Genomic DNA, 220,856 nt, shown 5'->3' with positions numbered 1-220,856 from the left:
CGCCACCACCGACTGACGCCCCCGTGCCGGGCCGCCGTCGGGCGGCCCCAACCCCCTAAGCGTCGTTCCCCCGTTGAAAGCCTCTCGCCGCCACGCCCTATACTTAGGTCGTGACGACAGGGGGCATCAGGACAGAGGGACGGGGACGATGCAACGGGAAGAATTTGTCCAGCAGCTATGGCTCGACTACATCCATCAGCATCCGGATGTCGGCGCCCTGCGCCTGTGGCCCACGAATGCCCCGGCGGAGTACCTGGCGCTGCTGACCCTGAATCAGAGCCCCTTCTCGGCCGCCGAGCTGGTACCGACCCTGGGCCATATCGGCTATCGCCCCATGCATCACTATGCCATGGCCGACCGCGGCCTGCTGGTCACCCTTCTGATGCCGCCGGATGACGGTGCCTGGCTGGTGCTGGCCGAACTGCAGCTGGGTACCCTCTCGCGTCAACCGCGCGACCAGCTGACCCAGCTGGTATCGCAGACGCATCCTCAGGACCGGCGCGGCCAGAACCTTCTGTGCCGCGGCCGCCCCTGGCCGATGCCCGACTGGGCCACCTACCAGACGCTATGCAACGCCCACCCCCTGGCCGGCTGGCTGGCGGTCATGGGCCCCAGCATGCACCATGCCGGCTTCGACTGTGAGCGCCTCGGCAGCGACCTGGCGACCCTCGATGCCGGTCTCGCCCAGGCCGGGCTGCGGGGCAACCCGGACCGGCATCACGGCATCTTTCCGATCTCGCCGCTGCTCGACTACAGCTTCTACCCCACCTGCTCACGCCGCCTGGCCTTCGCCCAGGGTGACGAGCACCGCATCGATCTGGGCGGCCTGGCGCTCGTCCAGAAGTGCCTGAGCCATGACCACGAGCGGGCGGTCGAGCTGCTGCTGCCCCACCACACGCGCTGCGAGATCGCGTGACGGCTCCCCGCCCGAGTCGATGGGGCGAGGGATCTCACGGATGTTTGCTGAGCACCTCCTGCGGTTATCCACAGATTCTGTGGATAACGTTGTGCAAGACGCCGGGGTAACGCGCCTCTGACGAGAGCCTGCCGGGATGGCGATCAGGCCGGTCAATTTTTCATCACGTTAACATGAAGACCCGGGCGCTGGACGCCCGGGTCTCGTGACTGCCTTGACCTCTCGCCATCAGACAGTATCGAAGGTCATCTCCGGCACATGCTCGGGGACCACCAGCTTGCCGGCGGTCTTCTCGACGATCTCTTCGACAGATACGCCCGGCGCCCGCTCCTTGAGGATGAAGGCGCCGTTCTCGATCTCGAGATAGGCCAGATCGGTGAGCACCCGATTGATGCAGCCGGCACCGGTCAGCGGCAGCGTGCACTGCTCGAGCAGCTTGGACTCACCGTGCTTGGAGGCGTGGGTCATGGTGCAGATGATATTCTCGGCGCCGGCCACCAGGTCCATGGCACCGCCCATGCCCTTGATCAGCTTGCCGGGAATCATCCAGGAGGCGATGTTGCCGTGCTGGTCGATCTCGAAGGCGCCAAGCACCGTCAGGTCGACATGACCGCCACGGATCATGGCGAAGGATTCCGCCGAGGAGAAGATCGCCGCCCCGGGACGCGCGGTCACGGTCTGCTTGCCGGCGTTGATCATGTCCGGATCGACTTCGTCTTCGGTGGGAAAGCGTCCCATGCCCAGCAGGCCGTTCTCGGACTGGAGCATGACATCCATGCCATCGGGAATGTAGTTGGCCACCAGGGTGGGGATGCCGATACCCAGGTTGACGTAGAAGCCGTCCTGGAGTTCACGCGCCACGCGCTGTGCCATCTGTTCGCGAGTCAGTGCCATCTTGTTGCCTCTTGTGTTCGGTTGAGAAGCGCCGGCATCGAAGGCCGGCCGTCAGGAAGCCGTGCCGTACGCTCAGCTCTCGCGCACGGTGCGCTTCTCGATGCGCTTCTCGAAGGAGCCCTGGATGATACGGTCCACGTAGATGCCCGGGGTATGGATCTGGCTAGGTTCCAGCTCCCCCGGCTCGACAATCTCCTCGACCTCGACCACGGTGATCTTGCCGGCGGTCGCTGCCATGGGGTTGAAGTTTTGCGCGGTATGGCGATACATCACGTTGCCGTAGCGGTCGGCTTTCCAGCCCTTGACGATGGCGAAATCGCCGGTCATGGCCTCTTCAAGAATATAGTGGCGACCGTTGAACTCGCGCACCTCCTTGCCTTCGCCAATCGGCGTGCCATAGCCGGTGGCGGTGTAGAAGGCCGGAATACCGGCGCCGCCGGCGCGCATCTTCTCGGCCAGGGTGCCCTGGGGAGTGAGCACGACCTCGATTTCGTCGTTGAGCATCTGCTGCTCGAACAGGGCGTTCTCGCCGACGTAGGAGGCATAGATCTTGCTGATCTGGCGATCTTCCAGCAGCAGCCCCAGGCCGAACCCATCGACGCCGCAGTTGTTGGAAATCACGGTCAGATCGGAGACGCCGCGGCGCTTGATCTCGGCAATCAGGTTCTCGGGAATACCGCACAGCCCGAAGCCCCCGGCAATCACGGTCATGCCGCTCTCGATGCCAGCCATTGCCTCTTCGTAGGAGTAGACGCGCTTGTCGAATCCGGCCATCGCAAAGCCTCGTTTTGTTGTGGGATGGATGAATGACGATACGCTTTCAGTGTTGACTCGGCCAATATATTTGTTAAGTTTGTTTTTTTTATCAATTAATCGGATTGGCAAATAAATAGTCCATGAGCATGACCGCCAAGCAGCTGCGCGCCTTCCTCGCCGTTTCCCAGACGCTGAGCTTCACTCAGGCCTGCGAACGGCTGCACCTGTCGCAACCGGCGCTAAGCCTGGCCATCAAGGGGCTGGAGGAGAGTCTTGGCGGACCGCTGCTGATCCGCAGCACCCGCAGCGTGCGCCTGACCCCGGAAGGCGAGACCCTGCTGCCGCTGGCCAAGCGGCTGCTGGCCGACTGGGACAACGCCGAGGAGCTGCTGCGTCAGCGCTTTACCCTGCAGCTGGGTCGTGTCGCCGTGGCGGCCATGCCCTCCTTCGCCTGCAACCGACTGCCGCCGGCCCTGCGCGTCTTTCGCGAGCGCTTCCCGCGCGTCAACGTGACGGTGCACGATGTGATCAACGAGCAGGTCATCGACATGGTGCGTCGCCAACAGGTCGAGCTCGGCATCGCCTTCGAGCCGGAAACGCGCGAAGGCATCGATTTCCTGCCGCTCTTCGAGGACACCTTCGTGGCCGTGGTGCCCCGCGATTCTCCCCTCGCCGGGGCCGAGGAGGTGCATTGGCCGGCATTACTGCGCTACGACTTCATCACCCTGCAGCGCCCATCCATGGTGCGCATCCTGCTCGAACAGGCGCTGGGTCGCCGCTACTCCGAGCTGCCGGTCGCCTTCGAGAGTCATCAGCTGGCCACCGTCGGTCACATGGTTGCCAGCGGGCTGGGCGTCAGTGCGGTACCGGCCCTGTGCCATGCCCAAATGCAGGAGCTGGGGGCCCGCTGCCTGCCGCTGCGCGACCCGCAGATCCGCCGCACGGTGGGCGTGGTCATCAGCGCCGGACAGGAGCTCTCGGTCGCCGCCCGGGCGCTGCACGAGGTGCTCCAGAGCACCCTGGCCGCAGAACCGGTCGCGCCCGCTCCCCCCTGAGGACGGGCATGCACAACCGCTGGGCAGCCCCGCCGCGATCCATTAGCATGATCCACTGGCACCTACCGTTATCACCCGCTGAAGGAGAGCGGCATGTCGACCCTCAAGGGGCTCGTCAGCATCCTGCTGATGATCATCACCACGCTGGGCTGGGGCATCCCCCTTATCGCCCTGACCCTGGTCAAGCTGATCACCCCCGGACGCCGGCTGCGTCGGCTGGTGCTCAGGGGCCTCAACGCCGTGGCGCTCAACTGGATCGGCATCAACCTGTGGTGGATGCGGCACTGGCTCAATCCCCAGCTGGATGTTCGCTTGCCGGAGGGACTGTCGCGCGACCGGTGGTGGCTGGTGCTCTCCAATCATCGCAGCTGGACCGATATCTTCATGCTGTTTCTGGCCCTTCACCGGCGCATCCCCATGCCGCACTTCTTCGTCAAGCGCCAGCTGATCTGGGTGCCGATCGTCGGGCTGGCGTTCTGGGCCCTGGAATTCCCCATGCTGCGCCGCATGAGCCGGGAGCAGCGTGAGCGTCACCCGCATCTGGCGCGACGCGACCAGCAAGCCACCGAGCGCATGTGCCGGCACGCCCGCGAGCGGCCCATCGCCATCTACAACTTCGTCGAGGGAACGCGCTTCACCCCCGCCAAGCATCGCGCCCAGGGCTCTCCCTATCGCCACCTGCTCCAACCCCGGGCCGGCGGCATCGCCCAGGTGGTCAACCTGCTGGGAGACCGCCTGAGCGGCATCATCGACGTCACCCTGAGCTACCAGAACCCCTCGCCCAGCTTCTGGGACTTCCTGTGCGGCCGCGAGGGCGCCGCCAGGCTCGAGGCGAGGCGCCTGCCGGTCCCCGCGTGGATGCTGGAAGGCGACTATCAAGACGACCCGGACTACAAGGAGCGCTTCCACTCATGGCTCAACGCCCTGTGGCAGGAAAAGGACGCGGCCCTCGATTCACGCTGACGCTGCTGATGCTGCTGACGTTGGCCGCCTGTGCCTCATCGGGCGGCGAGGTGCAGCGCAGCGGCGACCCCGGCATCGCCGGCCACTGGATCACCGTGCAGCGCGGCGATACGCTGGGCGCCATCGCTGCCAGAGCCGACGTACCCCTGGCCCGCCTGGAGCGCTTCAACCCCGGCGTCGATGCCCGCCGCCTGGCGGTGGGCCAACGCCTGCTGGTGCCGACTCACCAGGAGCGTGCGCCTTCCGGCGGCCCCTATCGCTACCAGGTGCGTCCCGGCGACACCTACTCCGGCATCGCCCGGCGCTTCAACACCACGGCATCGCGCATCCAGTCCGCCAACCCCGGCACCCAGCCCACCCAGCTCAGGGTCGGGCAGGTGATCCAGGTGCCGCTGCGCGGCAGTGGCGCCGCGGCATCGGCAACGGCGAGCCGCCCCTCTTCGAGCAGCGGGGGGGCTCGCCGCAGCGCGGCCAGCGGGTCGTCGCGCGCCTCGTCGACTTCATCGGCATCATCGCCCTCTGGCAGCAACGGTGCCCTGCCCGCCTCGGCGGGCAACTGGCCCTGGCCCCTGGACGACTACCGGGTGGTGCGCTCCTTCGGCACCGACAGCCGCGGCACCCTGCAGCCCATGCTGCTGGCCACCGGCAACGGCGCCAAGGCCAAGGCCGTGGCCGACGGCGACGTGCGCTTCGCCGGCAGCATGCGCCAGCTCGGACGGGTGGTGATCGTGCATCACAGCGACAACCTGCAGAGCGTCTATGCCCTGTGCGACGCGCTGCTGGTGCAGGACGGCACCAGGGTCAGCCAGGGCACGCCGCTGTGCGAGGTGGGCTTGAGCAACACCACCGAGCGTCACGACCTCCTGTTCGATATCCGCCAGGGCGGCAAGCCCATCGATCCGCAGCGCGTGCTTCGTTAACCCATGCCCCCACCGGACACCCTGCTCAACGCTTCGCCCGTACTGCGCCGCTTCGATGACCTGCTCGGCGGGCCGCGGGCCAGCGAGGCCCTGGCCCGTCTGAATGCCGAGCTGGCGTGGCAGCAGCCCCGGCTGCGGCTGTTCGGACGCGAGCATCCGATCCCGCGCCGCCAGGTATGGATGGGCGATCGCGACGCTCGCTATCGCTACTCAGGCCAAGGGTTCAGCCCCGAGCCCTGGCATCCCACGGTGGCCGCTATCCGTGACGCCGTCATCGCCCGCCTGGCGGCCCGCGGCATGGCGGCCGAGTTCAACAGCGTGCTGCTCAACCGCTATGCTGACGGAGAGCAGCGCATGGGCTGGCACAGCGATGACGAACCGGAGCTAGGCCCCGACCCGCTGATCGCGGCGGTGAGCCTGGGGGCGGAGCGTCCGCTGCGCTTCCGCTGGAAGGATCGCTCGCGGGAAGCGTTCAACATCCCCTTGCCCCACGACAGCCTGCTGCTGATGGGGCCTGGGGTGCAGCAGCAACTGCAGCACGCCCTGCTGCCACGGCGCTGCCAGGGGCTGCGCATCAGCCTGACCTTTCGGCTTATCCGGCCCTCATGAACCAACGGCACCCCGACTCATGATGAGCCGGGGGCGCCGGAGGAGCTACCCGCTGGGGGTCGGAAGGATAAAGTTCATCGCATACTGACGTGAACTGGATCTGTGGGAGGGACGGTTCGACGCCTCGACTTCAGCTCGCGAAGTAGCGCGCAGCGCTACCCATGGAGCGCCTGCGGCGCCTTCGTCGAAGCGTCGAACCGCCGGCAGAGCGGGCCTCCCACCTTCCACCTCCCACCTTGAAGCTTGCCAAACATGTTCACGCTAAAATGCGAAGAGCCATATGTTTAGCCGCGATAGTAGCCGGGCGTCACGAAGGGCATCTTGCTGACGATCATCGGCAGCCGCTTGCCGCGGACCTCGGCGTAGACCGTGGTCCCGACCTCGGCCTGCTCGATGTCCACGTAGCCCATGGCCACCGGCCTGCCGACGCTGGGGCCGAAACCGCCGGAGGTGACGGTGCCGATACGCTGGTCATCGGCACCGAACAGCGCCGTGCCCTCGCGAACCGGCGCCCGCCCCTCCCCGAGCAGGCCCACGCGCTTGCGGCGGTGATCCTTGACCTCGACCTGATGCAGGATCACGTCGGCCCCGGGGAAGCCGCCCGCCCGCTCGCCGCCGCGCCGGCGCGGCTTGCCGATGGCCCAGATCAACCCGGCCTCGACCGGCGTGGTCTCGGTGTCGATATCGTGGCCGTAGAGACAGAGCCCCGCCTCCAGTCGCAGCGAATCCCGGGCGCCCAGGCCAATCGCCTCGACCTCCTCTTCCGCTAACAGCCGGCGAGCCAGCGTCTCGGCGTGATCGGCCGGCACCGAGATCTCGAAGCCATCCTCGCCAGTATAGCCGCTGCGGCTCACCCACACCGGAATATCGTCAATCTCGAAGCGCCCGTGCTGCATAAAGACCATCTCGCAGGCCGCCGGGCAGAGCCGCTGCATGACCGCTGCGGCCTGGGGGCCCTGCAGGGCCAGCAGGCCGCGGTCGAGCACCTCGATACTGTGCTCGACATCCAGGCCGGTCTCCAGCAGCGCTACGTCTTGATCCTTGCAGGCCGCATTGACCACCAGATGCAGATGGTCGCCGACATTGGCCACCATGAGGTCATCGAGGATTCCCCCCTCCTGCCCGGTAAACAGCGCATAGCGCTGCATACCGGCAGGCAGGCCGACGATATCGGCCGGTACCAGCGTCTCCAGCGCCTGGGCGGGACGCGGCCCCCGCAAGAGGACCTGTCCCATGTGGGAGACATCGAAGAGACCGCAGGCGGTCCGGGTGTGCTCATGCTCCTTCTTGACCCCGAGCGGGTACTGAACCGGCATGTCATAGCCGGCGAAGGGCACCATCTTGGCGCCGAGCTCCCGGTGCAAGGCATTAAGCGGCGTATGCTTGAGATCGCTCATAGGGGTTTCCTCATCTGATGTTGCGTTCACGGCCGCGACGGGCGCTGAGACCGACGGGGCCCAACGCAGCGGGGTGCCCCACAGGGCACCCCGAAGACGTCGCCGTCAATCAGCTCTTGCTGTGGTCGAGGTCCTCGCCCGGCAGCACCTCCTTGCCGTCGAAGTAGTCCTTGGTGACCTTGAACACCACCGGCGACAGCAGGGCCAGGGCGATCAGGTTGGGAATCGCCATCATCGCGTTGAAGGTATCTGCCATCAGCCAGATGAAGCCCAGGTTGGCCATGGCACCCAGCGGGATGGCGACCACGAACAGCACGCGGTAGAGCATGATCGAGCGGGTCCCGAACAGGAACTGGAAGCACTTCTCGCCGTAGAAGGACCAGCCGAGAATGGTGGTAAAGGCGAAGATGGCCAGCGCCACCGAGACGATCTGGTTACCGAAGCCGGGCAGCGCCGCATCGAAGGAGAGCGCCGTCAGCGAGGCACCGGCTTCACCTTCGATCCACACCGTCGAGGTCAGGATCACCAGCGCGGTGATGGTGCAGACGATGATGGTATCGATGAAGGTACCGAGCATGGCGATCATGCCCTGGCGCACCGGGTTCTTGGTCTTGGCCGCCGCGTGGGCGATGGGGGCGCTGCCCAGCCCCGCCTCGTTGGAGAAGATGCCGCGCGCGACACCGAAGCGAATCGCCGCCATCACCGCCGCCCCGGCGAAACCGCCAACCGCCGCATGGGGATTGAAGGCGTAGTAGAAGATCATGCCGAACGCCTCACCGATCTGACCGGCGTTGACGACCAGCACCAGCAGCCCGGCGACGATGTAGGCGATCCCCATGACCGGCACCAGCTTGCCGGCCACCTTGGCGATACGCTTGATCCCGCCCAGGATCACCGCACCGGCGAGCACCATGATCACCACCCCGGTGAGCCAGTGGGGAATGTTGAAGGTGGAATCCAGGGCATCGGCCACCGAGTTGGACTGCACGGTGTTGCCGATACCGAAGGCGGCCACCGCGCCGAAGAAGGCGAAGGCGCCCCCCAGCCACAGCCACTTCTTGCCCAGGCCGTTCTTGATATAGAACATCGGCCCGCCGATATGGTAGCCGGTGCTGTCGGTTTCCCGGTAGCGCACGGCCAGCACCGCCTCGGCGAACTTGGTGGCCATGCCTACCAGCGCCGTGATCCACATCCAGAACACCGCGCCGGGCCCCCCCAGGGCGATGGCCGTGGCCACACCGGCGATGTTGCCCGTCCCGATGGTGGCGGAAAGCGCCGTCATCAGGGCGTTGAAGGGGGAGATCTCCCCTTCCTCTTCCTTGGTCTTCTTGACGCCCGGGGCCGGTTTGGCGTCACGTCCCTGCCACATCAGCTTGAAGCCGGTCCCCAGCTTGCGGATCGGCATCAGCTTCAGACCCAGCTGGAGATAAAGCCCCACCCCAAGCAGCAGGATCAGCATCAACGGGCCCCAGACCACGCTGTTGATGGCGGTAAAGATCGATGTCAAGGTTTCCACGAACGTCTCCCTCAGGTTGTCTTGCACTTTTTGTTATGCCCGCCGGTGCCACAGATCAACGGCAGACACCCCTGGCTCGGGACTTTGTCATGCTGTGACGCGGCATTAGCACATGATCGCCATGGCGAACCGGCGTACCATAGCGGAAACCACCATTCATACGCCAGCCCGGCAAAAGGCGACCTGCCCCGCTACGCCCGCCTAGCCGGCCGCCTCGGCGAGCCCAGGGTTTCTTATCGGAAACACGCAGGCACCAAGAGTACCGGGCGGCTCGTCCCCGACGGAGCGCGAGAGAGTCCGGGCGCTGCAGCACGCCTTTAGCCTAGTGAGGGCCGGCCAAGCTGTCGAATATCGCCTGTCCGGCGAGCGGGTGGCGGAAGACCGACTGGACGACAGCGAGCAAGCAGGCCACCCTGAAGGCGCCAGGCAGCGGCATCTGCCCCTGGATGACATACCCAGGCTCGCCAAATGCCGCCAATGGCGTTAGCATCTCCCCGGTCAGAAAACCTTTTTCGTATAGGAAATCACTATGAGCACGATTCCTGCCAACCTGCGCTACAACGACAGCCACGAATGGGTGCTGGACAACGGCGACGGCACCGTCACCATCGGCATCAGCGATCACGCCCAGCAGGCCCTGGGCGACGTGGTCTTCGTCGAACTGCCGGAAGTGGGTCGCAGCCTGGAAAAGGGCGATGAATTCGGCGTGATCGAGTCCGTCAAGGCCGCTTCGGATCTTTACGCCCCCCTGGCCGGCGAGATCATCGAGGTCAACGAGGCGCTGGAAGACGCCCCGGAAACCGTCAATGAAGCGCCCTACGAGGGGGGCTGGATCATGAAGCTGCGCCTCGACGACGCCGCGCAGCTCGACGAACTGCTCGACGCGGACGGCTACCGGGCCGTGGCCGACGCCGACGACTGATGTTCCGCCCCGGCTGCTGGGCCGGGGCCTACACCCTACCTCTCGACTCCATCCGCCACTGCACAGGGTGCCTCATGGTTCTCGACAATCGCCGCCTGGCCGAACTGGCCGATCACGACGCCTTCATCCGACGCCACAACGGCCCCGGAGCCGATGATGTTGCCGCCATGCTGGCGACGCTGGAGCTGGACAGCCTCGCCACTCTGATCGAGCGCACCGTGCCGGCGGACATCCGCCTCGACCGCGAGCTCGACCTGGACCCGCCGAAGAGTGAGGCGGAGGCCCTCGACTACCTGAAGCGTCTGGCCAAGCAGAACAAGGTCTTCAAGACCTACATCGGACAGGGCTACCACAACACCCATGTGCCGGCCGTCATCCAGCGCAACGTCCTGGAGAATCCCGGCTGGTACACCGCCTATACCCCCTACCAGCCGGAGATCGCCCAGGGTCGCCTGGAGGGTCTGCTCAACTTCCAGCAGATGGTCATGGACCTCACCGGCATGACGCTGGCCAACGCCTCGCTGCTGGATGAAGCCACCGCCGCCGCCGAGGCCATGGCGCTGTGTCAGCGCGCCAACAAGAAGACCAAGAGCCGCGCCTTCTTCGTCGCCGACGACGTCCTGCCCCAGACTCTGGACGTGGTGCGCACCCGCGCCCACTACTTCGGCTTCGAGCTGGTCGTCGGCCCCGCCTGCGATCTCGCCGCCCACGATGTCTTCGGCGCCCTGCTCCAGTACCCCGGCCAGAGCGGCGAGGTCCGCGACCTGGCCCCGCTCCTCGACGCCGCCCGGGAGAAGGGCATCATGACCTGCGTGGCCGCCGACATTATGAGCCTGGTGCTACTCGCCGAGCCCGGCGCCCTGGGGGCGGACATCGTGGTGGGCAACACCCAGCGCTTCGGCGTGCCCATGGGCTACGGCGGCCCCCATGCCGCCTATTTCGCCACCACCGACAAGCTCAAGCGCTCGATCCCGGGACGCATCATCGGCGTCTCCAAGGACAGTCGCGGCAACACCGCCCTGCGCATGGCCATGCAGACCCGCGAGCAGCACATCCGTCGCGAGAAGGCCACCTCCAATATCTGCACCGCCCAGGCCCTGCTGGCCAATATCGCCGGCTTCTACGCCGTCTACCACGGTGCCGAGGGGCTTACGACCATCGCCACGCGCATCCATCGCCTGACCACCCTTCTCGCCGAGGGCCTTAGCCGCAAGGGCGTGTCGCTGGCGCATGACAGCTGGTTCGATACCCTGCGACTCACCGGCGTGGACGCCGGCAAGATCCACGGTCGTGCCATGACCCACGAGATCAACCTGCGCTATTTCGAGAACGGCGACATCGGCATCAGCCTGGACGAGACCACCACCGCCCACGATCTCGACATCCTGTTCGACGTGCTGCTGGGCGAGGAGCACGGGCTGTCGGTGACCGCCCTGGACGAGGCGGTCGTCGCCGAAGGCAAGAGCGGCATCCCCGCTGCCTGCCGGCGCCGCTCCGCGTTTCTTCAGCACCCCACCTTCCAGCGCTACCGCAGCGAAACCGAGATGCTGCGCTATCTCAAGCGCCTGGAGAACAAAGATCTCTCGCTGACTCACGCGATGATCCCGCTGGGGTCCTGCACCATGAAGCTCAACGCCACCAGCGAGATGATCCCCATCACCTGGCCGGAGTTCGCCCAGATCCACCCCTTCGCCCCCCGGGAGCAGGCGGTGGGTTACAAGCAGATGATCGACGAGCTGGCGGCCTTCCTGGTCGAAGTGACGGGCTATGAGCATATCTCCATGCAGCCCAACTCCGGGGCTCAGGGCGAATATGCCGGCCTGGTGGCCATTCGTCGCTATCAGGCCGCCCAGGGCCAGGGGCACCGCGACATCTGCCTGATCCCCAGCTCCGCCCATGGCACCAATCCCGCCTCTGCGGCCATGGCCCACATGAAGGTAGTCGTGGTGGAGTGCGACGAGGACGGCAACATCGACATCGACGATCTGCGCGCCAAGGCCGAACGGCACAGCGACAGCCTCTCGGCGATCATGATCACCTACCCCTCCACCCACGGGGTCTTCGAGACCAATGTGCGGGAGGTCTGCGAGATCGTCCACCGCCACGGGGGACAGGTCTATATCGACGGGGCCAACATGAATGCCCAGGTGGGCCTGGCGCGCCCCGGCGATTTTGGCGGCGATGTCAGCCATCTCAATCTGCACAAGACCTTCTGCATCCCCCACGGCGGGGGCGGCCCGGGCATGGGACCGATCGGCGTCAAGGCCCATCTGGCGCCCTACGTCGCCAACCATGTGGTGACGCCTATCACCGGCGTCAACGCCGACTGCGGCGCGGTCTCGGCGGCGGCTTTCGGCTCCGCCTCGATCCTGCCGATCTCCTGGGCCTACATCAAGATGATGGGCGAGCGTGGCCTGCGCGAGGCCACGGAGCTTGCCATCCTCAACGCTAACTACGTCGCCCGCCGGCTCGAAGCCCACTACCCGGTGCTCTACAAGGGCGACAACGGCACCGTGGCCCACGAGTGCATCATCGACATCCGCCCGCTCAAGGCCGCCTCCGGCATCAGCGAGGAGGATATCGCCAAGCGCTTGATGGACTACGGCTTCCATGCCCCCACCATGTCCTTCCCGGTACCGGGAACGCTGATGGTGGAACCCACCGAGTCGGAGTCACGCTACGAGATCGATCGCTTCTGCGACGCCATGATCAGCATCCGCGAAGAGATCGCCCGGGTAGAGCGCGGCGAGTGGCCGGCGGACGACAACCCGCTGGTCCACGCCCCCCACACCATGGCCGACCTGATCGATCCCGAGTGGGAGCGACCCTATGACCGCGAGCTTGGCGCCTTCCCCGCCGAGGCGGTCAAGGCCGCCAAGGTCTGGCCGGCGGTGAATCGGGTCGACAACGTGCATGGGGACCGGCAGCTCATCTGCTCCTGCCCGAGCATCGACGAGTACCGCGACTGATTCCCCCCGAAGGCACTGCGCCCCGCCAGACGGCGGGGCGCAGCGCATCGCGGAACGCCGCGGCGATCAAAGCGGCGCGCCTCCCTCCGCGTGACCGAAACGCTCACGCAGGCGCTGATCGCGAAATCCCTCCAGCAAACGCGCATAGCGGCGCGGCACCCGGGTCCCGGAGCGGGTCACCAGGTGCAGGGTCTCGTGTTCCACGACGGCCAGATCCAGCTCCTTGACCTGACGCTGCCAGGGCGACGTCTCCAGCACCAGCCGTGACACCACGGTGAACCCCAGCCCCCGCGCAACCGCGTCCAGCACCATGGCCACCTCGTTGGTAAAACCCTGCCGCCGGAACTGGCTCATGGAGCGGAACTCTCCAGGATAGTTGCTGCGCAGCAGCGCCCCGGCGTGGTTGACGCCATCGGAGTAGTTGATGAAGCCAATGCCCATCAGTTCGGCCAGGCTGGTACCGGCAAAGTCCGCCGGCACCACCAGACAGAGCGGCTCCTGGTGCCACAGGGTGCAATCCAGTTCCGCATGGCGCACCGGCTCGGTGATGATGCCCAGATCGTGGCGCCCGGCCAGCACATCGGCAACGATCTCCTGGCTGAAGGCGAAGCTGTAGCTGACCGTGAGCCCGGGATACATCTGCTGCTGGCCGAGGATATAGGGGTAGAACATCAGGCCCACGCTGCCCGGCGAGGCAATTCGGCACTCGCCGGAATCCAGGGCTTCGTCATCCAGGGAGTGGCGGAACTGCTCGTGCTCGGCGAACAGCCGCAGCCCGTAATCGTAGGCGCGACGACCGGCCTCAGTCAGGGAGAAGCGTCGCCCGCGGCGATCCAGCAGCGACTTGCCCAGGTACTGCTCCAGCTTGCGCACGTGCTGACTGACCCCGGGCTGTGTCATCTCCAGGCGCTGGGCAGTGCGGGTGAAGCTGCCGGTCTCGACGAGGGTCACGAAGGTACGAAAATAGAGGGCATTGAACATGGGCATCGCTTGCGAGATCGGACAGGACCGGGTGGCGCCATTCTAGCAGCCCCACCCCCTCGACGCAGCGCTGCGCCCTCACCGCCGGCATGTTAGCATCGCAGCAAGACACACGTTTTGCTCCGCTAGCCTCCGACACGGACGTTTCCTCAATGCCCGATACCGCCGTTCTCATGTCGCCACAGACCGTCTCCAGCACCGTCTCGCCGCTACGCAGCCTCGAGGTGCTCTCCCAGCACGAGGTGAATCGCCTGCGCGACACCTCCAAGAGCGGCCTGCACGACATCCTGCGCCGCTGCGCCCTGGCGGTACTGAGCACCGGCAGCATGACCGACGACAGCATCGAGCTGATGGAGGCCTACAAGGACTTCGATATCGAGGTCCTGCAGCAGGACCGCGGGATCCGTCTCAAGCTCAGCAATGCGCCCGCCGAGGCCTTCGTCGACGGCAAGATGATTCGCGGTATCCGCGAGCATCTCTCCTCGGTGCTGCGCGATATCGTCTACGTCTACAACGAGATTCAGACCCACAAGCGCTTCGACCTCTCCACCGGCGAAGGCACCACCAACGCGGTCTTTCACATCCTGCGCAAGGCCGGCACCCTCAAGCCCGGCCGCGATCCCAGCATGGTGGTGTGCTGGGGCGGGCACTCCATCACTCGCGAGGAGTACGAATACACCAAGGACGTGGGCTACCACCTGGGGCTGCGCGAGCTCGACATCTGCACCGGCTGCGGTCCCGGCGCCATGAAGGGGCCCATGAAGGGCGCCAACGTGGCCCACGCCAAGCAGCGGCGCAGCGAGGGCCGCTACCTGGGGGTTTCCGAGCCCGGCATCATCGCCGCCGAGGCCCCCAACCCGCTGGTCAACGAGCTGGTGGTGATGCCCGACATCGAGAAGCGCCTGGAGGCCTTCGTGCGCGTCGGCCACGGCATCATCGTCTTTCCCGGCGGCGTGGGGACCGCCGAGGAGATTCTCTACCTGCTGGGCATCCTGCTCCACCCCGACAACGCCGACATGGAGATGCCGGTGATCTTCACCGGGCCGGCCAACGCCGCCAACTACTTCCGGCGTATCGACGAGTTTCTGGCCTATACCCTGGGCGACAAGGCCCGCGCCAAGTATCGGATCATCATCGACGATCCGGTCGAGGTGGCACGCACCATGCGCAAGGGCATCGATGCGGTCACCGTCTACCGACGCGATCAGCAGGACGCCTTTCACTTCAACTGGCGCCTGACCATCGCCCGGGACTTCCAGGCGCCTTTCGAGCCGACGCACGACAGCATGGCCGGCCTGGCCCTGCATCGCCAGCAGCCCATCCATGAGCTGGCCGCCAACCTGCGGCGGGCCTTCTCGGGCATCGTGGCGGGCAACGTCAAGGAGCAGGGGATTCGCGCCATCGCCGCCCAGGGCCCCTTTACCCTGCACGCCGAGCCCGAGCTGATGACCCGGCTCGACGACCTGCTCGGCTCCTTCGTCGCCCAGGGCCGGATGAAGCTGCCCGGCAAGGCGTACGAGCCCTGCTATCGGCTGGGGTAGCGCGGGGCATTACGAATGGTGGCTGTGTTGGGTGGCTATCGACTCCGTACGCAACACCGCTGGGAGGCTGCGCCTCCTGTCGCGATCTGAAGATGCTACATTAGAATGTATCGTATGTAGGAGCGCCGGTCCCCGTCGCGACTGGCGCCGCCAGGCGCCCTGGCGGCCCCGGTTAGCTGGCAGCGGTCGGACGCCACCAGAGCCACAGGACGTGCAGCAGCAGGCCCAGGGTGGCGCCGTGGGCGATCAGCAGCTGCCAGCTGATCCAGGCCGTGAACAGCGCATGCCATCCGCCCATCAGGATGGCCCCAGCCACCAGGCAGAGACCGAAGCGGCAAAGCAGCGTCGGCAGGCGCCGCCGCTCCGACGGTTCCAGCATGCGCCAGTGGGCCACTGAGACGGCGGCGACCGCTGCCCCGGCCATCAGGATCAGGGTGAGCCGGTTGTCATCCCCCCCGGCCAGATAGCGCGGCACGGTGGCCATCATCAGCACCACCAGCCCCAGCATGATACTGAGCCGCTCAGCGGTGGGCTGCACCTTCATCAGGCTACCTTCAGCTGCTGGGCATCGATCCAGGCTTCCACCCAGGGCAGCGCCGCGTCATCGGCCATGAAGGTCTCCATCGCATCGACCTCCAACCGCTCGCCCAAACGGCTGGCCCCCAGCCCTTGAAGCATCTCGTCCAGCCGCCGTCCGGCCCCGCAGAAGGTCTCGCCGTAGGAGCTGTCGCCCAGGGCGATGAGACCGTAGCGCAGGCCGGAAAGCGCTGGGCTCTGCTCGTCGAGGGCCCGGGCCAGGGGCACGAAGTTGCCCGGGAAGTCACCGCTGCCGGTGGTAGAGACGCAGAACAGCGCCAGATCCGGCAAGGGATCGACCAGCTCCTCCAGGTTAGGCTGCTCGAGGATCGCCACCTCATAGCCGGCCGATTCGAACAGCGGGCTGACTTGCTCGGCGACATCGAGGGCGCCGCCATACATGGTTCCAACGAAGATTTTCAGCTTTGGCATGTCGTCGTTATACCTGAGTATTTTGATCGGATATTAACATGGCCGGGGCAGGCCCGACAGCATCGCTCTGGGTCGCCCAAGCGCTCCATGCACCTCGCGAAAAGTCCGAGTACAATACTCGGACTTCACCTGATGGAGATGACATGCTGGAAACCTTCGAAGCCTGGATCACCCCGATCATGATCGGCGGGCTGATCCTGTTCATGGGCTTTATCATCTGGGACCTGGCACGCAAGTCCCGCGCCGGAACGTTCGGCACCCTGATGCTGTTCGTGGTGCTCGGCGCCGGCATCCTGGGCTATGTGTTCAAGGTGGTGATCACCTGGCTGATCGAGCGTGGCGGCGGGGTCTAACCCCACCGCCCCGGCACGCGCCCTCCCTTCTACCGGCCCGGCGTGCCAGCCATCGTGCACGATGGCTGGCACGCCCCTCCTGACGCAGCGCCGTTCAGCGCGGCGGCGGGCCGTCGTAGGCCTCGACCTGGCTCTTCAGCTTCTGGCCGGGACGAAAGGTGACCACGCGCCGTGCAGAGATCGGGATCTCCTCGCCGGTCTTCGGATTGCGGCCCGGCCGCTCGCGCTTATCGCGCAGATCGAAGTTGCCGAAACCAGACAGCTTGACCTGCTCGTTCTCGCGCAGGCAGGCCCTGATCTCCTCGAAGAAGGCCTCCACCATCGACTTGGCTTCCCGCTTGGTCAAGCCCAGCTCGGCGTGGAGGTGCTCGGCCAACTCCGCTTTGGTCAACGCGCCCATGTTGTCTCCCTCATGGTGGCGGTCCAGCCCGCCGCCGGCGTTTTTCACTTTCCCCGGCTTCAGCCGCGCAGCTCGGCACCCAAGTGCTGACGCGACTCGGCGACGATGGCATCGACCAACTGATTGATTTCCTCGTCATTCAGCGTGCGCGAAGGATGCTGCCAGGTCAAGCCCAGGGCCACGCTCTTGTGACCCTCCGGCACGCCCTTGCCCTGATAGACATCGAACAGCCGAAGCGCCTCGAGCCACTGACCGGCCTGCGCTTGCACGCAGTCCAGTAGCGCCTGGACCGGCTGCTGCTCGCCCACCAGGAAGGCCAGGTCGCGACGCACCTCGGGGAAGCGCGACAGCGGCGTGAAGGCCGGCAGCCGACCGCGCAGCAGCGCATCCTGGCGTACCTCGAACAGCAGGGCATCGCTCTTGAGCCCGAGGGTCTCCCGCACCCCGGGATGCAGGGCGCCGATCCAGCCCACCTGCTCGCCGCGATAGAGCACCCGCGCGCTCTGTCCGGGATGCAGGGCAGGATGCTCCCCGGGCTCGAAGCGCCAGGCGTCGGGCTCACCGCCCATGGCGATCAGGCTCTCCAGATCGCCCTTGAGGTCGAAGAAGTCCACTCGCGACTTGTCGCCGCTCCAGCCCTCGGGCTCGCGGCTGCCGCACACCAGGGCGCCGACCATGGGAATCTGCTGCAGATCGTCCAGGTCGCCGCGGAAGATCAGCCCGGTCTCGAACAGCCGCACCCGGGTCTGCTGACGGTTGAGGTTGTGCTCCAGCGCCCGCACCAGGCCCGGGAAGAGGCTCGCCCGCATCACCGACAGATCGCTGGAGATCGGGTTGGCCAGCCGCGGCGAGACGGCGTCGGGCAGCAGCGCCTGCTGCAGCTCCGGGGCCACGAAGCTGTAGGTCACCGCTTCCTGGTAGCCCCGGGCCACCAGCTGGCGACGCAGCTGGGAGAGCGGCGTGCGCGCCTCGTGATCCGGGCGAAGCGCCAGGCGGGCCGCGGGACGGCGCACCGGCAGGCGGTTGTAGCCGTGGATACGCGCCACCTCCTCGATGAGGTCCTCTTCGATGGCGATGTCGAAGCGCCAGCTAGGCACCTCCGCCTGCCAGCCCTGCGCCTCAACGCTGACCCGCATGCCCAGCCGCTGCAGGATATCGGTCACCTCATCGGCGGGCAGCGCCTTACTCAACGCCTGCTCGAGCCGCGCCGCGCGCAGGGTCACCCGCCGGGGCGCGGGCAGGTGGGCCTGACTCGCCGCTTCGACCAGCGGCCCCGGCTCGCCGCCGGTGATCGCCAGCAGCAGCGCGGTGGCCCGCTCCACGGCCTCGCGGGTCAGCTGGGGGTCGACGCCGCGCTCGAAGCGGTGGGAGGCATCGGTATGCAGGCCGTAGGTGCGCGCCTGACCGGCCACCGCCAGCTGCGTGAAGAACGCCGATTCCAGGAAGATATCCCGGGTCTCGGCACTGACGCCCGAGTGCTCGCCACCCATCACCCCGGCGATGGCCAGGGGGCCACGCTCATCGGCGATCACCAGGGTATCGTCGCGCAGCTCGATCTCCTGGCCGTCGAGCAACACCAGCCGCTCCCCCCTGCGGGCCAGGCGCACCACTACCGCCCCGTGCAGATTGGCGCGGTCGAAGGCGTGCAGCGGCTGCCCCAGCTCGAGCATCACATAGTTGGTGACATCGACCACCGGGTCGATGGCGCGGATGCCGCTGCGACGCAGCCGCTCCACCATCCACAGCGGCGTGGCGGCGCTGACGTCGACGCCCTTGATCAAGCGGCCGATATAGCGCGGACAGCGCTCGCCATCCTCGACGCGCACCGGGAAGGTCTCGTCGTGGGCGGCGGCCACCGGGGCGATCTCGGGGCCCTGGACCGTCAGCCGGTTGAGCACCCCGACCTCGCGGGCCAGCCCTTTCAGGCTCAGGCAGTCGCCGCGATTGGGGGTCAGGTCCACCTCGATGGTGTGGTCGTCGAGCCCCATCCAGGCACGGAAATCCTCGCCCACGGGAGCGGCAATCGGCAGCTCGAGAATACCGTGGGAGGTCTCCTCCTCCAGGCCCAGCTCCGAAGCCGAGCAGATCATGCCGTGGGACGCCTGACCGCGCAGCTTGGCCTTCTTGATGGCGAAGTCACCGGGCAGCACGGCGCCGACCCGGGCGAAGGGCACCCTCTGCCCCACCGCCACGTTGGGCGCGCCACACACCACCTGGACGGGCTCGCCGGAGCCATCATCGACCCGGCAGACATTGAGCTTGTCGGCATCGGGGTGCTGGGTCTTCTCCAGCACCTCGGCCACCACGACGCCCTCGAAGGCGGCAGCCACCGGCTCCACGGCATCCACTTCCAGCCCCGCCATGGTGATCTGGTCGGCCAGCGCCTGGGCACCCAGCTGCGGCGAGACCCAGTCACGCAGCCACTGTTCGGAAAATTTCATGACAAATCCTGTTTTCTGCCGAAGTTGATGTCGGGCCGCGTGGTCAGGCGAACTGGCGCAGGAAGCGCAGATCGTTGTCGAAGAACAGCCGCAGGTCGTTGACCCCGTAGCGCAGCATGGCCAGGCGTTCGGCCCCCATGCCGAAGGCGAAGCCGGTGTAGCGCTCGGCATTGATGCCCGAGTGGCGGAACACCTCGGGATGCACCATGCCGCAGCCCATCACCTCCAGCCAGCCGCTGTGGGAGCAGACCCGACAGCCCTCGCCGCCGCACATCACGCACTGGATATCCACCTCGGCGGAGGGCTCGGTGAAGGGGAAATAGGAGGGACGGAAGCGCACCGAGAGATCATCGCGCTCGAAGAAGGCGTGGAGGAAATCCTCGATGGTGCCCTTGAGGTCGGCGAAGCTGACGTCCTCGTCCACCAGCAGGCCCTCGATCTGATGGAACATCGGCGTATGGGTCAGATCCGAGTCGCTGCGATAGACGCGACCGGGGCAGACGATGCGAATCGGCGGCGCCTGCTCCTTCATGGTCCGCACCTGGACCGGCGAGGTGTGGGTGCGCAGCAGCCGGGTGGCATCGAAGTAGAAGGTGTCGGCCATGCCCCGCGCCGGATGGTGGGCGGGAATATTGAGCGCCTCGAAGTTGTGGTAGTCGTCCTCGATCTCCGGCCCTACCGCTACCTCGTAGCCGATGCGGGTGAAGAGCCCTTCGATGCGTTCCAATGTGCGGGTCACCGGATGCAGCCCGCCGCTGGGCTGGCCGCGGCCGGGCAGGGTCACGTCGAGACGCTCGGCGGCGAGCCGGGCCTCCAGCGCCGCCCGGGAGATGGACTGACGCCGCGCCTCCAGCTCCTCGGCCAGCGCCTGTTTAGCCTGGTTGATGCGCTCGCCCGCCGCGGGGCGCTCCTTGGCCGGCAGCTTGCCAAGCCCCTTCAGCAGGGCGGTGATCTCGCCCTTCTTGCCGAGATAGCGGACCCGCAGCTCATCGAGGGCCGGCATGCTGTCGGCGGCCTGGATGGCGTGTCGGGCCTCGGCAACCAGTGTGGGAAGGTGGTCCATCCGTTGCGCTCCGAAAATAAGTCAGCCTGGGACAAAAAAACGATTCATCGCAGACTTGCGTGAACTTGCCCTGTGGGAGGGAGCTTTAGCTCGCGAAGTAGCGCGCAGCGCTACCCAAAGGGCGCCTGCGGCGCCTTCGCCCGGCAGAGCCGGCCTCCCACCATAAAACCTGCCAAACATGTTCACGCTAAAGTACGAAGAACCAAAAAAAACAGGGGAAGAGCGGCTGCTCTTCCCCTGCGACAGGATGGCGACTGAGTGGACCGGCCAACCGCGCCGGCCCGTCACCATCGGCCGATGTCACTTACTGGGCAGCCTTGGCCTTCTCGACGATGGCGGCAAAAGCGGCCTTCTCGTTCACGGCCAGATCGGCCAGCACCTTGCGATCGATCTCGATCCCAGCCTTTTTCAGGCCGCCGACGAAGCGGCTGTAGGACAGGCCGTGCTGACGGGCACCGGCGTTGATCCGCTGGATCCACAGGGCGCGGAACTGGCGCTTGCGCTGACGGCGGTCGCGATAGGCATACTGGCCGGCCTTGATGACGGCCTGCTTGGCGACGCGGAAGACGCGCGAACGGGCACCGTAGTAGCCCTTGGCCTGCTTCAGAATCTTCTTGTGACGACGACGAGCGACGACACCACGCTTGACACGAGTCATGGCATTCTCCTGACGTTAAAGTTGGTCGACCAGCGGCTTAGAGGTTGGGCAGCATGCGCTGCACCAGGGCCTTGTCGGCGTCGTGGATCTGCTTCATCCCGCGCAGCTGACGCTTCCGCTTGGTGGACTTCTTGGTCAGGATGTGGCTACGAAAGGACTGCTTGTGCTTGAAGCCGTTACCTGTCTTCTTGAAGCGCTTGGCAGCGCCGCTGTTGGTCTTGATTTTCGGCATGAGGAAAACTCCGCTCGAGGTTTTTCAGAAAATCCGGGGCCGATGGCCGACGCTTGCGCCGGCCACCCGTTGGACAGGCCTTCGGATCACTTCTTCTTGGGGGCAATGATCATGATCATCTGGCGCCCTTCCATCTTGGGGAAGGACTCCACGGTCCCGATCTCCTCGAGATCCGCGGCGATCCGCTCCATCAGCTTGCGGCCGATGTCCTGGTGCGCCATTTCACGGCCGCGAAACCGCAGCGTGACCTTGCCCTTGTCGCCACCTTCGAGGAAACGCGTCAGGTTTTTCAGCTTGACCTGATAGTCGCCCTCGTCGGTGCCAGGCCGGAACTTGACTTCCTTAACCTGAATTTGCTTCGTCTTCTTCTTCTGAGCCGCTTTCTGCTTCTTCTGCTCGAAGACGAATTTGCCGTAATCCATGATCTTGCAAACGATCGGATCGGCATTGGAAATCTGCACGAGATCCATTCCGGCCGCTTCGGCGCGCTCCAGTGCTTCACTGGTGGGCACGATGCCCAGCTGCTCGCCGTCGCTGTCGATCAGGCGAACCTGATCCTCGGTAATGCGCTCGTTCATCGGGGGGCGCTTATCCTGGACGCGCCCTCTTGGGTTGCTTCGCTTGATGGTTCCGTCTCCACTTTAGCCTTGGAAGATGTCGCTACTGCCGCTCGGCCTGAATCCGGTCGACGAAGGCATCCACGGTCATGGTACCCAGATTGTCGCCGGTACGGGTCCGCACTGCCACCGAATCGGCTTCGACTTCCTTATCTCCCACCACCAGGAGATAGGGGACCTTCTGCAACGTATGCTCGCGGATTTTAAAGCCGATCTTCTCGTTCCTCAAGTCCGCCTTGACGCGAAGGCCAACTTTCTGCAAACGCTGCTCCAGTTTCAGGGCAAAGTCGCGCTGCGCATCGGTGATGGTCAGCACCACCGCCTGCTCGGGGGCCAGCCACAGCGGCATGGCGCCGGCATAGTGCTCGATGAGGATGCCGAGGAAGCGCTCGAAGGAGCCGAGGATCGCCCGGTGCAGCATCACCGGGGTCTTGCGCGCCCCGTCCTCGTCCACGTACTGCGCCCCTAGACGACCAGGCAGGTTGAAATCGAGCTGCAGCGTACCGCACTGCCAGACCCGGTTGAGGCAGTCGCGCAGGGAGAACTCGATCTTGGGCCCGTAGAAGGCGCCCTCGCCCGGCTGCAGCTCCCAGTCGAGATCGATGGCATTGAGCGCCGCCTCGAGCCCCGCCTCGGCGCGATCCCAGAGCGCCGGCTCGCCCAGGAAGTCGTCCGGCCGGGTCGAGAGCTTGAGCTCCACGTCCTCGAAGCCCATCTCCCGGTAGACCTGCAGGGTCAGCCGAATGAAGGCCTCCGCCTCGGCCTGGATCTGCCCCTCGGTGCAGAAGATATGCGCATCGTCCTGGGTAAAGCTGCGCACCCGCATCAGCCCGTGCAGGGCCCCGGAGGGCTCGTTGCGATGACAGCTGCCGAACTCGGCCAGGCGCAGCGGCAGGTCACGGTAGCTTTTCAAGCCCTGGTTGAACACCTGCACGTGACAGGGGCAGTTCATGGGCTTGATGGCATACTCGCGCTTCTCGGACTCCGTAATGAACATCAGCTCGCTGTAGTGGCCCCAGTGGCCGGACTTCTTCCACAGCGACAGGTCCACCACCTGGGGGGTCTTGATCTCCTGGTAGCCGTGCTCGATCTGCACGCGGCGCATGTACTGCTCCAGCGCCTGGTACATGGTCCAGCCGTTGGGGTGCCAGAACACCATGCCCGGCGCCTCCTCCTGCAGATGGAAGAGGTTCATGCGCTTGGCCAGTTTGCGATGATCGCGCTTCTCCGCCTCCTCGAGCCGCTTGAGATAGCCCTTGAGCTGCTTCTTGTCGCCCCAGGCGGTACCGTAGATGCGGGTCAGCATCGGCTTGGAGGCGTCGCCCCGCCAGTAGGCGCCGGCCAGCTTGGTGAGCTTGAAGGCCTTGAGGTGCCGGGTATTGGGCACGTGGGGGCCCCGGCACATATCGGTATACTCATCGTGATGGTAGAGGCGGATGGTCTCGCCCTCGGGGATCTCGCGGACGATCTCCTCCTTGTAGGGCTCGTTGCGGTGCAGGAAGGTCAGCATCGCCTTGTCCCGGTCGACGTACTCACGCACCACGTCGTACTCGGTGTCGATGAGCGCCTTCATGCGCTTCTCGATCGCCTCCAGATCCTCCGGGGTGATCGACTCGCCGAAATCGATATCGTAGTAGAAGCCATCGTCGATCACCGGCCCGATGGCCATCTTGGCCTCGGGGTAGAGCTGTTTCACCGCATGACCGATCAGGTGGGCACAGGAGTGGCGGATGACCTCCAGGCCTTCCGGGTCGCGGGCGGTGATGATGGCGACGTCGGCGTCATGGTCGATGACGTCCGCGGCGTCCACCAGCTCGCCGTCGATGCGGCCGGCCACGCAGGCCTTGGCAAGACCGGGCCCGATGGATTCGGCCAGCTGCATCACGGAAAGGGGTTCGTCGAAGGATCTCTGACTGCCGTCCGGCAGGGTCACGATGGGCATTGAAGTGTCCTTTGCACAGTGGTGATCCATACCAAGGATCACATGGCGCGATTGATGGCGTGAATCAGGTACAGAACTGGCGCGTGAAGGCGAGGCCCGCCCACTACTCTGGACGATACGGGTGCGGCAACGCCGCCCCGCCGCGCGTCACGGCAGCCGCCTAGCAGCCTGTCGGATTTGACCGATCGTCGCGAGAAAGCCGGATTTCGAGACAAGTTTATCGAGCTGATGAGGCGAATAGCGCGCTATTTAACGAATCAGAACGATGAAATTGGCCGAAAGCCCGGCTTTTGTAGCAGATCAGCGTTAAGTCCGACAGGCTGCTAGCCTAACAAAGCCGCGCCACTCCCGCCACGTTCGCACACGCAGCAGGGGCACCCGAAGGTGCCCCTGAGGTGCTCGGTCCGCTCGGCGGACCCTGGAACGCGATACGCGGATCAGTCCCAGTTGAGGATTTCCACGCGACGGTTCTGCGCGCGACCCTCGTCGGTCTCGTTGGTGGCGACCGGACGCGCTTCGCCGTAGCCCCGGGTCATCATGCGCGACTCGTCGATCCCCTGGGAGACCAGGTACGCCCTGACGGAGTCGGCACGACGCTGGGAAAGGCCTTCGTTGTACTGCGGCGAGCCGATGGAGTCGGTGTGGCCCTCGATGCGCACGCGCACCTCGGGATTCTCGCGCAGCGTGTCGGCGACGCCGTCCAGTATCGGGCGCGCCTCGGGCCGCAGCTTGGCGGAGTCGAAGGCAAAGGTCACCGCGCTATCGAGCACCACCGGTTCGAAGGCGGGCGGGGGCGGCGGCTCCGGCATCGGCTCGGGCTCCGGCTCGGCCACCGGCTCAGGGGTGCGGTCGGCACACAGCATGGCGCCGATACCCGCGCCCACGGTACCACCGCGCGCGGCGTTGCGCTCTTCATCGGAGCTGCCGCTGGTGGCATAGCCGATGCTGCCACCGATCAGGCCGCCGGCGATACCGCAGACTACCGGCTGCTGGTACCAGGGACGGTCGGAGGAGGGTTCGGTCGTCGGGGTCGCACAGCCGGACAGGCCAATAGCCAGTGCAGAACCCAACAGCAAGCCAGTCGTAGATCTTTTCATACAAGACTCCTTCTTGATTCGTTCTCGAGCAATCCGCTGACGAGGACCCCGAAAGTTCCGGGCATTCTTCGGCCCGGCGAGTGAAGTGTAGGCGTTATTCGCCGCCGCTCAAAGCATTACCGGACAACAGTCAGTCCACGGAACGCCACTCGGAGACGGGCCCCGAGAGGATGCCGGAAGGCAAAAAACGATACAACCTCAACAAGGAGTACAAGTCCAGAAAGATCCGCGCGTGGGGAAGGTGCCGCTCCCCCCGAGCCAGGGAAGGCTAGTGCAGGCTATCGGGCCAGCCGCGCCGAAACTCCAGCACGGCACGGGCGGCATCGAGCACCGGCTGGCGCAGCTCCGCCTCTACCTCGAGCCGCTCGCGATCCTCGCGCATTCGCTCACGCGGGGTCAGCGCCTTGCGCGCCGAGTGGGTGTGAAGATGCCGAGTGCGGGCATGAACGTCGCCGAATGGCTGGAAATCGGGGCGCTCGCTCAGGCGCGGATCGAGTATTTCCAGCAGCACCTTGATCCGCCACGATCCCTCGGTAATATCAACCTGCTCCTGAAGCAGAGCGGCGGCCACCATTTCGAGATTTTCCAGGCAGTTCTCATGGGCTCGGCGCAGCTCGTCCTGCCGCCAGGCGTCGCGGCGCCGAACTTCCTGCCACAGGGTATAGGCATAGGCACCCAGGCCGGCAATGATGGCCAGGCCCAGCGCCAGCAGGATCAGGGCGGTCGTCGTCGTCATGGGCACGTCCAGACTGTCAGAGGATGGGGGAAGGGATTGTACCGCAAGCGGCCCCGCCGCATCGACGCTCAGCGCCTACCGGCGTCGGGGGTCGCCATAAGCGAGCGGTCGGCAACCGCCACGAAGGCGCCATTGAATAGGCTGTTCGCCGCGTTGTAGCGCAAGGGGCGTCCCGTGGAGAGGGAGATCACCGCCCCGCCGGCCCCCTCCAGCACCCCCTGCCCGGCTGCAGTGTCCCATTCGCAGGTGGGACCAAAGCGCGGGTAGAAGTCGGCCTGCCCCTCGGCAATACGGCAGAACTTCACCGAACTGCCACAGCGCCTCAGGCTCGCCTCAGGGTAGCCGGCCAGCCACTCTCGGGTCGCCTCGTCCAGGTGGGACCGACTCGCGAGGATTCTCGGCGGCCGCTCGGGGCGCACCGCAATGGGCGTGCGAGTGCCGCCGACCCAGTGCCAGGCGCCAAGGCCGGCAGCGCCCGCCCAGCTCTCCCCCAGTGCCGGCGCATGTACCAGCCCCAGGCGCACCGCGCCTTCCTCCACCAGCGCCACGTTGACCGTGTAGTCGTCATAGCCGTCGACGAACTCGCGGGTGCCGTCCAGGGGATCCACCAGCCAGTAGCAGCGCCATCGGCGGCGCTCGCTCCAGGCAATCGCGGCCTGTTCTTCCGAGAGCAGTGGAACGTCGAGAAGCGCCGGGAGCCCATCGGCCAGGCAGCGGTGGGCGGCGAGGTCGGCCTCGGTCACCGGGCTGCCGTCGGCCTTGCGGTGTGTATGCCACCCCTGCCGACGCACCGCCAGGATGGCATCGCCGGCGCGCTCGCAAAGGGTGCGCAGCGCCTCGCAATCCGGCAGCACGGTCGCGCTCGAAGGAACGCTCACAGCGCCCAGGCACCGGCGTAATGATCGAGCAGCAGCACGCCGAACACCCCGAGGATATAGCGGATCGAAAACCAGAAGGCGGCGAGAGGCGCCCGCGGGTCGCGCCCGCGCCACACCTTCCAGTTCCAGAACATGAAGCGCGCATTGAGGGCCATGACCCCCACCAGGTAGACCACGCCGCTCATGCCGATGACGAAGGGCATCAGCGTGACCGCCACGGTCAGCCAGCCGTAGAGCCACACCTGCAGGCGGGTAAAGGCCTCGCCGTGAGTGACCGGCAGCATCGGCACCCCGGCCCGGGCGTACTCGTCACGCTTGTGAATCGCCAGGGCCCAGAAGTGCGGCGGCGTCCAGGCGAAGACGATCAGCATCAGCAGCAGCGGCTCAGGCCCGAGCTGGCCGGTGACCGCCGTCCAGCCGAGCAGCGGCGGCGCAGCACCGGCCACCCCGCCGATCACGATATTCTGGGGCGTGGCGCGCTTGAGAAAGGCGGTGTAGATCAGCGCGTAGCCGATCAGTGACCCCAGCGTCAGCCAGGCCGTCAGCGCATTGACCTGCCACATCAGCAGGGCAATACCGGCGATCGACAGCAGCGTGGCCCAGGCCAGCGCCAGCGGCGTGGGCATGCGCTGGCTGGCCAGCGGACGACGGGCCGTGCGCAGCATCAGCGCATCGAGGCGGCGGTCCACCACATGATTGAAGGCGGCCGCACCGCCGGCCGCCAGCCCAATGCCCGCCAGGCCGAAGACCACCGTGGCCGGGGATGGCAGTAGCGGCGTGGCCAGCGCCATGCCCACCAGGGCACAGACCAGCATCACCACCACGACCCGAGGCTTGCACAGCGTCAGCAGGTCCTGCCAGGACCAGTCGGCCATCATCTGATCCCCCAGCAGCATCAGTGCGCGTTTCGGCTGATCCCGTTTCCATACCGCATTAGCCATGCGCCCACTCCTTATCCGCTTCTGTTGTACCGGTTTCCACACCAATGCCGGACTCTCGCCACTGCCACACGGCAAGCGCCAGCAGCAGCACCAGGGCCACGGCACCGGCGGTATGCAGCAGCGCCAGCCACAGCGGCAGCCACAGCAGCACATTGCCGACGCCGAGCCCGAACTGCAGGCCATAGACGGCCATCAGCCCACCCAGCCAGGGCCGCAGCCGCGCCTCGCGCCAATAGCGCACCGCCAGCGCCAGCAGCGCCAGGCCGAGCGCCACCGCGCCCAGCCGGTGCCCCTGGTGAATAGCGACGCGGGCATCATGGTGAAGCTGGCCATGCAGATAGTTGGGGCCAACGGTCTGGGTCAGATGGAAGCCCTCGCTCCAGTCCATGGCCGGCCACCACTGGCCGTTGCAGGTGGGAAAGCCCTGACAGGCGATCCCCGCATAGTTGCTCGACACCCAGCCGCCCAGCGCCAGCTGGAGGAGGAGCAGCAGCATGGCGAGCCCCCACAGCGGGGTCAGGCGACGCCGCGGCGCACGGCCGTCGTCACCGGCGGCGAACCGGCGCAGCCGAAGGTGCAGCCACAGGAATAGCAGCAGCACGGCAAGCCCGCCCAGCAGGTGCAGGGTCACCACCTGGGGCCACAGCTTCAGGGTCACCGTGAAGGCCCCGAAGGCGCCCTGCAGCAGGATCACGACAAGCAGCGCCATGCTCACCCCCCAGGGGTAGCCGGGCCGGTGCCGCAGCCTCGCCCCCAGGGCCAGCAGGGCGATGACCAGCAGCCCCAGGGCCGAGGCCACGTAGCGGTGGATCATCTCGACCCACGCCTTGAAGACCTCCAGGGGCGCGTCGGGGCTGTGCGCCATGGCCCGCTCGGCGTCTGGCACCACCAGCCGGCCGTAGCAGCCGGGCCAGTCGGGACAGCCAAGGCCGGCATCCACCAGCCGGGTCCAGACCCCCACCAGGATGACCACGCTGGTAAAGACCACTCCGATCAAGCTCAGGGTGAGCAGCAGCCGCAGGCGCGCCGCGAACGCCTCTCCCATCGATTCACGGCCCCCTGCCGTCGACGCTATCCGCATTGTCTTTTCCTTGTCAGATCCGCCCGGTCACGTCTCTCGCTCTCAGCTTGCCCCTCGACTCCGTTCAAGCACAACTGCCGCGATCAACGCTGGCTGACCTGGCGCTCTCGCTGGGCACGGCTCTCCGGATTCACGCGCAGCAGATGATTGATGTCGTCCAGCACATCACGCGCCGCCACCCCAGGCGGATAGGTCAGCAGCGCCTCACCACCCGGCGCCAGCAGCCAGGCACGCCCCGGCGACTGCCACTCGGGCGGCTGACCGCGCCAGTTCGCTTGCCACTCTCCCGGCAGCACCTCGCCGCTGCCGCCGATCCGCAGGCGCCCCAGCCGCGGCGCCTCACGCCCCAGGGCGCGGTGCAGGCGCCACCACTGGTCGGCAAGTGCGGCACAGTCGTGGGAACAGTCGAAGGCCAGCAGCCAGACATCCGCCTCGCCCGCGTCACCGAGCTCGGCGAGCGGCCAGTGGGCAAGTGACGGAATCGCCGGGGCGAGCTCGCCGTGGGCGGTACGCTGCTCGGGAATGCCGATGCGCCACTGCAGCATGGCCCAGGCGGTCGTCAGCGGCAGCGCGAAGATGGCGATCAATGCGATCAGCTTCAGCCGCTGATGGCGAGGGTTCAGGGGGCGACGGGGTCTCATGGCTTGCTGGGGCACGCGGGATTCTCCTCGGAACAGACAAGACGGCGGCTCTCCCGGCGGTCGCGGGCCAGGCGGCGCCCGCCGATCACCATGACCGCCAGAGCGGCCAGGGCGAGCCCCCACCACTGTACGGCATAGCCCAGATGGCGACTGGGCGGCATCACGCTGGGCTGCCACCACGCCTCGAGCCGGCCGGGCCCGCTTTCCTGATGCAGCCAGCCGGCATGGGCGAAGTCGCCCAGCTCGCTCCAGGCCAAGGGGTCGATCTGCTGCAGGCGCCGACCTTCGCGATTGGGCCCATACAGGGGCCCAGCATCCCCAGCGGGCTGCCAGTGTCCCTGCAGGGTGACGCGACCCTCCGGAGTGGCCACGCTGGGCATGTCGCGCGTCGCCCCGGTCTCCAGGAAGCCGCGCTGGATCAGCCACAGGCGTCCGTCATCGGTGCGTAGCGGCGTCAGCGCGGCCACGCCCAGGCGGCCGTCGAGGATCCGGTTATCCAGAAACAGGGTCTCGTCGCCCAGGAGTTCACCGCTCAGGATCAGGCTGGCCCCGTTGGGCGGCGACTCGGTGGGAGCCTCCAGGGTGGGCGCGCGCTCCAGGGCGGCAAGATACTCGCGCTTGTCCTCGGCCCGCTCCCACTGCCATAGTCCCAGAGCGAGGCCGAGCGCCACCAGCAGCGACCAGAGGGCACACCAGAGCCCCAGTCGCCAGCCCGGCAGGCCGCTGGCCGCCCTTCGACCCTCCCCTGACACCTGACCTTTCATGGAGTGTGCCATGCTCTTGAAGACCCTGATCGCCGTGGTATTCCTGGCCATGGTGGCCAGCCTCGCTGCTGGCGCCGGCTTTCTGCTGCGTGACGGCACCCAGTCCCGCCGCCTGCTGACCTCCTTGAAAATTCGCGTGGGCCTGGCGGCACTGCTGATTGCCCTGCTTTTCTACGGTTTCTTCTTCGGCAGCCTGGGCGGCTAGCCCCGCCGGCCTTGACAGACCAGCTCGGGCTGTTCGCGGCCGGCGCCTCAGAACACGTAGACGAAGAGGAACAGGCCGATCCACACCACGTCGACGAAGTGCCAGTACCAGCAGGAGGCCTCGAAACCGAAGTGGTCCTCTCGCGTAAAGTGCTGGCGAATCACGCGCACCAGCATCACCGCCAGGATAATGGTGCCGACGATGACGTGAACCCCGTGAAACCCGGTGAGGATAAAGAAGGTGGCACCGTAGATGCCCGCCTCCAGCGTGATGCCGTAGTGGGCGTAGGCCTCGTAGTACTCCACGCCCTGAATGACGATGAAACAGAGCCCCAGCAGCACCGTGCCCGCCAGCCAGTTGCGACAGACGCGCCGGTGCCCCTCCTTCAGGGCCTCGTGGGCCACGGTCAAGGTGATGCTCGAGGAGACCAGGATCAGGGTGTTGACCAGGGGCAGATGCCAGGGGCTGAAGACCTGCGCCGGCCCCGGCACCGAAGGGTCGGGCGGGCTGAGCAGCGGCCAGTGGGCAGTGAACTCCGGCCACAGCAGGGCGCTGATGCCCTTCTCCCCTTCACCGCCCAGCCAGGGCAAGGCGAAGGTACGCACGTAGAAGAGCGCACCGAAGAAGGCCGCGAAGAACATCACCTCGGAGAAGATGAACCAGCCCATCCCCCAGCGAAAGGAGCGGTCCATCTGGCTGTCATAGAGACCGCTGCGCGACTCGTGCACCACGTCGCGAAACCATAGCGCCATGACGGCCACCACCGCCACCATGCCGGCCAGCATGATCAGGCTGCCGCGATCGTAGACCAGCACCATGCCGAGCCCCACCATCATGACGCCGAGTGCCACCGAGCCGAGCACCGGCCACTTGCTGGTAGCTGGAACGTAGTAGCTGCCGCTCATGCCTCATCTCCTTCCAGTCCTTCCAGGGCCTTGGCGCTCGCCTGAAGCGTTGGCTCGCCTCTCTCCACCGGGTAGAGGGTGTACACCAGGGTCACGGTATTGACGTCTGCGGGCAGGTCGCGGCTGAGCTGGAACACCAGCGGCAGCTCGAGCCGCTCACCGGCCTCCAGGCGCTGCTCCTCGAAGCAGAAGCAGCTGGCCTTGCGAAGGTGCGGCGAGGCCCGTGACGGCGAGACGCTGGGCACCGCGCGCCCCCAGCTCTCACCGTTGCTCCGGTTATTGAACGAGAAATTGACCTCGGTGGACTGCCCCGGATGCACGCGGACCTGCCGGGTCTCTACATCCAGCCGCCAGGGCAGCCCAGAACCACTTCGCGTTACGAACTGCACGGTAACGTAGCGCGACTGATCCACCTCCTCCTTGACCAGCGCCTGGGCCGAGGTATTCACCTTGCCGTTGATGCCCGTGACCTCGCAAAACACGTCATAGAGCGGCACCAGCGCAAAGGCGAAGGCAAACATCCCGACCAGGGCGGCCACGCTGCGCCATACCGTGCGGCGTATGCCCCGCTGCGCTTCTTGATCCATGTCGCTGCGTTTCATATCGCATCCTCCTGCTCACAGCCCCGGCATCAGTGCTCCGGCCGGCGGTAGGTGGGCGGCGTTTCGAACGTATGCAGCGGCGCCGGGCTCGGCACGGTCCACTCCAGGTCCTCGGCGTAGTCCCAGGCCTGGGCCGGGGCCTTTTTGCCCCCGCGCACGCAGAGGATCACCACCGCGACGAACAGCAGCTGGGAGAAGCCGAACAGGAAGGCGCCCAGGCTCGACACCAGGTTGAAATCGGCGAACTGCAGGGCGTAGTCGGGAATCCGCCGCGGCATACCGGCCAGCCCGGAGAAGTGCATCGGGAAGAAGGTCAGGTTGACCCCGATCACCGACAGCCAGAAGTGCCACTGGGCGAGGCGCTCATGGGGATAGTGGCCGGTCCACTTGGGCAGCCAGTAGTAGACCCCCGCCATGATCGCGAACACCGCCCCCGGGACCAGCACGTAGTGGAAGTGTGCCACCACGAAATAGGTATCGTGATACTGGAAATCGGCCGGGGCGATGGCCAGCATCAGCCCCGAGAAGCCGCCGATGGTGAACAGCACCACGAAGGCCAGGGCGAACAGCATCGGCGGCTCGAAGCTGATCGAGCCGCGAAACAGGGTGGTGATCCAGTTGAAGACCTTCACCCCGGTGGGCACCGCGATCAGCATGGTGGCGTACATGAAGAACAGCGTGGCGGCCAGCGGCAGCCCCACCACGAACATGTGGTGCGCCCACACCAGAAACGACAGCACGGCAATGGCCGCGGTTGCGTAGACCATGGAGGCGTAGCCGAACAGCGGCTTGCGGGCGAAGGTCGGAATGATCGCCGAGACGATGCCGAAGGCCGGCAGGATCATGATGTACACCTCGGGATGCCCGAAGAACCAGAACAGGTGCTGGAACAGCACCGGGTCGCCGCCACCGGAGGCATCGAAGAAGCTGGTGCCGAAGTTGATGTCCATGAGCATCATGGTGATCACCCCGGCCAGCACCGGCATCACTGCGATCAGCAGGAAGGCGGTGATCAGCCAAGTCCAGACGAACAGCGGCATGTCCATCATGCGCATGCCCGGGGCGCGCATGTTGAGAATGGTGGCAATGATGTTGATCGCGCCCAGGATCGAACTGATCCCGGCGATGTGCAGCGCCAGGATGAAGAAGGTCGTCGAGGGTGGCCCATAGGTGGTGGAAAGCGGCGCGTAGAAGGTCCACCCGAAGTTGGGCCCGCCGCCGGGCATGAACATCGTCGCCAGCAGCAGGGTGAAGGCCACCGGCAGCAACCAGAAGCTGAAGTTGTTGAGCCGCGGCAGCGCCATGTCCGGCGCGCCGATCTGCAGCGGGATCATCCAGTTGGCCAGGCCGGTGAAGGCCGGCATCACCGCCGCGAAGACCATGATCAGCCCATGCATGGTGGTCATCTGGTTGAAGAACTCCGGCTGGATCAGCTGCATGCCGGGCTGGAACAGCTCGGCGCGCACCACCAGCGCGAAGATGCCGCCGATGAAGAACATCACCAGCGAGAAGATCAGATAGAGGCTGCCGATCTCCTTGTGATTGGTGGTCAGCAGCCAGCGCATGATGCCCTTGGGCGGCGCCTCGTGGGCGTGCCCTCCGGCGGCGGCAGTCGGACTGCTGTGCTCCAGGGACGGCTGAGGAGGTACCTTAGGGGCCATCGGAAGTCTCCCATCTCATTGTTCTGTGTCTGTCCTGGTGATCTCGACCCTGGCCGCGTCAGCGTCCCAGCATGTCGGCAATCTGCGAGGGCTGGATCTCGTCATCGGCATCGTTGCCCCAGGCGTTGCGGGTATAGGTGATCACCGCTGCCAGCTCGACCGGATTGAGCGTGCTGCGAAAGGCCGGCATGGCGGTGCCGGACACGCCGTTGATGATGGTGTCAACGTGCCAGTCGAAGTCGTCGAGCATACGCTGGTTGCCCGCCAGGGCCGGGAAGGCCGGCGGCGAGCCCTCGCCCTCCGCCTGGTGGCATGTCGCGCAGATGGCGGCATAGACGCCCTCGCCGCGCTCCATCAGCTCCTCGCGCTCCCAGTCACGATCCACCCCCAGCGCCTCCTCGGCGGCGGCCTCCTGACGCTCGGCCAGCCAGGCGTCGAAATCGTCTTCCTCCATGGCATGCACCACGATGGGCATGAAGGCATGCCCCACACCGCACAGCTCCGCACACTGCCCGCGGTAGATCCCCGGCTCGTTGATGCGCACCCAGTTCTCGTTGATGAAACCCGGAATGGTGTCCTGCTTGACGGCGAACTCCGGCACCCACCAGGAGTGGATCACGTCATCGGCGGTGAACAGAAAGCGCACCTTGCGATTGATCGGCAGCACCAGCGGCTCATCGACTTCCAGCAGGTAGTTCTCGCCAAACGCCTCATCGCGGCGAATCTGGGCGCGAGGCGTGCTGAGGTTGGACGTGAAGGCGACATCCTCGCCGAGATACTCATAGCGCCAGCGGAACTGCTGGCCGGTCACCATGACATCGAGCTCGGCATCGGAGGCATCATAGATTGTCTTGAGCGTCGCCGTTGCCGGAATCGCCATCCCGATCAGGATCAGCATCGGAATCGCCGTCCAGATCACCTCTACGGTGGTATTCTCGTGGAAGTTGGCGGCCTTGGCGCCCTTGGAGTGGCGATAACGAAACAGCGAGTAGAACATCACCCCGAACACGATCACGCCGATGACCACGCAGATCCAGAAGATGGTCATGTGCAGGGTGTAGATCTCACTGCTGAGGTCGGTAACCCCCACCGGCATATTCCAGCCGCTGGCCAAGGCCAGCGGGCTGGTGCCAAGCAGGCTTAGCCCTCCCGCCATCCGGACGAGCAGAGTGCGCATTGACGCCTCCCGTTCTTGTCATTGTCTTGATCAGCGGCCGGCCGAGGTCAGGGTTGGCGCGTCCGTTGGCTGAACGGAACATTAGCCGCTGCTTGGAAAAAGTATAGAAGGGGTTATCGACTCCTTGGGGAGGGAGACGGCAGGCTGGCTAACGGAGCAATCAACGCAGCCACCCCCGGCAGCGAGCCTAGGCGCTGCCTAAGAAGCCGGCGAGGCCGCCAGGCTTCAGGCCCGACCTCAGCGCGCTACCAGGATGGCGATGGCGGCTATCACCGCCACCAGCCCCGCAGCCAACAGCAGCCCCACCAGAATGAAGGCGACCGGGCTGCCCTGCTCGAAGTCCTCACGGCGCCGCTGCTCCTTTTGCACCCCGAAGAAGGCCGCCAGCACCGATTTGACCACTCGCCACATCGCCAAGCCCCACGTTACGCCATAGAGCCATCAGCATGGCACAGCCCGCCTCGGCAGGGAAAACTACCGCATATTGATGTGCATCAACGGCATGGATTTCCACGCGCCGGGCGGGCCGCCCGACACACCGGCTGACCTATACTGTAAGTGGATACACACCCCTTGATCGCCACCCTGACACAGGAGGCACAGGAGCTCGACATGACCAACAGCAAACCCGACACCGGCAACGCTCCCGCACTCGACGCGGCCAACCCGATGATGGAGTGGTGGACCCAGCAGTGGCTGCAGGGTGTTAATCCCATGACCCGGATGCAGCTGGCCTGGATGGCGAGCTTTTCCGAGGTGATGCATCAGGAGGCCCGATTTCTGAAGGCGATGGCCGAGGCCAGCGAGCGCCTGGCCGACTGCTACGACACCCACGGCGATGACCCTGAAAAGCTCCGCGATTGCTACCATGACATCGCCAAGGAGATGGCCGACCACCACATGAAGCGGATGCAGCACGTGGCCAACCTGCCCAACGACTTCCGCCAGCGCATCTGGGAGGAGATCTGACGCCCCCTCCCCTGGCAGCCGGGCGGCGCCGACCTCGGTGCCGCTTTTCTGACCTCTCAGTTCAGCCCGAACAGCCTGACCAAAAGCGGCAGCACAAAGGCCGTCAAGAGCCCCGTCAACCCCATCGCCAGCCCCGAGAAGGCGCCGGCCACCGCCCCGATGCGGGCGAAAGCGTGGGCGGTGCCGAAGCCGTGGGCGGAGAGCCCCAGGGCAAAGCCCTGCACCGCGGGATCACGGATGCGCAGCAGGCGGAAGATCCCCGGCCCCAGCGCACAGCCGATGGAGCCGGTCAGCAGCACCAGCCCCGCCGCCAGCGAGGGAATGCCGCCGATCTGCTCGGCGATGCCCATGGCGATGGGCGAGGTGACCGAGCGCGGCGCCAGGCTCAGCAGCGTCTCCGGCTGGGCGCGCAGCACCAGGGCCAGGCCCAGGGTGGAGCCGACCGCCGTGACGATGCCCAGGACACAGGCCAGCAGCAGCGGCCAGAGCAGGCGACGAATGCGCTCACGATGATCGAACAGCGGAATGGCCAGCGCCACCGTGGCCGGCCCCAGCAGGAAATGGATGAACTGGGCGCCCTCGAAGTAGGTGGCATAGTCCATGTCCACCAGCAGCAGAAAACCGATCAGCAGCGCGATCGATAGGGTCACCGGGTGCACCAGCGGCGTGCCGCCCAGCATCCGGTTGATCCGCACCGCCAGGGCGAAGGCCAGCAGGGTGACCAGCAGCGAGAGCAGCGGGTGGCCGGAGAGGTAGACCCACAGCTGGTCCAGCGGCACCACGGTCATGACACGTCATCCCGGGCCGCACGGCGCCGCAGACGATCGAGCACCCAGGCGGTGACCGCCAGGGTCACCGCCGTGGAGACCACCAGGGTCGCCAGGATGGCCACCAGGTCCGTGCCGATCAGCCGAGCATGCACCATCAGCCCCACCCCGGCCGGTACGAACAGCAGCGTCAGATAGCGCAGCAGCCCCTCGCCGGTCAGCCGCAGGCTGTCCGGCACGCGCCCCAGCACCACCAGCCCCGCCAGCAGCAGCACCATGCCCAGCACCGGGCCCGGAATCGGCAGCGCCAGCCCCCGGGCCAGCAGCTCCCCGGCAAACTGGCAGGCCAGCAGGACACTCATTCCCATGATCAACGGCATGACGGCTCTCCTCGTCGGCGATCATCAGTTCGGCTTGTGGGCCTCATCCTCGGAGACCGGCACCGGCTCGGTACCGGCATTGTCGAGATCGGCCCAGGGCTCGCGCGGCGCTTCGACCCGCTCGCCGGTCCGCGCCGCAAAGCGCTCGCGATGCAGCGCCTTGAGCAGCCCGGCGATCATCAGCATGATCACCACCGAGAAGGGCAGCGCGGCCATGATCACGGCCGCCTGCAGGGTCTCCAGACCGCCGGCCATCAGCAGTACGGCGGTCAACAGCCCGAGCAGGCCGCCCCACAGCAAGCGATGGGCGGTGGGCGGCTCCGGATCGCCGCCGGCCAGAATCGTATTGATCACCAGCGTGCCCGCGTTGGCCGAGGTGATCAGATAGGTGCCGATCAGCACCACCAGCGCCGCCGACACCAGGGTCCCCACCCCACCGAGCCCCATGGCCTCGATGGTGGCGAACAGCGCCGTGGCCACGTCCTGTTCCACGGCGGCGACGATCCCCCCGACACCGAACAGCTCATGATAGAGCGCCGTTCCGCCGAACAGCCCGATCCACACCACCGTGATCACGGTGGGTACCAGCAGCACCCCCATCACGAATTCCCGGAAGGTGCGCCCTCGCGAGACCCGGGCGATGAACATGCCGACGAAGGGCGACCAGGCCAGCCACCAGCCCCAGAAGAACACCGTCCACTCCGCCTGCCAGCCGTCATCCCGGGTGGCGTTGGTATGAAAGGTCATGCCCAGCAGGTTCTGGATGTAATCCCCCGCCGACTCGATGGTGATGGCCACCAGATACTGAGTGGGCCCGAACAGCAGCAGGAACACCACCACGGCGATGCTCAGCCAGAAGTTCGCCTCGGAGAGCAGGCGCACCCCGCGCTTGACCCCGGACACCACCGAAAAGGTCGCCACGCTCATGATCGCCGCGGTCACCACCAGCTGCAGGGTGAGCGACGACGGCAGCCCGAACACCGCCCCCAGCCCGGCGTTCATCTGCTGCACGCCCAGGCCCAAGGTGGTAGCGATCCCAAACACGGTGCCGAACACCGCCAGCACGTCCACCGCCTCCCCCAGGGGGCCATTGGCGCGCTTGCCGAGAAGCGGCTGCAGCCCCGAACGGATGGTCAGCGGCAGGTGCCAACGATAGGAAAAGTAGGCCAGCACCAGAGCCACGAAGGAGAAGATCGCCCAGCCGTTGAGCCCCCAGTGAAAGTAGGTCAGCCGCATGGCCACCCGCGCCGCATCGGGGGTCATCCCCTCGGCGATGAAGGGATTCTCCTGGAACTGCAGGATCGGCTGCGCCACTGCCCAGAACAGGATGCCCACGCCGGTACCCGCAGCGAACAGCATGGCGACCCAGGAGAAGAAGGTGAACTCCGGCTGCTCGAAGTCGGCCCCCAGGCGTACGTTCTTGTAGCGCCCCACCCCGAGCCACACCATGAAGAGCAACAGAAAGGCCACCAGCAGTACGTAGTACCACTCGAGAAAGGGGTCGAGCACCGTGCGCATCAGCCCCAGGCCATGGCCCAGCTGCTCCGTAAAGAAGGCCCCGTAGATCAGCGCCACCGCCACGATGACGAAGGTCACCAGGGTGACCCGGGGGTTCATTCCCTTGAAAAGGCCGCGCTGCGCCTGCTGATACATGAACCAGTCCTTTGCATTGAAGAGTGAGCCGAAGGCGCTGCACATCATAATCCACCTGGCCGCCTCCTTCACGGTCGACCATGGCCTGCCGCACCATCCCCGCCTCGCCGCCGGTCAAATCCCAACCGATTGAATGGGAAGTACAAAAGGGGCTTTTCATTTGCCCGCCAACGCGCTAGTATACGCCTCGTTCTCGGGGGCACTGGCCACGGCCACCCAGCCCGAAAACCACGTCGGAGCGTGGCGCAGCTTGGTAGCGCGCTGCAATGGGGTTGCAGAGGTCGCAGGTTCGAATCCTGTCGCTCCGACCAGAAACATCAAGAAAAACCGCCGCTTACGGGTCATGCCGAGCGGCGGTTTTTCGTTGTGCGCCATCGCCGGGCAAGGCACGGGCGGGCTCTGGCCACGGGACTCGACGACCTGGCCACGTAAAGACAATGGATGAAGGATTAGGATCGAACGAGGAGAGGTGCGAGCAAGGGGTACGAGAAGAGAGGAAGGCGTGGCGAGCGCTGTGTGACAGGTGGACCCTCCCTGGCCCGGCGGCATCCTGCGAATCAGCAGACCGATTCGCGCTTAGCTGAAGAAGCTCGCAATGGCCTCATAAGCGGCCCGCTTGGCAAGCGCCTCGCAGGTCCAGTGGCTGAGCACTTCACAGGTGAGAGACGCTGCGTACTGGTGAGTTGGCATGAGTATTCTCCTTGTGGTGTAACGAGAAATATCATGCCCTACGCAGCGGGGGATCGGGCGAGGTGCGACACTCGGCCGCACTTTTCCTGCACAACCTGATATAGACAAAGTCGATAGATTCAGCGCAGGCACTCACCTAGCGTGACGACAGCGCCAACCGGCCATGCTGGCCACCAGCGCCAGCACGATAAGCCCTGCGGCGAGCCAGCCGAGCGCTGCCACCAGGCTTTGAAAGCCGCTGGGAACGGCGTGAGGTGGTCGAAAGCTCATGCCGTGCTCCGCCAGACGCCCCACGAGGTAGATCAGCGTCGATACCGCGGCCAGCGGCAGTGCCGCCTGCCGGCCCGCCAGCCAGCGGGTCAGGGCCCAAGGCGGACGACCCTGCTTGGTCCTGGGCCTGGACGGCGGCTTGGTCTTGGCCGCTGCGCGGCGCCCGGCCGGCTTGGCCGGCGCCTTACGCCCGGCAGCGGTCGGCTTGCGGGATGCCTTGGCGGATCGACGCCCCCGCCCCGGCAATGCCCCCGCGACCCAGCGCACGCCACGCCATAGCGCCCAGCCCAGAGTGAACAGCACGGACAGCGCCAGACTGCCCATCACCAGGACATAGGTCATGGGCGGCTCAAGCGATGCGGCCGAGCGACTTCAGGGTACGCAGCAGAAAGGTCACGCTTTCGCGGGGCTGGGCGTATTCGCTCATCAGCGCCTTCAGGCGCTGCTCAAAGGCCTGCTGCCGGGCCCGCTCGTCACTCTGCTGGGCATCCAGGCTGCGCACCGGGGGGCCCGTAGGAATCTCCGGGCGCGTTTCGGGGTCGTCGAGTTCGCGAAGCGCCTCGGCGAAAGCGTCATCGAGCTCACGAAACTGCCGCAGCTTTTCGCGCTCGTCCAACTGTCGATGGGGTTTGTGATATTTCATCTGAATCCGCAATTGTTCAAAAACTGGCGGCACACGCCTTACGACAGGCGCCGAGTATACCGCCATTGCCGTTCCCGGCGAAGCGCTCGGTTAGCGCCCCACCGGCTTTAACGCCTGTTTTCGCCCACCACCACCTCTCCCCCGCATTGACTTCCCCACCTGACAAATCGGGTGTCGAGCTGCCACGCTGAAAGCAGGACCTTAGACCACCGCCAGGCTCGGGGCCAGCAGAAATGTGCACAAACGCTACCACAACGCTCCCAAACTTGCCTTTGACTAGCACCTCTAGGCATAAAGGAGAAAACAATCAGTCTAGACACATTTTGGACACTAAAGGAGCACGCACCCGTATCAGCAGCTAGCACAGTGCAGATCATCGTTTCAAGAAGATGGCGGCCATCAAGCGGCTGCCCGCAAGTACGCAAGGGGCCAGATATATGTCCAACGAGATGGTGCAGGCGGAAATCTGGCTGCAGGAGACCCTGGAAAGTCACCAGGGCATCGAGGAACTCGCCAAGCGTCTTGGCTATTCGACCTCGCAAATTCGGCGTCGGTTCAAACAGCGCTTTGGCCTATCGCCAGGCGCCTATCGTGACAGGCTGCGTCTGGAAATGGCCGCCCGCCTTCTAACGCTGACGCCTCACAGCATTGCCGAGATAGCCAAACAGTGCGGCTATCGAAACCATTCGGCGTTTAGCCGCGCCTTTCAACGCCACCACGAGCAGACACCGCGCAGGTATCGGCAGGCCGAGCGGGAAGCGCTGCGCAACCACTGCCACGGCGGCGACCCACCAGCGTTCGAGATTCGCCGGCAGCGCTGCCGCCATGCGCTGGTCACGCGCCTCTACCGCCCCTCTCGCCGTCTGCACGACTTGAACAACTGGGCCCAGCAGGCCAGCACCGCCGAAGCCCTGCCCGGGCGATTGAGACACACCCCCGCCGTCGCGATCCTGCACAGCCTTCTGCTTCCCGGCACCGAGGAGCGCATCGACATCGGCCCGCTGCTTCCCACAGAAGACCCTCCGCGAATCGCCATCCCTTCGACCTTCCGTCTCCTGACACTGCCCGCCAGGCAGCATGCCTGCCTGGTGCTGGATAGCGTCGAGGAGATTTCTCAGGCGGTTCGTGAGCTGATCACCCTGGGGTTGCCGCTGCATGGGCGCTATGCCAGCGGCGAGCCCGCTCAGCTGCTCTCGCACCCCCAGGGGGTGGAATTACAGCTGCCTCTGCTGGCTGAATCGCAATACTGAAGGCGCAATCCTAAGGAGGCAAAACATGCCGTTGCGCCTCCCCTCGATAACTCAGCCGGGCTCGCTAGCCCGGCCACGATTCCTAATCGACATCCATCCTGATATGCCGACTGAGACGCCTACAAGGGCAATCGCGCGATAAGAACAACTCTCGTCAAGAGGTGTTACTGACGCCACGCAATGAGTCAGCGTGGCGTCATGCGATCACCCTGAGGCTTTTACCACGCCTTCGGCATCACTCTTCGACGCGCACCAGCCAGGTTTCCACCAGCTCGGAGCCGTACTCGTCTTTCCAGGCTTTCAGGGTCTTCTGGTTACCGCCGCGGGTTTCCACGACTTCGCCGGTATTGGGGTTCTTGTAGATCTTCAGTTTACGCTTGCGACGTCCGCTGCCGCTTGCCGCCGACTTGGGGGCGGCAGGCTTGGCCGCGCCCTGGGGGTCGAGCAGGTTGATCACATCGGCGGCGCTCTTGTTGAACTCGCGCATCAGCGCCTCGAGTTTGTCCTTGAACTCCAGCTCGGCTTTCAGGCGCTCGTCGTTCTGGAGCTTGTCCATTTCGGCCTGGAGCTGCTTGAGCTGCTGCTCTTTCTGGATGAACTCGCTGAGAAGTGACATGAAATCGTTTCCTTAACAAGGGAGAGTGAACAAGATGCGGCAACATTGATACCGCAACTTGGCAGCCATGACAATACCTTGGTCGATTTTTTACCCTTTCGCCATAAAAATATAGCGCCAGGATTGTGCAAGCTCCAGCTTCCGGAGCGGCTTACCCGCAATATGACTGACTAAACGTCTTGACACGGGCCAAGGTGAGCAGCAACTCAGCAAGCTTGAACGCCTTATTCAGCGGCACTTTTCGCCGCCTTGCGCTCCATCTCCGACAATGCCGGAAAGCGAGAGTATTGACACATCGCGCCCTTGGTGAAAAGCCCCATCCAACTTCGCATCATCGAAGGACGTAGCGGTTCGACCCTGAGCGATACTGACACCGCCGCTGTTTCATAGAATGGTCAGGCCCGCTCCATCCTCGCATGCTTACGCTGCCCCTTCAGCCAGTCTACTGGGAAGCTCTGGGCGCAGCTCGCGGCCATCGCTGACAGTGCGAAAGGCACGCGTTGCAACAATCAGCTGATGCGTCTCCGCTTCTAAGGCTTGGGTGGCGGTGTCAGTTGCCTGCAGCTGGCTCGTCGTATGCTGAACGCCTTGCTCCATGTGACTCACGGCGCCGGCAATCTGGGCGATACCGCTGCTCTGCTCCGTCGAAGCAGCGCTGATCGCTTCCATCATGTCGTTGAAACGACGACTCGCCTCGACCACCCGCCCGATGGCAGCCTCCGTCTCTTCAACCGCCCCAGACCCCGCCTCGATCTCAACCCGCGTGCTTTCAATCAAACGGTGGATATCCATTGCCGCCTCGGAGGAGCGGTTGGCCAAGGCCCGCACCTCGCTTGCCACGACAGCGAAGCCTTTGCCACGCTCACCGGCACGCGCCGCCTCCACCGAGGCATTGAGTGCCAGCATATTGGTCTGGAAGGCGATGGAGTCGATCAGGGAGACGACTTCCTTCATGTCACTGGCGCTGGCGGCGATAGACCCCATACGCTGGACGACCCGCGTCATGGCCTCACCCGCGCCCTGCACCTCCTGAACATTGGAGAGTGCTAACCGGCTGGCCTGCTGCGCATTGTCGGCATTCTGGGTGACGGTCGCGGTGAGCTGCTCGGTGCTGGCTGCCGTCTGCTGAACAGATGTGGCCAGTTCATCGCTCTCCCGGGTGATTGCGGCGCTGTTTCGGCGAATGCCAGCCACCGAGGGACTCACGCGCTGAGTGCCATCATTGACGTCGAGAACGATACCCCGCAGCCCCTTCTTCATGGTCCCGAGAGCCTGCACCAGCCGGCCAATATCGTCACGGCCGTGGGCGGGAGGCTCGACGGTCAGGTTACCCGCCGCCACCTGGAGCACGAAGCCGCGCAGGCCCTCGATGGCCCGCGGGATGCGCGACCAGACGCCCAGCCCCAGGCCGAGCACCAGCGCCAGCCCCGCCAGCCCGGCGCCGAGGGGCAGCAGCTCACCGGTAAGCCGCCACTGATGAAACAGCAGCCCCCCGATGGTGCCACTGGCCACCAGGGTCAGCAGGCGGGTCTGCAGCGTCACCGAGCGCCACTGCCACCTAGCGAGCCGGCTCAAGGGATGCCGACGGCGAATCTGGCCCCGCCGCAGCCCATATCCCCTCCCCCCACCTTCCTTCCAGGTACGGTAGACGCTATCGGCATGGCTAACCTCGTCGGCGGTTGGCTTGACCCGCAGCGAAGCGTAGCCCACTACCCGCCCCTGTTCTTTGAGCGCCACGACATTGGCGCGCACCCAGTAATGATCGCCGTTCTTGCGTCGATTCTTGACCAGCCCGGACCAAATTTCGCCATTCTGGATGGTCGACCAGAAATCGGCAAAAGCCGCCGGTGGCATATCAGGATGTCGCACCAGGTTATGGTCGGCGCCCAGCAGCTCGTCCAGCGGAAAGCCGCTAACTCGGACAAAAGCCGGGTTAGCGTAGGTGATTCGTCCCTTGAGGTCGGTACGGGAAATCAACAGATCGTCATCCGCCAGCGGATATTCGACCTGGGTCACGGGAAGATTGTTGCGCATGCCTGCCCCTTTGCCTGAATTGTCGCACCTCATTGTGCTGGGGCTCGCCGCCCCTTGCCGTCAACTCTGTGGTGCTCTATTTCGACTTGCAGCACAGGAACTTTAGGGCATGTCATGACAAATAATTCACGTCGAAACACGACACTAAAGAGGCAGGTGATTTACCTCTATTGCATCTCGCAGATTCACGCTGCGGGGCGGCACCCTCCCAGGTGGCTGCCACCGAACTCCAAAAAGAGAGAGGGTACCGGCAAAAGAATTCAGAGAACCAACGCCGACAACAATAAAGTCAAGTTAAACTTGCCGCCAGCGGATTAGAACGAACGAGTCATTTCACGCGCTAACCGATTAGGACATCACTCGAGCAGATCGCGCAGTACGGCATAGACGATATCGTTGGCCATTTCCACCAGCACCACGTCGGCACCCACCCGGCGCCATTCGTAGCCGTCATAACGGGGCAGTTCGCGATAGAGGCGTTCGTCGAAGCGTTTGGCGATGCCCGGCGGCAGCGGATTGCCGCGCTCGAGGTTCTTGCGAATGCCGGGCGGCAGGCGGTCGCGGCGGTCGATTTCTACCCAGTCGCGGCGATCGCGGAAGATGCGGCGAATCTCGCGCTCATCGAAACGCGGCCCGCTGCGAAACTCGTCGCGGCGGCCCTCCCAGTCCCGGCGCTCGCCACGGCGGCTCTCCCGGTAGGCGCCCTGCTCCCGCTCGCGGCGCTCGTAGCGGCTCCCCTCACGGTAGCGGGGCTCGTCGGCGCGACGCTCGAGGCCCCGCCCCTGGCCGGGATGCCCCTGGGCCTGGCCGACGCCCTGCCCCTGGCCGCGCGCCTCCCCGGGCTGGGCCTGAGCAGGCGCCGCGATCAGCGCCAGGGAGAGGCTGAGCGCACTCGCCGCCAACAGCGGCACGGTGATTCGCTTGAACATGGCATCGACTCCCGATGGTTGACTGTCACCCACAGACTAGACCGGGAATGCGCAGGGAAGGTGCAACCGATACGGTGTCGAAGCAGCTCAGGCCAGGCCCAAGGCTGGCGGAGATGCCCTGCCAGGAGGTCCGGTCCGACGCTTCGGCGCTAGAGGCGCAGCCTCCCGGTGGTATTGCCAGCGCTGCCGACTCCCTCGCCCGGCAGAACCCGCCCCCCCCCAAAACTGACGCACTCAAGCTGCATCATTCTTGTCGACTTCGATATGTCGGTTTTCGTACAAATCAGCGACCGGCAAACAGAGATCATAATCATTCCATTGCAAATCTCCATCCACGAGCGAGTATTCCTGGAACCGGGCCGGCTCAAGGTATTTTTTGACATGGGGGTTTGAAGAGGCCTTCAAAAATCCTTCGAAATCAACCACCGTCTCTTTCCCGTCAGAAAACGCAAGGCGCAACCGGTATCCGTCGACATGCTCTACGGATTCTACATAAACCTCATCGGGAATCATTTTTATACCTCCCCTCGATCTTCGCTGCCGGCCGCCGGATCTGCCCCCCATTACCTCCTTGGCACTACCCCTCATAGACATCCTTGCGATGAGCCGCCCGGATCACCAGCACCACCAGCCTCTCATCCTCGATGTGGCAGATGACGCGATAGTCCCCGACTCGATACCGCCAGAACTCCGCCAACTCTCCCCGCAAGGGTTTACCCAGCTGGCGCGGGTCATCCAGGGCTTTGACCCGCTGCTCGAGATAATCACGGATAGGCTGGCGCTGCTGGGGATCGATTTTCCTGAAACTCTTTGCCGCTGAGGCGAGATACTCAACCCTCCAGGTCACGCCAGAACTCCTCGGAGGTCACGACGCGGTCTCGGCCTTGGCGAAGCTGCTCCAGGGCGTGCTCGGCGAGATAGGCATCTTCCAGCTCCTCGAGATGCTCCTCGATCAGCTTGCGCAAATAGAATGTCTTGGAGCGACCTGTCGCCTGGGACAGATGCGCCAAGCGCGCCTCGATATCGGGATCCAGGCGTAGACTGATAGGCATGGTGTTCACCTTCTGCAATACACGTATTCAATGTATCGCAGGGAAGCCCGGATGACAAAAGAAGGGCTGCACGACCGTAGCGGGTGTCGGCGGGTATCAAGCCGCAGGTGCCTCTTCAGCTCCGACGGGACGCTTCGGCGACTGGAGGCGCAGCCTCCCGGCGGGGTTGCCAGCACTGGCGATTGTCCCAGATTAATCGGCAGTAGGGTGAGGTGCCCTGGCGCCCTTGAGAAGGCCTTCGGTACTCAAGTCTTCATCAAGATCGGGCCAGTGGATGCCATAGCCACCGCCAGCGAGCTCCCAATTATCACGCTGCGCGGGGGACGCCGAACAGAGCCGCGGGTACCAGGCCAGCGGCACGGAGATCGCTCGGCCATCCATCAGCTCGACAGTGAGCCGATCATCATCGATCTGCACGCTCATCACTCGCAGGTCATTATCAGATACCAAAGAATGCATGCCACGCCTCCCGCAATTGTTCCTCATGTTCACGAACCATGCGCTGTATCCGACCGAGCTCCTTGGCGGAGAACCCAATGTTACGCGCAACCACTGCATCATGCAGCCACACCTTGGCCGTTGCCCCGCCATAGTCGACATGCACATGTGGCGGCTCGTCGGGTTCGTGGCTGTAGAAGTAGAACCGGTAGCCATCTCGTCGCAGGACAGTTGGCATCGCCGCTCCCCAGATCAATAGTGGTATCGACACTGAACGATCACGATGGCACTGTCGGTCACCTTGTAGACGAGCCGATGTTCCCGATCGATTCGTCGCGACCAGTACCCCGACCACTGGTGCCGCAATGGCTCGGGATCGCCCAGACCATCAAACGGCTGTCGCTGGATTTCCTTGATCAGCACGTTGATGCGCTTGAGGGCTTTCCTGTCGCGTGACTGCCAATAGAGGTAATCCTGCCAGGCCTGGCTGGCCCAGGTCAGCATCATGGATCGATAAGGCCATGCTCAGTGGCATCGCCCCGCTCCACCTCGGCGATGGCCTCGTTCAATCGCTGGGCGTTGTGCGGGCTCGCCATCAGGTAAGCGGTCTCCTCGTAAGACTTGAAGTCTTCTACCGACATCACGATAGCGGGCTTGCCGTTCTGGCGCGTGATCAGCACCGGCACGTGGTCATCGTTGACCCGGTCCAGCACCTTGGCCAGGTGACTGCGAAAATGGCTGTAGGTCACGGTATCCATGCTTTCCTCCTCGGGCCCATCACTCATTGTACGCATTTTTGTACCTACCTGTCAGCACCAAGGGGCCAGTTCCGGTCCGACGCATCGGCGACTGGAGGCGCAGCCTCCCGGCGGTGTTGCCGGGGCTGGAGAAAACCCCAACGCAGTGGCCTCCGCCAGGGCACCTTCGGCGCCAGTCGCGATGCAGAGCAGCGCTCCTACAGCCGGAACTTTCTAATGTAGGAGCATCTTTAGATCGCGACTGGAGGCGCAGCCTCCCGGCGGGGTTGCCAAGGCAAGCGACAACCCCAACGCAGAGGCCTCCGCCGGGGCGTCTATCGGCGCCAGTCGCGATGCAGAGCAGCGCTCCTACAGCCGGAACTTTCTAATGTAGGAGCATCTTTAGATCGCGACTGGAGGCGCAGCCTCCCGGCGGTGTTGCCTACGCTGGCGATTGGCCCCAACGCGGCCGCCTCCGCCAAGGCGCCTATCGGCGCCAGTCGCGACGGGGACCGGCGCTCCTACAGCCGGAACTTTCTAATGTAGGAGCATCTTTAGATCCGGTCCGACGCTTCGGCGACTGGAGGCGCAGCCTCCCGGCGGGGTTGCCTACGCTGGCGATTGGCCCCAACGCAGCGGCCTCCGCCAAGGCGCCTTCGGCGCCAGTCGCGACGGGAACCGGCGCTCCTACAGCACGCCTTGCCCACCTTGTAGGAGCATCTTCAGATCGCGACTGGAGGCGCAGCCTCCCGGCGGGGTTGCCAAGGCAGGCGACAACCCCAACGCAGTGGCCTCCGCCAGGGCGCCTTCGGCGCCAGTCGCGACGGGACTCGGGGCGCCGAACCGGGCGCTCCTACAACGTTGGCGGCTGCCACGCTGCCTGCGCGCCATACCTGGCACACCAACGCCAGCGGCCGGCATCGCTGCCGGCCGCTGGGTCATGCTAAGCGGGAAATGGGGTCTGTCCCTCATTACCTAGGCGGGAAATGGGGGCTGTCCCTCATTGCCCCTCACGAATTAATTTGCGAGCCCATTATCAACCCCAGTTCCAGAAGATTCCCACGTTAAAGTTCCGCCTGCCGCCGTAGGTGTAAGAATATAAGTATAGCCTTGCAAATCTGGGCTCCCCCCTGTTGCAGCAGTAACTGTAACAACACCATCTGAAACTGCCACTTCGTTCACCTGGCCATATGCATCATTGCCGGATATAGCTGGCGGAACACCATTATCGCCTGCATCACAATCTGACAAATCAGATGTAGTTTGAAAGCACTGGTCAACTCCAATTTTGAATGGAGCTGCTGCTTGAACAACTTCAGAAAATGCAGCGCGCTGAGTGTAACTTTGATACTGGGGTACAGCAATTGCTGCCAGAATCCCAACGATAGCTATTACAATCAGCAGCTCGATCAGGGTAAAACCGCCCTGCGCTCGATTACGCCCCTGCACTTGCTTATTCATCTCGTTCATTCGGTTCCCCTCACCCTGATCCGATGCGTTCGCCGGGCCCTTCCGGTCGATGCCTCGGACGTTTTGTTGAAAGCCGTGGCGGGTTGGCTGCCGCTTCCCCAGCCCGGGCGGCCTTCGCCCATGCCCTGTGTTTAACGTTAATTTACAGATCGACACCGTGCAAGCACAACAGCCTTCCCACTGATGCCTCACGTCGTTATATCGTACCAAGCATACCATACTCAAGGTGAACCCAGCGTGAGAAGCCCGCTGTGCTGCACCACGGCAAACGGCTAGAATGGCCGGTATTCGAATCCACAGGCCCTGCCCCGCCCGGCGGCGTGCGCGGGCCCCGTTGCGAGGCGCCATGAACGACTACCGAACGCCCCCCGGCGCGCTGGCCGAGCAGAACCCCGCCGACGCGACCACCGCCCGCCAGCAGGCGGCGACCGGCCTGCGCGGCCTGGCCAAGCGCCTGGTAGAGTACGACCTTTTGTCGCGCCCCGCCGCGGAGCGCGCCGAACTGGAGGCGCGCGAGACCGAGGTCACCCTGCTGCAGCACGTCATCCAGGCCGGGCTGGTCACCGCCCGCCAGGCCACCCTGGCCGCCGCCTGGGAGTACGGCCTGCCGATCATCGACCTGGACGCCGTCCGCCTGGCCAGCCTGCCGCCGTCCAGCGACTTCCCGGAGAAGCTGCTGCGCAAGCTGGGCGTGATCCCACTGGCCCGCCATACCCACCGGCTGACGGTGGCGGTGCCCTACCCCTCTACCCTGGCCCAGCTCGACGAGCTGCAGTTCGCCACCGGGCTCAGCATCGAGGCGGTGCTGGCGCCGGTGGACCAGCTCGCCCCAGTGCTGGAGGCCTACCTGGCCCAGGGAGAGGCGAGCCTGATGGACGAGCTGGACGGGGTCGACGCCGCCGTGGGCGCCCTGGAGTACGACGACGGCCAGGACATCACCGAAGAGGGCACTACCGACGTCGCCCAGAGCACCGCCGACGACGCCCCCATCGTCAAGTTCGTCAACAAGGTGCTGCTCGACGCCATCCGCCGCGGCGCCTCGGACATCCACTTCGAGCCCTACGAGACCAGCTACCGGGTGCGCATGCGCATCGACGGCATGCTGGTGGAGGCGGCCCGCCCGCCCTTCGCCATGCGCACCCGCATCGCCGCGCGCCTGAAGGTGATGTCGCGGCTGGACATCTCCGAGCGCCGCCTGCCCCAGGACGGCGCCATCAAGCTCAAGGTCTCCCGCTCGCGCTCCATCGACTTTCGCGTCAACTCGCTGCCCACCGTCTACGGCGAGAAGATCGTGCTGCGGATTCTCGACCCCGCCTCGGCGAAGATCGGCATCGATGCGCTGGGCTTCACGCCCGATCAGCGCGCCATGTACGAGGCGGTGCTGGCTCACCCCCAGGGCATGATCCTGGTCACCGGCCCCACCGGCAGCGGCAAGACGGTAACCCTCTACACCGGGCTCAATATCCTCAACCTGGTGGAGCGCAATATCTGCACCGCCGAGGACCCGGTGGAGATCAAGGTGCCGGGGGTCAACCAGGTCAACGTGCTGCCGCGCATCGGCCTGGACTTCGCCAGCGCCCTGCGCGCCTTCCTGCGCCAGGACCCGGACGTGGTGATGGTGGGCGAGATCCGCGACCTGGAGACCGCCGAGATCGCCGTCAAGGCCGCCCAGACCGGCCACCTGGTGCTCTCCACGGTACACACCAACTCCGCCGCCGAGACCCTCACCCGCCTGGCCAACATGGGCGTGCCGCCGTTCAATATCGCCAGCTCCGTGAGCCTGATCATCGCCCAGCGCCTGGCCCGCCGGCTCTGCAAGCACTGCCGGCAGCCGGCGGAGATTCCCCGGGAGGCCCTGCTGCAGGAGGGCTTCACCGAGCAGGAGGTGGAAGAGGCCACCGTCTTCGAGCCGGTGGGCTGCATGCACTGCACCCACGGCTACAAGGGCCGGGTGGGCATCTACGAGGTGGTGCCGGTCTCCGAGGCGATGAGCCAGCTGATCATGCGCAACGGCAACTCCATGGACTTCGACCGCCAGGCCCGGGAGGAGGGGCATCCGGACCTGCGCCGCAGCGGCCTGCTCAAGGTGATGCAGGGCATCACCAGCTTGACCGAGGTCAATCGGGTCACCAAGGATTGATGTTAATTATCATAATAACCGATCAGTATCATTCGACACGCTGACTGGCAGGGCCCCCGTAATGGCGACCAAGACCGCAAGACCTCCGCAGAAGATGAAGCTCTACCGCTGGCGCTGGTCCGGCAAGGGGCCCGGCGGGCGCCTGGTGACCGGCGAGATCGTCGCCCCGGACAAGCGCGAGGTGGAGAAGGAGCTCTCCGGCCAGAACATCATCATCAAGAACGTGCGCCGCAAGAGCGGGCTGAGCGGCGGCATGGGCAAGATCAAGCCCCGCGACGTGATGCTCTTCGCCCGCCAGATGGCCACCATGATCCGCGCCGGGGTGCCGGTGCTGCAGGCCTTCCAGGTGGTGGCCGAGAGCATCCGCAAGCCGGCCATGAGCGCGGTGGTGCAGCAGATGATGAACGCCGTGGCGGCGGGCTCAAGCTTCTCCCAGGCGCTGCGCCAGCACCCCGAGCACTTCGACTCGCTGTTCTGCAACCTGGTTGAGGCCGGCGAGAGCTCCGGGTCGCTGGATCGCATGCTCGACCGCATCGCCACCTACAAGGAGAAGATCGAGTCGATCAAGGGCCGGGTGAAAAAGGCGCTCTGGTACCCGGCGGCGGTGATCGCGGTGGGCTTCGGGGTCACCGCGCTGCTGCTGATCAAGGTGGTGCCGCAGTTCGAGAGCCTCTTCCAGGGCTTCGGGGCGGAGCTGCCGGCCATGACCCAGATGACCATCGCGCTCTCCGAGTTCGCCCAGCAGTACTGGCTGTGGGGGCTGGGCATGGTGGTCGCCTTTATCTATCTGCTGCGCCAGGGCATGAGGCGCTCGGAGAGCTTCGCCTACCGCATGCACCGCTTCGCGCTGAAGATCCCGGTGATCGGCGATATCCTCGACAAGTCGGCGGTGGCCCGCTACTCGCGCACCCTGGCCACCACCTACGGGGCCGGGGTGCCGATGGTGGATTCGCTGGACATCGCCGCCGGGGCCGCCGGCAACCGGGTCTACGAGCGCGCCACCCGCCAGGTGCGCGAGGACGTGGCCACCGGCCAGCAGCTCCATTTCGCCATGCGCCTGACCGAGCGCTTCCCGCCGCTGGCGGTGCAGATGGTGGGCATCGGCGAGGAGTCCGGCTCTCTGGACGCCATGCTCAACCGGGTGGCCGACTACTACGAGGAGGAGGTCGACAACAAGGTCGACGCCCTGACCTCGCTGCTCGAACCCTTTATCATTGTGGTGCTGGGCGTGCTGGTGGGCGGCCTGGTGATCTCCATGTATCTGCCCATCTTCGAACTGGGCACGGTACTTTAAACCCTCGAACTTAAGGTTATTCGCACTTTAGCGTGAACATGTTTGGCAAGCTTCAATGTGGGAGGCCGGCTCTGCCGGGCGAAGGCGCCGCAGGCGCCCCTTGGGTAGCGCTGCGCGCTACTTCGCGAGCTGAAGCTCCCTCCCACAAAGCCAGTTCACGCCAGTCTGCGAAGAACCGAACTTAAGGATGTACCCCTTTGCTGGACCTCCCCCCCACCCTGCTATGGCCGCTGGTCGCTTTCCTGGGCCTCTGCCTGGGCAGTTTTCTCAACGTGGTGATCACCCGCCTGCCGGTCATGCTGATGCTGGGCTGGCGGGCCGAGGCCCGCGAGGCGCTGGAGCTGCCCGAGGAGAGCCCGGCGCGCTTCAACCTGCTGGTGCCCCCCTCGATCTGCCCCCGCTGCGAGACGCCTATCGCCTGGCACGACAACCTGCCGCTGGTGGGCTGGTTCAAGCGCCGCGGGCGCTGCGCCCACTGCGAGGCACCGATCAGCCCCCAGTACCCGCTGGTGGAGCTGGCCGGCGGCGTCCTGGCGCTGGCGGTGCTGGCGCTCTACGGCTCCAGCTGGCCGGCGCTGTTCGTCTACGGCGCCTGCCTGGCGCTGCTGGCGCTGGCGGTGATCGACCTGCGCACCCAGCTGCTACCGGACCTGATCACCCTGCCGCTGCTCTGGGCGGGGCTGGCCTATCAGCTGCTGTTCCAGCCGCTGATGCTGCCAAGCGCGGTAATCGGCGCCATGGCCGGCTATCTCGCCCTGTGGAGCTTCTACTGGCTGTTCAAGCTGGTGACCGGCAAGGAGGGCATGGGCTACGGCGACTTCAAGCTGCTCGCCGCCCTGGGCGCCTGGCTGGGCTGGCAGTATCTGCCCATGGTGCTGATTCTCTCCGCCGGGGTGGGCGCCCTGGTGGGCATCGCCGCCCAGCTGGCGATTCCCCGGCTGCGCGGCGCCCCCATGCCCTTCGGCCCCTTCCTGGCCATGGCCGGCTGGATCGCCCTGCTGGCGGGCGAGCCGCTGATGGCCGCCTATACCGGGCTGCTGCTATGAGCGGCGAGCATAGGAGGTCGCCATGATCGTCGGCGTCACCGGCGGCATCGCCTCGGGGAAGTCCACCGTGGCCCGCGCCTTCGAAGAGCACGGCATCCCCTGGGTGGACGCCGACGACGTGGCCCGGGAGGTGGTCGAGCCCGGCGAGCCGGCGCTGGCCGAGATCGCCGCGCGCTATGCCCGAACGGGGCAGGCGGTGCTCCAGGCCGACGGCACCCTGAACCGCCGGGCGCTGCGGGAGATCGTCTTCGGCGACCCGGCGGAGCGGCGCTGGCTGGAGTCGGTCACCCACCCGCGCATCCGCGAGCGGCTGGGCGAGCACCTGGCGCGGCTGCAGGCCGGCGGCGCCCCCTATGTGCTGCTGGTCTCGCCGCTGCTGTTCGAGTCGGGCCAGGCCAGCATGGTGGACCGCTGCCTGGTGATCGACGTGCCGGAGCGGGTGCAGATCGCCCGCACCGCCGCGCGCGACGACGTGGACGAGGCCCAGGCCAGGGCCATCGTCGCCGCCCAGCTGCCCCGCGCCGAGCGCCTGGCCCGGGCCGACGAGGTGATCGACAACGGCGGCAGCGAAGAAGCCATGCGTCGGCGGGTCGCCGAGCTGGATCGACGCTATCGAGAGCTGGCGCGCCATCGCCCCGAGACCTGTTAAAAGACTTTTAAAAGGTCTATAGTGCTGTCAGCTGACGTATCAGGAGTGATTCACATGCCCCATACCATCCTGGCCAACACCACTGCCAGCATCTCCGAACTCAAGAAAAACCCGATGGCTACCGTGGCGGCAGGTGAAGGCTTCCCGGTAGCCGTGCTCAACCGAAATGAACCCGCCTTCTACTGTATTCCGGCCGCTGCCTATGAAGAGCTGCTCGAGAAGCTCGAGGATGCTGAGCTTAACCGGATAGCCGATGAGCGCAGCCAGCAGCCTGAAATTGCGGTAAGCCTGGATGATCTATGAGTTACGCTTCCGCAAGGAGGCGTTGAAGGAGTGGCGAAAGCTGGACGGAAGCGTTCGCGCTCAGTTCAAGAAGAAGTTGACAGCCATTCTGGACTCACCTGCGGTTCCGGCGGCCCGCCTGCATGGCAGCCGCGACAGATACAAGATCAAGCTTCGCAGTGCTGGCTACCGCCTCGTCTATGAGGTAAGAAACAATGAACTGGTTGTCGTCGTGATTGCCATCGGCAAACGAGAGCGAAATGACGTTTACTTGAAAGCCGGGAAACGACACTGACCTGAAGGATCCCTATGAGCCACACCCAACGTCCCCTGACCGTCGCCTGCCCGCAATGCCAGAAGAAGGTGGCCTGGCGCGAGGACAACCCCCACCGCCCCTTCTGCAGCGAGCGCTGCAAGCTGCTCGACCTGGGCGCCTGGGCCGACGAATCCCACCGCATCGCCGGCGAGCCCGCCATGGACGAGACCAGCATCGACGAGTGGGTCGCCCGCGCCGAGCGGGACGCCGGCCAGTGAGCCTCTCCCGGGAGCGACAAGCCCCGCCCCCGGCCTCCTACCGCCTGCTGGCCGAGCTGGAGGCGGCGTTCGATGCGCTGATCGAACGCAGCGAGGCGCTGCTGGCCGCCTTTGATCGCGCCCCCGGCGAGGCCTGGGCCTTCGGGGCGCCCACCGTCGACGCCGCCTGGCTGCGCCGGGCGCTGCTCGACTTCTGGTACCAGGACGGCCAGGACGGCCGCGCCACCTCCAGCCACGTGGGCCTGGTGGCCGCCGACGAGACGCTGCTGGCGCGAGTCGCCGAGGTGAACGCCGCCAAGGCCGACTTCGCCGCCCAGCTGGCACGCATTCGCGAGCAGCATCCGCCGCTGATCGCCGAGGCCAAGGCGGTGCTGCCCTTCCGCCACCCCGAGCTACACACCCACCTGCGCGGCAGCGGCCTGGCGCGGCTGCATCTCAAGCAGTGCTGGCGGGCGATCCCGGTGGCCGAGGCGCCGGTGGCCCGGGTGCGCCTGGCCTGGTACAGCAGCGGTCGCTCGATCAAGCGGCTCAGCGTGCGCGAGGCCGAACGCAAGCTGCTGGCGCTGGACAGCGACGCCCCCCACGTGCGTATCCAGCTGCGCCGGCTGGCCGGCATCCCCGACGGCGAGCCCCTGGCCCAGGTCCAGGCCCAGGCGCCGTTGATGCGTGCCAACCTCTTCTACTGCGAGCCCCTGGAAGACGGCCGCACCCGCCGCGCCATGAACGTGGCGCTGCCGCTGTTCCTGCCTGCCCCGCGCGGGCGGCTGCCCGACCGCAACCAGCCTCCCGCCGAGCCCCCCGCCCAGCGCACCCGCGCCCGGCGCAGCGACGAGCGCCTGGAAGACACCCCCTTCCTACCCAGCCTGCGTATCTACCGCTACCGCAGCGGCTGACCAAGCGCCTCCGCCAGGCTCTCCCTTGATCCCTGTCATGCAGGGTCGGCCCAACTCCGCCATACTCCAAGGAGCGCTGGGCGCCCCACAGGGAGAGGAGACGAACGCTTGAAACCCCTTGACGTGACACAGGTTTATCGGGAGTGCCCGGAGCACGCCCTGGATTTCGAGGTGAGCAGCGAGCTCGACTCGCTGGATCTGCTCAGCGGCCAGCCTCGCGCCCGGGACGCGCTGGATTTCGGCACCGCCATGCGCAGCGAAGGCTTCAACCTCTTCGTGCTGGGCCATCCGGGTCACGGCATGCACGAGCTGGTCGGGCGCTTTCTCAGCCAGCGCTCCCAGAACGAAGCCACCCCGCCGGACCTCGCCTTCCGCTACAACTTCGACGAGCCGGCCCAGCCGCTGTGCCTGATGCTGCCCACCGGCACCGGCCGAGTGCTGCGCGCCGACCTGGAGCAGCTGGTGGAGGAGCTCGGCACGGCGATTCCCGCGGTCTTCGAGGGCGACGAGTACCAAAACCGCCTGCACGAGCTCAAGCAGGCCATGACCGAGCGCCAGCGCGATGCCATCGAGGCGGTGCGCCGCGAGGCCCGCGAGCATGACATCCTGCTGCTCTCCACCCCCAACGGCTTCACCTTCGCGCCGGCCGGCCAGGACGACAAGATGATGGCACCGGAGGAGTACGAACAGCTCCCCGACGATGACCGCGAACGCATCGAGGGCACCGTCGCGGTGCTGCAGAAGAAGCTGACCCGGGCCATTCGCCAGATGCCGCGTCTGGCGAAACAGCTACGCGAGCAGGTCAATGCCCTCAACGAGGAGATGCTGCAGTCAGCGATCGGCGCGCCCCTGGCGGAACTGGAGGAGCGCTATGCCGAGCACGAGGGCGTACTGGCGCACCTGAGCGCGATTCGCGAGGCGATCCTGCAGCACGTGGATGCCTTTATCGATGACGAGCCGGATATCCCGCCGGAGGCGGTCTTCAGCCGCTGTCAGCTCAACCTGATCGTCGACAACACCGCCTGCGAGGGGGCGCCGGTGATCTATCTCGACCTGCCCAGCCACCAGCACCTGGTGGGGCGCATCGAGCACCACGTTCACAACGGCACCCTGCTCACCGACTTCTCGCTGATCCGGGCCGGCGGCCTGCACCGAGCCAACGGCGGCTACCTGGTGGTCGACGTGCGCAGCCTGCTGCTGCAGCCCGGCGCCTGGGAGACCCTGAAGCGGGTGCTGCGGGCCGGCGAGATTCGCACCGAGTCGCTGGAGCAGGCCTACGGGCTGATCAGCACCACCAGCCTGGAACCCCAGCCGGTGCCCCTGGACCTCAAGGTGGTGCTGCTCGGCGAGCGGCTGCTCTACTACCTGCTGTGCGAGCACGATCCCGACTTTCTGGAGCTGTTCAAGGTCCAGGCCGACCTGGAGGACGAGCTGCCGCGTAGCGACGAAAACCAGCCGCTGTTCGCACGCATGGTGGCCACCCTGGCCCGGGAGTCGGCGCTGCGTCCGCTGGCCCGCAGCGGCGTGGCGGCGATGATCGAGCAGGCCAGCCGCCTGGCCGACGACCAGCAGAAGCTGACCGCTCGGCATCGTGCGCTCAGCGACCTGCTGGAGGAGGCCGACCACTGGGCCGGGGCCGCTGAGGAGGCGGTGATCGAGCGGAGCCATGTCGAGAAGGCGGTGGACCAGCAGCGCTGGCGCGCCAGCCGCCTGCGCGAGCACAGCCAGGAGCAGATCGCCCGCGGCACCCTGGCCATCGCCACCGAGGGCCGGCAGGTCGGCCAGGTGAACGGCCTGGCGGTGCTGAGCCTGGGCGACTTCCGCTTTGGCCAGCCCACCCGGATCACCGCCACCGCGCGCCCCGGCGCCGGCCAGGTGGTGGATATCGAGCGCGAATCGAAGCTCGGTGGGCGCATTCACGCCAAGGCGGTAATGATCCTGTCGCGCTGCCTGGCCAGCCGCTATGCGCCGGACACTCCGCTGTCGCTCTCCGCCAGCCTCGCCTTCGAGCAGTCCTACGGCGGCATCGAGGGCGATAGCGCCTCGGTGGCCGAGGCCTGTGCGCTGATCTCGGCCATCGCCCGGGTGCCGCTGGAGCAGGGCCTGGCGGTGACCGGCTCCATCGACCAGCACGGCCGCGTCCAGGCCGTGGGCGGGGTCAACGAGAAGATCGAGGGGTTCTTCGATATCTGCCAGGCGCGCGGGGCGCTCAACGGCCAGGGGGTGCTGCTGCCGGCCAGCAACGTCGAGCAGCTGATGCTCAGGCGCGAGGTGCGCGAGGCCATCGCCGCCGGTACCTTCCACCTCTATGCCATCGAGACCCTGGACCAGGCGCTGGCCCTGCTCAGCGACATCCCGGCCGGCGAGGCCGACGAGCGCGGCCGCTATCCCGACGGCAGCCTCAATGCCCGGGTGGTGGAGCGCCTAACGGCGTTCCACCGGGCAACGAAGCGGGAGGGCGCCGAGCAACGCGCCACTGGCGGGGCCGCGTTAGAGGATAACGAGGAGCGACGCGACCATGATTCCTGAGCCCCATGGTCCCAACGGTGTCGAGCCATCGCCCCCCGAGGCCGCCCGCGTGCTGGCGCTGCTGGATGCCTCCCGGCACAGCCTGGCGGCGCTGGCCGCGGCGGTGGAGCTGGCCAGCCGCCGCCACGCCGAGCTGGTCGCGCTCTACATCGAGGACATCGATCTGCTGACCTGTGCGGCCTACCCCTTCTCGCGGGAGATCGGCGCCCAGTCGGGGCTTGAGCGGCCGCTCTCGGTAGGCAGCCTGGAGGCCGCCATCGCCCGCCAGCTGGCGCGCATCCACCAGGCGCTGGAACAGGCCGTGGCGGGACGCGAGCTGCGTCACCGCCTGGAGGTGAGCCGCGGCCAGGTGGTCAGCGAGGCCCTGGCCAAGGCCGGCCCCGGCGATGTGCTGGTGCTGGGCAAGGCGGGCGTCACCGAGCGCTGGGGGGCACGGCTGGGCTCCACCAGCCGTCGGCTGATCCTGGAGGCCCCCTGCACGGTGCTGGTGTGGGACGAGCGCCACCCCTATCGGCGCGGGCCGCTGCGGCTGATCGAAGGCGGCCAGGCGCCGCTGTCCGCCGAAGACCTGCCCGACTGGCTAGCGGCGCTGTTCGACGGCCTGGCACCACTGTCGCTGCGCCACGCCCGGGCGCTCGAGCGCCAACTCCACCGCGCCGACGCTGGCGGCCTGCTGCTGCACCGCCCCGAACTCACCCGGCTGCTGGAAGAAGACCCGGAACTGCTCGCCCGTATCCCCCTGCCGGTGGTGGTTGTGGCCTAGCAGCAAGGTTGGCGGATGCCGCCCTGTAGGAACGCTGCTTTGCATCGCGACTGGAGGCGTCAGCCTCCCGGCGGCGTTGCCGAGGCAGGCGATAAATGCCACCGCCTCCGCCAGGGCGCCTATCGGCGCCAGTCGCGACGGAAACCGGCGCTCCTACAGACGAAACTTTCTAATGTAGGAACATCTTCAGATCCGGTCCGACGCTTCGGCGACTGGAGGCCGCAGGCCTCCCGGCGGCGTTGCCGAGGCAGGCGACAACCCCAACACCACCGCCTCCGCCTGGGCGCCTATCGGCGCCAGTCGCGACGCAGAGTCGGGACGCCGAACCGGGCGCTCCTACAGCCGAAACTCTCTAATGTAGGAACATCTTCAGATCCGGTCCGACGCTTCGGCGACTGGAGGCGCAGCCTCCCGGCGGGGTTGCCGAGGCAGGCGATAACACCAACGCCGACGCCTCCTCCAGGGCGCTCCTAAAGCGGTACACCAAGACAATTACATACAGCGCTGGCCAAGGCCTACAACCAGAACCGTTTATCACCTACGGACACATTAGCCATACGAAATATTCTGAATCAAGGCACCCCAACATGAGCCTTCAGAATGATAACGCCAGGTGTGCGCGCACTCAGAACAGGCCGTCGCTCCATTCCCGGCCACTATTACCACATTACGCTCGTGACACGGCGTCGCTACCCATTCTTTGAAGATTTTCACACCGCCTGCAAAGCGTGCCGTACATTTTCAATTTCCACCCTGGCAACTCAATGCGAGACACTATCTTTTGTCGTCATGCCCGATCACGTCCATTGGCTACTGCAGTTGAACGGCAATCTGGCGCATGCGGTCCGGCTATATAAGTCCCATGTGTCGATGTCGGTCGGGCTGCGGGTATGGAATGCCGGGTATTACGACCGCGCCCTGCGCTCCGACGAGGATGTTCGGGCCGTGGCCCGCTATATCGTCGCCAATCCGTTAAGGGCACGGCTGGTGGACAATATTGGAGATTATCCCTATTGGGATGCGATATGGCTCGATCGATGAGTGGTCTTGCGTTGGCGGACATGGTCGGCCTCCGCCTGGGCGCCTATCGGCGCCAGTCGCGACGGAAACTCGGGGCGCCGAATCGGTCGCTCCTACAAGGTTGGCGGCTACCGCACTGTAGGAGCGCTGCTTTGCATCGCGACTGGAGGCGCAGCCTCCCGGCGGGGTTGCCAACGCTGGCGATAGCCCCAACGCTGGCGATAAGCCCAACGCCGACGCCTCCGCCAGGGCGCCTATGGCGCCAGTCGCGACGCAGAGCGGCGCTCCAACAAGCGTAACTCCCTGATGTAGGAGCATCTTCAGATCGCGACTGGAGGCCGCAGGCCTCCCGGCGGTGTTGCCGACGTGGCCGATAACCGCTGCCGTTGCCGCCTACGCCAGATCCCGCATCAGCAGCGCGTACTCGATGCGCTCCGGCGCGATGGCTTCGCCGGGCACCGGCAGGCGCACCACATGGCCCGAACCGGGGGCGGCGCTCACCGATTCGCCGCGCTTGTTCTCGAGGTGTTCGAGCACGAAGCGACGGTTGCCGCCGGGTAGCATCAGCTCCATGCCGTCGCCCACCTCGAAGCGGTTCTTGACGTCCACTTCCAGCACGCCGCGGTCGGGGTGGTAGCCGATCACCTCGCCGACGAACTGCTGATGCACCCCCACCGAGTTGCCGCGCTCGTAGTTCTGATACTCGTCGTGGACGTGACGCCGGTAGAAGCCCTCCGTGTAGCCGCGGTTGGCCAGGTTGTCGAGCTCGTCCATCAGGCGCATGTCGAAGGGGCGACCCGCCACGGCGTCGTCGATGGCGCGGCGGTAGACCTGAGCGGTGCGGGCCACGTAGTAGTGGGACTTGGTGCGCCCCTCGATCTTCAGCGAGGTCACACCCATCTCGGTGAGCCGCGGGACGTGCTGCACGGCGCGCAGGTCCTTGGAGTTCATGATGTAGGTGCCGTGCTCGTCCTCGAAGATCGGCATCAGCTCGCCGGGGCGAGTGGCGTCCTCGATCAGCGCCGAGAGCTCATCCTGGCCCTCCCGGCCTCCCGCGGTGGCGGTGCTGTGGGTGGTGCTGCCGCCCCCGGAAGCGATCAGGCCGCCAGGCTGCCCTTCCCCCGGCGTCCAGACGCCGCTGCCCGAATGGGCCGCCGCCGAGTTGGCCGGCACCAGGTCGCCGGTCTCGTCGTGGGCGGCGGCCACGGTGTTGTACTGCCAGCGACAGGCGTTGGTGCAGGTGCCCTGGTTGGGGTCGCGGTGATTGAAGTAGCCGGAGAGCAGGCAGCGTCCGGAGTAGGCGATGCACAGCGCGCCGTGGACGAAGGTCTCGATCTCGAGGTCGGGGCACTCGGCGCGGATCTCGGCGATCTCCTCCAGCGACAGCTCCCGGGACAGGATGATGCGGCTGATGCCCTGGCGCTGCCAGAATTTCGCCGCCGCCCAGTTGACCACGTTGGACTGCACCGAGAGATGGATCTCCTGATCGGGCCAGCGCTCACGGATCATCATGATCAGCCCCGGATCGGACATGATCAGGGCGTCGGGGCCGGCTTCGATCACCGGTTCCATGTCCCGCAGGTAGGTCTTGAGCTTGCTGTTGTGCGGCGCGATATTCGAGGCCACGTAGAACTGCTTGCCCCGCTCGTGGGCGTAGGCGATGCCCTTGTGCAGGTTGGCGATCTTGAAGTCGTTGTTGCGCACGCGCAGCGAGTAGCGGGGCTGGCCGGCATAGACGGCGTCGGCACCGTAGGCGAAGGCGTAGCGCATGTTCTTGAACGTCCCCGCCGGGGAGAGCAGTTCGGGAGCTTGCATAGGAGGTCACCGTTGTCAGGACGATGGCGCCAGGGGCGCTGAAAAATGAGGTTCTTCGCACTTTAGCGTGAACATGTCTGGCAGGTTTATTGGTGGGAGGCCGCGGTTCGACGTCTCGACTCTGACGGCGGCGACGCTTCGACGAAGGCGCCGTAGGCGCCCCATGGGTAGCGCTGCGCGCTACTTCGCGAGCTGAAAGCTCCCTCCCACAAAGCCAGTTCACGCCAGTCTGCGATGAACCAAAAATGAAGGGGGACTAGTATAGCAGCGCCGAGCGCCAATGGCTGCTATGGAAGGTGCCGCAGGCACCCCTTTATTGCCGCCGCTACGCGACGGTTCGCCCGATGAATCGGCCTCCCACAATGGAAGATGGCGCCACCCCGACCTTTGTGGGAGCTGGGCTCTGCCCGGCGAATGGAGCCCGAAGGGCTCCCAGCGGCTATAGCGAGCCCTTGACCAGCCGTGCACTTGTCTTTCCGGTCAAGTAGAATATGGCCCCTGCCGGACCGGACCCCGGCCTTTCCAAATTCTCCGACACGAGCTACCCCATGACAGTAACAACTCCCGACCCGGCGGCCGGCCGCGCCACCGTGGTGATCTACTCCGGCGGCATGGACTCCTTCACCGTGCTGCACCGCGCCCTGCGCGAGGGCCGCGAGGTCCACGCCCTCTCCTTCGACTACGGCCAGCGCCACGCCCGCGAACTCGAGGTGGCCGCCCGGGTCTGTCGCGAGCTGGGCGTGCCCCACCAGGTGGTGGACATTCGCGCCATCCACGGGCTTATCGACAACTCGGCGCTGACCGACGCCAGCCGCGAGATGCCCGACGGCGACTACGCCGAGGACAATCTCACTGCCACGGTGGTGCCCAACCGCAATATGATCCTGCTGTCACTGGCCATCGCCAAGGCGGTGAACATCGGCGCCGACCGGGTCGACTATGGCGCCCACGGTGGCGACCATGTGCTCTACCCGGACTGCCGCCCCGAGTTCGTCGAGGCGATGAATGCCGTGGCCGGCATCGCCAACTTTGAGTCCGTCGAGCTCCACGCCCCCTACCTGCGTGCCAGCAAGGCCGAGATCCTCGCCGACGGCCTGGCCATGGGGCTGGACTACGCCGACACCTGGACCTGCTACCTGGGCGAGGCCCTGGCCTGCGGCCGCTGCGGCAGCTGTCGCGAGCGCCTGGCGGCCTTCGCCGCCAACGGCGCCGTCGACCCCATCGGCTATGCCCGGCGGGCCGCCGTGGATACCGCCGACACCCCCGCGGGAGAGCGCTGATGTACCACGTCAAGGAGGCCTTCTACACCCTGCAGGGGGAAGGCGGCCAGGCGGGACGCGCCAGCGTGTTCTGCCGCTTCACCGGCTGCAACCTCTGGTCGGGCCGCGAGCAGGACCGCGCCTCGGCGGCCTGCACCTTCTGCGATACCGACTTCGTCGGCACCGACGGCCAGAACGGCGGGCGCTTCGCCACCGCCGAGGCGCTGGCCGACCATCTCACGGCGCTGTGGCCCGACCAGGACGGCGTGGCGACTCCCTATGTGGTGTTCACCGGCGGCGAGCCGCTGCTGCAGCTCGACGAGACGCTAATCCGCGCCATGCACGCCCGGGGCTTCGAGGTGGCCGTGGAGACCAACGGCACCCTGCCCGCGCCCCCCGGCATTGATTGGCTATGCGTCAGCCCCAAGGGCGCCAGCGAGCTTACCATCACCGCCGGCGACGAACTCAAGCTGGTCTATCCCCAGGCCGAAGCGCCGCCGGCGCGCTTCGCCGGGCTCGACTTCGCCCACTTCTTCCTGCAGCCCATGGACACCGGCCCGCTGGGCGAGCCCGGCGCCCGCATGGCCGAGACCGTGGCCTACTGCCTGGCTCACCCCCAGTGGCGACTGTCGCTGCAGACCCACAAGATCGCGGGGATCGACTGATGACGCTATTCGTCAATCGCCTGACCCAGCTGGATGTCTCGCTGTGGTGCCCCCGCCGCGGGCTGATCGGCGCCAGCTGGCTGGTCGACGCCGAGCTCGACGGCGAGCTGGGCGAGGACGGCATGCTGTTCGATTTCGGCGAGGTGAAGCCCTGGATCAAGTCGCGCCTGGACGCCGGCGCCGATCATACCCTGCTGATTCCCATCCGAGCGCCGGGGCTCACCGTCAGCGACTGCGCCGAAGGGCTCTGCGTGCGCACTACCCAGCCCTACGCCATGGAGATCCGCGCCCCGCGCCAGGCCTTCACCCTGCTGCCCTGGGAGGCGATCACCCCGCAGCGCCTGGCTGGGCACCTCGGCGAGACCCTGAGCCGCCAGCCTCCCGAGCGGGTCGAGGCCATTCGCCTGACGCTGCGCGACGAGGCGATCGACGGCGCCGCCTACACCTACAGCCACGGGCTGCGCCGCCATGTCGGCAACTGCCAGCGCATCGCCCACGGCCACCGATCGCGCCTGCATATCTGGCAGGGCGGAGTGCGCATGCCCGAGCTGGAGGCCGACTGGGCCGAGCGCCTGGCGGATACCTACCTGGTGGATGCCGCGGATATCGTGGCGGAAACGGAGCCGAGCTTCCCGCCCCGGCTCACCACCCGCTACCGCTCCGCCCAGGGCCGCTTCTTCCTGCGCCTGCCGGCCAGCCGCTGCCATACGCTGCCGAGCCCCACCACCGTGGAGCATATCGCCCGCTGGCTAGCCGAAGGGATCGCCGCCGAGACCGGGCATGCTACCCGGGTACAGGCCTTCGAGGGCGTCGACAAGGGCGCCATCGCGGAAGCAACGCCGTGAGCGAGGACTGCCGCCCGGGCTGCGGGGCCTGCTGCATCGCCCCCTCGATCAGCTCGCCGATTCCCGGCATGCCCCAGGGCAAGCCGGCCGGCGAGCGCTGCGTGCAGCTGGACGACGCCAATCTCTGCCGGCTGTTCGGCGACCCGCGCCGCCCGGCGGTATGCGCGGCCTTCACCTTCGAGCGCGCGCTGTGCGGCGAGCACCGCGACCAGGCGCTCTCGCGCATCGCCGCCCTGGAGCTCGCCACCTGATCTGAGGGGGCCTCGCCGCACCGGGCCACCCCACTCAGCCACGCCCAAGCGGCCGCCCCCAACGCAGGGGGCGGCCGCACGGACAGGGCTGAACGGGCTCAGCCTTCGATATCGGCGGGACGCGGCAGGCGACGGTCGAGCAGGGTGTGCCAGCGCACCAGCACCGGGGCGTCGCTGTGGCTCACCTCGCCGAGGAGGGTGCGGAAGGCGTCCCGCGCCGCAGCATCGTGGCTGTCGACCAGGGTCAACCAGGCCTCCAGGGCACACAGCTGCTGATGGCGATTCTCGTGCTGGCGGGCGAACGTCAGGGCCTGCTCCACCAGCAGGCGCACCTCGTGGCGCGGATGCCCCAGGCGGTGGCGCACCGTGGCCAGCTGCAGCGCCAGCTCGGGCACGAACAGGGTGCTGCGCTCGCGGGCGATCATCAGGCACTGATCCAAGTAGTCCTCGGCGTGGACCAGCTGGCCCAGCGCCATGCAGGCGTCGCTGTACCACAGCGCGGGGCGGTGGTAGCGATCCCGCCCGGTGATCTCGCTGAGCTCCTCCAGCGCCACTTCGATCTTCTCCAGGCCGTCGCGGTCCCCGGAGAGCGCCCGGCGCCAGCCGAGCACGCCCTGGGCGGAGACCTGCCAGAGGTGCAGGTCCGGGGTCTCGGTCAGCGCCACCGCCTGCTCGGCGCGCCGCGCGGCGAGGTGCACATGCCCCAGCTGCCGGTAGAGCGCGGCGGCGAACAGCAGCGCCATGGCCAGCGACCCGGGGTGGCCGATGCGCTCGGCCAGGCGAATTGCCGACTCCACCTGCTGCTCGGCGCGGCGGTAGTCGCCGCGCAGGCAGAGCGCCCAGCCCTGGAAGCAGGCGGCGGCCACCTGGGGATGCTCGGAGAACGGCAGCCACTCGATGGTCATCGGCTGCTCGAGGGGGTTGATCTCGTCGAGGTGCTCGTAGGCCTGGCTGATGCGCCCCGCCCAGTATTCGCAGTTGGCCCGGGCGTAGTCGGCCAGCCGCCGGTAGCGCGGGTCGTCGAGCCGGCTGGCGATGTCGGCCAGCCGGGCGGCCAGCGAGAAGGCGTCGGCGTGGGCGTGACGCTGGCTGCAGCCCACCCACAGGCCCCACTTGACCAGGAAGGCCTGCTCCAGGTCGTCGCTCTCATCGCCGCTGCAGCTCTCCAGGGTGACCAGCAGCTCGCGGGCGCGCACGAAGCTCTCGTGGGCGGTGGGCGAGCCGTGGCCCTCCAGGGCGAAGGCGGCCTGGCCGCGCACGGTCAGCAGGCTGATCTCACGTTCGGCCTGCTCCTCCACGTGGCGCAGACTGGCCAGCCCGAAGTCGGCCATCTTCAGCGCGGTGCGGTTGGCGCTGACCTTGAGCGCTTCCCGCGCCGCCAGCTCGAAGTAGCGGGCGCCGCGGGCGTAGTGGCCGCTGCGCCGCAGGTGGGTGGCAAAGTCGCCGGGATGCCGACCGATCCACATCGGGAAGCGCTCCTCGATGAGGCTGACCACCTGGCGATGGATACGCACCCGCACGTCGCGGGGACAGGAGAGATAGGCGGCCTCCTGCAGCAGCTGATGGCTGAACTGGTACTCGCGACCGCCCTCCTCAGCGCCCACCGGCTCGATGATCTCCAGGCGGCGCATCTGCTCCAGGGCGCGGTTGAGCCGCGGCAGCTCCCAGCCGCTGCACTCGGTGAGAAAGTCGAGCCGGAAGCGACGCCCCAGCACCGCCGCCACATGGGCGACCTCGCGGTCGCCGTCGAGCTGGTCGATGCGGCTGGCGAGCAGGCCCAACAGGCCGCGGGGCAGCTCGTCGAGGTGCACGCTGCGCCCTTCGCGGCGGTCCATCTCCAGGCGCCGGCAGATCTCCTGCATGTAGAGCGGCACGCCGTCGCAGCGCTCGATGATCTGCCCACGCAGGCGGGGGCTGAGGTGCAGGCGATAGCGGCGCGCCAGCTGGGAGAGCAGCCGCGAGGACTGCATGGCATCCAGGTGGCCGAGGGTGACCTGCTGGTCCCAGTGCAGCCGGCTGGGCAGCGCTTCGCGGCCATGGTGGCTGGCCACCAGCAGGAAAGCGCAGTTGATGGGCAGACGCGCCTGGAGGCCCGCCAGCACCCGGAAGGAGGGCTCGTCGAGCCACTGCAGGTCGTCGATCATCAGCACCAGGGTGCGCTCGGCGGCCTGGCGCTCGATGACCCGGCACAGCAGCGCCACCACCAGCTCGGCGGCCTCGCCGCTCTTGGCCAGTCGCGCCCCCTCGGGGGACTCGCGCACCCCCAGGGCCTCTTCCAGCAGCGCTCGCTGGTCGTCGTCAAGGCGCATCTCCGCCTGCTCGGCGAGCAGGTCGGCCAGCGCCTCGGCGTCGAGCTCCCCTTCCAGCCGCCAGCGCAGCAGGGTGCGCGCCACGCCATAGGGTTCGAGTACCGACAGGCGAGTGGTGGGCTGCCAGCAGATGGAGGCGTCCCGACTCAGCTCGAGCTGGCGGAAGCCGACCATCAGCGCCGACTTACCCATGCCCGAGGCGCCGCGTACCAGCACGCTCTGACGCAGGCCGATGCCGGCACGGGCCAGGGCGTCGCGCAGGATGCGCAGCGACGCCTCGCGGCCGACCAGGCTGGGCGGCATGGCGTCACGCCCGCCCTCGTTGTGCCCCAGCACCAAGGCGCGCAGCCGCACCCGGCCGTCGCTGGCCACCAGCCGCGAGGCCAGCCGCGGCTGCAGGTCCAGCGCCGGCGGCATGTGCTGGCTGGCCTCCTGGGAGATCACCAGCTCGCTGCCCTCGGCGGCGCTCATGAGTTCCAGCGAGCCCTGGGTGACCTGCCCCAGCGGGTCGACCAGCTGACGCTCGGGAAGATAGACCACCCGGCCGCTATTGAGACCGGCGGCCAGTTCGATACGCGGCGGCTCGTCCTCGCCGCTCCAGTGGCGGGCGATCTCGTCGGGCAGCACGCGGCGGCAGTGTTCGTAGAGGGCGACCAGCTCGGCCAGCTGATGGGCCGGGCCGTGGGTGCCGAAACAGGCCAGCCCCAGCCCGCCGGTGGCGCCGGGGAGCCAGAAGCCGCCCAGGTGGTGGCACTGTTGCTCCAGCCAGCGCATCAGTTCGATCTGCAGGGCCAGGCTGGCGCGGGTCTCGTCGCGGGCGGAGAGCTCGCCCTTGAGGCGCAGGCGAATGGCCATCACCGAGAGCTGGCGCTGCTCGATCTCGTCTTCGCGCAGGGGCGTGCTGTCAGCGGCCAGGGCCCGGGAGAAGGCGCCCTGGGGCGACAGCCCCTGCAGGTCCGGCTTGCCGTCGGACCAGTAGCGGGCCAGCTGCAGGAAGGCCGGCTCGGGCTGCTGACCGGATAGGGCCAGCAGCTGCAGATAGGCATTGTACTGCTCGTGGGCAGCGGCCAGCTGGCCCTGGTCGGCGAGCTGGCGCACCAGCCGCTCGTGGAAGGGGCCATAGCCGGAGAAGCGGCTGACCAGCGCCTGGAGCAGCGCGTCGGGAACATCGTCGTGGCGCTCCAGCACCCCTTCGGCGAAGCGGATCACCCGCTGGCGCCACTCGTTGCGCAGCTGCACCAGCCAGCGTTGGAACTCGGTGCAGGCCGGCAGCTGCAGCTCCTCGACCAGATCCCCACGATAGCGCTCCAGCAGCCGCTCCAGGGTAGCGACATCCTGGGACCCCTCGAGCAGCCGCTGCAGCTCGTGGAGGTCGAAGCGCCAGGCCTCGGGGAGGCGAAAGGCGATGGTCTGGCGCGATACCACCAGCACCCGCTCGGCCTCCTCGCCCAGCGACTGGCGCAGGCAGTGCAAGGCGTGGCGCAGGTTGGTGCGCCCGGAAGAGAGCCCCTGGTCCGGCCACAACAGTTCGGCCAGGCTGGCCCGATTGACCGGCTGGCTATGCAGCAGTAGATAGACCAGCAGCGCCTTGACCTTGTCGTAGCTGAACTGGGTCAGGACGTCATCGCCCAGGGTCAGCGAGAAGTGGCCGAACAGCGCCAGCTGATCCACATCACGGTGTTGCACGTCGTCGCAAGCGTCCTGCATGTTGGAGTCCTGCATGGCAAGCGGCGGCCTCAGGCCGGCACGCCACTATGGAAACGAAACGCCGTATCCGGCGTGACTATCAGCTCTGCCTCGCATTCGGCGAAGAAGGCCACCCGCTCGTCGATGGCGGCCGGGGCCTGCTGACGGGCCAGCATCAGGTAGTCCTCGTAATGACGCCCTTCCGACTTAACCAGACTGCGATAGAACTTGGCAAGTTCAGCATCCAGGTGCGGAATCAGCCGCGCGAAGCGTTCGCAGCTGCGCGCCTCGATCAAGGCGCCGATGATCAGGATATCGACCAGGCGCTCAGGATCTTTAGGCCTTACGTGGCGCCTGAGCCCCTCGGCATAGCGTGAAGCGCTGAGATGCCGGTAGCGAATGCCGCGGCTCTCCATCAGCTTGACCACCTGCTCGAAGTGCAGCAGCTCCTCGCGGGCGAGCTGCGACATCTTGGTCAGCAGCAGCGGCTGGTCCACGTAGCGATAGAGCAGGCTCATGGCGGTGGAGGCCGCCTTCTTCTCGCACTGAGCGTGATCGATCAGCAGCAGTTCGGGGTTGTCCAGCGCCCAGCCGATCCAGGCATCCGGGGTGCGGCAGCCCAGGAAGTCGAGCATACCGGGCGGCAGCAGCGCCTCGACGGAACTGCCCGGCTCGGCAGATAGGAGGGGCTCTTGCATGGCGGCTCCAGCGCTTGTCGGGGTGTCGGTCGGGGGCGCCTGCGCCTGGCGGCGCGACTCGGCGGCGGCGCACAGGGCCTGGCTCAGGCCGGCATGCAGGGCGGCGGCATCCAGCCCCTCTCCCGGCCCGCGGGCCGCCAGGCCGTAGCGCGACAGGTCACGGATGCGTTCGCGCCCGACCCGCAGCAGCTCCACCGCCCGGGACAAGGGCGGCTGCTCGGGGCGCACGCGGACGCGATGGCGCTCGATCTGGGCGTTCAATCGCTCGGGGTCCGTCACCGCCAGCCATTCGCCGACCACCGCCTCGCGCAGGGAGTCGAGCTCGACCATGCGCGAGGCCCGCTCAGGCTCATCGAAGGCCAGCCAGTCGGTGATCTCGGTGTCGCTGCGCTGACACCCCCGGCAGACGCTGTCGCCCAGTGCGGTGGAGCAGACCCCCACGCAGGGTGACACGATTTTGGCAGACATATTCATACTCTCGTTCGAGGACATCATGGTACCGCGCGGGGCGCTCGATCACACCCTCCGTGTCGCCGCTTTTCAGCGCCGCCGACCAAAGTTCAAGGCGGCAACCACGGGCCTCAGCTTAACATTGTCGACAGTTTACCGTAGAATCACGCCACCCAGCGGCACGCTGCTTGCCAAGACCGTTTCTCCTGTCAGGGCGTGCATTTCGGCGACGATCTCGCCAGATGCGCCGCTTTGACCACCACAACAGATGAGGGCCCCAACGTGCTTGAAGCCTATCGCCAACATGTCGAAGAACGCGCCGCCGAGGGCGTCCCGCCGAAGCCCCTGAACGCCGAACAGGTCGCCGCACTGGTCGAGCTGCTCAAGAGCCCACCCGCCGGCGAAGAGGAGTTCATCCTCGACCTGCTGACCAACCGCGTGCCCCCGGGGGTCGACGAGGCCGCCTACGTCAAGGCCGGCTTCCTGACCGCCGTGGCCAAGGGCGAGACCAGCTCTCCGCTGATCGACAAGGTGCACGCCGTGAAGCTGCTGGGCACCATGCAGGGCGGGTACAACATCGTCTCCCTGGTCGAGCTGCTCGATGACGCTGAGCTTGCCAAGGAAGTGGGCGAGCAGCTCAAGCACACCCTGCTGATGTTCGACGCCTTCCACGACGTGGAAGAGCGCGCCAAGGCCGGCAACGCCGTGGCCAAGGACGTCATCCAGTCCTGGGCCGACGCGGAGTGGTTCCTGGAAAAGCCCGCCCTGGAAGAGAAGATCACCCTGACCGTATTCAAGGTGCCGGGCGAAACCAACACCGACGACCTCTCCCCCGCCCCGGACGCCTGGTCACGCCCCGACATCCCGCTGCACGCCCGCGCCATGCTCAAGAACGAGCGCGAGGGCATCGAGCCGGAGCAGCCGGGCAGCGTCGGCCCGCTCAAGCAGATCGAAGACGTGAAGGCCAAAGGCTTCCCGGTCGCCTACGTGGGCGACGTGGTGGGCACCGGCTCCTCACGCAAGTCCGCCACCAACTCGGTGCTGTGGTTCTTCGGCGACGACATCCCCAACGTGCCCAACAAGCGCGCAGGCGGCTTCTGCTTCGGCGGAAAGATCGCTCCGATCTTCTTCAACACCATGGAAGACTCCGGCGCCCTGCCGGTTGAGATGGATGTCGAGAAGCTCGAGATGGGCGACGTCATCGACATCTACCCCTATGAGGGCAAGGTGTGCAAGCACGGCACCGACGAGGTGCTCACCACCTTCGAACTCAAGACCCAGCTGATCCTCGACGAGGTGCGCGCCGGCGGCCGCATCCCGCTGATCATCGGCCGCGGCCTGACTGCCAAGGCGCGCGAGTCGCTGGGCCTTGAGCCCTCCGACGTCTTCCGCCTGCCCGAGCAGCCCGCCGACACCGGCAAGGGCTTCACCCTGGCCCAGAAAATGGTCGGCAAGGCGTGCGGCCTCGAGGGCGTGCGTCCGGGCATGTACTGCGAGCCGAAGATGACCACCGTGGGCTCCCAGGACACCACCGGGCCGATGACCCGCGACGAGCTCAAGGACCTGGCCTGCCTCGGCTTCCAGGCCGACCTGGTGATGCAGTCCTTCTGCCACACCGCGGCCTATCCGAAGCCGGTCGACGTGGACACCCACCACACCCTGCCCGACTTCATCATGAACCGCGGCGGCGTTTCCCTGCGTCCGGGCGACGGCATCATCCACAGCTGGCTGAACCGCATGCTGCTGCCCGATACCGTGGGCACCGGCGGCGACTCCCACACCCGCTTCCCGCTGGGCATCTCCTTCCCGGCCGGCTCCGGCCTGGTGGCCTTCGCCGCCGCCACCGGCGTGATGCCGCTGGACATGCCGGAATCGGTGCTGGTGCGCTTCAAGGGCAAGCGTCAGCCGGGCGTCACCCTGCGTGACCTGGTTCACGCCATCCCCTACTACGCCATCCAGCAGGGCCTGCTCACCGTCGAGAAGTCCGGCAAGAAGAACGCCTTCTCCGGCCGGGTGCTGGAGATCGAGGGCCTCGAGGACCTCACCGTGGAGCAGGCCTTCGAACTCTCCGACGCCTCCGCCGAGCGCAGCGCCGCCGGCTGCACCATCACCCTGGGTGAAGAGAGCGTCGCCGAGTACCTGAAGTCCAACATCACCCTGCTCAAGTGGATGATCGCCAACGGCTACGGCGACCGCCGCACCATCGAGCGCCGCATCCAGGGCATGGAGGAGTGGCTGGCCAGCCCGAGCCTGATGCGCGCCGACAAGGATGCCGAGTACGCCGAGGTCATCGAGATCGACCTGGACGAGATCAAGGAGCCGGTGCTGTGCGCCCCGAACGACCCGGACGACGCCCGCCTGCTCTCCGAGGTGGCCGGCGAGACCATCGACGAGGTGTTCATCGGCTCGTGCATGACCAACATCGGTCACTTCCGCGCCGCGGGCAAGCTGCTCGAGAAGCAGCCGGCCGGCAGCCTGAAGACCCGCCTGTGGCTGGCCCCGCCCACCAAGATGGACCAGCACCAGCTCACCGAAGAGGGCTACTACGGCATCTACGGCCGCGCCGGGGCGCGCATGGAGATGCCGGGCTGCTCGCTTTGCATGGGTAACCAGGCCCGCGTCGCCGCCAAGAGCACCGTGGTCTCCACCTCCACCCGCAACTTCCCGAACCGCCTGGGCGACGGCGCCAACGTCTACCTCGCCTCAGCGGAACTGGCGGCCGTGGCCGCGGTGGAGGGTCGCCTGCCGACCGTCGAGGAGTACCAGCGCTACATGGGCGAGTTCGACGCCATGGCCGGCGAGATCTACCGCTACATGAACTTCCATGAGATCGAGGAATTCCAGAAAGCGGCCTCGAATGTGATTCCGGTCGCCCAGGAAAGCTGATAGGCTTTCGCTCCGGAATTCGTTTTCGACTCCGATGCTCGCAACATCGACGGCCGCCGCCCGCGGCGGCCAGAGCCGATGACCAAAGCGCCCCGCTCGCGGGGCGCTTTTTTTGGTTTGGGGGTACCCCAGGCCTGGCGGCCGGTCGGTAACGGGAGAAATGGCAAGCGCTAGCGTCGCAAGAAAGCCGGATTTCGTAGCAGATCAACGTTAGCCGGGCTCAGTGCCTGGCCGCCCGCCGGCCAAGCTGCTCGCGCGCCAGGATGGGCGCGGCATCGAGGGAGGCGATAGGCACGCTCCTGTCGGCGGGTATCTCGCCGCTGAGCTGCAGGGCAAGATAGCGCAACGCGCAGACCCGCAGGAAGGAGGTGAAATTGCCCAGGTCGTGGCCGGCATCGATCGACTCATGGTACAGCTGGGTGATCAGCTGCGGGGTATTCATCTCGTCGCGGCGGGCGATCTCCTCCAGCAGGTGCCAGAAGTAGGCCTCCATGCGCAGGCTGGTCACCATCCCGTCGATTCGCAGGGAACGGGTGGTGCTTTTCCAGAGCTGCGGGTCGGCATTGACGAAAAGCTGGCACATGGCGGCTCCCCCATTCTCAGCGTGATCGGACGGCCTCGCCCCCAGCCGGCTCGCCAGACGCTCTGACCGGGCGCTTACACCAGGAGTTTCTGGAACTGGGCCAGCCATGCCGGATGGGCGGGCCAGGCCGGGGCGGTGACAAGATTACCATCGGTCACCGCCGCATCCACCGGGATATCCGCGTACTCTCCTCCGGCAAGCTCCACCTCGGGGCGGCAGGCGGGATAGGCCGAGCAGCGTCGCCCTTCCAGCACCTTAGCAGCCGCCAACAGCTGAGCACCATGGCAAATGGCGGCCACCGGCTTATTCGCGGTGAAAAAGTGCTGCACCATGGCCACCACGTCCGGATTCAGGCGCAGGTACTCCGGCGCACGGCCACCGGGTATCACCAGCGCATCGTAGTCATCCGGCCTCACCTCGCGAAAGGTCGCATTGAGGGTGAAGCGGTGGCCGGGCTTTTCCGTATAGGTCTGGTCGCCCTCGAAATCGTGGATGGCGGTGGCGACGCTATCCCCCGCCTGCTTGTCGGGGCAGACGCCATGCACCAGGTGGCCGAACGCCTGCAGCGCCTGAAACGGCACCATGGTTTCATAGTCTTCGGTGTAGTCGCCGGTGATCATGAGAATCTTCTTGTTCATGTCGGGTCTCCTCGCTTGTTGTGCCCGAGAACAAGCGTCACACAGTCACAATGACAGCGGGTAGTAGCCCGCTACTACATGGACAAAGATGCCGGTTCGGCGCTCTCCAGCGCCGCCAGGTAGTCCGCGAAGGCGGCCCGGGCGGCCGCTATCGCCACCGCCACCTGGCCGGGAGGGCAGCGACGCTCGGCGAAGGCCAGAAAACGCCCCCAGTGGTACTCGGGCTCGGACGCCGAGAAGAAGGCAAGCGGGGTCGCCGGCCCCAGTGCGGCGCTCAGTGCCAATTACCATGGGCTCATACTCTTTCATGACAGCTTTCTGTTAGGGTAAGGCGACTCGCCGTGTCCAGCCCCCGGTCCCTCCCACTCCCCTACCACGAGGCCTCGTAGCGCGTGAACCTCCCACACGATCCAGACGACCGCGAGGCCGAACTCAGCGAGGCGCTGCGTAACTGCGCAGCGGAGCCCGTCCATATCCCCGGTGCCATCCAGCCGAACGGCGGACTGATCAGCTTCGATGCCGAGCTCACCAGGGTGCGCCAGGTCAGCGCCAACCTGGAAGCCCTGCTGGGCATTCCGGTCGAGCAGGCCCTGCGCGCCTCGCCCGCCACGCTGCTGGGCGGCGCCCTGGTCGAGCGCATCCTCCGCGAACTCGATCAGCGCAGCGAAGTCCCCGGCGCCATGACAGCACACCTGGGCCCCGACGCGCTGCGCTTCCAGGTCATTCCCTATCGCAGCGGCACCCGCGTGGTGGTCGAGCTGGAGCCGCTGCCCACCGAGGATGCCTCCCAGCTGCTGTCGGGACTCAATCGCTGGCTTGCCACGGTACGGGAAGCGGCCACTCCCGGCCAGCTGCTGGCGTGGCTGGTGGAAGAAGTGCGCGATCTCACGGGCTTCGACCGGGTACTGATCTACCGCTTTGACGAGCGCTGGAACGGCAGCGTCACCGCCGAGAGTCGCGGCCCTGGCATCGGTAGCTTCCTGGGCCACCATTTCCCCGCCAGCGACATTCCCTCCCAGGTACGCGCGCTGTATGACCGCAACTGCCTGCGCAGTATTCCCGATGCCGCCGCCACCGCCGTCCCACTGGTGCCCGACAACGACCCCGTCGATGCCGCCCCGCTCGATCTATCGCTCGGGGTGCTGCGCGCCGTGTCGCCGATCCACCAGGCGTATCTCGCCAACATGGGCGTCGCCAGCGCCCTCTCTGTGGCGCTTCACGACGACGAGGAGCGCCTGGGCGGGCTGCTGAGCTGCCATGCCCTGGCCACGCCCCTTCGCCTCTCCCCGACGGTCCGCGACGCGGCGCGGGCACTGGTGCAGATCAGCGTTCCCCAGCTGAGGCTGCTGCGCGCCAAGGCCGAGACCCAGCTCATGCAGAAGGTACAGGTCAGCCGCGAACTGCTGCACCAGTCCCACGAGCACTGGGTCGATCCGAGCCTGATCGTGGCCCAGCGCGGCGAGGAGTGGCTGGCGCTGTTCGCCGCTGACGGCATGGCGCTCGTGCATCGCGAGCAGCGGGGCAGATGCGGCACCGTGCCGAGCACGCCATCGCTGGACGCCATGGTGGCGTGGCTGAGCCCCCGGGCGCCGAGCCCCTGGTACAGCCACTGCCTGAGAGACACGCCGCTGGGGCCCTGGCGCGGCCCCAGCAGCGGACTGCTGGCCATTCCGCTGCCCATCGACACCTCGCAGCCTAGCTGGCTGCTGCTGTTTCGCAACGAGGAGATCGAGACCCGTCGATGGGCCGGGGCGCCGCACAAGCAGATCGAGACGCAGGGGACTCGCAGCATGCTGGCGCCACGCCGCTCCTTCGCCGAATGGCAGGAGAAGATTCGTGACCACAGTCGCATCTGGCGCCGCAGCGAACGTCGCGCCGCCCGGGACCTCGCCGAAAACCTGGCGGCGCTGATTGCCAGCCACGAGATCCAACTCCTCAACGCCCGCCTTCGCCAGGTCAACGAGCGCCTGGAGCATCTCGCTTCGCGAGACAGCCTCACCGGGGTGTGGAACCGCTACCATATCGAGCAGGCCCTCGAAAACGAGATCGCCTCCGCGAGCCGCTACGATCGGGACTGCGCCCTGCTCCTGCTGGATGTCGATCACTTCAAGGCCGTGAATGACGATTTCGGCCACGAGATCGGCGACAAGGTGCTGATGACGCTGGTGTCTCGGATGGATGCCATGCTTCGCGAGCCCGACCGCCTGGGCCGCTGGGGCGGCGAGGAGTTCGTGGTGCTGGCGACCGGCACCACGGCCCGTGGCGCCGAGGAGCTCGCCGAGCGGCTGCGCCAGGGGGTGGCCGAGCGCCCATTCGAGGAGGTCGGTCGCGTCACGGTAAGTATCGGAGTGGCCGCATACCGACCGGAAGACACGGTCAAGACGCTGGTCAGGCGCGCCGACCAGTCGATGTATCGCGCCAAGCAGCGCGGCCGCAACAGGGTGTACAGCGCCGACTGACTCCACCACCAAAGCCGTCTTTATCGCCACGCCGGCTGTGGCATCATCTCGGGTGGAACATTCCCCCGCTTAGCAAGGAGCCTGCGATGAGCACCATCATCACCCCCGACATCTGCGATGCCCACCCCGAGGTTCAGGTGCTGGACCCGATCTTCGTCAACTTTGGTGGACGCGAGGCGTTCTGCGGTCCGGTACGCACCGTCAAATGCTTCGAGGACAACTCCCTGGTCAAGCAGGCGGTGGCCGAGCCCGGCGAGGGAGCCGTGCTGGTGGTAGATGCCGGCGGCTCGAGCCGCTGTGCGATGCTCGGCGACATGCTCGCCGAGCAAGCCGTGGACAACGGCTGGGCCGGGGTGGTGATGTACGGCTTCGTGCGCGATGTGGACGTGCTGGCCGAAACCGATCTGGGTGTCCAGGCGCTGGGCGCCCACCCGCGCAAGAGCGAGAAGCGCGGCGAGGGACAGCGCGACATCGCCGTCACCTTCGCCGGCGTCACCCTGACGCCTGGCCAATGGGTCTACGCCGACAACAACGGCATCGTGGTCGCCGAGCAGCGCCTGCCAATGGAGGGGTGAGCCGGGCCTTCCCACCCCGGGGCAAGGCCGGCCACCCGAACCGCCGCCTTGCCCTGGCCGCGTGATCGGTGCCACCCTGAAGGCATGATCCTGTTTTCGTTGATGTCGCCATGCTGTCGCTGAGTTCACTCAGCGCAGACCTGCTGCGCAGCCTCCGCGAGCATCTGCGACCGCTGGTGGCTTACCACCTGTTCTTCACGCTGCTCGCATCGCTGCTGCTGTTGCCGGGGGTGGCCTGGACTCTCACCCACCTGCTGGGGCGCTTCGACCGGCCGGTGATCACCAACGCCGACCTGCTCGACCTGCTGCTGAGCCCCGGCGGCGTGCTGTGGTCGCTGGCGGCCATCGGGCTCTTCTTCCTGGTGCTCTACGCCCAGCAGGCGGGCATGATCCTGGTGGCGATCCGCCGCCGGGGCAACCACTACCAACTCGCTTTCGTGGCCCTGTGGCAGACCCTGCGCCGTCTGCCGGCCCTGGCGGGGCTGGTGGTGCTGCAGGTCGGCACGCATCTGCTGCTGATCGTGCCCCTGGCGCTGCTGCTGGGCTGGCTGTATGGCGTCTTCCTGGGCGGGCTGGATCCCTACTACGTCCAGCGCGTGCGCCCGGCGGCGCTGTGGTATTTCCTGGCCGTGGCGCTTCCCCTGGTGGCCGGCTGGGCCTATCTCGCGGCCAGCCTCTATTTCCGCTGGATCCTGGCCCTGCCGCTGGTCAGCCTGGAGCCCATTTCGCCGTGGCGGGCCCTCGGGCGCAGCCGCGAGCTGACGCGCGGGCGCCAGCGCCAGGTGGCGGTCGCCGTGATCTCGCTGCTGCTGGTGATCATTGCCCTGCCCCTTGCGGCGACCTGGGTCTTCGACCGGCTGTTCACGCCGATGCTGTGGTGGCTTCCCGAGCGCAACGCGGTGCTGATCCCGGCCATGCTCGGCTATGTCTCCGGCTATGTGCTGGTTACCCTGGCCATTACCTTCGTGGGCATCGCGGCCAATGCCCTGCTCTCGGCCTGCCTCTACCTGCGCCTGGTGCACCGGGAGCCGCGCCCTGCCCCGCCGCCGCCGGATGCCCATCCGGGACGACTCGCCTGGGGGGTGGAACTGGGGGTGGTGCTATTCGCCCTAAGCCAGGCGTGGTGGATCGTCAACAGCTTCGAGCTGCGCGATGAGGTGACCATCATCGCCCACCGCGGCAGTTCCATGGTCGCGCCGGAAAACACCCTGGCTGCCGTGGAACAGGCCATCGTGGACCAGGCCCACTACGTGGAGATCGATGTGCGGCTCAGCGCCGACGGCCAGGTGGTGCTCTACCACGACCGCAGCCTGCAGCGCCTGGCCGGCGATCCGCGCCACGTGCGTGACCTGACCCTGGATGAGCTGCGCCAGGTCGATGTGGGCAGCTGGTTCGGCGACGCCTTCATTGGCGAGCGCATCCCGACTCTCGAAGAGGCCCTGGCCACGGTCCGCGGCAGAAGCGCGCTGATGATCGACATGAAGCCCGACCCTGGCGGCGAGGTCGAGCTGGTAGAGGCGGTGCTACGGGCGCTAGAGCATGAATCGGCGTCGCGGCGGCTGTGCCATGAGCGGGTGCCGGCCGGGGCCTCATCCACACACTGCGGCGACATCGATGTGGCGGGAGAAAGCCGCCTGGCGGTGATGTCACCCTGGGTAGTGGACGAGATCAAGCAGCGCGACCCGGAGCTTCGCGTGACCCTGCTGGCCCAGCTGATCATGCCGGGAACCCTGGAGCGCCGCGGCTTCGACGCCCTGGGACTGCGCCACAACCGCATCACCGACAACGAGATCCGCCTGGCACGCCTGTTCGGCTACGAAGTGCACGCCTGGACGGTCAACGATCAGGCGCGGATGTCGGAGATGATCGACCTGGGGGTGGATGCGATCATCACCGACTATCCGGATCGGCTTCGGGAGCTGATCGACGAACGCCGCGAGCTGAGCGACGGCGCCCTGCTGCTGGTCAAGCTTCGCAACTGGCTCAGGCAGTAAGGTTCGAGGTTCGAGGTTCGAGGAGCGAGGTTCGAGGAGCAAGGTTCGAGGCACGAGGAGGTTCCTCGTGCCTCGCTCCTTGTGGCTAGTCGCCCATTACCACGCCTTCACGCCGCGGGTCGGCGCCGCCGAAGAAGCCCTCCTCGGTGACCTGCAAGGCCTGCAGGCCGCTGACCAGTTCGCGTTCGCTGACCTCATGGCCGCGGGCGTCGAGGGCCTCCAGGGTCGCGGCGGGGAAACGCCCCTCCTCCAGGAAGGCCGGCCCGCCCAGGGTGATGGCGTGGGGCAGGTTCAGCGCTTCCTGGGCGTCGAGGCCCCAGTCGAGCATGGCCACCAGCGCCTTGGCGGTGTAGTGGATGATCGCCGCCCCGCCCGGGGAGCCGAGGCTCGCCACCAGCTCGCCGCTGTCGCGGTCGAACACCAAGGTGGGGCTCATGCTGGAGCGGGGTCGCTTGCCGGCTTCGACCCGGTTGGCGATGGGCGTGCCCTCGGCGTCGTTGGGCGCAAAAGAGAAGTCGGTGAGCTCATTGTTGAGCAGGTAGCCACCGGCAAGCCCCGTGCCGCCGTCGGCGAGGATGCGCGCCCCGAAGGCCGCCTCGATGGTGGTGGTCATGGCGACGGCGTTGCCCTGCTCGTCGATGATGCTGATATGGCTGGTGCCGTATTCCGGCTGGTCGGGCTGCACCGCCCAGGCAGTGGCCATGGCCACGGGGTTGCCGGGTTCGGCGTTGCCGCTGCCGATGCTCTGGTCGCCGATCAGCTCGGCGCGGCTGGCCAGATAGTCGGGATCGAACAGCACGGCCCAGTCGCCCCCCGGGGCCTCGACGAAGTCCGGGTCGGCAATGTAGAGGCCACGATCGGCGAAGGCGAGCCGTGAGGCCTCCAGGAAACGGTGCAGCCACGCCTCGCTGGGGAGGCCGTCGTCCAGCGGCGTCTCCAGGGGCGGCAGATGCTCGAGAATGCCGAGGATCTGCATGATGGTCAGCTGCCCCGACGAGGGCGGCGGGAAGCCGCACAGGGTATAGGCCTGCCAGTCGCCGCACAGGGGCTCGCGCTGCTTCGCTTCGTAACCGGCCAGGTCGTCCAGGCTCAGCGACCCGGGCCGGGTGTGATGCCCCTGCACCCGGGCCACCAGATCCTCGGCGATGGCGCCTTCGTGCAGGGCGGCACTGCCGTGTGCGGCGATCTCGCGCAGGATGGCCGCGAGGGCCGGATTCTCGAGCGCATGGCCCACCGCCAGGGGTTCGCCGTCCGGGTAGTAGAAGGCGCCCCCCAGCGGGTCGTCGCGCAGGGGCTGCTCCTCGGCCAGGCTGGTGGCCAACCGGTGGCTGACCGGGAAGCCCTGCTCGGCCAGGGCGATGGCCGGGGCGAACAGCTGCGCCCAGGGGAGCTGGCCATGCTCGGCGTGGGCCAGCTCAAGCATGCGCACGGTGCCCGGCACGCCCACCGAGAGCCCGCTGGCCGCGGCGTCCATGAAGGCCAGCGGTTCGCCGCTGTCGTCCAGAAAGAGGCTGCCGTCCACGGCGCTGGGCGCCGTCTCGCGGCCGTCGAAGGCCGCCACGCGGTCGCCGTCGAAGTGCATCAGGAAGGCGCCCCCGCCGATACCGCTGGACTGGGGCTCGACCAGAGTGAGCACCATCTGCACGGCGATGGCGGCATCCACGGCGGAGCCACCGGAGCGGAGCACCTGGTAGCCGGCATCGGTGGCCAGCGGGTTGGCGGCGGCCACGGCGAAGCGCTCGGTGGCCCAGCCGGGCTTCTCGGTGTAGTCGGAGGCCACCTCGGGGGCGATCTCCGGCATGTCGTAATCGAAGGCCACCTCGGCCTGGGCGGCGAGGGGCAGGCCGAACAGCAGTGCGGCGACGACCGGGGCCAGCCGGCGGCGACGCAAGGGAATCAGGGGGAGGCTCATGGGACAGGCTCCTTGTCACGGGGGTTCGCGTAGGGGGGAGTCTGTCAGCATAGACGAAAGACGCCCGGCCGGCTGAAGGTCGACCGGGTGAGAATGCCCTATCAATGTTTGGTTCTTCGCCGACTGGCGTGAACAGGCTATGTGGAGGGACGGTTCGACGCTTCGACGAAGGCACCCCATGGGTAGCGCTGCGCGCTACTTCGCGAGCTGAAGCTCCCTCCCACAGATGTCGGCTTAACTCAGGGTTTCCCCTGCGAGCATAAACCAGGTCTCCAGCACCGCGTCGGGGTTCAGCGACACCGAGTCGATGCCCTGCTCCATCAGCCACTTGGCGAGATCGGGGTGGTCGGACGGCCCCTGGCCGCAAATGCCCACGTACTTGCCCTGGGCCTTGCAGGCGGCGATCGCCATGGCCAGCAGCTTCTTGACCGCGGGGTTACGCTCGTCGAAGAGGTGGGCGACGATCCCGGAGTCGCGGTCCAGCCCCAGGGTCAGCTGGGTCAGGTCGTTGGAGCCGATGGAGAAGCCGTCGAAGTGCTCGAGGAACTCGTCGGCCAGCAGGGCGTTGGCCGGCAGCTCGCACATCATGATCACCTTGAGCCCGCCCTCGCCGCGCTTCAGGCCGTTGGCGGCCAGCAGGTCGACCACCTCGCGCGCTTCCTCGGTGGTGCGCACGAAGGGCACCATGATCTCGACGTTGTCCAGGCCCATCTCGTCGCGCACGCGCTTCAGCGCCCGGCACTCCAGCTCGAAGCAGGGCCGGAAGGCGTCCGACACGTAGCGGGAGGCACCGCGGAAGCCGAGCATCGGGTTCTCTTCGCCGGGCTCGTAGAGCTTGCCGCCGATCAGGTTCTCGTACTCGTTGGACTTGAAATCCGACAGGCGCACGATCACCCGCTGAGGGTGGTAGGCCGCGGCCAGGGTCGAGATGCCCTCCACCAGCTTGTCCACGTAGAAGCTGACGGGGTCGGCATAGCCGGCGGTGCGCAGGTCGATGGTCTGCTGCAGCTCCAGCGGCAGGGTCTCGTACTCCAGCAGCGCCTTGGGGTGCACGCCAATCATGCGGTTGATGATGAACTCGAGGCGCGCCAGCCCCACGCCCGCGTGGGGCAGCCCGGCGAAGCCGAAGGCGCGGTCGGGGTTGCCCACGTTCATCATGATCTTGAAGGGGATTTCGGGCATGGCGTCGACGCTGGAGACCTTGCAGTCGAAGTCCAGCAGCCCCTCGTAGACGTGGCCGGTGTCGCCCTCGGCACAGGAAACGGTGACGTCGCGGCCGTCATCCAGCGCCTCGGTGGCATCGCCGCAGCCCACCACCGCCGGAATGCCCAGCTCCCGGGCGATGATCGCGGCGTGGCAGGTGCGCCCGCCGCGGTTGGTGACGATGGCCGAGGCTCGCTTCATGATCGGCTCCCAGTCGGGGTCGGTCATGTCGGTCACCAGCACGTCGCCGGGCTTGACCTTGTCCATCTCGTCCGGCGAGAAGACGAGCTTGACCGCCCCGCGGCCGATGCGCTGGCCGATGGCCCGGCCGGCCACCAGGGTGCGGCCCTTCTCGCGCAGGTGGAAGCGTTCGAGCTTGCCGCCCTCCTGCTGGGAGACCACCGTCTCGGGGCGGGCCTGGACGATGTAGAGCTCACCGTCATCGCCGTCCAGCGCCCACTCGATATCCATGGGCCGGTCGTAGTGCTGCTCGATGGTCACCGCCTGGCGGGCCAGCGCCATGACCTGATCATCACTGATGCAGAAGCGCCCGCGATCCTTGAGCGGCACGTCCACGGTGGCCACCGACTTGCCGGCGCTGGCGTCGTCGCCGTAGACCATCTTGATTAGCTTGGAGCCCAGGTTGCGGCGCAGTACCGCCGGGCGACCGGCGGCCAGCGTGGGCTTGTGCACGTAGAACTCGTCGGGGTTGACCGCGCCCTGCACCACCGTCTCGCCCAAGCCCCAGGAGGCGGTGACGAAGACCGCATCCCGGAAGCCGGACTCGGTATCCAGGGTGAACATCACGCCGGAGGCGCCGGTCTCGGAGCGCACCATCTTCTGGATGCCGGCGGAGAGCGCCACGTTCTCGTGGGCGTAGCCGCGATGCACCCGGTAGGAGATGGCGCGGTCGTTGAACAGCGAGGCGAACACCTCGTGAACCGCACGCTTGATGTTGTCGAAGCCCTCGATATTGAGGAAGGTCTCCTGCTGGCCGGCGAAGGAGGCGTCCGGCAGGTCCTCGGCGGTGGCCGAGCTGCGCACCGCGGCCTTGAGGTTGGGATGCTGGGCGGCCAGGGTGTCGTAGGCGTCGCGCAGGGCGGCTTCGAAGGTGGGGGGCAGCGGGGTGTCGATGACCCACTGGCGGATCTCGGCCCCGACCCGGGCCAGCTCGCCGACGTCGTCGACATCGAGACGCGCCAGGGCCTGGTTGATCCGCTCGTTGAGGCCCTCATGGGCGAGGAACTCTCGATAGGCGTGGGCGGTGGTGGCGAAGCCACCGGGCACGGTGACCCCGGCTCCCGACAGGTTGGAGATCATCTCGCCGAGCGAGGCGTTCTTGCCACCGACGCGCTCCACGTCGTCCATGCCGAGCTGATCGAACCACAGGATGTAAGCTTCCACGAGACCCCCTTGATCTTCGATGCCGTGGCACAAGGCCAGCGATTGCGATGGTCGCTACCTTACCGGCAAGTGACCATATTCGCCATTGGTCTAACATCGAAGTCACTGGAGGATTTTTACAACAGTCGCCGATTTCGGCCTTTTCGTGTAGTGCGCCGGTGTCGCGAAGCGTGCGCTGCCCCCGGCCAGACCGGCGCCGGCTTGCCCGCCTAGCCGACTAGCCCGACAATGGGTGCCCGCCCTTCACCCTGAAAGCCTCATCGCCATGACCCGTACCGCCTTCTTTATTTCCGACGGCACCGGCATCACCGCCGAATCCCTGGGCCGCAGCCTGCTGGCCCAGTTCGTGAACGTCGATATCCGCATGCTCACCAAGCCGTATATCGATTCGGTCGACAAGGCGCGCACCCTGGTGGAAGTGATCAACGCCACGGCGGTCCGCGACGGCCAGGAGCCGATCATCATCGACACCATCGTCGACGAGTCGATCCGTGCCGTGATTCGCGAAGCCACCGGCTTCAAGATCGATATCTTCTCGACCTTTCTCAAACCGCTGGAGCAGGAGTTGGCCACCCGCTCCTCCTATAGCGTGGGCCGTACCCACTCCATCGGTAGCGATGATGTCTACATGGACCGCATCCACTCGGTGCACTTCGCCCTGGACAACGACGACGGCGCCCGCACCCACCAGTACGACAAGGCGGACGTGATCCTGGTCGGGGTCTCCCGCTGCGGCAAGACCCCCACCTCGCTCTATCTGGCACTGCAGTTCGGTATCCGCGCCGCCAACTATCCCCTCACCGAGGATGACCAGGACGAGGACGGCACCCTGAAGCTGCCCAAGGCACTGGCCCAGCACCGCCATAAGCTGTTCGGGCTGACCATCGATCCGCGCCGCCTGGCGGCGATCCGCCACGAGCGCCGGCCCAACAGCCGCTACAGCTCCATGGACCAGTGCGCCCAGGAGGTGGATCAGGCCGAGGCGCTCTACCGCCAGCTGCACATTCCTTACATCGACACCACGCGCTTCTCCGTCGAGGAGATCTCCACCCGGATGATCGCCGAAACGGGGCTGACCCGGCGCTTCTCGCCGAGGTAGGGGGCAAGGGGCAAGGCAGCCTGTCGCTGGCAATACCGATGTACCTTGCCCCTCACTCCTCGAACCTCGCCCCTCGAACCTCGAACCTCGCCCCTCGCCCCTCGAACCTCGAACCTCGAACCTCGCCCCTATCTTACCACCCCTTCGCGCTTCAGCCGGGCGATATCCTCGGCGGTGAGCCCCATCTCGGCGAGTATCGTCGCGCTGTCCTGGCCGAGGCGCGGCGGGGCGACGTCGCTGGTGGCGGGGGCGCCGTCGAAGCGCAGCGGGTTGGCCACCTGCGGCACCTCGAGATCGCCTCGCTGCAGGCTGTGCTGCATGCCGCGGTGACGCACCTGGGGGTCGTCGAAGACTTCGCTGATGGTGTTGATGGGCCCGGCAGGAATACCGCGGGCTTCCAGCTCGGCCAGCCATTCGTCGCGGCTGCCGGTGAGAAAGATCGCCTGGATCAGCGGCACCAGCACCTCGCGGTTGCCGACCCGTGCGGCATTGGTGGCATAGGCGGGGTCCGCGGCCCACTCGGGGTGGCCAAGCAGGTCGGCGAGCCGGGCAAACTGGCTGTCGTTACCCACGGTGAGCACCAGGTGGCCATCCGCGCAGGCGAAGGCCTGATAGGGCACGATATTGGGGTGGGCGTTGCCGTGACGCTTCGGCGACTCGCCGCTGACCAGGGCGTTGAGCGCCTGGTTGGCCAGCGAGGCCACCTGGACATCGAGCAGCGCCACATCCACATGGCGCCCCACGCCGGTGCGAGAGCGCTCCTGGAGGGCCGCCAGCACGCCGATGGTGGCATACAGCCCGGTGGTGACGTCGGTGATCGCCACACCGGTCTTCATGGGCATGCCGTCCGGCTCGCCGCCGATGCTCATCAACCCGCCCATGGCCTGGATCATGAAGTCGTAGCCGGCGCGGTGGGCGTAGGGCCCGTCCTGACCGAAGCCGGTGATCGAGCAGCCGATCAGGCGCGGATTGAGCGCTCTGAGACTGGGGTAGTCGAGCCCATACTTGGCGAGGCCCCCGACCTTGAAGTTCTCGAGCACGATATCGGCACCCACGGCGAGCTGGCGAATCAGCGCCTGCCCCCGGTTGCTGGCGATATCCACGGCCAGTGACTGCTTGCCACGATTGGCGCACAGGAAATAGGCCGCTACCCGCTCAACCTCGTCCTCTTCGGCCAGCCACGGGGGACCCCAGCCGCGGGTGTCGTCCCCGCGCTGAGGGTGCTCGATCTTGATCACGCGTGCGCCGAGATCGGCGAGCAGCTGACCGGCCCAGGGCCCGGCCAGCACCCGCGACATATCGAGCACCGTGATGCCTTCCAGCGGTCCGCTCATCTTGAGCTCCTTGCTCACTCTCAACTGACTCGGAGCTGATCCGGCAACCAGCCTGCGGGGAGGCGCTGTGAATACATCCCTGTACGCTACCTCGGCCATCCATGGTCCTCGGACCTCCTCTTCGCCCTACCCCCGGCGCCCCTCGTTATCGTCAGCGGGTTGTTGGGCTGGATCAGCCGGTAAACGCCTGCAGGCCGGTCTGGGCACGCCCCAGGATCAGGGCATGGACGTCGTGGGTACCTTCGTAGGTGTTCACCGCCTCGAGGTTCATCACATGACGAATCACGTGGTACTCGTCGGCGATGCCGTTGCCGCCGTGCATATCACGCGACACGCGGGCGATGTCCAGGGCCTTGCCGCAGTTGTTGCGCTTGATCAGCGAGATGGCCTCGGGCACCAGCTGACCGGCATCGATCATGCGGCCGACGCGCAGGGCGGCCTGCAGCCCCAGGGCGATCTCGGTCTGCATATCGGCCAGCTTCTTCTGGATCAGCTGGTTGGCGGCCAGCGGACGTCCGAACTGCTTGCGATCCAGGGTGTACTGGCGGCCGGCATGCCAGCACGCCTCGGCCGCCCCCATGCTGCCCCAGGCGATACCGAAGCGAGCGCGGTTCAGACAGGAGAACGGCCCCTTGAGGCCAGTCACATTGGGCAGGCGCTGATCGTCGGAGACCTCCACGTCCTGCATGGCGATCTGGCCGGTGATGGAGGCACGCAGGCTGAACTTACCGTCGATCTTGGGTGCGGTGAGCCCCTTCATGCCCTTCTCGAGGATGAAGCCGTTGATCACGCCTTCGTCATCCTTGGCCCAGATCACGAAGACATCGGCGATGGGTGAGTTGGTGATCCAGGTCTTGGTGCCGTTGATACGCCAGCCGTTCTCGGTACGGGTGGCGCGGGTGGCCATGCCGCCCGGGTCGGAGCCGTGATCCGGCTCGGTGAGGCCGAAGCAGCCCACCCACTCGCCGGTGGCCAGCTTGGGCAGGTATTTCTCGCGCTGCGCCTCGCTGCCGAAGGCGTGGATGGGGTACATCACCAGGCTCGACTGTACGCTCATGGCGCTGCGGTAGCCGGAGTCGACCCGCTCCACTTCGCGGGCGATCAGGCCGTAGCTGACATAGTTCATGCCGGCACAGCCGTAGCCGTCGATGGTGGCGCCCAGCAGGCCCAGCTCGCCCATCTCGTTCATGATCTCGCGGTCGAAGATCTCGTGGCGGTTGGCCTCGAGAACCCGCGGCATCAGCTTGTCCTGACAGTAATCGTGGGCGGTCTGAAGGACCATGCGCTCATCTTCGTCGAGCTGGTCGACGAGACGGAACGGGTCTTCCCAAGTAACGGGGGTAATCTGGCTCATGGCGGGCTCCTGGAGGAATTTCTACATTTTTTTAAAATGTAGAGCATAAAGCCGCCGCTGCCAACCCCCATCCGCCGATTTCTGTGAATCGGGCTGATTCTGCTAAGGCTCGCCGCTTCACTAGCGCATCACGCTTCGCGTCGATGCGTGGGTGCGCGGCTGAGTTGCTCAACCCGCGGGGATCACCTCGAGGCGCCGCTTCAGCTGCCACCAGGCGAGAATCGCCATCAGCACATTGGCGAACAGCATGCCAAGGAAGATCCCGGTGGTGCCGTATGCCCAGCCCCCAAGCCAGGCCAGCGGCACCGTCAGCACGAACAGCCGAACCACCGATAGCCGCATGGCACGGGCGGGTTCATGCAGAGCATTGAGCGAGGACACGGCAAGGATCACCACCCCCTGGGCCCCCAGACCCAGCGGCACCCACCACAGGAAGGCGCGCAGCACCCCGGCCATGGCCTCGCCGTCGGCATAGCTGTCGACCAGCCAGGGCGCCAGGGCCTGCAGCATCAGCCAGACGCCAAACTGCCACACCAGCACGAACCCGAAGCAGCCGAGGATGGCGCGACGCACCCGCTCGCGCTGTCCGGCCCCCAGATTCTGGCTGACCAGCGGCGGCAGGGTCATGGAGAGCGCCAGCACGGCGATCTGGGCGATGGCATCGATACGCGTGCCGACCCCGAAACCGGCTACGGCATGGTGGCCATGGCTGGCCACGATGCGGGTGAGCACCGCCATGGCGAGCGGCGTGAATACGCTAGTGATGGCCGCCGGCAGGGCAATCCGCGACAGTTCCCGCCAGGAGTGCAGCAATCCGCTGAGCGTCAGCCGCTTGAGGTCCAGGCAGTCGCGCAGCTCTCGCTGCCAGAGCAGGGCCAACGTCATCAGCCCCCAGCTAAGCACCGTCGCCAGCGCCGCCCCTTGAACGCCGAGCGCGGGGAATGGGCCCTTGCCGAAGATCAGCAGCCAGTCGAGCAGGCCGTTGAGCAGCGCGGCCAGCGCCATCATCAGCCCGGGGATCAGGGTGTTGCCCTGGGCCCGCAACACGCTGTTGAGCACCCGCGGCACGATCACCATGGCAGCCCCCAGGTACCAGATCCCCATGTAGTCGCGCACATGGGGCATCAGGGTCGCGTCGGCACCGAGCAGGCGAAACAGCGGCTCGAGGGTCGCCAAGCCCAGCAGGCTGACACCCACCCCCACGACCAGCGCCAGCAGGGCGGCATCGGTGGCCCGGCGGCGCACCGTCTCGAGATCCCCCTGCCCGAGTCGCCGTCCAACCACCGCCGAGGTGCCGATGCCCAGCCCGATGGCCAGGCTGATCACCGTGAACACCACCGGGAAGGTGAAGGAGACCGCCGCCAACGGCTCGGTGCCCAGGCGGGCAATGAACCAGGCGTCGACCAGGTTGAAGCTGAGCATGGCCACCATGCCGGCGGCCACCGGCAGGCTCTTGCGCAGCAGCGTCAGGGCGATGGGGCCTTCCAAGAGGTCGCGACGCATGGGTCGGCGGGAGGCAGCGGCGGGTGTCGGGGAGGTAGGTGCGCTCATCAGGGCTCTCGACGAAAAACGGGCACCCGATTGTGCCCGTTTACGGGAGAGGTGCCAAAGGCCGAGGTGTTGCCCGGCGTTGGCGCTCATCGCCAACGTTTCGGCCTCCGCCAGGGCGCCTATCGCGACGGGAACCGACGCTCCTGCATACGAAACATTCTAATGTAGGAGCATCTTTAGATCGCGACTGGAGGCCGCAGGTCTCCCCGGCGGTGTTGCCGATGGGCGCGGTTGTTGCCAACGCCGGCGGCCTCCGCCAGGGCGCCTATCGGCGCCAGTCGCGATGCGGAGCAGCGCTCCTACAGCAAGCCTTGCCAATCTTGTAGCAACTTCAGCTCGCGACTGGGGGCCGCAGGCCTCCCGGGGGTATTCCCCCGCGTCAGTCTTTCTCGCCGGCCCGGTAGAGCTTCTGGATACTGGAGAAGTCCAGCCCGCCGTTGCCCTGGGCGGCATGCAGGGCGAAGAGGTTGCGGGCCTGGGAGCCCATGGGCACGGTGGCCTTGGAGCCCAGCGCCAGCTCCCAGGCCAGCCCCAGGTCCTTGGCCATCAGATCGGTCAAAAACCCACCCTGATAGTCTCGCGAGGCGGCCGAGCCTTCCATCACGCCCGGCCAGGGATTGTAGACGTTGAGCGCCCAGTTGCCGCCGCTGCTCTGCTTCATGATCTCCGAGAGCACCGCCGGGTCGAGGCCGTTCTTGACGCCCAACCCCAAGGCCTCGGCGGTGCCGCTCATGAGGATGCCCAGCAGCATGTTGTTGCAGATCTTGGCCACCTGGCCGGCACCGATGCCGCCGGCGTGGAAGATATTCTTGCCCATGCCCTCGAGCACCGGCTTGGCCTGCGCGAAGCCGGCCGCATCGCCGCCGACGATAAAGGTCAGGGTACCCGCCTGGGCACCGCCCACGCCGCCCGAGACCGGCGCGTCCAGATACGTCAGGCCGCGCTTGGCGGCGGCTTCGCCGACGAAGCGGGCATCGTCCGGCGAGATGGTGGAGGCATCGATGATCAGCGGCTTGCCTTCCAGCGCATCGAAGAGCCCCGGCGAGGCGTCACGCCCCAGATAGAGACGCCGCACATGCTGGCCGGCCGGCAGCATCGAGATGATCACTTCGGCGCCGCTGGCGGCGCTCTGGGCGCTGGCGCAGGCCTCGGCCCCGGCCGTTTCCAGGGCTTTCATGGCGCTGTCGACCAGGTCAAAGACGCTGACCTCGTGGCCGGCCTTGACCAGGTTGCTGGCCATGGGGGCGCCCATGTTGCCAAGACCAATGAAGGCAATTTTCATGCGTATGGCTCCTGAGTTGTCGTTGTAGATTGTCGTCACGTTGGTTAGCTGACCCGCTGCCCATAGCCGAGATCCCGCAGCGGATGCGCCTCGTCGGGCCACATCGGCGCCATGAGCGCCTGGATGTCCGCCTCCGGCACGCTGGCCGCATCGGCATGCTGCCATTGCGGGGCCTTGTCCTTGTCGATCAGCAGCGCGCGCACCCCTTCGGCGATATCCCCTTGACGGCAGCACTGCACCGACAGGTTCAGCTCGTCACGGAAGGCGTCCGCCAGGCTGGTATGGGCGTGTCGCTCGAGCATGCGCCAGACCAGGTGCGCACTCATCGGACTGCCCGCTTCCAGGCGCGAACGGTTGGCGGCGAGCCAGGCATCGTCGGGGGTGTCGTCCAGGATTCGCTGCACGGCGCTGGCGGCATCCACCTGCCCCACCAGGGACTGAATATGATCGAGGCGCGGCCACACCTGCGGCTCGGGGGCCTGGGCAGGCGCCTCCATCTGATCGAGGGCACCCTGTACCCCGGCACGAAGGTCGCGCAGGCTGCGGGTGCCGTAGTCGGCCTCGGTCAGCGCTTCGAGCAGCGCCTCGCGGCGCTCCCGGGGCACGAAGTGATCGGCCATGCCCAGGTCCAGCGCATCGCGGGCATTGAGCTGCGCCCCGGTCAGGCCCAGGTAGGCGCCGACGCCGGTCGGCATGCGGTTGAGAAACCAGCTGGCGCCGATATCGGGATACAGGCCAATGGTGATCTCCGGCATGGCGATGCGCGTGGTCTCGGTCACCAGCCGCTGGGAGGCGCCGGCCATCAGACCCAGGCCGCCGCCCATGACGATACCGTCCCCCCACAGCAGCAGCGGCTTGGGATAGGTGTGAATCCGGTAGTCGAGGCGATATTCGGCAGTGAAGTAGGTCTCGGCGAACACGCTGTCGCGCCCGGCGCCGCGGTTCTCCCCCTCCTCGGTCATGGAGCGGTACAGCGCCACGATATCGCCGCCGGCGCAGAAAGCCTTGTCTCCCGCCCCTTCCAGCCACACCGCCACCACGCTGCGATCCACCGCCCAGGCCTCGAGCTTGGCCGAGAGCTGCTGCGCCATTTCCAGCGACAGGGCGTTGAGCGACTTGGGGGCATTGAGGGTGGCCACGCCGATACGGCCGCCGTCCCGAGTGGGCAGTTCATCGAAGATGACCGCAAGATCCGTCATGCAAAGGTCTCCTGACTGTTCTTGTCTCTTGTCCTGATAATCCTGAATTCAAGCCATTACTGAAGCGCCTCGATCACGCCATCTGCCAGCAGGCGACGCGCCACGATCACGCGCATGATCTCGTTGGTACCCTCGAGAATCTGGTGCACCCGGGTATCGCGCACCAGGCGCTCCAGCGGGTACTCCTTGATGTAGCCATAGCCACCGTGCAGCTGTAGAGCATCATTGCACAGGGTGAATCCCATGTCGGTAGCATGCCGCTTGGCCATGGCGCAATGGACCGTGGCCTCGGGGTCGTTCTGGTCGAGGCGCCAGGCGGCGTGACGCACCATGAGGCGTGCCGCGGTTAGCTCGGTGGCCATGTCCGCGAGTTTGAACTGGAGCGCCTGGAAGCTCGACAGCTCGCGACCGAACTGCTTGCGATCAGCCATGTAGTCGCGGGCCAGGGTCAGCGCCTGCTGCGCGGCACCCAGGGAACAGCTGGCAATATTCAGACGACCGCCGTCAAGCCCCTTCATGGCCAGCTTGAATCCTTCGCCCTCGGCGCCCAGACGGTTGGCCACCGGCACGCGCACATTGTCGAAGCTGATCAAGCGAGTCGGCTGGCTTTTCCAGCCCATCTTCTCCTCGTTCTTGCCGTATTCGATGCCAGCCGCATCGGCCGGCACCGCGATGGCCGATACGCCAGCCGCACCGCTGCCGGGCTCTCCAGTGCGCGCCATTACCACCAGCACATCGGTGGCGCCTGCCCCCGAAATGAACATCTTGGAGCCGCTGATCAGATAGTCGTCACCGTCGCGAACGGCACGGGTGCGCAGGCTGGCCGCATCGGAGCCCGACCCCGGCTCGGTCAGACAGTACGAGCCCAGCAGTTCGCCTGCTATCATGCCCGGCACGAAGCGCTCACGCAGCGCGTCCTCTCCCCAGCTGGCCATCATCCAGGTGACCATGTTGTGAATGGTCAAATAGGCGGTGGTAGAGATACAGCCCTGGGAGAGCTGCTCGAAGATCAGCGAGGCATCCAGACGCGACAGGCCCATCCCGCCCTGCTCTTCCGGCGTATAGATACCGAGAAACCCCGCCTCCCCGGCACGGCGAATGACATCGACAGGAAAGTGCGAGGTCTCATCCCATTCGGCGGCGTGGTCGGCCAGTTCGGCCTTGGAAAAGTCGGCGGCCGCCTGGACAAGCGCCTTCTGGTCATCGGTCAGGGAGAAATCCATCGAGGCATCCTCATGGTTGCGGCTTCAAGGGTCTGGAAGCGTTTCGGGATCTGGAAACTGTTCAGGGTTATGGAAACAATAGCTTGGTAGATCATGGGCCGACTGTCAGCCGCCGGCAGGCCCTACCAACCTAGCACTTGCTAGGTTTTAACGTACTCCACCCTTGGTCGACAAGCACTTTACGTTAACGTCAACGTCGTCTAGTGTTGCGGTTTAGGTGGAGCAAGACCGCAAGACGGCCCGCCCAGTCACAGGAAGGTAGCGATGAGCACACCCAAACCGGAAGCCAGTCCCACGGCCAACGGCACCCTGCCACGGCAGCGCCGCACCTACGCCATCGGGGAACTGGCCCGGATGTTCGAGGTGACCCCGCGGACCATCCGCTTCTACGAGCAGGAGGGCTTGCTGGCGCCGGAACGCCGCGGTCAGACCCGCATCTATCATGAGAAGGATCGGGTCCGTCTGAAGCTGACCCTGCGGGGCAAGCGCCTGGGGTTCTCCCTGGCCGAGATCCGCGAAGTCATCGAGATGTACGACGCCATGCCCGACGGCAATGCGCGTCAGCTCAAGCGTCTGCTGGAGATCCTCGCCGACAAGCGTAGCAACATGGAGCGTCAGCTCGAGGACATCCGCTTGATGCAGCGCGAGCTCGATGACGTGGAAGCGCGTGCCCGCGACGTTCTCGACCGGCTCGACCCGGATCCAGCGGCGCATTGAGCCCGGGACTGCCGGGTGATCGCTCCACCCCCGAACATGCCGCCGGCGCCTGCTGGCCCGCGCGCACCGGGCCAGGCGCCCGCCTCAGCGACACAACCGAGTTTCACGCTTTCGCAACAACAAGACGGGTAATACGATGACACGCCAACACGTCCAGAACAGCTATGTCAGCGGTACCAGCGACACGCCTCTCAAGGGGCAGACCATCGGCGACTGCTTCGACGAGACGGTTTCACGCTTTCCCGACGGCGACGCCCTGCTGAGCCTCCATCAGGGCCAGCGCTATACTTGGAAGGAGCTGCAGCAGGCGGTGGACCAGGCGGCCCGCGCCCTGCTGGCCCTGGGGGTCAAGAAGGGTGACCGGGTGGGTATCTGGTCGCCCAACTGCGCGGAATGGACCATCACCCAGTTCGCGACCGCCAAGATCGGCGCCGTGCTGGTCAATATCAATCCCAGCTACCGCACCCATGAGCTCGAGTACGCCCTCAAACAGTCCGGCACCTCGACGCTGATCCTGCAGGGCAAGTTCAAGACCTCCGACTACGTCGCCACCCTGGCCGAGCTCGCCCCGGAGCTGCGCGACGGCGCCCCGAGCACCTTCACCAGCGCCAAGCTGCCCGACCTCAAACGGGTCATCTGTCTCGACGCCGACCGCGCCCTGACCGGCATGTTCAGCTGGCAGAGCATGCTGGCCCATGCCGCTGAAGTCTCCGCCGAGCACCTGGCAGAGATCCAGGCCACCCTGCAGTTCGACGAGCCGATCAACATCCAGTACACCTCCGGCACTACCGGGGCCCCCAAGGGCGCCACCCTCTCCCACCACAACATTCTCAACAACGGCTTCTTCGTCGCCCGCACCATGGGCTTCACGGAGAAGGACCGGCTGGTGATTCCGGTGCCGCTCTACCACTGCTTCGGCATGGTGATGGGCAACCTGGGCTGCGTGACCCACGGCGCCACCATGATCTATCCGGGCGACGGCTTCGAGCCGGAGGCGACCCTCAAGGCGGTGGCCGATGAGAAGGCCACGGCGCTGTACGGCGTGCCGACCATGTTCATTGCCGAACTCGAACACCCCAACTTCGCCCAGTACGATCTCTCGACCCTGCGCACCGGCATCATGGCCGGGTCGATCTGCCCCATCGAGGTGATGCGCCAGGTCATCGACAAGATGAACATGGAAGACGTCACCATCTGCTACGGCATGACCGAGACCAGCCCGGTGAGTTTCCAGACCCAGACCGACGCACCGCTGGAGAAGCGCGTGACCACCGTGGGCACCATCCACCCGCACCTGGAGGTGAAGCTGGTCAGCCCCGAGACCGGCGCCGTGGTGCCGCGCGGCGAGACCGGCGAGCTGTGCACCCGCGGCTACAGCGTGATGCTCGGCTACTGGAACAACGAAGAAGCCACCGCCAAGTCCATCGACGCCGCCGGCTGGATGCACACCGGCGACCTGGCGACCATGGACGATGAGGGCTATGTGGCCATCGTGGGGCGCATCAAGGATATGATCATCCGTGGTGGCGAGAACATCTATCCCCGCGAGATCGAGGACTTCCTCTACACTCATCCGGCCATTTCCGATGTTCAGGTCATCGGCGTACCCGATGAGAAATACGGCGAGGAAGTGATGGCCTGGGTCAAGCTCGGCGACGGCCAGCGCCTCACCGCCGACGAGCTGAAGGAGTTCTGCAAGGGCAAGATCGCCCACTACAAGGTGCCGCGCTACGTGAAATTCGTCGATGAGTTTCCGATGACCGTCACCGGCAAGATCCAGAAGTTCAAGATGCGCGAAGAAGCCACCCACGAGCTGGGGCTGGCGTAGGCACTACGGCAATGGATGGTTACCGGATAGGGGTCGGGAAGGGCTGTGCCCTCCCCGCCCTCCGAACCGTGCGTGCGGTTCTCCCGCACACGGCTCTCCAGTCGATGGTTTTCCTCATCGGGATTGGCTCGCGTACCGCCAGGCTCCGGCTAGGGTGAAGAGCCCTGCGGTCGCGAAGAACGTATTCGACCAGCGCCATGTGTCCGACCGGGTGTTACCACGCCCCGGGCGCTTCTCCTGCTTGCGCAGCATGGCCCGAAGACGTCGACGAATGAAGCCATCCAGAGGCCGGAACGTCGTCCGATAGGCATGCTGGAAGTAGCCGAACCAGCCTCTCAGCATGGGGTTCAGCGAGGCAATGACGTGCCGCAAGCTCTTGCCTTCCGTCCGCCGCGTCTTGCTTCTCACCTTGTCCTTGAACGCCTTGAGGCTCTTCTTACGCACCCAGCGCCTGCCCGCCTCGAAGCGGTAGCCTAGGAAGTCGAAACCCTGTCCCTTCTGCCGGCAATCGCCGACGTGGGTCTTGTCAGGGTGCAGGGTCAGGCCATTCGCCGCCACCCATTCCTGTACGTGGGCCAGGGCTTGTCGGGCCTCCTGCTCACTGTGGCAGAGAATGACGAAGTCATCGGCATACCGCACCATACGGTAGCCGTGCTGTGTCACTTCCTGGTCCAGCGGATGCAGGTAGACGTTCGCCAACAAGGGGCTAATGATCGCTCCTTGTGGCGTCCCTGACGTGGGGGTCCATCGGCTCATGTCGCTGACAATATCCTGGTTCAACCAGCTTCGTAGCAAGGCCAGCAGTCGACCGTCGCTGATCCGTCCCTCGACGCGGGCCATCAGGCGGTCGTGCGGGATGCTATCGAAATAGCCTTGCAGATCCGCATCCACCACCCAGGTCATGCCCGCCTTGAGCGCCTCATCAACGTCTCGTAGGGCATCCTTGCAGCCTCTGCCCGGCCGGAAGCCGTAGCTCATCGGCAGGAACTCATGCTCGAAGATCGGTTCGATCACGCGCTTGACCGCTGCCTGGACAATACGGTCCTTGACGGTCGGAATGCCCAGCGGGCGCATCTTGCCGTTGCCCTTGGGGATCTCGACGCGTCGCACCGCTTGCGGGCGGTAACACCCCGCTGCCAGGTCGGCCTGGAGCTCCTCAAGGTAGCGTTCGGCCTGCGACGCAAAGCGGGACACGCTTTGCCGATCGACACCCGCCGCTCCCTGGTTGCGGTAGACCTGCAGCCAGGCACTGACCAGGGTCGACGAGCGGTATACCTTGTCGATCAGACTGAACCACTTACGTCCTTTGACGCCGTTATCCAGCGCCGCCAACATGCGGTCCGTCCAGATCGAGCGGTCAATCCCTGCCATCGTGGCGGGTGTTGACGCATCTTGTTTAGCCCCATCGTGGGGCACTGTCGATGCTGTGCTGTCGCGTTCGCTCATCTCTGGTCGTCTCTCGCATCCATCTTCCTGCCTCCCTTCCCTCGACGCAGGTTCTGTTCTCTGCGCCTCCTGTGCGGCGCCTTGGCGGTAGGCAGAGTCCGCGCTCCAGCATCTCTCGATCCCGGCTTTCGCCGGGATGAGCCGTGGCCAGGGCGTGATCCGCACGCCGGTACTATGAAGGCTCTGACTCCTGGCCGCCGTCACCTCGGCCGCCAGGTCTCCCCGATTATCTCGTACACCCTTCCTGACGTTCCGCCTCCAACCACCTGGCAGGTCCCGTCGTCGCTTTGTCCGCCATGCCAGCGCGACGGGTGAGTTTCAGGCTTCGCTATCTCCCAGCGAGCTCGCCACCTGACCCGGCCGAATCGAGTTCGTCATCCTACGGACCGCCAGTTCGCCTCCGGTTGCTCCCCACCCCGCCTCGCGACGACGCAGTTACCTTTGGCTACGGGGCCATGGCTTACCCCGATGCGGACTCTCACCGCACTGTGTGCACGCCTTCTCGGGCGCACTGGGAGGCCGGCTCTGCCGGGCGAATGGAGGCCGAAGGCCTCCCGGCGGACGTCGCCAGCCTCTGCAACACTGCCAGGGCGCCTGGCGGCGCCATTCGCGCGGCGAAGCCGCCCTCCCACAGCCACTCGTCACTGTGCTGAAGAACCCCACGAGCCTCTCGGCCCGTGGGGTTTTCCTATAGCTTAAGGCTTACAGCTCCCGGGCGCAGCCCGGGTCACAACCCCTTCGGCGCGAAGATCCCCGGCGCATTGCGCCAGTAACCCTTGTAGTCCATGCCGAAGCCGAACACATAGCGGTCGACCACTTCCAGGCCGCAGTAGTCGGCCTTGAGGCCCGGCACCGCCTTGCGCTCGTGCTGCTTGTCCACCAGCACGGCGGTGGAGATGCTGGCCGCCCCCGCCTCCCGGCAGTAGTCGAGGATCGCCGCCAGGGTCGCCCCTTCGTCGAGGATATCGTCGACGATCACCACGTGACGCCCGGCCATGGGCACCTCCGGCGAGACGCGCCAGAACAGCTCGCCGCCCCGAATGCCGCCGCGATAGCGCGTGGCGTGGAGATAGTCCACCTCCAGGGGAAAGCCGAGTCGAGTCAGCAGGTGGCCGGTGGTGATCAAGCCGCCATTCATTACGCAGTAGAAGACCGGCAGCTTGTCCCCGAGGTCTTCGGTGATCTGTGCGGCCATGCGGTCCAGGGCACCCTCGACTTCCTGCTGGGCAATCAGGCAGTCGGCGCTGTCCATGACCTCGCGCATGGTGGCCAGGGAGTCGTGGGTCTGGGGGTCGAGTTTCGGCATCGGTATGGCTCGTTTCGACAAGAGGAAAGAAGAGACGGCCGGCGTGAACTCACTCGCCGGCCAGGGCCTCGAGGCGGGCATGTACCCGGCGCCAGCGTCCCAAGGCCTCGAGAGCATCCAGATCGGGACGGGCACGGCCATAGCGCAGTCGGGCCGCAGGACGGAAGGTACGACCGTGACAGGCATCCAAGGCCTCGAGAGCGGCGGCGCGGTCGTTGCAGACCAGCACCATGTCACAGCCGGCATTCAGCGCCGCCAGGGCCCGCTCCCCCGGGTCACCCGCGAAGCCGGCCGCGGTCATGCCCAGGTCATCGGAGAACAGGGTGCCCTTGAAGCCCAGGGATTCACGCAGCATACCGAGCCAGCTGGCAGAGAAACCGGCCGGGCGGGCATCGAAGGCGGAGTAGATCACATGGGCCGGCATCACCCCATCCAGCCGCGTGGCCAGCGCGGCGAACGGCACCAGGTCGTGAGCTCGCAGGCTGTCGAGTGGGCGCGGATCCACCGGCAGCTCGCGATGGGAATCGGCGGCCACGCCACCGTGACCGGGAAAGTGCTTGCCCACGGCGGCCATTCCCGCCTCGTGGAGACCGGCCACGAAGGCACCGGCCATGGCGGCAACGGCGTCGGGATCGGCGGAGAAGCTGCGATCACCGATCACGCTGGAGATCCCGCTATCCACGTCGAGTACCGGGGCGAAAGTGAGGTCGAGCCCGCAGGCGGCCATCTCCATCCCCAGCAGCCAGCCGGCATCCAGGCAGAAACGCTGCGTCACCTCGGGCGCGGCGGAAAAGTCGCGACCGATGCGCCCCATGGAGGGCAGTCGCGTCACCCCTTGGCGAAGACGCTGGACTCGCCCTCCCTCCTGGTCGATACCCAACAGCAGCTCGGGACGGACGCCCCGAATGGCATCACAGAGGGCACGCGTCTGACGCGCATCCTCGAGATTGCGGGCGAAGAGGATCACCCCCCCTACTTCGGGGCGCTTCAGCAGGTGACGCTCCTCATCGGTCAGCTGGGTGCCTTCCAGGTCGAGCATCACCGGGCCGAGAGACTGGGTCATGAGCAGGTTCCTCGGGAATCGAAGGGGGCCGATTCTAGACCAAAGTCATCGACGGGAATAGGCGTGCGGGTCATGATCGAAGCGCAACTTGCGGTACCTCAAAGCTTCGCCGAAAACGCTCAATCATGCAGCCAGACGGGCGTACCGGGGGGCGCCAGGGCAAAGAGCGCCAGCAGCGCTTTGTCCCGCAGGCGGATGCAGCCGTGGGAGCGCGGCACGCCCATGGGTTCGCTCGGCGGCGTACCGTGCAGGTAGATATAGCGACGCTGGCTGTCGACGCTGCCGCCGCGGTTGACGCCTCGCTCCAGGCCGCACAGCCAAAGAATACGGGTGAGGATCCAGTCGCGCTCGGGATGCTCGGCGGCCAGGGACGCCGAGAACACTTCGCCGGTGGGCCGGCGACCGCGAAACACGCTGCCGGCCGGCTGATCGGCACCGATGGCGGCACGGATATAGTGCCAGCCAAGCGGTGTCGCGCCACTGCCCTCGGCCTGACCGGTCCCCGCCAGCGCCGTGGAGACCGGCCATTCGGCAACCGTACGCTCGCCCTGCCAGACCACCAGGCGCTGCTCGGCGACATCGACCTCGAGCCACACCCCTTCCGGCGGGAGCTCCGACAGGCGCGGCGTCCGCATGCTCAGCCGGCCTCGGCGTGCACCGCCGGCGCGGGAGGTAGCGGCGCCTTCATGGCCGCCACCACCACCGGGCGCAGGCGGCGAATGAGGTCGCGCACCGTGACATGTTCCTGATAGTCCTTCTCGGCGATATCGCGCAGCGCATCCAGGCCGGACAGCGTGAAGATGACGGTACCCAGCACGAAGTGCAGCCGCCAGAAACGTTCGGCGTCGGGCAGCTCCGGCGTTGCCTGGCGTACCAGTTCGGTGAAGCGCGTGAAGACGCCGCCATACTCCTGCTGGATATAGCGGCGCAGATGGCCTTGGGCCTGACTATAGGCCAGCCCCAGCAGCTTCATGAACACCTTGAGGCTGTTGCGCTCCGCGGGGACTTCCAGCACCGTGCGGGCCATGGTCTCCAGCAGCAGCTCCAGCGGAATGACCTGACCGGCGTGGCGCGCCTCGAGCTCGTCAAGGGCCCGATGGAAGCGCTCCGTGAAAGGGTCAAGGTAACGCGCGAAGACCGCCTGGATCAGCGACTTCTTGGAGCCGAAATGGTAGTTCACCGCGGCCAGATTGACCCTGGCCTTGCTGGTGATGGTCCGCAGCGAGGTTTCGGCGAAGCCGCGCTCTGCAAACAGGACCTCGGCGGTATCGAGAATCCGGGTGACGGTATCGGTTTGGGCCATCGCTCAGGCTCCGCTGGAAACGGATGTTTTAAACGTAGCTGCATCCTACGTGAAGCGCGGGACTTTCTCAATTCGGCTCCCAAGCCTGCTGTTTGAAACGACTAGAAGGCTGGAACCAGCCTGCCATGACACGCGACTTTTACTGGATGAACCTCCATGCTGTATACTTTCACAATAGAGCACGATACGTTCATCCGGAGGTCGCATGACACGCCCCCTCACCGCCCGCCAGCAGAATGTTTATGACTTCATCGTCAAGACCATGAACGACTTCGGCTACCCCCCCACCCGAGCCGAGATCGCCCGTGCGCTGGGCTTTCGCTCCCCCAACGCCGCCGAAGAACACCTGCGGGCCCTGGAGCGCAAGGGCGTGATCCGGGTCATCCGCGGCACCTCTCGCGGGATTCGCCTGCCCGCCCAGGAGACCGAATCGAACCCCGAGCCCAGCGGAGAGGGCCTGCCGATCATCGGCGAAGTCGCCGCTGGCAGCCCGGTCCTGGCCGCCGAGCATATCGATCGCTACTGCCCCCTGCCGCCGGAGTTCTTCACGCCCCGGGCCGACTACCTGCTCAAGGTCCGAGGCCTCTCGATGAAGGAGATCGGCATCCTCGAGGGGGACCTGCTGGCCGTACATCGCACCGAGCGGGTGCGCGACGGCCAAATCGTCGTGGCCCGGCTCGATGACGAGGTCACGGTCAAGCGCTTTCAACGTCAGGGCCACCGCGTCACCCTGGCCGCTGAGAATCCCGACTTCCCGCCCATCGAAGTGGACCTGCGCCATCAGCCGCTGGAGATCGAGGGTATCGGGGTTGGGGTGATTCGCGGCGGCAACGGCCAGGCCCTGGGGTAAGAAGCTGGCTTCGATGCGTCTTGAATTGGCTGGCGTTTCGATGAATCAAAGTCGCAAGATCCTCCACGCCGACTGCGACTGCTTCTACGCCGCGGTGGAGATGCGCGACGACCCCCGCCTTCGCGACATCCCGCTGGCCATCGGGGGCAGCGCCGAGCGGCGCGGGGTGATCGCCACCTGCAACTATCCCGCGCGCGCTTTCGGCATTCACTCCGCCATGCCGACGGCCCGGGCGCTGCGGCTCTGCCCGCAACTGACGCTGCTGCCCGGCGACTTCGAGCGCTACCGGGCAGTCTCCCAGCAGATCCAGGGCATCTTCCACGAACTCACCCCCCTGGTGGAGCCGCTGTCGCTGGATGAAGCCTTTCTCGATGTCACCGAGGTCACACGCTTTTCCGGCAGCGCCACCTGGATGGCCCAGTGGCTCAAAGCGCAGTGCCTGGCCCGCACCGGCATCACGGTCTCAGTGGGCGCCGCCCCCACCAAGTACCTGGCCAAGATTGCCAGCGACTGGGACAAGCCCGACGGTCTCACCGTGATCCCCCCGGAGGGCGTCGACGCCTTTCTGCACGACCTGCCGGTGACCCGGCTGCACGGGGTAGGCCCCGCCACGGCGGCCCGACTGGCATCGCTCTCTATCACCACCTGCGCCGACCTGCAGCGTCTGCCGCTGACCCAGCTGGTTCAGGAATTTGGCAAGTTCGGACGCCGACTCTTCGAACTGGCCCGCGGCATCGACGACCGCCCCGTGCGCCTCGAGCGCGAGCGCAAATCGGTCAGCGTCGAGACCACCTTCGCCCAGGACCTGCCCGACCTCGCCCACTGCCATGCCGCCCTGGCGCCGCTGTGCGAGCGCCTGAAGGCGCGCCTCGCCCGTCACGGGCACCCTCCGCTGGCGGGACTCTTCGTCAAGGTTCGCTTCGACGACTTCGGCCTGACGACGCTGGAGGGGCGCGGGGCCCTCCCGGCGCTCGAGACGTTCAGCGCCCTGCTAGACCAGGCCTGGGCACGCCGCGAGCGCCCGGTGCGCCTGCTTGGGGTGGGGGTGCGACTGGTGCCCGAGGGCGCCCGTCGCCAGCTGGCGCTGAACCTCTAGGATCGGGCAGGAAGGTGCAAACAGGCCAGCATTGCCTCTAACTCGCGGACTGGCGTGAACTAGCCCTGTGGGAGGGAGCTTCAGCTCGCGAAGTAGCGCGCAGCGCTACCCATGGGGCGCCTGCGGCGCCTTCGCCCGGCAGAGCCGGCCTCCCACCATAAAACCTGCCAAACATGTCCACACTAAAATGCGATGAACCTAATATCTCGCCCCTATTTCGTATCGATATAGCGATGGTCGTTGAAGGTCGCGACCCAGCTGGGGTGATAGACCATCAGGATGCTCAGCAGCATCCCGGTGATAAAGGCTTCCGACGGCATCAGCAGCGGCAGGAAGCGAACATACTCCCAGGCCAGGTACACCGCCTCCGGGTCGCTGGCGCCCAGTATCACCAGCCCCAACCCCGCCAGGCCGGTCCCCAGGGTGGCAAGCGCCGTTCCGAAGAAACCGCAAAGAAACAGGAACACCATCAGGTTGTCCGGCAGGCGCCGGTCCACCAGGCGCCACACCAGCACCGTGATCGCCATCGGCACCACACCGGTGATCAGCACATTCACGCCCAGCAGCGGCCAGGCCACCTTGCCCAGCACCACCAGCGAGAGGTTGACCAGCAGATTGGAGAGCAGCGCCAACGGCGCCTTGAACACCAGGGTCAGCAGCGCGGTAAACATCAGATGCAGGGTCAACCAGTCCACCGCCTGGGCGCGCAGCTGCCACAGCAGCAGCACGGCCACGGTGGCCGCCAGCCAGCGATGCTGCAGGCCACGGTCGGACAGCAGCGCCTGCCAAGGGCGCTGGGCCAGCGCCAGCCCGACCACAACCAGGGCAACCAGGGCGCCGCAGAGCAGCAGCCAGGGCGCCAGCATAAGCTCGGAAAACGACATACCCCTCCCCGGCGATCACGCCTCAGGCGAAGACGACTGTCTTGTTGCCATGGATCAGCACCCGGTCCTCCAGGTGCCAGCGCAGCCCGCGGGCCAGCACGGCCTTCTCCACATCGCGCCCGAAGCGCACCAGGTCGGCGGTGGTATGACAGTGGCTGACGCGATGGATGTCCTGCTCGATGATGGGGCCGGCGTCCAGCTCCTCGGTCACATAGTGACAGGTGGCACCGATCAGCTTCACACCCCGGGCATGGGCCTGATGGTAGGGACGCGCCCCGGCGAAGGAGGGCAGAAAGCTGTGGTGAATATTGATCACTCGGCCGGCATAGCGCTCGCACAGGCGGGGCGGAAGAATCTGCATGTAGCGGGCCAGCACCACGATATCGGCCTCGAGCGCCTCGACCTGCTGCTCGACCCGGGCAAAGGCCGCCGTCTTGTCCTCGGCGGGCACCGGCACATGGTGATAGGGCAGCCCGTGCCACTCCACCAGCCCGCGCATGTCCTCATGATTGGAGATCACCCCGACGATGTCGCCGTCCAGCTCCCCCGCCGTCCAGCGATAGAGCAGATCCACCAGGCAGTGGGACTCCCGGGAGACCATCACCACCACTCGCGGGCGACGCCGGGTATCGCGCAGCGCCCACTCCATGTCGAACTCCTTGGCCACCGGGTCGAAGGCGTCGCGGAGCTGGTCGGCGGTCATGCCGATGGAGTCGGCCAGTATCTCGTAGCGCATGAAAAAGCGTCCCGACTCCAGGTCGGAGTGCTGGCTCGCCTCGGTGATGGAGCCTCCATGCCCGGCAATAAAACCGGACACCCGTGCCACGATGCCCCGGCGATCGGGACAGGAAACGACCAGACGATAGTAGTGAGACATGGTAGCTGCCGCCGTGTTATGCAGAATTCGAAAGCGCGCATTGTAGCGAACTCGCCTCCCGGGGACACGCCGAATGGCCGGCAGCCCAGCGCCGCCCCGTCATTGTGGAGGGTCCCGCCGTTCCCGTATAGTGATTGATCCACAGCCAGATTCATGACTTGCCGATGCACCCACCCCGCGTGACGATTCGCCCCCGACGCCGCACTCCGCTGCATTTCCTGCCGCTGGGGGGCTGCGGCGAGATCGGCATGAACCTGACGCTCTACGGGCACGATGGCGACTGGATTGCCGTTGACTGCGGCATGATGATCCGCCAGGACCTGCCCGACAGCCCGCTCCAGGTGCCCAGCCTGGACACCCCCAAGGCACTGGGCATCGCCCCTCAAGCCCTGATCATCACCCATGGCCACGAGGACCACATCGGGGCCGCGGCCTGGCTATGGCCGCAATGGGGCTGCCCGGTGTATGCCACGCCGCTGGCCGCCGGCCTGCTGCGAGCCAAGTTCCTCGAGCAGGGTTTGTCCAGCGATGCCATTCGCGTCATCGACCCCGGCGAGGCGCTGGAGACCGGCCCCTTCACCCTACGCTACCTGCCGCTGACCCACTCGATACCGGAAAGCTGTGCGCTGCTGATCGCCGTCGGCGAGCATCGCGTGCTGCATACCGGCGACTGGAAGCTCGACCCCGAACCGCTAATCGGCCCGCCGGTCAACGGCAACCTGTTTCGCGCTGTAGCGCCAGTGGATCTGGTGGTGGGCGATTCCACCAATGCCCCGCTGCCCGGCCATTCACGCAGCGAAGGCGACGTGGCCAGGGCGCTGGAAAACACGCTGCAGCAGTGCCCCGGGCGCGTCGTGGTCTCCTGTTTTGCCAGCAATCTGGCCCGTGTACTCGCCATCGCCCTGGCCGCCGAGCGCTGTGGACGACGCGTCAGCCTGATGGGACGCTCCATGGAGCGGATGGTCGGCGTTGCCCGCGGACTCGGTTATCTCGATGAGATGCCCCCGCTGGTGCCAGTGCGCGACCTGGGCTATCTGCCGCCGGAAGAGGTACTGGTCATCGCGACCGGCAGTCAGGGCGAACCGCGGGCCGCCCTGAGCCGGCTGGCCAGGGGGCGCCACCCCAGCTTCGAGCTGATGGCCGGTGACACCGTGATCTTCTCCGCCAAGGCGATTCCCGGCAATGAGCCGCTGATCGAACGCCTCAAGCAGGGACTGAAGCGCCTGGAGGTCACCCTCTGGGACGAGTTCAACCACCCCGAGCTACACGCCTCCGGCCATCCTGCTCAGGAGGAGCTGCGCACCTTCTATGACTGGGTCAAACCCCGGCATCTCCTGCCGGTCCACGGCGAGCCCAGCCACCAGCAGGCACACCAGGCGCTGGCGCACGAACTCGGCATCCAGGCACCGCTGACGCCGACCAACGGCGACATGATTCGCCTGGACGCCGACGGTTTGACGCTGGAAACACGCCACCCCCAGCGCCCCTGCATCGTCAGCCAGAATGCCGTGACCCCGCTGCCTGGGCTGGCCGCCGACCAGGGCTCACCGCGTCATGGCACCCTGCACCTCGCCCTGCCGGTAGCCTCCACCGGCGGAGGCTGGACACGCATCGGCCGCCTGATGCTCGATGCTCACCGCATGCGGACACTGGACGAAGACGCCTTCATCGACTGGCTCGACGAGCGCCTCGATGGGCTGGAAGCCGAAACCTTGCCGGAGCTTCGTCAGGCGCTGCAGCCGCTGATCGTCGCCTGGCTGGGCGAGCACCTTCGTCAGCTTCCCGACGTCCATTTGCAACTACTCGCCGTGGAAACGCCGCTCTACGATGCCTCGCATTAGCCTGCAATGGTCAGCGCCCCAACCGCTACCAACGCATCGGGGCGAACCCTGAGGTTCGCCCCGATCTTCACTGCTCTTACCCTTCTTGCCTTGCAGGCTAACGCGCTCGGCTGAGTCAGGAGCTGGAAGCATTCTTCGGCGGGCGACCGCGACGCCGACGGGGCGGTTCCCCCACCAGGTCCTCCACGGAGAGGCCGGCGTCGGTCATGGCCTCACGAATCTCGGCCAGCTTGCGCTCCTTGTCCGCCTCTTCCTGCTCGCGTAACTTCTCTTCCTCTTTTTTCTGCTCGATGACTTCACCGATGACATCGGAGAGCTTGTGCAGCTGTTCCATACTCAGCTGACGGGCAGCGGCACGAGCCACGTTCTTGTTGCGGGCGATGCGCTCCAGAGTTTCGCTGGACATTGGCCTCCTCCATGCAGGAAAACGATGAGTGAAGCGTTGGGCCCCACTCGTCAAAAGTATATGCCTTGAGGCGCAGTTGGCAAGAAAAGCCTTGGCAGTTCTATCGCGGATTTTTGGCCAATGGGAGACGACAAAATCACTCGAACGGTCTCTCAACCGCCGGTCATGTTCATGAAGCGCACCACCTGGACATCACCGTCAGTGGTGAAATGGTGGCGCTCCGGCTTGAGGGGCATGGCCGCGACGATGGCCTGCTTGAGCGCTTCGAGATCACCCGGGTAGCGGCGCAGCACCGCGCGCAGGTCCACGGAGTGCTCGTTGCCCAGGCACAGCAGCAGCCGCCCTTCTGCCGTGACACGCACCCGATTGCAGCTCGCGCAGAAATTGTGGCTGTGGGGGGAAATGAAGCCGATACGGGTCTCGCTGTCGCTCATGCGGAAATAGCGCGACGGCCCCAAGGTGGATTCGGTCGTAGGGATCAGCGCATGGTGACGCTCGATCTGCGCTTGAACCTCATCGCTGGAGCAGAAGGTCTCCGCCCGGGAGTGATCCGACACATCGCCAAGCGGCATCTCTTCGATGAAGCTGATGTCGACCCCTTCCTGGCGAGCAAAGGCCACCAGATCGAGTACCTCGTCGTCATTGCGCCCCTTGAGGATCACCGCATTGAGCTTGATGCGCTCGAAACCCGCGGCGCGGGCGGCCCTGAGCCCCGACAGCACCCGGTCGAGCTCTCCGGTACGGGTCAGCTGTCGGAAGCGCTGCGGGTCCAGGGTATCGAGGCTGATATTGAGACGCTTGAGACCACCGTCACGCAGGCGAGCGGCCTGCTTGACCAGGCCCGCCCCGTTGGTGGTCATGGCAAAATCCCTGAGCCCGGGCAGCCAGCCGATCTCACCCACCAGATGATCGATATCGCGTCTGACCAGTGGCTCACCGCCGGTCAGGCGCACCTTTTCCACGCCCAGCTCGACAAAGGCGCGGGCCACGGTGGCCAGCTCCTCCAGCGTGAGGATCTGGGCACGGGGCAGAAAGGTCATCTCCTCGCTCATGCAGTAGACGCAGCGAAAGTCGCAGCGGTCCGTCACCGAGATCCGCACGTAGCGGACCCGTCTGCCAAAATCATCGATCAGCGATTCGGCCATGTTCAACGCTCCCAGCGACCCGCATCCCGGTGATCGGATTCACGCTCGGCAACCCAGTAGTCACCGCTGGCGCTGTGTTCCTTTTTCCAGAAAGGGGCTCGAGTCTTGAGGTAGTCCATGATGAAGTCGCAGGCCTCGAAGGCGGCACGGCGATGCGCGCTGGCCACGACTACCAGTACAATAGGGTCTCCAGGGGTCATGCGTCCAACCCGGTGAATGACGCGCAGCCCCTGAAGCGGCCAGCGAGCCTCGGCCTCATCGACAATCTCACCTAGTGCGGCCTCGGTCATTCCCGGGTAATGCTCCAGCGTCAGGGCGTTGACCTCGGGCCGCTCGTTGAAATCGCGCACCAGCCCGGTGAAGCTGACCACCGCCCCGATATCGCTGCGCCCCGCCAGCAGCGCCTGCTGTTCGGCTCCTGCATCGAAAGGAGCCTGCTGCACACGAATCATCGTCAGCCCCCCGTCACCGGCGGAAAGAAGGCCACTTCGTCATCGTCGGTGATCGGCGTGGCATCGTTGGCCATGACCTGGTTGACGGCACAGAGCACACGCCCTTCGGAGAGTCCGGCGAAGCGCTCGTCGCGCTGGCGTAATGCGGCCTTCAACCCACCGACATCGGCGCTGGGCAGGCTATCCAGGGGCAGGGACATCTCGCTGATGCCCAGGCGCTCGCGCAGCTCGGCCAGGCACTTGACCCGCACGCAGGGGCCGGCGATGTCGCACCGAGGCCCCACCGACACCTCGCCGGCCGAACTGCCGCCCGTGACGATGGGAGCCGGGGCGGATGCCGAGGCGTCACGACGATAGTCGCCGGACTTGCCGCCACTCTTGGCATCCAGGTGAATGCCCCCGATCTCCATGTCCTTGTCGACGGCCTTGCACATATCATAGAGGGTCAGACAGGCCACCGAGACCGCCGTCAGGGCCTCCATTTCGACTCCGGTGCGTCCATTGAGCCGACAGCTGGCCGTGACTTCGACGCTTGAGGTCGCCTCGTCGAGCCGAAAATCGACGCTCACCTTGGAGAGCGGCAGAGCGTGACAGAGCGGTATCAGCTCGTGCGTCCGCTTGGCGGCCTGAATGCCGGCGATACGGGCGGTGGCCAGCACGTCGCCCTTGGGCATTCCGCCTTCAGCCAGCAACGCCAGGGTCTCCGGCTTCATCTGGATACGCCCGGAGGCCGTTGCCTCGCGGCGCGTCTCCGACTTGTCGGCGACATCCACCATATGGGCTTCGCCGCGTGGATTGAGATGAGTCAGGGTCATATCGGTTAGCCTCGGAACATGTCAGCAAGCGGTTGAACGGTGACGACGTCACCGCGGGCGACGCCGTCGCGCTCGGCGGCGATCTCGATCAGGCAGTTGGCCGCGACCATTGAGGAGAGAATCCCAGAGCCCTGGTGGCCGGTGCTGCGTACCCGCAGCTGGCCCTGGGAGTCGCAGCTGAGCACACCACGCAGGAAATCGACCCGGCCGACACGGCTCGGCAGGCTTGCCTCGCAGCGCGCCGTCAACCGCGGCACGGCAAGCTCACGACGCCCCTGGAGTCGTCTCAGCACCGGGGCGACGAACTGCAGGAAGGTCACCATGGCTGCCACCGGATTGCCGGGCAGGCCGAAGAACGGCGTACGCACCGTCCCGAGTCTACCGCAGGCCAGGGGGCGACCGGGGCGGATGGCGATCTTCCAGAACCCCAGCTCCCCCACTTCATCAAGCGCCTGGCGCACCCGGTCGGCATCGCCCACCGAGACACCGCCGCTGGTGATGACGACATCGGCGATGGTGGCCGCCTCGGCCAGCGCCGCCACCAGGGTATCCCGGTCGTCGGGCAGGATGCCCAGGTCGTGCACCTCGGCGCCCTCCTCGATCAGCAGGCCGCGCAGCGTGAAGCGATTGGCATCGAAGATGCCGCCCGCCGACAGGGCCTCGCCCGGGGCGGTCACCTCGTCGCCGGTGGAAAACAGGGCGACACGCGGGCGACAGTGCACCGCGGCGCCCGCCAGCCCCAGCGATGCCAGCAGCCCTAGCTCGGCGGCCTCCACTCGGGTGCCGGCCGCCAGCGCCGTGTCGCCGCAGGCGATATCCTCACCGGCGTGTCGCACATGCTGTCCTTGGCGAACGCTTTCGGCATGGAGCACTCGCACCCGGTCACCCTCGAAGGCGAGCTGTTCGCGCATGATCACGGTGTCGGCGCCGGCAGGCAGCGGCGCACCGGTCATGATCGTGACACACTCGCCGGGGGCCAGGGCGGCCTCGCGGCGATGTCCGGCCAGCACCTCGCCGACCTTGTTCCAGGCCTCGGGGCGCCCCGCGGCCGGGGCGGGCCACGCCAGGGCAATGCCGTCCATGGCCGCATTGGTGTGCTGGGGCACATCGATGGGCGACGTCAGCGGCCGAGCCAACACGCGGCCGTGCAGCGCGGCCAGTGGGCACCACTCCTCCCCCAGGGGCGCCGCGACCAGCTCGAGCGCAGCCGCCCTGGCCTCTTCCAGACTGAGCATGCGATCGCCGAAATCGAAACAGGAGAGACTCATGTGCCCAGCTCCTCACGCGGCGACCGCTCCCGAACCCAGCGCGCGGGCCAAGCCGCCACCCAGTCGGCTATCGCCACGAGGTCGTCGAGATCCAGCGCCTCGACCCCGTCGGGCAGCGTCAGCGGCGACGCACTGGCCACCGCCTTGACCCAGGGGTCTTCGGCCACCCGCAGCGGCTTGCCGAGGGCTTCCCGGTAGAGTTCCAGCTTGGGCAGCGGCCAGGCCTTGAAGCCCTCCACCAGCACCAGATCGGGGCGCTGGGGCCGCACCATCTCGATCAGCTGGCCCAGGTCGGCCTCATCCTGCTCCGGCGTCTCCATCATCAGCGCCAGGCGTCGACGCGAGGCCACCAGCATGGGCGAGGCCCCCGCCTGGCGCAGGCGATGGCTATCCTTGCCCGGCTGGTCCACCTCGAAGGCGTGATGGGCATGCTTGATCACCGCGACACGCAGGCCGCGCCGCCTCAGCTCAGGCAGCAGCCGCTCGAGCAGAGTGGTCTTGCCGGTGCCGCTCCAGGCGGCGATGCCGAGCAGTGGCAGCCGGTCGTCAAAACCCAGTGGCGCATCGATCACGGCACTCATCGGGGGCGGCACTCCTCGTCCTGGCGCGCCTCGAGGCGCTGCTTGTCACGGTCGGTATTGAGGTTGACGAACGCTTCGGGACAGTCGTGAAACGGCACCGGACACCAGGCATGACGGGCATACCAGCGGTCGATCTTGCGCTCGCCCTTGGCCAGGGCCTCGCCCAGGTCGTCGGCCAAACGCGTGCGCAGAAGCGCCACCACCGGGTGCAGGCGCTCGCCGTCATGGGCCACCGCGATGTCGCAGTCGTTCAGGCCGGCGACCAGCCGCGGCACCAGATCCATGGGCAATGCCGGCGTGTCGCAGGGGACCACCAGCACCCAGGGCGTGTCGGCCGCCCGCAGCCCGCTATAGATCCCCATCAGGGGGCCCTGATAGCCACCTTCGAGATCGGTAATGAGGCGATCGCCATAGTCGGCGTAGCGGTCGAGATGGCGGTTGGCATTGATCATCACGCCGGCCAGCTGCCCCGCCAGGCGGTCGAGCACATGGGCCACCAGGGGGCGTCCCGCCAAGGGTTCGAGCCCCTTGTCACGGCCGCCCATGCGGCGCCCCTGACCGCCGGCCAGGATCAAGCCGGTCACATCATGCTGGGGAGTCATCGAATTTCCTGCTCGTCCTCGAACCATGCCTGTCATGATGCCCTAGGCAAGCCGGGGGTGCCATGACACCGGAGAGGTAGTGACAGCCGCCCGGCGGGGTGATCTCCCCATCCCCCGCCTAGGCCATGGCGGGACTCACTCGTCCTCTTCCGCCCCGGGGAGCACCCAGTTGAGCAGGATCCCCACCAGGGCGGCGAGGCTCACCCCCTGGAGGGTGAACTGACCGCCGCCGAACTGCATGCCGCCGATACCGAACACCAGGATCAGCGACACCACCACCAGGTTGCGGGGGGCCGTCAGCGAGTGGCCGGCGCGCACCAGGGTGTTCATGCCCACCACGGCGATGGAACCAAACAGCAGGGTCATGATGCCCCCCATCACCGGCCCCGGAATGGTCTGAAGCAGCGCACCGAGCTTGGCGACGAAGGCCAGGCCGATGGCGATGCAGGCGGCGACCACCATGATCCTGGGATTGAAGGCGCGGGTCAGGGTCACCGCCCCGGTGACCTCGGAGTAGGTGGTATTGGGCGGGCCGCCGAACAGTGCCGCCGTGGAGGTGGCCAGACCATCGCCCAGCAGGGTACGGTGCAGGCCGGGCTTCTCCAGGTAGTTCTTGCGGGTCACCGAGCCGATCGCCACCATGTCGCCGATATGCTCCACCGCCGGGGCGATGGCCACCGGGATCATGAACAGGATCGCCGCCCAGTGAAAGCTCGGCGCGGTGAAGCTCGGGATCGCCAGCCAGGCGGCCTCGGTCACCGGCGAGAAGTCGACGACGCCCATCAGCAGTGCCAGCAGATAGCCGGTGGCGATCCCCCCCATGATCGGAATGAGCCGCAGCAGCCCCCTACCGAATACCGCCAGCACCAGGGTCACCAGCAGGCTCGCCATGGAGAGGAAGATGGCGGCACCGTAGTCGATGTGATCGCTGGTCTCGCCGGTCGCCATGCTCACCGCCACCGGGGCCAGCGCCAGGCCGATCACCATGATCACCGGCCCCACTACCACCGGCGGCAGCAGGCGATGCAGCCAGGCGGTGCCCTTCAGGCGAACCGCCTGGGAGATGGCCACATAGACCAGGCCCGCCGCCAGCAGCCCGCCCATGGTGGCCGGCACGCCGAAGCTGGCCACCGACCCCTGGATCGGCGCGATGAAGGCGAACGACGAGGCGAGAAAGACCGGCACCGTGACCCGCGTCACCCCGTGGAACACCAGGGTACCGACGCCGGCGGTGAACAGCGCCACGCTGGGATCGAGCCCGGTGAGCAGCGGCACCAGCACCAGGGCACCGAAGGCCACGAAGAGCATCTGGGCCCCGGTGAGCAGGGTCTTGAGCGGGGAATCGATCGTTACCGGTGCGGCCGCCGAGTGGTCCGTCATGGAAAGTCTCCAGTGTAATGAGAGAAAAGATGGGGCATGCCCCCGGCAAAACGCCCCTGGATCGGAAATCTCAGGGGCGTTCGGGATGTGCCGTCAGGAACCGGGAAACCCTTAGCGGGTGCCGAAGATCTTGTCCCCGGCGTCGCCGAGCCCGGGCACGATATAGCCGTTTTCGTCGAGATGGTCATCGACCCCCGCGGTGTAGATCTCGATGTCCGGGTAAGCGTCCTGCACTCGCTTGATGCCTTCCGGAGCGGCCACCAACACGATCACCTTCATGTGCTTGCAGCCGCGATCGCGCAGCATGTCGAGGGTGGCCACCATGGTGCCGCCAGTCGCCAGCATGGGGTCGATGACGATGGCCAAACGCTCATCCAGTTCACCGGCGAACTTGGCGAAGTAGGGCACCGGCTCCAGGGTCTCTTCGTCGCGATAGAGGCCGACCACGCTGATTCGCGCGCTGGGGATCAGGTCGGTGACCCCATCGAGCATGCCCAGCCCGGCGCGCAAGATCGGCACGATGGTGACCTTCTTGCCCTTGAGCAGCTGCACCGGAATCTTGTTGCCGCTCCAGCCGTCGATCTCCTGGGTCTCCACCTCCAGGTCCTGAGTCGCTTCGTAGGTGAGCAGTTTGGCCAGCTCGCCGGCCAGTTCCCGGAAGCTCTTCGTGCTGATACCGGCTTCGCGCATCAGCCCCAGCTTGTGCTGGACCAGCGGATGTTGGATGGCATGAACGCTCATGGGCAGACCTCTTCGGCGGCGGGAGGGGGCGGTGACGACCTTTGTCGCATGGACGCCATGGACAAATTGCGGGCCATTCTACCCATATCCACTCCCGAGGTTAAGCCGGTCTACGGAAACTGCCACGTTGCCGAGGGGCGGCGGGGACAGGCCTAAGGGGAGGTCTTTTGCCAGGGAAGGCAAAAGTAGCGCCCAGGGATGGGTTCACAGCGCCTCCCCTATGGCCTGTCGCCGCATCAGCCCCGAGATGAATCCGGTTCGGGTGCCTCCGGCAGCTGCCAGTCGATGGGCGTACGGCCCTGCTCGGCGAGAAAGGCGTTGGCCCGGGAGAAGTGGTGGTTGCCGAAGAAGCCGCGATGCGCCGAGAGCGGCGAGGGGTGCGGCGACTCCAGCACCAGATGCCGGGAAGTGTCCACCAGCGCCCTCTTCTGCCGAGCGTGGCTGCCCCAGAGCAGAAACACCGAGGGTTCGGCGTGGTCACTGACCGCACCGATGGCGCGGTCGGTGAAGGTTTCCCAGCCCTGGCCGCGATGCGACCCCGCCCTGCCCTGCTCCACCGTCAGCGAGGTATTGAGCAGCAGCACGCCCTGACGCGCCCAGTGCTCGAGACAGCCGTGCTCGACCGGCCGGAAGCCCACGTCGGCCGCCAGCTCCTTGTAGATATTGACCAGCGAGGGCGGAACGCGCACCCCCGGGCGTACCGAGAAGCAGAGCCCGTGAGCCTGGCCGGGGCCGTGGTAGGGGTCCTGACCCAGAATCACCACCTTGACCCGCTCCAGCGGGGTGAGCTCGAAGGCCCGGAACCAGTGTGACGAATGGGGATAGATGACCTTCCTGGCGGTTTTTTCAGCGGCCAGGAAATCACGTAGCCCTTGCATGTAGGGGGCCTGGAATTCCTCACCCAGCCACTGCTGCCAGCTGTCGGGAAGCGGCGCGGACATGGCTCAGCGCTTGACCTGATCGACCAGCGGCTCGACGTAGGCGATGCCCATGTCCCAGGGGAACTGGATCCAGCAGTCCTGGGCCACTTCGGTGAGGTACTGATCGACGAGCGGGCGGCCATCCGGCTTGGCGTAGACGGTGACGAAGTGTGCCTTCGGCATCATCTCGCGCACCTTGCGGGCCGTCTTGCCGGTATCGACCAGGTCATCGACCAGCAGCCACCCCTCACCGTCGTGATCGACGCCCTTGATCACATCGAGCCCGCCCTGGTCCATGTGGTCGTAGCTCTTGATGCAGACGGTATCGATCAGCCGCACGTTGAGCTCGCGGGCGATCAGCGCCGCGGGAATCAGCCCGCCGCGGGTGATGGCGACGATGCCCTTGAAGTCACGCTCAACCAGGCGGTGGCACAGCTCGCGCACGTCGCGATGCAGCTGGTCCCAGGAGACGGTGAAATGCTGGTGGTAGCGGTTGCTCATTGCCGTTGTCTCACTCGTCTTCGTTGAAAGAGCAGACCGCGAAGACGCCAAAGCCCGCCTCGCGAATCTTCTGCGACCCGCCGATCTCCGGCAGGTCGATGATGGTGGCGGTCTCCACCACTTGGCCGCCGCTGCGGGTGATCAGCTTGGCGGCCGCCAGCATGGTGCCGCCGGTGGCGATCAGGTCGTCCATCACCAGGATACGGTCGCCCTCGCGGAAGGCATCCGAGTGCAGCTCCACCTCGCTTTGACCGTACTCCAGGGTATAGGTCTCGCTGATGGTGCGAAACGGCAGCTTGCCCTTCTTGCGCACCGGCACGAAGCTGCAGCCCAGCTCGTAGGCGACCGGCGCCCCGATGATGAAGCCCCGGGCATCGATGGCCGCGATGGCATCCAGCTCCATGTCCTGATAGCGGTGCACGAAGCTGTCGATCAGCTTGCGAAAGGCCGACCGGTTCTGCAGCAGCGGCGTGATGTCGCGGAAATTGACCCCCGGCTGCGGCCAGTCGGGGACGGTACGAATCACGGACTTGATATAGTCGCCGTAGATACTCATCGCGGGTCTCAGTGAAGGGTGATCAGTCAAGGAACAGGAATTTCAGCACGAACAGGATCGCCAGCACCACCACCGCCGGGTTGAGGTCCCGGAAGCGCCCGGAGAGCGCCTTGATGGCAGCGTAGCTGATAAAGCCCAGGGCGATGCCCTCGGCAATCGAGAAGGTCAGCGGCATGGCCAGGGCAGCGATCAGCACCGGGGCGGCATCGGTGGGGTCTTCCCAGTTGGCATGGGCCAGGCTGCCGGCCATCAGCACCGCCACATAGAGCAGCGCGCCGGCGGTGGCGTAGGCGGGAATCGAGCCGGCCAGCGGGGCGAAGAACAGGCTGATCAGGAACAGGCCGGCTACGACCACCGCGGTCAGCCCGGTGCGCCCGCCGGAAGCGATGCCGGCAGTGGATTCGATGTAGCTGGTGGTGGTCGAGGTGCCCAGCAGCGAGCCGGCCATGGAGGCACCGCTATCGGCCATCATGGCACGGTTGAGGCGCGGCAGCTTACCGTCCTTGTCGAGCAGCTTGCCGCGATGCGCCACGCCCACCAGGGTCCCGGAGGTATCGAACAGATCGACGAACAGGAAGGCGAAGATCACGCTGAGCATGGCCACATCCAGGGCGCCCGCGAAATCCAGGGCCATGAAGGTCGGCGCCATGGAGGGCGGCATCGACATCAGCCCGCCATACTCGTTGTGCCCCAGCACGATGGCCACCACGGTGACGCCGAGGATACCGATCATCACCGCCCCGGTAATGCGCAGGTAGGCCATGGCGGTGATGGCGAAGAATCCCAGGAGCGCATAGATGGCAGCGGGCTCGGAGAGATCGCCCAGCGCCACGTAGGTGGCCGGATTGGAGACGACGATGCCGGCGTTTTTCAGTGCGATCATGGCCAGGAACAGGCCGATGCCGGCGGCGATTCCCAGCCGCAGGGAGAGCGGGATCGAGTGGATGATCCACTCTCGCACCTTGAAGACGCTGAGCAGGAAGAAGCAGAAACCGGAGAAGAACACCGCGCCCAGCGCCGCCTCCCAGGTGTAGCCCATGCCCAGCACGACCCCGTAGGTAAAGAAGGCGTTGAGCCCCATGCCGGGCGCCTGCGCAATGGGGTAGTTGGCCCACAGCCCCATAATCAGACAGCCAATGGCCGCGGCCAGGCAGGTGGCGACGAAGACCGCGCCGTAGTCCATGCCCGCTTCCGACAGGATGCTGGGGTTGACGAAGATAATGTAGGCCATGGTCAGGAAGGTGGTGATCCCGGCAATGACCTCGGTCTTGATGCTGGTGTTGTGTTCCGTCAGCTTGAAGTGCTTGTCGATCAGGCGATTCATGATGGCGTTCCTGCGCTGGGGCTGGCTCATGGACCAGAGGGAGCGAGAAAAGCCGCACATGGTACCCAAAGGCCGCCAGCGATGCGAGGCTGGCGGCTACCACCATGATGCGGCACGGTTGGCTCTGTATAAGCAAACCACGGGCCAAGCGCCAGCTAGGCTACCAACGCAGACTTGACGAAACGGTCAGCACGGCGCCGGTTTCACACTCCCCGGGCCGCCAGCACTCGCTCGACGGTCTCGACGATGACCTGGGTCTGGGGATCGACCTCGATATTGACCCGGTCGCCAGGCACTCGATCCACCAGGGTGGTGCGCGCCAGGGTCTCGGGAATCAGGTTGACGCAAAAGCGCGGTGCCTGCGCCGCGACACGGCGCACTTCGCCGATGGTCAGACTGATGCCGTCCACCCCGACATAGCCCTTGTCGAACAGGAAGCGCCCCAGCGCCTCGGGCACTTCGAACCACAGCCGGCGGTTGTTGGGCGTTTCGTCCAATTCGACCAGCTCGGCCATGGTCATGACGTGGCCGGACATGGCGTGACCGCCGATCTCGTCGCCGAAACGCGCCGCCCGCTCGATATTGACGCGATCGCCCACCTGGAGCGCACCAAGATTGGTCACTTCCAGGGTCTCGCGCATCAGATCGAAGCTGATCCGCTCACCGTCGATGGCGGTCACGGTCAGGCAGACACCGTTGTGGGCCACCGAGGCGCCCAGCTCGAGCCCTCGGTGCAGCGCCTCCGGCAGGGCCACGACGTGGGTACGAAATGCTTCGGCCTCCTTGATGGCGACGATCTCCGCCGTTCCCTGAACGATGCCTGTGAACATGAGCGCTCCTCACGCAGCGCCCGCCATGGCGGGCGAATGAAATGAAAATGAAATGAAAGAGAGGCAGTGTAGGAACTCACCGGCATGGCGTCCATCCATACGCCACCGGCCCCGCCATCTAAAAGAAAATGGTTCATCGCAGACTGGCGTGAACTGGCTTTGTGGGAGGGAGCTTCAGCTCGCGAAGTAGCGCGCAGCGCTACCCATGGGGCGCCTGCGGCGCCTTCGCCCGGCAGAGCCGGCCTCCCACTATAAAACCTGCCAAACATGTTCACGCTAAAGTGCGAAGAACCAAGAAAATAACAAAAGTCGGATGGCCATTGTGCAGGCCTTTCCCCTAGCAGGGCCGGATAACCGCCGAAACATGCACCGCCAGGATTGACAACCTTCGCCTTTGGTCGTACTATCGACAACTAACATTCAAGGCGCCGATTTGTACCCGGATTGCGGGCGCCCATGTCGAGAAGTCGGCATGAAGTGCAGCTAAAAGGGTGTGTCCAGCGTTGATGGCCACCCGTCAGGGTGGCCTTTTTTTGCTGCCTGCTGCCGCACCCCGCATTGACATGGCGCCGGAGAGCGGAAACCAGCATGATCACACTACGCAACGTCTCCAAGACCTACTACCCCAAGGGGCAGCGGAAGGGCACCGAGGAGAGCGACCCCACCGCCGTGGTCGCGCTAAAGAACGTCAACCTGCATGTCCCCGAGGGCAGCATCCACGGCGTCATTGGCCTGTCGGGCGCCGGCAAGTCCACGCTGATACGCTGCATCAACCTGCTGGAACGGCCCAGCGGCGGCAGCGTCAGCGTCGACGACCAGGAAATGACCCGCCTGTCGGCCGCCGCGCTGAACCAGGCCCGCCACCGTATCGGCATGATCTTTCAGCACTTCAATCTGCTGACCACCCGCAGCGTCTACGACAACGTGGCCCTGCCGCTGGAGCTGATGGGCATGAAGCGCACCGCCATCCGCGAGCGGGTACTGCCGCTGCTGGAACTGGTGGGCCTCGAAGACAAGGCGCGCCAGTACCCGGCCCAGCTCTCGGGCGGCCAGAAACAGCGCGTGGCGATTGCCCGGGCGCTGGCCAGCGAGCCCAAGGTGCTACTCTGTGACGAAGCCACCTCGGCCCTGGACCCCCAGACCACCGGCTCGATCCTGACGCTGCTGCGCGACATCAACCAGCGACTCGGCCTGACCATCCTACTGATCACCCATGAGATGGAGGTGGTGAAATCGATCTGCCACCGCGTCAGCTTGATCTCGGATGGCGAACTGGTCGAGGAGGCCGAGGTGGGCGATTTTTTCACCGCCCCGCGCACCCGGCTCGGCCGAGAGTTTCTCAACGACTTCCTGAAGCTCGAGCCTCCCAAGGCGCTGATCGAGCGCCTCGAGACAACGGCCGGCCCCCACACCCACCCGGTGGTCCGACTCGCCTTCTCCGGCGACGCCGTGGCCACCCCGCTGATCTCTCGGCTGGCCCGCGACTGCCAGGTGGACGTCAGCATTTTGCAGGCCAAGGTGGAATCGATCCAGGAACGCACCCTGGGATTGATGATCGCCGAGCTGCTGGGCCCCGCGGACAAGACCCGCCAGGCCATCGACTATCTCGAATCCCATGACCTACACGTGGAGGTGCTCGGCCATGTCCAGCGCGATGATTGAGCTGATCCTGCGAGCCACCCTCGACACGCTTTATATGGTGGCCGTCTCCGGGATCATCGCCGCCCTGCTCGGCGTGCCACTCGGCGTACTGCTGTACGTGACCCGCCCCGGTCAGATCATGGCCCACCCGACCCTCAACCGGGTACTGGGCGTCATCACCAATATCGGGCGCTCCATCCCCTTCATCATCCTGATGGTGGCGATCATCCCCTTCACCCGGATGCTGGTGGGCACCTCGATCGGCACCAACGCCGCCGTGGTACCGCTGACCATCGCCGCCATCCCCTTCGTTGCGCGCCTGGTGGAAGGCGCCCTCAACGAGATCTCGCCCGGGCTGATCGAGGCCGCCCAGTCGATGGGCGCCACGCCCTGGCAGATCATCGGCAAGGTGCTGCTACCCGAGGCCCGCGGCGGCATCATCACCGGCCTGACCATCACCGTGGTGACCCTGGTCAGCTATTCGGCCATGGCCGGCGCCGTGGGTGGCGGCGGCCTGGGGGACCTGGGGATTCGCTACGGCTACAACCGCTTCAATCCCACCGTCATGCTGATCACGGTGGCGATCCTGGTGGTAATGGTACAGGGCTTCCAGAGCCTGGGTGACTACCTGGTACGCAAGAGCGATCGAAAGTAGTGCCCAGGACGTCACCCTGACCCAGCCATCGACGACACGCCGCCGCTGGCGGCACACGATAAAGGAGAATGCCCCATGCCCCTCACCCCGACCCGCCTGCTGGGCGCCGCCACTCTGGTCGGCGCCGCCCTGCTGACCGCCTGCGGCAACGACGGCGGCGACGCCGACAGCCGCTCGATCACGGTCGGCACCATGTCCGGCCCCGAATCCGAGGTGATGGAGGTGGCCGTCCAGCTCGCCAAGGAGCGCTACGATCTCGACGTGGAGATCATCGAGTTCACCGACTATGTCTCGCCCAACTCGGCGCTGGCCGACGGCAGCCTGGATGCCAATGCCTTCCAGCACGAGCCGTATATGCAGAGCATGGTGGACGACCGCGGCTATGACCTGGTGGTAGCCGGCTACACCTTCGTCTATCCCATCGGCGCCTACTCGGAAAAGCATGCCAGCATGGATGAGCTTCCCGAGCGGGCCATCATCGCCCTGCCCAACGACCCCACCAACGGCGGGCGGGCGATGATCCTGATGCACAATGCCGGCCTCATCACCCTGGATGACCCCGACAACCTTGAGGCCACCCCGGTCAACGTAATCGACAACCCTCAGGGCCTGCGCTTCCGCGAGATCGAAGCGGCCCAGCTGCCTCGCGTGCTGCCCGACGTGGACCTGGCCTTCATCAACAATACCTTTGCCCAGCCCGCCGGCCTGCGCCTGGATGATGCCCTGATCAAGGAGGGACCGGACTCCCCCTACGTCAACCTTATCGCGGTGCGAGCCGGCGACGAGGAGCGCGAGGAGATCCAGCAGCTGGTGTCCGCCTATCAGAGCGACGCGGTTGCCGCCAAGGCGCTGGAGCTGTTCGACGGTGGCGCGGTACCCGGCTGGGAGTAAACTGAACGGGTTTAGGGGCCGGCCTTGCGCCGGCCCTGTCATTTCGGGAATGGCAACCAAGGAGCCGACACGATGCCCGACTATGCCCTGCTGGCCCGCCAACTCGAGGCCCTGCTCGACACTCGCGACTGGCTAACCAACAGCGCCCAGACCTGCGCCTTTCTGATGCAGACGATCCCGGACCTGAACTGGGCGGGGTTCTATCTGCAGCGCGAGCCCGAGGTGCTGTCGCTGGGCCCCTTCCAGGGCAAGCCCGCCTGCCACCCTATCCCCTTCAGCAAGGGGGTCTGCGGCGCGGCCGCGCGCAGCCGGCAAACCCAGCGCATCGACGACGTCCACGCCGTGGCCGACCACATCGCCTGCGATGCCGCCTCCCGCGCGGAGCTGGTGATACCGGTGGTAGTCGATGAACACCTGTGGGGCGTACTGGACCTGGACAGCCCGCAACAGGAGCGTTTCAGCGCCGAGGACCAGGCCGGCATCGAAGCGCTGGTCGCCGTCTTCGTCACCCGCTCCGACCTTGCCCCAACGGCTGAGTGACACGCACCGCCATCGAACGGCGAGAGACCCAGACGCAACACGCCCCCGCTGCCAAGGGCAGCGGGGGCGTGTCAAAATCTGGTAGGACCAGGCGGATTTGAACCGCCGACCTCCACGATGTCAACGTGGCGCTCTAACCAACTGAGCTATGGTCCTGACGCTATCACGGCGGCGAAAGCAGGAAGACGCTGGTAGGACCAGGCGGATTTGAACCGCCGACCTCCACGATGTCAACGTGGCGCTCTAACCAACTGAGCTATGGTCCTGCTGTGCGCTTCTTGCCGAGTGCTTGCCAGATAAGACACAGGGCGCCCGATCCGGCCGGCTCGCTGCGGCAACGGATGCGTATTCTACCCATTCACCGGACGAATGCAAGCCCGATATAACATCTTGTGGATCAGGCAGTTGTCGATCGACGCAGGGTACCTGCTGGGCACCTTGCCCGCGGGAGAATGTTCGATTCTGCGCACGCGGGAAAGCGCCTGGTCGCCTTCGACAATCGCATCCCTGCCGAGAACGGCAACGATGGCATACAATAGGGCCGATCGACAGGGAGCCACCATGAACCAGCAGCTACGTCAGGATGCCATCATCGATCTGGTCCGTCGTCAGGGCTATGCCAGCATCGAGCAGCTTACCGAGCATTTCGCCGTCACCCCCCAGACGATCCGTCGCGATCTCAACACCCTGGCCGGCGAAGGCCTGATTCGGCGCGTCCACGGCGGCGCCGGTCTCGAGTCCAGCACCGTCAACACCGCCTACAGCACCCGCAAGAACCTCAACCTCGAGGCGAAACGGCGCATCGCCGCCCTGCTGGCCCAGCAGATTCCCGACCACGCCTCCCTGTTCATCAATATCGGCACCAGCAACGAAGTCGTGGCGGAGGCCCTGCTGGAACACCAAGGACTCGAGGTGATCACCAACAACCTCAACGTGGCGGCGATCCTTCAACACAAGGAGGATTTCAACGTGATCATCGCAGGCGGCCAGGTGCGCTCTCGAGACGGCGGGATCATCGGCGAGGCCACCATCGATTTCATCAACCAGTTCAAGGTCGACTTCGGCATCATCGGCATCAGCGGCATCGACGAGGACGGCTCGCTGCTCGAGTTCGACTACCAGGAAGTCCGCGTGGCCCAGGCCATCATCCGCAACTCGCGCCAGGTGTTCCTGGCCGCCGACCACTCCAAGTTCCATCGCAACCCGGTGGTACGCCAGGGCAACATTGCCCAGCTGGACGCTCTATTCACCGACCGCGAGCCCCCCGAAGCCATCGCCCGGCTGCTGCGCGCCCACGACGTCGCCCTGCATATCGCCTGATCCTCCCGCCGGAAGCTTCACGAGCGCTCTCTGGCGAAGGCGCGCAAGGCGATGTCGGCGCTTGATGTTCGTTTTCGATTGTTCTATTTTCGTTTTCAAACATCCCATGTTCGACATGGGCAAGTGCGCGACAGTCAGCCGGAGCCTCGCCATGGCCAGCCCCCCCACCGATCCGCTCGATCTCTTCGTCATCGGCGGCGGCATCAACGGCGTCGGCATCGCCAACGATGCGGCCGGCCGCGGCCTCTCCGTGGCCCTGTGCGAGCAGGCCGACCTGGCCAGCGCCACCTCTTCGGCAAGCAGCAAGCTGATCCATGGCGGGCTGCGCTACCTGGAGCACCGCGAGTTCCGGCTGGTTGGCGAAGCCCTGCGGGAGCGGGAACGCCTGCTCGACAAGGCACCGCATATCATCTGGCCGCTACGCTTCATCCTGCCGCATCGCGCCGACCTGCGTCCGGCCTGGATGATCCGCGCCGGGCTGTTCCTCTACGACCACCTGGGGCGGCGCAGGCGACTGCCCCGCTCGCGCAGCCTGCGCTTCGGCTCCGATGGGCCGCTCAAGCCCGAGATCCTGCGTGGCTTCGAGTATTCCGATTGCTGGGTAGACGATGCCCGCCTGGTGCTGGTCAATGCGCTTCAGGCGCATGAGCATGGCGCCGAAATCCTGACACGCACGCGCTGTATTGCCGCCCGCGAGGCGCAGGGCCACTGGCACCTCGAGCTGGAAGACACCCAGCGCGGCGTGCGCTTTCAACGTCGCGCCAGGGCACTGGTCAACGCCGGCGGCCCCTGGGTGGAGCGCATCGTACGCGAGCAGGCCGGGCGCGACTCACGCTACGGGATCCGCATGATCCAGGGCAGCCACCTGGTGGTTCCCCGCCTCAACGCCGACGAGCGTGCTTACATCCTGCAGAACAGCGACCGGCGTATCGTGTTCGTGCTGCCCTATGAGGAAGACTTCAGCCTGGTGGGTACCACCGACCGGCGCTATACCGGCGACCCGGCTCAGGTCTCCGCCAGCGAGACGGAGATCGACTACCTGCTGGGGGTCGTCAACGCACATTTTCGTCGCCAGCTGAGTCGCGAGGATGTGGTCACCACTTTCTCCGGCGTCCGACCGCTGTGTGACGATGAGTCGTCCGAGCCTGCGGCGATGACCCGCGACTACACCCTGGCCCTGGACCCTGACGGCGCCCCGCTGCTGTCGGTCTACGGCGGCAAGATCACCACCTACCGGAAGCTGGCCGAGGCGGCCCTGCGCCAGCTGACCCCCCACCTGCCCACCATGGGTCCCGGCTGGACGGAGAAGACGCGGCTTCCCGGCGGCGATATCGACAGCCAGGCCGCCTTCATCAGCCGCCTGCAGGCGGACTATCCCTGGCTCGGCATGCCCCGCGCGCGCCGCTTTGCCCGAAGCTACGGCACCCTCTGCCTGTGCTTCCTCCAGGGGGCCGCCTGCGTGGCCGACCTCGGCGAGGATTTCGGCGCCGGCCTGAGTGCCGCCGAGGTCGACTATCTGATCGATCGGGAGTGGGCCTGCAGCGCCGACGACATCCTGTGGCGCCGCACCAAGCTCGGACTGCGATTGAGCACCCGGCAAATCGAGCGCCTCTCACACTACATCGCGGCGCGGCGACGGGCGCAGGCAGCCGCCTGATCGAGCCGACCCCGCCGCCGGCTACTCCGGTATGCCGCCGTAGGTGAGACGTGCCGGGTCGAGCAGGCGTTCCAGCTCCTCACGGCTTAGCTCGGTCTGCTCTTCGGCGACCTCGATGATCGGCCGACCGGCCTGGTAGGCCTGCTTGGCGATAGCCGCCGCGGCGTCGTAGCCGATCACGCCGTTCAGGGCGGTCACCAGGATGGGGTTGCGGGCCAGCGGCCCGGCGAGATTGTCCTCGCGGACCCGGAAGCCGGCAATCGCCCGGTCGGCCAGCAGCTGGGCGGTGTTGCTCATCAGGGTGATCGAGGTCAGCAGGTTGTGGGCGATCAGCGGCAGCATCACGTTGAGCTGGAAGTTGCCGCTCTGCCCGGCCACGGTGACCGCCGTATCCAACCCGATGACCTGGGCCGCGGCCTGGGCCGCCGATTCGGGAATCACCGGATTGACCTTCCCCGGCATGATCGAGCTGCCCGGCTGCAGCGCCTCCAGCTCGATCTCGCCGAGCCCGGCCAGCGGCCCGGAATTCATCCAGCGCAGGTCGTTGGCGATCTTCATGACCACGCAGGCCAGTCCCCGGAGCTGGCCGGAGAGCTCCACGGCGGCATCCTGGGAGGCCAGGCTGGCAAAGAAGCTGTCATTGGGCGAGAGCGCCAGCCCGGTCTGATCGCCCAGCTCTCGGGCCATGCGAGCGGCGAAGTCGGGATGGGCATTGATGCCGGTGCCAACCGCCGTGCCGCCCTGGGCCAGCCGCGTCAGCCGCAGCATGGCACTATCCAGGCGCTCCATGGCCTGCCCCACCTGACTCGACCAGCCGCCGAGCTCCTGGCTGAGCCGCAGCGGCATGGCATCCATGAGATGAGTCCGACCGGTCTTGACCACGCCGTCAAGCGCCTCGGCGCGAGTATCGATGGTCTCACGCAGGTGGAGCAGCGCCGGGCGCAGCCGTGCGGTGACCTCCAGGGCCGCCGAGAGGTGGATGGCGGTGGGGATCACGTCGTTGCTCGACTGCCCCATATTGACGTGGTCGTTGGGCCCCACCGGCACGCCTTCAGCGCTGGCCAGGTGGGCGATCACCTCGTTGACGTTCATGTTGCTGGAGGTGCCCGAGCCGGTCTGGAAGACATCCACGGGGAACTGGTCATCGTGGCGCCCCTCGATGATCGCCTGGGCCGCGGAAGCAATGGCCTCGGCTCGCTCGGCGTCCAGCAGCCCCAGCTCGTGATTGACCCGCGCCGCGGCCATCTTGATGCGGGCGATGGCGTGGATGAAGGCCACCGGCATCGGCTGTCCGGAGACCGGAAAATTGTCGACCGCCCGCTGGGTCTGGGCGCCGTACAGGGCGTCCTTGGGGACCTTGAGCTCACCCATGCTGTCACGTTCGATACGATGCTCGCTCATGGCGACCTCCTTGGTCGGTATCGATGACTCTCCTTACCTTGGTCGCGCCACGCCCCTCATGCAAGCCTGACTCTGACTCGCCGATGATCATAACGGCGAACGCGGCACCCGCCTGCCCACCGCACACCTCCCGCCGCCAGTGGCACCAGGCGGCAGCGTGCTCGCCGGCCTCCCCTTCCTGTGCCGTTTCGCGACCAAGAGGCCATTCAATGTTGCACTGCACAAACCACTTTGCTATTGTGCATCGCAACAGGAGGGAATTCCCGTTCCACATCACATCAAGAGCCCCGGAGGTTCCTATCATGATCAGCCAGTTCAGCTTCGATCCCAAGCAGTTCGACACCAAGCAGGTCGAGTCGATGTTCTTCGCTCCGGCCCGCGCCTATGCCGCCCTGAGCGTCGACTTCACCGAGAAGCTGGTCAATGCCCAGCTCGACGCCACCAAGGCCTACACCGACACCGGCCTGGCCCAGGTACGCAACCTGCTCAACGTCAAGGACGCCGAAGGCCTGCGCAGCTACCTGGAAGGCCAGCAGGGCGTTGCCAAGGAGCTGACCGAGCGCCTGAAGGGTGACGCCGAGAAAGTGGTCTCCCTGCAGCAGGACTTCGTCCAGCAGAGCCAGAAGCTGGCCGAGAGCAACGTCAAGCAGGCGCAAGAAGCGGCCACCAAAGCTGCCAAGTAAGCCCGCAGGCCGGCCGCTCGCCGGCACTGCAGGGCCAAGCAAGGAACCCGCCAAACGGCGGGTTCCTTGCGTTGGGTGGCCCGCCCCACGGTTGCGCGCCTCTGCGGATCGTATATGCTGCGAATGCACGGGGCCCAATCACGAGGATGCAATCGCATGAAAGCCTGGATACCGGTGGCCTTGCTGGGTCTTGCCCTCTCAGGGTGCCAGATGATGGAGCCCCGCCCCGCCCTGCCTCCCGAACGCATCGAAGTCATCGATATCGGTACCGAGCGCGCCCCGGACGTCGAGCGCGACGCCCCCAGGACCACCACGCCTGGCCGCATCCCACGGCAGGTCAGCTTTCCGGAGGCGGAATATGCGGCGTTGCCAACAACCGGCACCGCTGCCGTCAGCGGCCGCCTGGCCCTGAACGGCGTGGCCGGGGCGGGCGAAACCATCTCCGTGGCCCCTGTCACCACCTACTCGGCCGAAGCCGCGGAAAACGCCCTGGCCGGGCGCGCCGTGGAACCGGCGGACCCACGAGCCAGAGAGTACACCCACACCGTTCGTACCGACGGCAACGGCAACTTCACCGTGAACGGCCTGCCGCCGGGGGAGTTCTACGTATCGGGCAGCATGATCGACCCGCGAAGCGGTGAGCGACAGATCATCATCCGTCAGGTCACCCTGCACAATGGCCGGTCCCTGCAGGTCAACCTGAGCCGCTGAGGCGCCACCGCCTGGCAGCCCACCGGCGTGTCGCCTATGTTGTGGCCAAAGGCCTGTGGCGAAGGGCCGCCGAGGTCATGCAATCCGACACAGCGGAGGGGCGGAGATGAGTCACGTCAACAGCGCCGGCTGGCCGATGCGGCTGGTCATCGGGACGCTTGCGGTCGGCCTGGCGCCGGCGAGCGCCGCCACCCTTGAGGAGGTACGCGAGCGCGGCATCCGGATCGCCGTGGCCGACGAAGTGCCTTACGGCTACCTGGACGCCGACGGCGAGCCACGCGGCGCAGGCCCGGAGGTGGCACTTCACCTCATGGAGACACTGGAGATCGACGATATCGAGTGGATTGTCACCGATTTCAGCGATCTCATCCCGGGGCTGCGTGAGGGGCGCTTTGACATGGCCGCTGCTGAAATGGCGATCCTGCCCCATCGCTGCGAGCAGATCCTCTACTCCGAACCCAACACCACCTATGGTGAAGGGCTGCTGGTGCGTGCCGGCAACCCCCTCGAACTGCAAGCCTACGAGGACTTCGCCGGGCGCAACGAGTTTCGGGTCGCCGTCATGGCGGGCGCCGATCAGCGCGACACCCTGATGGGCCTTGGCGTACCCGAGGAGAAGCTCGTCACCATCGAACGTAATGAGCAGGCCATCGACGCCATCCTCGACGGCAACGCGGACGCCTACGCGGCCACCGGCCTGACCGTGACCGCCCTGGATCAGCAGAGCCAGGAGGTAGAGGCGGCCATGGATTTCGTCGACCCGATCCTCGACGGCGAGGAGGTGCGAAGCTGGGGCGGCTTTAGCTTCGGCCCCGAGTCCGAGTCGCTGCGCGACGCCGTCAACGAGGCGCTGCTGGCTTACAAGCCCACTCGTGCCTGGGAGCGAACCCTGGTGGAGAACGGCTTCTCCCAGGAAGACGTGCTCAACGCCTTCAAGTACCGCACGGAACAGCTATGCCAGCGGTGAGGCGGCGGGCCGACGACCATCCGGCGCCCCCTACCAGCCCAGCGCCTGCTTGACGAAGGGAATGGTCAGCTTGCGCTGGGCGGACAGCGAGGCGCGATCCAGTGTCTCCAGCGCCTCGCACAGCTCGCCCAGGCCGCGCGGGCCACGATGCAGAATGTAGCGGGCCACTTCGTCGGGCAGCTGCATGCCGCGCACCCGGGCCCGCAGCTGAAGCGCCAGCAGCCGCTGGGTGTCATCGAGCCCCTGGAGATGGAAGGTCATTCCCCAGCTAAGGCGAGACGCCAGGTCGGGGAGCTTCACCGGCAGCTGACGGGGCGCGACGTCAGCCGCCACGACCAGCCGCTTGCCCGCATCGCGCAGCCGATTGAAGGCGTGAAAGAGGCCCTCTTCCCAGCGTCGCCGACCCACCACCACCTCGATGTCGTCGATCGCCACCAGATCGAGGCGCTCGACTTCCTCGAGCATCAGCGGCGGAAAATGCCCAAGCTCGTTGAGCGGCAAGTAGAGCGCGCGCAGGTCACGGTCGGAGGCGGCATGACAAGCCGCCTGCAATAGATGCGTACGCCCGGTTCCCGGGGCCCCCCACAGATACAGGAACGGCTCGCCGTTGGCATCGAACTGATGGACCAGGTGGTCCACCAGGCTGGCGTTGGCGCCAGACAGGAAGCTGGCGAAGGTGGCATCATCACGCAGCCCAACCCCCAGCGGCAGCTGCGCCGGTGCACGGCTCATGGCGACTCCTCATCCCGGGTGCGATGCCGTTGGGCATCATAGAGGCTACTGCGTTGGTAGCGATCCTTGAGTTCACGCAAGAGTACCATGATCACGGCGGCCGCCGGCAGCGCCAGCAGCACCCCGGTGAAACCGAACAGGTTCCCCCCGGCCAGCACGGCGAAGATGACCGCCACCGGATGCAGCCCGATTCGATTGCCGAGCAGCTTGGGCTGAAGCACGGTGCTTTCGATGACCTGGCCGATGGTGAACACCACCACGACACCCAGCAGCGCGAGCCAGCTACCAAATTGGAAGAAGGCCACGATCAGTGCCACGCCGATACCGACGATAAATCCCAGAAAGGGCACGATGCTGGCAAGCCCGGAGATGATGCCGATCAGCAGACCAAAGCGCACCCCCATCAGGGTCAGACCGATGGCATAGATGGCCCCCAGGGTGAGCATCACCAGCAGCTGCCCACGCAGGAAGGCCGAGAGCACCTCGTTGCAGCGCTCCACGATCCGCACGGCGTCGGGTTCCCACTGACGCGGCAGCAGGTTGCGCAGGCTGACGATGAAGCGCTTCCAGTCGAGCAGCAGATAGAAGGTCACCACCGGAATCAGTGCCACATAGGTGATCCAGGTGATCAGCGCCATGCCGGAGCGCCCCACCTGCCCCAGGAACTGGGCCAGGTAACCGCCCGCATCTTGCCAGTGATCGGCCAGGGTCTCCTGGAGATTATCCAGGTCGGCGGCCACATCGAGCCCCGTCCAGGCCTGGATCTGCGGTGCCAGGACGTTTTCCACCCACTCGAAGATCACCGGCACGACCAGCGCGAACTGACGCACCTGCTGTGCCGCCAGGGGAATCAGCACCAGCAGCCCCAGCCCCAGCAGCAGAATCATCACCAGAAACACCGCACATACCGCCAGCGGCCGCGATAGACCCAAACGCTGCAGGCGATTGGCCAAGGGGTCGGCCAGATAGGCAAGAATCATCCCGGCGATGAACGGCATCAGCATGGCTTCCAGCTGAAACAGCAGCCATACCACCACCACCGCCCCGATCAGCACCCACCATTCTCTGCGCATCGCTTGCTCCTCTGCTTGGCCCCGTCACGGCGATGCGGGCCGCGCGTCGTGATGCTACAATTCCGGCCCGATCATCCCCACCGACCGTCGGCCGGCAGGTGCCGAGCCTTGCCCATGCCGATGATGCATCGACAGCGATTCTCACACAGGACAGGCCATGACCGACTCCACCCCCGCCCAGCCGCCAAAGGCTTCGCTTAGCTACAAGGATGCCGGTGTCGACATCGATGCCGGCAACGCCCTGGTCGATCGCATCAAGGGCGTCGCCAAGCGTACCGCGCGCCCCGAAGTGCTGGGCGGCCTTGGCGGCTTCGGCGCTCTGTGCCAGCTACCCAGCGGCTATCGCGAGCCGGTGCTGGTGTCCGGCACCGACGGCGTCGGCACCAAACTGCGCCTCGCCATGGATCTGGGCCGCCACGACACCATCGGCATCGACCTGGTGGCCATGTGCGTCAACGACCTGGTGGTGGCCGGGGCCGAGCCGCTGCTGTTCCTCGACTACTATGCCACGGGCAAGCTCGATGTGGACATCGCCGCCGACGTGGTCACCGGTATCGGCGAGGGCTGCGAGCAGGCCGGCTGCGCACTGGTGGGCGGCGAAACCGCCGAAATGCCGGGCATGTACGAGGGCAGCGACTACGACCTGGCTGGCTTCTGCGTGGGCGTGGTGGAGAAATCCGAGATCCTAGACGGCAGCCAGGTGGCCGAGGGCGACGTGCTGCTGGGCATCGCCTCATCGGGGCCCCACTCCAACGGCTACTCGCTAATCCGCAAGATTCTCGAGGTCAGCGAGGCCAGCCTGGATACCGCCCTGGAGGGCCAGGCCCTGGGCGACGCCCTGCTCGCCCCCACCCGCATCTACGTCAAGCCGCTGCTGTCGCTGATCAAGGAGAGCGGTGTGACCGTGCATGCGCTGTCGCATATCACCGGCGGCGGGCTGCTGGAGAATATCCCCCGGGTGTTGCCCGACACCCTTGGCGCCCGTATCGACGTCGCCAGCTGGACGCGGCCATCGGTCTTCGACTGGCTGCAGGCTCAGGGCAACGTCGACGAGCATGAGATGCATCGCGTGCTCAACTGCGGCATCGGCATGGTCGTCGTGGTATCCGCCGACCAGGCCGACCAGGCCCGCGCCCATCTCCAGGCCCAGGGGGAAACGGTCCACCGTATCGGCGAGATCGTGGCGCGCCAGGCCGGCGAAGAGGCGGTCAGGCTGGAGAATCTCACGGCATGAGCGACACCGACTATCAGAGCGACACCCTTCGCGACATCACCCCGGAACCCAGCGAGGCACGCCGGGTGGTGGTGCTGATCTCGGGCAGCGGCAGCAACCTGCAGGCGCTGATCGACGAACAGACCCACGACCGCCTGGGCGGCGAGATCGTGGCGGTCATCTCCAACGAGCCGGACGCCTACGGCCTGCAGCGTGCCCGCGAGGCAGGCATCGATGCCGTGGCGCTGCCGCATCGCGAGTACGAGAACCGCGACGCCTACGACGGCGCCCTGATCAAGGTGATCGAGCGCCACGAGCCCGACCTGATCGTGCTGGCCGGCTTCATGCGGATTCTCACGCCGCGTTTCGTGCAGCGCTACTTCGGGCGGATGCTCAACATCCACCCCTCGCTGCTGCCCGCCTATCAGGGCCTCAACACCCATGCCCGGGCGCTGGCCGACGGTGTGGCCGCTCACGGCTGCAGCGTGCACTTCGTCACCGAGGAGCTCGACGGCGGCCCGGTGGTGGTGCAGGCCGAGGTGGCGGTCGCGGGCGACGAGACCGAGGAGAGCCTCAAGGAGAAGGTGCACGCCCGGGAGCACCTGATCTACCCCATCGCCGTGAAGTGGTTCCTGGAGGGGCGCCTGAAGCTCGCCGCCGAGGGCGCCACCTTCGACGGCGTGCCCCTGCCCCCTCAGGGCCTGCGCCTCTCCCACGCCGACGCCGCCGAGGAGTTGGACGAGGATCAAGAAGTGTAAGCTGTAAGCTATGCTGTAAAAACAGCGTAAATTCAGCAAGATAAAGGACAACTCCGCCGGCCCCGGCCGGGTTTCCTTTCTTACGGCTTATGGCTTACAGCTCCCGGCGAAGCCGGGTCAGGTGCGGGGCAAGGTAACGCCCCGCTGCCCCATATACTTGCCGCCGCGGTCCTTGTAGGACGTCTCGCACACCTCGTCGGACTCCAGGAACAGCATCTGGGCCACCCCCTCGTTGGCGTAGATCTTGGCCGGCAGGTTGGTGGTGTTGGAAAACTCCAGGGTCACGTGCCCTTCCCACTCCGGCTCCAGCGGCGTGACGTTGACGATGATCCCGCAGCGCGCATAGGTGGACTTGCCCAGGCAGATGGTCAGCACGCTGCGCGGGATGCGGAAGTACTCCACGGTGCGTGCCAGGGCGAAGGAGTTGGGGGGAATCACGCAGACATCCCCCTTGATGTCGACGAAGCTCTTCTCATCGAAGGCCTTGGGGTCGACCACCGCCGAATGGATATTGGTGAACACCTTGAACTCATCGGCGCAGCGCACGTCGTAGCCGTAGCTGGAGGTGCCGTAGGAGATCACCCGACGGTCGTTCACATAGCGCACCTGGTCCGACTCGAAGGGCTCGATCATGCCTTCCCGCTCGGCCATGCGGCGGATCCAGTTGTCGGATTTGATGCTCATCGAATCATCCTGAAAGAAAAACCGGGGCCGCCATGATAGCGGCCCCGGCGGCGAGCGTCACTGCCTGCGCCCATCCTGCTGGCGATTGCCGCTATCGGGGCGATCCGAGAGGTCGCCCTGATCACTCGTCGCTGAAGGAGATACTGGGCCCCTCGTCGGCCTGGCCCTGCACCTGCTCGGCCACCTGGCGGGCCATGTCGCGGAAGGTGGCAGCCACCTCGCCGTCGGGCTCGGCCACCACCGTGGGTTGCCCACCGTCCACCTGTTCCCGGATCGAGAGCGCCAGCGGCAGCCGCCCCAGCACCCGGGTCTCATACTCGGCGGCGATGCGCTCCCCGCCGCCCTCGCCGAAGACCGGCTCGGCGTGGCCGCACTGCGAGCAGACATGCAGGCTCATGTTCTCCACCACGCCGAGCACCGGCACGTTCACCTTGCGGAACATCTCGATGCCCTTGCGGGCGTCCAGCAGGGCGATATCCTGCGGGGTGGTGACGATCACCGCACCGCTCACCGGCACCTTCTGCGCCAGGGTCAGCTGGACATCTCCGGTCCCCGGCGGCATGTCGATGAACAGGACGTCCAGCGCCTCCCAGGCGGTCTGGGAAAGCAGCTGCTGGAAGGCGCCGGCCACCATGGGCCCTCGCCAGACCATGGGCTCGCGAATGTCGACCAGAAAGGCCATGGACATGGCCTGGATGCCGTGAGCCTGCAACGGACGAAAGCGGTTCTCACCGGCCGCCTCAGGCTTCACCCCTTCGGCGACCCCCAGCATCTGGGCCTGGCTGGGGCCGTAGATGTCCGCATCGAGCACGCCGACCCGGTAGCCCTCTGCGGCCATGGCCAGCGCCAGGTTGACGGTGACGGTGGACTTGCCCACCCCCCCCTTGCCCGATGCTACGGCAACGACATGCTTGACCCCTTCGATCACGTCTCGCTCCTTGCACTGCTGCGCGGTGACGCCCCGACCCACCGGAGCGATGTGCGGCCAGTATAACGCGACGCCGCCTGCCTCCCGCAACCGATGCCGGAACGCACGACGGCGAGCCATCGCTCGCCGTCGTGGATCGCTACGCCAAGCAAGCGCGTCTCAGTCGTCGGCCTCCTGCGCCTCGGTTTCGGCTTCGACCTCCTCCATGCGCGCCTCCAGGTCGGCCAGTTCGCTGCGCCAGTTGGCAAGCTGACCTTCCAGCCGCTCGAGCTGCTCTTCACGACGCTCGACGCGCCCCTCGATATCGGCCAGCTCATCGCGGCCGATGCCGATGGCGATCATCAGGTCGTCACGCTCGACCCGGGCCTGCTCGAGCGCCGCCAGGGCCTCGTCGCGCTCGTCACGGGCCTCGCCCACCTCGCGCTCCACCTCGTCACGCCAGGCCTCCAGTGCCTCGATGTCATCCTCCAGTGCGGCCAGGATGGATTCACGCTCGGTGATCTCGGCGTTCAGGGCGTCAAGCCGCTCGTCCGCCTCCAGGATGGCATCTTCGATCGCTGCCAGCTCATTATCGGCCAGGTCTCGGGCGACCTCAGCCTCCTGGCGCTCATCGATGGCAATCTCACGCAGCTCTTCGGCCTCCTGGCGCGCCGCCTCGGCTTCCTGACGCGCCTCCTCGGCCTCCTGGCGCGCGTCCTCGGCATCGCTACGCGCCTGATCCACTGCCTCGTAGTCACCGCGCAGCGCGACCAGCGCCTCTTCGGCCTCGGCCTTCTCCGCCTGGTAGGCCTCGATATCGGCTTCCAGGGCAGCACGTTCATCCTGGAGCTCTGCCAAGCGCGCTTCGGTATCGGCCACCTCGGCTTCGAGACGCTCCAGCTCGGCTTGGGCGGCCTCCTGCTCCTCGGCCATGGCGGCTGCGGCCTCGGCCCGCTGCTCCTCGAGCTCGGTCAGCCGCGCCTCCATCTCAGCTTCGGCCGCTTGGCGCTCTTCTTCAACGGCCGCCACCGCCGCCTCGCGCTCCTCTTCCAGCTCGGCCAGACGGGCCTCCAGGGCCTCGATCTGCTCGCCGGCCTCATCACGCTCTTCCAGCTGGCTGACCAGCGCCTGATGCTCGCTCTCCATCGCCGACAGCTGCGACTCCAGGGCCTCGCTGTGATCGCGGTGGGAGCTGGCGCTGGACTGGGCGAAGATCGCCCAGACCACGCCAACCACCGCCACGGCCGCCAGCGCCTTGACGCGGTTATCCTGGAACAATGGGCTCTTGGGATTCTCCGACATGCGACATATCCTTCTGGTTAAGGCTGCGAATCGGTTGACGGCCAGTACGGGCCGCGCGTTACGAAGACATCGATTGCAGCATACATAGCGATCACGAATCAGGAAAGGGAGCATTATGTCGCGCGGCGGCTTGCGCTCGCCGAGGGCATTTCGATACGCCCGGCCTCTACCACCTCATTTCACTTACATATCGACCTTGCCTCTCAAGGCCTTGTGCTGGCCACGCTTTTTCTTGCTGTCCAGGCGGCGCTGCTTGGCGCCCTTGCTCGGCTTGGTGGCAATGCGCTTTTTCGGCGCATACATCACGCGTTTGATCAGGGCCTTGAGCCGGGCCAGCGCCTCTGCCCGGTTACGCTCCTGGGTACGATGGGTCTGCGCCTTGATGATCACCACGCCGTCACGGGTGATGCGCTGGTCGCCAAGCGCCAGCAGCTTCTCCTTGATCCCTTCCGGCAGGCTGGAGGCGCGAACATCGAAGCGCAGGTGAATCGCCGTCGCCACCTTATTGACGTTCTGCCCCCCAGCCCCCTGGGCGCGCACCGCCTCCATCTCGACCTCATGGTCGGCAATCCTTACCTGTTGTGAGACTTCCAGCATCGTTTCTCCTTTAATGCTCATCATCCGAGACATCGACATGCCAGTTGGAGAGCCAGGGAATCCCCTGCACCCTGAACCCCAGGCGTCTGAGCCATCGGGCGACGGTCAGGTTAGATTGACGGGTGAGCCAGTAGGCCCGCGGATGAGGCACGAACTCGAGGCCAAACTCCTCACTATAGACCGGCTCGACGCCGGCCTTGTGGAAATGCGCATCCAGCCCTCGCTGCAACCCGACCACTCGCCAGGCATCAGCCTGCAGTGGAAAGGTACGCTCGATGCCTTCCGGCGCCAGCCTTGCCAGTTCGTGAGACCCGGTAGCCAGTTCATCCACCCCGCGCCCCAGCCCGCTGGGGGTCGGCCAGAGCAGGGCCGAGGCTCCCGCCAACAGGTGCCGGCGCCCTTCCACGTACCAGGCCCACTCCCCGTAGCTGTAGCGCACCAGCCCGCCCTGCTGGCGCGGCAACACCAGACTGGCATGGCGGCCATGGTCGAGCAGATAGATCGTGACCGGCTCGGCGGGCGCCGGGGGCGGTATCACGCGCCCCGCACAGCCGGCCAGCAGGATGCCGGCAAGCAGCAGCGACAGGCAGCGCAGGAAGGCGGCCGAGGCCATGTCAGACGGCAGCCCCGGGGTCGTGTTTCGTCCCCTTCGCGGGGCGAATGATTCGACATTGGCCATACTGCCTCTCTTCCAAGGAGCCTGTAGCGCTTGACCAAGCGTGGAGAGATTCGAGGCTCCAGACACCTTAACTCGGGAACCCGACATGCCAAGCCTGCCTCGAAGGTCAGACCGGCAGCTGCAACGGCGGCCCCGACACGGAGTCACCCCGATGCCCAGATCACCGAAAGGCTCTCGCGCTGTGCGTCGCTGGCTGAGCCACCTGGTCATTATGCTGGCCCTGACAGCGACTTACCATGTTCAGGCAGACAATGCAGCCAATAGCGCTAGCGCGTCCGACCGGCGGGCCAGCGCCCTATCCCGCATGGTCGAGCAGGCTGAGGCGCTGCCCCGCCTGCATGCCTTGGTGGTGGCAGATGCCGGCGAGATCGTGCTCGAGCGCTCATTTGGCGGCCCCGGGGTCGAGCAGCCAACCAATGTGAAATCGCTCTCAAAGACGATCCTGGCCGCGCTGGTGGGGGCTGCCATCGAACGGGGTCTGATCGAGAGTCCCGAGCAACCGGTGGTTGAGCTGCTGGGCAACCTGGTGCCCAGCGACGCCGACCCCAGGGTCGGCGAGATCACGGTCGGGCATCTGCTCTCCCTGCAGGCAGGCCTGGAGCGCACCTCGGGTGCCAACTACGGCGCCTGGGTCGCGAGTGGCAACTGGGTGGCCGATGCGCTGTCGCGCCCCTTCGTCGACCGCCCCGGCGGGCGCATGCTCTACTCCACGGGCTCGAGCCACCTACTGTCGGCCGCCTTGACCCAAGCCAGCGGGGAGAGCACCCTCAGCCTGGCCCGGCGGCTGCTGGGCGAGGCGTTGGATATCGCCATCCCCGCCTGGCCTCGCGATCCCCAGGGGATCTATTTTGGCGGCAACGATATGCAACTGTCGCCGCGAGCACTGATCCAGCTCGGCGAGCTCTACCGAAACGACGGCGTGCACAACGGCAGCCGTATCTTGCCCGAGGGCTGGGTCGAGGCCTCGTGGACAGCCCGGGGCACCTCCCCCTGGACCCAGGACGGCTACGGCTATGGCTGGTTCGTGACCCAATTGGCCGGCATCACCGCCTACTACGGGCGCGGCTTTGGGGGCCAGGCGCTGTACGTGATTCCCGAGCGGGCACTGACAATCGCGATCACCTCCGACCCGCTGCCTCCCTCTCCTGGCGGACAGTTCCAACAACGGCTGCATAGGCTGGTGGAGACGCTTCTGGATGCCGAGTGAGACACGGCATCACTGTTGATGTAGCTTTGGCCGACACACTGTCAACTGCATCCTAGCAAGGGGCTTGCCGATCCACTACCAACCGGCAGGGCATCGCAGACATGGCAGTTGACGATCACCGCGGCCCCCTCGACTATGAAGGGGAATCGTCTCCTAAGGCTCGGTGATGACGCGATCCCGCCTACCCGCCACGCGCCATGCTCTCTTCACCCTGCTGCCGCGGGTGCTGCGTTTCCTGTGGCGGGTACTGGCCGCCTTTCTGCGCAATCGCGGCATCTTACTGGCGGGCGGCGTTGGCTATAACGTGCTGCTCTCCATCGTCCCGTTGTTTGCCCTGCTGACCGTACTGCTGACCCAGGTGGTCGACGAGCAGCTGCTCTTTGACGTGCTCGCGGTCCAGGTGGTGCACCTGGCGCCAGCCCATGCCGAGGTGCTGATGGAGGCGGTGCGCACCCTGCTCGACTCCCGCGACGTGATTGGCCTGTTCGGCATCCTGGTGCTGCTGCTCTTCAGCTCCTTCGTGTTTCGCATGCTCGAAGACGCCCTGGCGATCATCTTTCACGCCCCCGATACCCATCACGCCGGGCGCAGCGTCTGGGTCTCGGTGCTGCTTCCCTACGCCTTCATGCTGGTGCTGGGCACGGGGCTGCTGGCCCTGACCCTGCTGGCGACCCTAGCCGACGCCATCAACACCCTCTGGCTAGCGCTCTTCGACCAGACGATGCCGCTGGCCGGCCTCTCCGAGCCGGCCCTCAACCTGTTCAGCTTCATCGGGGTCTTCCTGCTGTTCAGCGCCATCTACAAGGTGCTGCCGGTCGTGCATATCGCCCTGCGGCGCGCCGTGGTGGGCGGTTTCGTGGCCGCCCTGCTGTGGGAAGGGGTGCGCCTGCTGCTGGTCTTCTACTTCGTGAACCTGTCGTTCGTGAACGTGGTGTATGGCTCGCTGGCCACCCTGATCGTGGTGCTATTGAGCCTGGAGGTAGGCGCCATCATCCTGCTGCTCGGCGCCCAGGTGATCGCCGAGCTGGAGCACAATGCGCGCCGCGGACTGCCCTGGTACGTGGACCCGCGCCGGGAAGCCGTCACCCACGTGGACTAGGTGGAGAGTCCCAAGGATCGTCAAGCGGGCCCGTTCGCGAAGCGCCCGGCCGAGGCCGGGCGCTCCGAGTGGAAACACCGGCCGGCATCAGCCCAGGGCGAAGAAGGCCCCGGCGGTGGCGATGGCGACCCCCAGGCCCCGCAGCAGGCGGCTCTGGCGGGCCATCAGCCAGCCGCCCCCCAGGCGCCCGGCGAGGGTGATGGCCAGGGTGGCCAGGGTGAAACCGGCCAGGTAGGCGAGCTGGGAAGCCCCGTGGGGCATCTCGCTGCCATGGGCGTGGCCGTGGAAGAGCATAAAGAGCACGATCACCCCGGCGCCGACGACGGTGGGCACGCTGACCAGGGCCGCGATCAGCACGCCGGCCAGCAGCACGCTCATGGCGATACCGAACTCGACGCCGGGCAGCATCACCCCACCCCAGGCGAAACCGGCGCCGAGCAGCATGCCGGCCGCGGCCAGCAGCGGGGCGCCCAGGCTCAGGGCGCGGGACTGGCGCAGGCTCCAGAGTCCCACGGCGAGCATCGCCAGCAGGTGGTCGAGCCCCAGCAGCGGGTGGGCGAGGCCGGCGGCGAAGCCGCCCTCATGGTGGTGATGGCCCGGGTGGGCCAGGGCCGTGCCGGCCAGCAGCAGCAGGACCGGGGCGGCGGCGAATGCGGCCAGGGCGGCGCGAGAAGCGGTGGTTTGCGGATAGGTCATGAGGGCGATCTCCTTGCCAAGTCGTAGGCGATGCGTTGGTTCAGGCGCTTGCCGTCCGGGCCTCTGGTCGGCGCTCCGGCAGCATGCCGCGTTCGAGAATGAACTGGATGATGGTCTCGAGACCGACGCCGTCGTAGAGGTTGGTGAAGACGAAGGGGCGCTCGCCGCGCATCGTCTTCGAGTCGCGCTCCATCACCTCGAGAGACGCATGCACCTGCTCGGCGATATCGATCTTGTTGATGATCAAGAGGTCCGACTTGGTGATGCCGGGGCCGCCCTTGCGGGGGATCTTGTCGCCGGCGGAGACGTCGATCACGTAGAGGGTCAGGTCGGAGAGCTCGGGGCTGAAGGTGGCCGAGAGGTTGTCGCCGCCGGACTCCACCAGCACCAGCTCGAGGTTGGGGTGGCGCCCTTGGAGCTCGTCGATGGCGGCGAGGTTCATGGAGGCGTCCTCGCGAATGGCGGTGTGGGGGCAGCCGCCGGTCTCCACGCCGAGGATGCGATCCGCGCCGAGCGCCTCGTGGCGCAGCAGGAAGTCGGCGTCCTCCCGGGTGTAGATGTCGTTGGTAACCACGGCGATATCGTAGTGGTCGCGCAGGGCCAGGCAGAGCTGCTTGAGCAGCGCCGTCTTGCCGGAGCCCACCGGGCCGCCGACGCCGATGCGTAAACAATGGGTCATCTTGTCTCTCCTTGGCCGCAGGGCGGCTCTGTCAGGTTTGCAATGCCAGGCCAGTCGCTGCCGAATCCACCTCGCGCGGCCGCTGGCGACTCGGCCGAGGCGACGCGGTCGATCTTCAGGGAAGAAGATCGAGGAAAGCCGGCACAGGGAAGTGCCGTCTTTCCGGCCGCAGGAGACCGGTCGAGGCGCCAGGGTTTCGGACGCGTGGCGTGGTGAGCGCAGCGAGCTGGCCAGGGCAACGCCATCGGTCAACTCCGAAACAACCGCGAATACTGTGTCTCGTGCAGCGCACTGGCCAGCGCCAGGCCGGGCAGCGCCGGGCCGAGTTCGTGATCGTCCAGCGTCAGCGCCTCGTCCACCGCGGCGACCAGCGCCGGGCGCAGCCGCTCGACGATTCGCTGGGCGGCGGTGTGGCCCAGCGGCAGCGCCTTGCAGGCCACCGCCAGCTGGTTCTCCAGCCAGGCCCAGGCGAAGCCGAGCAGCGCCTGGCGCACCGGTATGCCGCGCGCCCGGGCCGCCCAGGCAAACAGCGTCACATAGCCCGCCCCTTCCGGGAGCTCGGGCCCATGACTTGAAACATCAGGGGGCAGCAGCGCCAGGCTGCCCAGCAGCCGCTTGAGCGAGGCCCCGAGCCGCGCATCCTCGGCGGCGAGTTCCGCCGTCTCGCGGTTAGCGGCCAGCCAGGCGTCCCACTCGGCCACCGCCTCGCCGTCGCCTTCCGACCAGGCGGCGTGCAGGCGCGCAAGCGCCGGCAGGTCGCAGCGGGTCAGGCCATCCTCGAGCACGCCTTCGAGCCAGTCGCCGAGGCTCGCCTCGTCGGTCACCCAGCCCAGCTCGAAGGCGCTCTCGAGCCCCTGGGAGAAGGCGAAGGCGCCGATGGGCAGTGCCGGACTGACCAGCTGCAGCAGGCCCAGCAGCGCCAGGTCGTCGCCCGGCGCCCCCTCCACCGGAGACGCCGGCTCAGTGGGCCTGGGGGTGGCCATGCTCATGCTCGTGCTCGTGTTCATGGGCATGCCCGTGTGAATGGCTGTGGGAGTGCCCGTGGCCATGGCTATGAGAGCGTCCGCCCAGCTGCTGGTAGGCGCCGGGCTCCGGGTCGAAGGGGGCCTGGTGGTGCTCCAGGGTGGCGCCGAGCAACGCCGCCAGCTCCTCCAGCACATGGTCCGGCGGAAAGCGCACGTATCCCCCCTTCTCGTCCTCACCCAGCGCCAGCTGCACATGGCGGTTGCCGAGGTGGTAGGCGAGCCGCGCCAGGGGCAGGCCGGCGGCGATGCGCGCGGTGACCACCGGCTCGTCAGCCGCCCTTACCCGCACGATCTCGCCGCTCTCGGCGCCCAGCCCCTCGCCGTCACGCAGCACCGGGCCGCGGTCGAGGAAGAGCCCGAGGTCGCGGCCGGCGTCGCTGGTCGCCTTGAGGCGGCCGCGAATACGCAGTTCATAGGGCAGCGTCAGGGTATCGCTGGCCTGGTCCGCCGCGATGGGACCCAGGCGTTCGGTCAGTTTCAGCATTAGCATCGTCTCGTTGAATTCAGGCTCGGAGCCGAGCAGGCGACAGGTCGGACCCCGTCGAGCCACCTCGCGCGACCGCTGGCAGTACGGTCGAGACGACGCGGTCGATCTTCAGGGAAGAAGATCGAGGAAAGCCGGCACAGGGATGTGCCGTCTTTCCGACCGCGGGAGTCCGACCGGAATGCCAGGGTTTCGGGCGCGTGGCGTGGCGAGCGCGGGGTTCCGAGCATGGCGCCATCCTCGAAGGCATCAGAACAGATGATAGCGCTGGGCCAGCGGCAGCTCGGTGGCCGGCTCGCAGGTCAAGAGCTCCCCATCGCAGCGCACCTCGTAGGTCTGGGGGTCGACGCTGAGCTCGGGGCAGGCGTCGTTGAGCTTCATATCCCCTTTCCTGACGCCGCGCACGTTCTTGCACGCTACCAGCCGGCTGGCGAGGCCCAGCCGCTCCTGGATCCCCGCATCCAGAGCCGCCTGGCTGACGAAGCTGATCCGGGTCTCGCTGGCCGCCCGCCCCAGGGCGCCGAACATCGGCCGGTAGTGGACCGGCTGGGGCGTGGGGATCGAGGCGTTGGGGTCGCCCATGGGGGCCATGGCGATCATGCCCCCCTTGAGGATCAGCGCCGGCTTGACGCCGAAGAAGGCCGGGCTCCAGAGCACCAGGTCGGCGAGCTTGCCCACCTCGATGGAGCCCACCTCGTGGCCGATGCCGTGGGTGATGGCCGGGTTGATGGTGTACTTGGCGATGTAGCGCCGGGCGCGGAAGTTGTCGGCGCCGAGCGCCTGGTCCTCTGGCAACAGGCCCCGCTGCACCTTCATCTTGTGGGCGGTCTGCCAGGTGCGGCAGACCACCTCCCCCACCCGACCCATGGCCTGTGAGTCCGAGGCGATCATGGAGATCACGCCGAGATCCTGGAGGATGTCCTCGGCGGCGATGGTCTCGCGGCGGATGCGCGAATCGGCGAAGGCCACATCCTCGGGGATGTTGGGGTCCAGGTGATGGCACACCATCAGCATGTCGAGATGCTCGTCGATGGTGTTGACCGTGTAGGGCCGGGTCGGGTTGGTGGAGGACGGCAGCACATAGGGCTTGGCACAGGCGGTGAGGATGTCCGGCGCGTGGCCGCCCCCGGCCCCCTCGGTGTGGTAGGTGTGAATGCCGCGCTCCTTGAACGCCGCCAGGGTGTCCTCCACGAAGCCCGACTCGTTCAGGGTGTCGGTGTGGATGGCGATCTGGACGTCGTACCGCTCGGCCACCGAGAGACAATTGTCGATGGAGGCCGGGGTGGTGCCCCAGTCCTCGTGGAGCTTGAGGCCCATGGCGCCGGCCTCGAGCTGGGCCGCCAGGCCCTCGGGCAGGCTGGCGTTGCCCTTGCCCAGCAGGCCGATATTCATGGGCAGTTCATCCACCGCCTGGAGCATGCGGCCGATATGCCACTCGCCCGGGGTGCAGGTGGTGGCCTTGGAGCCGGTGGCGGGCCCGGTGCCGCCGCCCAGCATGGTGGTGATGCCGCTGGCCAGCGCCTCCTCCACCTGCTGGGGGCAGATGAAGTGGATATGGGCGTCGATGCCGCCGGCGGTGAGGATCATGCCTTCGCCGGCGATGACTTCGGTGCCGGGGCCGATGACGATCTCCACGTCGGGCTGGGTATCGGGGTTGCCGGCCTTGCCGATGGCACTGATCCGCCCGGCCTGGATCCCGACGTCCGCCTTGACGATGCCCCACCAGTCGAGGATCAGGGCGTTGGTGATCACGCTGTCCATCACGCTGTCGTCGTCGCGCTGACTCTGGCCCATGCCGTCGCGGATTACCTTGCCGCCGCCGAACTTCACCTCCTCGCCGTAGTGGGTGGCGTCTCGCTCCACCTCGATCCACAGCTCGGTGTCGCCCAGGCGCACCCGGTCGCCCACCGTGGGGCCGTACATATCGGCATAGGCCTGTCTCGAGATCTTCATGACTTGCCTCCTTCCAGCGCACCCATCACCTTGCCGCGGAAGCCGTAGATCTCCCGCTCCCCCGCAAAGGGGATCAGGACCACCTCGCGGGTCTGGCCCGGCTCGAAGCGGATCGCCGTGCCGGCGGCCACGTCGAGGCGATGGCCGCGGGACTTGTCGCGGTCGAAGACCAGCGCCGGGTTGGTCTCGGCGAAATGGTAGTGGGAGCCGACCTGGATCGGCCGGTCGCCGGTATTGGCCACCTCGACGGTGATCCGTTCGCGCCCTTCACACAGCGCGATCTCACCGTCCTGCAACTGATACTCACCGGGAATCATGGCGTTGCTCCCTCCTGCAGCCAGTTTTAGACAATCGGACTATGAACGGTGACCAGCTTGGTGCCGTCCGGGAAGGTGGCCTCCACCTGCACCTCGTCGACCATCTCGGCCACCCCCTCCATGACGTCGTCGCGGCCGAGGATCTCGCGACCGTAGCTCATCAGCTCGGCCACGCTGCGCCCGTCCCGGGCGCCCTCCATGATCTCGAAGCTGATCAGCGCCACCGCCTCGGGGTAGTTGAGCTTCAGACCGCGTGCGCGGCGTCGCTCGGCCAGCTGAGCCGCCAGAAAGAGCATCAGTTTGTCCTTGTCGCGGGGGGTCAGTTCCATGGCGTCCTCTCGTCGGTGAAGGTGGGGAATCAGGTCAGCCAGATCCGCGGGATCTGGGCCTCGAGGCCCAGCAGCCGCGGGCGCAGCACCCGCCAGGCGGCCTCGCAGAGCGACCAGGCCTCCCGGCGCTCATCGCCCAGGTAGCGCAGCAGCAACACGCCGTGGCGCACGGTCACCGCCCAGCGGGGCGAGGCGGGGAGCGACGAGCGCAGCGCCTCGATGGCCTCGGGCTCGTCGTTCAGCCCCACCGCCCAGAGAGTCGCCTGGACGCTGGCGCCCCCCTGCCCCCAGCGCCCCATGAAGCGCGGGTGGGCCGGGTCCAGCGGCTGGCGCTCCAGCCACAGGGACCTGCCGTCGCGGGTGAGGCGAAAGCGCTGCTCGAGGCGACCGGAGCGATAGGGCAGCTCGCTTGCCGGGCGCCCCAGGGCCAGCACCTCCCAGCCCAGGCAGCGGGCGGCGCCGGAAAGCGCCAGGGTGGTGGCCTGCTCTCCCCGGGAGCCGTCGAAGGCGATGGTCTCCTGGGGCAGCCACTCCAGGGTGCCGCCATCGTCGACCGCGAGGTCGGTGGCCTGGCGCCAGGCCACTCCGTGGCTGTCGGCGCGATAGAGCTTGTTGGCCGCCGGCGTGGTGAGCAGCGCCTGGGCGCCCGCCTCGACCCGCGCCGAGATGGTCAGGGCATCGCCGCTGACCAGGCCCCCCGGCGGATGGAGCAGGTAAAGGTGGCAGGCGCCCAGGCGACCCTCCGGGTAAAAGGGGCGCTGGACCCGCAGCGGCCCCTGGTGGCGCGCCCTCGCCAACCTCGTGACTCCATCCCGCGCCTCGAAGCCAAGCTCGAGAGAAGCGTGCCAGCGACGCCCGTCATCGAAGCGATGGCCGGAGTCCGTCAACGGGCTGGCATCCGGGGCTGTCTCAATCGCGGTCATGGGCGGCTCGTGCTTCAGGGTATCTATCCAAGAAGAGCAAGGGACGTACCAGAACGGGCAAGGATTTTTTTTTCTACTTATATTCAGCAACTTGAATCAACACCCAGCTGCACTGCGTCGCTCCGACGCCCCGCCACGGTGCACAGTCAGGGCTCCCCACGCACCCCATAAGTGCACTGGGGCGTGCAGACTGCCCATATAGGTGCACGCACCCTGCCGCCACAGGAGGCGCGGTACAGCATGACCTAGACTGTCAGATGCTCCCTGATCAGGGCATCCGAGAGCTCGGAGATCTCGCCTTTCGCCACCGGCCGTCCCCGGTCCATGATCACGAAGCGATCGGCATAGCGGCAAGCGAAGGGCAGCTTCTGCTCCACCAGCAGCACGGTGAGGCCGTCCTCGGCGATCAGCCGACGGATTACCTCACCGATCTGGGTGACGATATTGGGCTGAATGCCCTCTCCCGGCTCGTCGAGGATCAGCAGGCGCGGCTCGATCACCAGCGCCCGGCCGATGGCCAACTGCTGCTGCTGCCCCCCGGAAAGATCGCCGCCGCGGCGGTGCTTCATCTCCTGAAGCACCGGGAAGAGCTCATAGATGCGCGCCGGAATCGTCCTGCGGCCGTCGCCCCGGGCGGCAAGCCCCGTGCGCAGATTCTCCTCCACGGTAAGCAGCGGGAAGATCTGTCGCCCCTGAGGCACATAGCCGATGCCCAGCCGCGAGCGCGCCTCCACGCGCCGCTTGGTCAGCTCCACGTCGTCGGCGTAGCGGATGCTGCCAGAGGCCACCCTCACCTCGCCCATGATCGCCTTCATCAGGGTGGTCTTGCCCACCCCGTTGCGGCCCATCACGCAGGTGCACTCCCCCGCCGGCACCTCGAGGTCCAGGTCCCAGAGGGTGTGGCTTTCGCCGTAGTACTGATTGAGCTTGTCGATACTCAGCATCACGCCACCTCCTCATCGGCCTCGGCCCCCAGATAGACCTCGATCACCCTCGGGTCGCTGGCCACCTGATCCATGGTGCCCTCGGCCAGCACGCTGCCCTGATGGAGCACCGTCACCTGGCGGGCGATGGAGCGCACAAAGCCCATATCGTGCTCGACGACAACGACGGACTGCTTGCCGGCAAGGCCTGTCAGCAGCTCCGCGGTCCGCTCCATCTCCTGTTCTGTCATACCGGCCACCGGCTCATCGACGAGCAACAGCCTGGGACGCTGCATCAGCAGCATGCCGATCTCCAGCCACTGCTTTTGGCCGTGGGAGAGGATCCCCGCCGACCGGCTTCGCAGCGCGGTGAGGCCAATGGTCACGAGCACCTCATCGATACGATCACGTATTTCGCCGCTCATACCGGCAGTCAGGGTGGGCAGGATGCGCTTGTCGGCGGCCATGGCCAGCTCCAGGTTCTCGAACACGCTGAGCGCCTCGAAGACCGTGGGCTTCTGGAACTTGCGGCCGATGCCGAGACTGGCGATCTCCGGCTCGTTCAGGGTCAGCAGGTCATGGCGGCTGCCGAACCACACCTGGCCCCGGTCGGGCCGGGTCTTGCCGGTGATGATATCCATCATGGTGGTCTTACCGGCCCCATTGGGGCCGATGATGCAGCGCAGCTCGCCGTCGTCGACGGTGAGGTTGAGGTTGTCGATGGCCTTGAAGCCATCGAAGCTGACCGTCACATCTTCCAAGTAGAGGATGGGGCCATGGCGCACGTCCACCGGTGAGGCCGCCGGCACCAGGAAATCGAACACCCGGTCCCGATCGGCAAACGACTTGATCAGGCTCATGCCGATACCTCCCTGCCAGTGGTGGATTCCACGCCGTCATCCTCACGGCGCCGGCGATAGTGGAGCAGACCGGCGATGCCCCGAGGCAGGAAGACCGTGACCAGCACGAACATCCCCCCCAAGGCGAACAGCCAGGCGTCGGGCATCACCCCGGTGAAGACCGTCTTGGCGTAGTTGACCAGGATGGCGCCGATCACCGCCCCGTAGAGGGTCGCCCGGCCTCCCAGGGCCACCCAGAGCACGATCTCGATGGAGAAGATCGGCGAGAACTCACTGGGATTGATGATGCCTACCTGGGGCACGTAGAGGGCGCCGGCCACCCCCGCCAGCATCGCTGACACCACGAAGACGAACAGCTGGAATCGCTCCACCCGATAGCCGAGGAAGCGGGTGCGCGCCTCGGCATCACGGGTCGCCACGCAGACCCGGCCCAGTTTGCTGCCGACGATGGCCCGGCACAGCACATAGCCCAGCGCCAATGCCACCCCGGTAGCGATAAACAACCCCAGCCGAGTGGCATCGCTTCTCAGATTGAAACCAAGAATATCGCGAAAGTCGGTCAGGCCATTGTTGCCGCCAAACCCCATCTCGTTACGGAAGAAGGCCAGCATCAGGGCAAAGGTCAGCGCCTGGGTGATGATCGACAGATAGACGCCGGTAACCCGTGAGCGAAACGCCAGGAAGCCGAACACCAGCGCCAGCAGGCCGGGTGCCAGGAGTACCATGAGAAAGGCGAACCAGGCCATATCGAAGCCGGTCCAGTACCAGGGCAGCGCGTCCCAGTTGAGGAACACCATGAAATCCGGCAGCTCCGGATGTCCGTAGACACCGCGGTCGCCGATCTGGCGCATCAGGTACATGCCCATGGCGTAGCCGCCGAGGGCGAAAAACGCGCCATGGCCGAGGCTCAGGATGCCCAGATAGCCCCACACCAGGTCCACTGCCACCGCCAGCAGGGCATAGCTCAGGTACTTGCCGAAGAGATTGACGGTATAGGCGTTGACATGGAGCGGATGGCCCTGAGGCACGGCCAGATGTAACACCGTTACCAGGGTCATGGCCGCCAGCAGCACGCCGAGGAACAGCTGCGTCGAGCGCTCGCAGAAGGGGCGCGTCAGCCAGAAGTGTGTGGAATGCATCAGTTAGCCCTCCGCCGCCCGGCCCTTCTGCGGAAAGAGTCCGCGGGGGCGCTTCTGTATGAACAGGATGATGAAGACGAGCACGATGATCTTGGCCAGCACGGCGCCCGCCCAGGGCTCCAGCACTTGGTTGATGACACCCAGCGAGAGACCGGCCACCAAGGTGCCCCAGAGATTGCCGACGCCGCCAAACACCACCACCATGAAGGAGTCGATGATGTAGTTCTGACCCAGGTTGGGGCCCACGTTGGTGAGCTGCGACAGCGCCACCCCGGCCAGCCCCGCCACGCCGGAGCCCAGGGCGAAGGTAAGGATATCGACCCGGGTCGCACGGATGCCCATGGAGCGGGCCATGGCACGGTTCTGGGTCACGGCACGCACCTCGAGACCCAGGCGGGTACGGCGCATGATAAGCATCAGGGCGGCGAACACCACCAGGGTAAAGCCCAGCACAACCATGCGATTCAGGGTCAGCGACAGCGCATCGTTGACCACCAGAGAGCCGCTCATCCACTCTGGGGTGATCACGGTGCGGTTCTGCGGAGAGATTACCGTACGTACCAGCTGTTGCAGGATCAGGCTGACGCCGAAGGTGGCCAGCAGGGTCTCCAAGGGGCGCCCCTTGAGGAATTGGATCACGCCGCGTTCGATGGCGATGCCGGCCAGCGCCGCGACCATGAACCCCGCGGGTATCGACAGGATGAGCGCCAGCCCCGGCTGGCCGGGCAGCAGCTGCTGCATCATCCAGGTGGTGTAGGCCCCGAGCATGATCAGCTCGCCGTGGGCCATGTTGATCACCCCCATCACCCCGAAGGTGATGGCCAGGCCAATGGCCGCCAGCACCAGCACCGAGCCTAGCGATAGCCCGAAGTAGAGGGTCTCGGCGGCGCGATTGACCTTGAGCATCTGCTCGATGCCGTTCAGGGCGTTGCGGGCGGCGTCGGCCAGCACCGGGTCGTCGCCTGCCGTCGCCCGGTTGAGGGCGACCCGGACCCGGGAGTGCAGACTGCCCTCCAGGTCGGCCACAGCATCCACCTCGCCCTGCTCCAGGCGGTAGATGGCGAGCGCCTGGGTCAGGCGGCGGCGCACCCGGGCATCCTCCTCGTCCTCGATCAGCTCGGCCAGAGGACCGGCCAGCTCGGCGTCCACTTCACCCAGCAGCCGCTCGGCAGAGGCACGCCGCAGCGTCAAGTCAGCCGAGTAGAGGTCCACCACGGCGATGGCGCTGCGCAGCTGGTTGCGCAGGGCGTTGTTGATGCCGATGCGATCCAGCTCGCGGCGCGACATCTCGCCCAGCGGCTCGCCGGTGAAGGCGTCTGCGACCGGCCATTCGCGGCCGCGATTGTCCAGCACCACCACGAAGCGGCCGTCATCGGTACGCTGCAGGCGACCGTCGAGCAGGGCCTGGAGCCAGTCCCGGGCGCGCTCGTCCTCGCTTGCGACGATGGCCTCGATGGCCTCGCCCTTGGCGGAGAAGCTGTCGACGTCCAGCGCGTCGAGCAGCTCGATGGCCGCCGAGTCGTCGGCCGAGGGCTGAGCCTGGGCGCCAAGCGGCACGGCCAGAAGCACCAGCAGCCAGAATAAAAGGAGACGCCTCATGGGTTCATCCTTTGCATTAGGAAGTCACGAAGTGGGTAAAGCGGGCGTGCGCCCCGGCGCCTTGCGCTTGATGCGACGCCGGGAGCGGGGGTTACTCGGCGAGGGCGGCTTCGGCCTCCTCGGCGGCGGTGCTGCCGCCGCAGCGCCCGGTGGCGACATTGAAGTTGCCGCAGCGCATCGGGGCGCGCCAGTCGGCAATCAGGTCACGCGAGCCCGGCAGGTAGTCGGACCAGGCGTCGCCGGCCACGGTGGAGGGCGTTTGCCACACCACGTCGAACTGGCCGTTGTCCTGGATTTCACCGATCAGCACCGGCTTGGTGATGTGGTGGTTGGGCATCATCGCTGCATAGCCGCCGGTGAGGTTGGGTACCGTCACGCCGATAATGGCGTCCTTGATAGCGTCCACATCGGTGGTGCCGGCCTTGCGCACTGCTTCGGCCCACATGTTGAAGCCAATGTAGTGGGCCTCCATCGGGTCGTTGGTGACCGCCTCTTCGTCGCCGATCCACTCGATCCAGGCGTCGATGAAGTCGTAGTTGACGTCAGTATCGACGCTCATGAAGTAGTTCCAGGCAGCCAGGTGACCGACCAGCGGGGCGGTGTCGATACCCGTGAGCTCCTGCTCGCCCACCGAGAAGGCGACCACCGGGATATCGGCGGCATCAACGCCCTGGTTGGCCAGCTCGCTATAGAAGGGTACGTTGGCATCGCCGTTGATGGTGGAGACCACCGCGGTCTTCTTCCCTTCGCTGCCAAAGCGGCGGATGTCCGAGACGATGTTCTGCCAGTCGGAGTGCCCGAAGGGGGTGTAGTTGACCATGATGTCCTCGTCGGCCACCCCGAACTCATCCTTGAGATAGGCCTCGAGGATGCGGTTGGTGGTACGCGGGAACACATAGTCGGTGCCCGCCAGCACCCAACGCTCGACACCCACCTGGTCATGCAGATAGTTGACTGCGGGAATCGACTGCTGGTTGGGCGCCGCGCCGGTGTAGAAGACGTTCTCGGAGGATTCCTCCCCCTCATACTGCACCGGATAGAAGAGCAGGCCGTTAAGCTCCTCGAACACCGGCAACACCGCCTTCCGCGACACCGATGTCCAGTTGCCGAAGACCACGTCGACGTCGTGCTGGGCGAGGAGCTCGCGGGCTCGCTCGGCGAACAGCGGCCAGTTGGAGGCCGGATCGACCACCACCGCCTCGAGCGGACGCCCCAGCAGACCGCCTTGCTCGTTCTGCTGTGCGATCAGCATCTCGACGGTGTCCTTGAGCACCGTCTCGCTGATCGCCATCGTGCCCGAGAGCGAGTGCAGAATGCCCACCTTGATGGGGTCATCATCGGCGAGGGCCTGGCCGCTGGCGCCCAGCAGGGACGTGGTGAGCAGCGCCGTGGCGAGGGGGCGCAGCCGCAGGGTCTTGGATCGGGATGCGTTCACATGAATCTCCTTGCGTCTTCTTGTGGGAAGGACTCATTGGCTTGGCATGGCACCGCGCCAAGGTCAGGGTGCGAGTGTCAGCCATCAGCTTTTGCAAGAGGCAAGCCATCCCGGCCGCATCCCGGTTTACCTACTTATTTTCATACACTTAGAAAACCTCACCGGCGACCACCCGGGGCCACCGCACCGCCAGCGTGCAGGGTTCCCGACCACCCGCGTGCACTCTGCAACAGCCTGCACTGCCATCTCGCACCACCAGGGTGCAGGCTGGCGCATCGGGCAAGAGCGGTGGAGCCCAAACGACGGCGGGGATGCCGATCTCTCGGCATCCCCGCTGTCATCGGGTATCGTCCAGGGCCTACTCGCCTCCCCTAGGAGCCTGTCGGGTTTGACCGATCGTTGCGAGGAACACGGATTTCGAGACAAGTTTATCGATCTGATGAGGCGAATAGCGCGCTATTTAACGAATCAGATCGAATGAAATTGGCCGAAAGCTCGGGTTTCGCAGCAGATCAGCGTTAAGTCCGACAGGCTCCTAGCCGCTTCTGGTACGCAGCTTGCTCAGCAGCGGCTTGATCAGCGGGAGGATCAGCGACAGGGCCGCAATGATCAGCAGCCACATGGAGATCGGCTTGTCGATGAACACCATCCAGTCGCCGCCGGAGATCTGCAGGGCCCGGCGCATGGACTCCTCCATGATCGCCCCCAGGATCAGCGCCAGGATCAGCGGCGCCGCCGGGAAGCCGAACAGCCGCATCCCCAGGCCCAGCAGGCCGAAGCCCAGCAGATAGACCAGGTCGATGACGCTGAACCCCATGCCATAGACGCCGACCATGCAGAAGATCAGGATCAGCGACAGCAGAAGGGGCCGCGGCATCTCCAGAATCTTGGCGATGTAGGGAATCAGCGGCAGGTTGAGCACCAGCAGCATGATATTGCCGATGTACATGCTGGCAATCACACCCCAGAAGACATCGGGACGATCGGCCAGCATCGCCGGACCGGGGGTGATCCCCATCACCAGCAGCGCCCCCAGCAGCACCGCCGTGGTACCGGAACCGGGCACGCCCAGCGTCAGCAACGGCACGAAGGAGCCGGTACAGGCGGCGTTGTTGGCCGCTTCGGGTGCCGCCACGCCCTTGATATTGCCCTTACCGAAGCTGTCACCGTCCTTGGCGATGCGTTTCTCCATGCTGTAGCCGAGAAAGGAGCCGATAGTGGCGCCGGCACCGGGCAACACGCCGGTAAAGAAGCCCAGCACCGAGCTGCGGCCAATGGGGCCGGCGATGTCTCCCGCCTCCTGGCGCGACAGCTTGAGTGAGCCAATGGCGTTACGCGGTGGCTCCTTGCTGCCACCGCGCAGCAGGATGTAGAAGACCTCGGCCAGGGCGAAGATCCCCAGCGCTACCACCAGGAAGTCGATGCCGTCGAGCAGGTGGGTGGTGCCGAAGGCGAAGCGCACGGTGCCGGTCTGCAGGTCGATGCCGATGATCGAGATCATCACCCCCACCACGGCGGCGATCAGGCCCTTGACCAGCGACTTGTCGGAAAGCGACACCACCGCGGTCAGGCCCAGCACCATCAGGGCGAAGTATTCGGTGGGACCGAAGGCCACGGCAACGCGGGAGAGCAGCGGCGCCACCAGCATCAGAAAGACGATGGAGATGGTGCCACCGATGAAGGAGGCATAGGCGGCGATGGCCAGGGCCTTGCCGGCCATGCCCTGCTTGGCCATGGGGTAGCCGTCGAAGGAGGTGGCCACCGTACCGGCCACCCCGGGGGCGTTGAGCAGGATCGAGGAGCTGGAGCCGCCGAAGATGGCGCCATAGTAGACGCCGGCCATCAGGATCAGCCCCGATGAGGGCTCCATGGCGAAGGTCACCGGAATCATCAGTGCCAGGGCGCTGATCGGTCCCAGGCCCGGCAACATGCCGATGATGGTGCCGGCGAAGACGCCGCCGAAGACATAGGCGATATTCATGGGCTCCAGCGCGATGCCGAAGCCATACATCAGATTGTTGAACGCTTCCATGAGCAGATTCTCTCTCGCTGGCCGATCCGGTCTGGGGCCATCAGATCGGCAGGATGCCCGTGGGCAGGTAGACGTCCATGATGCGTGTCATGGTCAGATAGAGGGCGAGCACCACGCCAAGCGAGGTCGCCAGATTCACGCCATGTCGCCGATAGCCGTAATACCAGGCAAGCCCGAAGGCGAGCACGCTCGAAGCCACCACGAAGCCAACCGGGACCATCAGCAGGGCGTAGGCGATGATCGCCAGCGATGTGATCACCACCCGCGACCAGGGTCGCAGCAACAGAGGCTGTGCCATGGCCTGCGGATCGGGCTGGTCGGGAATGTCCTGGGCCTGGGGCGTTTCCAGGAACAGCAGTCCCGCCAGCAGCAACAGCGTGAACCCCAGCACCTTGGGAAAGAGATCGGAATCGATAGGCCGCGGCAGCGGAAACGTCGGGATCTGGAAGGCCACCACCAGATACCCGATCGCGAACAGCGCGATGATCAGAGCCAGGCACTGATTGACGTTGAGTCGTTTCATGTCAGTCCACCCCGAGCCGACGACAGGGCAGCGCCCTGCGGCTCAAGTGTCTTGGTCAGGAAGGGCACGAGCCCCGGGCCAGGCCGGGACTCACGCGGATCATGCGGGCAGCGCTCGCACTGGCCTTACTGGCCGATCAGGCCAAGCTCGGTCAGCACCTCGCTGAACTGGGCCTGCTGCTCGTCCAGAAAGACGCCGAATGCCTCGCTGTCCTGATAGGCATCCAGCCAGCCCAGCTGGTCGCGCGCCTGCTGCCAGCCGTCGGTCTCAAGCATCTCGGCAAACAGCGCCTCGTAGTAGGCGACAGCCTCGGCGGGCATGTCAGGCGCCCCCATGACGCCGCGCCAGATGTCGAAGGTGTAGTCGATGCCCTGCTCCTGATAGGTAGGAATATCGGCCAGCACACCGCCCAGCCGCTCGGGCGAAGAAACGCCCAGAGCGCGCAGCTCGCTGCCCTCGCCGAGCTGGCCGGAGGCCTCACCAGCGCCGGTGATCACCGCCTCGACGTGGCCGCCCATCAGGTTGGTCATGGCCTCGCCGCCGCCCGAGAAGGGAATGTAGTTGACCCCGGCGGCATCGAGGCCGGCGGCCGAGGCCAGGCCGGCGATGGAGATATGGTCCATGGAGCCCGGCGCGCTGCCGCCGCCGATGCTCAACTGCGGATTGGCCTCGACGGCGGCGAACAGCGCGTTGAGATCCGCATACTCGGCGTCATCGCGCACCAGCACGATGGAGTAGTCGGTGATCAGCCGTGCCACCGGGGTGAAATCGTTGTGGTCAAAGCGCGAGGCGCCGGCCAGCGGCACCAGGATCATCGGCGGACTGGTGGCGAAGAGCTTGTGCGGGTTGCCGCTGTCGCGAGCGATCTGCGCCCAGGCCACGGCACCGCCGCCGCCGGGCACGTTGATGGCGGCAAAGTTCTGGTCGGCCAGGCCCTCCTCCTGAATGACCCGCGAGGTGGTGCGCACTAGGGTGTCCCAGCCGCCGCCGGGATTGGCGGGGGCAATGAACTCGATGGAGCGGCTCGGGGTCCAGTCCTCGGCCTGAGCGACCGAGCTCATCCCCACCGCAGCGGTCAACGGCAGGGCAATGGCGGTCAATCTCACGAGGGAATACTTGGCAGTCATGGCGTTCTCCGGGATTCGGTCTGTTATTGTGTGATCGCACTGAGGCGTACCACCCGAACGTTAGGAGAGTGCCCTACCCTGCAACAAGCTTCTGAACATAAAGGATAAAAAGAGCGTTATGGGCATTTTGCGCATTGTGTCCACGACCGCGACCCAGCGACGCGCTCAGCCCTCCTCGCACCATGGTGCCGGGTCCCCAACGAGGCGGTAGCGGCGCTCGGGCCGTCCCACGTCACCGTAGCCCAGCTCGGCGGCCACCACCTGCACCGAAACGAGAAACTCCAGGTAGCGCCGGGCCGTGGAGCGGCTGGCCCCCATGGCTCGCGCGACCTCCATGGCCGCCAACGGCTCCTCGGCGTGCTTCAGGGCATCGATCACCGAGCGCAGCGTCAACCGGTCGATGCCTTTGGGCAGCTGTCGGGCCCCGCTCCCCGAGGCGCCATCGGGCCGCAGCCGGGCCAGGGCGCGGTCGAGCTCCTCCTGACTCATCTCCTCCCGAGCCGACAGGGCAGCGCGCTCGCGGCGAAAGCGCGCCAGCATCTCGGTCATGCGCGCCTCCTCGGTGGGCTTGATCAGGTAGTCGAAGACCCCGCCGCGCAGCGCCTCCTGGATGGTGTCCACCTCCCGCGCTGCGGTGATCATGACGATATCCAGTCGACCGTGCTCGCGGCGCAGCTCCCACAGCAGCTCCAGCCCCTGAACATCGGGAATGTAAGCATCCAGCAGGACCAGCTGGATCTGCGGTGCGGCCTGCTGGAGTATCTCCCTGGCCTCGGCGGCACTCTTCGCGACCCCCACCACGCAGAAGCCAGGGGTGCGCTCGATGAAGGCGCGGTGAATGTCGGCAATGCGAAAATCGTCTTCGATGATCAGGATGCCGTAGTCAAGCTCGCTCATCTGCGCCCCTTGTCATGCATTTCCGGTGATCCGCGGCCCGACGCAGCGCCACGACACAGAGACTTGTCCAGCACCACCGTAAAGGCCGCCCCGCCGAGCTCGCTCTCCTCCAGGGTGATCGCTCCGCCGTGCTGGTGGCAGAGCCGGGACACCAGCGCCAGGCCGATGCCGCGATGCTTGCCCGGCTTGGTGGAATAGCCCTCCTGGAAGATCACCGCGGCCCGCTCAGGCGGCACACCGGGGCCGTTGTCCTCCACCTCGATGAGCAGCTGCTCGCCAAGGTCGGTGAAGAACAGTCTCACCCGCGGCGACGCCTGCCCCGAAGGCCGCCCCTGGGCGGCGGCATAGCAGGCATTGTCCAGCAGGTTGCCGATGACGGTCATCAGCACCTCCTGGCCCTGCTCGGTCAGGAGGCTCCCGAGCGAACTCTGGGCATCGATCTCCAGGCTCACGCCCAGCTCCCGCGCCCGGGTCAGCTTGCCGAGCAGGGTACCGCTGAGTACCGGGTCGGCCACATGCTCGCGCAGGAAGGTCATCTGCGCCTGAGCGCGCTCGCTCTCCTGGTGGATCAGGGCCAGGGCGTCATCGATCCGCTCGAGCTGCAGCAGCCCGGAGATGGTGTAGAGCTTGTTGGAGAACTCATGGGCCTGGGCACGCAGCATGTCGACATCGCGGCTGGCCTGGGTCAGCGCCTGGGAGAGCTCGACGATCTCACGCCGGCTTCGGAAGGTGGCCACCGCCCCCTCTATCTCGCCGACATGGCGAACCGGCACTCGATTGACCACCACCGGATGGTCCCCCAACCACATCTGCTGGTCGAACTGCTCCTCCCCCCGCTCCAGCACCTCCAGCAGTCGCGAATTGGGCACCACCTCCTGGATCGGCCGCCCCAGCACCTCGCGCGCCAGCGGCAGGCCCAGAAAACGACGCGCTTGCTGGTTGACCAGGGTGATCTGCCCATCCCGGTTGACCGCCAGGATTCCCTCGTGAATCGACTGCAGAATCGCTTCCTTCTCCATGGCCAGGCGCGCGATCTCATGGGGCTCGAGCCCCAGGATGACCTTCTTGAGATGGCGCGATAGCCCGAAGGCCCCGGCGAACCCCAGCACGATCATCAGGGCCACCAGCCACCAGCCGAGGCTGGTATGCTCGCCCACGTCCATGGCCACCCGGTCGAGCATGAAGCCCACCGACACGATGCCGATGATGTTGCCGTCGGCGTCTAAGACCGGGGTCTTGCCGCGTACCGCTTCGCCCAGCGAGCCCTCGGCCTCGGAGACGTAGGACTCCCCGTCGATCAGCGCCCGGTCGTTGTCGCCTCCCACCATGGGCAGGCCGAGGCGTTCCGGCAGCGGATGGGAGTAGCGCAGGCTCTCGGTGTTGCCCACCACCACGTAGCGGGCGCCGGTCTCGCGACGGATCCGCTCGGCGATGGGTTGGATGGTGGCGCTGGGGTCGGGGTCGTCGAAGGCGGCAACCAGCTCCGGGATACTGGCGACGCTGAGCGCCACCGCCAGGGCGCGCTGGCCCATCTGGTCGCCGATGATCTCGGCCTTGCGATGATTGAGATAGGCCCCCTGAGCCAGCAGCATGCCGGCCAGCAGCGCCCCCACCAGCAGCATGACCTGCAGGCGAAAGCTGCGCGTCAGCCAGCTGCGCCGGGCGCGGGTCCGGCGCCAACGCTGCAGGTCGGCTATGGATTCGATGCGACGGGATGACATGGCGTTGCTCGTACTGGTATTACGCACATTGTCGCATGCCAGACGCCCAGGGGCATCTGGCGATACCGCAGCACCGTGCCCCTCAGGCCAGCAAACGGACAGCCAAACGGCCGCAGGGTACCGAACGCTCGACCCCGCAGCCGTCAGAGTCGGGATGGCCGCGCTGACGACAGGCCGCGAATCAGCCCGCCAAGGCGCGCCGCAAACGCGGGCTGGCCATCTCTCCAATCAGGGTCACCGCCACCAGCAGCGCCACCAGCCAGGGCCAGTGGACGCCGAACTCGACCCGCGCGATGCCCAGGGCATCGACGAAGATCACCAGGATGCCCAGCGGACTGACATAGCGCACCATGAACAGCCACAGCGCATGGCCACGCGCCGACAGGCCCAGCTCGTCGCGGAAGATGTCGCTCTTGAGCACGAAGCCGGCCAGCAGCACCATGCCCAGGCCACCCAGCGGCATCATCCAGCGCGAGGTCAGGTAATCGAGCCAGTCGAAGAAGTGGCGTCCGGCGAGCGTCCAGTCGGCACCCAGATTGAACGACAGCATGGCCAGCGTGCTCACCAGCCACAGCACGATACCGGTACCCCAGGCGGCGGTGCGTCGACTGATGCCCTTGTTGTCGGTCAACCAAGAAATCGTGGCCTCGACCATGGAGATCGACGAGGTCAACGCCGCCATGGAGAGCATCACGAAGAACAGGATGCCAAACAGCGTGCCCAGCGGCATCGACTGAAAGGCCAACGGCAGGCTCATGAAGATCAGCCCCGGCCCCTCCCCCGGATTCATGCCATTGGCAAAGATGATCGGGAAGATTGCCAGCCCCGCCATCAACGCCACCAGGGTGTCCGCCACGGCCACGCTGAAGGTGGTGCGTACGATGGAGGTGCGGGCCGGGAGATAGCTGCCATAGGTGAGAATGGCCCCAGAGGCCAGCGACAAGGTAAAGAAGGCGTGACCCAGGGCGGCGAGCATGCCATCGCTGGTCAGGCTGCCGGCATCGAAGGCGAACAAAAAGCGCCATGCCTCGCCGAAGCCTCCCGAAAAGGCGCCATAGCCGATCAGGATCAGCAGCATCACGACCATGCCCGGCATCATCCAGCTGACGCTTCTCTCGATACCGGCCTGGACGCCCTTGCCGACGATCAGCATGGTCGCCACCACCACCAGCGTGCTCCAGAAGCCCAGGTTCAGGGGGTTTTCGTTGTTGGCAACGAAGATTCCCACCATGTCATCGGCCCCCGCCCCTGCGAAGACGCCGGTGAGCATCTTCCACAGGTAGGCGAATGACCAGCCTGCCACTACCGCATAGAACGAGAGGATCATGAAGCCGGCCAGCATGGCTAGCCAGCCCAGCAGCGACCAGGCCGAGGAACGGCCGGACTCGGTCACGACTCGGCGCACCGCATCGATGGGGCTGCCGCGTCCTCGCCGCCCAAAGGCGATCTCGGTCATCATCACCGGCACGCCGACCGCCAGGATGCAGGCCAGATAGACCAGCACGAAGGCACCGCCGCCGTGTTCACCGGTGATATAGGGAAACTTCCAGATATTGCCCAGACCGACGGCGGAACCCGTCGCGGCCAGAACGAAGCCCCAGCGACCCAGCCACTGGGCGCGGGGTTGTTGCGTATCACTCATCTTGTCACCAGGGGTCGTTGTTATACGCCAACGCAGCAATATGCACGGCCATGAGCCGGAATTGCAACGTCATCTTTTGTCATTATGGAAGTACAAGAGATATATGACTGGCTAGAAAAAGCTCCCGACCTGGAAAAGGGCGGGAGCCATGCCGGCACTCAGTCGTCCTTGAGCACGCCGCGGCGGATCTGATCTTCCTCGATGGATTCGAACAGCGCCTTGAAGTTGCCCTCGCCGAAGCCGTCGTTGCCTTTGCGTTGGATGATCTCGAAGAAGATCGGCCCGATCACCGTCTCGGTGAATATCTGCAGCAGCACCCCCTCGTCGGGACCGCCGTCGATCAGCAGGCTCAGCTCGCGCAGATCCTCGACGTTTTCCTCATGGTTGGGCACCCGGGCATCGACCTTCTCGTAGTAGGCATCCGGCGTGGTGAGGAAGGTCACGCCGTTGGCGCGCAGCGCCCGCACGGTGGCGTAGATGTCGTCGGTGGCCATGGCCAGGTGCTGGATGCCCTCGCCGTTGTACTCGCGCAGGAACTCGGCGATCTGGGAGCTATCGTCGGCGGACTCGTTGATGGGGATGTGCATCTTGCCGCAGGGAGCGGTCATCGCCCGGGAGAGAAGGCCGGTTTTCTTGCCCTTGATGTCGAAGTAGCGGTTCTCGCGGAAATTGGCGATGTCGGTATAGAAATCGGCCCAGACATCCATCTGGCCGCGGTCGACGTTGTGGGTCAGGTGGTCGAGGACCTGGAGGCCCACGCTATTGTCATTGGGCGAACGGCCGGGAATCGCCTCGAAGTCGATGTCGTAGATGGTGCGCCCCTGGCTGTCGACCTGATTGTCGACGAAGTAGAGCAGCGAGCCGCCGATGCCGCGCACGGCCGGGATACCCACCTCGCCGGGACCGACCGGATTGTCGACGGGCTCAGCGCCTTGGGCCAGGGCGTACTCGAAGGCCTGCCTGGCGTCCGCGACCTTCCACGCCATGGCGCAGGCGCTGGGACCATGCACCTTGGCGAACTCGGCAGCGTGGCTGTCGGGCTCGGCATTGAGCACGAAGTTGACGCCCTCCTGCTGGAACAGGAACACCTGCTTGGAGCGGTGCTTGCGGGTTTCGGTGAAGCCCATGCGGTTGAATAGCGCCCGCAGCGCCTCGATGCCCGAGGCGTCAGGCGCGCTGTACTCGACGAACTCGAAGCCATCGGTACCGATGGGATTGGACGTGGAGATGGGCTCGACGGAGTGAGCGGTCTGGGCGTGTGCGTTCATGAAACCTCCAGGGGATGGTCGGGCTGTTGTTGTGTAGTACTGCAATGGCACCGACACGATGCCAATTCGTGCTTCCAGATTAGTGCCCGCGCCGCACCGTCGAAACGCCCTGACCTCCTGCTCGCCGGACGCTAACTGCCTCCTTGCCCGCCCCTCTTGTCAGGAAAAATTTACACCGCTGCGAAGCCCATTCGCTCATGCCTTAATGTGTTTCATTTTCCTGACACACCGTAAAGATATTGTTACGACTAGGGCATCATGGCCCCACTCGCCAGCCGCCATGCCACCCAGGCCAGAATGATTCCGATGACCAGATCGATGGCGACCCACACCCGAGGATTCGCCAGCCGCGGCGCCAGCCAGCCAGCTGCCCCCGCCAACCCAAAGAACCAGCCGAACGAGGCCATGGCGGCCCCCAGAAAGAATCCCGAGGGACTCGGCTGCACCGCCCCAATGGCGCCAAGCAGCACCACGGTTTCCAGATAAACCTGGGGGTTGAGCAGCGTCACCGCCAGCGTTGCCGCCAGCGCCGCCCGCCACGATGACATACCGCCCTTTCCAGCAGTGAGCGCCTGGCCCGCCAGCACACGCCGAAACGCCAGCCACGCCTGCCACCCCAGAAAGGCGGCCCCGGCCCAACGTGCTACCTCCATAAGCGCTTCCTGCTGGGCAATGAGCACCCCCAGTCCCAACACTCCGATGCCTACCAGCAGCCAATCGCACAGGGCGCAAACACCGGCAACCAGCCAGGCATGCTGGCGGCGCAGGCTCTGCTGCAGCACGAAGGCATTCTGTGCGCCAATGGCCACGATCAATCCAGCGCAAATCAGTATTCCATTGAGCCATGACGACCACATGATCCGTTCCTCCTGGCAAGTCGATGGCGCCAAGGCTAAGTTGGCGATATAAATTAGTGAAATGAATATAGGCACTAGGAGATTAGAAAAATCGATGCTCGACTATAAACTGCTCGAGGCACTGGTCGCCGTGATCGATCAAGCCGGTTTTGAACGCGGGGCACGGCATCTGGGCCTAACGCAGTCGGCAGTGTCGCAGCGCATCAAGCTGCTCGAGGCACGCCTAGGGCAGCCAGTACTGGTGCGTAGCCCACGCCTCGCCCCAACTGCTTTGGGTCGCAGGCTACTCAACCATGCCCAGCAGGTGCAGCTGCTGGAGAGCGACCTGCTCGGCGAGGTGCCGGCACTCGGTAGTGGTGAACAACGCCTGCGCCTAGCGATCAACGCTGACAGCCTGGCCACCTGGTGGCCGGAGGCCATCGGCCGCTTCTGCGAGCAACACGAGGCGTTGTTCGAGCTGGTGGTGGAGGATCAGGAGGTGGCCCTCAAGCGCATGCGTGACGGCGACGTGGCGGGCTGTATCTGCGACTCCCCCACGCCGGTTCAAGGCGCGCGCAGCCATGCACTGGGCAGCATGCGCTACCTGGCACTGGCCAGTCCCGCTTTTGTGGCCCGCTACTTTGCCGAGGGCGTGACCCCAGAAGCGCTGCGCCGAGCACCAGCCATCGTGTTCGGCCCCGACGACCGCCTGCAGCATCGCTACCTGGCCATGCACGGGGTGGAGCCGCCCTTCCCCCACCATCTTTGCCCCTCCTCGGAAGGCTTCGTTGGCCTGGCACTGGCCGGACTCGGCTACGGTATGGTGCCCGAGCGCCAGGCTAAGCGAGAATTGGCCGAGGGACGTCTGGAGGCGATTGATGCCAGACCGCACCTGGCCGATGGCCGCCTGGTCAACCTCTCGCCAGGCTACGCGATCGACGTACCGCTATACTGGCACCACTGGCGTCAGGGCGGCAGAATCCTCGACGCTCTCACCCAGCACCTGCTAAGTCTCGGCGACGCCTGGCTGATGCCACTGCCCGAAGAGAGCCAGGGCTCAGCTTGATAGCTTGTGCTCCACGCTGGCGACCTTGTCCCCCATGGTCTGGTCGCGGTCGGTGCGGGTGCCGAGCTTGAGGGTGGTGGTGATCCGCGGTGCGCCCATCTCGTGCACCACTTCGTGACAGCGCTTGACCACCGCCATCACCTCATCCCAGGGGCCTTCGATATTGGTCCCGTAGGCATGCATATGGTGCTCGAGCCCGGAGTCCTGGATAACACGCTGGCAGGCCGCCACCTGGGCGGAGACCGACACCCCCACACCCAGGGGTACGACGCAGAGATCGATGATGACGTACATGAGACACCTCCTTCACTCAGGCCGAGCAGGGCCCGGCCGCTGATCCTCGCCGAGCTAAGAGCCTGTCGGACTTAACGCTGATCTGCTACGAAACCCGGGCTTTCGGCCAATTTCAGTCGATCTGATTCGTTAAATTGCGCGCTATTCGCCTCATCAGATCGATAAACTTGTCTCGAAATCCGTATTCCTCGCGACGATCGGCCAAATCCGACAGCCTCTAGTGGTGCCCCATCACAGGTGATCGAGAAGCCAGCGCGCGGCGAGGGCCTGGACCTCCTCGAGCTTACCGGGTTCCTCGAACAGGTGGGTAGCGCCGGGGACGATAACCAGTTCGCAGGGAGCCGACATGCCGGCCTTGGCCTGCTCGTTGAGCTCGATCACCGGGCCGTCACGGCCACCGACGATCAGCAGCGTCGGCGCCTTTACCGCCGCCAGGCAATTCCCGGCCAGGTCAGGCCGACCTCCCCGCGAGACCACCCCGCGCACCCGTTCCGGCCGCCGCGCGGCGGCGATCAAGGCTGCCGCCGCCCCGGTACTGGCACCGAACAGGCCGATAGCGAGCCCCCGGGTGACCGTCGCCGTCGCGACCCAATCCACGGCACCGGTCATGCGCTCCCCGATCAAGGGGATATCGAAACGCAGCGCCCGGGTACGCTCGTCGATGACGTTCTCCTCGGCGGTCAGGAGATCGAACAGCAGAGTGGCGAGCCCCTGTTCGCTGAGGTAGCGCGCCACCTGCCGATTGCGCGAACTAAAGCGGCTGCTGCCACTGCCATGAGCGAACACGACGATGCGCGTGGCCCCCTCTGGAACGATCAGCTCGCCCTCCAGGTCAACCCCACCAGCCTGCAGCTCGATGCTGCTACGGGATGCGGCCATGACGAGACTCCTCCTCTTGCTCAGTTCGTGCGGCATGGTATCGGGACATGCTGTCTGCAGTGTAGTCGCCCCATCAGGCCCGCCCCGAACTCTGGCCGGTCGCCATCCCCCCGGCGATCAGGTGGGCCACGCGCAGCGGTTCGGGGATGGTGCCGTGGCGCGCCGATGCCTGCAGGACGGCCAGCGCCTCCTCTCGGCTGAGCCCCACCCGCTGCACATAGACACCCCCCACCGGCTCCATCTCGCCCAGCCGCTCGACCAGCGCCCACTTGCGTGCACCGCCGGGAATGCCCTCGAGCAGTGCCCGGCGCATCGCCTCACGTCGGGGGGCACGCCGCGCCACCACCAGCACCGGCAGGCCGAGGTCGGCGGAGAGCCTCGGCACGTCGACCACGTTGAAGCCGGCCAGGGCGATGCCCTGGAGCAGCACCAGCTGCAGCTGAGCGGCAAACTTCGAGTCGCCGATCAGCCGCCTCAGCTCGCGGGTGCTGTTGGCCCCGTCGCGTCGCACCCGGCCCGACAGGACCCCCTCGAGACGATCGCCCGAGTAGACCGTCCCGACGATGGGCACGTCACCACGATAGTCGCGGGAGAAGGGAAAGTCGTCGACGCCGACAATATGCGAGAATCTTCGAAGTCGTCGCATGCTCACCATTCCGGCAAAGGAGTGCCCGCCCATGATCCAGCAAACGTTACAGCAGCGCTTCGGTTATGACGACTTCCGCCCTGGCCAGCGCCCGGTCATCGAAGCGGTGGTGGCGGGCCGTTCGGCCGCGGCAATCTTCCCCACCGGCTCCGGCAAGTCGCTGTGCTATCAGCTGCCGGCCCTGCATCTGCCCCACCTGACCCTGGTGATCTCACCGCTGCTGGCGCTGATGCAGGACCAGCTGGCCTTCCTGGCGCGCCACGGCATCGCCGCCGCCAGCATCGACTCGGGCCAGAGCCGCGAGCAGACGGCCGCGGTCATGGAGGGGGTCAAGCGCGGCGAGATTCGCATCCTGATGATCTCGGTGGAGCGGCTCAAGAACGAGCGCTTTCGCGCCTTCATCCGCCGGGTGCCAATCTCACTAATGGTAGTGGACGAGGCCCACTGCATCTCCGAGTGGGGGCACAACTTTCGCCCCGACTACCTCAAACTGCCGGGCTATCGCCATGACTTCGCGATTCCCCAGGTGCTGCTGCTCACCGCCACCGCCACGCCGAAGGTGATCGCCGACATGCGCGAGCGCTTCGCCATCGCCGAGGAGGACGTGACCGCCACCGGCTTCTACCGGCCCAACCTGGACCTCCAGGTCAGCCCGGTCGCTGCCGCCCAGCGGCCGCGCGCCCTGGTAGAGTGGCTGCGCCCCCGGCTCGGCGAGACGTCGGCCCGGCCCACCATCGTCTACGTCACCCTGCAACAGACCGCCGAGCGCCTGGCCGCCTACCTGGGCAAGGCGGGCCTGCCGGCGGTGGCCTACCATGCCGGCCTCGACGGCGAGCGGCGCGAGGCGATCCAGCGCGACTTCATGGCGGGCGAGACGCCCTGCATCGTCGCCACCATCGCCTTCGGCATGGGCATCGACAAGGCGGATATCCGCCAGGTGGTGCACTTCGACCTACCCAAGTCCATCGAGAACTACAGCCAGGAGATCGGCCGCGCCGGCCGCGACGGCCTCCGCTCGGAGTGCCTGATGCTGGCCGGGCGCGATCACCTCAATGTGCTGGAGAACTTCGTCTACGGCGATACCCCGGAGCACCACGCCATCCGCCGGGTCATCGACGCCATGCGGGAGGCCGTCGAGGAGGCACCGGGAAACCAGTGGGAGCTGATGCTGGGCAGCCTCTCCCAGCACAGCGATATCCGCCCGCTGCCGCTCAAGACCCTGCTGGTCCAGCTGGAGCTGGCCGGCATCATCGCCCCGCGCTATAGCTACTTCGCCGAGTACCGGTTCCGGCTGCACGAGGCGCCCGAGGCCCTGGTCGCCCGCTTCGAGGGCGAGCGGCACGCCTTCGTGCAGACGCTGCTCGACGCCGCCAGTCGGGCGCGCACCTGGTACAGCCTGGACTTTGCCGCCCTGGCCCGGCTCGGCGCCGAACGCGGCCTCAACGTCGAGCGCGCCCGGGTGCTCACCGCCCTGGACTATTTCGTCGAGAAGGGCTGGATGACCCTGGAGAGCAAGCAGATGACCGAGGTCTACGAGGTCCTGCAGCCGAGCGTCGACCCCGCCGCCCTTACCGACAGCCTGCATGCCTACTTCAAGGGGAAGGAGCAGGCCGAGATCGAGCGGCTGCACGCCATGCTGGCGCTGTTCGAGGCCGAGACCTGCCTCAGCCGCCGCCTGGCCGACTGGTTCGGCGATGCCCGGGCGCCCGCCCGCTGCGGCCACTGCTCCGCCTGCCGGGGCGAGGTGGCGCGTCTGCCCGGCAGCGATGCCCCGCCGCCGCCAGCGCCCCAGGCGCTGGCCGAGCTGTGCGACCCGCTGCTGCAGCAGCTTGCCGCCAGCGGCGACGACCGCCCGGTGACGCCCGACCTGCTGGCCCGCTTCCTGTGCGGGCTGACCAGTCCGCTGCTGACCCGCCTCAAGGCGAGGCGCCTGGCCGGCTTCGCCGCCCTGGAGGCCCATCGCTATGGCGAGGTGCGTAACCGGCTGGTTGACGCGGGCCTGGCTCAGCCCGAGGGCTCGTCGCCACCGATGCCGTGACGTTTGAGCTTGTTGGCGATGGTGGTGTGGGACACCCCCAGCCGCTTGGCCAGCTGGCGGCTCGACGGATGTTCAGGGTAGAGCGCGGTCAGCACCCGCCGCTCCACCTCGCCGAGGATCTCGGTCAGGCTGCCGTCCAGGTCGATACCGGCAAGACCTGGCGCACCCCCCACATCGGGAAGGCGCAAATGGCGCGGCTCGATGGCATCGCCCTCGCACAGCGACACCGCCTGGAACAGCACATTCTCCAGCTGACGCACATTGCCCGGCCAGTGATAGGCGGCGAGGCGCGCCAGCGCCGCCGCCGACAGCGCCGGCATGGCGCAGCCGATCTGGCGGGCGGCGCGGTCGATGAAGTGTTCGGCCAAGGACTCGATGCCGTCCAGGCAGTCACGCAGCGGCGGCACCTCCAGGGAGAGCACGTTGAGCCGATGGTAGAGGTCCTGGCGGAACTGCCCTGAGGCACACAGCGCCGGCAGGTCCTGTTGGGTGGCACAGATCACCCGCACGTCGAGATAGGTCTCCTCGTCGCTGCCCACTCGCCGAAAGCCCCCGTCCTGCAGGAAGCGCAGCAGCTTGACCTGCAGCCGGGGGCTCATCTCGCCCACTTCGTCGAGGAAGATGGTGCCCCCGGCGGTCAGCTCGAGCAGGCCCAGCTTGCCCTCGGGGCGCGCGCCCTCGAAGGCGCCCGGCGCATAGCCGAACAGTTCGGTCTCGGCCATGGACTCCGGCAGGCCGGCGCAGTTGAGCGCCATGAACGGCGCCTGGCCACGGTCGCTGGCCAGGTGGCACGCCCGCGCCAGCAGCTCCTTGCCGGTCCCGGTCTCGCCGTGGATCAACAGCGGCGCGTTCAGCGGGGCCATGCGCCGCGCTTCGCGAATCAGCGCCGCCAGCCGCGGGCTCGACTGGAAGATCGCCTCGAAGCCGCGCAGCTCCTGGCGCTGCACCTGGTAGATGCGCTCGCCGATGCGGTCGGCGCTGTGCAGGGTCACCACCGCGCCGGCCAGGGAGGCCACGTCGTCATGGTGCTCGCGGTGCAGCGGGGCGATATCGGCCAGGAAGACGGCGTCGCGCAGCTTGATGCGCAGGCCGTTGACCCGAGCATTGTTGCGACGCACCAGGGCCGGCAGGTCGATATCGGGCAGGCAGCGGTCCAGCGACAGGCCCGGCACCTCGTCGATGCGCACGCCGAGCAGCTGCCCCGCCGCGCGGTTGGCGGCCACCACGTGCCCCTCCATGTCGATGGACATCACCGGGTCGGAGAGCGACGAGAGCAGCGCATCGAGCTCCAGGTGGCGCCGCTCGCTGGGCATCAGCGTGACCCGGCGCACGCCGAATACCCCGGGCACCGCCTCGAGCACCGGCTTGAGCGTCGCCAGCTGGGCGTTGAGCAGGTTGGGCACATGCAGGTAGATGGCGTTACCGTGCTCCCCCCCTACCTCGCCGCGGGCCACGTTGAGGCCGTAGTCGACGAAGTGGGAGACGATATCGCGCAGGATGCCGATCCGGTTCTGGCAGTGGAACCTCAGTCTCATGGGGCCTCATTCCGATGGGCTGGCGGGACTTCTGGCGCCGGCGGACGAGACACCGCCGACGGCGAAAAGGGCGTCAATCTAGCGTGACTCAACTGTCAAGATAACGTGACAGCCGAGCCGCTACAATGCGCGACACGACGCCTCCGCCCCAGTTCGCCTTTGCCTCATCACACAACTGTCAATATTTCATGACACTCAATATCCGGCAAGCGCTCACCCGCAAGCCCTCTCCCCACCCTGGGCCAGCTCCCGCCCCCTAGACTCGAGACAGGCCACAACAACACACAATCGCCACGGGAGTGACCATGACGGCTTCGAACCCGCAGCTCAGCGACGTCGCCAGCAAGACCGGCTACCGCGCCCGCCTACCCGACGAGCACGGCCATATCGCCTGGCCGGCACAGGACAACGCCACCTGGCAGACACTGATGCAGCGCCAGCTAGGGGTCATCGAGGGGCGCGTCTGCCAGGAGTATCTGGATGGCCTGGAGCGCCTGGCGCTGCCCCATGACCGGGTGCCCCAGCTCGCCGATATCGACCGCGTGCTGCAGGCCACCACCGGCTGGCAGACCGCCCAGGTGCCGGCGCTGATTCCCTTCGACACCTTCTTTTCTCTGCTCGCCAGCCGGCGCTTTCCGGTCGCCACCTTCATTCGCGCCCCGGAGGAGCTGGACTACCTCAAGGAACCGGACATCTTTCATGAGATCTTCGGCCACTGTCCCATGCTCACCAATCCCGCCTTCGCCGAGTTCACCGCCACCTACGGGCGGCTGGGGCTGGATGCCACGCCCAAGGAGCGCGCCTACCTGGCACGCCTCTACTGGCTGACCGTGGAGTTCGGCCTGGTGGACACACCGGCGGGACGACGCATCTACGGCGGCGGCATCATCTCCTCGCCCAAGGAGACCCTGCACGCCCTCTCCGACGTGCCCGAGCACCTGCCCTTCGAGCCGCTGGAGGCGCTGCGCACCCCCTACCGCATCGACATCCTGCAGCCGCTCTACTACGTGCTTGACGATCTCGACACTCTGCACGACCTTGCGGGACAGGACATCATGAGCATGGTGCACCGGGCCATGGCGCTGGGGCTCCACGAGCCCCGCTTCGAGCCGGCCCCGAAGCGCGCTCAAGCAGGCGCTTGAGAATCGCGCGTTGCGCGAATCACTTTCCCCAAAGACGACAAGGAGACACCATGAGTCAGCTTTCCGAACAGCAATGTGAAGCGTGCAGCTGGGACGCCCCCCATGTGACGGACGAAGAGATCGAGACCTATCGACAGGACATTCCCGACTGGCAGATCGTCGAGCGCGACGGGGTCAAGCAGCTGGAGCGCGTCTTCAAATTCCGCAACTTCAAGCAGGCCCTGGATTTCACCAACCGGGTCGGCGACATCGCCGAAGAGGTGGGGCATCACCCCGCCCTGCTGACCGAGTGGGGCAAGGTCACCGTAACCTGGTGGTCCCATGAGATGAAGGGGCTGCACAAGAACGACTTCATCCTGGCGGCGCGCACCGACAAGGCCGCCGCCTGACCCTCCTACCGCAGCTCGCCACCCCAAAGGCCGCATTCACGCTGCTCAGTGAATGCGGCTTTTTTGATCCCCCCTCAGGGCCCTACAGCCTCCCAGGATCACGACCGACAGACCCCATCGGCTTTTTCTTACATAAAACGCCGGGCTCAGACGACGCCGACCTCGCCTTGCACCCGCTAGCTTGAAAGCGGACACCCGAGCGGTGTCGCCTTGCCGACAACATGGAGAGCGATCATGAAAGGAACGCTGAAGGGAGCATCACTGGGAATCGTCCTGAGCCTGCTGCTGGCCCTCTCGCCGCTGGCACTGGCCCAGCAGCTCGCCCCGATCAACGTCAACACCGCCGACGCCGAGCTGCTGGCGGAGCTGCCGGGGATCGGGCCCACCCGGGCCGAAGCGATCATCGAGGAGCGCGACGCCAACGGCGGCTTCGAAAGCGCCGACGACCTGACCCGGGTCAGCGGCATCGGCGAAGCCACCGTGGATGGCCTGCGCGACCAGGTGGAATTCTGACGCCACAGCGGCGTCGGTTGCACACAGTAGTCATGCCTCCGCCGACCGGCACCACGGCCGGCGGAGGCATCGCGACCTATTACCTCACAGGCGGAGCCCGCCGTCGCACTCGATCACCCGGCCCGTGAAGTAGGCGTTCTCGAAGATAAACGCTACGCTCGCGGCAATGTCATCGGGCGCCCCGAGGCGCTTGAGGGGCACCCCGGCGGTAAGCTTCTCGAGCATGTCCTCGCGCATCGAGGCGGTCATGTCCGTTTCGATGAACCCCGGCGCCACGGCCCCCACGCGAATCCCGTAGCGAGCCAGCTCCCGCGCCCAGGTGGTCGTCAGCGACACCACCGCGGCCTTGGCGGCGGCATAGTTGCTCTGCCCCATGTTACCGGCCCGGGAGATACTCGAGATATTGACGATCACCCCCTCCTTGCCGGCCTCGATCATCTGGCTGGCCGCCTCACGGCCGCACAGGAAGACACCGGTGAGGTTGACGTCGATCACCTGCTGCCACTGCTCGAGGGACATGGTCTTCTCGACCTTGCCGTCTCTGGCCTTGACCAGCAGCGCATCGCGCAGAATGCCGGCATTGTTGACCAGCCCGCTGACTGGCCCCAGCGACTCAGCCACATCGCTGAAAGTCTGCTTGACCGAGGCTTCGTCGGCGACGTTCACCACAAAGCCGCGGGACTCGATACCCTCACGATGCAGCGCCGAGACGGCCTGATCCAGCGCACCGCCGTCCATGTCCAGCAGGGCCAGACGAGCTCCCTGCTCGCCCAGGCGGCGCGCCATGGCATAACCGAGGCCGCGGGCCCCGCCGGTAATGGCAATCACGCTCTTGTCCAGTTTCATTTGTACTTCCCAGATGGTGTGAGGTGGGAGGGATGCCGGCTATAGCAGGCTTACATAGCCTATATTCGGCTGAAATCTCGATCATCTTGAGGCCCACCCTAGCATTTATTGTGCACTGCATCATCAGCGCACGACTCGCTCACCGTCCTTCTGCCTCGCCCCTCCCTCCCTCGCGCCTCTTGATTTTCGTGCCCTCGCCCCCATTCACAGCGGAATTGACTGTTCCGGAGCCACCATGCCCTTCCTGCTATTCGTCACCCTCTTTGCACTCCTCGACTTCGTCATCTTGTTTGCCGTGGGGGGCCAGATCGGCCTTTTGACCACCCTGCTGCTGGTCCTGGCCACCGGCTTCATCGGGCTCTACCTGATTCGCCTCGAAGGCACCGCAGCCCTGGCCCGCGCCCGCCTGCGACTGGACCGGGGCGAGCTACCGTCAAGCGAACTGTTGACCGGGGCCGCGTTGATCTTCGGCGGTGCACTGCTGCTGACCCCCGGTTTTCTCTCCGACACCCTAGGCTTGCTCTGCGTGATTCCCGGGGCACGCCGCGGGCTGGCCCGGCTGCTGGCCATGGCGCACCTCCGGGGCCGCGACAAGCCACACAGCCGCGGGCATGGCCCTGAGGATGGTTGGCAGCAAGCCAGCGGCAATCGCCATGACGGCGGCGAACAGCAGCAACACCACGACGGCAGCCAGCAACAACCGCTGGAAGGCGACTTTATCGGTCGAGACGAACACGGCCGCTGAGCCCAGCGGCGGCTAGCGACTCCCGTGGCAAAAAATTTTCCCCCTGCCCCTTGAAAGGGAATCGCTCGGCCCCATTTCACGCTCAGCAACAGGCTTCGGTGTCGGGCAGCCCCGGCACCTTCGACAAGGAAGGCGACTTCGCCTCCGCCTTCCCGCTCACGCGGGAGGGATGAAGATGAAACCGCCATGCCCGTCATGGCACAGCAAACCATCAGGAGAACGTGAGCAATGAACATCCGTCCCTTGCACGATCGCGTCGTCGTCCGTCGCGTTGAAGAAGAGCAGAAAACCGCAGGCGGCATCGTGCTTCCGGGCAACGCCCAGGAAAAACCGACTCGTGGCGAAGTGCTCGCCGTCGGTAACGGCCGGATTCTCGACAGCGGCGACGTGCGTCCCCTGGACGTCAAGGTCGGCGACACCGTGATCTTCAAGGAGGGCTTCGGCGTCGAGAAACAGAAGATCGACGGCGAAGAGGTCCTGATCATGAGCGAGTCCGACATTCTCGCCGTGGTGGAAGGCTAACCGCCAGACCGACACGACGCATTTATTCCGTTCCCATACGACGTTCACGAACTCACAGGAAGTAACGAAAAATGGCAGCGAAACAGATCAAGTTCTCCGATGAAGCCCGCAAGCGCATGGCCCGCGGCGTTGACGTCCTGGCCAACGCCGTCAAGGCCACCCTGGGTCCCAAGGGCCGCAACGTGGTCATCGAAAAGTCCTTCGGCGCACCGACCGTCACCAAGGACGGCGTCTCCGTGGCCAAGGAGATCGAGCTGAAGGACAAGTTCGAGAACATGGGCGCTCAGATGGTCAAGGAAGTCGCTTCCAAGACCTCCGACGTGGCCGGTGACGGCACCACCACTGCCACCGTGCTGGCGCAATCCATCGTCACCGAAGGCATGAAGGGCGTGACCGCGGGCATGAACCCGATGGACCTCAAGCGCGGCATCGACCAGGCCGTAGTGGCCGCGGTCAAGGAGATCGAAGCCCTCTCCGTGCCCTGCACCGAGCGCAAGTCCATCGCCCAGGTTGGCACCATCTCCGCCAACGGCGACGCGCGGATCGGCGAGATCATCGCCGACGCCATGGAGAAGGTCGGCAAGGAAGGCGTCATCACCGTCGACGAAGGCCGCGGCCTGGAAGACGAGCTCGAAGTGGTCGAAGGCATGCAGTTCGACCGCGGCTACCTGTCGCCCTACTTCGTGACCAACCAGGACACCATGGCGGTCGAGCTGGAAGACCCCTACCTGCTGCTGGTCGACAAGAAGATCTCCAACATCCGCGAGCTGCTGCCGGTGCTGGAAGCCGTCGCCAAGGCCGGCAAGCCGCTGGCGATCATCGCCGAAGACATCGAAGGCGAGGCCCTGGCCACCCTGGTGGTCAACACCATGCGCGGCATCGTCAAGGTCGCGGCTGCCAAGGCGCCCGGCTTCGGTGACCGTCGCAAGGCCATGCTGCAGGATATCGCCATCCTGACCAACGGCACCGTGATCTCCGAAGAGGTCGGCCTGACCCTCGAGCAAGCCAACCTGGACCACCTGGGGACTGCCAAGCGCATCACCATGTCCAAGGAGAACACCACCATCATCGACGGCGCCGGCGCCGAGGCCGACATCGAGGCCCGCGTCAGCCAGATTCGCGCCCAGATCGAAGAGACCTCCTCCGACTATGATCGCGAGAAGCTTCAGGAGCGCGTCGCCAAGCTGGCCGGCGGTGTCGCCGTGATCCGCGTCGGTGCTGCCACCGAGGTGGAGATGAAGGAGAAGAAGGCTCGCGTTGAAGACGCCCTGCACTCCACCCGCGCCGCCGTCGAGGAAGGCGTCGTACCCGGTGGCGGCACCGCTCTGGTACGCGTGCTGACCAAGGTGGCCGGCCTCAAGGGCGACAACGAGGACCAGACCCACGGCATCGCCATCGCTCTGCGCGCCATGGAAGCCCCGCTGCGCCAGATCGTCACCAACGCCGGCCAGGAAGCCTCCGTGATCCTCAACGAGGTCAAAGCGGGCGAAGGCAACTTCGGCTATAACGCTCAGACCGGCGAGTACGGCGACCTGTTCGACATGGGCGTGCTGGATCCGGCCAAGGTGACCCGCAGCGCTCTGCAGTCCGCCGGCTCCGTGGCAGGCCTGATGATCACCACCGAGGCCATGATCGCCGACGATCCGGAAGAGAAGGAAGCCGCGCCGGACATGGGCGGCATGGGTGGCATGGGTGGCATGGGCGGCATGATGTGATCAGCCCCCAAGCCTGACCCCTTCACTCTCGCTGCCGTGCACGGCCGTGACGGCAGCGAGTCGAAGGAAACACCGTCAGCTGGCGGGCAGCCATGGCCACCCTGGCCATACACGACGCCCGCCAAAGGCAAGCCCCGACCGTCGGGCAGCAGAGCTGCTCCCACGGCCGGGGCTTTCTGCTTCAGGCCGATGCGTCAGGGCAGCACGACACAGCCTTCGGACGTCATCTGGAAGGCGTCACCGTTCCAGAAATGGACCATCGTAACGGCGGCGCCCCCTTTCCGGGTCGGCACCAGCTGATAGCGTCCACACCCCTCCGGCGAAGGCGTCAGCGCTCGCCACTCTCCGACGACGGCTCCCTCAGCATCACGCTGAACCCTCGGAGCGCCATCCGCATGCTGCCACGCCTCCTCTGGCTGACCGACCGAGGGGCCTTGCACGCACCCGGCAAGCACCAGCAGCGCAGCCAGTCCCGCGCAGCACGCCGGAAGCGGCATCAGAAGTTCACCGTGTAGTTGAGCATCGCCGAGGCCTCCGGACTCGCCTCCCGGTCGTGGCCAGGTTCCAAGGTGTACATCAGGTTGAGCTGCAGGTGGCTGCGCTCGGACGCCTGAAGCGCATACCCCAGCTCGATATCCTGCTGACGCCCGGAGGGCGATAGGGCGACCCGCCGACTATCGCGAATCACCTCCCCCTCCAGGGTACGCCCCACCGGGACCTCGAAGGTAGCATCGGCACGGTCGAGCCGCAGCGGCTGACGCAGGGCCAGGGCCGCACGCTGACCATCGCCGCGCCACTGCATACCGAAGGCCATCTCCTCAGCGCGAATCTTCTCGATACGGCGCACCAGACCACCGGAACCGCTCATGTCACCATGCCCACGCTCGTAGTGCGCAAACGCCACGAGGCGGTCACCGAGTCGATAGTCGAGAAGGAGACTACCGAAGGTCATGCGGTTCGTCTCGCCGAGCCGCAGGGCGCCGCTACCCTGCGCTCCGAGCAGCCCGCCAGACTCATTCAGCATGCCAACCAGCGGCGTCACCGTCAGGTTGTCGGTTAGCTCATAGGCAACGCCCAGGTCCGAACGGTTGGCACGATAGCCGCTCAACAGGCTATCTGCCTCCAGCGCATCGCCGGACCAGTGGGCCGCCACCAAGGCCAGGGAATCACTCAGGGCATACTCGGTCTTGAGCCCCGACACCGCCTCGAGGCTGCGGGGCACGTCTGCTCCCCCCTGAAAGGCCAGCATCGGCATCAATCCTGACTCGGCATAGGCGCTCACCGGGTCCACTTCACCGCCGGCAACGCGATACGCCGTCCAGGTACTGTTGCCAATCCGAGCGTCGAAACGCGAGGCCAGGGTTTCACCATAGGCATTTTGACGCGCACTGAGTCGAAACGCCCCCAGGCGCATGTCGAGGTGCTGGGGGGCCTCGGGCGAGGCGCTGGCCAGGCGGGACATTCTGGACTGCATGTCGCGACTGCGCTGATCACGGCGGGTCACATGCTGTGAGAGATCCAGCCTATAGTCGCGCCCCAGCTCGTCGAAGACCGCCACATCCCGCAGCGCTCCCGAGGCCACCACCGCATCGCCGTAGGCGCCGGACAGCTGAGCCATGCTCTGGGACGGTGCCTCTCCTCCGTCGTCGACCCGATCGCCCGAGGCCACCGCCACCTCACCGGCCGGCTCGAAGGCCGCCTCGATGTCGGCTTCCCCCTGGCCCAGGTAGTAGTCGCCACAGTTGGTGCTACCGGATATGCCGCAGCTGTTGTCCTGATAGAGCGACGAATGCCGACTCGCGGTATCCAGCAGCAGCTGACTCACCTGGGGAGCGGTCAGGTGCGGCCAGGCCTCGAAGAGTCCCGCCGCGTAGGCCGAGATCTGGGGGGCCGACAGGGAGGTGCCCTGAGCGCTGAGTTCCGGCCACTCGTAGGGCGCAGTGAGGAAGCGTGACTGGTACCCAGTGTTGTCACCGGGGTAATTGCTGTCGGGATGTCGCGCCGCCCCGTCATCACGTGAGCCACCGGCTATCAGCATATGGCGGTATAGCTCCTCATGCTGATAGACCGGGCGACTGCCGGCCTCGAGTGCTCGCCCTTCGTTGCCGGCACTCACCACATAGATGGCTCCTTTTCCGCCATTGCCGTGGATGATCCTCTCCAGCGATTCACGGGAATTGATATCGTTGAACGTCAGGTTGGGAGAGGGCAGCTGGGTGCGTCCCGAGAAGCTGGCATTGATCACCCGGGCACCGCGATCCGCGGCCTCGCCAACGCCGAAGTTAAGGGCACCCTCACTGGCCCAGCTATTCTCTGTTACCTGCGTTAGATCCAGAATCGAGGTTTGATTGTCATCCTGGACAACCACTGATGCCACCGTGGTGCCGTGCCAAGTGTCCCCACTCGAGACGTCTTCCTCCATGCTGTACACGTTGAGAGTTTGTCCCACACGCTTCTCTGGCAGCGCCTCCAGGTCGTAACCCGTATCGATCACGGCTACACGCACAGGCTCAGAAGTCACCCCGCGAGGCTCATGCACTCCGCTGTCGTTAGTGGGTTGTAGGTTGCCCCCACCGCCGGAACTTCCCCCGCAGCCTGCCAGCGCAACAGCACTCGCGACCAGCGTCAACGCCTTGGTCATTATCGCCGACTGTTTCAATATTCACGCCGCTCCCTTATCCAACACAACTAAATAAAAAAATAATAATTTAACTACTATTTAAATCAGCCCCATTCGTTTACTAGAAAAATAAACGGCGCGAGCCAATCCTATAGGAACTAGTTGATAGGAAATACTCAAAAAGCGTGAGCTATTGTTGGGTATGACCAAGGAGCTGGATACGTTCGGTACACAAAGCGCAAGGCCCGACACAGGTCGATTACACTGTGCGTCGAGCCCCTTCGACCGGGAGTTTGCTACCATGGACATTCTCTAGTGCCCAGCGACCGCTACCATGCTCTCCAACATCCGCATCGTTCTCGTCCAGACCTACCATCCCGGCAATATCGGCGCCTCGGCCCGTGCCATGAAGACCATGGGCCTCACCGATCTGGTCCTGGTCAACCCACGCCGCTTTCCTGACCCTGAGGCCCGCCGCCTCGCGGCGGGCGCGGAGGACCTGGTGGCCAATGCCCGGGTGGTCGCTTCCCTGAAGGAGGCGGTCGCCGACTGCGTGCAGGTGGTGGGTGCCAGTGCCAGACTGCGCAGCCTGCCGCTGCCCCACTACGACGACCCCGATGCCATGGCCCGAGAGCTGGTACACAGCGCCGCCGCGGACCCGGTCGCACTGGTATTCGGCCGCGAGCGCTTTGGGCTCACCAACGACGAGATCCGCTGCTGCAGCCACCAGGCCAGCATCCCATCCAACCCCGACTACGGGATTCTCAATCTCTCACAGGCGGTACAGGTGCTCGCCTACGAAGTGTTCAAGGCGTGGCGACAATGTCCGGCCAGCGGCTATCGCCCCACCCTGCCCAGCGAGGAGCGGAAGCCCAATCGCGAGCAGCTCGATCACTTCCATGATCATCTCGCCCGGGTCATGCAGGCCAGCGGCTTTCTCACCCAGCCACACGCTCGCACCGAGGCCCAGCTACAGGCGCTATTCGCTCGCGCCCAGCCGAGTCGCAAGGAGCTTTTGCTGCTGCGTGGCCTGCTCAGCGCACTGGAACCCAGGCAGTCCGGCGACTAGTCTATGAACAGGCCGGAATCACACTCCCGTCACCGTAGCGTTATGCCTTTGTCATCCGGGCATGTGATAAAGGCCGTGTCCCCCAGGGGACAGACAAGGGATACTGTCGAGCCTTGCGACACGGACGCGCGCAGGCAGGAAGCCTGATCGGGAGAGTGCGGCATCGGGACGATGCCCAGGGAGGTTACTGCGCCACGGGGGAATCCTCCGTGGCGTTCTTATGCCCGGTCCTCTGACGACACCGCACCTGGCGCCCAGCCCGGCACGCCCTCGCGTATGCGCTGAGAGAAGGCCGGATCCGCGTCCGCCGCCTGCGCCTGCTCGACAATGCGTCCGCGGCGTTTCAGCTCGCCCAGTGAATACCCTGGCCACAGACCGCCCATCTCGAAGGCATAGTCGGGCAGCTTGCCCGTGAGCAGTAGTCGATGATCGTGCGGCAAGCCGACACCGATGCCGCGCACCATGGCAAAGACCAGGGTGGTGCAGTTGGCGGTGACGGTGTTGTAGAAACGCGGCGTTTTCGCCAGCCGGTTGGCTTCCTCGACGTAGGCGACCAGCAGGGAGCGCATGGCCGAACGCGACATGGCAATGCGATACAGCTGCACCTCCTCGCCGCGCAGGTTGCTGCGCAGACGCACCGCATCACGCTCGTCGGCGGCCACGATGGCGAGCTCATACTGACGAAAGAAACCGCCAATCTCGGAGAAGCGCTCACCCTGCTGTCGGCGTACTTCCACCGAAAACACCACGAAATCGTCACCGCCGAAGCCGAAAGACACCATCACATGGGCAATGGCAGGCCGTCCCCAACTGGAGACGATCATGTCCACCGAGTCGAGCCTCTCGAGATCGTAATGGCGCGCCTCCCAGCGGGGCCGAGCCGCATCGCGAGTGTGCCATTCAAAGCAGCGGACATGCTCCAGCGTCAGCCGAGAGCCTGTCACCCTGCCTGTCGCCAGAAACAGCACGTCATCGGCCCAGGGACGATCATGGGTGGGCCGCAGCCGGAACCACCAGCCCAGCAGCACGGCCAGCAGTCCGAGCTGCCCCGCCAGCGCCGCTACCCGCTGCCCCTGCAGCCCCAGTATCACCAGCCCCAGCGCTACCAGGCCCCAACCCCCCAGTGCCAGCTGCCGCCAGGGAGCCGGCAGCGAGAGCCGATACCAGAGGGCCGCAGCGCCCCAGGCCATCCCCAGCGCCAAGAGCAGGAGAAGGGTGTTCCCCAGCAGTGTCACAACCATGCCATCCGTCCATCCCTGTCGCGGGACAGCCTAGCATGACGTGGACCGATCTCCCTCAACGCCGCATAACGCCACAGGCCAGTCAGGCCGGCGTCAGCCAGTGTCGCCACCCCTGCAGGTCGTCTCCCAGCTCACATCGGGTCACCCGCCGATAGCTCTGCTGCAGCTGCGCCGTGATGGAAGACGGGTCGATGGGGCGATCCACCGGCGGTGCCCCGGCGCGTGCGCCAATTCGGCGGCCGTCCAGCTCACGCAGCGGCAGGATCTCGGCGGCGGTGCCAGTCACAAAGGCCTCATCGGCGGTATACAGCTCATCACGAGTGATCCGGCGCTCCTGAACCTCCAGGCCCAGCGTATCGCGGGCCAGACAGATCACGCTATCGCGGGTAATCCCCTGCAGGCAGGAGGTCACCTCGGGGGTATGCAGCGCGCCATCGCGCACCAGAAAGACATTGGCCGCCGAGGCCTCGGCGACATAGCCCTCGGGGTCGAGCATGATGGCCTCGTCGAACCCCGCTTTGACCGCCGTATTCAGCGCCAGCATCGAATTGACGTAGTGGCCATTGGTCTTGGCGCGACACAGACTGATATTGACGTGGTGCCGCGCCCAGGAGGAAGTCAGTGCCCGCAACCCGATGGCGGCGGCCTGGGGAGAGATGTAGTCGCCCAGGTCCCAGGCAGCGATCATCACATGCACGCTGAGCCCCTTGGCACGCAGCCCCAAGCCTTCCGACCCGAAGAACACCGTCGGCTTGAGGTAGGCGTTGGTCAGACCGTTCTTGGCCAGGCATTGACGCTGCGCCTCGATCAGCGCCTCTTCGCCGATCTCAAGCGGCATGTCCAGCGCATGGGCGCTATCGGCCAGGCGCCGGGTATGCTCGGCGACACGAAACAGGTGGGTCCCGTCGGGGCCCGCATAGGCGCGCACGCCTTCGAAGCAGCCCATGCCGTAGTGCAGGGTATGGTTCAGCAGGTGGGTACGGGCTTCACGCCAGGCAAGCCACTCGCCGTCATGCCAGATCCAGCCATCGCGTTCGTCCAGTGGCGTCATCTTGCTATCCTTTGTGGTCTCGGGGCCGCCTCACAGCCGGCCCGCCTCGGCCCAGGCCTTGCACCAGCCGTCGATCAGCTCACGCTGGTGGGGCTGAAGGCCCTGATAGGCCCAGGCGGCGATCTCGTCATTCTGGGGATCGGGCACGCCGACCCGGCTGCCGGCCAGGGCCTGGATCACCGCATGCCCACACAGCGGGACATAGCCTTCCGAATAGCCCCCTTCGTGGACCATCACCAGGCCAGCGTTGCCGATCCGACTGGCCAGCGCCTTGAGCTGCCGGGTCATGTCGGCGAAGGCCTCGCTATTGAGCAGCATCTTGCCCAGCGGGTCCTTGGCGCAGGCATCATAACCGCAGGCCACCACGATCAGCTCGGGGGCGAAGGCCTCGATGGCCGGCACCACCAGCTCGTCCATGGCATAGGCATAGGCACCGATTCCGCAGCCCGGCGGCAGCGGCAGGTTCAGGTTAGCTCCCCGGCCACGCCCCTCGCCCTGCTCCGAGAAGCCGCCGGTTTCCAGGGGGTAGTTGCCGGCCTGATGGATCGACAGGGTGAACACCTCGGGGTCGGAATAAAAGGCCGCCTGCTGGCCGTTGCCGTGATGCACGTCCCAGTCCAGGATCGCGACTCGCCCGACCTGACCCAGTGCCCGAGCGCGACGCACCGCCACCGGGATATTGCCCAGCAGGCAGAAGCCACGGCCGCGATCGGCCTCGGCGTGATGCCCGGGCGGGCGGCACAGCGCATAGGCGCTGGCCAGCTCACCACAGGCCACCGCCTGCACCGCTGCAATGGCCAGCCCTGCCGAGTGGCGCGCCGCCGCCAGGCTGCCCGGCTGATAGGGAGCACAGTCGCCGGCATCACCCCCGCGGGCTCGGTCGCCAGCCTCCAGCGTCGCGAGATACTCGGCGGTATGGAAACGCTCCAGGTCCCCACGGGTGGCTGCTGGCGGCTTGCACACCGCCAGCTGGTCGATCAACCCCGACACCTCGAGCAGGTTCTTCAGTCGCCGCTTGCTTTCAGGGCTCTCGGAGGCAGGCTGGGGCTGCAGAAACTCGCCGGGAGAAGCGAATACACCGATGGCGCCGGGATCATGCCAGAAGCAGCGCTCGTGCCAGAAAAACCCCGTGGTCGCTTGACCATCGTCGGCGCCTGGGGTCATTCCCGCCCCTCCAGCTGCTCCCACACCTCGATAGCCGCCGCCAGGTCTTCCAGCGAGGCTCCCACCGACTTGAACAGGGTAATAGCCTCATCCGAGGAGCGACCGGGCCGCTGCCCCGTCAGCAGTTCGGCCAGGTCGGCGCGAATGTCGCCGATGTCGAAGGCCCCTTCATCGATGGCCTGGAGAATGTCGCCCGCCTCGCCCTTGGCGCCGGCATAGGTGTCGACGAACACCTCACTGCGCTTGAGGCAGTCGCTATCGGTCTCCCGCATGGTGGGACGAAAGGCGCCGATCAGATCCAGGTGGGCGCCGGGCGATAGCCAGGCGCCGTGGATCAGGGGCTCGCTGGACAGCGTCACGCAGCTGATCAGGTCGGCCTCGCGCGCGGCTGATTCCAGCCCAGTGACCGCCGCCGTCTCGAAGCGATCGGCATAGTCGGCGGCCAGTCGCTCGGCCTTCTCCGGATGGCGTCCCCAGATGCGCACCCGCTTGATGGGGCGCACCGCGGCATGGGCCTCGATGACCATCGGCGCCAGCTTGCCGGTGCCCACCACCAGCAGGGTCTCGGCATCGGCTCTGGCCAGCTCTCGGGCCGCCAGCGCGGACGCCGCCGCGGTACGCCGACGAGTCAGCTCGCTGCCGTCCAGGCAGGCCAGGGGGCGTCCATGGGCGCCCTCGCTGAGAAAATAGACGCCCGAAATGGCGGGCAGGCCGTGGTCGGCATTCTGGGGGAAGACGTTAACCATCTTCACCCCGATATAGCCCGCCCGCTCCCAGGCCGGCATCAGCAGCATGGTGGCCTCACCGTCCGGACGGTGCATGGCGTGGTGGTGTCGCGGCGGCGACTCCACCCCCTCGCGAAAGGTCATGGCCAGCCGCTCCACCAGCGCCGGCCAGGGCAGCGAAGCAGCGACATCGTCGGCGCCGATGATACGCATATCAGGCCTCCGGGAGCGCCGCAACGACCATGATCTCGACCTTCCACTCCGGCTTGGCCAGCTTGGCTTCCACCGCCGCGCGGACCGGCGGGCGCTCGGGCACCACCCAGGCATCCCAGGCGGCATTCATTTGGTCGAACTCGGTCATGCTGGTCACCCAGATCTGCGCCGACACCAGATTCTCCTTGGAGGTGCCGGCGTCGGCCAGCAGGCGGTCGATCTTGGCCAGCACCTGCTCGGTCTGGCCTTGCATGTCGGCGGAGGCATCGCTGGGCACCTGCCCGGCCAGGTAAACGGTGCCGTTGTGCACGGTGATCTGACTCATGCGGGTATTGCTGTCGTGATAGCTGACGGTCATGGTTGCAATCTCTCTCTGGTAATAGATCGACGCTCAGGCGCCGGTGAAGCCGCCCATGAAGGCGGCAAGGTTGTCACCCAGGACATCGGTCGGGTAGCCGCCCTCCTGCACCAGCACCGTGGGCAGGCCAAGGCGCGCCAGGCGCCGGCCCACGGCGGTGAAGTCGGCAGTTTCCAGGGCCAGGCCGGCCAGCGGATCGTCACGGTGGGCATCGAGCCCAAGAGCCACCACCACCGCGTCAGGGCGGAAGTCGTCGAGACGCGCCAGCAGGGTGTCCAGGGTGGCAAGAAATGTCGCCCCATCGCTGCCCAGCGCCAGCGGCAGATTGACATTGGTGCCCAGCCCCTCGCCCATCCCTTCCTCATTGGCACCGCCCCAGAAGAAAGGGTAGAAATCGGCGGGATCGGCGTGTAGCGACCCGGTCCAGACGTCACCACGATAATAGAAGATATCCTGGGTACCGTTACCGTGGTGCAAATCGACGTCGATGATGGCGACCCGGGAAAACTGCTCGCGCAGCACCGTGGCGGCCAGGGCCGAGTTATTGAGGAAGCAGAATCCCCCGGCCCGGTCGGGCCCGGCATGGTGGCCAGGCGGGCGGCACAGCGCATAGGTGGTGCCGTGGCCGCTCAACACCGCCTCCGCCGCCGCCTGGGCCGTGGCGGCACTGGCCAGGATGCCGTGAAAGCTGTCGGCGCCGATCGGGCAGGCCATGTCGTGCAGGTGCCAGCCCGCCTGCCCCACCGGATGACGCGGGTAGTGATGACCGCCACCGCAGGGATGAACATTGGGCGACACCAGCTCGGCGGCATCCGGCAGGGCTTGCCAGCGAGCGTGGATCGTCTCGAGGAACGTCAGGTAGCGGGGCGTATGCACCTTCGCCAGGCGGCTGCGCAGCAGAGGGGTATCGACCGCCTCGGGCGCGTTCAGCATCAGACCGGCGGCAGCCAATCCCTTGCCTAGCAGATCGGCGCGCAGCGGCCCCTCAGGCGACGGCGCGGGCCGGCCACGCAGCAGGAAGGTGGGCGGTGCGTGGCGCTCCTGATCGGGATGATAGAAGAGCTTCATGGCAACTCCATTTCAGCGTAGCAGCGACGGAATCCAGGTCGACAGCGCCGGGAACGCAGCCAGCAGCAGGATCACGCCGATATAGGCCACATAGAACGGCAGCGAGGCCAGAATCGCCCGCTCATAAGGCACATTGGCTATACGCGCCGCCGTCATCAAGGTCATTCCGACCGGTGGAGTAACGTTAGAGATATTGAGCACCACGATCATCAGGATCGCAAAGTGCAGCGGGTCAAAGCCGAGTTGGATCATTGCGGGCACCAGCACCGGGGCGACCACCACGAGGGCGGGTAACACATCCATTACCGTGCCGATCAGAATCAGCAGCAGACAAACCGCCATTAGCTGCAGAAAGGCCGAGTCGCTGAATGTCGTGATCAGGCCGGCCGCATCCCGGGCAATCCCCGAGCGGGTAACAAACCAACCCAGTACCGCCGAGGTGGCCAGCAGGAAAAACACGACGCCGGAGAATCGCACCGTAATCACCAAAGCGTTCCAGACCTTGCGCCAGGAAAGATTACGGTAGAAGACCACACCAATGACCAGGGCATAGATAGCGGCAAAGCCGGATGCCTCGGTAATGGTCGTGAGCCCCGAAAGGATGCCACCCAGAATGATCAGTGGCACGATCATCGCCGGCAATGCCACCAGAAAGGAGAGCGCTGCGACCTTCAGGGGGGTGGGCGGCTGCTTAGGGTAGCCGCGCTTCCAGGCCAGGAACAAGCTCACCGCTAGCAGCGCCATCGCCATCAGCAGGCCTGGGATGATCCCACCGGCAAACAGGTCGATTACAGAGATATCGCGAAGCAGCGTAGCGTACACCACCATCACCACGCTAGGCGGAATGATCGGGCCAATGATGGACGAACAGGCGGTGATCGCTGCCGCGTAGTCGGCATCGTACCCCTGACGCTTCATTTCAGGAATCATGATCTTGCCTATCGCCACGGTATCGGTGATCGCCGCCCCGGTCAGCCCGGCAAAGAACACCGAGACGGAGACATTGACGTGTGAGAGTGCCCCACGCACCCGTCCGAACAGGGCATTATTGAAGGTAATCAGCTTTTGGGTGAGGCCGCCCTGATTCATCAGTTCGGCGGTAAAGATAAAATAGGGCACGGCAATTAGCAGGAAGCCCGATACCCCGGAAAACATGCGATCGGCGATAATGCCGAGCATGCGCTCGCCGCCGATGGCATAGCCCCCGGCCAGCCCGGAGAGCGCCATCACTACCGCGACCGGGGCACCGATCAGCAGCAGCAGCAGAAAGGCGATGATTGCAGGGGTCATCAGCGCTCCTCCACGTCGGTGGTCTCGATGAGCTCATCGATCATGTGATCGTCATCGATGAAATGTTCCAGCAGCGAAAAACCGTGGACCAAGTGCAACAGGATGATGGCACCGCTGATCGGCACCACAATGGAGGTGAACTTGCCGTGTACGCGTATCTGGTCAGAGACCATGTAGACCTGGCGAGTCCCCTGAAAGTAGTCCCAGCCGTACCAGAGCAGCAGAGCACCAAACACGCCAATGGCCATCAGGCAAAGCACCGCGGCCACCACGGTCAGGATACGCGGCAAGCTTCTGACCAGAAGGGTCATGGCCACATGCTCACCGTAACGGAGCGATATGGTCATCGACAGGAAGCCGATCCACGGCAGGAAGAGCCTAGCCAGAGAATAGGTCCAGCTCAGGGTACTGCCGGTAAACAGCTTGTAGACGAAGGCGGTGAAAGAGATACCCAGCATGGCCAACACGCAAGCCACGCACACGATAATCGCCAACCGGTTGACCAGATCGCTCAGCTGACGAAGGGGGGACAGGAAACTCATGACATCACCTCACGGACGGGGCGCCCGGCCGATGCTAACGGCCGGGCGCGGCTCGATGGATCGGTAACCATCAGCGTCCGTAGGTGGCCATGTCGGACTCGGCCACCTCGACGCGAACGCGCTCGACCTCCTCGAGGAAGGCGTCTACCCGGTCGCCGTCGAGACCGAAATCGTTGACGATCCAGTCGCGCCAGGCGGGAGTGGCGATGTCGGCCATGCGCGCCCGCTCTTCGGGAGGCATGATGTAGCACTCCTGGAAGGTCTGGCAGGACTCTTCCCAGCTGGCGGTGGCGAGCGCGCCGGACATACCGTGTCCGATGGCAATTGCCTCGCGAGCGGAGGTGACGATGGCTTCCTGCTGCTCCTCGGTAAGGCTTTGGAACCAATCCTCGCTGACCAGCCACGCCGCGCTGTTGTAGACGTGCCCGGTGAGGGTCGTGTAGTCGGTCACCTCGTGGAAGTTGAAGGTGGTGTTCAGCACTGGGGCGTTGAACTGGCCGTCTGCCAGCCCAGTTTCCAGAGCGGTGATCACCTCGCCCCAGGGCAGCGGGGTGGCAGACGCACCCAGCGCGCGCATGATTGCCACATGCCCCGGGTTCTCCTCGGTGCGGATATTGAGGCCTTCGAGATCGTCGACGGTACGGATCAGTCGCTCATTATTGGTGAAAGCCACGAACCCCCCGCCATCGTCGAAGGTGCCGAGATAGCGCATGTCGGTCTCTTCGACGGTGCCGGACATGAAGTCGGCGAACCACTCTCCGTCGAAGAAGGCCCACGCCTGCCGCCAATTGTCGAAGATGAAGGGCGCGGTCATCATCTGGTAGTCGGGATAGTAGGAGGACATGGCGCCGGTGGTGATAATGGTGGACTGAAGGGTCCGCCCCCCCTGCACTTCCCGCGCGGTTTCGACTTCGGAACCCAACTGACTGTTACCGAAGATCGACACCGTGATCTCGCCATCGGTGCGCGTCTCTACCAGATTCTTGAAGTGCACCAGTGCTGGGTAGACTTCATTGTTACTCATGTCCTCGGGAAGGATAGTGGCAATGGCCATCTCCTCCGCCTGCGCCTGAGCGGCTGCCATGGCCAGCGGGAGGGACGCCAGGGCGAACAGACCGGTAAGGGATCTCTTGTGCATCTTGTCAGCCTCTTGTGCTTATTCGTTGCATGGCTCGGTCACACGACAGCGCTAGCAGCACTGTCCTGAGTAAGAGCCTAGGACGCAATCGGCGTGACCGCTTGCCCGTTACTGCGCAGCCTTTGCCCGAAACTGCGCTACGGATTAACCGGCATGACGATCCACGGAGGGGGAAATATCGAAGTGGCGCCGATAGGCACGGGAAAAGCTCCCTTGGTCACGGAAACCGACCAGGGCGGCAATCTGCCCCAAGCTGAGCCCACTGTGGCAGACCAGGGTGCGGGCATGTTCCAGGCGGCGACGCTGCACATAGGCCTGGGGGGTGGAACCGACTGATTCGCGAAAGCGTCCGTGGAAGTGCCCTACGCTCATCGCACATATCGCCGCTAGCTGTTCGACTCGAATCTCATCAGCCAGATGGCGATCGATCCAGGCATTCAGCCGTGACAGGTTAAGACGCTCGCGGGAACGTTTTGACAAGGAGGAGCCAAGCTCGACTGCCGGGCCCTGATCCACCAGGTGAAGATGAATGGCGCGCAGCAGCAGGGCCGCGATCTCGCTGTGCAGGGCCGGGCAGGCTTCAAGCTGGTAGATCAGGCTGTCAGCCAGCTGACGCAGGCGCGGTGGCACTCCGAAGAAACGCGGTTGCTCGAATAACCGCTCGATGCAATCGGCATCACGAAGCGACTCGAGGCCAACCACTGGAATATCCAGCACCAGGGTGCGGTTGCGGCCATCGCCCTGGTATTCATGGTGATAAGAGCAGGGGATCAGACAGCCGCGGCTGGCGGTAATCCGCTCCCCCAGCCCTTCGACGGCAAGCTCGGTCATGCCGCTGGTTGCTAGAATCAGCTGATGGTGGGCGTGGGCATGCGCCACATGCTCAGGGGCCAGGGTGCAGGCACGCAGTTCCAGTGGGGAATTCATAGGACGTTGTTATCATTGATATCAAGGGGTACTTGATACCTTACTCCGCCCCGACACGATACGAAAGCACGCCCCGATTCAACGCGCAGCCCCACGGCCACTCCATCAGCAGCGCCCCTGCATGCGCAGCCCTGGCGGGCAGAAACCGCGACCAGGGCCGCGCTTGTCATGATGGCCGCGATCATCGTCGATCACGATCAGCGGCTGGGTCTTGATCCGGGCCGGCTGGTAGCTGCAGCCGGCGACCAGCAAGCCGGAGAGCACGAGGATGCATAGGGTCAATAGGCGGCGGGACATGGGCAATCTCCTGATAGTCTGCCAAGGCGGGCATTCTAGCGAAGGCGGAACCCGCTACCCATGTGGTGCGTTGGCGACAAGCGCGTCGCCATAATGCGACAGTAGCCACCGATTGCGTCACCGGCGATAGTAGCGATTATTAGCCTGCAAACCGGTAACCCCCATGGACCTCCTGCGCCGCCACACCCTCTTAGTCATCCTCCTCGGTAGCCTCGTGATCTCCCTGGCCATGGGCCTGCGTCACGGCTTCGGGCTGTTTCTCGAGCCGATGAGCAGCGACCTGGGCTGGGGCCGGGAGGTGTTCGCCTTCGCCCTGGCGCTGCAGAACCTGATCTGGGGCCTGGCGCAGCCCTTCACCGGTGCGCTGGCCGACCGCTTCGGCGCCGCACGCGTCGCGGCGATCGGCGGGCTGCTCTATGCGGTAGGGCTGATCTTCATGGGGCTCTCGGATACCGCCCTGGGCATGTCGCTCTCCGCCGGGGTGCTGATCGGGCTGGGCCTGTCCGGGACCACCTTCTCGGTGATCCTCGGCGCGGTGGGGCGCGCCGTGGCGCCGGAGAAGCGAAGCATGGCCATGGGCATCGTCAGCGCCGCCGGCTCATTCGGCCAGTTCGCCATGCTGCCGGGGACCCTGGGCCTGCTGGAGTGGCTGGGCTGGTCGGCGGCCCTGCTGGTGATGGGCGCCATGGCGGCGCTAATGGTGCCCCTGGGGGGCATGCTGCGCGACCGCCCCTCGCCGCGCCGCGGCAGCGATATCACCCTGGGCGCCGCCCTGGACGAGGCCGCCGGGCATCGCGGTTTCTGGCTGCTCTGCCTGGGTTTCTTTGTCTGCGGGTTTCAGGTGGTCTTCATCGGCGTGCACCTGCCGGGCTATTTGTTCGACAGCGGGCTGGCGGTACAGGTGGGCAGCACGGCGCTGGCGCTGGTGGGGCTCTTCAATATCTTCGGCACCTACGCGGCCGGCTGGCTCGGCGGGCATCTCTCCAAGGCGCGACTGCTGGTCTGGCTCTATCTGGCCCGCGGGGTGGTGATCACCGCTTTCGCGTTCCTGATCCCCTTGAGCCCCGCCAGCACCTACGCCTTCGCCGTCGCCATGGGCCTGCTGTGGCTCTCCACGGTGCCCTTGACCAACGGTATCGTCGCCGTGGTCTTCGGCGTCCGCCACCTGTCGATGCTGGCCGGCATCGTCTTCCTCTTCCACCAGCTCGGCTCCTTCATGGGCGTCTGGCTGGGCGGCTGGCTCTATGACCTCACCGGCCACTATGATGAGGTCTGGAAGATCGCCATTCTGCTCTCGGTGGTGGCCGCCCTGCTGCACTGGTTCATCAGCGAAGCCCCGATTCACCGTCCCAGCTCCACGGAAGCCCAGGCATGACCTCTCTCGTCCTGATGCGCCTCGCCGCCGCCCTGCTCACCGCCTCTGCCCTGACCCTGGCGTGGTGGGGCTGGCAGGTCGCCGATGCCAGCCTGTTGCTGCTTGGCAGCCGACTCTGCTGACCGCCACGGGGAATGCAGGGTAACCCGCGACAGCGGTCGGCAATCGCCCTATACTGCACTGCAGCATATGCACTGACGGCGACTAGTCCGGTCCGGAACGGACTCACTGCCCGGCGCCCCTCAGGAATCGCAAAAGGAAGGCGAGATGATCGGGATCTCGGCGATTGCCATCGCCCTGCTGCTGTTGATGTTTCTGGCCTACCGCGGCCTCAGCCTGCTGATTCTCGCCCCGGCGCTGGCCGCGCTGGTGGCCCTGGTCTCCGTCGATACGCCATTGCTGGCCAGCTACACCCAGGTCTTCATGGGGGCCGCCGGGGACTTCATCGTCCGTTTCTTCCCGCTGTTCCTACTGGGCGCGGTTTTCGGCAAGCTGATGGAGGATTCGGGCAGCGCCGAGGTGCTGGCCAGTGCCATTGTCGAGCGCCTGGGCGATACCCGCGCCATCCTGGCGGTGGTGCTCTCCTGTGCGGTGATGACCTACGGCGGTGTCTCGCTGTTCGTGGTGGCCTTCGCGGTCTACCCGATCGCCGCGGCCCTGTTCCGCCAGGCCAACCTGCCCAAGCGGCTGATCCCCGGCACCATCGCGCTGGGCGCCTTCACCTTCACCATGACGGCGCTGCCCGGCACGCCGGCCATTCAGAATGCCATCCCCATGCCCTACTTCGGCACCTCGCCGTTCGCCGCGCCGGGCCTTGGCATTCTCACCGGCCTGGTCATGCTGGGGCTGGGGCAGGCCTGGCTGAGCCATCGAGCGCGCCAGGCCCGCTCGGCCGGCGAAGGCTACGGCGACCACCAGGGCGAGGCGCCCCAGGCCGGCCACCTGCGAGAGCGTGCCGCGGGCGAAGGCTTCGATCTGGCCGAGGTGGCACCACACCAGGCGCTTCGCGACCTGCCCTCGCTGTGGCTAGCGCTGCTGCCCATCGTGCTGGTGATCGCCCTTAACCTGCTGTTCACCGCGGTGGTGATCCCGGCCATGGACACCGCCTATCTGGCCGAGCCGGCCTTCGGAGCCACCAGCATCGAGTCGCTGCGTGGCGTCTGGTCGGTGATCGCTGCCCTGGTAATCGCCATCGGGGTCCTGATCCTCACCAATCGGAGGCGCCTGGAGGCGCTCACCACCACCCTCGACAGCGGCGCCAATGCCTCGCTGCTGCCGATCTTCAATACCGCCAGCCTGGTCGGCTTCGGCTCGGTGATTGCCTCGCTGGCGGCCTTCGAGACGATCAGCCTCTGGGTCACCTCGGTGGGGGGAGACAACCCGCTGATCTCGCTGGCCATCGCGGTCAACCTGCTGGCCGGCATGACCGGCTCGGCCTCCGGCGGCATGAGCATCGCCCTGGCCACGCTGGGCGACGCCTACCTGGCCATGGGTCAGGCCGCCGGCATCGCTCCCGAGCTAATGCACCGGGTCACGGCCGTCGCCACCGGCGGGCTGGATGCCCTGCCGCATAACGGCGCGGTGATCACCCTGCTCTCCATCTGCGGCCTGACGCACCGCCAGGCCTATCTCGATATTGCGGTGGTCGCCGTGCTGGTTCCCATCCTCTCGCTGGTACTGCTGATCACCCTGGGCACCCTGGTGGGGACTTTCTGAGGTCGGCAGGTGGCCCCTCTCGATCGGCTGTCTCGGTCCCGGCGACCTCACTGGTGAAGTCAATCTCGTTGATGTTTTCGTCGAGAAAGTCGAGCAGCGCCCGCACGGCGGGAAGCACGCCGCGCCGCGAGGGGAAGACCGCGTGCAGGATACCGCCCCGGGGTTCCCAGCCGGGAATCACATCGACGAGGCGGCCCGCCTTCAGGTCGTTGCCGGCGACCAGCAGGGCCAGCTTGACCACCCCCAGGCCCGCCAGCGCCGCCCGATGCAGGGTCTCGGCGTTGTCGGTGACCAGTCGGGGACGATGGCGAATCTGGGCGCTCTCCCCCTGGGGCCCGTCCAGCACCCAGAGGTGCTGCCGGTGGACCTGCTCGAAGTCCAGGCTCGGCAGCCTGGCCAGATCGCCCGGCGCCGGCGACCGGGGCCAGGATCGCGCCTCCAGTAGCAAAGGCGTGGCGACCAGCCGCTGGGGACTCTTCGACAGCACCTTCATGGAGAGGTCGCTATCCTCGAGGGGCGGAAAGCGCACCCGGATGGCCATGTCGAAGCCCTCCTTGATCACGTCCACCCGCCGGCTGGTGGCCTCTACTTCCACCTGCACGTCGGGACACTGGGCCATGAAGCGCACCAGCAGCGGGGTGATCAGGTAGTGGAGCAGGCTCGGCGGGCAGCTCAGGCGCACCGTACCCCTCGGCTGGGCGAGGTTGCGCTGGATCAGCGCCTCGGCCGCCTCCGCCTCCACCAGCATCGCCACGCAGTGGCGGTAGTAGGCCTGGCCCAGCTCGGTGATCGACAGATGGCGCGTCGAGCGATGAATCAGCCGGGTGCCCAGGCGCTCCTCCAACTGCGCGATGCGACGGCTCAGCTTGGACTTGGGAATGCCCAGGGCACGGCCCGCCGGGGCGAACCCACCATGATCCACCACCTGGACGAAATAGTAGAGGTCGTTGAGGTCCTGCATATCGTTAGGCCCTTATTGTCCTACCCATGGAACGCAGCGTGTAAATTATACCCTCTACCGCCACTTTCGTTCCTCCCATAGGCTTTCTGTATCGGGCTTACGCCTGCCATCCGAACAGGAGCCAGACCATGAAGACGATTCACGGCATCTACGGTGCCCCCCGCGGCCACTGGGTCGGCGACGGCTTTCCCGTGCGCTCGCTGTTCGCCTACGACCGCCACGGCGCCGACCACCTGAGCCCCTTCCTGCTGCTCGACCATGCGGGCCCCCGCGACTTCGCCCCGGCAAGCCGGCCGCGCGGCGTCGGCGCCCACCCTCACCGCGGCTTCGAGACCGTGACCCTGGTCTACCGCGGCGAGCTCGAGCATCGCGACTCCACCGGCAGCGGCGGGCGCATCGGCGAGGGCGACGTCCAGTGGATGACCGCCGGTGCCGGCATCGTCCACGAGGAGTTCCACTCCGAGACCTTCACCGAGCGGGGCGGCACCCTGGAGATGGTGCAGCTGTGGGTCAATCTACCGGCCACCCATAAGTCGGCTCCCGCGGCCTACCAGACCCTGCTCGATGCGGACATTCCCCGCGTGGCGCTGCCTGGCCGCGCCGGCGTGCTGCGCGTGATCGCCGGCAGCTATCGCAGCCATGAAGGCCCGGCCCGCACCTTTTCCCCGGTCGAAATGTGGGATCTGCGGCTAGAGCCAGGCGGCGAAACGTTCCTGAGGGTCCCCGAGGGGCACACCACCCTGCTGGTAGTGCTCGAAGGGACCGTGCAGGTCAACGGCGACGCCGTGGTGCGCGACGCTGGCCTGGTCTGCTTCGAACGCCAGGGCGACGAAATACACCTGGAGTCCAACAACGACGCCAAGTTGCTGCTGCTCGCCGGCGAACCCCTCGACGAGCCGGTGGTGGGCTACGGCCCCTTCGTGATGAACAGCGAAGCGGAGATTCACCAGGCCTTTTCCGATTTCCAGGCCGGCCAGTTCGGCCGCCTGGAGGGCTAGCGGCCCTGCCGCGGCCCACCGCGCCCGGCATCCCGCCGGGCGCATTTATCAACCTAGGAGGAAAGAGACCATGTCCTTTACCTACAATCGCCTGAACAAGGACGACGTCGCCCTGCTGATGGTCGACCATCAGTCCGGCCTGCTCTCGCTGGTGCGCGATTTCAGCCCCGACGACTTCAAGAACAACGTCCTGGCCCTGGCCGACATCGCCAAGTTCTTCGAGATCCCCACCATCCTCACCACCAGCTTCGAGGACGGCCCCAACGGCCCCATGGTACCCGAGCTCAAGGAGACCTTCCCCGACGCCCCCTACTTCGCCCGCCCCGGTCAGATCAACGCCTGGGACAACGAAGAGTTCGTGGCGGCGATCAAGGCCACCGGCAAGAAGCAGCTGCTGATCGCCGGCGTGGTGACCGAGGTGTGCGTGGCCTTCCCGGTGCTCTCGGCCCTGGAAGAAGGCTATGAGGTGTTCGTGGTCACCGACGCCTCTGGCACCTTCAACCAGACCACCCGCGATGCCGCCTGGGATCGCATGTCCCAGGCCGGGGCCCAGCTGACGACCTGGTTCGGTGTCGGCTGCGAACTGCACCGCGACTGGCGCAACGACATCGAGGGCTTCGGCGGCCTGCTGGCCGGCCACCTGCCCGCTTACGCCAATCTGATCCAGAGCTACACGGCTCAGAAGGCCTAAGCGCAAGGGGCCCGGCGCTGGCCGGGTCCTGCGCGCCTTCTCTCGACAGGCACTACAAACGGCCAAAGCCTATGCTGAACAAGTGCTGTCCGCTCTGCCCACTTCGACCTTTCGGGGAATTACGACAATGAGCAATCTCGTCACCGACGCCGACCCCTCTTCCTCCCTGGACTGCCCCATCGTCGACGGCACACGCCAGGTGCAGCATGTCGCACCGCGCACCGCCGATGTGGGCGGCATTCCCGTCAACCGCGTGCTGCCCTCGCGCCAGCGGCGCCTGATAGGGGCCTGGTGCTTCCTCGACCATGCCGGCCCGGCGGTCTTCAAGGGCGACTCGCGCGGCCTGCGCGTCGGCCCCCACCCTCACATCGGCCTGCAGACCTTTACCTGGATGATCGAGGGGGAGGTCCTGCACCGCGACAGCCTGGGCAACGAGCAGGTGATTCGTCCCGGCCAGGTCAACCTGATGACCGCGGGCCGCGGTATCAGCCACACCGAGGAGTCGGTGCCCGGCGACTCCCACCTGCATGCCGCCCAGCTCTGGATCGCCCTGCCTGACGCCCACCGCCGCACCGACCCGCGCTTCGACCACTACCCGACGCTGCCGCAGTGGCGCGAGGGAGAGGTGGAGATGACCCTGCTCACCGGCGAGTTCGCCGGTCACCGCGCGCCGACGCTGGCGTTCTCACCGCTGGTGGGCCTGGATCTCGCGGCGGCCTCCGCCGGTTCGCTGGCGCTGCCGCTGCGGGAGGCGTTCGAGTACGGCCTGCTGCCGCTGGAAGGCGAACTGCTGGTCGAGGGCGACCGCTTCGCCGTCAACGAGCTGGCCTATCTGGGCCGTGGGCGCAGCCGGGTCGCCCTGGAGCTGCCCGAAGGGGGGCGCGCCATTCTGGTGGGCGGCGAACCGCTGGGCGAGGAGATCCTGATCTGGTGGAACTTCGTTGGCCACAGCAAAGACGAGATCATCGAGGCCCAGCGCGACTGGGAAGCCGGCAGCGAGCGCTTCGGCAGCATCCCCCAGTTCGACGGCAAGCGTCTGACACCACCGCCCCTTCCCTGGAAGTCCTGAGCACACCGGTCGATCTCCCGCCACCCGAAGGCAGTCTGCCTCACCGGCGGGAACCCTTTCGCCCCCCTCGTGCGTCCTTGGGGGCACGCCGGGACAACCGTCACGGCGTGCCCCTTACGCGACATCCGAGGAGACACCGTCATGAGCACTGCAACCACTTCCACCACCGCTATTCGCGAAGCCGGATTGGTGGACCAGGACGCCCTGCGTCAACAGGTGCAGGAGATGTATCGCCGGGTGGCCAAGGATCCCCAAGGCGACTTCCACTTTGCCATGGGCCGTCCCCTGGCCGAAGAGCTGGGATATCCGCCTGCCGATCTGGATCGCATCCCGCCGCAGGCCCTGGAATCCTTCGCCGGCGTCGGCCACTTTCTGGCGCTGGCGAATATCCAGCCCGGCGAGAGGGTGCTGGACCTAGGCAGCGGCTCCGGCACCGATGCCTTTCTCGCCGCGCTCTACACAGGCCCCCAAGGCCAGGTCCTGGGCCTCGACATGACCGACGAGCAGCGGGTCAAGGCACAGCGCCTGGCCGGGGCAGCCGGGGTCAGCAACCTCAGCTTCCATGCCGGCTACATCGAGGCACCCCCCTTCGACGATGCCAGCATCGACGTGGTGATCAGCAACGGCGTCATCAACCTCTCCGCGGAGAAGGACCGGGTATTCGCCGAGATTGCCCGCGTGCTGCGACCGGGCGGCCGGCTGGCACTGTCGGATATCGTCACCGAGCGGCAGCTCCCGGAAAAGGTCAAGTGCGACGCCACCCTGTGGGCGGCCTGCATCGGCGGCGCCATGCAGCAGGACGACTACCGGAGCGCCATCAATGCCGCCGGGCTGCGGGTGGAGAAAGTGCAGGACAACCCTCAGTACCGCTTTCTCACCGATGCCGCCCAGGGCGCAAGCCGCACCTTTGGGGTGAAGAGCATCAGCCTGCTGGCCATCAAGCCTACCTGACCCGCACGGTGCCTTGCGGGGAGAGCCGCGAGGCACCGTCTCAAACAGCGGGGCAGGCGGACCACTGGCAAGGCCCTATCCCGCGGGTCACTTCGGCCACGGCGACTTTTCGGACAGCGCCTAACCATCTGGAGGAGCATCGACATGCGACCGGATGCGGTGAAGCGGCCTGGGGAGCCCCCATGGCGAGCGCTCGGTCGGCGATACCGCCGCCACCTCGTGCTGTTACGCACCGCCCTCGTGCTCGCCGCCGTGATCGTGGCGGTCCTCCAGCTGGCAGGCACACCGCCCCTGTGGTTGCAGCAGGGCTCGGACAGCGCGCTGGTGCTGGTGGCGACCTGCGTGATTTATGCGCTGGTGCTGGCGATTCCCTTCGTCCCGTCGGTGGAGCTCGGGCTGCTCATCATGGTGCTGTTCGGCCCACCCGGTGCCGCCGGGGCCTATCTTGCCACCTGCACCGGACTGAGCAGTGCCTACCTGATCGGCCGGCGCCTTGGCCGAGCCGCACCGCTTGACCGCATCACCCTGCTCAAGACATACCGCGCCCGGCTCAAGGCCCCCAGTGCGGGGCTCCCTGCCGGCCTGCTCCCCGTCCTATCGCTGATGACGCTGCTGAACATGCCGGGCAACACCGCCATCGGCGGCGGCGGTGGCATTGCCATGGCCTACGGCGCCGGACGACTGCTGACGCTCCCCGCCTTCCTTGCCACCGTAGCGGTCGCCACGGCATTTCTGCCTCTCGCCTTCGTCACCGGCCTGATCGGCCTCGAACGCTGGGTAGGCTCATAGCCAGGTCGCGCATCGAGCAGAGCGAGGCACGAGGCGACATTACCGCCCCCCTCGCCAGCCGCTATACTGACGGGGCAAGGGCCGCCAGCGCCTGGCAGCTCCCCAGGCGACGTGCGAGCCGTCGCTGCGCCGGCTCTGCACCCGCTACGGCTTTGTCTACTACGGTGAGTGGGAGCGCATCCTGGGCAGGACGCCTCGCCGGCGGGGCCCGGACCGACGGGGCCAAGCGACGGCACCGTGCCGATCACGCCATACTGCGTGAAGCTGAACAGGTACTCGCCACCCCCGGCGGCGACCTCGACCGCCCGCCACCAGGCTGCCAGGCTGTGGGCCGGCAACCCGGCCTGCGCCGCGACCTCCACACGTGAGCGAAGAAAGGGCAGCCAGTCTCCGCTCAGGTCCAGGGCGACGAAGGGGAATGCCGACACCGCCTGCAGGCCGGCGGCGCGCAGGAGCGCTACCAGCCTGCGGCCAACGCGACCATCCACCTGGCGGTCCACGTTGGCCTGCACGACCCGGCGCGTGACCTCGGGATCACCCGGGTAGACGGCCAGGGTCTCCCAGTCCGCCTCCACACAGAGGATGCGTCCACCCGGACGCACGACCCGGCGCATCTCCGCAACGGCCCGCTGCGGGTCGTGCAGGTGCAGCAGTACCCAGCGGCAGAGGGCGGCGTCGAAACCGCCGTCGCGATAGGGCAACGCACGGGCGTCGCCTGCCTCCGTCAGCACCCGGTCCAGCATGCCCGCCTGCCGGGCCCCACGTCGGGCGTGTTGGAGCAGGCCAGGCGAGAGGTCCAGGGCGTGCACGCTACCCTGGGGACTCAGGTGCCGGGCGAGCTCGACGGCCATGTGGCCGGTGCCGGCGCCGACGTCCAGGATGCACTCCCCGGCTCGGGGCGCGAGCAGGGTCAGCCAGCGCTGCCTGGCGCAACCTTCGGAGGCGGTAGCGTCGAGTTGCCGGAGCCGCTCGGCCGCGGCCTGCACGGCTTCCGGGCTGTCCAGGGCGCTCCAGCGGTCACTACGGGAGGTGCGCATCGGCAATCCTCCAGGCCTCGTCGAAGGCGCGGTGGATCCATCGGCGGCGCGCCTCGCTCTCCTCTCCGCCAAGGCCGTCCGCCAGCACGAACCCCAGCTGACAGAACACCCGCAGCCAGCCGAGCTCCCAGGCCGTCTGAAAGGCCGCCCGGTTCACCGACCGCCCATGCCGCGATTCGAGGTGATCGAGATAGGCATCGCGCAGCCAAAGCCGATCATCCGGCGCCCGTCCGTCGTTCGGCGGGTAGGCCCAGTAGTGCAGGAACCAGTGCCAGGCCAGGTCGGCCGCGGCCGACCCACGTGCCGCCAACTCCCAGTCGAACAGCACGACCCGCTCCTTCATGAAAGCGATGTTGGCACGGCGGAGGTCACCGTGAAGCAGCGTGGGGGGATGATCGTCGAGGGCGGAGACGATATCCCGCCAACGCCGCAGCAGCGTCAGATAAAAGTCGGCATTGCGATTGCCGGCGGCTTCCAGAAAGCCAGGAAGCAGGACGCGGGGCACCTGGAACTGCTCGGCGCTGCCTGCCGCCCATTCGACCGATGCCCGCCCCGTGGCTTCGTGGAGCGCGATCTCCACGAGCAGGGCGGTGGTGGCGGCCAGGTCCCCGATGCCCTCCCGGGATCTCTCCGGGCCTCCCCAGTGCGCCGCGTGCAGGCCCGCCATGGCCAGGAAGAGTGACCGGGTGTGCGCCTCGGTCCAGCCACTGCGGGCGACGATGCCCGGAGAGACATCTTCCATGAGCAGCCACCACTCGTCCCGCTCCGGGTGAAGGCTGGCGTCCAGGGTGGGATTGGCCAGTGGCGCCGGGAGCCGGCGCGTCGTCCCGGCAAGCCAGGCGGCCGCTTCGCCATCGTGGCCAAGCGCCTCCCGAAAGGCGCGCTGGCGGGGGATGACCTTGAGGACAAAACTGGCGCCATCCGCGCAGATCAGGCGGGTGACCGTAGCGCCGGTACGGCCGCCATCGAGGAATTGCGCCTTCGCCGGCTCGGAGAACGATGGCGGACGTCCCGCTCGGCTCAATGCCTCGGCCAGACGGGCGGTGTCTGCCGGCGTGGTGAAAGGGGTTTGAGTGTGCGCTTCCATGGGACTCCTCCCGACAGCGGGACACGGGATGAGTGTCGCTTGTCTGTGCGGCCCCGGGGGGCCGCACAGACACTCGCTGCCTGTCGGTGGTGGAGAGCGTAACGTCGTGGCGTCACTCCCCTTCGTACATGGCATCGATCTCCTGGCGAAAGGCGTCCATGTCGTACTGGGAGCCGTTGAGCAGGGTGCTCCACTTGCGGATCAGCGCGGCCGTCGCCAGGGCCTCCCGGATCTCGGCGTCGGTGGCACCGTGCGCCTCCGCTCCCACCGTGTGGGAGTAGACGCAGTAATCGCAGGGAATCTGCGCCGAGACGGCGAGGGCGATGAGCTCCTTCGTCTTGCCATCGAGCGCCGAGTCCGGGTCGCCAATGACGGACTGGATGTTCTGCCAGGCCGCTTCGACACCCTGCTCGGGGTAGGTGTCCCGCACGAAGTCGGGCGCCTCGCCGCTATACGCCGGCACGGAGAAGCCGCCGGCGGTGGCCAGGGCCAGTGTCATGGCTGTTGTGATCAGGATGGTCTTCATTGCTGCCTCCCAGGAAACCTGTCGTTTCCAGTCAGCTCGGTGTGTGTCGATCGGTCCAGCGCCGCGATGGGTGATACCGCAAGGGCCAACGACGCCCGGGTGGGGCGACCGGCCCCCTTCACCCAGAGCTGGACAGGGTCAGGAGAACACCCGGACGTTGGAACGAGCGTGGGAACGGGGGTGGAAATGGCAAAAAAATTATCGAGCAGGGAGATGGCGATGGGCGGTGGCCTCCGCTTCCCGGGCCGCGTGTCGCGCTCGGGCGGAGAGAGGACGGGAGGCGTCGGCCCGCAGGCGCGCCAGATGAGCCAGCGCCGAGCCTCGGTCACCCGCCGCCAGGGCGACCCGGAGGAGCATGGCGTGCGCCAGGCTTCGCTCGTTCGCCTGATCCACCGCCTCGGCGGCCTGCAAGGCGGCCTCGGCCCGCTGTCGGGCAGCCTCGACCCGGCCCGCCTGCCAGTCGCTCCAGGCCGCCAGGTTCTGCACGTAGGCGATCATCCACCGGCTATCCGCCATGTCGAGCTGCGCCAGGGCCAGGTCCAGCCGGGCCACGGCCTCTCGTTCGCCGCGTTGCAGCCTGGCGAGCGCCTCGAGGGCGCGGGCGAAGGGCGCCTCGGCTCCGCCGCCCAGGGTGTCGGTGACGGCTTGCAGGGCGCGGCAGCACGCCAACGCCTCGTCCGGATCCTGCCGCTCCAGCGCGATCATGGGCAGCCGGGACAGACAGTAGCACTCCCACCAGGGCGTCCGATCACGCCTGGCGAGCACCAGCGCCTGTTCGATATGCGCCCTCGCCTGCAGCAGCTCGCCGCGGTGGTGGCTAACCAGGCCGAGGGCCAGAGGCAGTTCGCAGCCGAGTTCCCGAACGTCGAGCTGCTCGGCGAGGTGCTGGGCCTCTTCGGCGAGCTGGGCCGCCCGATCCATATCACGGCCGAGCATGCCGAGGCAGCGGGCCGTGTCGGCCACGGCCTGGACCACGGTGGCAGGCTCGGCCATGCGTCCGGCGCGTTCGGCACGCAGCGTGAGATCCAGGGCATCGCTGTAGCGGCCGCGCAGATAGAGCAGCACCCCGATCAGGTAGAGCCCGTCATGCACCTGCGTGCTCATCCCGCTCGCCCGGGCGTCCGCCACGAGGGTACGCAGCCGGTGCTCCAGATCGGGCGGCTGAAACGCCTCCATGCCGGGATGGATATAGAGCTCCAGCAGTTCGAAGGCGCGCTGCAACCGGATGTCGTCGGGCAGCGGCTCGAGATGCTCCTGGCCCTGCCGCGCCAGGGCCGCGGCCTCTTCGTAGGCGTGGATCCGCAAGGCGTGGCGCCCCGCCGCCGCACAGGCCTGGGCGGCGAGGGCGTGATCGCCCCCCTGGCCGGCATGGTAGGCCACTTCACCCGCTGAGGACGCCTCCAGGGGAGGACGGCGCGCCGGATCTCCGCCGACCTGTGCCGGGAGGAGGCGCTTTCGAGACCACAACCGCGACGGCTCGAGGCTGCGCGCCAGGCTCCTGGCGATCTGCAGGTGGATGAGACGCCGGCGGGGTTCGGACAGGGCGTGGTATGCCACCCGACGAATCAGGTCATGGGTGAACTCGTAGCGCCCCTCCTCGGTTGCGCGCAGGATGGCGCGGCGCTCCAGATCCTCCAGACCGAGCAGCAAGGTGGTGCATGGCAAATTCAGCACCGCCGCCAGTCGATCCGGATTGAGTCGCCGCCCCAGTGCCGCGGCCCAGGGCAGCAGCGTGGCCGCCTCCTGGCCAACGCCTGCCAGGCGACCGGCAATCAGACCGCCCAGGGTGCCCCCCAGCAGCGGCTGGCCGCCCCGGTGAGCGCGGGCGATCTCCAGGGCGAACAAGGGATTACCCTCGGATTCGCGGAAGACGTGGTCGCCGTCCACCTCCGGTGCCACGCTGTGGGCGACCCTCGCCGTCTCGGCGGCGGAGAGTGGCGACACCCTGAGTTCCCGCAGGGCGCCATCGCGGCGCAGCGAGTGAACCAGGCGCTGCGCCGCCGGATTGCACGCCAGCTCCCCGCCGCGAGCCGCCAGGAGGAAGGCGATCGGATAGCCGGCACAAGCATGAAGCAGATAGTGCAGCAGCGCCGTCGAGGCCTCGTCGAACCACTGCAGATCGTCCAGGATCACCACCTGGGCCGGGCCACGGCGGGCCGTGTCGATCAGCCACTGGGCGACCGCGTCGAACAGGCGGTTACGATCCCCCTCCTCTTCGATCGCGGGTCCCAGCTCGGGCAGTAGAGCGGCGAGTACCTGTCGCCGGGAGGCGGGCAGAGAGGTGGTGGGTGTCGGGAGCGAGCGCAGGGCGTCGATCCAGGGGGCGTAGGGGCGCATCGCATCCAGTTCGTATGCCCGTCCGCGCAGACCCTGGGAGCCCTCCTCACGCAATCGGGCGGCGACCTCCTGCAGGAGACGCGACTTGCCGATCCCCGGGTCGCCGCTGATGAGCAGCGGGAGGCCCTCCTCCAGGGTCTCCCGTATGCCCGCCAGCTCCCGCTGACGGCCCACCAGGGAGGAGGCAGTCGACGAGGGCACCGGCATAGGCGAGCCGGTATCGCGAGCAGGCGGGATCCGGCGCAACTGCCGAGCCAACGCGTCCAGGCGTGGCGAAGATGTCTGCCCGAGTTCGAGCTGCAGCATGCGCCGGCACTGCTCATAACGCTCCCGAGCCTCGGCGGTCCGCCCCATCGCCTGCAGCAACCTGATCAGGTCGGCGTGGGCATCCTCCCATAGGGGATCGAGCAGGAGTCGATCCCGGGCGTACGGGAGTGCGGCCTCGGGCTGGTCCTCGAGCCGTTGCACCAGCGTCTGCAGCACCCCGTCGTGCAGCTGAAGCAGGGCCTGGCGTTCCGCCACGCACCAGGCATCGAAGCGGTAGCAGTCGGGGAGATCCAGGCCCTCCAAAAACGGGCCTCGAAGCAGTTCCGCTGCAAGGCGAAGTTCCGCCGTGGCCACCTCCTGCGGGTCAGACGGGATCAGCTCGCGCACCCGCGCGACATCCAGGGCGACATTCCTGGCACAGATGCTCACATAGTCGCCCTCGGTGACCAGGCGTTGGGCGCTGTCGTCATCGAGCAGAGGGCGGATCTTGGCCAGGCACCAGCGCAGCTCCGCGCGGGGGTCGGCGGGGCCGTCCCAGAGCAGGTCGCAGAGATGGGCCCGGGCGTGGGGCTGACCCGAGGTGACCAGGTAGGCCAGCAGTGCGCAGGCCTTGCGCGAGCGTGGCAGCACGACAGGAACGCCATCCCGGAGCACCTCCGACTTCCCCAGAAGCCGGATCTCCAGCCGCGGCCCATCCGACGTCGCCATGCCGCCCGCCCCGACGATTAAGCGGACGGAGGTGCCAACCCTTCATCGGTGGGCAGGACCATCGCCCGCCAGACCTGCTCGAAGGGGTAGCCCGCCGTGCGGTACGCCATGCGCACCGACTCCGCATCCGCGGCCTGGAAGGTACAGATCATGCGGCGCCGATCATGGGAGAGATAGCTGCGCAACCACTGGACCCTGTGGTCCTGAAGGCAGGGCCCGAGACGCTCTCCCATGTGCGCCAGATCGCTATCCGACATCGGCTCGTCGAAGGTGCGCTCCATCACGAGATAGGGCATGAGACTCCCTCCCTCAGGCTATCGGCAGAATTGACGACCCCATACTACAGGTCTAGCAGAGCGACAGCAGCGCCGCCCGGTCTTCGCCACCCTGCGATGACCGCCAGGTTCGGGCGAGTTGCTACAGTGCAGGAGACGGCCTCGAAACGCCTCCGGGACACCTGGGAGGGTGCCTGACGACTCGCGGTGCCATGCCACTTGGGACGACAAGGGAGGGAGCGCTATGCCGAACATCCTTCGCGCTACCAGCCTACTGGCTGCCATGGCCCTGACGCTGGCCCTGCTGTCAGGGTGTCAGGTCGTCAGCCGGGGGCACGAGGCCATGCTGGTCCTCGGGGATCTTGCTGCGGGCAGCGATGAGAGCCGCCTCAAGCAGCGCACCGACGAGCCGGAACGCACCGATCTGCGCTACGAGGTGGACGGCCGTGAGTACGTAGCAGACCAGTACCGGCCGGACGATCCTCACCGGGGCCACCTGATCCTAATGCATGGCTTCACCCAGGAGGGCCGTCGCGATCCCCGGCTGGTGGAGTTTGCCACCACCCTCTCCCGGGCCGGCTTCACGGCCTTCGTCCCGGAACTGGAGGGTCTGCGGGACTTTTCCATCAGCAGCCGAGAGGTGGAGGCGATCGCCGATGCCATTCGCTATGTCACGCTCGAGGCGCCCGAGCCGGCAGACCACACCTCCCTGGCCGCCATCAGCTTCGCGGTGGGACCGGCGGTGATCGCCGCCATGCAGGAGGACACGGCACAGCGGGTGCGCTTCCTGATCTCCGTGGGCGGCTACTATGACCTGACCGACATGCTGCGCTACGTGACCACCGGCGACGACCGCGGCGGAGCCGGCCTGGAGGCACCGCCGCCGCAGCGGGAAGGGCGCTGGGCGGTCCTGTTGAGCCAGCTGCACTGGCTGGACGACGAGAACGACCGGGCGCTGCTGGACACCATCGCCAGGCGCAAGCTGGAGGATCGCCATGCCGACGTGGCGCCCGAGTCCCGTCAGCTGAGCGACCAGGGGGCGGCCCTCTACGAGCTGGTCACCAACGAGGACCCGGAGCGGGTGGAGGCGCTGGTCGAGGCGCTGCCGCCGCGGCTGCGCGAGGAGCTCGGCGAGCTGGACCTGTCACAACGCGACCTCGACACGCTGGCAGCGCAGCTGGTACTGATTCACGGGCCCGACGATCGGGTGATTCCGGTCAGCCACAGCCAACGCCTGCGCGACGCCCTGCCGGCGGGCCAGGCGCGCCTGTTCAAGGCCGGCGGCCTCGACCATGTGGAGATGACGCCGGGACTGCGCGATGGCTGGGGGCTGTGGCGCGCCACCTACCATGTGCTGGCGCTGGGGGAACACAACTAGGCGCTGTCCGAAACCTGGCTGCGCTCGGCGAGCAGACAGCGACGCACAGAGCGCCTACACTGCACCGCACCATTCTTGGCCTTCGATTCACAGCCGACAAAGGAGACGTCATGACACGCAAGGCGTGCAAACGCATCGATCTGGCACTGCAGGGCGGTGGATCACACGGAGCGCTGACCTGGGGCGTGCTGGACCGCTTGCTGGAAGAGGAGCGACTGGAGATCGACGCCGTCAGCGGCACCAGCGCCGGTGCGATGAATGCCGTGGTGCTCGCCGACGGACTGCACCGGGGCGGTCGTGACGGCGCCCGTAACGCCCTGCATCGCTTCTGGAAAGGGGTCAGCAATGCGGCACGCTTCTCCCCCATCCAGCGCAGCCCCTGGGACCGGCTGATGGGGAACGACAGTCTCGACCACTCGCCAAGCTACCTGTTCTTCGAAAGTCTCACGCAGCTGGTCGCTCCTGCCAAGCTCAACCCCATGGGCTTCAATCCGCTGCAGGATCTGGTCAGCGAGCTGGTCGACTTCGAGCGGGTCAACGCCTGCCGCAAGGTCAAGGTGTTCGTCACCGCCACCAATGTCCGCACCGGTCGCGCCACGATCTTTCGCCAGCCCGAGCTGACCGCCGACAGCGTGATGGCCTCGGCCTGCCTGCCGTTCATGTTCCCGGCCGTGGAGATCGATGGCGAAGCCTACTGGGACGGCGGCTACAGCGGCAATCCGGCGCTCTACCCGCTGGTCGACGATCAGGGCTGTCGCGACCTGGTGGTGGTCCAGGTCAATCCCCTGGTGCGGCGTACGCTACCCGACAGCGCCCGGGACATCGTCAACCGCGTCAACGAGATCACCTTCAACTCGAGCCTAATCAAGGAGCTGCGCAGCATTCAGCTGCTGCAGCAGCTGATCGACGCCGAGGGGCTGGAGCTGGAGGCCTACCGCGCCATGCGCCTGCACCTGATCCATGCCGAGCACGACGTCGAGGAACTCAGCGCCTCCAGCAAAATGAACGCCGAGTGGGACTTCGTTTCCCGCCTGCATGCCCAGGGACGCCGCTGGGCCGACCAGTGGCTAGCGGCCCACTTCGATGCGCTCGGCGAGCGGTCGACCTTCGACCTGAACGCAGTCTTCCAGGACACCTTTCGCCCGTGCCAGGCAGCAGCGCCTGCCAAAGACGACGAAGCCAACGCCGCCCATGGCAAACTGTCCGACAGGCATCAACCCTGAGCCCTCCCCTCCGCGAGGCGCGCCAGCAGCCCCGGTAGCGCCGCCTCCAAGTCGAGGTCGGGCAACGCCTGCTCCAGGGCGATATGGGCCTCGGGGCAAAAGCGTTGGGGATCGCCGATGGCGTCCTGGAAGGCGTTGACCACCGCCACCAGAGCCTCCGGCGTTTCCCCCACCTGCATGGCACCGTGAACCAGCATCGCCATATCCTTACCGCCCCGCACCCGCCGCCAGCGCTGGGCGGTCCCCACCAGCTTGCGCTCGACGATGCGGACGTTGAAGCGGCCGTCACAGTAGGCACCGGGGGCCGCCCCTAGATCGGCCCCCTTCACGCCCAGCGCCTCGAGCCAAGCGCACCAGGGCTCTCCAAGCCGGCGATAGCCCCACTCCAGATGAGCAGCAGAACTGCCTACCCGGCAGCGCTGCGCCAGGGCCACGTTGACCACGGCCGGACATTGCGGCACCGGGGTGCCGCCGGTGGAGCGAAACTGGATCGGCCAGCCCCGCTCGCGCAGCCCCTCCCTCGCCTCGGGAAAGCCCGACAACCGCTCATGGCGACGCGGCATCACCAGGGCACGGTCGTGAGGCGACCAGGCCAGCAGGGCGAAATCGCCCTCCCCCTGGCAGATCGACTCCAGTAGCGCTTCCTCGCGAGCCAACCCTTCTGCCACGCTGAGTCGCTGCAAGCAGCGACCGATCTCCTCGATCGACGGGGCTGCCGACATGGCATCACTCCTGATAGGGCAGTTCATGGTCGTAGGCGTCGCCGGGGAGCCCCTCGATACGCTCGCCAAGGGCATCGAGGAAGGCCGCCGCCGGCGCCCCATTGACGGCGCGGTGGTCGAAGGTCAGCGACAGGCCGATCACCTCCACGGCGCGCCAGCCGTCCGAGTCTGGCACGGCCCGAGTTTCCACACCACCGATGCCGAGGATCGCCACCTGGGGCAGGTTGAGCAGCGGCGTGAAGTGGTGCACTCGGGAGCGCCCCAGATTGGTGACGGTAAAGGTCGCGCCGGTGAGCGCCTTGACGCCGAGCCCACCGCTGCGGGCCTGTTCGGTGAGCGCTCGGCGCGCCTCGGGCAGCTCGCCCAAGCGCAGGGCCTGGGCATCGAAGAGCGCCGGGGCCACCAGCAGATCGTCGGGCAGCGGAATCGCCAGGCCCAGGTGCACCGCGGCATGCCGGGTGATGCAGTTCTCCTCGAGGGTGGCATTGAGGGCCGGGAAGTCGCCCAGGGTCTGGACAGTCAGGCGCAGCAGCAGATCCTGCAGCGAGGGCACGGCGAGCCCCCGCACCCGGCAGTGATCGCGCAGCGCCTGAAGGGCATCCAGGCGAGCGCTGGCATGATGGGTCAGCTGGGCCGACTGCTGCAGGCTCTGCAGCATCTTCGAGGCGATCATGCCACGCATGCCGCGCAGCTTGATCGGCGCCGTCTCGGCCGCCGCCCCCTCGGGGGCGGGCACTTGGGTTTCTGGAGTCTCCAGTCTCATCTCCAGCCTCCTTAGGCGTCCAGGGTGGCGATCAGGGTCCCCTTGCTCACCACCTCGTCCTCTTCCTTGACGATGCTCAGCCGGCCCGCGGCCGGCGCCTCGATCTCGTACTGGGCCTTCTCCACCATCACTTCGGCGACCAGGTCGCCCTGGGCGACCTCAGCGCCGTCGTTGACCAGCCAGGCGGTGATCACGCCTTCGGTCTCGCCCTCCCAGAGATCCGCGGGTACGGTGATATCGGTCGTCATGGGAGTCTCTCCTCAGTTGTCGGTCAGCATGTGATGGAAGGCGGCGACGATCTTGTCGGCATTGGGCAATGCCCACTGCTCCATGGTCGGCGCGAAGGGAATGGGAATGTCCGGGTAGGCCACCCGCTTGGGGGCGGCGCGCAGGCGGCAGCCCGGGTGCTCGGCGACGCTGGCGATGATCTCGCCGCTGACGCCATAGCTGTGGTAGTCCTCGTCCACCACGATCAGCCGGCCGGTCTTGGCCACCGACTCGCGGACCGTCTCGCGATCCAGCGGCACCAGGCTACGCAGGTCGATCACCTCGGCCGAGAAGCCCTCCTCTTCCAGAACCTGGGCGGCGCGCAGGCAGTGATGCACGCCGGCGCCGAGGCTGACCAGGGTCAGGTCGCTGCCTTCCCGGGTCACCGCGGCCTTGCCGATCTCCACGGTGTAGGCCTCCTCGGGCACCGCCACGGTGGCGCCCTTCTCGGTGCCCAGCCAGCCCATGCCCTGCAGCGCCTTGTGGTACATGAAGACCACCGGGTTATCGTCCCGGATCGCCGCGGTCATCAGCCCCTTGGCGTCATAGGCGTTGCTCGGCACCACCACCTTCATGCCCGGCAGGTGGGCGAAGGTGCCGTAGAGGCACTGGGAGTGCTGGCCGGCATCGGAGTAGCCGCCGCCGGTGGAGGTCATCAGCACCATGGGCACCGGGACCTTGCCGCCGGAGAAGTAGGTGTTCTTGGCCATCAGGTTGTAGATGGCGTCCATGCAGACGCCGAAGAAGTCGACGAACATCAGCTCGACGATGGGACGCATGCCGTCGGAGGCGGCCCCCACGGCGGCGCCGATAAAGGCGGTCTCGGAGATCGGCGTATCGCGGATGCGTTCCGACCCGAACTCATCGAAGAGGCCCCGGGTATTGCCGAAGACCCCGCCGAGGGGTCCTACGTCCTCGCCCATCACGAAGACCCGCGGGTCGGCGCGCATCTCCTGGGCGGTGGCCTCGGCCATGGCCCGGGCGATGGTCAGCTTGCGGCTAGAGCTCTTGGTAGTCGTGTTCATAATCGTTGCTCCCGGTTAGACGAAGACGGTTTCGAGGGCCTGCTCCGGCGGCAGGAAATCGCTCTGCTGGGCAAAGCGGATGGCCGCCTCGACCCGCTCGTGGGCCTCGGCCACCAGGTCGGCATCAGCCGCCTCGTCGAGCACCCCTGCCTCGAGCAGAGCCGCGCGGTAGCGGGGAATGGGGTCGGCAAGCCCCTCCTTCTCGCCCTTGGGCCGATAGTCCTCGCCGTCGCCCATGAAGTGGCCGGCAAGCCGGGATGTCTCGATCTCGATCAGGCTCGGCCCCTGCCCCTCCCGGGCCCGGGCGATGGCCTCACCCGCCGCGGCATAGACGCCCTCCACGTCGTTGTCGGCCACGTGATGGCCCGGCATGCCGTAGGCAGCGGCCCGCACGTCGTTGCGCGGCACGGCGGTGGCGGCCTGCTTGGCCACCGAGATCCCCCAGGCGTTGTCCTCGATAACGAAGACCACCGGCAGCTGCCATACCGCCGCCAGGTTCAGCGCCTCGTGGAAGGCTCCCTGGTTGGCCGCGCCTTCGCCGAAAAAGGCCACCGCCACCCCGGGCTTGCCCTGCATCTGGCGGGAGAGCGCCGCCCCCACCGCAGGGCCCAGACCCTCGCCGATGATCCCCGAGCAGGAGAAGTTCACCGCCGCGTCGAAGAGGTGCATATGACCGCCGCGGCCACCGGCCAGCCCGGTGGCCTTGCCGAAGATCTCGGCGACCATGGCGTGCAGGTCGACCCCCTTGGCCACGGCGATATGGTGGGGACGGTGGGTAGCGGTGACGATGTCGTCCGCCGTCAGATGGGCACAGACCCCCACGGCGCAGGGCTCCTGGCCGTTGGAGAGGTGCATCTCCCCGGGGATGGGCCCCTTGGCCATGTTGAACACCGGGCTCTTGCCCTCCATATAGAGCGCCTCGATGCGCTCCTCAAGGTAGCGGCTCAGTACCATATGGCGGTACATCCAGCGCCGCTGTTCGGCTGTCGGTTGCATGGCTATCTATCCTCTTAAAGTTCGCCGCGTGACATGCGCTCGGCCATGTAATCGGCCTGACGAATGGTCAGGGCAACGATGGTCAGGGTCGGGTTTTCCGTCCCACTGCTGGTGAATTGGCTGCCGTCGGAGATGAACAGGTTGGCGATATCGTGGGACTGGCCCCACTGATTGACGACACCATCCTGGGCATTGGCATGCATGCGATTGGTGCCCATGTTGTGGCTGGCCGGATAGGGCGGAAGATCATTCACATGGTGCGCACCGATGGCCGAAAACAGCTCCCTGGACATCCGGTAGGCGTGGTTGCGCATGCGCGTATCGTTGTCGTGATCCACCTTGTGCACCACCGGTACCGGCAAGCCATATTGATCCTTTTCCGAGGGGTGCAGGGTGATGCGATTGGTCTCCAGGGCGAGGTCTTCCCCGCAGATCCAGAACCCCGCCATCCGGCTGTAGTTCTCCATGGACTGGGCGAACTGGCGTCCCCAGCCATTGGCTGCCCCCGGATCCAGGAATGCCGCCATAAAGGGCAACCCCAGGTGCAGCGCCTCCAGTTCGTAGCCACCGACATGACCGCGGACGGGTCGTTACCCTCCCACTCCGTGACGATGCCGGGCACCACGGTGCTGCGCTCCATGTGCACTGGGTGGTCGAACTCCGCGTAGGAGCCACCCGTCACATGGGTCATGTAGTTCTTGCCCACCTGACCCGAGGAGTTGGCCAGCCCATCGGGAAACAGGCTGGAAGCGGAGTTGAGCAGGAGACGCGGAGACTCGATGGAGTTGGCCGCCACGGCGACGATGCGCGCCCTCTGGAACCGCTCCATCCCATCGGCGTCGACATAGAGCACACCGGTCGCCTTGCCGTGCCGGTCATGCTCGATCTTGAGGGCCATGCAGTTGGGCCTGACCTCCACGTTTCCGGTGGCTTCGGCCTTGGGAATTTCCGCGTACATGGTCGACCACTTGGCGCCGAAGCGGCAGCCCTGCATGCAGAAGCCGGTGACCTGACAGGGCGCCCGCCCGTCGAATGGCACGGTATTGATTGCCAGGTGTGCCTGCTCGCAGCGGGCGCCGATCTTGTTGGCACCGGCTTCGATGACCTGATAGTGGGTGCTCTTGCCATGAAAGGGCATCCCGGTGGCTTCGGTGCCGCATACCCCCATCTTTTTTTCTGCCAAGGCATAGTAGGGTTCGAGGTCCTGCAGCGATAGCGGCCAGTCCTCCACGTTGGCACCGGCGATGGCGCCGTTGAGCGTTTTCATCTTGAACTCGTGCTCCTGAAAACGCATGGCGACACCGGCCCAGTGGATGGTGGAGCCACCGACCCCCTTGACGATCCAGGCGGGCAGGTTGGGAAAGTCCTCGGCCAGACGCGACGGCCCCACCAGATTGCGCTGGTCCAGCCAGCTGATCTTGTTGAACATCCCCCATTCGTCGTTTTCGATATCTTCCATGGTGAAGCGCTTGCCGGCTTCGAGCACCACCGAACGGATGCCCTTTTGCGCCAGCTCATTGGCCAGGGTGCCACCGCCGGCGCCGGAGCCGATGATCACCACGAGGCTGTCGTCATTCAGATCGAATTGCCTACTCATACACTTGTGCCCCTCTGTTGTTATCGCGGCCTTGTTATCGTTGCGTCGTTATCGGGCCATGGACGGCGACTCATCGTTACCCACGCCCGATCACAGCCAGTCCGGCGTGGCGTCGAAGCCGCGGTGGAGATAGCCCCCCTGCTCCCAGGAGGAACCTCCATAGCCGAATTCGGGCCACAAGGCAGGATTGTTGTAGAGCCCCATCATCAGGCTCCCCTTGACCTTGGCGAAGAACGCCGTGTGCTGGATCTGCTGCAATAGCGCTTCGCGTTCGGCATCATCCCTGACCCCGGAATAGTCGCTGCCGTGGGCAGCACGGGCATGGCGATCCAGGTCGTCGAGCCCTCTGGCGACCAGCTCCCGGTGCTCTTCCAACAGTGGCTCAAGCGGCTCCAGGTAATAGCGATCCGCAATCGCTTCGTGGGGGTAGATATCCCGCCCCATCCGCAGCAGACGTTGGGCCAGGTCGGGCTCGGCCAGGGCCCAGCGCGGCAACAGGCCGGTGGCACCCAGTGCCAGGGTTCCGGCGGTCAGGGCGCCGGTGAGGGTAAGGAAGCGGCGACGGCTCAGCGTCGCTCGAGGGGAAGCGGTCATGGCATGACTCCTCATCTTATTATTCGCAGGCCCGCCGAGGCGATGGCCACACTCATGCCATGGCAGCTTCCGTGCCAACCTGAGGAAGATGAGAATCAAGCCACTGATAGAAAAGAGAAAAACGGATCGATATCGACCCTGCGACAAGGGCCTGAACGGCATGGAGTGTGACAGCGGGCCGGACACTTCGTGACAGCGCCGTTTACAGGCAACGTTACAGTTGTAAAGGGGGCGACCAAGGTCGTATCTCGATCGTCTGAACAGCGACTTACCTTGACACCATGACAATCACAACGACCGAGACCGGCAGAGGCACGCCATGACCGCCAGCCTGAGCCAACGCCAGCACGTCGAGACCATCCTCGAGTCCTTGAATCGCCCCGGGCCCCAGGGAGAAAGCGCCATCATCGAGCGCTCCTGGAGGCGCTGTATCGACCGCTATGGCCTCGATCCGGCCCGACCCACCCCGGCCCGCTACGTCCCCGGCGCCACCCTGCGCGAGCATCAGGACCAGGCCGATGACCTGCTCCAGGTGGCCCGCGCCGGGGTCGAGCAGCTCTATCGCCAGGTGGCCCCCCTGGGGTATGTGGTGCTGCTCACCGACGCTCGCGGCATCGCAGTGCAGTTCCTCGGCGCCAAGGCCGACCAGCGCGAACACCAGCGCACCGGTCTCTACCTGGGTGCCGACTGGAGCGAATCCCATGCCGGTACCTGCGCCGTAGGCACCTGCATCCACGAACGCAGCGCGCTGACCTGCCACCATAGCGATCACTTCAGCGCCCACCATATTCGCCTGACCTGCACGGCGGCGCCGATCTTCGACCCCCATGGCCGACTGCTGGCAGTTCTCGATATCTCCGCCTACCAGTCCCCGGCCACCAAGGACTCCCAGACTTTTGCCCTGCAACTGGTGAAGTACACCGCCAAGATGATCGAGGACGCCTATTTTCTGCAGCGCTACAGTGACCACGCCATCGTCTGCCTGGACCGCTCCCGGGAGTTCGTGCAGATCAATCGCCGCTACCTGCTGGCCATCGAGGAGGATGGCAGCCTGGTGGCGGCCAATACGGCGGGACGCAAGCTGCTGCGTCATCACGAACTGCCACTGCCCGAGGCGAGTGGAGCACGCCCCTTCAAGGCCTGGAATATTCAGGACCTGCTCGTTGCCCAGGTGGACGAAGTGCTGGCCATTCCCCAGCACAGCGACGACCGCGTTCAGGCGTTCCATACCCGACGCCACCGGGAGATCCACTTCGCCACCCTGATCGAGCCGCCGCGACACGCGCCCGGGGCCACCACCTCGGCCCGCGACACAAGCTTGGCGCCCCTGGAAGCCTTAGCCGACGATGACCCCAGCATGCGCGACACCCTGACTCGAGCGGCCCGGCTGCGCAACGAGCCGATCAACATCCTGATCATCGGCGAGACGGGCACCGGCAAAGAGCGCATGGCCCGAGCCCTGCACGAATCCAGTCAACGCCACGACCAGCCCTTTGTGGCCATCAACTGCGCGGCGATGCCGGAGTCGCTGATCGAGAGTGAGCTGTTCGGCCATGAGCCCGGCAGCTTCACCGGCGCCCGCAGCAAGGGCATGAAGGGCCTGATCACCCAGGCCGACGGCGGCACCCTGTTTCTCGACGAGATCGGCGACATGCCCCTGCAGCTGCAGACTCGCCTTCTGCGGGTCCTCGCCGAGCAAGAAGTGCTACCCATCGGCGCCAGCCGCCCCATCAAGGTGGACCTGCGGGTCGTCGCCGCCACCCACCGGGACCTGCGCGAACTGATCGCCGCCAGACGCTTCCGCGAGGACCTCTTCTACCGCCTGAATGGTGCCAGCCTGCGCCTGCCGCCCTTGCGCGAACGGGCCGACAAGGGCTACCTGATCCGCCGGATCTTCGCCGAGCTCAACCACGAACGCGGCGGCCGGGCAAGGCTGCGCGGCGATGCCATGAGCGCCCTGCTCGCCTACGCCTGGCCAGGCAATATCCGCGAGCTGCACAACGCCCTACGCTATGCCCTGGCCACCGGCGACGGCGAGGAGGTGGTGGTCGGCGACCTGCCGGAGGAGTGCCTGCACGGCCAGTTCGCCCACCCGGCGGCCGGCCGCCCCGCCGCCACCGGCATCGAGACGGCACCGACCGACCAGGGCCTGTCCACTCCGCGCCCACTGGAGCAGGACCTGCTCTACCGGGCGCTATGCCGGCAACAGTGGAATATCAGCGCCGTGGCTCGGGAGCTGGGACTGTCGCGCCCCACCATCTACCGGCGCATGAAACGCCTGGGTATCGTGCCGCCCAATCAGCAACCGCCGGGCTGAACCCAGGCCCGGGACTCCTCACGCCTCACCCTCTACCGGCGTATGAAACGCCTGGGTATCGTGCCGCCTAACCAGCAGAACCCGCGAATGCCGGGCTGAACCACCCTCGCTCAGGCCGGCTCGGCAATGGGCCGCCCCACGCTGAGTGACTCGATCAGCTCGGCGGGGAAGTCGCGGAAGGCGGCGTCCGCCTGGACACCCAGGCCATCGAGGATCCGGGTAAAGAAGGCCCGCGCCGCCACCACGGCGACGATATCGAAGATCTCGTCGTCGCCGAGGCCGTGCCCCCGCAGGGTGGCAATATCCTCGGCAGTCACCGCCTGGGCCCGGCAGGCCACCTTGGCGGCGAAGGCCATCATGGCCCGCTCCGCCTCGCTCAGGACCGCCGCCTCGCCCCTCGCCACCGCCAGGGCCGCCGTCCTGCCCAGCAGTCCCGACAGCGCCTGGGCATGGGCCAGGGCGCAGTAGGTATTGCCCAGGGCCCGGGCGGCGGCCAGGGTCACCAGCTCGAAGCGGCGTGGCGCCATCGGCCGGCGAATGGTCGCCTGCAGGGCCGCCCAGCTCGCCATCACCTCGGGGCGATGGCTGAACGCCCGGGCGTAGTTGGGTAGATAGCCGAAGTGGGCCGCCTGGCGCCGGTACAGTTCGCGGACCTCGCCCTCGGCCTGCTCCGGTGGAATGGTATCAATGAAGCTCATGACTCGCTCTCCTGTGGAGGGTGAGGATGGGCCGGCCCGAGGCCGCCTCGCGACCGGCATGGGGGAAGACGCCGCCTAGGCCGTCGCGGCGCGAGGGTGCAGCCAGCGGGGCAAGAGCTCGTCGGGGTCGAACGCGACCTCGGGATCGACACGGATGCCGCACGCCGCCAGGCGCTCGCCCAGTGAGCCATCCCGCCAGGCCACGAACAGCTCGCTGCAGCCGCCGAGCCACTGCCCGCCGATGGCGATCTGGGGAATGGTGGCGGCCCCGGTGCGCCGGGCCAAGACCGGTCGCACTCGTACCCCCAGGTCGTCGTTCTGACAGCCCGGCCCATCGAGCTCGACGCTCAGGTAGGGGACGCCGAGCCGGTCGAAGAGCTTGCGCGCCGCCCAGCAGAACTCGCACCAGGCCAGGGCGAACATCACCACCCGTGCCCGAGCCAGGGTGTCGTCGACGAAGCGCTCGGCCTCGGCATCCAGGGTCGCCACGGGCTCGGCCACCGGCGCCGGCACGGCCGCGGGGCGATCGAAGCGATAGCCCGGGGTGGAGCGCGACAGGGCCAGCTCCTCCTCGTTCATCTCCTCCTCGATGCCGGCGAAGAGCGGCGTGGACTGATAGCGCTCGCCGGTGTCGGGCAGCATGCAGACCACATGGCTGCCGGGGGGCGCGCGGCGCGCCACCGCCAGGGCCGCGGCCAGGGTGGCGCCGCCGGAGATGCCGGCGAAGATCCCCTCCTTGCGGGCCAGGTCGCGGGCCAGGCGCAGCGCCTGGGTCCCGGCCACCGGCACCACCTCGTCCACCAGGCCGGCCGTCACGGCCTGCTCGGTCAGCGGCGAGATGAAGTCGGGGCTCCAGCCCTGCATCAGATGGGGACGAAAGCCGGGATGGCTGAGCGTGCGGCCCCCGTCGCCGCGTGGCTGGGCAACGCCGCTGCCCAGCAGCGGCGCATTGTCCGGCTCGGCCACCACGATCCGCGTCGTCGGGTCGGCCGCCTTCAGCGCCCGAGCCACGCCCTGCAGGGTGCCGCCGGTGCCGAAGCCGGTCACCCAGGCATGCAGGGGCTCGCCCTCGAGGTCATCGAGGATCTCCCGGGCCGTGGTGCGTTGATGCACCTCGGCGTTGGCCGGGTTCTCGAACTGGCGACACAGGAAGTAGCCGTGGGTCTCGGCCAGCTCCATCGCCTTGGCCAGCATGCCGCTGCCCTTCTCGGCAGCCGGGGTGAGCACCACCCGGGCGCCGAGGAAGCGCAGCAGCCGGCGCCGCTCCAGGCTGAAGTTCTCGGCCATGGTTACCACCAGGGGGTACCCCTTGCGGGCACACACCATGGCCAGGCCGATGCCGGTATTGCCGCTGGTGGCCTCGATCACCGTCTGGCCGGGGCGCAGCGCGCCGCTGCGCTCGGCGGCCTCGATCACCGCCAGCGCCATGCGGTCCTTCACCGAGCCCATGGGATTGAAGGCCTCCACCTTCACGTGAACGTTGACGTCCGGCGGCGCGAGCCGGGCGAGGCGCACCAATGGGGTGCGGCCGATGGTATCCAGGATGCTGGCGTAGCGGGTCATGATGGCACTCCTCGTCGGGGTCATGACCAGAGCCTGATTCCCGGCCGGGGAAGCGGGCGTGGTAGCCAGCGTGGTTTTCCGCGCCCCAGGCGTGGAAATCATCACCGAGTGCAACGGCTCGACGGGCTATACTGCAAGGGGACCCCATCAGGGGCTGACGACCATGGCGCTGACCCTCAACCTGCTCGGCGAGCTCGAAGTGATTCGGGACGGGCAGGTATTGGCGCTGCCCCCCTCGAAGAAGACCCGCGCCCTGCTCGCCTATCTCGCACGGCACCCCCGCCCCTGCAGCCGCGAGCACCTCTGCGATCTGCTCTGGGAGCTGCCCGACGACCCTCGGGGCTCGCTGCGCTGGAGCCTCTCCAAGCTGCGCCGCCTGGTGGATGATCCAGCGCGCCCGCGCCTCAGGGCCGACCGCCTGAACGTCGCCCTGGAGACGGCAGAGATCGATATCGACGCCGCCCGGCTGCACGCCCTCCATGCCCGGGGCCTGGCGCAGGTGGACACCGCCGAGCTGGAGGCCGTTGCCGCCCACTATCGCGGCCCCTTCCTTGAAGGCTTGGAGCTGGACAACTTCCACGACTTCCACGGCTGGTGCCTGGCCGAGCGGGAGGCGGCCATGCGCGCCCAGCTGGCGCTGCTGGCGGCCCTGGTCGAGCGTCTGGCCGACACGCCGGAGCGCGCCCTGCCCCAGGCCCATGCCTGGGTGCGGCTCGCCCCCTTCGACGAGACGGCCCGGGCCCGCCTGGTCCGGCTGCTGCTGGCCCTGCATCGGCCGAAGGAGGCCGAGCAGCAGCTGCAGCTGGGCATGCGCCTGATCCGCGAGGCGGGGCTGCCGCTCGGCGGCGAGCTGCTGCGCGCCTGGCGGGCGCCCCGCGATGCCCCCGCGCCACCGGCCGCGGCGGCCTCGGGCGTGGGGTCGGATCAGGAGGGCGCCGCGCTCCCGGAGGGCGACACCCTGGAGGTGCTGCGCTGGGCGGCGCTGCTCGCCCCTCGCCTCGACCCGGCGACCCTTGGCCGGGTCGCGGGGCTCGATACCAACCGCCTCGGCGCTGCCCTGGAGGTGGCCGAGCGCCAGGGGTGGCTGACCAGCAGCGAGGCGGGGCTGCGCTTCCCCCGCCCCGAGCTCGCCCGGGAACTCGACGAGTCCATCTCCCCCGCGCGGCGCCGGGCGATGCACCGACGCCTCGCCGAATGGCTGGCCGAGTCGCCCCTCTACGACCTGGAGCGCGCAGCCGACCTGGCCCACCATGCCCAGGCCAGCGGCGACCCCGAACTCGCCGCCCGGGCGATGATCACCGCCGGCCGGCTCTGCCTGCGCCTCTTCGCCAACCAGCAGGCCCAGGGCTTCGCCCAGCGGGGCCTGGCGCTGGCCGACGAGGTCGCCGGCACCAAGGGCGTCTGCCTGGCCCTGGAGCTCCACGATATCCTCTACAGCGCCGCGCCCCTGGCCGACTGGGAGGCCGGCGCCGGCGAGGTGGTGGCCCTGGCCGAACGGGCCCTGGAGCACGGCGCCCTGGCCCATGCCCGGCTCGGCTACCAGCTGGCCAGCCATATCCGCTGGGCCCACGGGCAGTGGTCGGGGGCCCACGAGGAGACCCTGCAGGCCGAGCGGGTGACCCGCTGCGCCGACGACCGCGAGCAGGTCATCGCCATGGCCGAGACGGCCCGCTGCCTGGCGATGCTGGAGCGCGACCTGGACCAGGCCGCGGCGATGCTGGCCCAGGCCCGCGACCTGGCCATCCAGCGCCATCTCCATCACCCCGCCATTCCCCTGGCCGAAGGGCTGCTCTGCCTCCACGCCGACCGCTTCGACGTGGCCGAGGCGCACTTCAAGGACGCCCGCACCCTGTGCAAGGCCACGGGCGACCGCCTGGGCGAGTTCCAGGCCCAGGAGTCCCTGCTGCTGCTCGACCTGGAGCGCGACGACTACCCCCGGGCCCGGGAGCGCTGCGGCGAGCTCTGCGCCCTCGGCGAGCGCCTGCGCGACGGCAGCGAGGCGCCCTTCGCCGCCGCCGCCGAGGCGCTGTGCCGCTACGCTCTGGAGGATGACGCCGGCCCCTTCGCCGTCGCCCTGGTGTCGCTGCGCCACGCCGATGCCCGTCACCGCCTGGCGGTGCTGCTGCTCCAGGCGGCGCGCCTCGACCTGGCCCGAGGGCGCCTCGAGACGGCCGCCGCCCGTGCCGCCGAGGCCCTCGAGCATGCCCGGGTCCTGGAGCGCCCCACCGAGCAGCTGCTGGCCCTGGCGCTGCTGGCCGAGGCGGCTCATCGGGCCGGTGATCCGGATGCCCGGCACCGGCACGCCGAGGCGGCCGAGACACTGGCCCGGGGGCCGGTGGCCGGCTGGGCACGGCGCCGCTACCGGACGCTGCACGATGCCCCGGCCGCGGAGGACGAGGCATGATCGACGTCTTCCTGGAGCGGCACTTCCCCCTGCCCATCGACTCCCCACTGGTGCGCTCCCTGACCCTCGCCGCCCTGGGCTGCTTCGACCGGCACCGGGTCGCCTGGCAGGGGAGCCTGCTGGCCCGGGACGGCCGCCGCCTGCTCTGCCACTTCCGGGCCCCGGACCTGGAATCGGCGCGCCTCGGCCTGCGTCGGGCCGGGGCGGATGTCGGCTCGCTGTGGGCCGGCACCCTGCACGATGCCCCCGGCCTCGAGCCCGCGGATCTGGCAGGGGCCAATGTGGTGGTGGAGCGCCGCTTCGCCGCCCCGGTCAGCGTCGCGGCGATCCAGGCCCTGGAGGATGCCGGCGCCGCCTGCCTGCACCATCATCGAGTGCGCTTCCTGCGCACCCTCTGCGCCGCGGATCGCCGGTGCATGCACTGCCTCTACCGCGCCCCGGACGCCGAGTCGGTGCGCCTGGCCCAGCACCAGGCCGGCATGCCGGTGACGCGGATCTGGGCCTGCCGACGCATCGTGCCGCCCGCTCCCACGCCCGCGCCCTGAAATACCACGGCCTCTCCCACGCTGGGTCCCACGTGGTCCGTCCAGGCTCGTAGCTGACCACCCAAGACTGGTCACACAACGACAACCAAGGAGAGACCCCATGCAGACCGCTACCCCCACCATCGACCAGATCATCGACAACGGCGTCAACGTCACCGCCCTGCTGGACGCCCGCCAGGCCCTGGCCCAGGCCCCCGAGGCCGCCCGCTTCACCTGGCGCGCCCACTGCGACTGGGTCCGCGGTACCCATAGCCGGACAATGGTGGAGAGCTATCACGGCCTCTGCGAAGAGCAGCGTCACAAGAACCGATTCACCTTCGAGGTGGATCACCCCGAGGTGTTCGCCGCCCAGGACCATGGCCCCACCCCGGTCGAGTACGTGCTGGTCGGCCTGGCCGGCTGTCTCACCGCCGGGATCGCCGCCGTGGCCCAGAATCGTGGCATCCAGCTGCGCTCGGTCAAGGCCCGCGTCGAGGGCAGCATGGACATCCAGGGCATCCTGGGCATGGACCCCGAGGTGCGCAACGGCTTCGACGACGTCCGGGTGATCTACGAGATCGATGCCGATGCCAGCCGCACGGAGATCGAGGCGCTGGTCGCCCAGTCCCAGAAGCGTTCGGCGGTCTACGACCTGCTCACCAATCCCACCCAGGTCCGGGTGGAGGTGGCATGATCGCCGGGCGTTCACGCCCGCCGCATCGCCCGGCCCGCGCCGTGACCGTCCTGGTCATCGGCGCGGGACACGCCGGGCTCGCCATGGGCCACCACCTGGCGCGGCGCGGCATCGACCATGCGATCCTGGAGCGCGGCGAGGTGGCCCACGCCTGGCGACACCAGCGCTGGGACTCGCTGCACCTGCTCACTCCCAACTGGGAGTGCCGGCTCCCCGGGCAGGCCTACGCGGGCCCCGATCCCGACGGCTACCTGAGCATGCCGGCGCTGATCGCCTTCCTCGACGGCTATGCCCGGCGGCTCGCCTCGCCAATCCACACCGGCACCCGGGTGACGGCGGTGCAGGCCACGGACGACGGCTACCGGGTGGAGACCGACCGCGGAGCCTGGCGCTGCCGGGCGCTGGTGATGGCCACCGGCGCCTGCCAGGTGCCAGTGGTGCCCGCCCTGGCCGAGGCCCTGCCGCCCTGGATCGAGAGCCTCTCCGCGCTAGCCTATCGCCGCCCGGACCGACTCCCGCCGGGCGGCGTGCTGGTGGTGGGCGCCTCGGCCAGCGGCGTGCAGCTGGCCGACGAGCTCCAGCGCAGCGGCCGGCCGGTGACCCTGGCGGTGGGCGAGCACCTGCGCCTGCCGCGCCGCTACCGCGGTCGCGATATCGAGTGGTGGCTGGATGCCGCCGGCCTGCTCGACCAGCGTTTCGACGAGGTGGAGGACATCCAGCGGGCGCGGCGTACCCCCTCGCCCCAGCTGGTGGGCGGCCCTGCGCCCCGCGACCTGGACCTCAACGCCCTGAGCGCGAACGGTATACGCCTGGTGGGCCGCCTGGCGGGGATGGCCGGCAGCCGGCTGCAGTTCGCCGGCTCCCTGGCCATGCACTGCACCTCGGCGGACCTCAAGCTGGGACGGCTGCTCGACAACCTGGACGCCTGGGCGCTGGCCCACGGCTGGCACGACGGCCTGCCCGCCCCCGAGCGCCCGGCGCCCACCCGGCTGCCGGCGCGGCCCTGCCTGGGCCTCGACCTGGCCGCCGGCGAGATCAAGACGGTGCTCTGGGCCACCGGCTTCCGGCCTGACTTCTCCTGGCTGCGGGTCCCGGTGTTCGACGCCAGGGGGCGCCTGAAGCACCACGGCGGAATCGTCGCAGCCCCGGGGCTCTACGTCCTGGGCCTGCCCTTCCTGCGCCGACGCAAGTCGGCCAGCCTCTACGGCGCCGATGACGACGCCCGCGAGCTCAGCGGCCATCTGGCCGCCTGGCTGGCCAGCCACCGCAGGCGGGTCCCTCACCGCCTGAGCGCCGGACTCGGCACTTGACCGAGCCCAGCCACTATACTGGCTGAGACACCCCTCCCGGCCCGGCGGGCACCGCCGGGCCGGGAGGGAAATGTTCTACAACCAGTGCCGGCGCCGAAACCACCACACCATCGCGAAGGTGACCAGGATCATCAGCCCCCACACCATGGGGTAGCCCCAGTACCAGTGAAGCTCCGGCATGGCAAAGGGGCTCTCCGGATGAGCGAAGTTCATACCGTAGACCCCAGCGATAAAGGTCAGGGGCAAGAATATCGTAGCGACCAACGTCAAAGTGCGCATGCTCTCATTGAGCCGGTGGCTCATGCTGGAGAGATAGATATCGAGCAGGCTGGCGGTCATGTCCCGGTAGCTTTCCACCAGGTCCATGACCTGAACCGTGTGGTCGTAGACATCGCGCATCCCCAACCGGGTGTCGCGCGTGAAGAGATCATCATGATCGCGTAGCAGTTGATTGATCACTTCTCGAGTCGGCCACAGATGACGGCGTAGCAGGATCAACTCGCGCTTCAGGCCATGTAGCCGCTCCAGAGCGGTACTGCCGGGATGATCGAGGATCTCGCTTTCCAGGTCCTCGATGCGCTCTCCGATGCCGTCCAGCACCGGGAAAGCATGGTCCACGGCAGCGTCCAGCAGGCTATAGAGCAGCTCATCGGGTGTGCCCAGCGCGCGACCGCCGCGCTCCTGAAGACGGCGTCGAACCACGCCAAAGGGATCATGGTCTTCGGCCATGACGCTGACCACGAGATTGGCCCCCAGGAACAGCACCAGCTGATGCAGCATCAGCTGACCGTCCTCGCGCTCTGCCGGAACTCCGAGGATGACCACCAGGCCGTCATCGAAGCGCTCGAGCTTGGGACGCTGCCCACCGTTGAGGATATCCTCCTGCACCAGTGGATGCAGTCCCAGTCGCTCACCGAGCCGTGACAGCTCATCCGCGGTCGGCATGCCCTGCACATGCAGCCAGTGCAGCGGCCCATCGGGGTCGGCCAGCGGGGTCAGATCGGCCGTTATCTCAAGCACGGCCCCCCAGCACCCGCGATCACGACGCGCAAGGAAGAACCGCGCCGGCGTCCGCTGTGCCTGCTGCGCGAATGACAGCTCACGCAGCGTTCCCGGGGCCGTGCCGGCGGGGTGATAGTGCTTGCGAAACAGTCGCGTCATGGTTGGGCCCCCTGTATCAGCAAAGCTGTCAGCCTCGAGGCTCGCATGCCAAACCAGTGGACATAGTGGCACATCGCTATCGTTTCGCGAATAGCACAGTTAACCTTGTCTGACCCAGGATGGCAGCGTGGACGCTGCGCCAAAGCCGCCGAGAGCCACATGCCCGACAACGCCTTTGCCACTGCTCTCCAGCTCGTCGTGAACCTCGACCCGGCGCTGCGGGAGATCGTCAGCCTGTCGCTGCGAGTCTCGCTCAGTGCCGTACTACTCGCCGCGGCGCTGGCCCTGCCGCTGGGTGCCGCCCTGGCGCTTTGGCGATTTCCTGGGCGCGGAGCAGTGGTGGTGGTGCTCAACTCCCTGATGGGGCTGCCGCCGGTGGT

215 protein-coding genes, 3 tRNA genes and 2 pseudogenes (2 of these 220 running past the window's edge) are annotated in these 220,856 nt (G+C 66.5%); 77 read left to right on the top strand and 143 right to left on the bottom strand.

The genetic code is table 11. The annotated features are described in order from the left end of the window. Window positions 1–16, top strand: partial view of a GrxA family glutaredoxin gene (locus ACZIYR_RS09030; protein WP_473033432.1) — the final stretch only. Its footprint begins 260 nt before the window's first position; only the last 16 of its 276 coding nucleotides appear in the window; its start codon lies beyond the left edge, outside the window; the stop codon is at window positions 14–16. Window positions 17–148: 132 nt separating this feature from the next. Then, on the top strand, window positions 149–916 hold the full coding sequence (locus ACZIYR_RS09025) for a VOC family protein (protein ID WP_483528956.1): 768 nt from the start codon (window positions 149–151) through the stop codon (window positions 914–916). Between the two features lie 228 nt (window positions 917–1,144). Here the strand turns inward: ACZIYR_RS09025 and ACZIYR_RS09020 are convergent, their stop codons facing one another. Then, a complete protein-coding gene (locus ACZIYR_RS09020; RefSeq protein WP_473033430.1) occupies window positions 1,145–1,810 on the bottom strand; it encodes a CoA transferase subunit B in 666 nt (221 codons plus the stop codon). Between the two features lie 72 nt (window positions 1,811–1,882). After that, window positions 1,883–2,584 (bottom strand): CoA transferase subunit A, encoded by a 702-nt coding sequence (locus ACZIYR_RS09015; RefSeq protein WP_473033429.1) that lies wholly within the window; start codon window positions 2,582–2,584, stop codon window positions 1,883–1,885. 128 nt (window positions 2,585–2,712) lie between these two features. Between ACZIYR_RS09015 and ACZIYR_RS09010 the strand changes: the two genes are divergently transcribed. The 4 genes from ACZIYR_RS09010 to ACZIYR_RS08995 all read left to right on the top strand — a co-directional run bounded on the left by ACZIYR_RS09010 (window position 2,713) and on the right by ACZIYR_RS08995 (window position 6,113). Then, window positions 2,713–3,621 (top strand): LysR family transcriptional regulator, encoded by a 909-nt coding sequence (locus ACZIYR_RS09010; RefSeq protein ID WP_483529065.1) that lies wholly within the window; start codon window positions 2,713–2,715, stop codon window positions 3,619–3,621. Between the two features lie 93 nt (window positions 3,622–3,714). Further along, a complete protein-coding gene (locus ACZIYR_RS09005) occupies window positions 3,715–4,584 on the top strand; it encodes an acyltransferase (RefSeq protein WP_483528955.1) in 870 nt (289 codons plus the stop codon). Beyond that, window positions 4,533–5,504, top strand: coding sequence for a LysM peptidoglycan-binding domain-containing protein (locus tag ACZIYR_RS09000; protein ID WP_483528954.1), 972 nt, complete (start codon window positions 4,533–4,535; stop codon window positions 5,502–5,504). Before ACZIYR_RS09005 ends, ACZIYR_RS09000 begins: the two co-directional genes overlap by 52 nt. Before the next feature lie 3 nt (window positions 5,505–5,507). Continuing rightward, on the top strand, window positions 5,508–6,113 hold the full coding sequence (locus ACZIYR_RS08995; protein ID WP_483528953.1) for an alpha-ketoglutarate-dependent dioxygenase AlkB family protein: 606 nt from the start codon (window positions 5,508–5,510) through the stop codon (window positions 6,111–6,113). 284 nt (window positions 6,114–6,397) lie between these two features. On the opposite strand, the gene gcvT is transcribed toward ACZIYR_RS08995, so the two are convergent. Both gcvT and ACZIYR_RS08985 read right to left on the bottom strand, forming a co-directional pair. Then, complete coding sequence (gcvT, locus tag ACZIYR_RS08990) at window positions 6,398–7,510, bottom strand: glycine cleavage system aminomethyltransferase GcvT (RefSeq protein ID WP_483528952.1); 1,113 nt, start codon at window positions 7,508–7,510, stop codon at window positions 6,398–6,400. Between the two features lie 109 nt (window positions 7,511–7,619). Next, on the bottom strand, window positions 7,620–9,026 hold the full coding sequence (locus ACZIYR_RS08985; RefSeq protein WP_483528951.1) for an alanine/glycine:cation symporter family protein: 1,407 nt from the start codon (window positions 9,024–9,026) through the stop codon (window positions 7,620–7,622). Between the two features lie 529 nt (window positions 9,027–9,555). Here ACZIYR_RS08985 and gcvH point away from each other — a divergent pair. Both gcvH and gcvP read left to right on the top strand, forming a co-directional pair. After that, window positions 9,556–9,948 carry a glycine cleavage system protein GcvH gene (gene gcvH / locus ACZIYR_RS08980; RefSeq protein WP_483528950.1) on the top strand — a complete coding sequence of 131 codons (393 nt, stop codon included), beginning with the start codon at window positions 9,556–9,558 and terminating at the stop codon, window positions 9,946–9,948. A gap of 74 nt (window positions 9,949–10,022) precedes the next feature. Then, entirely contained in the window at window positions 10,023–12,917 is a 2,895-nt protein-coding gene (gene gcvP / locus ACZIYR_RS08975; protein WP_483528949.1) for an aminomethyl-transferring glycine dehydrogenase, read from the top strand. A 66-nt stretch (window positions 12,918–12,983) separates the two neighbouring features. On the opposite strand, the gene ACZIYR_RS08970 is transcribed toward gcvP, so the two are convergent. After that, entirely contained in the window at window positions 12,984–13,898 is a 915-nt protein-coding gene (locus ACZIYR_RS08970; protein WP_483528948.1) for a LysR family transcriptional regulator, read from the bottom strand. A 173-nt stretch (window positions 13,899–14,071) separates the two neighbouring features. Here ACZIYR_RS08970 and ppnN point away from each other — a divergent pair, with 173 nt between their 5' ends. Then, window positions 14,072–15,439: a nucleotide 5'-monophosphate nucleosidase PpnN gene (gene ppnN, locus ACZIYR_RS08965; RefSeq protein WP_483528947.1), complete on the top strand. Its 1,368-nt coding sequence runs from the start codon at window positions 14,072–14,074 to the stop codon at window positions 15,437–15,439. A 172-nt stretch (window positions 15,440–15,611) separates the two neighbouring features. Here ppnN and ACZIYR_RS08960 read toward each other — a convergent pair whose 3' ends face one another. Both ACZIYR_RS08960 and ACZIYR_RS08955 read right to left on the bottom strand, forming a co-directional pair. Beyond that, window positions 15,612–15,983 carry a hypothetical protein gene (locus ACZIYR_RS08960; protein ID WP_483528946.1) on the bottom strand — a complete coding sequence of 124 codons (372 nt, stop codon included), beginning with the start codon at window positions 15,981–15,983 and terminating at the stop codon, window positions 15,612–15,614. After that, entirely contained in the window at window positions 15,983–16,447 is a 465-nt protein-coding gene (locus tag ACZIYR_RS08955; protein ID WP_473033418.1) for a flavodoxin domain-containing protein, read from the bottom strand. Before ACZIYR_RS08955 ends, ACZIYR_RS08960 begins: the two co-directional genes overlap by 1 nt. Window positions 16,448–16,590: 143 nt before the next feature. Between ACZIYR_RS08955 and ACZIYR_RS08950 the strand changes: the two genes are divergently transcribed. Continuing rightward, window positions 16,591–16,800, top strand: coding sequence for a DUF2788 domain-containing protein (locus ACZIYR_RS08950; protein WP_473033417.1), 210 nt, complete (start codon window positions 16,591–16,593; stop codon window positions 16,798–16,800). Window positions 16,801–16,894: 94 nt separating this feature from the next. Here the strand turns inward: ACZIYR_RS08950 and ihfA are convergent, their stop codons facing one another. The 14 genes from ihfA to ACZIYR_RS08880 all read right to left on the bottom strand — a co-directional run bounded on the left by ihfA (window position 16,895) and on the right by ACZIYR_RS08880 (window position 30,291). Next, the gene (gene ihfA, locus ACZIYR_RS08945; protein WP_473033416.1) at window positions 16,895–17,200 is read right to left on the bottom strand and encodes an integration host factor subunit alpha; all 306 of its coding nucleotides are present in this window, start codon (window positions 17,198–17,200) and stop codon (window positions 16,895–16,897) included. Window positions 17,201–17,259: 59 nt separating this feature from the next. Further along, window positions 17,260–19,641 carry a phenylalanine--tRNA ligase subunit beta gene (gene pheT, locus ACZIYR_RS08940; RefSeq protein ID WP_483528945.1) on the bottom strand — a complete coding sequence of 794 codons (2,382 nt, stop codon included), beginning with the start codon at window positions 19,639–19,641 and terminating at the stop codon, window positions 17,260–17,262. Between the two features lie 43 nt (window positions 19,642–19,684). Further along, window positions 19,685–20,704 carry a phenylalanine--tRNA ligase subunit alpha gene (gene pheS, locus ACZIYR_RS08935; protein WP_483528944.1) on the bottom strand — a complete coding sequence of 340 codons (1,020 nt, stop codon included), beginning with the start codon at window positions 20,702–20,704 and terminating at the stop codon, window positions 19,685–19,687. A 304-nt stretch (window positions 20,705–21,008) separates the two neighbouring features. Further along, window positions 21,009–21,362 (bottom strand): 50S ribosomal protein L20, encoded by a 354-nt coding sequence (rplT, locus tag ACZIYR_RS08930; RefSeq protein ID WP_013332273.1) that lies wholly within the window; start codon window positions 21,360–21,362, stop codon window positions 21,009–21,011. Between the two features lie 37 nt (window positions 21,363–21,399). After that, complete coding sequence (gene rpmI / locus ACZIYR_RS08925) at window positions 21,400–21,594, bottom strand: 50S ribosomal protein L35 (RefSeq protein ID WP_473033414.1); 195 nt, start codon at window positions 21,592–21,594, stop codon at window positions 21,400–21,402. Between the two features lie 86 nt (window positions 21,595–21,680). Next, entirely contained in the window at window positions 21,681–22,220 is a 540-nt protein-coding gene (gene infC, locus ACZIYR_RS08920; RefSeq protein WP_309674564.1) for a translation initiation factor IF-3, read from the bottom strand. A 34-nt stretch (window positions 22,221–22,254) separates the two neighbouring features. Continuing rightward, complete coding sequence (gene thrS, locus ACZIYR_RS08915) at window positions 22,255–24,153, bottom strand: threonine--tRNA ligase (RefSeq protein WP_483528943.1); 1,899 nt, start codon at window positions 24,151–24,153, stop codon at window positions 22,255–22,257. A gap of 437 nt (window positions 24,154–24,590) precedes the next feature. Next, a complete protein-coding gene (locus ACZIYR_RS08910; RefSeq protein WP_483528942.1) occupies window positions 24,591–25,250 on the bottom strand; it encodes an OmpA family protein in 660 nt (219 codons plus the stop codon). A 268-nt stretch (window positions 25,251–25,518) separates the two neighbouring features. Beyond that, window positions 25,519–25,986, bottom strand: coding sequence for a DUF2489 domain-containing protein (locus ACZIYR_RS08905; RefSeq protein WP_473033411.1), 468 nt, complete (start codon window positions 25,984–25,986; stop codon window positions 25,519–25,521). A gap of 68 nt (window positions 25,987–26,054) precedes the next feature. Beyond that, window positions 26,055–26,840: a 3'(2'),5'-bisphosphate nucleotidase CysQ gene (gene cysQ, locus ACZIYR_RS08900; RefSeq protein ID WP_483528941.1), complete on the bottom strand. Its 786-nt coding sequence runs from the start codon at window positions 26,838–26,840 to the stop codon at window positions 26,055–26,057. A 20-nt stretch (window positions 26,841–26,860) separates the two neighbouring features. Further along, window positions 26,861–27,760 carry a heme o synthase gene (gene cyoE, locus ACZIYR_RS08895; protein ID WP_483529064.1) on the bottom strand — a complete coding sequence of 300 codons (900 nt, stop codon included), beginning with the start codon at window positions 27,758–27,760 and terminating at the stop codon, window positions 26,861–26,863. A 37-nt stretch (window positions 27,761–27,797) separates the two neighbouring features. Next, the gene (locus tag ACZIYR_RS08890) at window positions 27,798–28,850 is read right to left on the bottom strand and encodes a COX15/CtaA family protein (protein WP_483528940.1); all 1,053 of its coding nucleotides are present in this window, start codon (window positions 28,848–28,850) and stop codon (window positions 27,798–27,800) included. A 119-nt stretch (window positions 28,851–28,969) separates the two neighbouring features. Beyond that, a complete protein-coding gene (locus tag ACZIYR_RS08885; RefSeq protein ID WP_483528939.1) occupies window positions 28,970–29,542 on the bottom strand; it encodes a hypothetical protein in 573 nt (190 codons plus the stop codon). Beyond that, window positions 29,524–30,291, bottom strand: coding sequence for an SURF1 family protein (locus ACZIYR_RS08880; protein WP_483528938.1), 768 nt, complete (start codon window positions 30,289–30,291; stop codon window positions 29,524–29,526). Before ACZIYR_RS08880 ends, ACZIYR_RS08885 begins: the two co-directional genes overlap by 19 nt. Before the next feature lie 10 nt (window positions 30,292–30,301). On the opposite strand from ACZIYR_RS08880, the gene ACZIYR_RS08875 reads away from it, so the two are divergent. Continuing rightward, the gene (locus tag ACZIYR_RS08875) at window positions 30,302–30,496 is read left to right on the top strand and encodes a DUF2909 family protein (RefSeq protein ID WP_483528937.1); all 195 of its coding nucleotides are present in this window, start codon (window positions 30,302–30,304) and stop codon (window positions 30,494–30,496) included. A 47-nt stretch (window positions 30,497–30,543) separates the two neighbouring features. Here ACZIYR_RS08875 and ACZIYR_RS08870 read toward each other — a convergent pair whose 3' ends face one another. The 5 genes from ACZIYR_RS08870 to ACZIYR_RS08850 all read right to left on the bottom strand — a co-directional run bounded on the left by ACZIYR_RS08870 (window position 30,544) and on the right by ACZIYR_RS08850 (window position 35,252). Further along, on the bottom strand, window positions 30,544–31,401 hold the full coding sequence (locus ACZIYR_RS08870) for a cytochrome c oxidase subunit 3 (RefSeq protein ID WP_473033403.1): 858 nt from the start codon (window positions 31,399–31,401) through the stop codon (window positions 30,544–30,546). After that, window positions 31,398–32,003, bottom strand: a complete 606-nt coding sequence (locus ACZIYR_RS08865) for a cytochrome c oxidase assembly protein (RefSeq protein WP_483528936.1) — start codon at window positions 32,001–32,003, stop codon at window positions 31,398–31,400. The genes ACZIYR_RS08870 and ACZIYR_RS08865 overlap by 4 nt, the downstream gene beginning before the upstream one ends. A 29-nt stretch (window positions 32,004–32,032) precedes the next feature. Then, a complete protein-coding gene (gene ctaD, locus ACZIYR_RS08860) occupies window positions 32,033–33,664 on the bottom strand; it encodes a cytochrome c oxidase subunit I (RefSeq protein ID WP_483528935.1) in 1,632 nt (543 codons plus the stop codon). A 58-nt stretch (window positions 33,665–33,722) separates the two neighbouring features. Further along, window positions 33,723–34,841 (bottom strand): cytochrome c oxidase subunit II, encoded by a 1,119-nt coding sequence (gene coxB, locus ACZIYR_RS08855; protein WP_483528934.1) that lies wholly within the window; start codon window positions 34,839–34,841, stop codon window positions 33,723–33,725. 237 nt (window positions 34,842–35,078) lie between these two features. After that, entirely contained in the window at window positions 35,079–35,252 is a 174-nt protein-coding gene (locus tag ACZIYR_RS08850; RefSeq protein WP_483528933.1) for a DUF2970 domain-containing protein, read from the bottom strand. A gap of 201 nt (window positions 35,253–35,453) precedes the next feature. On the opposite strand from ACZIYR_RS08850, the gene ACZIYR_RS08845 reads away from it, so the two are divergent. After that, window positions 35,454–35,810, top strand: coding sequence for a hypothetical protein (locus tag ACZIYR_RS08845; RefSeq protein ID WP_483528932.1), 357 nt, complete (start codon window positions 35,454–35,456; stop codon window positions 35,808–35,810). A gap of 56 nt (window positions 35,811–35,866) precedes the next feature. Here ACZIYR_RS08845 and ACZIYR_RS08840 read toward each other — a convergent pair whose 3' ends face one another. From ACZIYR_RS08840 to ACZIYR_RS08830, 3 genes are read right to left on the bottom strand one after another with little or no spacing between them, the layout of a single operon-like run. Beyond that, complete coding sequence (locus tag ACZIYR_RS08840; RefSeq protein WP_483528931.1) at window positions 35,867–36,598, bottom strand: LrgB family protein; 732 nt, start codon at window positions 36,596–36,598, stop codon at window positions 35,867–35,869. Further along, the gene (locus tag ACZIYR_RS08835; protein WP_483528930.1) at window positions 36,595–36,957 is read right to left on the bottom strand and encodes a CidA/LrgA family protein; all 363 of its coding nucleotides are present in this window, start codon (window positions 36,955–36,957) and stop codon (window positions 36,595–36,597) included. Before ACZIYR_RS08835 ends, ACZIYR_RS08840 begins: the two co-directional genes overlap by 4 nt. A 24-nt stretch (window positions 36,958–36,981) precedes the next feature. Beyond that, a complete protein-coding gene (locus ACZIYR_RS08830) occupies window positions 36,982–38,610 on the bottom strand; it encodes a BCCT family transporter (protein WP_483528929.1) in 1,629 nt (542 codons plus the stop codon). Between the two features lie 234 nt (window positions 38,611–38,844). On the opposite strand from ACZIYR_RS08830, the gene ACZIYR_RS08825 reads away from it, so the two are divergent. Then, window positions 38,845–38,921: transfer RNA gene (locus ACZIYR_RS08825), tRNA-Pro, on the top strand. A 511-nt stretch (window positions 38,922–39,432) separates the two neighbouring features. Here the strand turns inward: ACZIYR_RS08825 and ACZIYR_RS08820 are convergent. Both ACZIYR_RS08820 and ACZIYR_RS08815 read right to left on the bottom strand, forming a co-directional pair. Beyond that, the gene (locus tag ACZIYR_RS08820; protein ID WP_473033390.1) at window positions 39,433–39,912 is read right to left on the bottom strand and encodes a hypothetical protein; all 480 of its coding nucleotides are present in this window, start codon (window positions 39,910–39,912) and stop codon (window positions 39,433–39,435) included. A 7-nt stretch (window positions 39,913–39,919) separates the two neighbouring features. Continuing rightward, window positions 39,920–40,213, bottom strand: a complete 294-nt coding sequence (locus tag ACZIYR_RS08815) for a hypothetical protein (protein WP_483528928.1) — start codon at window positions 40,211–40,213, stop codon at window positions 39,920–39,922. Between the two features lie 389 nt (window positions 40,214–40,602). Between ACZIYR_RS08815 and ACZIYR_RS08810 the strand changes: the two genes are divergently transcribed. Beyond that, on the top strand, window positions 40,603–41,463 hold the full coding sequence (locus tag ACZIYR_RS08810; RefSeq protein ID WP_483528927.1) for a helix-turn-helix domain-containing protein: 861 nt from the start codon (window positions 40,603–40,605) through the stop codon (window positions 41,461–41,463). A 235-nt stretch (window positions 41,464–41,698) separates the two neighbouring features. Here the strand turns inward: ACZIYR_RS08810 and ACZIYR_RS08805 are convergent, their stop codons facing one another. The 11 genes from ACZIYR_RS08805 to ACZIYR_RS08755 all read right to left on the bottom strand — a co-directional run bounded on the left by ACZIYR_RS08805 (window position 41,699) and on the right by ACZIYR_RS08755 (window position 48,739). Beyond that, a complete protein-coding gene (locus tag ACZIYR_RS08805) occupies window positions 41,699–42,079 on the bottom strand; it encodes a histone-like nucleoid-structuring protein, MvaT/MvaU family (RefSeq protein WP_473033387.1) in 381 nt (126 codons plus the stop codon). Between the two features lie 420 nt (window positions 42,080–42,499). Then, window positions 42,500–44,113 carry a methyl-accepting chemotaxis protein gene (locus tag ACZIYR_RS08800; protein WP_483528926.1) on the bottom strand — a complete coding sequence of 538 codons (1,614 nt, stop codon included), beginning with the start codon at window positions 44,111–44,113 and terminating at the stop codon, window positions 42,500–42,502. Between the two features lie 356 nt (window positions 44,114–44,469). Then, on the bottom strand, window positions 44,470–45,042 hold the full coding sequence (locus tag ACZIYR_RS08795; RefSeq protein WP_473033384.1) for an anti-virulence regulator CigR family protein: 573 nt from the start codon (window positions 45,040–45,042) through the stop codon (window positions 44,470–44,472). 234 nt (window positions 45,043–45,276) lie between these two features. Next, on the bottom strand, window positions 45,277–45,555 hold the full coding sequence (locus ACZIYR_RS08790; RefSeq protein WP_483528925.1) for a DUF2442 domain-containing protein: 279 nt from the start codon (window positions 45,553–45,555) through the stop codon (window positions 45,277–45,279). Window positions 45,556–45,619: 64 nt separating this feature from the next. Beyond that, window positions 45,620–45,889: a type II toxin-antitoxin system RelE family toxin gene (locus ACZIYR_RS08785; protein WP_483528924.1), complete on the bottom strand. Its 270-nt coding sequence runs from the start codon at window positions 45,887–45,889 to the stop codon at window positions 45,620–45,622. Continuing rightward, on the bottom strand, window positions 45,873–46,094 hold the full coding sequence (relB, locus tag ACZIYR_RS08780) for a type II toxin-antitoxin system RelB family antitoxin (protein WP_483528923.1): 222 nt from the start codon (window positions 46,092–46,094) through the stop codon (window positions 45,873–45,875). The genes ACZIYR_RS08785 and relB overlap by 17 nt, the downstream gene beginning before the upstream one ends. A gap of 192 nt (window positions 46,095–46,286) precedes the next feature. After that, window positions 46,287–46,553 (bottom strand): DUF2442 domain-containing protein, encoded by a 267-nt coding sequence (locus ACZIYR_RS08775; protein ID WP_483528922.1) that lies wholly within the window; start codon window positions 46,551–46,553, stop codon window positions 46,287–46,289. Continuing rightward, on the bottom strand, window positions 46,534–46,770 hold the full coding sequence (locus tag ACZIYR_RS08770; protein WP_483528921.1) for a DUF4160 domain-containing protein: 237 nt from the start codon (window positions 46,768–46,770) through the stop codon (window positions 46,534–46,536). Before ACZIYR_RS08770 ends, ACZIYR_RS08775 begins: the two co-directional genes overlap by 20 nt. Before the next feature lie 14 nt (window positions 46,771–46,784). Continuing rightward, window positions 46,785–47,039, bottom strand: a complete 255-nt coding sequence (locus tag ACZIYR_RS08765; RefSeq protein WP_483528920.1) for a Txe/YoeB family addiction module toxin — start codon at window positions 47,037–47,039, stop codon at window positions 46,785–46,787. Further along, window positions 47,036–47,290, bottom strand: coding sequence for a type II toxin-antitoxin system Phd/YefM family antitoxin (locus tag ACZIYR_RS08760; protein ID WP_483528919.1), 255 nt, complete (start codon window positions 47,288–47,290; stop codon window positions 47,036–47,038). The genes ACZIYR_RS08765 and ACZIYR_RS08760 overlap by 4 nt, the downstream gene beginning before the upstream one ends. Before the next feature lie 996 nt (window positions 47,291–48,286). After that, the gene (locus ACZIYR_RS08755; RefSeq protein ID WP_483528918.1) at window positions 48,287–48,739 is read right to left on the bottom strand and encodes a pilin; all 453 of its coding nucleotides are present in this window, start codon (window positions 48,737–48,739) and stop codon (window positions 48,287–48,289) included. A gap of 346 nt (window positions 48,740–49,085) precedes the next feature. Here ACZIYR_RS08755 and pilB point away from each other — a divergent pair, with 346 nt between their 5' ends. From pilB to ACZIYR_RS08700, 11 genes are all read left to right on the top strand, one after another. Further along, window positions 49,086–50,879, top strand: a complete 1,794-nt coding sequence (pilB, locus tag ACZIYR_RS08750) for a type IV-A pilus assembly ATPase PilB (protein WP_483528917.1) — start codon at window positions 49,086–49,088, stop codon at window positions 50,877–50,879. Window positions 50,880–50,940: 61 nt separating this feature from the next. After that, complete coding sequence (locus ACZIYR_RS08745) at window positions 50,941–52,173, top strand: type II secretion system F family protein (RefSeq protein WP_483528916.1); 1,233 nt, start codon at window positions 50,941–50,943, stop codon at window positions 52,171–52,173. Window positions 52,174–52,373: 200 nt separating this feature from the next. After that, window positions 52,374–53,219 (top strand): prepilin peptidase, encoded by an 846-nt coding sequence (locus ACZIYR_RS08740; protein WP_483529063.1) that lies wholly within the window; start codon window positions 52,374–52,376, stop codon window positions 53,217–53,219. Window positions 53,220–53,241: 22 nt separating this feature from the next. Continuing rightward, a complete protein-coding gene (gene coaE / locus ACZIYR_RS08735; protein ID WP_473033375.1) occupies window positions 53,242–53,868 on the top strand; it encodes a dephospho-CoA kinase in 627 nt (208 codons plus the stop codon). Between the two features lie 54 nt (window positions 53,869–53,922). Continuing rightward, entirely contained in the window at window positions 53,923–54,171 is a 249-nt protein-coding gene (locus ACZIYR_RS08730) for a type II toxin-antitoxin system Phd/YefM family antitoxin (protein ID WP_110070304.1), read from the top strand. After that, complete coding sequence (locus ACZIYR_RS08725; protein WP_473033373.1) at window positions 54,161–54,445, top strand: type II toxin-antitoxin system RelE family toxin; 285 nt, start codon at window positions 54,161–54,163, stop codon at window positions 54,443–54,445. Before ACZIYR_RS08730 ends, ACZIYR_RS08725 begins: the two co-directional genes overlap by 11 nt. Window positions 54,446–54,459: 14 nt before the next feature. Continuing rightward, window positions 54,460–54,684: a DNA gyrase inhibitor YacG gene (yacG, locus tag ACZIYR_RS08720; RefSeq protein ID WP_473033372.1), complete on the top strand. Its 225-nt coding sequence runs from the start codon at window positions 54,460–54,462 to the stop codon at window positions 54,682–54,684. Beyond that, complete coding sequence (locus ACZIYR_RS08715) at window positions 54,681–55,577, top strand: DNA replication terminus site-binding protein (protein ID WP_483528915.1); 897 nt, start codon at window positions 54,681–54,683, stop codon at window positions 55,575–55,577. Before yacG ends, ACZIYR_RS08715 begins: the two co-directional genes overlap by 4 nt. A gap of 108 nt (window positions 55,578–55,685) precedes the next feature. Continuing rightward, window positions 55,686–58,106 (top strand): Lon protease family protein, encoded by a 2,421-nt coding sequence (locus ACZIYR_RS08710; protein ID WP_483528914.1) that lies wholly within the window; start codon window positions 55,686–55,688, stop codon window positions 58,104–58,106. Further along, on the top strand, window positions 58,096–58,869 hold the full coding sequence (locus tag ACZIYR_RS08705) for a universal stress protein (protein ID WP_483528913.1): 774 nt from the start codon (window positions 58,096–58,098) through the stop codon (window positions 58,867–58,869). The genes ACZIYR_RS08710 and ACZIYR_RS08705 overlap by 11 nt, the downstream gene beginning before the upstream one ends. Before the next feature lie 600 nt (window positions 58,870–59,469). Continuing rightward, window positions 59,470–59,910 (top strand): REP-associated tyrosine transposase, encoded by a 441-nt coding sequence (locus ACZIYR_RS08700; RefSeq protein WP_473033369.1) that lies wholly within the window; start codon window positions 59,470–59,472, stop codon window positions 59,908–59,910. Between the two features lie 372 nt (window positions 59,911–60,282). Here the strand turns inward: ACZIYR_RS08700 and trhP are convergent, their stop codons facing one another. Next, window positions 60,283–61,704 (bottom strand): prephenate-dependent tRNA uridine(34) hydroxylase TrhP, encoded by a 1,422-nt coding sequence (gene trhP, locus ACZIYR_RS08695; protein WP_483528912.1) that lies wholly within the window; start codon window positions 61,702–61,704, stop codon window positions 60,283–60,285. 548 nt (window positions 61,705–62,252) lie between these two features. Between trhP and queC the strand changes: the two genes are divergently transcribed. The 4 genes from queC to ACZIYR_RS08675 are packed head-to-tail and all read left to right on the top strand — an operon-like array spanning window position 62,253 to window position 64,724. Then, window positions 62,253–62,984: a 7-cyano-7-deazaguanine synthase QueC gene (queC, locus tag ACZIYR_RS08690; protein ID WP_483528911.1), complete on the top strand. Its 732-nt coding sequence runs from the start codon at window positions 62,253–62,255 to the stop codon at window positions 62,982–62,984. Beyond that, a complete protein-coding gene (gene queE, locus ACZIYR_RS08685) occupies window positions 62,984–63,628 on the top strand; it encodes a 7-carboxy-7-deazaguanine synthase (protein WP_483528910.1) in 645 nt (214 codons plus the stop codon). Before queC ends, queE begins: the two co-directional genes overlap by 1 nt. Continuing rightward, on the top strand, window positions 63,628–64,473 hold the full coding sequence (locus ACZIYR_RS08680) for a 6-carboxytetrahydropterin synthase (RefSeq protein WP_483528909.1): 846 nt from the start codon (window positions 63,628–63,630) through the stop codon (window positions 64,471–64,473). The genes queE and ACZIYR_RS08680 overlap by 1 nt, the downstream gene beginning before the upstream one ends. Next, window positions 64,470–64,724, top strand: coding sequence for a YkgJ family cysteine cluster protein (locus ACZIYR_RS08675; protein WP_483528908.1), 255 nt, complete (start codon window positions 64,470–64,472; stop codon window positions 64,722–64,724). Before ACZIYR_RS08680 ends, ACZIYR_RS08675 begins: the two co-directional genes overlap by 4 nt. 98 nt (window positions 64,725–64,822) lie before the next feature. On the opposite strand, the gene ACZIYR_RS08670 is transcribed toward ACZIYR_RS08675, so the two are convergent. The 3 genes and pseudogenes from ACZIYR_RS08670 to ACZIYR_RS08660 all read right to left on the bottom strand — a co-directional run. Next, complete coding sequence (locus ACZIYR_RS08670; RefSeq protein ID WP_483528907.1) at window positions 64,823–68,740, bottom strand: ATP-binding protein; 3,918 nt, start codon at window positions 68,738–68,740, stop codon at window positions 64,823–64,825. Window positions 68,741–68,769: 29 nt separating this feature from the next. After that, entirely contained in the window at window positions 68,770–69,354 is a 585-nt protein-coding gene (locus tag ACZIYR_RS08665; protein WP_473035024.1) for a MiaE family protein, read from the bottom strand. Between the two features lie 390 nt (window positions 69,355–69,744). Continuing rightward, window positions 69,745–69,885, bottom strand: a pseudogene (locus ACZIYR_RS08660) (DUF1289 domain-containing protein); the annotation flags it as partial. A gap of 264 nt (window positions 69,886–70,149) precedes the next feature. Between ACZIYR_RS08660 and acnB the strand changes: the two are divergent. After that, window positions 70,150–72,753, top strand: coding sequence for a bifunctional aconitate hydratase 2/2-methylisocitrate dehydratase (gene acnB, locus ACZIYR_RS08655; protein WP_483528906.1), 2,604 nt, complete (start codon window positions 70,150–70,152; stop codon window positions 72,751–72,753). A gap of 220 nt (window positions 72,754–72,973) precedes the next feature. On the opposite strand, the gene ACZIYR_RS08650 is transcribed toward acnB, so the two are convergent. The 3 genes from ACZIYR_RS08650 to ACZIYR_RS08640 form a co-directional block, all read right to left on the bottom strand. Next, entirely contained in the window at window positions 72,974–73,336 is a 363-nt protein-coding gene (locus tag ACZIYR_RS08650; RefSeq protein WP_483528905.1) for a ribbon-helix-helix domain-containing protein, read from the bottom strand. Window positions 73,337–73,410: 74 nt separating this feature from the next. Next, on the bottom strand, window positions 73,411–73,974 hold the full coding sequence (locus tag ACZIYR_RS08645) for a DJ-1/PfpI family protein (RefSeq protein ID WP_473033363.1): 564 nt from the start codon (window positions 73,972–73,974) through the stop codon (window positions 73,411–73,413). A gap of 74 nt (window positions 73,975–74,048) precedes the next feature. Next, window positions 74,049–74,258 (bottom strand): hypothetical protein, encoded by a 210-nt coding sequence (locus ACZIYR_RS08640; protein WP_473033362.1) that lies wholly within the window; start codon window positions 74,256–74,258, stop codon window positions 74,049–74,051. A gap of 108 nt (window positions 74,259–74,366) precedes the next feature. Here ACZIYR_RS08640 and ACZIYR_RS08635 point away from each other — a divergent pair, with 108 nt between their 5' ends. The 3 genes from ACZIYR_RS08635 to ACZIYR_RS08625 all read left to right on the top strand — a co-directional run bounded on the left by ACZIYR_RS08635 (window position 74,367) and on the right by ACZIYR_RS08625 (window position 79,002). Continuing rightward, the gene (locus ACZIYR_RS08635) at window positions 74,367–76,433 is read left to right on the top strand and encodes a diguanylate cyclase (RefSeq protein WP_483528904.1); all 2,067 of its coding nucleotides are present in this window, start codon (window positions 74,367–74,369) and stop codon (window positions 76,431–76,433) included. A gap of 86 nt (window positions 76,434–76,519) precedes the next feature. Next, window positions 76,520–77,008 (top strand): ribonuclease E activity regulator RraA, encoded by a 489-nt coding sequence (rraA, locus tag ACZIYR_RS08630; RefSeq protein WP_483528903.1) that lies wholly within the window; start codon window positions 76,520–76,522, stop codon window positions 77,006–77,008. A gap of 110 nt (window positions 77,009–77,118) precedes the next feature. Then, window positions 77,119–79,002, top strand: a complete 1,884-nt coding sequence (locus tag ACZIYR_RS08625) for a glycerophosphodiester phosphodiesterase family protein (RefSeq protein ID WP_483528902.1) — start codon at window positions 77,119–77,121, stop codon at window positions 79,000–79,002. 85 nt (window positions 79,003–79,087) lie between these two features. Here the strand turns inward: ACZIYR_RS08625 and ggt are convergent, their stop codons facing one another. Together ggt and ppsA are read right to left on the bottom strand one after the other, a co-directional pair. Next, a complete protein-coding gene (gene ggt, locus ACZIYR_RS08620; RefSeq protein ID WP_483528901.1) occupies window positions 79,088–80,914 on the bottom strand; it encodes a gamma-glutamyltransferase in 1,827 nt (608 codons plus the stop codon). 234 nt (window positions 80,915–81,148) lie between these two features. Next, on the bottom strand, window positions 81,149–83,521 hold the full coding sequence (ppsA, locus tag ACZIYR_RS08615; protein WP_473033357.1) for a phosphoenolpyruvate synthase: 2,373 nt from the start codon (window positions 83,519–83,521) through the stop codon (window positions 81,149–81,151). A 265-nt stretch (window positions 83,522–83,786) separates the two neighbouring features. On the opposite strand from ppsA, the gene ppsR reads away from it, so the two are divergent. After that, on the top strand, window positions 83,787–84,620 hold the full coding sequence (gene ppsR / locus ACZIYR_RS08610; protein WP_473033356.1) for a posphoenolpyruvate synthetase regulatory kinase/phosphorylase PpsR: 834 nt from the start codon (window positions 83,787–83,789) through the stop codon (window positions 84,618–84,620). Between the two features lie 128 nt (window positions 84,621–84,748). Here ppsR and ACZIYR_RS08605 read toward each other — a convergent pair whose 3' ends face one another. The 6 genes from ACZIYR_RS08605 to ACZIYR_RS08580 form a co-directional block, all read right to left on the bottom strand. After that, window positions 84,749–85,954, bottom strand: coding sequence for a CaiB/BaiF CoA transferase family protein (locus ACZIYR_RS08605; protein WP_483528900.1), 1,206 nt, complete (start codon window positions 85,952–85,954; stop codon window positions 84,749–84,751). Window positions 85,955–86,126: 172 nt separating this feature from the next. Next, window positions 86,127–87,308 (bottom strand): acyl-CoA dehydrogenase, encoded by a 1,182-nt coding sequence (locus tag ACZIYR_RS08600; RefSeq protein WP_483528899.1) that lies wholly within the window; start codon window positions 87,306–87,308, stop codon window positions 86,127–86,129. Between the two features lie 168 nt (window positions 87,309–87,476). Then, on the bottom strand, window positions 87,477–88,859 hold the full coding sequence (locus tag ACZIYR_RS08595) for an MATE family efflux transporter (RefSeq protein ID WP_483528898.1): 1,383 nt from the start codon (window positions 88,857–88,859) through the stop codon (window positions 87,477–87,479). Between the two features lie 379 nt (window positions 88,860–89,238). Then, window positions 89,239–90,141: a 3-hydroxyisobutyrate dehydrogenase gene (mmsB, locus tag ACZIYR_RS08590; protein ID WP_483528897.1), complete on the bottom strand. Its 903-nt coding sequence runs from the start codon at window positions 90,139–90,141 to the stop codon at window positions 89,239–89,241. 44 nt (window positions 90,142–90,185) lie between these two features. After that, window positions 90,186–91,340 (bottom strand): enoyl-CoA hydratase/isomerase family protein, encoded by a 1,155-nt coding sequence (locus tag ACZIYR_RS08585; protein WP_483528896.1) that lies wholly within the window; start codon window positions 91,338–91,340, stop codon window positions 90,186–90,188. Window positions 91,341–91,396: 56 nt separating this feature from the next. Beyond that, on the bottom strand, window positions 91,397–92,563 hold the full coding sequence (locus ACZIYR_RS08580) for an acyl-CoA dehydrogenase family protein (protein WP_473033351.1): 1,167 nt from the start codon (window positions 92,561–92,563) through the stop codon (window positions 91,397–91,399). A 264-nt stretch (window positions 92,564–92,827) separates the two neighbouring features. Between ACZIYR_RS08580 and ACZIYR_RS08575 the strand changes: the two genes are divergently transcribed. Both ACZIYR_RS08575 and ACZIYR_RS08570 read left to right on the top strand, forming a co-directional pair. Next, window positions 92,828–93,280 (top strand): MerR family transcriptional regulator, encoded by a 453-nt coding sequence (locus ACZIYR_RS08575; RefSeq protein ID WP_473033350.1) that lies wholly within the window; start codon window positions 92,828–92,830, stop codon window positions 93,278–93,280. A gap of 136 nt (window positions 93,281–93,416) precedes the next feature. Then, the gene (locus ACZIYR_RS08570) at window positions 93,417–95,108 is read left to right on the top strand and encodes an AMP-binding protein (RefSeq protein WP_483528895.1); all 1,692 of its coding nucleotides are present in this window, start codon (window positions 93,417–93,419) and stop codon (window positions 95,106–95,108) included. A 114-nt stretch (window positions 95,109–95,222) separates the two neighbouring features. On the opposite strand, the gene ltrA is transcribed toward ACZIYR_RS08570, so the two are convergent. The 5 genes from ltrA to ACZIYR_RS08545 all read right to left on the bottom strand — a co-directional run bounded on the left by ltrA (window position 95,223) and on the right by ACZIYR_RS08545 (window position 100,226). Further along, window positions 95,223–96,554, bottom strand: a complete 1,332-nt coding sequence (ltrA, locus tag ACZIYR_RS08565) for a group II intron reverse transcriptase/maturase (RefSeq protein WP_483526804.1) — start codon at window positions 96,552–96,554, stop codon at window positions 95,223–95,225. A gap of 727 nt (window positions 96,555–97,281) precedes the next feature. Beyond that, complete coding sequence (locus ACZIYR_RS08560; RefSeq protein ID WP_483528894.1) at window positions 97,282–97,860, bottom strand: hypoxanthine-guanine phosphoribosyltransferase; 579 nt, start codon at window positions 97,858–97,860, stop codon at window positions 97,282–97,284. Between the two features lie 49 nt (window positions 97,861–97,909). Further along, window positions 97,910–98,923, bottom strand: coding sequence for a beta-N-acetylhexosaminidase (gene nagZ, locus ACZIYR_RS08555; protein ID WP_483528893.1), 1,014 nt, complete (start codon window positions 98,921–98,923; stop codon window positions 97,910–97,912). A gap of 119 nt (window positions 98,924–99,042) precedes the next feature. Continuing rightward, window positions 99,043–99,558, bottom strand: a complete 516-nt coding sequence (locus ACZIYR_RS08550) for a L,D-transpeptidase family protein (RefSeq protein ID WP_473033348.1) — start codon at window positions 99,556–99,558, stop codon at window positions 99,043–99,045. A 2-nt stretch (window positions 99,559–99,560) separates the two neighbouring features. After that, complete coding sequence (locus ACZIYR_RS08545; protein WP_473033347.1) at window positions 99,561–100,226, bottom strand: TetR/AcrR family transcriptional regulator; 666 nt, start codon at window positions 100,224–100,226, stop codon at window positions 99,561–99,563. A gap of 205 nt (window positions 100,227–100,431) precedes the next feature. Between ACZIYR_RS08545 and lexA the strand changes: the two genes are divergently transcribed. Both lexA and dinB read left to right on the top strand, forming a co-directional pair. Further along, the gene (gene lexA / locus ACZIYR_RS08540; RefSeq protein WP_483528892.1) at window positions 100,432–101,076 is read left to right on the top strand and encodes a transcriptional repressor LexA; all 645 of its coding nucleotides are present in this window, start codon (window positions 100,432–100,434) and stop codon (window positions 101,074–101,076) included. Between the two features lie 40 nt (window positions 101,077–101,116). Beyond that, window positions 101,117–102,172 (top strand): DNA polymerase IV, encoded by a 1,056-nt coding sequence (gene dinB, locus ACZIYR_RS08535; protein ID WP_483528891.1) that lies wholly within the window; start codon window positions 101,117–101,119, stop codon window positions 102,170–102,172. 212 nt (window positions 102,173–102,384) lie between these two features. Here the strand turns inward: dinB and ACZIYR_RS08530 are convergent, their stop codons facing one another. Further along, window positions 102,385–103,056 carry an energy-coupling factor ABC transporter permease gene (locus ACZIYR_RS08530; RefSeq protein WP_473033346.1) on the bottom strand — a complete coding sequence of 224 codons (672 nt, stop codon included), beginning with the start codon at window positions 103,054–103,056 and terminating at the stop codon, window positions 102,385–102,387. Window positions 103,057–103,078: 22 nt separating this feature from the next. Beyond that, window positions 103,079–103,933: a formyltetrahydrofolate deformylase gene (purU, locus tag ACZIYR_RS08525; protein ID WP_473033345.1), complete on the bottom strand. Its 855-nt coding sequence runs from the start codon at window positions 103,931–103,933 to the stop codon at window positions 103,079–103,081. Between the two features lie 248 nt (window positions 103,934–104,181). Here purU and ACZIYR_RS08520 point away from each other — a divergent pair, with 248 nt between their 5' ends. Further along, window positions 104,182–105,774: a ribonuclease J gene (locus ACZIYR_RS08520; RefSeq protein ID WP_473035023.1), complete on the top strand. Its 1,593-nt coding sequence runs from the start codon at window positions 104,182–104,184 to the stop codon at window positions 105,772–105,774. A gap of 115 nt (window positions 105,775–105,889) precedes the next feature. Here ACZIYR_RS08520 and ACZIYR_RS08515 read toward each other — a convergent pair whose 3' ends face one another. From ACZIYR_RS08515 to ACZIYR_RS08450, 14 genes are all read right to left on the bottom strand, one after another. Continuing rightward, window positions 105,890–106,180 (bottom strand): H-NS family histone-like protein, encoded by a 291-nt coding sequence (locus tag ACZIYR_RS08515; protein ID WP_483528890.1) that lies wholly within the window; start codon window positions 106,178–106,180, stop codon window positions 105,890–105,892. A gap of 152 nt (window positions 106,181–106,332) precedes the next feature. After that, complete coding sequence (gene moaA, locus ACZIYR_RS08510) at window positions 106,333–107,325, bottom strand: GTP 3',8-cyclase MoaA (RefSeq protein ID WP_483528889.1); 993 nt, start codon at window positions 107,323–107,325, stop codon at window positions 106,333–106,335. 2 nt (window positions 107,326–107,327) lie between these two features. Beyond that, window positions 107,328–107,777, bottom strand: coding sequence for a molybdopterin synthase catalytic subunit MoaE (moaE, locus tag ACZIYR_RS08505; protein ID WP_473033344.1), 450 nt, complete (start codon window positions 107,775–107,777; stop codon window positions 107,328–107,330). Window positions 107,778–107,779: 2 nt separating this feature from the next. Beyond that, entirely contained in the window at window positions 107,780–108,592 is an 813-nt protein-coding gene (moaC, locus tag ACZIYR_RS08500; RefSeq protein WP_483528888.1) for a cyclic pyranopterin monophosphate synthase MoaC, read from the bottom strand. Window positions 108,593–108,597: 5 nt separating this feature from the next. Continuing rightward, on the bottom strand, window positions 108,598–109,860 hold the full coding sequence (moeA, locus tag ACZIYR_RS08495; protein ID WP_483528887.1) for a molybdopterin molybdotransferase MoeA: 1,263 nt from the start codon (window positions 109,858–109,860) through the stop codon (window positions 108,598–108,600). After that, complete coding sequence (mobB, locus tag ACZIYR_RS08490; protein ID WP_473033342.1) at window positions 109,857–110,441, bottom strand: molybdopterin-guanine dinucleotide biosynthesis protein B; 585 nt, start codon at window positions 110,439–110,441, stop codon at window positions 109,857–109,859. Before mobB ends, moeA begins: the two co-directional genes overlap by 4 nt. Next, complete coding sequence (gene mobA, locus ACZIYR_RS08485; RefSeq protein WP_473033341.1) at window positions 110,438–111,043, bottom strand: molybdenum cofactor guanylyltransferase MobA; 606 nt, start codon at window positions 111,041–111,043, stop codon at window positions 110,438–110,440. Before mobA ends, mobB begins: the two co-directional genes overlap by 4 nt. Before the next feature lie 135 nt (window positions 111,044–111,178). Beyond that, window positions 111,179–112,423, bottom strand: a complete 1,245-nt coding sequence (locus ACZIYR_RS08480) for a uracil-xanthine permease family protein (RefSeq protein ID WP_483528886.1) — start codon at window positions 112,421–112,423, stop codon at window positions 111,179–111,181. 111 nt (window positions 112,424–112,534) lie between these two features. After that, window positions 112,535–113,164, bottom strand: a complete 630-nt coding sequence (upp, locus tag ACZIYR_RS08475) for a uracil phosphoribosyltransferase (RefSeq protein WP_473033340.1) — start codon at window positions 113,162–113,164, stop codon at window positions 112,535–112,537. 236 nt (window positions 113,165–113,400) lie between these two features. Further along, the gene (ung, locus tag ACZIYR_RS08470) at window positions 113,401–114,105 is read right to left on the bottom strand and encodes a uracil-DNA glycosylase (RefSeq protein ID WP_483528885.1); all 705 of its coding nucleotides are present in this window, start codon (window positions 114,103–114,105) and stop codon (window positions 113,401–113,403) included. Window positions 114,106–114,108: 3 nt separating this feature from the next. Continuing rightward, window positions 114,109–114,585 (bottom strand): xanthine phosphoribosyltransferase, encoded by a 477-nt coding sequence (gene gpt, locus ACZIYR_RS08465; RefSeq protein WP_473033338.1) that lies wholly within the window; start codon window positions 114,583–114,585, stop codon window positions 114,109–114,111. A 10-nt stretch (window positions 114,586–114,595) separates the two neighbouring features. Beyond that, the gene (locus ACZIYR_RS08460) at window positions 114,596–115,141 is read right to left on the bottom strand and encodes an adenine phosphoribosyltransferase (protein ID WP_473033337.1); all 546 of its coding nucleotides are present in this window, start codon (window positions 115,139–115,141) and stop codon (window positions 114,596–114,598) included. Window positions 115,142–115,163: 22 nt separating this feature from the next. After that, on the bottom strand, window positions 115,164–116,465 hold the full coding sequence (locus tag ACZIYR_RS08455) for an NCS2 family permease (protein ID WP_473033336.1): 1,302 nt from the start codon (window positions 116,463–116,465) through the stop codon (window positions 115,164–115,166). Window positions 116,466–116,668: 203 nt separating this feature from the next. Further along, window positions 116,669–117,295 carry a riboflavin synthase subunit alpha gene (locus ACZIYR_RS08450; protein WP_473033335.1) on the bottom strand — a complete coding sequence of 209 codons (627 nt, stop codon included), beginning with the start codon at window positions 117,293–117,295 and terminating at the stop codon, window positions 116,669–116,671. Window positions 117,296–117,883: 588 nt separating this feature from the next. On the opposite strand from ACZIYR_RS08450, the gene ACZIYR_RS08445 reads away from it, so the two are divergent. The 4 genes from ACZIYR_RS08445 (at window position 117,884) to ACZIYR_RS08430 (ending at window position 121,022) form a co-directional block, all read left to right on the top strand. Then, the gene (locus ACZIYR_RS08445; RefSeq protein WP_483528884.1) at window positions 117,884–118,957 is read left to right on the top strand and encodes a methionine ABC transporter ATP-binding protein; all 1,074 of its coding nucleotides are present in this window, start codon (window positions 117,884–117,886) and stop codon (window positions 118,955–118,957) included. Beyond that, window positions 118,938–119,591, top strand: a complete 654-nt coding sequence (locus ACZIYR_RS08440) for a methionine ABC transporter permease (protein ID WP_483528883.1) — start codon at window positions 118,938–118,940, stop codon at window positions 119,589–119,591. The genes ACZIYR_RS08445 and ACZIYR_RS08440 overlap by 20 nt, the downstream gene beginning before the upstream one ends. A gap of 75 nt (window positions 119,592–119,666) precedes the next feature. After that, window positions 119,667–120,482, top strand: coding sequence for a MetQ/NlpA family ABC transporter substrate-binding protein (locus ACZIYR_RS08435; RefSeq protein WP_483528882.1), 816 nt, complete (start codon window positions 119,667–119,669; stop codon window positions 120,480–120,482). 72 nt (window positions 120,483–120,554) lie between these two features. Then, window positions 120,555–121,022, top strand: a complete 468-nt coding sequence (locus ACZIYR_RS08430) for a GAF domain-containing protein (RefSeq protein ID WP_473033332.1) — start codon at window positions 120,555–120,557, stop codon at window positions 121,020–121,022. Window positions 121,023–121,101: 79 nt separating this feature from the next. Here ACZIYR_RS08430 and ACZIYR_RS08425 read toward each other — a convergent pair. After that, window positions 121,102–121,178, bottom strand: a tRNA-Val gene (locus ACZIYR_RS08425). Between the two features lie 33 nt (window positions 121,179–121,211). Continuing rightward, window positions 121,212–121,288 (bottom strand) — tRNA-Val (locus ACZIYR_RS08420). A gap of 295 nt (window positions 121,289–121,583) precedes the next feature. Here ACZIYR_RS08420 and ACZIYR_RS08415 point away from each other — a divergent pair. Both ACZIYR_RS08415 and glpD read left to right on the top strand, forming a co-directional pair. Further along, the gene (locus ACZIYR_RS08415; RefSeq protein ID WP_473033331.1) at window positions 121,584–122,342 is read left to right on the top strand and encodes a DeoR/GlpR family transcriptional regulator; all 759 of its coding nucleotides are present in this window, start codon (window positions 121,584–121,586) and stop codon (window positions 122,340–122,342) included. Between the two features lie 151 nt (window positions 122,343–122,493). Beyond that, a complete protein-coding gene (gene glpD, locus ACZIYR_RS08410; RefSeq protein ID WP_483528881.1) occupies window positions 122,494–123,999 on the top strand; it encodes a glycerol-3-phosphate dehydrogenase in 1,506 nt (501 codons plus the stop codon). Window positions 124,000–124,020: 21 nt separating this feature from the next. Here glpD and ACZIYR_RS08405 read toward each other — a convergent pair whose 3' ends face one another. Beyond that, window positions 124,021–125,400: a class II fumarate hydratase gene (locus tag ACZIYR_RS08405; RefSeq protein WP_483528880.1), complete on the bottom strand. Its 1,380-nt coding sequence runs from the start codon at window positions 125,398–125,400 to the stop codon at window positions 124,021–124,023. A gap of 302 nt (window positions 125,401–125,702) precedes the next feature. Here ACZIYR_RS08405 and ACZIYR_RS08400 point away from each other — a divergent pair, with 302 nt between their 5' ends. The 3 genes from ACZIYR_RS08400 (at window position 125,703) to ehuB (ending at window position 127,761) form a co-directional block, all read left to right on the top strand. Then, window positions 125,703–126,083: a phasin family protein gene (locus ACZIYR_RS08400; protein ID WP_473033329.1), complete on the top strand. Its 381-nt coding sequence runs from the start codon at window positions 125,703–125,705 to the stop codon at window positions 126,081–126,083. A 156-nt stretch (window positions 126,084–126,239) separates the two neighbouring features. Further along, on the top strand, window positions 126,240–126,794 hold the full coding sequence (locus ACZIYR_RS08395; RefSeq protein ID WP_473033328.1) for a carboxypeptidase-like regulatory domain-containing protein: 555 nt from the start codon (window positions 126,240–126,242) through the stop codon (window positions 126,792–126,794). A gap of 106 nt (window positions 126,795–126,900) precedes the next feature. Next, window positions 126,901–127,761 carry an ectoine/hydroxyectoine ABC transporter substrate-binding protein EhuB gene (gene ehuB / locus ACZIYR_RS08390; protein ID WP_473033327.1) on the top strand — a complete coding sequence of 287 codons (861 nt, stop codon included), beginning with the start codon at window positions 126,901–126,903 and terminating at the stop codon, window positions 127,759–127,761. 30 nt (window positions 127,762–127,791) lie between these two features. Here ehuB and hda read toward each other — a convergent pair whose 3' ends face one another. Together hda and ACZIYR_RS08380 are read right to left on the bottom strand one after the other, a co-directional pair. Beyond that, window positions 127,792–128,493 carry a DnaA regulatory inactivator Hda gene (gene hda, locus ACZIYR_RS08385; protein WP_483528879.1) on the bottom strand — a complete coding sequence of 234 codons (702 nt, stop codon included), beginning with the start codon at window positions 128,491–128,493 and terminating at the stop codon, window positions 127,792–127,794. Beyond that, window positions 128,490–129,566, bottom strand: coding sequence for an AI-2E family transporter (locus tag ACZIYR_RS08380; RefSeq protein ID WP_483528878.1), 1,077 nt, complete (start codon window positions 129,564–129,566; stop codon window positions 128,490–128,492). Before ACZIYR_RS08380 ends, hda begins: the two co-directional genes overlap by 4 nt. Before the next feature lie 157 nt (window positions 129,567–129,723). Between ACZIYR_RS08380 and purM the strand changes: the two genes are divergently transcribed. After that, window positions 129,724–130,800 carry a phosphoribosylformylglycinamidine cyclo-ligase gene (gene purM, locus ACZIYR_RS08375; protein WP_483528877.1) on the top strand — a complete coding sequence of 359 codons (1,077 nt, stop codon included), beginning with the start codon at window positions 129,724–129,726 and terminating at the stop codon, window positions 130,798–130,800. Next, window positions 130,797–131,537 (top strand): phosphoribosylglycinamide formyltransferase, encoded by a 741-nt coding sequence (purN, locus tag ACZIYR_RS08370; RefSeq protein ID WP_473033326.1) that lies wholly within the window; start codon window positions 130,797–130,799, stop codon window positions 131,535–131,537. Before purM ends, purN begins: the two co-directional genes overlap by 4 nt. 117 nt (window positions 131,538–131,654) lie before the next feature. Here the strand turns inward: purN and dcd are convergent, their stop codons facing one another. The 5 genes from dcd to ACZIYR_RS08345 form a co-directional block, all read right to left on the bottom strand. Next, window positions 131,655–132,221 carry a dCTP deaminase gene (gene dcd / locus ACZIYR_RS08365; RefSeq protein ID WP_483528876.1) on the bottom strand — a complete coding sequence of 189 codons (567 nt, stop codon included), beginning with the start codon at window positions 132,219–132,221 and terminating at the stop codon, window positions 131,655–131,657. Between the two features lie 121 nt (window positions 132,222–132,342). Continuing rightward, on the bottom strand, window positions 132,343–133,269 hold the full coding sequence (gene apbC, locus ACZIYR_RS08360; RefSeq protein WP_483528875.1) for an iron-sulfur cluster carrier protein ApbC: 927 nt from the start codon (window positions 133,267–133,269) through the stop codon (window positions 132,343–132,345). A gap of 39 nt (window positions 133,270–133,308) precedes the next feature. Next, the gene (locus ACZIYR_RS08355; protein WP_473033325.1) at window positions 133,309–134,430 is read right to left on the bottom strand and encodes a hypothetical protein; all 1,122 of its coding nucleotides are present in this window, start codon (window positions 134,428–134,430) and stop codon (window positions 133,309–133,311) included. A 183-nt stretch (window positions 134,431–134,613) separates the two neighbouring features. Beyond that, entirely contained in the window at window positions 134,614–135,027 is a 414-nt protein-coding gene (gene arfB / locus ACZIYR_RS08350; RefSeq protein ID WP_483528874.1) for an alternative ribosome rescue aminoacyl-tRNA hydrolase ArfB, read from the bottom strand. A 10-nt stretch (window positions 135,028–135,037) separates the two neighbouring features. Beyond that, window positions 135,038–135,706, bottom strand: a complete 669-nt coding sequence (locus ACZIYR_RS08345; RefSeq protein ID WP_483528873.1) for a hypothetical protein — start codon at window positions 135,704–135,706, stop codon at window positions 135,038–135,040. Between the two features lie 304 nt (window positions 135,707–136,010). On the opposite strand from ACZIYR_RS08345, the gene ACZIYR_RS08340 reads away from it, so the two are divergent. After that, window positions 136,011–136,913 carry a serine hydrolase domain-containing protein gene (locus tag ACZIYR_RS08340; RefSeq protein ID WP_473033323.1) on the top strand — a complete coding sequence of 301 codons (903 nt, stop codon included), beginning with the start codon at window positions 136,011–136,013 and terminating at the stop codon, window positions 136,911–136,913. A 166-nt stretch (window positions 136,914–137,079) separates the two neighbouring features. Then, window positions 137,080–138,012 carry a YihY/virulence factor BrkB family protein gene (locus ACZIYR_RS08335; protein WP_473033322.1) on the top strand — a complete coding sequence of 311 codons (933 nt, stop codon included), beginning with the start codon at window positions 137,080–137,082 and terminating at the stop codon, window positions 138,010–138,012. A gap of 87 nt (window positions 138,013–138,099) precedes the next feature. Here ACZIYR_RS08335 and ACZIYR_RS08330 read toward each other — a convergent pair whose 3' ends face one another. The 21 genes from ACZIYR_RS08330 to ACZIYR_RS08230 form a co-directional block, all read right to left on the bottom strand. Beyond that, entirely contained in the window at window positions 138,100–138,708 is a 609-nt protein-coding gene (locus tag ACZIYR_RS08330; RefSeq protein WP_483528872.1) for a HupE/UreJ family protein, read from the bottom strand. Window positions 138,709–138,748: 40 nt separating this feature from the next. Then, the gene (gene ureG / locus ACZIYR_RS08325) at window positions 138,749–139,387 is read right to left on the bottom strand and encodes an urease accessory protein UreG (RefSeq protein WP_483528871.1); all 639 of its coding nucleotides are present in this window, start codon (window positions 139,385–139,387) and stop codon (window positions 138,749–138,751) included. A gap of 248 nt (window positions 139,388–139,635) precedes the next feature. Then, window positions 139,636–140,370, bottom strand: a complete 735-nt coding sequence (locus ACZIYR_RS08320) for an urease accessory protein UreF (protein ID WP_483529062.1) — start codon at window positions 140,368–140,370, stop codon at window positions 139,636–139,638. Further along, complete coding sequence (gene ureE, locus ACZIYR_RS08315) at window positions 140,348–140,896, bottom strand: urease accessory protein UreE (RefSeq protein WP_483528870.1); 549 nt, start codon at window positions 140,894–140,896, stop codon at window positions 140,348–140,350. Before ureE ends, ACZIYR_RS08320 begins: the two co-directional genes overlap by 23 nt. Window positions 140,897–141,145: 249 nt before the next feature. Then, the gene (ureC, locus tag ACZIYR_RS08310; protein WP_483528869.1) at window positions 141,146–142,849 is read right to left on the bottom strand and encodes an urease subunit alpha; all 1,704 of its coding nucleotides are present in this window, start codon (window positions 142,847–142,849) and stop codon (window positions 141,146–141,148) included. Then, complete coding sequence (locus ACZIYR_RS08305; protein ID WP_483528868.1) at window positions 142,846–143,166, bottom strand: urease subunit beta; 321 nt, start codon at window positions 143,164–143,166, stop codon at window positions 142,846–142,848. Before ACZIYR_RS08305 ends, ureC begins: the two co-directional genes overlap by 4 nt. Before the next feature lie 26 nt (window positions 143,167–143,192). After that, on the bottom strand, window positions 143,193–143,495 hold the full coding sequence (locus tag ACZIYR_RS08300; RefSeq protein ID WP_473033317.1) for an urease subunit gamma: 303 nt from the start codon (window positions 143,493–143,495) through the stop codon (window positions 143,193–143,195). A 29-nt stretch (window positions 143,496–143,524) separates the two neighbouring features. After that, window positions 143,525–144,418, bottom strand: coding sequence for an urease accessory protein UreD (locus tag ACZIYR_RS08295; protein ID WP_483528867.1), 894 nt, complete (start codon window positions 144,416–144,418; stop codon window positions 143,525–143,527). Window positions 144,419–144,663: 245 nt separating this feature from the next. Continuing rightward, complete coding sequence (gene urtE / locus ACZIYR_RS08290; RefSeq protein ID WP_483528866.1) at window positions 144,664–145,362, bottom strand: urea ABC transporter ATP-binding subunit UrtE; 699 nt, start codon at window positions 145,360–145,362, stop codon at window positions 144,664–144,666. Further along, window positions 145,362–146,201 (bottom strand): urea ABC transporter ATP-binding protein UrtD, encoded by an 840-nt coding sequence (gene urtD, locus ACZIYR_RS08285; RefSeq protein WP_483528865.1) that lies wholly within the window; start codon window positions 146,199–146,201, stop codon window positions 145,362–145,364. The genes urtE and urtD overlap by 1 nt, the downstream gene beginning before the upstream one ends. Further along, a complete protein-coding gene (gene urtC / locus ACZIYR_RS08280) occupies window positions 146,198–147,340 on the bottom strand; it encodes an urea ABC transporter permease subunit UrtC (protein ID WP_483528864.1) in 1,143 nt (380 codons plus the stop codon). The genes urtD and urtC overlap by 4 nt, the downstream gene beginning before the upstream one ends. Window positions 147,341–147,343: 3 nt before the next feature. Then, window positions 147,344–148,939, bottom strand: a complete 1,596-nt coding sequence (gene urtB / locus ACZIYR_RS08275) for an urea ABC transporter permease subunit UrtB (RefSeq protein WP_483528863.1) — start codon at window positions 148,937–148,939, stop codon at window positions 147,344–147,346. Between the two features lie 91 nt (window positions 148,940–149,030). Beyond that, complete coding sequence (urtA, locus tag ACZIYR_RS08270) at window positions 149,031–150,374, bottom strand: urea ABC transporter substrate-binding protein (protein WP_483528862.1); 1,344 nt, start codon at window positions 150,372–150,374, stop codon at window positions 149,031–149,033. A gap of 535 nt (window positions 150,375–150,909) precedes the next feature. Further along, window positions 150,910–152,406, bottom strand: coding sequence for a tripartite tricarboxylate transporter permease (locus tag ACZIYR_RS08265; protein WP_483528861.1), 1,497 nt, complete (start codon window positions 152,404–152,406; stop codon window positions 150,910–150,912). A gap of 40 nt (window positions 152,407–152,446) precedes the next feature. Then, window positions 152,447–152,929 carry a tripartite tricarboxylate transporter TctB family protein gene (locus tag ACZIYR_RS08260; protein WP_483528860.1) on the bottom strand — a complete coding sequence of 161 codons (483 nt, stop codon included), beginning with the start codon at window positions 152,927–152,929 and terminating at the stop codon, window positions 152,447–152,449. Between the two features lie 125 nt (window positions 152,930–153,054). After that, complete coding sequence (locus tag ACZIYR_RS08255; protein ID WP_483528859.1) at window positions 153,055–154,056, bottom strand: Bug family tripartite tricarboxylate transporter substrate binding protein; 1,002 nt, start codon at window positions 154,054–154,056, stop codon at window positions 153,055–153,057. A 165-nt stretch (window positions 154,057–154,221) separates the two neighbouring features. After that, the gene (locus ACZIYR_RS08250; RefSeq protein ID WP_473033311.1) at window positions 154,222–154,953 is read right to left on the bottom strand and encodes a response regulator; all 732 of its coding nucleotides are present in this window, start codon (window positions 154,951–154,953) and stop codon (window positions 154,222–154,224) included. Then, on the bottom strand, window positions 154,950–156,674 hold the full coding sequence (locus tag ACZIYR_RS08245) for an ATP-binding protein (protein WP_483528858.1): 1,725 nt from the start codon (window positions 156,672–156,674) through the stop codon (window positions 154,950–154,952). Before ACZIYR_RS08245 ends, ACZIYR_RS08250 begins: the two co-directional genes overlap by 4 nt. A gap of 181 nt (window positions 156,675–156,855) precedes the next feature. Beyond that, window positions 156,856–158,316, bottom strand: coding sequence for a sodium-dependent transporter (locus ACZIYR_RS08240; RefSeq protein ID WP_473033310.1), 1,461 nt, complete (start codon window positions 158,314–158,316; stop codon window positions 156,856–156,858). A gap of 158 nt (window positions 158,317–158,474) precedes the next feature. Continuing rightward, window positions 158,475–159,584 (bottom strand): 4-hydroxyphenylpyruvate dioxygenase, encoded by a 1,110-nt coding sequence (gene hppD, locus ACZIYR_RS08235; RefSeq protein WP_483528857.1) that lies wholly within the window; start codon window positions 159,582–159,584, stop codon window positions 158,475–158,477. Window positions 159,585–159,832: 248 nt separating this feature from the next. Next, a complete protein-coding gene (locus ACZIYR_RS08230; protein ID WP_483528856.1) occupies window positions 159,833–160,393 on the bottom strand; it encodes a LysE/ArgO family amino acid transporter in 561 nt (186 codons plus the stop codon). 142 nt (window positions 160,394–160,535) lie between these two features. Between ACZIYR_RS08230 and ACZIYR_RS08225 the strand changes: the two genes are divergently transcribed. Then, entirely contained in the window at window positions 160,536–161,486 is a 951-nt protein-coding gene (locus ACZIYR_RS08225) for a LysR family transcriptional regulator ArgP (protein WP_483528855.1), read from the top strand. Here ACZIYR_RS08225 and ACZIYR_RS08220 read toward each other — a convergent pair. The 3 genes from ACZIYR_RS08220 to ACZIYR_RS08210 all read right to left on the bottom strand — a co-directional run bounded on the left by ACZIYR_RS08220 (window position 161,478) and on the right by ACZIYR_RS08210 (window position 163,305). Then, the gene (locus ACZIYR_RS08220; protein ID WP_483528854.1) at window positions 161,478–161,780 is read right to left on the bottom strand and encodes an MTH1187 family thiamine-binding protein; all 303 of its coding nucleotides are present in this window, start codon (window positions 161,778–161,780) and stop codon (window positions 161,478–161,480) included. The genes ACZIYR_RS08225 and ACZIYR_RS08220 overlap by 9 nt on opposite strands. Window positions 161,781–162,011: 231 nt before the next feature. Next, on the bottom strand, window positions 162,012–162,659 hold the full coding sequence (locus ACZIYR_RS08215; RefSeq protein ID WP_483528853.1) for a dienelactone hydrolase family protein: 648 nt from the start codon (window positions 162,657–162,659) through the stop codon (window positions 162,012–162,014). Between the two features lie 73 nt (window positions 162,660–162,732). Next, on the bottom strand, window positions 162,733–163,305 hold the full coding sequence (locus ACZIYR_RS08210) for an endonuclease dU (RefSeq protein WP_483528852.1): 573 nt from the start codon (window positions 163,303–163,305) through the stop codon (window positions 162,733–162,735). Window positions 163,306–163,336: 31 nt separating this feature from the next. On the opposite strand from ACZIYR_RS08210, the gene ACZIYR_RS08205 reads away from it, so the two are divergent. Continuing rightward, window positions 163,337–165,343 (top strand): RecQ family ATP-dependent DNA helicase, encoded by a 2,007-nt coding sequence (locus ACZIYR_RS08205; protein WP_473033303.1) that lies wholly within the window; start codon window positions 163,337–163,339, stop codon window positions 165,341–165,343. Here ACZIYR_RS08205 and ACZIYR_RS08200 read toward each other — a convergent pair. Continuing rightward, window positions 165,310–166,878, bottom strand: coding sequence for a sigma-54-dependent transcriptional regulator (locus tag ACZIYR_RS08200; RefSeq protein WP_483528851.1), 1,569 nt, complete (start codon window positions 166,876–166,878; stop codon window positions 165,310–165,312). The genes ACZIYR_RS08205 and ACZIYR_RS08200 overlap by 34 nt on opposite strands. A gap of 305 nt (window positions 166,879–167,183) precedes the next feature. Between ACZIYR_RS08200 and phhA the strand changes: the two genes are divergently transcribed. The 3 genes from phhA to ACZIYR_RS08185 all read left to right on the top strand — a co-directional run bounded on the left by phhA (window position 167,184) and on the right by ACZIYR_RS08185 (window position 168,922). Then, entirely contained in the window at window positions 167,184–168,020 is an 837-nt protein-coding gene (phhA, locus tag ACZIYR_RS08195; protein WP_483528850.1) for a phenylalanine 4-monooxygenase, read from the top strand. Window positions 168,021–168,070: 50 nt separating this feature from the next. Continuing rightward, window positions 168,071–168,409: a 4a-hydroxytetrahydrobiopterin dehydratase gene (locus tag ACZIYR_RS08190; RefSeq protein ID WP_483528849.1), complete on the top strand. Its 339-nt coding sequence runs from the start codon at window positions 168,071–168,073 to the stop codon at window positions 168,407–168,409. A 234-nt stretch (window positions 168,410–168,643) separates the two neighbouring features. Continuing rightward, the gene (locus ACZIYR_RS08185; protein ID WP_473033300.1) at window positions 168,644–168,922 is read left to right on the top strand and encodes a ComEA family DNA-binding protein; all 279 of its coding nucleotides are present in this window, start codon (window positions 168,644–168,646) and stop codon (window positions 168,920–168,922) included. Between the two features lie 84 nt (window positions 168,923–169,006). Here the strand turns inward: ACZIYR_RS08185 and ACZIYR_RS08180 are convergent, their stop codons facing one another. Next, window positions 169,007–169,768, bottom strand: a complete 762-nt coding sequence (locus ACZIYR_RS08180; RefSeq protein WP_473033299.1) for an SDR family oxidoreductase — start codon at window positions 169,766–169,768, stop codon at window positions 169,007–169,009. Between the two features lie 235 nt (window positions 169,769–170,003). Here ACZIYR_RS08180 and ACZIYR_RS08175 point away from each other — a divergent pair, with 235 nt between their 5' ends. The 3 genes from ACZIYR_RS08175 (at window position 170,004) to groL (ending at window position 172,750) form a co-directional block, all read left to right on the top strand. Next, the gene (locus ACZIYR_RS08175) at window positions 170,004–170,513 is read left to right on the top strand and encodes an FxsA family protein (RefSeq protein WP_473033298.1); all 510 of its coding nucleotides are present in this window, start codon (window positions 170,004–170,006) and stop codon (window positions 170,511–170,513) included. Between the two features lie 228 nt (window positions 170,514–170,741). Continuing rightward, a complete protein-coding gene (locus ACZIYR_RS08170) occupies window positions 170,742–171,035 on the top strand; it encodes a co-chaperone GroES (protein ID WP_043518768.1) in 294 nt (97 codons plus the stop codon). A 71-nt stretch (window positions 171,036–171,106) separates the two neighbouring features. Then, window positions 171,107–172,750, top strand: a complete 1,644-nt coding sequence (gene groL / locus ACZIYR_RS08165; protein ID WP_473033297.1) for a chaperonin GroEL — start codon at window positions 171,107–171,109, stop codon at window positions 172,748–172,750. 496 nt (window positions 172,751–173,246) lie between these two features. On the opposite strand, the gene ACZIYR_RS08160 is transcribed toward groL, so the two are convergent. Next, window positions 173,247–175,244, bottom strand: a complete 1,998-nt coding sequence (locus ACZIYR_RS08160; protein ID WP_483528848.1) for a S8 family serine peptidase — start codon at window positions 175,242–175,244, stop codon at window positions 173,247–173,249. A 460-nt stretch (window positions 175,245–175,704) separates the two neighbouring features. Between ACZIYR_RS08160 and ACZIYR_RS08155 the strand changes: the two genes are divergently transcribed. After that, window positions 175,705–176,439 carry an RNA methyltransferase gene (locus tag ACZIYR_RS08155; protein ID WP_483528847.1) on the top strand — a complete coding sequence of 245 codons (735 nt, stop codon included), beginning with the start codon at window positions 175,705–175,707 and terminating at the stop codon, window positions 176,437–176,439. Window positions 176,440–176,657: 218 nt separating this feature from the next. Here the strand turns inward: ACZIYR_RS08155 and ACZIYR_RS08150 are convergent, their stop codons facing one another. The 11 genes from ACZIYR_RS08150 to ACZIYR_RS08100 all read right to left on the bottom strand — a co-directional run bounded on the left by ACZIYR_RS08150 (window position 176,658) and on the right by ACZIYR_RS08100 (window position 186,453). Then, the gene (locus ACZIYR_RS08150; RefSeq protein ID WP_483528846.1) at window positions 176,658–177,680 is read right to left on the bottom strand and encodes an Lnb N-terminal periplasmic domain-containing protein; all 1,023 of its coding nucleotides are present in this window, start codon (window positions 177,678–177,680) and stop codon (window positions 176,658–176,660) included. Window positions 177,681–177,762: 82 nt separating this feature from the next. Beyond that, entirely contained in the window at window positions 177,763–178,731 is a 969-nt protein-coding gene (locus ACZIYR_RS08145) for a branched-chain amino acid transaminase (RefSeq protein WP_483528845.1), read from the bottom strand. Between the two features lie 30 nt (window positions 178,732–178,761). After that, on the bottom strand, window positions 178,762–179,895 hold the full coding sequence (locus tag ACZIYR_RS08140) for a class II histone deacetylase (protein ID WP_483528844.1): 1,134 nt from the start codon (window positions 179,893–179,895) through the stop codon (window positions 178,762–178,764). After that, window positions 179,892–180,833, bottom strand: a complete 942-nt coding sequence (gene lhpI / locus ACZIYR_RS08135; RefSeq protein ID WP_483528843.1) for a bifunctional Delta(1)-pyrroline-2-carboxylate/Delta(1)-piperideine-2-carboxylate reductase — start codon at window positions 180,831–180,833, stop codon at window positions 179,892–179,894. The genes ACZIYR_RS08140 and lhpI overlap by 4 nt, the downstream gene beginning before the upstream one ends. Window position 180,834: 1 nt before the next feature. Then, window positions 180,835–181,191 carry a RidA family protein gene (locus ACZIYR_RS08130; RefSeq protein ID WP_483528842.1) on the bottom strand — a complete coding sequence of 119 codons (357 nt, stop codon included), beginning with the start codon at window positions 181,189–181,191 and terminating at the stop codon, window positions 180,835–180,837. A gap of 33 nt (window positions 181,192–181,224) precedes the next feature. Then, window positions 181,225–182,259 (bottom strand): histone deacetylase family protein, encoded by a 1,035-nt coding sequence (locus tag ACZIYR_RS08125; protein ID WP_483528841.1) that lies wholly within the window; start codon window positions 182,257–182,259, stop codon window positions 181,225–181,227. A 12-nt stretch (window positions 182,260–182,271) separates the two neighbouring features. After that, complete coding sequence (locus ACZIYR_RS08120; RefSeq protein WP_483528840.1) at window positions 182,272–183,549, bottom strand: TRAP transporter large permease; 1,278 nt, start codon at window positions 183,547–183,549, stop codon at window positions 182,272–182,274. After that, window positions 183,549–184,091, bottom strand: a complete 543-nt coding sequence (locus tag ACZIYR_RS08115) for a TRAP transporter small permease (protein ID WP_483528839.1) — start codon at window positions 184,089–184,091, stop codon at window positions 183,549–183,551. Before ACZIYR_RS08115 ends, ACZIYR_RS08120 begins: the two co-directional genes overlap by 1 nt. A 70-nt stretch (window positions 184,092–184,161) precedes the next feature. Further along, window positions 184,162–185,229: a TRAP transporter substrate-binding protein DctP gene (gene dctP, locus ACZIYR_RS08110; protein ID WP_483528838.1), complete on the bottom strand. Its 1,068-nt coding sequence runs from the start codon at window positions 185,227–185,229 to the stop codon at window positions 184,162–184,164. Between the two features lie 144 nt (window positions 185,230–185,373). Then, entirely contained in the window at window positions 185,374–186,156 is a 783-nt protein-coding gene (locus ACZIYR_RS08105) for an AraC family transcriptional regulator (RefSeq protein ID WP_483528837.1), read from the bottom strand. A gap of 105 nt (window positions 186,157–186,261) precedes the next feature. Next, complete coding sequence (locus ACZIYR_RS08100) at window positions 186,262–186,453, bottom strand: hypothetical protein (RefSeq protein WP_483528836.1); 192 nt, start codon at window positions 186,451–186,453, stop codon at window positions 186,262–186,264. 163 nt (window positions 186,454–186,616) lie between these two features. Between ACZIYR_RS08100 and ACZIYR_RS08095 the strand changes: the two genes are divergently transcribed. The 3 genes from ACZIYR_RS08095 to ACZIYR_RS08085 all read left to right on the top strand — a co-directional run bounded on the left by ACZIYR_RS08095 (window position 186,617) and on the right by ACZIYR_RS08085 (window position 189,544). Beyond that, window positions 186,617–187,828, top strand: coding sequence for an MFS transporter (locus ACZIYR_RS08095; RefSeq protein ID WP_483528835.1), 1,212 nt, complete (start codon window positions 186,617–186,619; stop codon window positions 187,826–187,828). Then, the gene (locus ACZIYR_RS08090) at window positions 187,825–187,950 is read left to right on the top strand and encodes a hypothetical protein (protein ID WP_483528834.1); all 126 of its coding nucleotides are present in this window, start codon (window positions 187,825–187,827) and stop codon (window positions 187,948–187,950) included. The genes ACZIYR_RS08095 and ACZIYR_RS08090 overlap by 4 nt, the downstream gene beginning before the upstream one ends. 145 nt (window positions 187,951–188,095) lie before the next feature. Further along, window positions 188,096–189,544: a GntP family permease gene (locus tag ACZIYR_RS08085; RefSeq protein ID WP_483528833.1), complete on the top strand. Its 1,449-nt coding sequence runs from the start codon at window positions 188,096–188,098 to the stop codon at window positions 189,542–189,544. Here ACZIYR_RS08085 and ACZIYR_RS08080 read toward each other — a convergent pair. Next, complete coding sequence (locus tag ACZIYR_RS08080) at window positions 189,513–190,505, bottom strand: LysR substrate-binding domain-containing protein (RefSeq protein WP_483528832.1); 993 nt, start codon at window positions 190,503–190,505, stop codon at window positions 189,513–189,515. The genes ACZIYR_RS08085 and ACZIYR_RS08080 overlap by 32 nt on opposite strands. Before the next feature lie 128 nt (window positions 190,506–190,633). Here ACZIYR_RS08080 and ACZIYR_RS08075 point away from each other — a divergent pair, with 128 nt between their 5' ends. From ACZIYR_RS08075 to ACZIYR_RS08055, 5 genes are all read left to right on the top strand, one after another. After that, window positions 190,634–191,503, top strand: a complete 870-nt coding sequence (locus ACZIYR_RS08075) for a pirin family protein (protein ID WP_483528831.1) — start codon at window positions 190,634–190,636, stop codon at window positions 191,501–191,503. A gap of 70 nt (window positions 191,504–191,573) precedes the next feature. After that, on the top strand, window positions 191,574–192,194 hold the full coding sequence (ycaC, locus tag ACZIYR_RS08070) for an isochorismate family cysteine hydrolase YcaC (protein ID WP_483528830.1): 621 nt from the start codon (window positions 191,574–191,576) through the stop codon (window positions 192,192–192,194). Window positions 192,195–192,321: 127 nt separating this feature from the next. Next, window positions 192,322–193,263, top strand: a complete 942-nt coding sequence (locus ACZIYR_RS08065) for a pirin family protein (protein ID WP_483528829.1) — start codon at window positions 192,322–192,324, stop codon at window positions 193,261–193,263. A 141-nt stretch (window positions 193,264–193,404) separates the two neighbouring features. After that, complete coding sequence (locus ACZIYR_RS08060) at window positions 193,405–194,214, top strand: methyltransferase domain-containing protein (RefSeq protein ID WP_483528828.1); 810 nt, start codon at window positions 193,405–193,407, stop codon at window positions 194,212–194,214. Between the two features lie 144 nt (window positions 194,215–194,358). Beyond that, on the top strand, window positions 194,359–195,003 hold the full coding sequence (locus ACZIYR_RS08055; RefSeq protein WP_483528827.1) for a hypothetical protein: 645 nt from the start codon (window positions 194,359–194,361) through the stop codon (window positions 195,001–195,003). A 527-nt stretch (window positions 195,004–195,530) separates the two neighbouring features. On the opposite strand, the pseudogene ACZIYR_RS08050 reads toward ACZIYR_RS08055, so the two are convergent. The 5 genes and pseudogenes from ACZIYR_RS08050 to ACZIYR_RS08030 form a co-directional block, all read right to left on the bottom strand. Continuing rightward, a pseudogene (locus tag ACZIYR_RS08050) lies at window positions 195,531–196,040 on the bottom strand (methyltransferase domain-containing protein); the annotation flags it as partial. Further along, window positions 196,024–197,127: a phosphotransferase family protein gene (locus ACZIYR_RS08045; RefSeq protein WP_483528826.1), complete on the bottom strand. Its 1,104-nt coding sequence runs from the start codon at window positions 197,125–197,127 to the stop codon at window positions 196,024–196,026. The gene ACZIYR_RS08045 and the pseudogene ACZIYR_RS08050, both read right to left, overlap by 17 nt. A 112-nt stretch (window positions 197,128–197,239) precedes the next feature. Next, entirely contained in the window at window positions 197,240–197,653 is a 414-nt protein-coding gene (locus ACZIYR_RS08040; RefSeq protein WP_473033268.1) for a carboxymuconolactone decarboxylase family protein, read from the bottom strand. A gap of 198 nt (window positions 197,654–197,851) precedes the next feature. Beyond that, a complete protein-coding gene (locus ACZIYR_RS08035; RefSeq protein WP_483528825.1) occupies window positions 197,852–200,965 on the bottom strand; it encodes an ATP-binding protein in 3,114 nt (1,037 codons plus the stop codon). A gap of 17 nt (window positions 200,966–200,982) precedes the next feature. Then, window positions 200,983–201,261 (bottom strand): nickel-binding protein, encoded by a 279-nt coding sequence (locus tag ACZIYR_RS08030; RefSeq protein ID WP_473033265.1) that lies wholly within the window; start codon window positions 201,259–201,261, stop codon window positions 200,983–200,985. A 223-nt stretch (window positions 201,262–201,484) separates the two neighbouring features. Here ACZIYR_RS08030 and ACZIYR_RS08025 point away from each other — a divergent pair, with 223 nt between their 5' ends. Beyond that, the gene (locus ACZIYR_RS08025) at window positions 201,485–202,618 is read left to right on the top strand and encodes an alpha/beta fold hydrolase (protein ID WP_483528824.1); all 1,134 of its coding nucleotides are present in this window, start codon (window positions 201,485–201,487) and stop codon (window positions 202,616–202,618) included. A gap of 110 nt (window positions 202,619–202,728) precedes the next feature. Then, window positions 202,729–203,841, top strand: coding sequence for a patatin-like phospholipase family protein (locus ACZIYR_RS08020; RefSeq protein ID WP_483528823.1), 1,113 nt, complete (start codon window positions 202,729–202,731; stop codon window positions 203,839–203,841). On the opposite strand, the gene ACZIYR_RS08015 is transcribed toward ACZIYR_RS08020, so the two are convergent. The 8 genes from ACZIYR_RS08015 to ACZIYR_RS07980 all read right to left on the bottom strand — a co-directional run bounded on the left by ACZIYR_RS08015 (window position 203,832) and on the right by ACZIYR_RS07980 (window position 209,805). After that, window positions 203,832–204,563 carry a lipoyl protein ligase domain-containing protein gene (locus ACZIYR_RS08015; RefSeq protein WP_483528822.1) on the bottom strand — a complete coding sequence of 244 codons (732 nt, stop codon included), beginning with the start codon at window positions 204,561–204,563 and terminating at the stop codon, window positions 203,832–203,834. The two genes, ACZIYR_RS08020 and ACZIYR_RS08015, sit on opposite strands and share 10 nt — an antisense overlap. A 4-nt stretch (window positions 204,564–204,567) precedes the next feature. Beyond that, window positions 204,568–205,326: a 2-oxo acid dehydrogenase subunit E2 gene (locus ACZIYR_RS08010; protein ID WP_483528821.1), complete on the bottom strand. Its 759-nt coding sequence runs from the start codon at window positions 205,324–205,326 to the stop codon at window positions 204,568–204,570. An 11-nt stretch (window positions 205,327–205,337) separates the two neighbouring features. Beyond that, a complete protein-coding gene (locus ACZIYR_RS08005) occupies window positions 205,338–205,574 on the bottom strand; it encodes a biotin/lipoyl-containing protein (protein WP_483528820.1) in 237 nt (78 codons plus the stop codon). Window positions 205,575–205,586: 12 nt separating this feature from the next. Next, window positions 205,587–206,618, bottom strand: a complete 1,032-nt coding sequence (locus ACZIYR_RS08000; RefSeq protein WP_483528819.1) for an alpha-ketoacid dehydrogenase subunit beta — start codon at window positions 206,616–206,618, stop codon at window positions 205,587–205,589. A gap of 15 nt (window positions 206,619–206,633) precedes the next feature. Then, the gene (locus ACZIYR_RS07995; protein ID WP_483528818.1) at window positions 206,634–207,614 is read right to left on the bottom strand and encodes a thiamine pyrophosphate-dependent dehydrogenase E1 component subunit alpha; all 981 of its coding nucleotides are present in this window, start codon (window positions 207,612–207,614) and stop codon (window positions 206,634–206,636) included. A 14-nt stretch (window positions 207,615–207,628) separates the two neighbouring features. Continuing rightward, window positions 207,629–207,961 carry a GMC oxidoreductase gene (locus ACZIYR_RS07990; protein WP_483528817.1) on the bottom strand — a complete coding sequence of 111 codons (333 nt, stop codon included), beginning with the start codon at window positions 207,959–207,961 and terminating at the stop codon, window positions 207,629–207,631. Beyond that, a complete protein-coding gene (locus ACZIYR_RS07985; protein ID WP_483528816.1) occupies window positions 207,865–209,211 on the bottom strand; it encodes a GMC family oxidoreductase in 1,347 nt (448 codons plus the stop codon). Before ACZIYR_RS07985 ends, ACZIYR_RS07990 begins: the two co-directional genes overlap by 97 nt. Before the next feature lie 90 nt (window positions 209,212–209,301). Next, window positions 209,302–209,805: a gluconate 2-dehydrogenase subunit 3 family protein gene (locus tag ACZIYR_RS07980; RefSeq protein ID WP_483528815.1), complete on the bottom strand. Its 504-nt coding sequence runs from the start codon at window positions 209,803–209,805 to the stop codon at window positions 209,302–209,304. Window positions 209,806–210,124: 319 nt separating this feature from the next. Between ACZIYR_RS07980 and ACZIYR_RS07975 the strand changes: the two genes are divergently transcribed. Beyond that, window positions 210,125–212,122: a sigma-54-dependent Fis family transcriptional regulator gene (locus ACZIYR_RS07975; protein ID WP_483528814.1), complete on the top strand. Its 1,998-nt coding sequence runs from the start codon at window positions 210,125–210,127 to the stop codon at window positions 212,120–212,122. Window positions 212,123–212,232: 110 nt separating this feature from the next. Here the strand turns inward: ACZIYR_RS07975 and ACZIYR_RS07970 are convergent, their stop codons facing one another. Beyond that, window positions 212,233–212,820, bottom strand: a complete 588-nt coding sequence (locus ACZIYR_RS07970) for a carboxymuconolactone decarboxylase family protein (protein WP_483528813.1) — start codon at window positions 212,818–212,820, stop codon at window positions 212,233–212,235. A 75-nt stretch (window positions 212,821–212,895) separates the two neighbouring features. Further along, window positions 212,896–214,383 carry a pyridoxal-phosphate dependent enzyme gene (locus tag ACZIYR_RS07965; RefSeq protein ID WP_483528812.1) on the bottom strand — a complete coding sequence of 496 codons (1,488 nt, stop codon included), beginning with the start codon at window positions 214,381–214,383 and terminating at the stop codon, window positions 212,896–212,898. Between the two features lie 58 nt (window positions 214,384–214,441). Between ACZIYR_RS07965 and ACZIYR_RS07960 the strand changes: the two genes are divergently transcribed. From ACZIYR_RS07960 to ACZIYR_RS07945, 4 genes are all read left to right on the top strand, one after another. Next, window positions 214,442–216,787: an ATP-binding protein gene (locus ACZIYR_RS07960; protein ID WP_483528811.1), complete on the top strand. Its 2,346-nt coding sequence runs from the start codon at window positions 214,442–214,444 to the stop codon at window positions 216,785–216,787. Beyond that, window positions 216,784–217,332 (top strand): nickel-binding protein, encoded by a 549-nt coding sequence (locus ACZIYR_RS07955; protein WP_483528810.1) that lies wholly within the window; start codon window positions 216,784–216,786, stop codon window positions 217,330–217,332. The genes ACZIYR_RS07960 and ACZIYR_RS07955 overlap by 4 nt, the downstream gene beginning before the upstream one ends. A gap of 100 nt (window positions 217,333–217,432) precedes the next feature. After that, window positions 217,433–218,005 carry an OsmC family protein gene (locus ACZIYR_RS07950; protein WP_483528809.1) on the top strand — a complete coding sequence of 191 codons (573 nt, stop codon included), beginning with the start codon at window positions 217,433–217,435 and terminating at the stop codon, window positions 218,003–218,005. Continuing rightward, complete coding sequence (locus tag ACZIYR_RS07945) at window positions 218,002–219,315, top strand: NAD(P)-binding domain-containing protein (protein WP_483528808.1); 1,314 nt, start codon at window positions 218,002–218,004, stop codon at window positions 219,313–219,315. The genes ACZIYR_RS07950 and ACZIYR_RS07945 overlap by 4 nt, the downstream gene beginning before the upstream one ends. Before the next feature lie 75 nt (window positions 219,316–219,390). On the opposite strand, the gene corA is transcribed toward ACZIYR_RS07945, so the two are convergent. After that, window positions 219,391–220,476, bottom strand: coding sequence for a magnesium/cobalt transporter CorA (corA, locus tag ACZIYR_RS07940; protein WP_473033254.1), 1,086 nt, complete (start codon window positions 220,474–220,476; stop codon window positions 219,391–219,393). 159 nt (window positions 220,477–220,635) lie between these two features. On the opposite strand from corA, the gene ACZIYR_RS07935 reads away from it, so the two are divergent. Next, window positions 220,636–220,856, top strand: the 5' end (the start) of a protein-coding gene (locus ACZIYR_RS07935; RefSeq protein WP_473033253.1) for an ABC transporter permease. 478 nt of this gene lie beyond the right edge of the window; the window shows 221 of its 699 coding nt (coding positions 1–221); it begins with the start codon at window positions 220,636–220,638; its stop codon lies beyond the right edge, outside the window.

The sequence above is a fragment of the Billgrantia sp. NRB1 genome, from assembly GCF_056921725.1.
The sequence above is the reverse complement of the archived record's forward strand: the minus strand, read 5'-3'. Positions and strand labels throughout refer to the sequence as shown.

Excerpts from the sequence above, each read along its gene's own strand:
- ACZIYR_RS09025 (WP_483528956.1), top strand. The coding sequence starts at position 149 with ATGCAACGGGAAGAATTTGTCCAGCAGCTATGGCTCGACTACATCCAT.
- ACZIYR_RS09020 (WP_473033430.1), bottom strand. The coding sequence starts at position 1,810 with ATGGCACTGACTCGCGAACAGATGGCACAGCGCGTGGCGCGTGAACTC.
- ACZIYR_RS09015 (WP_473033429.1), bottom strand. The coding sequence starts at position 2,584 with ATGGCCGGATTCGACAAGCGCGTCTACTCCTACGAAGAGGCAATGGCT.
- ACZIYR_RS09010 (WP_483529065.1), top strand. The coding sequence starts at position 2,713 with ATGACCGCCAAGCAGCTGCGCGCCTTCCTCGCCGTTTCCCAGACGCTG.
- ACZIYR_RS09005 (WP_483528955.1), top strand. The coding sequence starts at position 3,715 with ATGTCGACCCTCAAGGGGCTCGTCAGCATCCTGCTGATGATCATCACC.
- ACZIYR_RS09000 (WP_483528954.1), top strand. The coding sequence starts at position 4,533 with ATGGCTCAACGCCCTGTGGCAGGAAAAGGACGCGGCCCTCGATTCACG.
- ACZIYR_RS08995 (WP_483528953.1), top strand. The coding sequence starts at position 5,508 with ATGCCCCCACCGGACACCCTGCTCAACGCTTCGCCCGTACTGCGCCGC.
- gcvT (WP_483528952.1), bottom strand. The coding sequence starts at position 7,510 with ATGAGCGATCTCAAGCATACGCCGCTTAATGCCTTGCACCGGGAGCTC.
- gcvH (WP_483528950.1), top strand. The coding sequence starts at position 9,556 with ATGAGCACGATTCCTGCCAACCTGCGCTACAACGACAGCCACGAATGG.
- gcvP (WP_483528949.1), top strand. The coding sequence starts at position 10,023 with ATGGTTCTCGACAATCGCCGCCTGGCCGAACTGGCCGATCACGACGCC.
- ACZIYR_RS08970 (WP_483528948.1), bottom strand. The coding sequence starts at position 13,898 with ATGTTCAATGCCCTCTATTTTCGTACCTTCGTGACCCTCGTCGAGACC.
- ppnN (WP_483528947.1), top strand. The coding sequence starts at position 14,072 with ATGTCGCCACAGACCGTCTCCAGCACCGTCTCGCCGCTACGCAGCCTC.
- ACZIYR_RS08960 (WP_483528946.1), bottom strand. The coding sequence starts at position 15,983 with ATGAAGGTGCAGCCCACCGCTGAGCGGCTCAGTATCATGCTGGGGCTG.
- ACZIYR_RS08955 (WP_473033418.1), bottom strand. The coding sequence starts at position 16,447 with ATGCCAAAGCTGAAAATCTTCGTTGGAACCATGTATGGCGGCGCCCTC.
- ACZIYR_RS08950 (WP_473033417.1), top strand. The coding sequence starts at position 16,591 with ATGCTGGAAACCTTCGAAGCCTGGATCACCCCGATCATGATCGGCGGG.
- ihfA (WP_473033416.1), bottom strand. The coding sequence starts at position 17,200 with ATGGGCGCGTTGACCAAAGCGGAGTTGGCCGAGCACCTCCACGCCGAG.
- pheT (WP_483528945.1), bottom strand. The coding sequence starts at position 19,641 with ATGAAATTTTCCGAACAGTGGCTGCGTGACTGGGTCTCGCCGCAGCTG.
- pheS (WP_483528944.1), bottom strand. The coding sequence starts at position 20,704 with ATGGACCACCTTCCCACACTGGTTGCCGAGGCCCGACACGCCATCCAG.
- rplT (WP_013332273.1), bottom strand. The coding sequence starts at position 21,362 with ATGACTCGTGTCAAGCGTGGTGTCGTCGCTCGTCGTCGTCACAAGAAG.
- rpmI (WP_473033414.1), bottom strand. The coding sequence starts at position 21,594 with ATGCCGAAAATCAAGACCAACAGCGGCGCTGCCAAGCGCTTCAAGAAG.
- thrS (WP_483528943.1), bottom strand. The coding sequence starts at position 24,153 with ATGCCCATCGTGACCCTGCCGGACGGCAGTCAGAGATCCTTCGACGAA.
- ACZIYR_RS08910 (WP_483528942.1), bottom strand. The coding sequence starts at position 25,250 with ATGAAAAGATCTACGACTGGCTTGCTGTTGGGTTCTGCACTGGCTATT.
- ACZIYR_RS08905 (WP_473033411.1), bottom strand. The coding sequence starts at position 25,986 with ATGACGACGACGACCGCCCTGATCCTGCTGGCGCTGGGCCTGGCCATC.
- cyoE (WP_483529064.1), bottom strand. The coding sequence starts at position 27,760 with ATGCTGCTGGGGGATCAGATGATGGCCGACTGGTCCTGGCAGGACCTG.
- ACZIYR_RS08890 (WP_483528940.1), bottom strand. The coding sequence starts at position 28,850 with ATGGGAGAGGCGTTCGCGGCGCGCCTGCGGCTGCTGCTCACCCTGAGC.
- ACZIYR_RS08880 (WP_483528938.1), bottom strand. The coding sequence starts at position 30,291 with ATGAAAGGTCAGGTGTCAGGGGAGGGTCGAAGGGCGGCCAGCGGCCTG.
- ACZIYR_RS08875 (WP_483528937.1), top strand. The coding sequence starts at position 30,302 with ATGCTCTTGAAGACCCTGATCGCCGTGGTATTCCTGGCCATGGTGGCC.
- ACZIYR_RS08870 (WP_473033403.1), bottom strand. The coding sequence starts at position 31,401 with ATGAGCGGCAGCTACTACGTTCCAGCTACCAGCAAGTGGCCGGTGCTC.
- ACZIYR_RS08865 (WP_483528936.1), bottom strand. The coding sequence starts at position 32,003 with ATGAAACGCAGCGACATGGATCAAGAAGCGCAGCGGGGCATACGCCGC.
- ctaD (WP_483528935.1), bottom strand. The coding sequence starts at position 33,664 with ATGGCCCCTAAGGTACCTCCTCAGCCGTCCCTGGAGCACAGCAGTCCG.
- coxB (WP_483528934.1), bottom strand. The coding sequence starts at position 34,841 with ATGCGCACTCTGCTCGTCCGGATGGCGGGAGGGCTAAGCCTGCTTGGC.
- ACZIYR_RS08850 (WP_483528933.1), bottom strand. The coding sequence starts at position 35,252 with ATGTGGCGAGTGGTCAAATCGGTGCTGGCGGCCTTCTTCGGGGTGCAA.
- ACZIYR_RS08845 (WP_483528932.1), top strand. The coding sequence starts at position 35,454 with ATGACCAACAGCAAACCCGACACCGGCAACGCTCCCGCACTCGACGCG.
- ACZIYR_RS08840 (WP_483528931.1), bottom strand. The coding sequence starts at position 36,598 with ATGACCGTGGTGCCGCTGGACCAGCTGTGGGTCTACCTCTCCGGCCAC.
- ACZIYR_RS08835 (WP_483528930.1), bottom strand. The coding sequence starts at position 36,957 with ATGCCGTTGATCATGGGAATGAGTGTCCTGCTGGCCTGCCAGTTTGCC.
- ACZIYR_RS08830 (WP_483528929.1), bottom strand. The coding sequence starts at position 38,610 with ATGTATCAGCAGGCGCAGCGCGGCCTTTTCAAGGGAATGAACCCCCGG.
- ACZIYR_RS08820 (WP_473033390.1), bottom strand. The coding sequence starts at position 39,912 with ATGACCTATGTCCTGGTGATGGGCAGTCTGGCGCTGTCCGTGCTGTTC.
- ACZIYR_RS08815 (WP_483528928.1), bottom strand. The coding sequence starts at position 40,213 with ATGAAATATCACAAACCCCATCGACAGTTGGACGAGCGCGAAAAGCTG.
- ACZIYR_RS08810 (WP_483528927.1), top strand. The coding sequence starts at position 40,603 with ATGGCGGCCATCAAGCGGCTGCCCGCAAGTACGCAAGGGGCCAGATAT.
- ACZIYR_RS08805 (WP_473033387.1), bottom strand. The coding sequence starts at position 42,079 with ATGTCACTTCTCAGCGAGTTCATCCAGAAAGAGCAGCAGCTCAAGCAG.
- ACZIYR_RS08800 (WP_483528926.1), bottom strand. The coding sequence starts at position 44,113 with ATGCGCAACAATCTTCCCGTGACCCAGGTCGAATATCCGCTGGCGGAT.
- ACZIYR_RS08795 (WP_473033384.1), bottom strand. The coding sequence starts at position 45,042 with ATGTTCAAGCGAATCACCGTGCCGCTGTTGGCGGCGAGTGCGCTCAGC.
- ACZIYR_RS08790 (WP_483528925.1), bottom strand. The coding sequence starts at position 45,555 with ATGATTCCCGATGAGGTTTATGTAGAATCCGTAGAGCATGTCGACGGA.
- relB (WP_483528923.1), bottom strand. The coding sequence starts at position 46,094 with ATGCCTATCAGTCTACGCCTGGATCCCGATATCGAGGCGCGCTTGGCG.
- ACZIYR_RS08775 (WP_483528922.1), bottom strand. The coding sequence starts at position 46,553 with ATGCATTCTTTGGTATCTGATAATGACCTGCGAGTGATGAGCGTGCAG.
- ACZIYR_RS08770 (WP_483528921.1), bottom strand. The coding sequence starts at position 46,770 with ATGCCAACTGTCCTGCGACGAGATGGCTACCGGTTCTACTTCTACAGC.
- ACZIYR_RS08765 (WP_483528920.1), bottom strand. The coding sequence starts at position 47,039 with ATGATGCTGACCTGGGCCAGCCAGGCCTGGCAGGATTACCTCTATTGG.
- ACZIYR_RS08760 (WP_483528919.1), bottom strand. The coding sequence starts at position 47,290 with ATGGATACCGTGACCTACAGCCATTTTCGCAGTCACCTGGCCAAGGTG.
- ACZIYR_RS08755 (WP_483528918.1), bottom strand. The coding sequence starts at position 48,739 with ATGAACGAGATGAATAAGCAAGTGCAGGGGCGTAATCGAGCGCAGGGC.
- pilB (WP_483528917.1), top strand. The coding sequence starts at position 49,086 with ATGAACGACTACCGAACGCCCCCCGGCGCGCTGGCCGAGCAGAACCCC.
- ACZIYR_RS08745 (WP_483528916.1), top strand. The coding sequence starts at position 50,941 with ATGGCGACCAAGACCGCAAGACCTCCGCAGAAGATGAAGCTCTACCGC.
- coaE (WP_473033375.1), top strand. The coding sequence starts at position 53,242 with ATGATCGTCGGCGTCACCGGCGGCATCGCCTCGGGGAAGTCCACCGTG.
- ACZIYR_RS08730 (WP_110070304.1), top strand. The coding sequence starts at position 53,923 with ATGCCCCATACCATCCTGGCCAACACCACTGCCAGCATCTCCGAACTC.
- ACZIYR_RS08725 (WP_473033373.1), top strand. The coding sequence starts at position 54,161 with ATGATCTATGAGTTACGCTTCCGCAAGGAGGCGTTGAAGGAGTGGCGA.
- yacG (WP_473033372.1), top strand. The coding sequence starts at position 54,460 with ATGAGCCACACCCAACGTCCCCTGACCGTCGCCTGCCCGCAATGCCAG.
- ACZIYR_RS08705 (WP_483528913.1), top strand. The coding sequence starts at position 58,096 with ATGATTCCTGAGCCCCATGGTCCCAACGGTGTCGAGCCATCGCCCCCC.
- ACZIYR_RS08700 (WP_473033369.1), top strand. The coding sequence starts at position 59,470 with ATGATAACGCCAGGTGTGCGCGCACTCAGAACAGGCCGTCGCTCCATT.
- trhP (WP_483528912.1), bottom strand. The coding sequence starts at position 61,704 with ATGCAAGCTCCCGAACTGCTCTCCCCGGCGGGGACGTTCAAGAACATG.
- queC (WP_483528911.1), top strand. The coding sequence starts at position 62,253 with ATGACAGTAACAACTCCCGACCCGGCGGCCGGCCGCGCCACCGTGGTG.
- queE (WP_483528910.1), top strand. The coding sequence starts at position 62,984 with ATGTACCACGTCAAGGAGGCCTTCTACACCCTGCAGGGGGAAGGCGGC.
- ACZIYR_RS08680 (WP_483528909.1), top strand. The coding sequence starts at position 63,628 with ATGACGCTATTCGTCAATCGCCTGACCCAGCTGGATGTCTCGCTGTGG.
- ACZIYR_RS08670 (WP_483528907.1), bottom strand. The coding sequence starts at position 68,740 with ATGCAGGACGCTTGCGACGACGTGCAACACCGTGATGTGGATCAGCTG.
- ACZIYR_RS08665 (WP_473035024.1), bottom strand. The coding sequence starts at position 69,354 with ATGCTCGACTTCCTGGGCTGCCGCACCCCGGATGCCTGGATCGGCTGG.
- ACZIYR_RS08650 (WP_483528905.1), bottom strand. The coding sequence starts at position 73,336 with ATGTGCCAGCTTTTCGTCAATGCCGACCCGCAGCTCTGGAAAAGCACC.
- ACZIYR_RS08645 (WP_473033363.1), bottom strand. The coding sequence starts at position 73,974 with ATGAACAAGAAGATTCTCATGATCACCGGCGACTACACCGAAGACTAT.
- rraA (WP_483528903.1), top strand. The coding sequence starts at position 76,520 with ATGAGCACCATCATCACCCCCGACATCTGCGATGCCCACCCCGAGGTT.
- ACZIYR_RS08625 (WP_483528902.1), top strand. The coding sequence starts at position 77,119 with ATGCTGTCGCTGAGTTCACTCAGCGCAGACCTGCTGCGCAGCCTCCGC.
- ggt (WP_483528901.1), bottom strand. The coding sequence starts at position 80,914 with ATGAGCCTCCCCCTGATTCCCTTGCGTCGCCGCCGGCTGGCCCCGGTC.
- ppsR (WP_473033356.1), top strand. The coding sequence starts at position 83,787 with ATGACCCGTACCGCCTTCTTTATTTCCGACGGCACCGGCATCACCGCC.
- ACZIYR_RS08605 (WP_483528900.1), bottom strand. The coding sequence starts at position 85,954 with ATGAGCGGACCGCTGGAAGGCATCACGGTGCTCGATATGTCGCGGGTG.
- ACZIYR_RS08600 (WP_483528899.1), bottom strand. The coding sequence starts at position 87,308 with ATGAGCCAGATTACCCCCGTTACTTGGGAAGACCCGTTCCGTCTCGTC.
- ACZIYR_RS08595 (WP_483528898.1), bottom strand. The coding sequence starts at position 88,859 with ATGAGCGCACCTACCTCCCCGACACCCGCCGCTGCCTCCCGCCGACCC.
- mmsB (WP_483528897.1), bottom strand. The coding sequence starts at position 90,141 with ATGAAAATTGCCTTCATTGGTCTTGGCAACATGGGCGCCCCCATGGCC.
- ACZIYR_RS08585 (WP_483528896.1), bottom strand. The coding sequence starts at position 91,340 with ATGACGGATCTTGCGGTCATCTTCGATGAACTGCCCACTCGGGACGGC.
- ACZIYR_RS08580 (WP_473033351.1), bottom strand. The coding sequence starts at position 92,563 with ATGGATTTCTCCCTGACCGATGACCAGAAGGCGCTTGTCCAGGCGGCC.
- ACZIYR_RS08575 (WP_473033350.1), top strand. The coding sequence starts at position 92,828 with ATGAGCACACCCAAACCGGAAGCCAGTCCCACGGCCAACGGCACCCTG.
- ACZIYR_RS08570 (WP_483528895.1), top strand. The coding sequence starts at position 93,417 with ATGACACGCCAACACGTCCAGAACAGCTATGTCAGCGGTACCAGCGAC.
- ltrA (WP_483526804.1), bottom strand. The coding sequence starts at position 96,554 with ATGAGCGAACGCGACAGCACAGCATCGACAGTGCCCCACGATGGGGCT.
- ACZIYR_RS08560 (WP_483528894.1), bottom strand. The coding sequence starts at position 97,860 with ATGCCGAAACTCGACCCCCAGACCCACGACTCCCTGGCCACCATGCGC.
- nagZ (WP_483528893.1), bottom strand. The coding sequence starts at position 98,923 with ATGACCCAGTCTCTCGGCCCGGTGATGCTCGACCTGGAAGGCACCCAG.
- ACZIYR_RS08550 (WP_473033348.1), bottom strand. The coding sequence starts at position 99,558 with ATGCGGACGCCGCGCCTGTCGGAGCTCCCGCCGGAAGGGGTGTGGCTC.
- ACZIYR_RS08545 (WP_473033347.1), bottom strand. The coding sequence starts at position 100,226 with ATGGCCCAAACCGATACCGTCACCCGGATTCTCGATACCGCCGAGGTC.
- lexA (WP_483528892.1), top strand. The coding sequence starts at position 100,432 with ATGACACGCCCCCTCACCGCCCGCCAGCAGAATGTTTATGACTTCATC.
- dinB (WP_483528891.1), top strand. The coding sequence starts at position 101,117 with ATGAATCAAAGTCGCAAGATCCTCCACGCCGACTGCGACTGCTTCTAC.
- ACZIYR_RS08530 (WP_473033346.1), bottom strand. The coding sequence starts at position 103,056 with ATGTCGTTTTCCGAGCTTATGCTGGCGCCCTGGCTGCTGCTCTGCGGC.
- purU (WP_473033345.1), bottom strand. The coding sequence starts at position 103,933 with ATGTCTCACTACTATCGTCTGGTCGTTTCCTGTCCCGATCGCCGGGGC.
- ACZIYR_RS08520 (WP_473035023.1), top strand. The coding sequence starts at position 104,182 with ATGAACCTGACGCTCTACGGGCACGATGGCGACTGGATTGCCGTTGAC.
- ACZIYR_RS08515 (WP_483528890.1), bottom strand. The coding sequence starts at position 106,180 with ATGTCCAGCGAAACTCTGGAGCGCATCGCCCGCAACAAGAACGTGGCT.
- moaA (WP_483528889.1), bottom strand. The coding sequence starts at position 107,325 with ATGGCCGAATCGCTGATCGATGATTTTGGCAGACGGGTCCGCTACGTG.
- moaE (WP_473033344.1), bottom strand. The coding sequence starts at position 107,777 with ATGATTCGTGTGCAGCAGGCTCCTTTCGATGCAGGAGCCGAACAGCAG.
- moaC (WP_483528888.1), bottom strand. The coding sequence starts at position 108,592 with ATGACCCTGACTCATCTCAATCCACGCGGCGAAGCCCATATGGTGGAT.
- moeA (WP_483528887.1), bottom strand. The coding sequence starts at position 109,860 with ATGAGTCTCTCCTGTTTCGATTTCGGCGATCGCATGCTCAGTCTGGAA.
- mobB (WP_473033342.1), bottom strand. The coding sequence starts at position 110,441 with ATGAGTGCCGTGATCGATGCGCCACTGGGTTTTGACGACCGGCTGCCA.
- mobA (WP_473033341.1), bottom strand. The coding sequence starts at position 111,043 with ATGACTCCCCAGCATGATGTGACCGGCTTGATCCTGGCCGGCGGTCAG.
- ACZIYR_RS08480 (WP_483528886.1), bottom strand. The coding sequence starts at position 112,423 with ATGACGGACCACTCGGCGGCCGCACCGGTAACGATCGATTCCCCGCTC.
- upp (WP_473033340.1), bottom strand. The coding sequence starts at position 113,164 with ATGAGCGTTCATGCCATCCAACATCCGCTGGTCCAGCACAAGCTGGGG.
- ung (WP_483528885.1), bottom strand. The coding sequence starts at position 114,105 with ATGTCCGCGCCGCTTCCCGACAGCTGGCAGCAGTGGCTGGGTGAGGAA.
- gpt (WP_473033338.1), bottom strand. The coding sequence starts at position 114,585 with ATGAGCAACCGCTACCACCAGCATTTCACCGTCTCCTGGGACCAGCTG.
- ACZIYR_RS08460 (WP_473033337.1), bottom strand. The coding sequence starts at position 115,141 with ATGAGTATCTACGGCGACTATATCAAGTCCGTGATTCGTACCGTCCCC.
- ACZIYR_RS08455 (WP_473033336.1), bottom strand. The coding sequence starts at position 116,465 with ATGAATCGCCTGATCGACAAGCACTTCAAGCTGACGGAACACAACACC.
- ACZIYR_RS08450 (WP_473033335.1), bottom strand. The coding sequence starts at position 117,295 with ATGTTCACAGGCATCGTTCAGGGAACGGCGGAGATCGTCGCCATCAAG.
- ACZIYR_RS08445 (WP_483528884.1), top strand. The coding sequence starts at position 117,884 with ATGATCACACTACGCAACGTCTCCAAGACCTACTACCCCAAGGGGCAG.
- ACZIYR_RS08440 (WP_483528883.1), top strand. The coding sequence starts at position 118,938 with ATGTCCAGCGCGATGATTGAGCTGATCCTGCGAGCCACCCTCGACACG.
- ACZIYR_RS08435 (WP_483528882.1), top strand. The coding sequence starts at position 119,667 with ATGCCCCTCACCCCGACCCGCCTGCTGGGCGCCGCCACTCTGGTCGGC.
- ACZIYR_RS08430 (WP_473033332.1), top strand. The coding sequence starts at position 120,555 with ATGCCCGACTATGCCCTGCTGGCCCGCCAACTCGAGGCCCTGCTCGAC.
- ACZIYR_RS08415 (WP_473033331.1), top strand. The coding sequence starts at position 121,584 with ATGAACCAGCAGCTACGTCAGGATGCCATCATCGATCTGGTCCGTCGT.
- glpD (WP_483528881.1), top strand. The coding sequence starts at position 122,494 with ATGGCCAGCCCCCCCACCGATCCGCTCGATCTCTTCGTCATCGGCGGC.
- ACZIYR_RS08405 (WP_483528880.1), bottom strand. The coding sequence starts at position 125,400 with ATGAGCGAGCATCGTATCGAACGTGACAGCATGGGTGAGCTCAAGGTC.
- ACZIYR_RS08400 (WP_473033329.1), top strand. The coding sequence starts at position 125,703 with ATGATCAGCCAGTTCAGCTTCGATCCCAAGCAGTTCGACACCAAGCAG.
- ACZIYR_RS08395 (WP_473033328.1), top strand. The coding sequence starts at position 126,240 with ATGAAAGCCTGGATACCGGTGGCCTTGCTGGGTCTTGCCCTCTCAGGG.
- ehuB (WP_473033327.1), top strand. The coding sequence starts at position 126,901 with ATGAGTCACGTCAACAGCGCCGGCTGGCCGATGCGGCTGGTCATCGGG.
- hda (WP_483528879.1), bottom strand. The coding sequence starts at position 128,493 with ATGAGCCGTGCACCGGCGCAGCTGCCGCTGGGGGTTGGGCTGCGTGAT.
- ACZIYR_RS08380 (WP_483528878.1), bottom strand. The coding sequence starts at position 129,566 with ATGCGCAGAGAATGGTGGGTGCTGATCGGGGCGGTGGTGGTGGTATGG.
- purM (WP_483528877.1), top strand. The coding sequence starts at position 129,724 with ATGACCGACTCCACCCCCGCCCAGCCGCCAAAGGCTTCGCTTAGCTAC.
- purN (WP_473033326.1), top strand. The coding sequence starts at position 130,797 with ATGAGCGACACCGACTATCAGAGCGACACCCTTCGCGACATCACCCCG.
- dcd (WP_483528876.1), bottom strand. The coding sequence starts at position 132,221 with ATGAGCATCAAATCCGACAACTGGATCCGCCGCATGGCCGAGCGGGAA.
- apbC (WP_483528875.1), bottom strand. The coding sequence starts at position 133,269 with ATGGCTCGCCGTCGTGCGTTCCGGCATCGGTTGCGGGAGGCAGGCGGC.
- ACZIYR_RS08355 (WP_473033325.1), bottom strand. The coding sequence starts at position 134,430 with ATGTCGGAGAATCCCAAGAGCCCATTGTTCCAGGATAACCGCGTCAAG.
- arfB (WP_483528874.1), bottom strand. The coding sequence starts at position 135,027 with ATGCTGGAAGTCTCACAACAGGTAAGGATTGCCGACCATGAGGTCGAG.
- ACZIYR_RS08345 (WP_483528873.1), bottom strand. The coding sequence starts at position 135,706 with ATGGCCAATGTCGAATCATTCGCCCCGCGAAGGGGACGAAACACGACC.
- ACZIYR_RS08340 (WP_473033323.1), top strand. The coding sequence starts at position 136,011 with ATGGTCGAGCAGGCTGAGGCGCTGCCCCGCCTGCATGCCTTGGTGGTG.
- ACZIYR_RS08335 (WP_473033322.1), top strand. The coding sequence starts at position 137,080 with ATGACGCGATCCCGCCTACCCGCCACGCGCCATGCTCTCTTCACCCTG.
- ACZIYR_RS08330 (WP_483528872.1), bottom strand. The coding sequence starts at position 138,708 with ATGACCTATCCGCAAACCACCGCTTCTCGCGCCGCCCTGGCCGCATTC.
- ureG (WP_483528871.1), bottom strand. The coding sequence starts at position 139,387 with ATGACCCATTGTTTACGCATCGGCGTCGGCGGCCCGGTGGGCTCCGGC.
- ACZIYR_RS08320 (WP_483529062.1), bottom strand. The coding sequence starts at position 140,370 with ATGGCCACCCCCAGGCCCACTGAGCCGGCGTCTCCGGTGGAGGGGGCG.
- ureE (WP_483528870.1), bottom strand. The coding sequence starts at position 140,896 with ATGCTGAAACTGACCGAACGCCTGGGTCCCATCGCGGCGGACCAGGCC.
- ureC (WP_483528869.1), bottom strand. The coding sequence starts at position 142,849 with ATGAAGATCTCGAGACAGGCCTATGCCGATATGTACGGCCCCACGGTG.
- ACZIYR_RS08305 (WP_483528868.1), bottom strand. The coding sequence starts at position 143,166 with ATGATTCCCGGTGAGTATCAGTTGCAGGACGGTGAGATCGCGCTGTGT.
- ACZIYR_RS08300 (WP_473033317.1), bottom strand. The coding sequence starts at position 143,495 with ATGGAACTGACCCCCCGCGACAAGGACAAACTGATGCTCTTTCTGGCG.
- ACZIYR_RS08295 (WP_483528867.1), bottom strand. The coding sequence starts at position 144,418 with ATGACCGCGATTGAGACAGCCCCGGATGCCAGCCCGTTGACGGACTCC.
- urtE (WP_483528866.1), bottom strand. The coding sequence starts at position 145,362 with ATGCTGAGTATCGACAAGCTCAATCAGTACTACGGCGAAAGCCACACC.
- urtD (WP_483528865.1), bottom strand. The coding sequence starts at position 146,201 with ATGAGCCTGATCAAGTCGTTTGCCGATCGGGACCGGGTGTTCGATTTC.
- urtC (WP_483528864.1), bottom strand. The coding sequence starts at position 147,340 with ATGCATTCCACACACTTCTGGCTGACGCGCCCCTTCTGCGAGCGCTCG.
- urtB (WP_483528863.1), bottom strand. The coding sequence starts at position 148,939 with ATGAGGCGTCTCCTTTTATTCTGGCTGCTGGTGCTTCTGGCCGTGCCG.
- ACZIYR_RS08265 (WP_483528861.1), bottom strand. The coding sequence starts at position 152,406 with ATGGAAGCGTTCAACAATCTGATGTATGGCTTCGGCATCGCGCTGGAG.
- ACZIYR_RS08260 (WP_483528860.1), bottom strand. The coding sequence starts at position 152,929 with ATGAAACGACTCAACGTCAATCAGTGCCTGGCTCTGATCATCGCGCTG.
- ACZIYR_RS08255 (WP_483528859.1), bottom strand. The coding sequence starts at position 154,056 with ATGACTGCCAAGTATTCCCTCGTGAGATTGACCGCCATTGCCCTGCCG.
- ACZIYR_RS08250 (WP_473033311.1), bottom strand. The coding sequence starts at position 154,953 with ATGAGCGAGCTTGACTACGGCATCCTGATCATCGAAGACGATTTTCGC.
- ACZIYR_RS08245 (WP_483528858.1), bottom strand. The coding sequence starts at position 156,674 with ATGTCATCCCGTCGCATCGAATCCATAGCCGACCTGCAGCGTTGGCGC.
- ACZIYR_RS08240 (WP_473033310.1), bottom strand. The coding sequence starts at position 158,316 with ATGAGTGATACGCAACAACCCCGCGCCCAGTGGCTGGGTCGCTGGGGC.
- hppD (WP_483528857.1), bottom strand. The coding sequence starts at position 159,584 with ATGAACGCACACGCCCAGACCGCTCACTCCGTCGAGCCCATCTCCACG.
- ACZIYR_RS08225 (WP_483528855.1), top strand. The coding sequence starts at position 160,536 with ATGCTCGACTATAAACTGCTCGAGGCACTGGTCGCCGTGATCGATCAA.
- ACZIYR_RS08220 (WP_483528854.1), bottom strand. The coding sequence starts at position 161,780 with ATGTACGTCATCATCGATCTCTGCGTCGTACCCCTGGGTGTGGGGGTG.
- ACZIYR_RS08215 (WP_483528853.1), bottom strand. The coding sequence starts at position 162,659 with ATGGCCGCATCCCGTAGCAGCATCGAGCTGCAGGCTGGTGGGGTTGAC.
- ACZIYR_RS08210 (WP_483528852.1), bottom strand. The coding sequence starts at position 163,305 with ATGCGACGACTTCGAAGATTCTCGCATATTGTCGGCGTCGACGACTTT.
- ACZIYR_RS08205 (WP_473033303.1), top strand. The coding sequence starts at position 163,337 with ATGATCCAGCAAACGTTACAGCAGCGCTTCGGTTATGACGACTTCCGC.
- ACZIYR_RS08200 (WP_483528851.1), bottom strand. The coding sequence starts at position 166,878 with ATGAGACTGAGGTTCCACTGCCAGAACCGGATCGGCATCCTGCGCGAT.
- phhA (WP_483528850.1), top strand. The coding sequence starts at position 167,184 with ATGACGGCTTCGAACCCGCAGCTCAGCGACGTCGCCAGCAAGACCGGC.
- ACZIYR_RS08190 (WP_483528849.1), top strand. The coding sequence starts at position 168,071 with ATGAGTCAGCTTTCCGAACAGCAATGTGAAGCGTGCAGCTGGGACGCC.
- ACZIYR_RS08185 (WP_473033300.1), top strand. The coding sequence starts at position 168,644 with ATGAAAGGAACGCTGAAGGGAGCATCACTGGGAATCGTCCTGAGCCTG.
- ACZIYR_RS08180 (WP_473033299.1), bottom strand. The coding sequence starts at position 169,768 with ATGAAACTGGACAAGAGCGTGATTGCCATTACCGGCGGGGCCCGCGGC.
- ACZIYR_RS08175 (WP_473033298.1), top strand. The coding sequence starts at position 170,004 with ATGCCCTTCCTGCTATTCGTCACCCTCTTTGCACTCCTCGACTTCGTC.
- ACZIYR_RS08170 (WP_043518768.1), top strand. The coding sequence starts at position 170,742 with ATGAACATCCGTCCCTTGCACGATCGCGTCGTCGTCCGTCGCGTTGAA.
- groL (WP_473033297.1), top strand. The coding sequence starts at position 171,107 with ATGGCAGCGAAACAGATCAAGTTCTCCGATGAAGCCCGCAAGCGCATG.
- ACZIYR_RS08155 (WP_483528847.1), top strand. The coding sequence starts at position 175,705 with ATGCTCTCCAACATCCGCATCGTTCTCGTCCAGACCTACCATCCCGGC.
- ACZIYR_RS08150 (WP_483528846.1), bottom strand. The coding sequence starts at position 177,680 with ATGGTTGTGACACTGCTGGGGAACACCCTTCTCCTGCTCTTGGCGCTG.
- ACZIYR_RS08145 (WP_483528845.1), bottom strand. The coding sequence starts at position 178,731 with ATGACGCCACTGGACGAACGCGATGGCTGGATCTGGCATGACGGCGAG.
- ACZIYR_RS08140 (WP_483528844.1), bottom strand. The coding sequence starts at position 179,895 with ATGACCCCAGGCGCCGACGATGGTCAAGCGACCACGGGGTTTTTCTGG.
- lhpI (WP_483528843.1), bottom strand. The coding sequence starts at position 180,833 with ATGCGTATCATCGGCGCCGACGATGTCGCTGCTTCGCTGCCCTGGCCG.
- ACZIYR_RS08130 (WP_483528842.1), bottom strand. The coding sequence starts at position 181,191 with ATGACCGTCAGCTATCACGACAGCAATACCCGCATGAGTCAGATCACC.
- ACZIYR_RS08125 (WP_483528841.1), bottom strand. The coding sequence starts at position 182,259 with ATGAAGCTCTTCTATCATCCCGATCAGGAGCGCCACGCACCGCCCACC.
- ACZIYR_RS08120 (WP_483528840.1), bottom strand. The coding sequence starts at position 183,549 with ATGACCCCTGCAATCATCGCCTTTCTGCTGCTGCTGCTGATCGGTGCC.
- ACZIYR_RS08115 (WP_483528839.1), bottom strand. The coding sequence starts at position 184,091 with ATGAGTTTCCTGTCCCCCCTTCGTCAGCTGAGCGATCTGGTCAACCGG.
- dctP (WP_483528838.1), bottom strand. The coding sequence starts at position 185,229 with ATGCACAAGAGATCCCTTACCGGTCTGTTCGCCCTGGCGTCCCTCCCG.
- ACZIYR_RS08105 (WP_483528837.1), bottom strand. The coding sequence starts at position 186,156 with ATGAATTCCCCACTGGAACTGCGTGCCTGCACCCTGGCCCCTGAGCAT.
- ACZIYR_RS08100 (WP_483528836.1), bottom strand. The coding sequence starts at position 186,453 with ATGTCCCGCCGCCTATTGACCCTATGCATCCTCGTGCTCTCCGGCTTG.
- ACZIYR_RS08095 (WP_483528835.1), top strand. The coding sequence starts at position 186,617 with ATGGACCTCCTGCGCCGCCACACCCTCTTAGTCATCCTCCTCGGTAGC.
- ACZIYR_RS08090 (WP_483528834.1), top strand. The coding sequence starts at position 187,825 with ATGACCTCTCTCGTCCTGATGCGCCTCGCCGCCGCCCTGCTCACCGCC.
- ACZIYR_RS08085 (WP_483528833.1), top strand. The coding sequence starts at position 188,096 with ATGATCGGGATCTCGGCGATTGCCATCGCCCTGCTGCTGTTGATGTTT.
- ACZIYR_RS08080 (WP_483528832.1), bottom strand. The coding sequence starts at position 190,505 with ATGCAGGACCTCAACGACCTCTACTATTTCGTCCAGGTGGTGGATCAT.
- ACZIYR_RS08075 (WP_483528831.1), top strand. The coding sequence starts at position 190,634 with ATGAAGACGATTCACGGCATCTACGGTGCCCCCCGCGGCCACTGGGTC.
- ycaC (WP_483528830.1), top strand. The coding sequence starts at position 191,574 with ATGTCCTTTACCTACAATCGCCTGAACAAGGACGACGTCGCCCTGCTG.
- ACZIYR_RS08065 (WP_483528829.1), top strand. The coding sequence starts at position 192,322 with ATGAGCAATCTCGTCACCGACGCCGACCCCTCTTCCTCCCTGGACTGC.
- ACZIYR_RS08060 (WP_483528828.1), top strand. The coding sequence starts at position 193,405 with ATGAGCACTGCAACCACTTCCACCACCGCTATTCGCGAAGCCGGATTG.
- ACZIYR_RS08055 (WP_483528827.1), top strand. The coding sequence starts at position 194,359 with ATGCGACCGGATGCGGTGAAGCGGCCTGGGGAGCCCCCATGGCGAGCG.
- ACZIYR_RS08045 (WP_483528826.1), bottom strand. The coding sequence starts at position 197,127 with ATGGAAGCGCACACTCAAACCCCTTTCACCACGCCGGCAGACACCGCC.
- ACZIYR_RS08040 (WP_473033268.1), bottom strand. The coding sequence starts at position 197,653 with ATGAAGACCATCCTGATCACAACAGCCATGACACTGGCCCTGGCCACC.
- ACZIYR_RS08035 (WP_483528825.1), bottom strand. The coding sequence starts at position 200,965 with ATGGCGACGTCGGATGGGCCGCGGCTGGAGATCCGGCTTCTGGGGAAG.
- ACZIYR_RS08030 (WP_473033265.1), bottom strand. The coding sequence starts at position 201,261 with ATGCCCTATCTCGTGATGGAGCGCACCTTCGACGAGCCGATGTCGGAT.
- ACZIYR_RS08025 (WP_483528824.1), top strand. The coding sequence starts at position 201,485 with ATGCCGAACATCCTTCGCGCTACCAGCCTACTGGCTGCCATGGCCCTG.
- ACZIYR_RS08020 (WP_483528823.1), top strand. The coding sequence starts at position 202,729 with ATGACACGCAAGGCGTGCAAACGCATCGATCTGGCACTGCAGGGCGGT.
- ACZIYR_RS08015 (WP_483528822.1), bottom strand. The coding sequence starts at position 204,563 with ATGTCGGCAGCCCCGTCGATCGAGGAGATCGGTCGCTGCTTGCAGCGA.
- ACZIYR_RS08010 (WP_483528821.1), bottom strand. The coding sequence starts at position 205,326 with ATGAGACTGGAGACTCCAGAAACCCAAGTGCCCGCCCCCGAGGGGGCG.
- ACZIYR_RS08005 (WP_483528820.1), bottom strand. The coding sequence starts at position 205,574 with ATGACGACCGATATCACCGTACCCGCGGATCTCTGGGAGGGCGAGACC.
- ACZIYR_RS08000 (WP_483528819.1), bottom strand. The coding sequence starts at position 206,618 with ATGAACACGACTACCAAGAGCTCTAGCCGCAAGCTGACCATCGCCCGG.
- ACZIYR_RS07995 (WP_483528818.1), bottom strand. The coding sequence starts at position 207,614 with ATGCAACCGACAGCCGAACAGCGGCGCTGGATGTACCGCCATATGGTA.
- ACZIYR_RS07985 (WP_483528816.1), bottom strand. The coding sequence starts at position 209,211 with ATGAGTAGGCAATTCGATCTGAATGACGACAGCCTCGTGGTGATCATC.
- ACZIYR_RS07980 (WP_483528815.1), bottom strand. The coding sequence starts at position 209,805 with ATGACCGCTTCCCCTCGAGCGACGCTGAGCCGTCGCCGCTTCCTTACC.
- ACZIYR_RS07975 (WP_483528814.1), top strand. The coding sequence starts at position 210,125 with ATGACCGCCAGCCTGAGCCAACGCCAGCACGTCGAGACCATCCTCGAG.
- ACZIYR_RS07970 (WP_483528813.1), bottom strand. The coding sequence starts at position 212,820 with ATGAGCTTCATTGATACCATTCCACCGGAGCAGGCCGAGGGCGAGGTC.
- ACZIYR_RS07965 (WP_483528812.1), bottom strand. The coding sequence starts at position 214,383 with ATGACCCGCTACGCCAGCATCCTGGATACCATCGGCCGCACCCCATTG.
- ACZIYR_RS07955 (WP_483528810.1), top strand. The coding sequence starts at position 216,784 with ATGATCGACGTCTTCCTGGAGCGGCACTTCCCCCTGCCCATCGACTCC.
- ACZIYR_RS07950 (WP_483528809.1), top strand. The coding sequence starts at position 217,433 with ATGCAGACCGCTACCCCCACCATCGACCAGATCATCGACAACGGCGTC.
- ACZIYR_RS07945 (WP_483528808.1), top strand. The coding sequence starts at position 218,002 with ATGATCGCCGGGCGTTCACGCCCGCCGCATCGCCCGGCCCGCGCCGTG.
- corA (WP_473033254.1), bottom strand. The coding sequence starts at position 220,476 with ATGACGCGACTGTTTCGCAAGCACTATCACCCCGCCGGCACGGCCCCG.